We start from the raw sequence: 200,489 nt of genomic DNA, 5'->3' as shown, positions 1-200,489 counted from the left end.
GCCACTTGGCCCGCCCGGTCCAGGCCGGGGATCGCAAGAAAGTCAGCGTTCGTGCTCACCAGCCCTCCTCCATCCAGACCACCAGCCTCGCCTGAGCGTAGGGGAATCTAACCATCGGAACGCGGCAGATGAGTACGTCACTAGCGGCGGCAGGACGCAGGTAACAGGCGGTGGACTTGTCCCTTGACAAGACTCATGACGGGGCAGACCTGTATCGCACGTCCATCGGCACCCCGCCACTCCTGGATTGCCCCCTCACGGCTGCACCGCCTTCTCCGCATCCAGAAGCCCCAACTCATCGTTGATCTTGATGGTCAGCGCAACCATCAGTCGCAGCGCGATGTAGTAGGTCTGCTGATGCTGGGCTTCCCCTTCGCCCTTCGGCTGGACGCCGTGCTGGTACTTGTTGCGCAACTTCGGGCCGTTGCTGAAGTCAACGGAGTTCAGGTTGTAGTTGAAGTAGGCGGCCTCGGCCTCGGTGAGCAGCGACGAACGTCTGACGAGCCAGCCTGCATCGAGCATCCTGTCGACATGTGCGCGGGACTCCTCGTTCAAATGGTGGTAGGCAACGGCCTGGTAGTCGTTGAGTGACTTCAGCACGCGGAATAGGACGGGGTCCTTGAGTCGGACCCGGTCGCCGGTGTTCTCGGCGACCCCGAGTTCGATCAATTTGTCGACGAGGGGCTGTTGGTACTCATGAAGCGACTCGTACGAGACCCTGTTCCGCTGAAGCAGCTCGACGGCGTTGTCGCCTCTCAGGTCCTCGCTGACGTAGGTCAGGTGCGACTGATCAGAGAACAAGGTGTGCAGGATCGTTCGGATCTCAGTGTGGTCCGTCGGATAGACGTACTTTCCTTCCATCGCGCTGGGGATGGTCCGGTATCGGACCTGATCCGCTCCTGCGGCGGCTACGTCATGGTCGATTTCGCCGTCCTCGACGAGCAGTCTGAACTGCGTCGCGACGGACTCCATTTCGGCGAAGAGGTTCCGGCAGCGCTCCAGGTAATTGGCTGTCGCGCTGGACGGACTGAACACGAAGCCCTCGACGCCATATTCCGCGGGAACGTGTTCCTCGAAGTACCAGCGAAGCACCGCTTCAAGGTCGATGTCCTTCGTTGCGAGATAGCGCTGATACATCATCGTTTGGAGCAGCGTTGCACGATCCTTGGCGCCGAACACGTGCCCCGTCCGGTAGTGGGTGGCACCGTTCAGACCCATGGCAACCTCAAGGCCGCTGCGTTCGCTGTCGAATGCGGGGAGAGTCAGGAGCGCGTCGTGCGGTGCGAACTCGAACAAGAACTGGAAGTTGTTCAGAATGGACGCGAAGTCCAACGTGCACTCCAGCCAAGCCTCGCTGAAGGTGTACTCGATCACCATGTCGTTCAACTTTGCAGTCACCGGCTCAACCTGGGTCTGTGACACAGCAACGGCGCAACCGGTCTTGATGCCGGGGGCTGTCTGGAAGAAGTCCTCCATCATGGCGTCGTACCTACGCCTCGCCCTGACCACCAGCTTGGCATCTATTCCGGCCGTGCTGTCGATCGCAGCGTCTGCGATTAGTTTGAGATAGTTCGGGTTCGGCTCCGAGCTGTCGATATAGGCCTCCATCAGGGCCCGCGAGTCTCCCGGAGTGAAACTCGCGGGAAGGTAGGTCTCCTTCCTTTTCTCGGCTTCAAGGTGGTGCCTAACCACAAGCTCCGCTCGACCCGGCTCGGTCAGAAGCCGATCCCGCAGGGGTCTGTCGTAGTTCTCCACGAGCCGCTTGCTCGCGAGCATGTCGCCGAGGTGAATCCTTGCGCCGTCAAGCGCAGTCAGCATCGCCGCGGCGGAGCAGCGTCTGTAGACTCCGAGGCCCGCCAAGAGGTCGAGGAGATGCTCGTGGTACTGCCAGTCGACTTGCGTCAACATCTCGGCGAGGTTGCCGTCCTCTAGCGCGCTGAACCAATGCGCGACGGTCCGCCTGATCGACGCGGCAGTTGCGAGGAGCGTCTGCCGGTCGTCTTTACCGAGCCCAGCGGGGACGAGACCCGCCTCGACGAATAGCCGAGCGTTGTGCAGTTCCAAGATGCTATTGACATCGTTCGGCGAAGAGACTGAGTCAAACGCCCCAACTACTTCGGCCGCTTGCTGGACCTGCCAGTACGTCGCGAAGTCCCCAATGCCGTAATAGCGGAGCCGATGCGTGAGCCGGTCCGGTGCGACTTCAGCGTCCATGTGAATCCTTGCGAGTGTTCAGCGTTTGTCGATGGGGTAGCTCTCGGCGTCGCCTCGAGTCTAGGCGGAGCAACCAACGGGGTGCCCCATACGGCGTCGGGTCGACCACCAAGCTGGCATCGCTCTGACCAGAATGACGGCTCCCAGGAAGCTCGAGCGGGTCGATGACTCAGCGGAAGGTCCGGTGCTCCAGAGGACAAGCCCTGTCTCCGGCATTGCGGTGCGTTGACGACCGTCACATGACTGTGAGACGGACAGCGCAACGCTGGCCACCCACTCTGACCGCGCCCTCAACTCCAGCTGAATCCCTTGCCATAGCACGGAGCGGTTGAAGTGGGAGCCCGCCACCGGGGAAAGAAGCAGGGCCCCAGTTGTTGATTCGGAGGGCCCGGTTCCATCACGAGTCCTGCGGTGTGGGCCCGAGACCGCCTGCCGCAGCAGAACGATGCGCCGTCACGTCGGGACCAACACTGAGTGCAGGGCTAAGCCAGTGCCCATGCCATTGTCGGCGCCCTCGTCTAGGTTGCGCTCATGCAGACGCCACAGCCGAACCAACACGATGGGCCCTTGGCCGGTCACGTTCACCGGCGCCGAGTCTTCACACCGCCACTCGCGGCGACCGGCGTTCTCGTCATCGGAGACTGGTTCAAGGACGATCTGCCCGACTTGCTGTGGCCCGCCCTCGTGCTGGCCGAGCAAGGCAACGGAGCCATCCGCAACTTCATCGCGTGGCAGAAGGCGGTCCAGGAGGCACTGACCGGGCACGACGAGAACACGTTTGTCGCTGAGAGGCTTGATGGTCGAATGACCAACCTTGCACGTCTAGCCGAGAGGATCCCGAGCGCAGCAACGGTTGTCTCGGATCGGGCCGATGAACACGATCTGCTCTCTGATGGCGTACGCAGTGCGCTCACCTCCTACCCGTACATGCCGGCCCCATGGCTGGTCGCGAGCGCCGAGGTGCATGAGCCCGAGCAGACCGACATCGATCTCGTGCGCCGCGCGCTGCTCGAAGCGCTCAGCGACAGCCACCGCGAGGCGCTGATGAAGGGCTTCCGCACCTGGAGCACAATTCAGGCCGGCACGTTCTCATCAGACCGAGAGACCATCGACCTGTTGAGGCGCTACCACGACGACGAGGAGTCCAGGTCCCGGGCCGACTCGGTCGTCCGCTCGCAGTGGGGAGCGCACAAGGGAATGCTGACGGCCGAGGATCCGACATACTTCGACGAAGCGATCAAGTGGGCGCGCGTGTTCTGGGAAGCCAACTCGATGACGTCACGATGCGTTCGCAAGAGGGAATCGGATAACGACACCGCACCCGCGCCGGTAGGTGACGCCGCGTCATCGAACGACGCTCACGTGCCAGCGTCCGAGTCCGCTCCGGCTAGCACCCCGCCGCCACCACACGCCGAACTCCACGCGGATCCTGGCATCGAGCCTGACGGGGAGCCTGACGCAAACGCCGATCCGCGAGAGGACCGACCGGCGGTGGAGAATGACCTCGGCGCTGGCCCAACGCAGGTTCCCGCCGATGGTGCCCAACTAAGGCAACTCACTATGGACCTGTTGTCCAGCTTCGTCGAAGCCTTGGAGACGGCGCCCGCCCCCCTGTACGACAACGAACGCCAGGAGGTCGTCTCAGGCTTGGTGTCGCGAACTGGGCGGGATCTCATCGCGGTGCTCACAGCACCCGACCTGTGGTGCATGGAGCACGGCGCCCACATCGTGCGCATGCTGGTTGAGACGAAGATCTACCTGCACTGGATGGCCGAGCAGGACCCGTCCATTTACCGCGAGTTCCAGGAGTACGGCGCAGGCAAGGCGAAGCTCTACGCCCGCATCGCAGATGAGGTGCCGGCCGAAGCACGCACGCCCGGATACCAAGAAGCCATGGACGAGTTCGAACGACTCAGTCACAACCACGACATCATCGATCATAGGATCGTCGACACCCGCGACACATTCGCGCAAGGCAAGTCCATCCGCAGCATGGCCACGGAGACAGGTCTCCTCGACTTCTATCGGCAGGCTTATCAACAAGCCAGCGGCATCGCGCACTCCGAGTGGTGGTCGATTGAAACCCACGCCATGGAACCGTGCCTCAACGTCCTACACGGCCTACACCTCATCCCGAGCCTCTCACTAAGCTTGGGCGGCAACGTACAGCTCGCAACTGCATGGGTCGACCAGTTCTACTCACTGATCCGCACTGCCTTCCGCATCCTCGACACCGACGAGCTAGCGGTCTCCTCGGCATTCTCCTGGCTCGAGGAGTCGGAGACCGAGGAGACAGCCTGATCTCACACTCGGCTTCGTAACCGTGGGGAGGTGAAAATGTGCCCGCTCATCGGCAGATGAGAGTGAAGCGGGGGAGTGGCCAGGGGGGCCTCCGGCCGGACCCGGCGACGATTCGAGGCCAAGCCGGCCGACCTCTTCAGAGGGGGAGTTGGGTGGCTGCGTTTTCTTCCCAGGCGTCTTCGATGCGGGTGTAGATGCCGATGGAGGCGAGGTCCTTGTGGCGGGTCTGGCGGGCGATCTGCAGGGAGGTGGCGCCGCGTTTAGCGGCGTAGGTGACGAAACCCGCCCTCAGGGAGTGCGCCGAGAAGCCGGTGGCGTCGAGACCGGCCCGGGTGACTGCCTGGGTGATCAGGCGGGATAGTCCGTCGGGGGTGAGGCCACGGCTGCTGACGCGGTTGCCTTTGGAGACGGGCCGGAACACCAGGCTTTCAGTGATGCCGGCGACGGTGAGCCAGTGGCGCAGCGCGGTGACGGGGCAGTAGTCCTGGCGGGCGCCCCAGGGCAGGACCACGAGCTCAAGGTCTCCCGTCTGGTTGGTTTTGGAGTGGGTGAGCTCGATCACCAGGCCCCGCTCGTGCGGTTTGATCTGATCGACCTCGAGAGCGGCGAGTTCGGAGGCGCGCAGCGCGGACACGAACCCGACCAGCAGGAGTACCCGGTCCCGGATCCCGCTGAGCGAGGGCTCATCGTCGCGGGTCTTCCATTTCGTCATTTCGGGGCAGGCATCGACGACGTCGAGGAGGAGTGGGGGCATGAGGGGGCGGGCCTGGTCCGGGGGAGCGCCGAGCTGTCGGCGGATCCCTTCCCAGACGGCGATCACGCGTGCGGTTTGGGTGGGGTCGGGATGGTTACGGACCTTGTGGGCGAACCGGATCGTCGACAGACGCCGGCTGATCGTACCGACCTTCGCCCCGGCGGTTGCCAGCGCCGAGATGTAGCGGGAGATCGCGATGTCGGTGGCGGGCAGCGCGATGTGATGGTTGTCGCGGCACCAGGTGACGAACTCGGCCCAGTCGGAGCGGTACCCGCGCAGCGTCGACGAAGCCCGGGAGGCCGAGGCGAACGCAGCCTCGGCCGCATCCAACGACAGATCCTCCGGCAGCAACATCCCCGCCTGATGATCAGCAGCGACCAGACCACCAGCCGCCGTGGCCCCTGGCTGGCTGTCAGGCATGGGACTCGTCGGGTAGCTCAAGTTGGTCGGCGAGCCAGGTGCCGGCGGCGGCCTCGGCGGCCGGCTTGGCTGCCGTCAGGGTGGGCTGGACGCCTCGGGCGATGCGGGTCACCTGGTCGGTGCTGCCGGTGCGGTAGATGGTGACCGTCCAGGTCCAGCGGCCGGCGGTGCCGCGCTGGGCCATCAGCTGCAGATCGTTGCGCTCAGAGATCGGCAGGTTCACACCCCACGCCGACTTCGGGCCGGAGCGGTCGTGGCTCCACTCGTACGGGGGCAGCGGCAGGTCGTCGCGGGTGACGAGTTGTCGGCGTCGTGTGGCCATGCCGGGAGCCTACCCGGTTATTACATCGGATTCTCTGGATAATCCGATGTAGTAACGGCAACTGAGATGTGTCACGGGACGAGCTTGGCGAAAGGCCTATCCGGTTTGGGACTCCGGAAGATCCGGGGCAGAGCACGGGGGAGCAGCCCTGGCGACTCTAAGAGCTCGGGTACGGTCTGAGGCCCTCCGTGTAGGCGTGGGCGTGAGACTCTTCGTTGCAGGTGTGGCTGAACGAAGGGTGTCGCTGATTTGTGTCCTCCCCGGGGGTGCGCTAATGTTTTCTTCGCGCCAGCTGCTGCTGTCCCACAAGGGCAAATGCACACAGCGCATGCGGACGTGGCTCAGTTGGTAGAGCATCACCTTGCCAAGGTGAGGGTCGCGAGTTCGAATCTCGTCGTCCGCTCGGAGATGTAGTCTCTCCCAACCCGTTTGGGGAGGGTAATAGCTCCACCAGGTGGAGTGGCCGAGAGGCGAGGCAACGGACTGCAAATCCGTGTACACGGGTTCAAATCCCGTCTCCACCTCGGGCGGTTGGCGCAGTGGTAGCGCGCTTCCCTGACACGGAAGAGGTCGGCGGTTCGAAACCGCCATCGCCCACCAGACTGATTCAGCTCCTCGATCCATGATCGGGGAGCTGATCTGTTTCCGGCGCCTGTTGAGCCTCCACGAAATTGACCGATAAGCTGCATTATGTCACTTTGCCGTGATCGCGCCCCCTCGCACACCCCTTGACACCACTGGTGCATGCGCCGACAGTTGACGGATGCCAGCAGAAGCCGTCACCCGCCCCACCCCAGTGCCCGTCGAGGACTTCCTGGAGACCGTCACAGAGCGACGGCGCAACGAAGCCCACGAGCTCATGTCGATGATGCAGGACATCACCGGTGACAAGCCGACGATGTGGGGCCCGAGCATCATCGGCTTCGGGTCGCAGCACTACCGTTATGACACGGGCAGGGAGGGCGACATGCCCAGGCTGGGCTTCAGCCCCCGCAAGGCGACGCTCACCGTCTACTTCAACGAGGGCTTCGACCGCTACTACAGCGAACACCTGGCGAAGCTTGGCAAGCACAAGACCGGCGTATCGTGCCTCTATCTCACCAAACTCGCCGACGTCGACCTCGCCGTCCTGCGGCAGATGCTTGAGGCCTCCTACGCCCTGGGCGAATCACCGGCGGAGAAGGTGACCACCGTGGACCAGTACGTGGCTGCCGTCCCGGCAGATGCCCGGCCCATGTTCGACGAGCTGAGGGAGTTGGTGAAGGGAGCGCTCCCCCATGCCGACGAGGTGTTCAGCTACGGCATCATCGGCTACAAGCAAGGGAAAGGCCGGGCACAGGTTTTCGTATCCGGGTGGAAGGATCACGTGGCCGTCTATCCGGTCCCTGCGGACCCGGAGCTGGCTTCTGAGCTCGCATCCTACGTACGCGGGAAAGGGACCCTCTGGTTCCCGCTCACTGAGCCGCTCCCCCGTGACCTCATCCTGCGCCTAGTGGCCTCGCTGGCCGGCCCCGCGCCCGAAGGAAACAAGGCCCGCTCATGAGCGGGCCCGACCGCCCCGTCCTGGAGCCGCTGCCGGATGCCGGGTTCCGGCGCATCCTGTGCGTCGTGGCCCACCCCGACGACGTGGAATACGGACTGTCCGCGTGCGTGCATCACTGGGTAGCCCAAGGCGCGGAGGTGGCCTACCTTCTCCTCACCTCCGGTGAGGCGGGCATGCAGCGCCCGCCGGCCGAGGTGGGTCCACTGCGCGCGCTCGAGCAGCGCGCGGCCTGCGACGAAGTGGGCGTCACCGACCTCCAGATCCTCGACCATCCGGACGGCATGCTTGTCTACTCGCTCGATCTCCGCCGCGACGTGGCCCGCGCGATTCGCAGATTCAAGCCCGACGTTGTGGTGACGGGCTCCTGGGACGTGGAGGTGGGATGGGGACTCAACCAGGCAGACCACCGCGTGGCGGGCCTTGTCACCCTGGACGCGGTCCGTGACGCCGACAACACGTGGGTCCACCCCGAACTCGCCGCGGATGAAGGGTTGGCGAAGTGGGCCACCACGTGGCTGCTCGTCTCCGCCGACAACTCCCCCACGCACGGCGCCGTCCTGACCCGCGCCGATGTCGACGCGGGCGTGCGTTCCCTCGAAGCCCACGGCGCCTACCTGGCCGACATCCCGGACCACCCGGCCCCGGCGGACTTCATTCCGGAGATGCTGGCCGCCCAGGGCCGGGCGATGGGCACCGACTTCGCCTGCCTGTTCAGGGCCCACCGACTGACCCGGGACACTGCCTGATCGTCGCTACGCCCGGCCGCGACCACGGGTGTAAGCGAATCGGTCACAGCGACCGCCGCCGTCGCCTAGCTTTGGATGAGGCGCACCTCGCGCGCTGAATCTCTGACAAGGAGTTGTTGATGTTCGATTTCGACGAACTGCTGTCCACCCTCCCGATCGATCAACTGGCTCAGCGTGTCGGGGCGAGCCCGCAAGAGGTGGAGGCCGCAACGCGTAACGCACTCCCCGCACTTCTGATGGGCATGGGCGCCAACACGCGGGATCCTGACGGCGAGGCGTCGTTGGCCTCCGCGATCGGGCAGCACAGCCCTCAGCTCGTCCAGGGGGGCATCAACCTCGACGATGTGGACGAGGCGGACGGCGCCAAGATTGCCCACCACGTCTTCGGCGACAACGAGGAGCAGGTCGTCAACCAGCTGGGCGGCCTCGGCGGCGGCAACGCGTTGATTCAGAAGCTCCTGCCCATCCTCGCCCCCATCGTGATGTCGTGGCTGGCAGGAAAGCTGATGGGCCGTGACGAGGCCCAGGGCCAACCGCAGCAGCAATCGCCGACCGGTGGCGGTGGGCTGGGCGACATCCTGGGCCAGATCCTCGGTGGTGGTGCGGCGGCACCTCAGGCGCAGGCGCCGCGGGCGGAGCCGAGCGCCCAGCCGCAGTTCCGGGTGCCTACAGCAGGACCGGACGATGGCACCCTCCGGATGCCGGAGCCCGAGTCACGGCCCACGCAGACCCAGGCTCAACAGCAGCCGACGGTGCCCGGCGGACTCGGCGGCGGGATCCTCGGCGACATCCTGGGTGGTCTGCTCGGCGGAGGCCGTCGCTGAAACGCGGGTAGACCTCGTGTGCCCTGGGCCCTCCGCCCGGGGCACACCTGCGTCTGACCGCATTGGGCCCATCGTCAGGAGGCGCTCCGCCTCACAAAGCTGCAGCTCACTCGAACGGCGACGGGTCCCCGGCACCCACGCGGTCGACCACCGGCTCGTCGCCGCTCAGATCCACCACGGTTGTGGGCTCGACACCACAATCACCGGAGTCCAGCACCGCATCAATCTGATGGTCGAGCAGTTCCTTGATGCCCCAGCCGTCGGTGAGTGACTCGTCGTGGCCAGGCAGCAGCAGCGTCGACGACAGGAGTGGCGCACCCACTGTCTTGAGCAGGGCCAGGGTGGTGCGGTGATCCGGGATGCGCACACCGACGGTGCGCTTCTTCGGGTGCTGCATCATCTTCGGCACCTCGCGGGACGCCTTGAGGATGAACGTGTAAGGCCCGGGCGTGGCTGCCTTGACGGCGCGGAAAGCCCAGTTGTCCATCTCGACGTAGGCGCCGAGCTTGGCGAACTCGTCGACCACCAGGGTGAAGTGGTGCTTGTCGTCGAGCTGCCTGATCCGTCTGATCCGCTCGATCCCCTGCGCGTTGCCGAGCGCGCACCCCAGAGCGAAGCAGGAGTCCGTCGGGTAGGCGATGAGGCCCCCGCCCTCCAGGATCCTGGCGATCTGCGCCAGTGCCCTGGGTTGCGGGTTGTCTGGATGGACGTCGAAGTACTGGGCCATGGGCCCAGGCTACCGAAACCTCAGAGCACGGCGGCGGAGATGGCATTCACCTCATCGCCGGTGAGATCCAGGTCCATGGCGCCGGCGGAGTCGATGATGGATTCCGGCCGCGAGGCGCCCGGGATCACGATGACATGGTCCCCCAAGGCAAGCTCCCACGCCAGGGTCACCCGCTGAGGAGACACCCCGTGGGCAGCCGCGATCTCCGCCAGGACGGGGAATCGGGAACCGACCGCGGCTGCCCCGCCGCCGGTGCCGCCCAAGGGTGACCAGGGCAGGAATGCGATGCCGTGACGGGCGCAGAAGTCGAGCTCGGACTTGCTGGTGTCATTGAACCGGGGGGAGAACTCGTTCTGGACGGCGGCGAGCTCGCCTGCGCCCAGGACGTCGACGGCGATCTGGATCTCCTCGACGTTGGCGTTCGAGATGCCGATCTCCGCGATCAAGCCCTCCGCCTTGAACGCGGCGAGGGTCTCCATCACGCTCCCATAGACGCGAGTGCGGTCCGGGCGGTGCAGATAGAACAGGTCCAGCTTGTCCACCCCCAGCGTCGCCAGAGCGGACTCCAGCCGGCTGCGAAGATAGTCCGGCGCCGAGTTACGGCCCCAGGTCTCCCCCACGCCGCGCGTGATGCCGGCCTTCGTGGCCACCACGACGTTGCTCACATCGCCGTCGTAGCTGCGCAGCGCGTGGGCGACGATCCGCTCGTTGTGGCCCAGTGCATCCCAACTCGGCGCGTAGATGTCCGCGGTATCGATGAGGGTGACACCGGAGTCCAGGGCGGCGTGGACCGTGGCAATCGCCTGCTCCTCGGAGGGCTTCTCCGGCTTGTCGCTCATGGAGAATGGCATGGCTCCGAGGCCCACCGGGGAGACTGAGAACTGGCCGATACGGCGCTGCTTCGTTGTGGTCATGTCAGTCACTCTACTTCCCGCGCAGGGGGTCCACCGGGGAGGTGCGGGTGGCGGAGACCGCCACCTCACCCGGCATGAACGGGAGGCTGACGTCTCTCATCTCGATGAGGCAGCGGACCTCGGCGCTGACCGTGGCGCGCTCCCCCACGCTCCGACCCACCCCGTCGGCGTCGACGGTGACCCGGGTGTCGCGGCAGACGATGTTGCGCTGCGCCAGCGACGCGCGGGCCGAGTCCAGCGCCGCCGCCCGGGCGCTCGACGTGACCCGCTCCAGGGACGCTGCCCGCGCCGCCGCGGCCGCAGCCGAGCCGACGGCCTGATCCGCGATGGCCACCCGTGCCAGGGTGATGAGGAGGCCGATGAACAGCACCAGCACCGGCAGGATCACCACCGCCTCAACAGAGAGGGCCAACCCCCGCTGCGCACCCCTGCGAGCCTCACCGATCATGACCCGGTCAGCCGCTCGGTCTGCACGGTGACCGCCTTGCTGATCTCGCGGGGCCACACGACGACGACCGCGCGCCCGCGGACCGTGGCCGTGGTGCTCCGGGCGCCGCGGGCGATCTCGACCCGGACGCCGGACAGCGCCCCGTTGTCCGCCACCTCAGCGGCCGCTACCTCCCCGTCGGCCCGGGTCCCGTTGTATGCCGAGGCGACGGCCGCGCCCTGCTGTGCGGCGGCCAGCGCCGTAGCTTCGGCCCAGTACTGCAGCGACCACTGAAGCAGGCTGAACATGATCCCGATGCTGACCGGCAGCAGGACCACAGCCTGGACCGAGCCGCTCAATCCGCGCTCGTTTCGCCGCACTCTCATGGGGACATCGTGCCAAGTGTGGGGGTCATCCGCGAACGCCTGTGGACAACCCCGGTCCTGCGGTGCATCGTCGCCCCAGAGCCGCCGCTCCGGGGCGCGTGCAATAGGGTGGAATCCACACAGAACTTCACGAAAGGACCCTCATGGTCAAGAAGGTAGCCATCCTCACGGCCGGCGGATTCGCCCCCTGCCTTTCCTCCGCCATCGGTGGCCTGATCGAGCGTTACACGCAGGTGGCACCGGAGATCGAGATCATCGCCTACCGCCACGGGTACCAAGGCCTGCTCAAGGGCGACTACCTCGTCGTCGACGACACGGTGCGCGCCAACGCGGCACTTCTGCACAAGTTCGGCGGGTCTCCGGTGGGCAACTCCCGCGTCAAGCTGACCAACGCCAAGGACCTCGTCAAGCGCGGACTGGTCGCGGAGGGGGCCAACCCGCTCCAGGTGGCAGCGGACCGCCTGGTGGCAGACGGCGTAGATGTGCTGCACACCATCGGCGGCGACGACACCAACACCACCGCAGCAGACCTCGCCGCCTACCTCGCCGAACACGACTACGGCCTGACCGTCGTGGGCCTGCCCAAGACCATCGACAACGACGTCATCCCGATCAAGCAGTCCCTAGGCGCGTGGACCGCGGCCGAGCAGGGCGCCGTCTTCGCCAAGAACATCGTCGGTGAACACAACTCCGGCTCACGCATGCTCATCGTCCACGAGGTGATGGGCCGTCACTGCGGGTGGCTCACCGCCGCCACCGCGGCCGAGTACCGCGCCTGGCTGGACACGCAGGAGTGGCTGCCGGAGATCGGACTGTCGCGGGAGGCGTGGGACGTCCACGGCGTCTACGTGCCCGAAGGCGTCATCGACATCGCCAAGGAGGCCGAACGCCTTGGAAAGATCATGGACGAGGTGGGCAACGTCACCATCTTCCTGTCCGAGGGTGCCGGCCTGGACGCCATCGTCGCCGAGATGGAGGGCGCAGGCGAGGAGGTCCCGCGCGACCCGTTCGGGCACGTGAAGCTGGACAAGATCAACCCCGGTGCCTGGTTCGCGTCGAAGTTCGCTGACAAGCTGAACGCGGAGAAGGTCATGATCCAGAAGTCCGGATACTTCTCCCGCTCCGCCGCCGCCAACGACGCGGATCTCGCCCTCATCAAGGAGTGCACAGACCTCGCCGTCGACTCCGCCCTGAAGGGCGAGGCCGGTGTCATCGGCCACGACGAGGAGAACGGTGATGTGCTGAGCGCCATCGCGTTCGACCGGATCAAGGGCGGAAAGCCGTTCGACCTCAACCAGGACTGGTTCAAGGAGATGCTGGCCTCCATCGGCCAGGACTTCCCCACCGTTACCGCCGCCCACTGACCGCCCGCGTGCCGGCCCCGGCATGCTCGTGAACCCGCCGTCCGCACTTCCCCTTCCACCGGGGGCGGGCGGCGGGTCCGGTTCCCCCCTCGGATGCAGAACGCAACCCAGAGAGGTGTTCCGCTGCTGGGCGGCTGCGTGTACTGTGAGCGCGTGAGCAGGATCGAATCGTTTCGACAGTTTGCCAACGGCGTGTGGTTCGGCGGCGACTACAACCCGGAGCAGTGGCCGTCGAGTGTTCTCGACGAGGACATGGACCTGATGGCCGCCGCCCATGTCAACACCGCGACCGTCGGGGTGTTCGCCTGGTCGTCGCTGGAGCCGGCCGAGGGTCGCTACACCTTCGGCTGGCTGGACGATGCCATGGACAGGCTGCACGCGGCGGGCGCGCGGGCAATCCTGGCCACCCCCACCGCCTCTCCCCCGCCCTGGTTCACGTGCGCCCACCCGGAGGCGCTGCCGGTCACGGCCGACGGGGTGCGCCTCATCCACGGCAGCCGCGACACCTACAATCCGGCTGCCCCCGCGTACCGGGAGGCGGCGGTGCGGATCACCCGCGTGCTGGCGGAGCGCTACGGCGCGCATCCCGCCCTGGCGATGTGGCACCTGCACAACGAGTACGGAACCCTCTCCCACGGTCCTGTCACCGACGAGGCCTTCCGGGCGTGGCTGCGGAGACGCTACGTCGATCTCGACGCCCTGAACGCGGCCTGGAACACGCCGTTCTGGTCCCAGATCTACAGCGACTGGCAGGACCTCCACACCCCGCAGGCCACCCAGTACCTCCCCAACCCCTCGCACGTCCTCGACTTCCGACGATTCAGCGCCGACGTGCTGCTGGACTGCCTCCGCGACCAGGTGGCCGTGGTGCGCGAGCTCACCCCGGGCGTTCCGACCACCACCAACTTCATGCTCCCCACCTGGAACCACTACGACCAGTGGGCCTTCGCCCGCGAGATCGACGTGGTCTCGATCGATCACTATCTCGACGATGCCGGCCCGGCGGGCGAGACCCATGTGGCCTTCGGCGCGGACCTTGCCCGGTCGTTCGCCGGCGGCAGGCCCTGGCTGCTGATGGAACAGGCGACCAGCCTCATTTACGACTATGCCGGCGGCCGGATGCTCCCCAAGGAGCCGGGCCGGATGCGCAGAAACACCTACCAGTACCTGGCCCGTGGCGCCATGGGCTCCCTGTTCTTCCAGTGGCGCTCCCCCCTGGTGGGCGCCGAGTTCTTTCACTCCGCGATGGTGCCGCACGTGGGCGCGGACTCGCGGATCTTCCGGGAGCTCGCCGAGTTGGGGGCGGAGCTGGAGTCGGTGGCCGAGGCGGTCGCGGATCCTGGGGAAGGTCCCGTCGTCGAGGCACGGGTGGCCATCGTGTGGAGCGCCGACGCCTGGTGGGCTGCCCAGACCCCGGCCCTGCCGTCGGCCGACGTGGAGTTCCTGCCGGCCGTGCGAGGCGTGCACACCGCGCTCTGGGAGCTGGGTGTGGTGGCCGATGTGGTGTCCCCCGATGGGGATCTGTCCGCCTACGACGTGGTCCTGGTGCCCTCCCTGCTCGCCGTCAGCGACGCTCAGGCCTCGGCCTTCGCCCGTCACGTCGAGCAGGGCGGCCACCTCGCCGTGTGGCACTTCGTGGGCTCCACCGACGAGCACCTCCGGGTGCGACAGGGCAGCTACTCGGGTGCGTTCGCAGAGCTCGCGGGCATCCGGGTCGAGGAGCATGTGCCCTTGCCCGATGCGTCGCGGGTCACCCTGTCCGACGGCTCTTCGGGTGGCTCCTGGACCGAGGTGCTCCAGCTGCGGGGCGCCGAGGCAGTGGCGAGCTACACCGCCGATGCCCATCCGGTCATCGGTGCCGGCGCACCGGCCGTCACCCGTCTTGTCCGGCCTGGCGGTGGGCACGTCCACTATGTGTCGACGCGGCTCGAGGCTGCGTCCCTGACAGTGTTCCTGGCGCGGGTCCTCGCCGAGGCGGGCCTGCCCACCGCACCCTACGACGGGCTGGAGCTGGTGCGCCGACGCGCGGGCGGCGCCAGCTACCTCTTCGCCATCAACCACACCGACACCCCCCGGGCAGTGGACGTGTCCGGGCTGAACCTGCTCAGCGGCGAGGAGATCCAGGGCCGGCACACGATCGCAGCGGGCGACGTCGCCGTGGTGCGCGAATCCAACCCCGGCGGTGGCGCAGCATGACCAGCCTGACCTACCGGCATGCCTCCAAGTCCTGGCTGGACCGACTGCCCCTGGGCAATGGGCGTCTGGGCGCGATGGTGGGCGTGGAACCGACCCGGGTGCGCATCGGGCTCAACGAGGCCACCGCCTGGTCAGGTGGGGTCGGCTCAGCGGCCCAGGGATTGGTCGATCCCCTGGACGCGTCCGCCGCTCTGTCCCGCGGCCGCGCCCTGATCGACGCGGACGATCCGGTGGGCGCCGAGGAGGCGCTGCGCCCCCTGCAGCACGGCTACTCGCAGGCCTTCCTGCCGGTGGGGGAAGTGGAAGTGCAGCTCCCCACCGCCGGTGCCGCCGTGACCCGGACCCTGGATCTGACCACCGGCGTCCACACCGCCGCCCTCACCGTCGACGGCGGCACCTGGGAGATGACCACCGCCACCTGCCTGGAGGATGACGTGCTGGTCCACACCGTGCGCTCCAGCACCCCGGGTGAGGTGAGGATCAGCCTGTCGACGCCGCTGAAGGTCGTGTCCACGGAGGTGGCGGCCGACGCCCTCACGCTGGTCGCGGCGCTCCCGGCGGACGTCGCGCCGAGTCACGAGCCCGACTCGCCGGCCCTGACCTGGGACCTGCCAGGCATCGAGCCGCTGCACGCCGTCGTGCGGCTGCGTGTCACCACGGACGGCGAGCCTGCCGCCGACGGGGAGGCCCTCCTGATCCGAGGCGCCACGTCCACGCACGTGGCGGTCGCCTTGGAGACCACCTTCACCAGCGCCACCCGACCACCCGAGGCGCTCCAGGACGCCATCGGCAGGGCAGTCATGCGCGCCACCGCCGTGCCCGACGAGGCCCTACGCCGGCACGTACTCGCCCATGCCGAGCGCGCCCGACGCTTCACGGTGCGCCTGGGCCCTGATTGCGCCTTCGACGGGGCGGCCGCGACCGGACGGGATCCCGCTGAGCGCCTCCGCACCGGGGCTGCGGGCGGCGACGTGCCCGCCACCGACCCGGCCCTGGTGGCGCTCCTCCTCGAGTACTGTCGCTACCTGCTGCTCAGCTCCAGCCGCGACGGTTGCCTGCCGGCAAACCTCCAGGGGATCTGGAACGCTGAGCTGCAGCCCCCCTGGTCGTCGGCCTACACGCTCAATATCAACCTGCCTATGAACTACTGGGGCGCCGAGAGCACTGGGGCCTCCGGTAGTCATCGAGCGCTCCTTCCTCTCCTGGAGGCATTGGCAGAGCGCGGGGAGGACACCGCACGTCGCCTCTACGGAGCGCGAGGCTGGGTGGCGCATCACAACTCGGACGCTTGGGCCTACACGCTCCCCACCAACGGCGACGCGTCCTGGTCGCAGTGGGCGATGGGTGGAGCGTGGCTGGTGCGCCAGTTCGACGAACAGCGACGCTTCGGCGGGATGGATGAGGACACGCTGCGGCGCTTCTGGCCAGTTGCCCGCGGCGCCTCGCGGTTCCTGCTGGACTTTCTGCGCCTGGACGCCGACGGGGTGCCCTACACGAGCCCGTCGACCTCCCCGGAGAACCGCTACCTCCATCAGGGCCGGCCGGCATCGCTGACCCGGTCCTCGGCGATGGACCGCGCCCTGGTCCGGGACGTCCTCCTGCTCACCGCGGAGATCGCGGCCACGTGTGACCCGGAGGATCCGATCGCGCACGAGGCGTGGAAGATGGCCACCCGGATACCGGGGCCCCGGGTCTCGGCGGACGGCACGGTCGCGGAGTGGGGGGAGCCGCGCGAGCAGGAGGATGTGCAGCATCGGCACCTGTCCCACCTGTTCGGCTGGTACCCCGGGGCCGCTGAGCCCGGCCCGGTGGACGCCGCGGCCGCCGCGACACTCGACGCCCGCGGTGACGACTCAACGGGCTGGTCGTTGGCCTGGAAGATCGCGCTGCGCGCGCGCCTGGGCGACGGTGCGGCGGTGGGTCGTCTGCTCAACCTCGTGCTGAGGCCGGCCGACGATGGGGCGGGGATCGCGCACCGAGGTGGGCTCTACCCCAATCTGTTCGCGGCTCATCCCCCGTTCCAGATCGACGGCAACCTCGGCTTCCTCGGCGCCTTCGTCGAGTCCCTGCTGCAGAGCCACCGCCCAGGCAGGATCGAGGTGCTGCCGGCGCTCGCCCCAGGCCTCGACGATGGTGCGGTCACCGGCCTGGTTGCGCGTCCCGGGATCCACGTGGACCTGGCCTGGCGGCACCGCCGGCCGACCCGGGTCTCACTCACGGCGCGTTCACCGCAGCACGCGGGCAGGTACCTCCTTGCCCACTGCGGAGAGGAACTGGACGTCGAGGTGCCGGCACAGGGCCGGGTCCACGTCGACTTCGATCCCGCCCACTAGCGTCCTGGGTTCAGCGACGCCTCAGAGCGACCAGTCGGCGCACCAGTGTGGCGAGGGCGGCGCCGAGGCCCAGACCGGTGGCCGCACCCACCCCGTAGCCCAGCGTGGCTCCGATCCGGACGCTCCTGCCTGCTACGTCCTGCCGGACACCTCGCTCAGGGTCCGTCGACAGGGGCGGCAGGGGCTCGGCGCGGCGCAGGTCATCGAGGGTTCGCGTGGCCGCCCACCGACGCGGCGCCCCGGCCGCCCCGGCGGGTCGGGTCTCGTCCACGTCGATGCGGCTCGCCTCAAGGAGGTCCGAGGTGTTGTCGGCCCGTTTGCGGGCGAGCTCGGCCGCCCACACGTCGTGCGTCCCCACCCATGCAGCCGACATGAGAATGATGGTGGCGAGGATGTTGAACACAAGCATCAGCACGATGGTGGAGCCGAAGACGGCGATCGCCGGATTCCGTGAGAACACTCCCACCAGCCGGCCCGCGATCTGCTGGAGCGCGGTGACCGAGACCGCACCGATCAGGGTGCCGGTCAGCCAGGCCTTTGGCGCTGCGGTGGCCCTGGGGAGCACCACAAAAAGGAAGGCGATCAGAATCCAGCTCGCCACCAGGCTCAGCGCGAGCCCCACGGCCTGGAACACGAACCCGATCCCTGGGAGATGGCTCCAGCCGAGCCACTCGATCACCTGCCTGGAAAAGCCGCCGCCGATCGAGGCGACGCCCAGGCTCAGCCCCACCGTCGCGAGCAGACCGACGAAGATGGCCAGGTTGATGGCGAGCTCGACGAAGAAGTTGCCCTTCAAGGCGCCGTCGCTGAACGAGTCGGCCCACATCACCCGCACGGCGCGTTTCAGGTTGCCCACCCAGTTCGAGCCGGAGTAGCCGGCGGTCGCGAGCGCCACGAGTGTGACCGAGGCCCAGTTGGAGAACGCGTCATCGACCACGGCCCTGAGGCTCTTGGCGAGGCTGCTGGTGCCGAGCTCTGCGTCGATGGTCTCCTTGATCTGGTCCAACAGGTCTGGCCGCAGCACGGTGAGCGTCAGGCCCAGCATCGAGAAGGCGAACATGAGGATGGGGACCATGGAGAGCACCGAGAAGTACGTGACTCCTGCGGCGAACTGGGGGCCGAGCCGCTTGTTGTACCGGTCCATCGCTGCCATGCCGTGGGCAACGACGGGGTGGGCGGTCACCTTCTCGATCCAGTCCTTCACGGACCAGACCTTACCCCCGTGCCTCGGACCGTGTGGGTGCTCAGACGACCCGGGCGCGGCGACGCTGTGCCAGCTCGTCGGAGGGATCCGACGGCTCGACGACGGTCGACTCCACGGTGCGCTCCCCCGGCAGGGACGCAAGGGTGCCCTCCAACTCGCGCCACACGCTGCTGACCGAGATCATGAACATGCCCTGACCGCCGCGGGTGAGGTCGAACAGTTCGTTGGCGGAGGTCACCTCGTAGACGCTGAACCCGTCGCTGACGAGGGTGAGTTCGGTGAGGTCGTCGACCCCCCGGGTGTGAAGGTGGTCGATGGCCACCCTGATCTGGTGCAGCGAGATCCCAATGTCGAGGAAGCGCTTCACCACGCGCAGCAGCAGGATGTCGCGGAAGGAGTAGAGACGCTGGGTACCGGAGCCTTCGGCGTTACGGATGGACGGGACTACCAAGCCGGTCCGAGCCCAGTAATCGAGCTGGCGGTAGGTGATTCCTGCCACGCGGTGGGCGATCGGGCCGCGGTAACCGGTGTCACTGGGAACGGGCGCGAAGTCGCCGTCGAAGAGCAGGGCTTGCAGCGGCTCGGCCTCTGGCGTCTCGGTCACGTTCCCTCACTTCCTACGGCGGCGATGGATCATCGACGTGGCTGACGCTAATCGGGCGCGCGGGCACCGGTCCGCGACACGCCCGAGCCGCCCTGAGAAAGTTGCCGGACCGACGACCGCACTCTGGTTGGCGGGACTCGCAGTGCCGCAGCAATCTGGCATCTGACTAGGCATTATTCGTCTTCGAAGTCGTCTGCGCTGACGCTGTCGAGGAACGCGCGGAAGGCCTCGACCTCGTCGGTCTGGGCTGCCTCAACCTCAACCCCTACTTCATCCATCAGCGCTGCAGGGCACTGGATCTCCCATCCCAGTCGCACCGCGATGGCCACGCAGTCGCTCGGCCTGGCGTCGACGACATGCTCGCCCAGGTGAAGTTGCGCCCGGTACACCCCGTCCTCGACGGCGAGGATCTCCACCCTGCCCTGTCCGGGGTCGATGAGTGGGAGCAGTGCCGCGAGGAGGTCGTGAGTCATCGGCCGCGCGGACTCGGGCCCCTCCATTCCGCTGGCGATGGCCGCGGCCTCGATCGTGCCGATCCAGATCGGCAGGCACCTCGAGCCACCGCGCTCCTGCAGCAGCAGGACGGCGGGTTCCTCCGTGGAGACCAGGCGGATGCCGAGCACGTCGAGGTGGATCATGGTCACAGCCTACTCAGTGGATCTGGCCGTGGAGCAGGGCCGCGTGTGCCTGCATCACCACTCGATAGAGGTCCGTCACCACGTCCGGCGGCGGTCCCGAGCGGCGCTGATACTGCTCCAGCGCCTGCTCCACCACCGCGGCCTCCATCGCGGCGGCCTGTTGCATCACCCTGAGCTGGCGCAGGTCGATCCCGTAGCCGACGAGCTTCTTGGCGGCGGTGGCGATCGCCACCGCCTCACGTCCGTACAGCTGGGACCCGCGGCGGGGTTGGACGATCTTGAGCCGCTCCAGATGGATGAGGGAGGCCTCCCCCAGACCGGACTCGCCCAAGACCTGGCGACGCGTCATGAGGCCGGGGCCCGAGGAGGGGCGCGACGTCTGGCGACGCTCGGCCGCGGGCTCCTCGTCCGCGCTCACCGAGGCCAGTGACTCGGGTTGCTCTCCGCGATCGAGCGCGTCAAGTTCCTCGCGGATGACCTTGAGCGGGAGGTAGCGGTCGCGTTGCGCACGCAGCACATAGAGCAGCCGGTCCACGTCCTGCTGGCTGAACCTCCGGTAGCCCGAAGGCTGTTGGCGGTCCGGGGAGATCAGGCCTTCCGTCTCGAGATACCTCAGCTTGGATACGGAGATGTCCGGGAATTCGGCCCGGATCATCTCCAGTACGCGGCCGATGGTGCGCGCCGCGCCGGGCATCAGCTCAGACCGGGCTCGCTCAGCGAGATCGTGGCACGGTACTTCCCGATCTGGATCTCGTCGCCCTCGCGCAGCACGGTCCGACCGTCGAGCAGCGTGCGGTTGACGTAGGTGCCGTTCAGGCTTCCCAGGTCTTCCAGGTAGAGCTTCCCGCCGCTGCGGACGAACTTCGCATGGTGGCGCGAGACCGTGATGTCGTCGAGGAAGATGTCCGACTCCGGGTGCCGGCCCACGTTGGTGATGTCGCTGTCGATGAGGAATCGGCTGGAGTCACCGGGGCCGCGGTTGACGACGAGAAGGGCGTTCCCTTCGGCCAGCAACTTGGCCTCGGCGCGCTCCTGCTCGGTGAGTTCGACGCCCGGCCTGTCGTCAGCGGTGACGGGGATCATCGTGGTGGTGTCACCGGTGGGGTCCGTGAGTGGGGCGCCGCAGACACTGCAGAACCGCGCCTCCGACGGGCTTTCAGATCCACACTGTCGGCACTTCATGGGTGGGACTCCTCACTAGGACATCGGTGGGGCGCTGAGCGTACAACGCTACCTGAGGAACTTATCACCCGCTATCAACTGCGTTACCGCGGTCTGGCGAACTCGTTGTCCCCAGGTGCGGCCACGGAGTCGATATCGATGGCATCCAACTGTGTGATCTGGACACGGCCGCCCACCCTGTCGCCCTCGATCTCGCTGACCAGACCCCCACGGAACCGGGCGCCGGCCTCGAGGGTGGCGGGGTCGCCGATCGCCTCGATGACATAGGGCTCCTCCAGCGCGACACCGTCGGCGGTGACCCGTCCCGAGGGGTCGGTGCTGAACCACGAACGCATCACGAGCCGGACGGTGTCGTTGAGCTCGATGACCTCGGCGCCGGCGTCGCGAAGTTCCTCCACGGCGTCCAGGAGCAACTCGGCGCCCACACGGCCCTGCGGGTCCCTGATCTCGATCCGGATCCCTGGGCCGGTCACGGGGATGGTGCCGGCGATGATCTGGGCCTGCTCGAGGCGCCGGGCGGCCTCCAGGCGGGCGGCCTCGTCCCTGTCAGCGCCGCTGAGGAGCTCCGTCCTGGCCTGCTCAAGCTCACGCACCTCGTCCTCCAGCCGACGCGTCTCGACGGTGACGTTGTCCAGCAGCTGGATCAGATCCGCCTGGCGCACGTTGGCGAACTCGGGCTGGTTGGCCTGGGAGCGAAGGGTGAGCACCACGATGAGGGCGGTGAGAAAGAGGGCAACGCCGGCCACCAACTGGCCCCGGCTGGGCCGGAAGAACGCCCGGAGGTGCCCGGTCGGTTGCTGCCTCGTGGCGCGACGCGCCTTGGTCTCAGGCATGCAGCAGCGCCCGTCGGATCGCGGCGGCGTTGGTGAAGATCCGGATTCCCAGGACGACGACCACTCCTGTCGACAGCTGCGAGCCCACGCCGATCTGGTCCCCGACAAAGACGATCAGCCCTGCGATCACCACGTTGGAGAGGAAGGAGACCAGGAACACCCGATCGGAGAAGATGCCTTCGAGATAGGCCCGGGTCGCGCCGAGGATGGCGTCGAAGGCCGCGACGATGGCAATGGGAAGGTACGGGGCCAGCACGGGAGGCAACGTGGGCTGCAGCAGTAGTCCCACGACCACCCCTGCCACCAGTCCCAAGATCGCAAACACGTCAGTTCTCCTCGTCGGTACCGGCCGTGGTGGCATAGCGGATGGTCATTCCGGGATCGGCTTCCAGTTGAAGGTCCTCATCGGAGGCTTCGATGTCCATGGTCAGGCCGTAGTTCATGGTGAGGAACTGCCACCACGCCGCGGCGGCCGTCTCGTTGAAGCGGGCCGGGAGGGTGCGGGAGTCGCCAATGGCCTCCACCCGGTAGGGAGGGCTGAGGGAGACGAAGTCCACGGTGATGGCGGCCCCCGCCCCCCGGATGGGGGTCAGCGCACTCATCCGGCGCCCGTTGATGGAGACCGCCTCGGCGCCGGCTTCCCACAGGCCGTTGACCAGGCGGCTGAGGTCGCTGTCGAGCACCAGTCCCTGCGACTGGGTGGCTTCGGGGGCATCATCGACGGTGACCACGATGCCGGGACCGCTCACTGGGAGGCTGCCTGCCGACAACTCGGCGTCGGCGAGGCGTTGCCGCTCGACGGGATCTCCCAGCGCACGCTCGCTGAGTTCGCGCACTTCGGCCCCCAACTCAGCTGAGAGGGTGGCCAACTCGTCCTGACGCGCCCGCGCGGCCGCCACCCGGTCCAGGAGTTCTGTGCGCTGCGCGGCGATGTCTCCCGCGCCGCGGGTGGTCTGAAGGGCGGCGACCGTGACCAGGACGCTGACCAGGGCGACCGCGATGAGGAGCCGGCTGCGGCTGGGCCTCCGCTCCGTCTGCTGCCGGTAACCGGGCTCCAGCGCGTCGGCCTGGATGTCGGTGAGGAGGCTCATGCTGGCGTCGGGACGCCTCACGAATCGCCCCTGTGCAGCTGCAGCGTGGCGCGGACGTAGAGGAGTCCGGCGGCCCAGTAGACCACCGCGCCGAGGGCGCCGAGGATCCAACCCGCGTAGTGGGCCCAGACAAGGTTCAGGGAGGTGGCGGAGCCGAGCAGGATCAGGGGTAGCGCGAGGAGGAGGAGCATGGTGCCCGCCTTGCCCGCGAGGTTGACGGGGAGCGCCAGCATCCCGTGCCTGCGGAGGACCGGCACCAGCGCTGCCAGCATGACGTCCCTGGCGAAGAGAATGAGAAGGAACCACCAGGGCACGATGCCGCGGACCAGGAGCACCGCCACCGCGGCGAGGATGTAGAGCCGATCCGCGATGGGGTCCAATCGGGTGCCCAGCCGGCTTCGCTGCTTGAGCCGCCGCGCGAGGTAGCCGTCGAACCAGTCCGTGACGCCGAACACCGCCAGCATGATGACGGCGGCGAGGTCGTGGCCGGCCAGGATCAGCCAGCAGAAGACGGGGATTCCCAGCAACCTGATGAACGACAGCACGTTGGGCACCGTGAGGACGGCTTCGGTGTCCCACTCCTTGACCACTGGCGAGCTGTGCACGTCCTCAGCCTACGTCAGCGCCGGGTGCACCGGCCACGAGTGCGTACGCATCCAGGATCCGGGGACCGACGGCGGGCCAGGTGTAGCGACGGACGAGCGCACCTGCCGCCGTCGGGTCGACGGGTGCCGCGAGGCGTCGACGGAGCGCCACGCGGGCCGAGGCGACGTCGTCGACAGGGAACCAGGACACGAAGCCGGGATGGTCCACCACGTCACGGAACGCGGGCAGGTCCGTGGCCACGACGGCGCAGCCATGGGCCAGCGCTTCCACCAGGATCATGCCGAAGCTCTCCCCGAACCGGTTGGGCGCCACCAGCACGGAGGCTTTCTGCAGCACCAGGGCTTTGGCCGCGTCGTCGAGGCGTCCGAGCTGGCGCACCCGGCCCCCGGACCCCAGCCCCGGACCGATGGCGGCGAAATCGGCCTCGGGTACCTGGTCGGCCAGCGTCGCGAACAGTGGATAGCCCTTGCGTGGCTCGTCCAGCCGGCCCACGAAGACCACCAGTGGCCGACCTCCAGGTTCGCGGGTGTCGGCACGCGGCATCGTCGGCGCCGTGATGGCGTTGGGGATGATCAGGGGCTCGATGCCGGTGACGGCGTGTGCGGTCCTGGCGGCCGCCTCCGAGACCGCAACGGTGACCCGTTCGGGGAGGAGCGCGGCCCTGAGTCGGATCAGCGCGCCCGCCCGGCCCGGATCGAAGGAGGCGTGGTGCGTGACAACCAGGCGCCGCGACGCCCTGGCCGCAGCAAAGGCCGCCCCTGGCGTCAACGGCTCGTGGACGTGGACGACGTCGGAGCCCATCACCGCCTGAGCCGCCACCCGAGCCTGCGCGGGACGGATCGCCAGGTGGGCGACCGAGCCGTTGAACCGGATCCCGTGCGCCGCGCCGAGCAACGTCACCGGGACGCCCCACTCCTGGGCCCGCTCCCCCGGTGCCACCACGACGGGGCGGTGGCCCTCGTTCTGGAGCCAGCGGGCGAGGCCGAGCACGTGGGTGGCCACACCCCCTGGTTCGTCCAGGGAGTAGGGGCAGACGAGCGTCACCCGAAGGCTCACCTGAACATCCGGCGCAACATGAGCCAATTCTCCGGGCTGCGCCGCACGGCGTACGCGAACCGCTCCACGACGCCCTGCATCAATGCCTCAGGGCTGTCGCCAAGGATCGGGTCCGACACCTCCAGGCGGAGCCGGCCACCGTGGAAGCCGGTGGTGACCACCCGCAGGTCTGCGCCGGTGCGGGCTGCGAGCAGTGCGGGCCCGGCCGGCACGCCCACCTCACCGGCCTCTGGCCATGTGACACGGAGGCCGCGCGATGAGAGATCGCGGTCGCTCAGCAGACATACCAGTCGCCCGGCACGGATGTCGTCGGCGAGGGCGTGCATGAGCTCGGGTTGGTCCACGGGGTAGATCGTCATTCCCATGCCCTGCCGGGCGTCACGGAACCGCTCGAAGAGCCCGTCGGGAAGCCGCTCGGCCACGCTGACCACCCGGATGCCGACGCGGGCGGCCCAGGCGCCGGCAAAGTCCCAGGAACCCATGTGCGGCAGAGCCGCCACGAGACCCGGACCAGCGAGCGAGGAGTGGAGTTTGGCCTCATCCCCGGCGGAGATATCGATGACCGCCATGACCTCCTCGTCGGACCACCGCGCCAGACTCAACGACCACAGCAGATTGCGCAGCCAGTTCTCCACGAGCAGGCGACGCTGGGCGCGTGTGGGCTGTCTCCCGTTGGCCCGCTCGATGGTGGCTTCCCAGGAAGCAACTCCTCGGAGCGGCATCAGCGCGGCCACCGGTGCCACGACCCGCGCCAACTTGTCGCCGCATCGGCGCGGGAGCCGGCCACCGACCGCCCAGACCGCGCCGCTGAACCTCACCTCAGGCCCGCCAGGCCTCGGCGAGCAGGGAGCGGGCCTCACCGATGAGTTGCGGCAGCGCCCTGGTCTGCGCCACGATCGGCAGGAAATTCATATCGCCGGACCAGCGCGGCACGATGTGCTGGTGAAGGTGCATGCCGATGCCGGCGCCGGCCACAGCCCCCTGGTTGATACCGATGTTGAACCCGTCCGGCCGGGACACCCGCCGCACCACCGTCATCGCCCGCTGCGTGAGCGCGGCCACGTCCATGGCCTCTTCAGGAGTCAGGTCGGTGTAGTCGGCGACGTGACGGTACGGGCACACGAGGAGGTGGCCGGGCGCGTAGGGGAACAGGTTCATCACCACATAGGCATGCTCGCCGCGCGCCACGACGAGGCCCTCGGCATCGTCGCGGCGCGGTGAGGAGCAGAACGGGCACTCACCCTTGTTGCGTGGCTTGCCATCGCCCTTGATGTAGACCATCCGGTGCGGGGTCCACAGCCGCTGGAAGGCGTCCGGGACCCCGGCGAATTCGTCGCTGGTCTCTGGTTCGGACTCAGGCATCGGCCGTCGGGGAGGTGTTCGATCGCGAGGCGATGAAGTCCACGACGGTGGCCACCGCCTCCGCCACGGGCACGCCGTTGCGCTGAGAGCCGTCCCGGAACCGGAATGACACCGAGCCTGCGTCGCGATCATCGCCACCAGCGATGAGCACGAAGGGAGCCTTCTCCTTGGCCGCGTTGCGGATCTTCTTGCCGAAGCGGTCATCGGAGTCGTCGAAGTCCACCCGGACGCCACTGGCTCGGAGCTGGGCGACAACGCCGCCCAGGTACTCGTCGAACTCCGCGGCCACCGGGATGGCAATCACCTGAACCGGTGAGAGCCACGCCGGGAAGGCGCCGGCGTAGTGCTCGATGAGCACCCCCATGAACCGCTCGATGGAACCGAACTTGGCCGAATGGATCATCACCGGCTGCTGGCGGCTGCCGTCCGGGGCCGTGTATTCGAGCCCGAACCGCTCAGGTTGGTTGAAGTCGTACTGGATGGTCGACATCTGCCAGGTGCGCCCGATGGCGTCCTTGGCCTGGATGGAGATCTTGGGGCCGTAGTAGGCCGCGCCGCCGGGGTCCGCGACGATGGGGAGACCGGACTCGGCCGCGATCTCGTCCAGCACCGCCGTCGCCTCGGCCCACTGCTCGTCCGAGCCGATGAACTTGTCCTTCTTCTTGCCGTCCTCGTCGCGGGTGGAGACCTCCAGCACCGAGTCTGTGAGGCCGAAGTCGTTGAGGAGCGACAGCACGAACTTGAGCAGGTGGCGCACCTCGTCCGGCGCCTGTTCCTTGGCGCAGTAGCTGTGCGAATCATCCTGGGTGATCGACCGCACCCGGGTCAGGCCCTGGATGACGCCGGACTTCTCATCGCGATAGACGGTGCCGAACTCGAAGAAACGCAGCGGCAGGTCACGGTAGGAGCGTCCGCGGGAGGCGAAGATCAGGTTGTGCATGGGGCAGTTCATCGCCTTGAGGCGGTAGGCCTGGCCCCCCCGGACGACGACACCCTGCTCGTCGCGCTCGGCGTCCTCCAGCAGCGGTGGGAACATGCCGTCGGCGTAGTAGGGCAGGTGTCCGGAGGTGTAGAACAGTTCTTCCTTGGCGATGTGCGGGGTGCCGACGTAGTCGAACCCCTCCTCGATGTGGCGGGCCCGGACGTAGTCCTCCATTTCCCGCTTGATGACGCCGCCGCGGGGGTGGAACAGGGGCAGGCCCGAGCCCACGATTTCGTGGAAGCTGAACAGGTCCAACTCCACACCCAGCTTGCGATGGTCACGCTTGGCTGCCTCCTCCAAGCGGTTCTTGTACGCCTGGAGCGCCTCCTTCGAGGGCCAGGCTGTGCCGTAGACGCGCTGCAGCCCTGCGTTGCGCTGGTCACCGCGCCAGTAGGCGGCAGAGGTGCGGGTCAGCGCCCAACCGTTTCCTAGATAGCCCGTGTGGGGGACGTGGGGTCCGCGGCACAGGTCCTTCCAGGCCACTGAGCCGTCTCGTCGGACGTTGTCGTAAATGGTGAGCTCGCCGGCGCCCACCTCGACGCTGGAGCCGTCCTCGTCCGACGACGAGCCCTTGTCCGCGACCAGTTCCAGCTTGAATGGCTCGGCCGCGAGCTCGGCGCGGGCCTCGTCGTCGGTGACGACTCGGCGGACGAAGCGCTGGCGTTCTTTGACGATCTGGCCCATCTGCTTCTCGATGGACTTAATGTCCTCGGGCGTGAGGGGGGCGGTGGCGAAGTCGTAGTAGAAGCCGTCCGTGATGGGAGGGCCGATGCCGAGCTTGGCGTCCACGAAGAGGCCCTGCAGCGCCTGCGCGGTGACGTGCCCTGCGGAGTGGCGCAGGATGCTGAGGCCCTCAGGGCTGTCGATCAGCACCGGCTCCACCTCGTCCCCCTCCACCAGTTCGGCGGCCAGATCACGAAGTTCCCCGCTCACCCGCATGGCCACGACGCTGCGGTCATCACCGAACAGGTCCAGGCCCGTGGTAGTGGTGGTCAGCGTCACCTGTTGCGCGTCGTCGTTGCGGCGGATGGTGATGGCTCCACTCATCGGGGCTCCCTCGGGTGTGACGGTCAGTGTGAATCAGGGCCCATTGTGCCCCTCAGCGGCGTGGGCGTCACCTCAGGGGCGGGTCAGGCTCGGAGATCCCAGAAGTCCTCGTGCCGGTGGAGGTACTTGGCGACGAAGGGACAGGTGGGCCTGACCTTGAACCCCGCCTCGCGGGCGTCGTTCAGCGCGAACTCAACGATCCGGTTGCCGTGCCCGTTGCCCCCGTGGCCCGGGTCCACCTCGGTGTGGTGCATGTCCACCACGTCCCCGTCGATCCGGTAGTCGATCAGGCCGATGAGCTCGTGCCCGTGGTGGAGCTCGTAGCGGTTGGCGGCGGCGTTGTTGGTCAACGTGAGGTTCTCCGTCATGGCTCGAGACTACCCCGCCGCGATGACGGCGACCGAGGCCCCGGTCAGCCGGACCAGCTCGTGGGGCGACAGCTCCACATCCAGCCCTCGCCGTCCTCCGGAGACCAGCACGGTGTCGTGGTCCATGGCGGAGGCGTCGACGACGGTGCGCAGGCTGCGCTTCTGCCCGAGCGGGCTGATGCCGCCGATGATCATGCCGGTGGAGCGCTCGGCGACGGCCGGAGCTGCCATGGCCAGGCGCTTGACCCCGACGGCGGTGGCGAGGGCCTTGAGGTCGAGGGTGGTGTCGACAGGAACGACCCCCACCACCAAGGCCGCGCCGTCGGAGGCGAGCAGCGTCTTGAACACCCGACGGGCCGGCACCCCGAGGGCGGTCGCGGCCTCGAGCCCGAAGCTGGTGGCCCGGGGATCGTGCACGTACTCATGCACCCGGTAGCTCACCCCGGCCGCGTCAAGCGCCTTCAACGCCGGTGTGGCTCCGTGTGGCTTGGTCATGTGTCCTCCTCCGGGCGGTGCGGATGGCCCCGATCGACGCGGCGATGACGGCGGCCATCGCCAACCACTCGATCGGGTGCAGCAATTCTCCCAGCACCACCCACGCGAACAGTGCCGCCGCTGCCGGTTCGAGGCTCATCAGGATGCCGAACGTGCCGGCCGCGATGCTGCGACGGGCACGCAGCTCCAGGCCGTAGGGGATGACGGTGCTGAGCAGCGCCACGAGCGAGATCACGACGAGCACCCGCGGGTCTCCCAGGGACCCGCCGGCGAGGGCGACGCCAGGACCCGCCAGGGCCGCGGCCCCGATCAGCGATCCGACCGTCAGCCCGCTGGTGCCCTCCCAGCGGCGGCCGAGCGGGCCGGCCAGGACGATGTAGCAGGCCCACAGTCCGCCCGCTCCCAGCGCGAGGGCGATGCCGATGAGGTCGGGCTCCGTCGGGCCTGAGCCCAGCAGTACGACGCCGCCGGCGGCCAGCGCCACCCAGATGAGATCCACCGCCCGCCGCGAGCCCAGCACCGCCAACCCGAGCGGGCCGACGAACTCGAGCGTGACGGCGAGGCCGATCGGGATCCGCGAGATGCTCAGGTAGATGAGGAGGTTCATCCCGGACAGGCACAACCCGTAGCCGGTGGCCACCAGCCAGTCCCCTCGGGACCGGCCCGAGACCCGCGGGCGGGCGATGAGCAGGAACACGAGGCTGGCGATGGCTGCACGCAGGAAGGCGAGCGTGGCGGGGTGTGCCGCGTCGAAGATGCCCTTCGCGAGGGCGGCCCCGAACTGCACCGACGCGATGGCGATCAACACCAGGACGACGGGGTGGATTCGGCTCACCCCGCGACACTATCGGGGCGCGTCTCAGCAGGTGAAGAGCGGGTTACCCGTCGCTACGGTGCCGCCTGCCACGTCGGAGACCGAGTCGGGCTCCGCGTCCATGACGACCACCACCACGGTCCTCGACATCGACGGGTCCGTCACGGAGGCCGGATCCCAGGCCACGATCGGTGTCCCTACCGTCACGTCGCTGCCCTGGTCGGCGAGCACCTCGAAACCCTGGCCGGCCAGCTTGACGGTGTTGATGCCGATGTGGACGAGGATCCCGATCTCCCCTCCCACGAGGAGGATGAAGGCGTGGGGACTGACCTTGAGCAGGGTTCCGTCAGCGGGGGCGACGACGACCTGGCGCCCTCCGTCGGGTTCGATCCCGACGCCCGGGCCTACGGTCTGGGCGCTGAACACGGGGTCCGCCACGTCGGTGATCGCGATGACCTGGCCGGCGCAGGGGGCGAGAATCTGCATCACACATGCTCCTTCGGATGTCGATGTGTTGCGCACCCTATCGCCGCCGGGGCCACGCTGCGCCGACGGGGGGCAACTCCCCTATCCTTGCCCGGAGCGGCTCGGCAGGGCCGGCCCCCCCGATCGAGGACGATGGCGATGTACTACGGCGGAGATTACAACCCGGAGCAGTGGCCCGAGGAGGTGTGGCTCGAGGACGTCCGCCTCATGCGTGAGGCGCGGGTGAATCTGGTCAGCGTCGGGATCTTCTCCTGGGCCAGGATCCAGCCCAGCGAGGGCGTGTTCGACTTCGTCTGGCTGGACAGGGTGCTCGACATTCTCCACGCGCACGGGATCGGTGTGTGCCTGGCCACGGCCACGGCCTCGCCGCCGCCGTGGCTCAGCATCACGTACCCCTCGGCGCTCCCCGAGGACCGTGACGGGTCCCGGTTCTGGCACGGCAGCCGCCAGGCCTACGCCCCCACCTCACCGGACTATCGGCGGCTGGCCGGGGAGTTGGTCGCCGCCATCGCCGGACGCTACGCGTCGCACCCGGCGGTGCAGTTGTGGCACGTCAACAACGAGTTCGGCTGCCACCTCCCCGCGGACTACTCCGACAACGCAGCCCGCGGCTTCCGCGTGTGGCTGGCCGAGCGCTACGCGGGCATCGAGGATCTCAACCGCGCCTGGGGCACCGCCTTCTGGTCCCAGCGTTACGGATCCTTCGACGAGATCGTCCCCCCGCGCAAGGCGCCCTACAGCCTCAATCCGGCCGGGGTGCTGGACTTCAAGCGCTTCACCTCCGACGCCCTTCTGGACCTGTACCTCATGGAGAAGGGCATCATTCGGGACGCAGGGGCCACGCAGCCCGTGACCACCAACTTCATGGGGGCGTTCGAGCCGCTGGACTACCACCGCTGGGCACCCCATCTGGACGTGATCTCCGACGACAGCTACCCGGATCCCAACGACCCCGACGCGTGGCGCTCGGCGGCATTCACCAGGGATCTGATCCGCTCACTCAAGCCGGACACGCCCTGGATCCTCATGGAGCAGGCGAGCAACGCGGTGAACTGGCGGCCCAGCAATGCGCCCAAGGCGCCCGGTGAGATGTCCGCCCTGAGCATGCAGGCCGTGGCACGTGGGGCGGACGGCGTGATGTTCTTCCAGTGGCGGCAGTCGAGCGCGGGTTCGGAGAAGTTCCACTCCGCGATGCTTCCCCATGCGGGCACGGGAACGCGGACGTGGCGCGAGGTCGTCGGTTTGGGCGCGGCGCTGGAGGAGTTGCCGCCTCTCGGCCGGCTTCGGGCACGGGTGGCGCTGGTCTACGACTGGGAGAACAGGTGGGCGATCGAGCAGCCGGACCATCCGGTGACGCTGGACTATCTGGCCCAGATCCAGCGCTGGCACTCGGCACTTCTCGATCTGGGCGTGCTGGTGGACGTCGTCGACGCGGAGGCGGACCTCGGCCACTACGACACCGTCTTCGCCCCCCTGCTCTACCTGCTCACCGAGCACGCCGCCCAAGGCATACTGTCCGTGCTGGAGCGGGGAGGCACCGTGGTGACGGGGCCCTTCAGTGACATCGTGGACGAACACGACAGGTTCCGTGCCGGTGGCTTCACCACTCTCCTCGGCGAGAGTTTCGGGATGCGCGTGACCGATTTCGGTGCCTTGGCGCTGACTCCGCCTGGCCAGCAGAGCGCACCAGTGGCGGGGTCACTCGGAAGATTCGAGGGCACGCACTGTGCGGAGGAGTTGACGGTGGACACCGCCGAGGTCCTGGCGAGCTTCGAGGGAGGCCGCGCGGACGCCAGGCCGGCCGTCACGATGCGCACGCTGGGCGCGGGGAGGGCCATCTACGTGGCGACCATCCCCGACGACGAGGGCCTGCGCTCCCTTGCGCGCCTGGCTGCCAGGCCCGTGGAGGCCGCCCCGGAGCCCGGCACGGAAGTCGTCCAGCGGGGCGATGTGACCTTCGTCATCGACCACGTCTCCCACTCCGTGACCATCACGTCCCACTGAATCCGGTCAGGGGGCGAACATCTCGTCGACGGCGTCCAGCACCCCGTCCGGGACCGCGGCGGACCCGGCGGCGGCATTCTGCGCCACCTGCTCCACCAGCGTCGCGCCGGCGATCACCGAGGTGATGGACGGCTGGCCGAGCAGCCACTGGACGGTCACCTCCAGCATCGTGTGACCGGCGCGTTCGCACAACCGCCGGTAGCGCTCGAGCAGATCCCAGTCCACGCCCGCCAGCTGGGCGGACTTGATGGAACGCATCCGCCCCTCGCCGCCACCGTCGCGGGTGTACTTGCCCGTGAGGAGTCCGTTGGCCAGCGGGAAGTAGGGGAAGACGCCGAGCCCCAGGTCCACGGCCGCCGGAAGAAGGTCGTTTTCGATGTCGCGGACCAGAAGCGAGTATTCGTTCTGGGCCGAAACGAAGGACTCGAGGCCCTCCGCCACGGCAATCTCTGCGGCCTCGCGCGCCATGTCCCCGGTGAAGTTGGAGTGCCCGATGAAGCGAACCTTGCCCTCGCCCACCAGGTCCGTCAGGACCTCCAGGGTCTCCTCAATGGGGGTCTCCGGATCCGGGGTGTGCATCTGCAGGAGGTCGATCCAGTCCGTCTGGAGCCGCGACAGGGAGGCCTCGACGGCCGAGCGGACATAGCGCCTCGCGCCCTTCGGGCCCCAAGCCTCGGAGCCGGGCATCGTGAAGTCCTGATGCCCGAATTTGGTGGCCATCACCACCTGATCCCGTTTGCCCCGCAGCGCAACGCCGAGGAACTCCTCGCTGCGTCCCGGGGCACCACCGTAGATGTCGGCGCCGTCGAAGAACGTGACTCCCTGGTCGATGGCTGCGCCGATGACCCGCACGCTCTGCTCAAGGGACTCCGTGGCGGTTCCCGGCCGGGAGAAGTTGTTGCACCCCATCCCGACGACGCTGACCTTCAACCCTGATGTGCCGACGCTGCGTTGCTCCATGGCCCCACCCTAGGCGCTGGTCGGCGGCTACCAGCAGCAGTAGCCTCCGTCGACCAGCAGGTCCGCACCTGTGATGTAGCTGGCTGCGGGACTCAGGAGGAACAGCACCGGACCGGCGATCTCTTCGGGGGTCGCCAACCGGCCCAGGGGTGTGCTGTCGGCGAACTCCAGCACAAGATCGGCCACCTCCGGGCGCTGGTTCATGGGCGTCAGTGTGTAGCCGGGGCTGACCGCGTTGACGCGGATCCCGAGGCCCGCCCACTCGACGGCGAGCGATTTCGTGAGGTGGATGACCGCTGCCTTGCCGGAGTTGTACTGCGCCTGCGTGAGGTTACGGTTGGCGATGTGGCCCGAGATCGAGGCGATGTTGACGATTCCTCCCCCCTCACCGTGTGCCTGCATGGCACGGGCCTGCGCCTGGCATGACCAGAACACGCCGTCGACATTGGTGGCGTAGACCGAGCGCCACTGGTCCGGTGTCAGCTCCAGCGCCGGGGTGCCCGCGCCGATGCCGGCGTTGTTGACGGCGAGGCGGAGCGGGCCCAGGCGCTCCTCCACGGAGGAAACGGCGGGCCCGGCCGCCTCAGGGTCACGGACATCCCACGCGACGGGGACCCCGAGGCCTCCGACGTCGGAGATGAGGCCCAGGGTCTCGGTGAGGCTCTCCTCGGCTCGCGCGCTGCAGGCGACGCGGGCGCCGGCCTCGGCGAGCGCCACGGCGATCGCCTGGCCGATGCCCTTGGAGGCACCGGTGACCAGGGCGACCTGGTCACGCAGGGAGAACGAGACGGTCACGATGTCAGTAGTTGATCATGTGACCGGCGATGCCCTCCACCGCCTCCTTGATGGCCTCCGACAGCGTGGGGTGAGCGTGGATGTTGCGGCTGATGTCTTCCGCCGTGAGGTCGTAGGCCTGCGCGAGCGTGAGCTCGGGCAGCAACTCGGTGACATCCGGGCCGATCATGTGGGCGCCCAGGAGCTCGTTGTAACGGGCGTCCGCGACGATCTTGACGAAGCCGACCCCCTCCCCCAGACCCCACGCCTTGCCGTTGGCGGCGAAGGGGAACTTGGACACCTTGACGTCGTAGCCCTTGTCCTTGGCCTGCTGCTCGGTGTAGCCGAAGGAGGCGATCTGCGGCTGGCAGTAGGTGGCACGCGGGATCATGTCGTAGTTGATGGGATGGGTCTCCGCGCCGGCGATGGTTTCGGCGGCCACAACGCCCTGCGCCTCGGCGGTGTGGGCCAGCATCATCTTGCCGGTGCAGTCCCCGATGGCGTAGATGTGGGGCACCGAGGTGCGCATGTAGTCGTCGATGGCGATCGCCTTGCGATCCGTCAACGTCACGCCCGTGGCCTCGAGGCCGAAGCCGTCCACCCGGGGGGCGAAACCGATGGCCGAGAGGAACCGGTCAGCCTCCAGGACCTTCTGCTCTCCGCCGGCGGCGGGGCTGACCGTCACCTTGACTCCGGTTCCGGTGTCTTCGATCCCCTCGACCTTGGTGGAGGTCAGGACGGTGACGCCGAGCTTCTTGTATGCCTTGGCCAGCTCGGCGGAGATCTCCGCGTCCTCGGTGGGGACCATCCGGTCCAGGTACTCGACGATGGTCACCTTCGTGCCGAACTGGCTGAGCACGAACGCGAACTCGGTGCCGATGGCGCCCGAGCCGCCGATGATGATCGACCCCGGCACGTCGTCGGCGAGGATCTGCTCCTCGTAGGTCACGACGTTGGCGGAGAGCTGCGTGCCCGGGAGCAGCCGCGTGGTGGCGCCGGCCGCGATGATGGCGTTTGTGAAGGTGAGTGTCTGCTTCTGGCCGTCGTTGCCGGCCACCTCGATCCGGTGGTCGTCAAGGAAGGTGCCCCAGCCGTCGATCTCGGTGATCTTGTTCTTCTTCATCAGGTAGTGGATGCCCTTGGTCATGCGCTCCGAGACCTGACGGCTGCGCTTGAACGCCTTGCCGTAGTTGAAGCTCACCTGCCCCTCGATGCCGAAGGTGTCCGCCTCGTGGGTGAAGATGTGCGCCAGTTCGGCGTTGCGCAGGAGCGACTTGGTGGGGATGCAGCCGATGTTGAGGCACACCCCGCCCCAGTACTGCTTCTCGATCACGGCTACCTTGAGTCCCAGCTGGGAGGCGCGGATGGCGGCCACATAACCGCCGGGGCCGGCACCGAGGACGACGACGTCATATTCAGAGCTCATGGCGCCCACTCTAGTGCCCTGGTGGCACCCCACCGCTGCCCTCTTCTCCAAACCTGTGACGCTATCTCACCCGTGAGATAACCTGACCCGATGAGCGCAACGAGCAAGTCCATCGGACGCATGATCCGCGAGGCCCGCCTCGCCCGGGGATGGTCGCAGCAGAGGCTGGCAGACGAGCTGGGCACCGTCCAGAGCGCGGTCCACCGCATCGAGAACGGGCAGCAGAACCTCTCGCTCAGCATGATCACCCGCCTGGCGGAGGCGCTCGAGATGCCGTTGATCCAGACGGCCACTCAGGGCAACGTGAACTTCGAGATCCAGGGCCCGACAAAGCTGTCGGGCGACATCGACGTGCGGACCAGCAAGAACGCGGCCATGGCCATCCTGTGCGCCAGCCTGCTCAATCAGGGCCGCACGGTCCTGCGGGGCATCGCCAGGATCGAGGAGGTGGACCGCATCAGTGAGGTGCTGACCTCCATCGGGGTGAACCTCACCTGGATCGGCGACAACGACCTGGAGATCATCCGCCCGGCCGAACTCAGGCCGGAGAACATCGACGCCCGGGCCGCCAAGCGCACCCGCAGTATCCTGATGCTGCTGGGACCGCTGATGCACGACTTCGACCAGTTCCTCCTCCCGTACGCGGGCGGCTGCGACCTGGGTGCCCGAACCGTCCATCCGCACATGTCTGCGCTCCACAAGATGGGCCTGACAGTTGAAGCGACCGAGGGCAACTACCACGCCGTCGTCGAGAAGATCCCGGACGGGGAGCGCTCCATCACCCTGATCGAGCGCGGAGACACCGTCACCGAGAACGCCATCATGGCCGCCGCCCGCACCCCCGGAATCACCACGTTGCGCAACGCCTCCGGCAATTACATGGTCCAGGACCTGTGCTTCTACCTCCAGCAGTTGGGCGTCACCATCGAGGGGGTCGGCACCACCACCCTGACCGTCACGGGTCAGGAGCACATCGAGGCCGACGTCGAATACCACATCTCGGAGGACCCGATCGAGGCGATGAGCCTGCTCACCGCCGGAATCGTGACCAGGTCGGAGATCACGGTGCGGCGCTGCCCCATCGAGTTCCTCGAGGTGGAGTTCGCGATCCTGGACGAGATGGGCCAACGCCTGGAACTCTCCGAGGAGTACCGCAGCCGCAACGGCAAGACACGCCTTGTCGACGTGACGGTCAAGCCGTCGGACCTTACCGCCCCCCTGGACAAGATCCACCCGATGCCGTTCCCGGGGCTCAACATCGACAACCTGCCGTTCTTCGCAGTCATCTGCGCCACCGCGACGGGCCAGAGCGTCATCTACGACTGGGTCTACGACAACCGGGCCATCCACCTGAAGAAGCTCTCCGATCTGGGCGCCAACATCCAGCTGATGGACGCACATCGGCTGCTGATCCTGGGCCCCACCAAGTGGCGGGCCCGCGAGGTCGAGTCCCCGCCGGCGCTGCGGCCCGCGGTCTGCCTGTTGCTGGCCGCCCTGGCGGCCCGCGGGACCACGAACCTGATGGACGTCTATGTGATCAACCGGGGTTACGAGGATCTTCCCCAGAGGCTCAACAAGCTGGGCGCGAGCATCAATGTGTTCTGGGGCACGCCGGACACCGACGACTGAGGGCTTCGCTCACCCCACGCGACGGGCCTCGAACACGTGCCGCGGGGCCACGATGTCAGACTGCGCATCCACCAGGCGGAGCTCGGGGTGCCCGGCGGTGGTGGTGGCCTCGAGGACCGAGTACACGATCGAGGCCGTGGCACCCAACGCGGCGCCCACATCGCGCGTGCGCAACCAGTGGGCCAGGAACATGGCGGTGGTGAGGTCACCCGATCCGGTGAACTTGCGGTCCAGGACCGGGGTCTCCACCTGCCACGCCCCGTCGGGGCCGACACCGATCATGCGCATGGCGTCCGCGGATGCGTCGGAGCCCACCACCGAGGTCACGACGACCACCTGAGGGCCGCGGGCTCGCAGTTCCGCGATCGCTGTGAGGACGTCCGCGGTGGTGTGCGTGGGATGTCCCGTGAGGAACTCCAGCTCGAACAGGTTGGGAGTCATGATGTCGGCGCGCTGGACCACGTGGTCGCGCCAGAACTCCGGGATCCCGGGCCGGGCATAGAAACCCCGGTCGACGTCGCCCATCACCGGATCCGCGCAGAAGACGGCCCCGGGGCTCTGCGCCTTGATCAGCTCGGCCGTGTCCAGGATGACCTGCCCCACCTCGGGTGTGCCCTGGTAGCCGCACAGCAGCGCGTCGACGACACCGAGGACGCCACGCTCGTCGATTCCCTGCACAACCTCCCACACGTCGGAGGCTGGGATCAGGGGTCCTCGCCACGCCCCGTAGCCGGTGTGGTTGGAGAAGTTGACGGTGTAGACAGGCCAGACGTCGACCCCCGCGCGCTGGAGCGGGAAGACTGCGGAGGAGTTTCCGGCGTGGCCGTAGGCGACAGCGGACTGGATGGAGACAACCGTGGTCATTGGCACATCTTTGCACTCGCAGCGAAACCCACAGTCAGGACACTAAACTGCCACCCTATGGCCGGTGTGCACGAGGACTACCTGTCCCCCCAGTTCATCCCGATGGCCCACCGCGGCGGTGCACTGCTGACCGCGAACCTGGGCATCGAGAACACGGTGCGCGCCTTCACCAATGCCGTCGCCCTCGGCTTCCGTTATCTGGAGACCGATGTGCACGCCACCATCGACGGCCACCTCGTCGCGTTCCACGACGATGATGTCTCCCGCGTGACGGATGAGGCCGGCTCGCTGAGGTCCCTGCGGTTGAAGGAGCTGCAGAGCCTGAGGGTGGGCGGACGCGAGCCGATCCCCACGTTGGCCGAGTTGTTCGAGACGTTTCCCTCGTGCAGCTTCAACATCGACATCAAGCATGTGACGGCCGTGGTGCCCCTGGCCGAATGCATCCGCAGACATGGCGCGGAGCGGCGTGTCTGCGTGGGCTCCTTTTCCCGTTCGGCCATCCGCCGGTTCCGGTCGATACTCCCCCAGGTCCCCACGGCGGTGTCCCGCACGGGCGTGGCCGCCATGGCACTGACGGCCGTCATGCTGGGCGGCCCCGTGTTCCAGGTGCCGCTCAACCACCCGGTCGGGCCGGTGATGATGGACATCGTCACACCGCGGAACATCGCCAGAATCCACCGTGCAGGACGGAAGATCCACGTGTGGACCATCGACGAGCCGACTACGATGCACCGTCTGATCGACTGGGGCGTCGACGGCATCGTCACGGATCGGCCGGATTTGCTCAAAGAGGTTCTCCGGGCTCGGGGGATGTGGTCTACTCGATAACGGCTGAGGAACGAATCGGCGCCCCGGTTCGTTGGTGAAGCAGACGAAGGAGGCAAACATGGCTGATCGTGCGCTGCGCGGCATGGGGCTGGGCTCCAAGACGTTCGAAGACGAGCAGGGCATCGAATTCGCCGAGCGCCGGAAGCTGGCGTTCGACTGCCCGAAGGATCACCATTTCACGGTGACCTTCGCCCTGGAAGCGGAACTCCCCACCGAGTGGGAGTGCAAGAAGTGTGGATCGATCGCGGTGCGTTCTGACGGTGTGGTGGGCGAGGAGAAGCAGACCAAACCGGCACGCACCCACTGGGACATGCTGCGGGAGCGTCGCTCGATCCCGGAGCTCGAAGACATCCTCAACGAGCAGCTGACCAAGCTGCGCGAGTCCGACAGGATCTACTGACCCTTTCCCCGATCACGGTCCGCGGGCCGGTCGTCCTCGACGACCTCCCCGCGGATCGTGTCGTTTTCGTTGCTCGACGGGTCGATGACCGGGATCCAGGTCACCGTTTCGGTCACCACGTCGCCTCGGATGACGGTGGGCGCCGCGCCTGAGCGCTGCATCGTCTTGGAGGCCCACCACGCGATGCCCGACCGGATGAAGGGGCGCGTGAACGGTAGCAGCAGAAGCAGTCCGGCCACGTCCGTGAGCAGGCCAGGCACGACGAGCAGCACGCCGCCCATCAACACCAGCGATGCGTCGGCCAACTGGCCAGATGGCAGCTGCCCGGAGGTCAGCGCCGCTGACAGGGCGCCCCAGGCCTTCCGCCATTCACGCTGAAGGAGGTAGATGCCCAGCACGGTGGTGGCCGAGAGGATAGCCAACGTCCACCAACCGATTTCGCCGGCGACCCACAGGATGGCGGCGATCTCCGCGAAGACGAGGCCGAAGACCGTCAGTCCCATGAGCGCGAGCCGTAGGGCTCCCTTGCGCGGATCCACGGCGCTCACGCGGCCTTTCGGCCGGTGATCGCACGCCTGACGCCCCCGGTGAGCTGACCCAGCCGGTGGTCGATGCCCCAGAGTGTGGTCCGGATCAACGCCTCGATCACGATGCTGCGGCTCATCTTGGAATCCCCGAACTCCCGCTCCACGAACTCGATCGGGACCTCGACGACGGTGAAGCCGGCCTTGAGGGCTCGCCACACCAGGTCGATCTGGAAGCAGTACCCGGCCGAGGCCACCTCATCGAGGCTGATGCCGCGCAGCGTGGACGCCCGGTAGGCGTTGAAGCCGCCGGTGGCGTCCTTGACCGGGATGCCCAGCCACAGGCGCGTCCACAGCGAGCCGCCCTTCGAGATGAACTCGCGCGACTTCGGCCAGTTGACCACAGAGCCGCCCTTGACCCAGCGCGAGCCCTTGACCATGTCCGCGCCCGCGCTGATGGCGCGCAGCAGCCTCGGCAACTCCTCGGGCTGGTGGGAGCCGTCGGCGTCGTGCGAGATCAGCACGCCGAAGCCCTCGTCGAGGCCCCAGTGGAAACCGGCCAGGTAGGCGGCGCCCAGGCCTTCCTTCCCCTTGCGGTGCATCACGTGGATCTGTTCGTCGGCCTCCGCCAGCCGGTCCGCAATAGCTCCGGTGCCGTCCGGGGAGTTGTCGTCCGCGACGAGGATGTGGGCCTGCGGGACGGCCCGGCGGATCCTGGTGGCGATGCTCTCGATGTTCTGTGACTCGTTGTAGGTCGGGATGATCACGAGAACTCGCTCGAGCGCGTCCTGACTGGTCATGGAACACTTCTTTCCTGTTGTGGTGTCTCTGCCATGCTACCGGGCCCTACCTCGGCGCGGCCCCAGGGCGGCGCCGATGCCACCGGCGGTTGCTGCCACGGCAACCCACGCCAGCCAGGGGCTGAGCAGCACCGAGAGGTTGACGTTGGTGCGCAGCGGGAGGGAGGTGAGCACGCTGTCCGCCTGGTATTCGGCGGTGACCTCCTGCACGCGCCCACGGGTGTCGACGACCGCGGAGAGCGAGTTGAGTGTGGAGACCGCCACCTCGCGGCCCAGTTCCATCGCCCGGACGCGGTTGATGACCAGCTGCTGGTGCGGCTCGAACGTGCCGGCGTAGGTGTTGGTGTTGGACTGCGACACGACCACCTGCGCCCCGTGCCGGACCAGGTCGTAGGAGGTGTCGTCGTAGGCCAGCTCGAAACAGATGATGGTGCCTACCACGAGGTCCGGGAACCGTTCCGTGGGGGCCGACACCACTCCGGGCCCCTCCCCCGGGATCGATTGCCGGCCGATCTGCTCAAGGATCGGGAGCCGGGGCAGCAGGACGTCGCGGAAGGGGATCCATTCGCCGAAGGGAACCAGGTCTCGTTTGTGGTAGACGGCACCCGGACCGGTGTCGGGATGCCACCAGATGCTGGAGGTCTGACGCGAGTCCGGTACCGGCCCGTCGGTGACGGCCCCCACGAAGACGGGCGCCCCAGCCAGCCGCACGGAGAGCTCGACGAGGCCTCGCGTGGCGGCGTCGGCCTCCGGATCCACATCGGTGGCGTTCTCGGGCCACAACACGAAGTCAACCTCGTGGCCGCCCACGCGGGCCTCGGAAAGCGCGAAGATGGTCTCGCTGAGCGCATTGTTGGTGACGGAGCGGGCGTAGGTGCCGGTGCCCTTCTCAGCCCGGTTGACGGCCGGCTGAACCATGGCCACCTTCACCTCGTCGACCGGCTCGGACTGCGGCACCAGGTGCGCGAGTCCCCCCAGCGCGAATACACCGGCGACCCCCGCCAGCGCCACCGTCCGCCGGCTGGGCGACGACCAGGCCAGAAGAAGCGCTTGCGCCACCAACGCCACCAGGTAGCCGACCCCGGTGACGCCCACCCAGGCGAGCAGACCCGACATGGGTTGGTCCACCGTCGTGTAGCCGAGCCGCGCCCAGGAGAATCCTCCGAACGGCACCTTGCCGGAGACGTACTCCACCGCCACCCACGCGGCGGGCACCAGGAGCGGCCATGCGCGGAGCTTGAGCAGCCACGACACCGCGAGCGCGAGCACCCCCCACCACAGCGACAGGAACGCCACCAACGCCACGCCCACGCCCACCCCCAGGACCGAGATCCAGGACACCGTCAGCGTGTTCATCGCCAGGCCGGCGAGGTAGCCGAGGCCGAAGGCGGAGCGGGGCCGACGATCCACCATCAGCCAGGTGAACAGCGCCACGCCGATCAGTGTCGCCGGCCAGATCCCCATCGGCGCCTGTCCCGCGCCGGTGAGCAGCCCGGACCCGACGGCCAGCGCCGCGGACACCAGGAACGGCAGCGGCGGGCGGGTGATCACGAGGCCCAAGAGTACCCGGCCCGGGTCTGAGGACACTGTGTCAGGATGGCGGGATGAGCACGTTGATGGCCTTCGACACGTCCTACCTGTACTTCCGGGCGTTCTTCGGGGTGCCCTCCACCTTCCGGGCCCTCGACGGGCGGCCGGTCAACGCGGTGCGGGGCACGCTGGACTTCATCGCGCGTCTCGCCAACCAGTACGCCCCGGACAGCCTTGTGTGCGCCTGGGACGACGACTGGCGACCCGACTGGCGGGTGGACCTGCTCCCGAGCTACAAGGCACACCGGGTCGTCCAGTTGGCCGACGGCGAGGCGGAGCTCGTTGACGACGACCTGAGCCGGCAGGTGCCGCTGATCCGCGACTGCCTCGAGTCGTTGGGCATCCCTGTCGTGGGTGTGGCGCAGCACGAGGCCGACGATGTGCTGGCCTCGTTGGCCCGTCAGCATGCGGGCACGAGTCTGGTGGTGACCGGGGACCGCGACCTCTTCCAACTCGTCGACGACCACACGAGCGTTGTCTATGTGGCGCGCGGGGTGGCCAGTCACGAGCTGGTCACGCCGGAGTGGATGGCGGCGAAGTACGCCCTGGCTCCGGAGAGGTACGTGGACTTCGCCGTCCTGCGCGGTGACCCCTCCGACGGGCTCCCTGGGGTCAAGGGCATCGGCGAGAAGAGTGCCACCACGCTCGTGGCCGCTTACCCCTCCCTGGAGGCGATGGTCGCGGCCGCCGTCGACCCGGGCTCAGGCATGTCGCCGTCGGTGCGCTCCAAGCTGTTGGCAGACGTCGACTACCTGGCGAGGGCACGCGAGGTGGTGACCTGCGTCGACACGCTCCCGATGCCGGACCTGACCCGCTCCCCCGTGGACGATCAGCGGTGGGATGCCCTGGCCGAGAACCTGGCGCTCGGCGGCGCCGCGACCCGGATCCGGGCGCTCATCGCTTAGCGTGCAGCACGTAGAGCGACGAGCTGGCCAGCAGGTTGGCCGCCACGTTGCCCAGCCGTCGTGCCCTTCCCGAGGCATCCAGCGCGATGCGTGAATCGATCACCATGTCCAGCCCGGCGAAGAGCGGCTCCAGGTCCGGCAGCGACGAGTGGTGCAGATTCGGGGTGTCGTACCACTCGAACGGCAGGTCGCGCGACATCGGCATCCGCCCCGACAGCAGCCGCAGCCGGTTGCGCCAGTGGGCGAAGTTGGGCATCGAGACCACCGAATGGACGGCGATCCGGCCGATCTCCCGTAGGACCTCGCGGGGCTTGCGCACGGTCTGCAGCGTCCGCGAGAGGACGACGAAGTCGTAGCTGTCGTCGCCGAACTCCCCCAGCTGCGTGTCGAGGTTGAGCTGGATCACGTCGACGCCGCTGCGCATCGCGGCCACCAGGTTGCCCGGATCCATGTCGACGCCGGTCCCGGAGCATCCCTTGAGCGTGAGCAGGCGCAGCAGCTCGCCGTCGCCGCAGCCGAGATCCAGGACGCGGGAGCCTTCGGGGATCAGCTTGGTGATCAGCCACAGGTCCGGCCGCAGGGTGTCGCTCATACCAACTCCTCCGCGGCGCGCTCCAGGTAGGCCCGCACCGTGGCGTGATAATCGGGGACGTCCAGGAGGAACGAGTCGTGGCCCCACCGGGAGGCGATCTCCCGGAACGAGGTGGGCAGCTTGGCGCCCTCCAGATGCCTGACGATCCTGCGGGAGTGCTCGGTGGAGAATCGCCAGTCAGTGTCGAAGCTCACGATGAGGAAGCGGACCGGATCGTCGATGAGCGCCGCCAGGGCGTCCTCATCCGCGAAGGGATCGAAGTAGTCCATCACCCGGGTGAGATAGAGGTAGCTGAGGGCATCGAATCGTGAGAGGAACCGCTCCCCCTGATGCTCGAGGTAGCTCTCGACGGCGAAGTCCACGCCGAAGTTCTTGGCGAGTTCGCCGCGTTGGGCGGTCCGCCCGAACTTCTCCTCGAATCCGGTCTCCGAGAGGTAGGTGATGTGGGCCATCATCCGGGCCACGGAGAGCCCCTTGCGGGGTGAGGTCCCCGCAATGAGGAAGCGTCCGTCCAGGAAGTGCGAGTCGCGCATGATCGCCTGCCGCCCCACGGCGGAGAACGCGATGTTCTGGGCGGTGAGCCGTGAGGAGGCGGCGAAGATCAGTGCTCGGCCCAGCTCCGTGGGATGGGTCATCGCCCATTGGAGAACCTGCATGCCGCCGAGCGAGCCGCCCACGGCGGCGGCGAACCGTTCGATGCCCAGGTGCCGGGCGAGGCCGCGGTGCACCTCGACGAAGTCCGCCATGTCCAGGAGGGGGAAGTCCAGGCCGTAGGGATCGCCCGTCTCCGGGTTCGTCGACGACGGACCCGTGGTGCCCTGGCAGCCACCCAGGAGATTGGAGCAGACCACGAACCAGACGTTCGTGTCGATGGGCTTGCCGGGGCCGATCATCGTGTCCCACCAGCCCGGCCGGGTCTCGCCCTCGTGATATCCGGCCGCGTGGGCGTCGCCGGTGAGCGCGTGACAGATGTAGACGGCGTTGCTGCGCTCAGCGTTGAGGGTGCCGTAGGTCTCGTAGGCCACATCGACGATGCCCAGCGTGGCGCCGCTGCGGAGGATCAGCGGGCGATCCGGGTCGAAGACCCGGATCGACGACGTCTCCACCACTCCGAGGCTGGTTCCGAGGGGGCCGTTCACGCCCCCATTGTTGCGCAACCCGGAGGAGATCAGAGACCGGAGACGCCCAGGAGGAGGCCGATCGAGTAGGTGGTGGCCAGCGCGAGCATCCCGCCCGTCACGACTCGGAGCACCGCACGGCCGGCCGGCGCGCCGCCGAGCTTCGCGCCTAACCCGCCCGTGATGGCCAGCGCCACCAGCACCGCGACCACCGTCACCGGGATGCGCAGCGGGATGGGGGCGAGGAGGATCGTCAGCAGCGGCAGAATAGCGCCGGCGAGGAACGCGACCGCCGACGCCAGAGCCGCGTGCCATGGATTGACGATCTCGTCCTCGGCCAGATGGAAGCGCTGGGAGAGGTGGGCCTTCACGGCGTGCCCCTCGCCGATCTCCTCCACCACCTTCTCAGCAGTGGCCTTCGTGAGGCCCTGGCGCTGATACGCGGCCACGAGTTCCTCGTCGGCCGCGCGACGATCGGAGGTCAGGAGGATGCGCAGGGACGCGATCAGCGAGCGCTGCGAATCCGCTGCGCTGGACACCGAGACGTACTCGCCCAACGCCATCGAGATGGCCCCTGCCACCACCGCGGCGACACCGGCGAGCAGGACAGGGGTGACGGTGCTGGTCGCGGCCGCGACACCCACCACGGTGGCCGAGATGGACACGATGCCGTCATTGGCGCCGAGGACACCGGCGCGCAGCCAGTTCAGCCGGCCGGACAGCTCAGCCGACTCGACGGGGTTCGGGGCGACGGTCAGACTCATGTCATTATTCGACACCCGTTTCGGCGGCGAGTCCATGCAGGAAAGGCTACCCTGACAAGCACGATCGCACGCCTAGGAGGACCAATGAGCGACCCGGTCACCAACCCCGACGACACCCCCGTCGTCGACGACAGCGAGCTCACCCGACGCCAGACCGACGGGCCGGACGGCGGGGAGCATCTGCACTCCTCCGACCATTCGATCGCCGAGGAGGACATCGAGGCGGATCGGCGTCACCAGCAGTCGACGCCGACCCAGCACTAGCGGTCCTCTCAGGTTGGCCCACCGGTGCCAGGGCAGCCGCCTCAGTGGGTCAGGGATTGCTGGTCAGGTCCAGATACAACCCTTCGAGACGGCCGGCGCCCCTTCGCGGGCTGCCCTCCTCAGGGAGCGAAATGACGGCCGGCGCCGCTCCGCGGACGGCCCTCCTCAGGCGACGGATTGGACGGGTCACGCCGCTAGACAGGCCGCAGCCTGAGCTCGGTCCCTGAGGGTCCCGCGTCGCGAAGCGACCGCAGGACGTCTCGAAGGGTCGATAACCGCACATAGACACAAGGGTGAGGAACGGCAGGGCGGCACTGCGCAGCGGTGCCCAACCCGAGGATCACCCAACCGGCATCCCGCCCAAGCAGACCCGACCCCAACGCCGTCCTGCCGGCCCACGCCCGGGACCTGGCAACGCCACAGGGAGGACGAGTGCGGGGAGACGCGAGACGATGCCCGGGCGGCCTCCACAACCCGACCACCGACCCAGACGGCCGAGACATCGAGACCCTGGACAACGGCCGCCCGGACATCGACTCACGGCTCCCCGCACCCGACCACGAGATCCGCATGAAGGTGGCAGTCGCAACCCTTCGAGACGGGCCACGCCGCTCCGCGGGCGGCCCTCCTCAGGGAGCGAAAGGACGGGCCACGCCGCGCGGGCGGCCCTCCTCAGGGAGCGGGTAGGTGGCCTTCTGCGGGAACGGTACCCGCCCCCACTCCCGCGACTCACTCAGATTCGGTCCAACGCCTGGGTGAGATCCGCCAGGATGTCGTCGATGTGTTCGATGCCCACGGACAACCGCACCATCTCGGCCGGCACGCCTGCGGAGGCAAGTTCTTCGTCGGAGAGCTGCGAGTGGGTGGTCGACGCGTTGTGGATGGCCAGCGACTTCGCGTCGCCGATGTTGGCGAGGTGGCTGAACAACTCCAGAGCCTCCACCAGCCGGGTGCCGGACTCGCGGCCACCTTGCACGCCGAACGAGACGAGGCCACCGAAGCCGCCCTTGAGGATGCGCGTGGCGATCTCGTGGGTGGTGCTGGACTCGAGGCCCGGGTAGTTGACCCAGGACACCTTGGGGTGCGCGGTCAGGAAGTTGGCCACCGCGAGCGCGTTCTCGCTGTGACGCTCCATCCTCAGATGGAGCGTCTCGATGCCCTGCAGCAGGAGGAACGAGTTCATGGGAGCGATCGCCGCGCCGGTGTTGCGCAGCAGTACGGTGCGGGCCCGGATCACGTAGGCGGCGGGGCCGGCCGCGTCGGTCCACACCACACCGTGGTACGCCGCATCCGGCTGCGTCAGGCCGGGGAAACGGTCGCTGTGCGCGGCCCAGTCGAAGCGCCCGGAGTCCACCAGCACTCCGCCCAGCGAGGTGCCGTGGCCGCCCAGGTACTTCGTGGCGGAGTGCACCGAGATGTCCACGCCGTGGTCGAACACCCGGGTGAGGTGGGGGGTGGGCACTGTGTTGTCGACGATGAACGGCAGGCCCAGGGCGTGCGCCGCCTCGGACCAGGCATCCAGATCGATGACGTTGAGCGCGGGATTGCCCACCGTCTCACCGAAGACCAGCTTGGTGTGGGCATCGACGTGCTGGGCCAGCTCCTCCGGCTTGCCTGGATCGACGAAGCGGGCCTCGATGCCGAACTGCTTGAGCGTGTGGGCGAAGAGCGCGTAGGTGCCGCCGTAGAGCGTCGACAGCGCGACGATGTTGTCGCCCGAGTAGGTGAGGTTGAGCACGGCGTAGGTGATCGCCGCGGCACCGGACGCGGTGGCCAGGGCCCCGACGCCGCCCTCGAGCGCGTTGACGCGCGCCTCGAGGACACTCTGGGTGGGGTTCATCAAGCGGGTGTAGATGTTGCCGGGGCGGGCGAGGGCGAAGAGGTCTGCGGCGTGCTGGGCGTCGTCGAAGACGTAGCTGGTGGTCTGGTAGATAGGCACGGCGCGGGCGTTCGTGGCCGAATCAGCGGTCTCCTGACCGGCGTGGACGGCGAGCGTTTCGGGGCGGTAGGTCATCGGTGACTCCTCGTGGGCCAGGTGTTGTCCCACCAAACTAGTGGCCGCGCGAAACTCCCGGGGAGGGTGTCCGTTACGCCGTCAGCGCACGGTCGCGGCGCGGAGGATCACCTCGGCAAGGTCCCCGGCCCGGCTGACCTGGGGCCAGTGGCCGGACTCCAGATCCACATAACCGGCGTGCTGGAGTTTGCGCAGCTCGCTGACGGGGGCGAAGCCCTGCTCGGACCAGGACCGCAGCTCGTCCGCGGAGTACTCGGTGCAGACGTTGACCACGGGGATCCGGTAGCGCCTGTCGTCGCTCAGTTCCTGGATGCCCAGGGCGTACTGCCCTGGCGCCGGGGTCATGTGGCCCTCGAGCTCGGCCTTGGCGGACTCGTCGAGGTCTGCGGTGTCAGGGCCGTCGAACGCGGCCCACCCCACGAAGGGGAGGACGCCGTCGACGGGCTCGAAGCCGTCCAGGATGGGCGAGCCGTGCGGGATCGGGAAGCCGCCCACCAGCACCACGCAGCCCACCCTGTCCGGCCGTCGGTCCGCGGCCGCCCAGGCCGCCGCGCACCCGGCAGAGTGACCGACGAGGATGACGTGGTCGGCGGAATTGTCGATCTCGGTGACCACCGCCGCCACCAGATCGCCGTAGGTCACCGCGGCGGGATCCTGTCCGTCGTGGCCCGGCGGGGTCAGGGCCACGACGCGATGGCCCGCCCTCTCAAGGAAAGGCACCACCCGGGACCATGACGAGCCGTCCAGCCAGAGGCCTGGGATGAGAATGATGTCCATGGGCCACCTCCTGCCAAGAACGCTAGCCCGGCGGGTGCGGGTCGTGTCGGTTTCGGCAGGATCGGGGGTGCCTCAGCACTCGACGACGTTCACGGCCAGCCCGCCCGCACTGGTCTCCCTGCTCTTACTGTGCATGTCAAAGACTGGTCTGGCGCATCGTCGCGATCACCGCGTCGAGGGAAACGATGTGGCGACCGTCCCCGTGGAGTCCTACGTCTGGTCGTAGGAAGTGGCCCCCCTGCATTTCGTATACCCCAACCCGTATAGGCTATGTGAACCACCACTTCTTCGGAGGAGCCTCAATGAGGAGACTGGTCATCCTGGGCGGCGGAACAGCCGGCACCATGGTCGCCAACAAGCTGCGATCGGCGTACCCGTCAGCGGAGCTTGAGATCACCGTCGTTGATCGCGACGACGACCACCACTACCAACCCGGGTACCTCTTCCTGCCCTTCGGCATCTACGACGAGGGCAAGATCGTGCGCTCCCGGCACCACTTCATCCCCGATGGGGTGGAACTGGTTCTGGCGGAGATCGACAGGGTCGACGCTCACGCCAAGACCGTCCACCTGGCGGACGGTCGCGAGCTGGACTACGACACCCTCGTCATCGCCACGGGAGTGGAGCCGAGGCCGGACCTCACCCCGGGCGCGGACGCGGACGACGTCCACCACTTCTACGACCTGCCGCGGTCCATCGCCCTGGCGGAGGCGTTCAAGGAGTTCCGCGGCGGGCGGCTGGTGGTGCACCTGACGGACATGCCCATCAAGTGCCCCGTCGCCCCTCTCGAGTTCACGTTCCTCGCCGACGCCTACTTCCGCGAGCGGAAGACGCGGAAGAAGGTGGAGATCGTCTACGTCACCCCCCTGGACGGCGCCTTCACCAAGCCGATCGCCTCGCGCGAGCTGGGCACCATGTTCAAGGATCGCGACATCCGTCTTGAGGCGGACTTCGCGGTCGAGCGGGTGGATACCGAGGCCAAGGAGCTGGTCTCCTTCGACGATCGGCACGTCCCCTACGACCTGCTGGTCTCGATCCCGCTGAACTTCGGCGCCGAGTACGTGGCCCGATCCGGGCTGGGCGACGACATGAACCTCGTGCCGTGTGACCAGCAGACCATGCGCTCCCTCGAGCATCCGGACATCTTCGTCCTCGGCGACGGCGGCACCCTGCAGACATCGAAGGCCGGCTCGGTGGCCCACTTCTCTGTGGACGTGTTCATGGAGAACTGGCCCTATTATCTCGCCGGACAGGAGCTGCCCCATCACTTCGACGGGCACGCCAACTGCTTCATCGAGACCGGTCACGGCAAGGGCATGCTGCTGGACTTCAACTACGGCACCCAGCCCTACACCGGGGGATTTCCGCTCCCAGGGGTCGGGCCGATGACACTCCTGGGGGAGTCGCGTTCCAACCACCTGGCCAAGCTTGCGTTCCGGTTCGTGTACTGGGAGTTCCTGCTGCGCGGGCGCCCGCTCCCCTTCACCACGGACATGCACCTTCTGGGCAAGAACGTGGAGGGCGCCGCTTCAGGCACCTCGAACAAGGACCTCTTCCTCAGGGCGCTCGGGAAGCGCGGGCACGCCGCTCCCGCCTCGAAGGCGCCCAAGACGGCGAAGGCCGTCTCCCGCGCGACCACTCCCCGCAAGTCCGCGCCGCGCCCGGTGTCGCGCCCCACCTCCCCTGCCAGGGACGCCGTACCGGTGGCTGCGTACGTGCCCACCACGGGCGTCGACTCCTCCGCCGACCCCTCGTCGGTGCTGCCCGATCCCATCATCCCCAAGTTCTAAGGAGAACCTGTGCCCACCACCCGCATCGGGGACCGAGCCATCGACGTCAACGACGAGGGCTTTCTCACCGAGTACAAGCAATGGGACGAGGACCTCGCCCCCATCCTCGCCGGCTATGCCGGCATCGACGAGCTGACCGACGAGCACTGGAAGGTGCTGCAGTTCCTGCGCGCCGACTACCCGGCCCGCAAGGAAACCGCGACGCTGCGCCGCGTGGCCAGCGTCGGAGGTTTCGACATGAAGCAGCTGTTCAGGCTGTTCCCCGGCAAACCCGCCAAGAAGATGTCCTACATCGCTGGGCTGCCCAAGCCCAAGGGCTGCGTCTAGGAAGGACTGCCCAATGACCGAGATTTCTGACACCCCCATCATCCCCGACTTCGGTGGCGCCCGCCCCACCTCAAGCCCGGCCGCGTCCGATCAGAAGGCCGCCCCAGTCAAGGCGAAGCCCTCGGACTTCGCGGCGGCGCCGTCGGGTGAAGACCGCCCCCGCAAGATCTGTTTCATCGCGTCCAAGGGCAACCTGGACATGGCCTACCCGGCGCTCATCATGGCCAACGCCGCGCTGGGCGAGGGCGTCGAGACTCACATCTTCTTCACCTTCTGGGGCTTCGACCTGGTCACCGAGCGCACGATGGACGATCTGAAGTTCACCATGCTCGGCAACACGGCGATGCACCTGCCGATGGCGCCCAACATGCCGGTGTGGGCTGGGATGGGCGCCATCCCCGGTATGACCAAGATGGCGACCAAGATGATGCGCAAGCAACTCGACGACCTGGAGATCCCGGGCGTCCGCGAGATGCTCGACATCATCGTCGCCTCCGGGGGCCACCTGTGGGGCTGCAAGCTCAGCTTCGACATGAACGGTCTCACCCAGTCGGACCTGTACGAGGGAGTGGAGGACGTGATCAGCGCCGCGGACTTCATCGAGCTGTCAGAGGGCGCGCAGGTCATCTTTGTCTGAGGCGCATCCGTCACTGTTCACGGCGCCTGCCCGCGGGTGTGGGCAGGCGCCGTGAACAGGTTGGTCTCGGTCAGGTGAACAGGCTCACGCCGCCAGGTCCGACCAGGAGGCCGAGGATGATCAGGACGATGCCCCACACCAGTTGGCTCCGGACGATGGCGAGGATTCCGGCGATGACAAGCACCGCGGCGATGATCCACAAGATGGTTCCCATGTCATACTCCTTGTTCGTTGAAGGTCGTTGTCAGATCTGATCGCGCCGGGGGGTGTCCCGCAGGTCCGCAGTCGCGGGGTCGTGGTAACGGTCCTGGCCCATGTCGTCGCGAAGGTTGTCCCGAAGGGTCCCGTCGTCGCCGGGCGTGGCCGTGGCGGTGTCAGGCAGAACGTCGCGGACGTTGTCCTGGCCCATGTCATCGCGGAGTGCATCCCGCAGCGGTCCGTCGTCGCCACGATGGCTGCGCAGGTCGCCCGCCGCGGTGTGGTCCGGGTGATCGACGCTGGTGTCATCGAGGTCGTGATGGGCATGCCCTGCGTCGTCGCTCCGATGCTGGGCCCTACCCTCGGCCTCAAGGCGCTCATTGTCCGTGGCGTCGCCCCACATCTCCTTGGCGCGACCGGCGACCTCGTCGGCGGCCTTGCGCATGCTGTCTTCGATTCCCATGATTCCCTCCTCGGTTTTCCCGAATCGGCTCCACGCGGGTGCGGATGCCGTCTCACTCTCCTCGTACCCGATACCCGGAGTTTCAAACACCCGGATTTCCGGGAGCGGGCCGTTCACGCGGCCGCGGGCTCCATCTCGTCCCTGAGCTCGCCGAGAACGCGCGACAGGATGCGGGAGACCTGCATCTGGCTCACGCCGACACGCCGGCCGATCTCGGCCTGGGGCAGATCGTCGACGAAGCGGAGATGCAACACCCTCCGCTCCACCGGGCTGAGTCGGCGCATCGCTGAGTTCAGCGTGATCAGGTCCGGGATGAGCTCAAGGTCGTGGTCGGTGGCGGGGAGCTGCAGCCCGGGGGCGCTGTCGTCGGTGCCGGTGGGGGCGTCGAGTGAGATCGGCCGGAAGGCCAGAGCCAGCGTCTCACGCACACCCGCACCGTTTCCGCCGCCTGAGGCGTCGTCAGGGCGGAGTTCCTGCAAGCGGCGGGGCGGACGCACCATCCAGCCGGCGCGGAAGTGTCTCTTGATCTCCCCGGTGATGGTGGCCACCGCGAACGGCACGAAGGAGCCGGCCTCGGGGCGGAAGCGCTGGACTGCGTAGATCAGCCCGACACGGGCTACCTGGATCAGGTCGTCGAGATCGAGCCCGCGATTGGCGTAGCGCCGCGCGAGCGCCTCGCAGAGATCCAGGTGCATCATCACCACCTCATCGAGAAGGCTCTGACGGGCGGTGTCGGAGGTTTCGGCGCCCAGCCGCCGAAGGAGCTCCACAGCGCGTTTGTCGCGCTCAGTGATTGCTGGGGTTGCGAGGGTGTGGACAGTTGCCATGAGTCAACTCACCTTTACGGAAGAGTCGGAGTCGGCACGTGGTTTGAACCGCTCTGTCTGTGCTCACCTTCGCACGGGTCCTCACATTTGGCAAGCAATTCGGAATGAAAAGTGGCAGGCTCTGCCCATGGGAGGTTTGGCATGAAAGCGCAGAAGGTGGTGGTCGCGGGGGCTTCAGGGCTGATCGGGAGCGCATTGGTCCGGGCCCTCCGGGCGGATGGCGTCGAGGTGACGACGCTGGTGCGCCACACGCCTCGTAATGCGGGCGAGGCGCAATGGCTCAAGGGCGAGGAGCCTCTTGATCCGGGCCTCCTCGAGGGCGCGCGCGCTCTGGTGGTGCTCAACGGAGCGAGCATCGGCAGGCTCCCGTGGACGAGGAGCTACCGGCGCACGCTCTGGGAATCGCGCCTGATTCCAACCCGTGCAGCGGCCACAGCCGTCAGGGAAGTGGGCCCTGGCGGGCCGGCGCTGATCTCCGCCTCGGCCGTGGGCTACTACGGCTCAGTTCCAGGACAGGTGCTCACCGAGGCATCTTCTTCCGGAGACACCTTCCTGGCGCGGTTGTGCGTCGCATGGGAGGCGGAGGCGGCCCTCGTCGGTCCCGACGCGCGGGTGGCCATGCTGCGGACGGCTCCCCTCGTGCACCCCGAGGCGTTGCTGAAGCCCCTGATCCTCCTCACCAGCCTGGGGTTGGGCGGTCCCATCGGCCGCGGCACCCAGGTGTGGCCGTGGATCTCCCTCGACGACGAGGTCCGGGCCATTCGGCACGTGATCGACCACGACCTCGGCGGGCCGGTGAACCTGGCCGGTCCCACGCCTGCCACGGCCAATGATCTGGGGCGGTTCCTGGCGAGGCGCCTCAACCGTCCCTTCCTGATCCCCGCCCCTGAGTTCGCCCTCACGACCCTTCTGGGGCGGGATACTGCCGAGTCCCTGATGACCTCGGATGCCGACGTGCGCCCGGCGAGGCTGCTTGCCGACGGATTCGAGTTCCGGCACCGCACCGTCGAGGAGGCGGTTGAGGCGGCCCTCGAGGCGCGCTGATCGGGCCGACGACGGGCCGTTCGTCCGGCTCAGGGGGTCCGGTCCGGCGCTTTCGCAGTGAGTGCGACGCTCAGCGCAGCCCTGGCCTCCGCCAGTGCCGTGTCCGCCCGGCGATCGGCAAGGTCCAGCATCGTGCCGATGCTGGGGCCGCCCAGGAGGCCCACCTCCTGCCGGGCGATCACCAGATCCTGAACATCGCCGAACGCGGAGGTCACGTCCTTCCAGGCGGAGGCGCTCTCCTCGTCCGCGGAACGGGAACCAGCGAGTCCGGCCACCACATCGTGCGCGTAGCGGGCGGCCTTGGCGGCCTTGCGGACGTCATGCCACAGGCTCACGTCGGACGGGTTGGCTTGCGCCAGTTGACGGCGTCGTCGGACCCGGTCGTCTGCCCGATCGGCCAGGCGCCGCAACTCGAGGGGGGCATCCCTCCTCCCGGATCTGGAGGCCTTCACCCGCAGCAGGTGGCCGATCATGCGCTCGTGCAGCGCGTCCCACCGGGGGGTTGCCATGGAATTGAGCAGCAGCCCGCGCGCGTCGTCGTGGCGCCGCGCCAGGTCGACACGGATCCGGGCGCGATCGTCTACGCCGAGCCCGACCTCGCCGGCCAGTTCGTCGATGAGGGCGAGGATGACCTCGGTGTCCCGGGGACCACCCAGGAGGACGCCTGCCCATCTGAGCTCGCTCACCAGCCCCGGCAGATCCGGCGCGGCGAGGGTTCGGCCGAACACCGTGAGGATGCTTCTGAGCCGGCGCAGCGCGACCCTCGCCTGGTGCACAGCGTCGTCCTCATGCGTGACGAGCGCTGTGTCTAAGGCCTGGAACTGGCCGAAGTGCCGTGCGAGCTCCGCTGTGACCGCGTGTGCGGCGGTGTCGCGGGAGGTGCCCCGCCCGGCTCCGGATTCCAGCGCCTGCTGAGCCTTGGACGCGTGCACCGCGGGCCGCAGTCCCGAGCGCAGGAGCAGCGAGGCCACTTCATCCATGGTGGATTCAGGTTCACCCGTGGCGAGTTCCACCTCCACCTCGCACCAGGAACGGGCCCCATCGGACGGCTCGCCCAGCGGACGCGCCCGCACCCGGTCAACCGCCACCTCCGCACGTATCCGGCCGCTCTCACCGAAAAGGTGCGTGATCCGCCTCCTCGTCCGGAGCAGCAGAACGGGCAGGAGCGGATCCTCGCCCACGACCTCGGCCACAGTGGCGCGCAGGGATGCCGGCACCCTGCACGGGGCCGCGAGCGGGAGACTGTGCTCGAGCCTGGATCCGTGTGGGCCGGGCGTCTTGAGGTGCCAACCGGCGTCCTCGCCGCCGGTGCGCCTCCTGAGGGTGACCCCGGCGCGCGCGAGGGCTCCAGCTGGGGTGTCGAAGTACTCGGCCCTCAAACGGAGCGTACGCATCGGCGAAACCGGCCCCAGGAGGCCGAGCTCCGGCAGCGCTCCCCCAGCGGGCAGAGAGAACTTGCGCTCCCGCTCGAACGCCGTGCCCGCCTCGTCGCGACCAATTCGCATCAGGCATCCAGCCTAGTGGCCGGATCGCGCCGGAGGACCTTGCGTGGCTCATAAGCTGGCGGGGTGATCGAGTTTCGCGACGTCTCCAAGCTCTACCCGGATGGGACGGTCGCGGTCAGGGACTTCTCCCTGACGGTGCCCTCGCATCGTTGCGTCGTGCTTCTCGGCTCCTCCGGAAGCGGCAAGACCACGCTCATGCGCATGGTCAACCGGATGGTGGAGCCCAGTTCGGGGAGTGTTCTGATCGACGACGAAGACGTGCGCGACGCGGACCCGGTCCGGCTTCGCCGATCCATCGGCTACGTCCTTCAGAGTGGCGGGCTCCTCCCCCACCGCACGGTCGCGGACAACGTGGCCACGGTGCCGATGCTGACGGGCGCCACACGTCGCGACGCCCGCGCCCAGGCCATCGGGCTACTGGAGCGGGTCGGGCTGGATCCGGCGTTGGCCGGACGCTATCCGTCACAGCTCTCCGGCGGGCAGCAGCAACGGGTGGGCGTGGCCAGGGCGCTGGCCTCGGATCCCAACATCATGCTCATGGACGAGCCCTTCGGGGCCGTGGATCCCATCGTGCGGCGCGAGCTGCAGGACGAACTGCTCCGCCTTCAAGCCGAACTGGGCAAGACCATCGTGTTCGTCACCCATGACGTGGACGAGGCCTTCCGGTTGGGCGACGAGGTGGTGGTGCTGCGGCCGCAGGCGCAGATCGCGCAGCGCGGTACCCCCGTCGAGATCATGCTGGCCCCCGCTGACGACTTCGTGCGGGACTTCATCGGGGCTGATCGCGGGAGCCGCACACTCCGAGTGGACGTGGTGCAGGGCCGCAGGGTCGCGGTGGATGCCGAGGGCCGGGCAGTGGGGATCATCGAGTGACCTGGCTGGTGAACAACTGGCCGCAGGTCATTGAGCTGTCGATCGGACACCTGCTGCTCACCCTGCCTGCTGTGCTGATCAGCATTCTCGTGGCGCTGCCCCTGGGGCGGCTGGCCTTCCGCCGGCCCCGCCTCGGCGGCCCACTGCTCGCGGCCGCCAGCCTGCTGTACGCGGTGCCTGCGCTTCCGCTGCTCATCGTCATTCCTGTCATCCTCGGCACCCCCCTCCGCTCAGCGGCCACCATGATCGCCGCGCTGAGTGCCTACGGTGTGGCCCTGCTGGTGCGCAGTGTCGCCGACGGTTTCGGCTCGGTCGATGAGCGGGTCCGCGATGCGGCGGTGGCGGTGGGCCATTCCCCGTCGAGCGTCTTCTGGCGGGTGGACCTTCCCCTGTCGACGCCGGTGATCCTGGCGGGGATCCGGGTGATGACCGTGTCGACCGTGGGCCTGGTGACCATCGGGGCCCTGATCGGCGTGCCAAGTCTCGGGACGCTTCTCACCGACGGGTTCCAGCGCGGCATCGTCGCCGAGGTGGCCACGGGCGTTGTGCTGACCGTGCTGCTCGCACTCCTGCTGGATGGGTTGTTGATCGTGGCCGGCCACGCACTCACACCGTGGACCCGTGCCTCGGGCGGCCGCCCTGCGGCCGCGCTGGAGGTGCGGCGATGAGTCTCTTTCTCCAGGCCCTGGCCTGGTTGGGTGACGCCGCCAACTGGCGCGGCGCCGGCGGGATTCCCGTCCGCGCCGGCGAGCACCTTGCCATCACTGTGGTCGCCGTGGCGTTGGCTGCGCTGATCGCGGTCCCCGCGGGTGTCATCGTCGGTCACTCGCGGCGCGGCGCGGCCGCCGTCGGCGCCGTCACGGGCGCCGCTCGCGCAATCCCTTCCCTGGGCCTCCTCACACTGTTCGGGCTGTGGCTGGGCATCGGCCTCCAGGCCCCCATCCTCACCCTCGTGGTCCTTGCCGTGCCGTCGCTCCTGGCGGGCGTGTACTCGGGGTTCCACGCCATCGAGCCTTCGATCCCCCAGGCCGCGTCGGCCATCGGCTTCAGCCCGGCGCAGGTGGTGCTTCGCGTCGAGGCGCCACTCGCGCTGCCCGTGATGCTCGGTGGCCTCCGTGCCGCCACCCTTCAGGTGGTGGCCACGGCCACCCTCGCCGCCTACACCTCGGACCACGGCCTGGGGCGGTACCTCTTCGCCGGCTTGAAGACCCGCGACTATGCCCAGATGCTGGGCGGGTCCATCGTGGTCATCGCGTTGGCCCTCATCCTGGAACTGGCGCTGGCTGCCTGCCAGCGCTGGTCGTTGCGTCTCGCAGATCCCGCAACAGCCTCCGCCCGTCGATCACCCGTTATCACCTGACCTCCACCACACAAAGGACCTGACCATGGCTCGCTTCGCCCTTTCCCTCGTCGTTCCCCTTGCCGCCGGACTGGCCCTGGCCGGGTGCGGCGGCGCTGATCCGCTGGCCACAGACCCGCCGGAGGAGAGCGGCGCCTCCACGGAGCCCGCCGCCGCCATCGTGGTGGGCTCTCAGGACTACTACTCCAATGAGATCGTCGCGGAGATCTACGCGCAGGCGCTCGAGGCGGGCGGCTTCGAGGTGGACCGCCAGCTCCGGATCGGCCAGCGGGAGGCCTACCTGCCGGAGATCGAGGCCGGCACCATCGACCTGTTCCCCGACTACACGGGGCCGCTCCTGCAGTACTGGGCGCCGGACTCCGAGGCCCGCCTGTCCGAGGATGTCTTCGCCGAACTGCAGGAGGTTGTCCCCGACGGGCTCCGCGTTCTGGCACAGTCCGATGCCACGGATCAGGACTCCTATGTGGTCACCCGCGCCTTCGCCGAGGAATGGGATCTTGCCACCATCGCTGATCTCGCGAACGTGACCACACCTCTGACACTTGGTGCCAATTCAGAGGCGGAGACCCGCCCCAACGGCCCGCTGGGCCTGGCCGAGAAGTACGGCCTCGAGGTGGGATTCACGCCCATCGAGGACGGCGGCGGCCCGCTCACCGTCAAGGCCCTCCAGGACGGCGACATCCAGCTGGCCATCGTCTACACAGCGGACCCGTCCATCGCCCAGAACGACCTGGTCTCGCTGGAGGACAATGAAGGGCTCTTCCTGGCCTCGCACCTCGTGCCGTTGGCCAGCGACGACGTCACCACCGAGGCGGCCGCCATCATCGACGGCGTGAGTGCCGCTATGAGCCCCGACGAGCTCATCGCCCTCAACAACCGCAGCGTGACCGAGCAGCTTCCCGCCGCCGATATCGCCGCCGACTGGCTGACCGAGGAGGGTCTCGCCTGACGCAACGCCCGCCGCGGCCCACGTTCGATCCGGGCGTTGCCTTCCTGTTACAGGTCCGTTAATCGGCCCACATGCCTTGTTGGGACCGTCCGGAGCCTCGTATGGTGCTGGTATGGCCTCACCGGATGCATCCGCGCTTCACACGTCGAACGTGGACGTGGGGCGCGGCGGCCCTCTCGTGGTGGTCGATCACGTCGACAAGCACTTCGGTGCGCTCCACGTCCTCCGCGACATCAATACGGTGGTCCATCGCGGTGAGGTCGTCGTGGTCATCGGCCCCTCGGGCTCCGGGAAGTCGACGCTCTGCCGGGCCATCAACCGGCTCGAGACGATCGACTCCGGCACCATCTCCATCGACGGGAGCCCCCTGCCGGAAGAGGGCAGGGACCTGGCGAGGCTGCGTGCCGACGTCGGTATGGTCTTCCAGTCGTTCAACCTCTTCGCGCACAAGACGGTTCTCGAGAACGTGACACTGGGACCCATCCGGGTGCGCGGCATGAACAAGAAGGACGCCGACGAGAAGGCGATGCGGCTCCTCGAACGGGTCGGGGTCGCCGATCAGGCCAAGAAGATGCCGAGCCAGCTCTCCGGTGGCCAGCAACAGCGGGTGGCGATCGCGCGCTCGTTGGCCATGGACCCGAAGCTGATCCTTCTGGACGAGCCGACAAGCGCGCTCGACCCGGAGATGATCAACGAGGTGCTCGACGTCATGGTCGGCCTAGCGGCTGAGGGGATGACGATGGTGGTCGTCACCCACGAGATGGGTTTCGCGCGCAAGGCTGCGGACCGGGTCCTGTTCATGGCCGACGGCGCAATCGTCGAAGAGGCAACACCGGAGGAGTTCTTCACGAACCCCCGGAGCGAAAGGGCGAAGGACTTCCTGTCGAAGATCCTCCATCACTGACCAGCCCGCCCCAGGGCGGAGATCGAGCGGCCGCCACCTAGGCGGACCGCAGACCAGGAAAGGAAGAGGCATGAAAAGAACGAGGAACTCCCTGATCGCGTTCGCGGCCGCAGGCGCGTTCGCGCTTTCGGGCTGCGCCGGCGGCAGCTCCAGCGAGACCACCGCCCCAGCTGCCGGGGGGAGCTCATCATCGGCAGCGGAGGAGGTGACCTTCGAGGAGGGCACCACGATGGCCGAACTGAACGAGGCAGGCAAGATCACGATCGGCACGAAGTTCGACCAGCCGCTGTTCGGTCTGATGGGTCCCTCCGGTGTCCCTGAGGGCTTCGACGTCGAGATCGCGAAGATCATCGCGTCACACCTGGGCATCTCCGAGGAGAACATCGAGTGGGTCGAGACCGTTTCGGCCAACCGCGAGCCGTTCATCGAGAACGGGCAGGTGGACTTCGTCGTGGCGACCTACACGATCAATGACGCACGCAAGGAGGTCGTGTCGTTCGCCGGCCCGTACTTCATGGCTGGACAGTCGATCCTGGTGCTCGCCGACAACGAGGACATCACCAGTGAGGACGATCTCGTCGGCCAGCCGGTCTGCTCGGTGACAGGCTCCACCCCGGCCGCCAAGCTCGCGGAGATCGGCGCGGAGCCCCTCCTCACCGACACGTACTCGAACTGCCTCGAACCGCTGCGCAACGGCACAGTGGTGGCGGTGTCCACCGACAACGTGATCCTCGCGGGCCTCGCCGCCCAGAACGAAGGCGAGTTCAAGGTGGTGGGCGAGCCGTTCACCTCCGAGCCCTACGGCATCGGTCTTGCGCTGGAGGACACCGACTTCCGGATGTGGATCAACGACGTCCTCGAGGAGAGCTACGCCGACGGAACCTACGAGGCGGCCTGGAACGACACAGCCGGCGCGGTCCTCCCGTTCGTCGATCCGCCCACCCCTGACCGCTACTGAGACGGCGCGGTGGGCCTGACCCGGCCCGGCCGGGAAGGGCCCACCGCACCACAACGAAGGGGGAGCCCATGACGCAGCTCTGGTCACTTATGCCTGAGTTCTGGGAGGGACTCCGCGTCACACTACTGCTGCTTGTGGTCTCGGGCGGGCTCGCGCTCGTGCTCGGCACCCTCATCACTGCGATGAGGATCTCGCCGGTCCCTGTCCTGCGCTGGTTCGCGGCGGCCTGGACCGAGGTAGCCCGCAACACTCCCCTGACCCTGGTGTTTCTTTTCACGGCGTTCGTCCTGCCGATGCTGGGGGTCCGCACGCCGTACCTGCTGCTCGCCTTCGTCGCCCTCACCTACTACACCTCGCCGTTCGTCGCGGAGGCTCTACGCTCGGGCATCAACGGCGTGCCGGTCGGTCAGGCGGAAGCGGCGCGCAGCATCGGCCTGGGCTTCGGCCAGACGGTGTCGCTGGTTGTGCTGCCGCAGGCGTTCCGCATGACGATCCCTCCCCTGATCAACGTGTACATCGCGCTGACGAAGAACACCTCGGTCGCCGGCGGCTTCTTCGTGGTCGAGTTGTTCGCCAGCACGCGGCAACTCGTCAACGACAACGGCAACATCGTCATCCCGATCCTCGTGCTGGCGGCGGCGCTCTACCTCGTGATCACGGTTCCGCTCGGCTTCGCGGCCGTACAACTCGAGAAGCGATGGGTGGTGTCGCGATGAGTGCCACCAGCGTCCTGTTCGACGCCCCCGGACCCCGCGCCCGCCGCGCCTCGCTCATCGGGTCGATCGTGTCGCTGGTGGTCATCGTCGCCGGCGCGGCCTGGATCATCGGCATCCTGGCGGCCCCGCGCCAGTCGGGCGGCATCACGCTGCCAGGGATGTTCGACGCCTCGCGATGGGACATCTTCGTCGATCCGCAGGTGTGGGACTTCATCGGCAACGGCGTCGTCGGCACTCTCCGGGCCGCGGGCGTCGCGGCGGTCGGTGCCGTCGCCCTCGGCGTGGTGTTCTCGCTGATGCGCAGTTCCCTCCTGCCGTGGGTGCGCATCCCGACCGCTGTGATGCTGGAGTTCTTCCGCGGCATGCCGGTGCTGCTGATGATGCTGTTCATCCTCCTGGTGGCCTCGACGGGCGCCTTCTGGGCCGTCGTCATCGCCCTCATCATCTACAACGGCACCCTGATCGGCGAGGCGCTGCGCGCCGGGCTCGCCGCCCTGCCCCGCGGACAGCGTGAGGCCGCCTTGAGCCTCGGCATGCGCGAGTTCCAGTCGAAGATCCTCGTGGAGTTCCCGCAGGCGTTCCGGCAGATGCTGCCGATCATCATCGCCCAGCTGGTGGTGCTCCTCAAGGACACGTCGCTCGGCTACATCGTCGGTTACAACGAGATCATTCGCAGCAACATGAACAACCTCGCGAGCTTCTTCGGGAACCGCTACCTGTTCTCGCTCTTCATCGTCACCCTGGTGATCTACCTCACGATCAACCTGCTGCTCTCCTGGTTCGCCCGGTGGTTGTCGTGGCGGACGGGCAGCGGGGGTCACCTCCCCAAGGCTGGCGGGGCCGACACAGGAACCGCCGATCCGACGTCGACGATCCGGCTCGCGCAGGCGAGCGCGATCGCCCGGCAGTCCGAGAGCTGGGAACGCCGCTGATCCCCGTGAGAATGGGTTCTGATCAGCGGAGCCGGCAGAAGGCGTCGACGTGGTTGACCCGCCCGGAGACGATCAGCTCGTCACCGGCCTCGATCACCATCTCCGGCACCGCGTAGATGAAGTCCTGACCCGGACGCTTAGCGCCCACCACCGTGACCTTGTTGTTGGTGCGGACCAGCGTCTCGCGCAACGTCTTGTCCCAGGTCATTTTCGGTGCCCTCGTGCGGGCGATGGCGAAGCCGTCCTCGAACTCGAAGTAGTCGATCATGTACCCCGACACGGCGTGGGCGACGCGCCGTCCGGTGGATGCCTCGGAGTACACGACGTGGTGGGCGCCGATCCGCTCCAGGATCGCCCCGTGCTCGCGGGTGGCGGCGCGGGCCCAGATCTCCTGGACCCCCATCTCGGAGAGCGCAAGGACCGTCATGATGGACAGTTCCACCTTGCTCAGCCCCACCACCGCCTTGCGGATCTGATCAATGCCGATCTGCTGCAGCGCCTCGCGATCGGAGGGGTCCATCTCGATGACATGGGCGAAATCGTCTGCGTGACGCACCGCCTGGGTGTGATCGTCGGTGACCGCGATCAGAGGCACCCCCATTTCAGCCAGTGCCTTCGCGGTGGCGGTGCCGAACAAGCCCAGTCCGACGACGAGCACAGTGTCGTCCGTGATCCGACGATCACCCGATCTACCCAACAATTGGCTGCTCCTCTGGGAGGACGTAATGGCGGTGGCGGGTCCGCAGGGCCAGTGCGGCCGCAACCGACACCGTTCCCACCCGCCCCAGATACATCAACAGCATAAGGACCATCAGGGACTCCGGACGCAGGTGCGGGGTGATGCCGGTGGACACGCCGACTGTTCCGAAGGCCGAGATCGTCTCGAAGAGGACCTGCTGCAGCGTGAACTCGTCATCGACGACGATGAAGAGGGTGGCCAGGGCAACCACTCCGGCGCCGAGCATGACGACGGCGAGGGCCGCGCGCTGCACGGTCGCGGGGATGGCGCGATGACCGACCACCACCTGGTTCTCGCCGCGAAGCTCCGCGACGACGGTGGCAAGGATGATGCCGATGGTGCCGATCTTGATGCCACCCGCCGTGCCGGCCGATCCCCCGCCGACGAACATCAGCAGGTAGTAGAGACCAAGCGTCGTCTCGCTCGCCTGGCCGTAGTCGATGGAGTTGAACCCGGCCGTCCGCGGGAACACCGCACCGGCCAGCACGGCGAGCGCCCGGTCGTCCCACGGCATGGAGCCGATAGTGCGGGGGTTGTTCCACTCGGCGATCCCGAAAACCAGCGCCCCCAGCAGCAGGAGCGAGACCGTGCCCGCCACAGTGAGCCTCGTGTGGGTGCTCCACCCGAGGGCCCGGTTCCCACGGCGGAAAACCCGGCGCCCCACCTCGAGAAGCACCGGGAACCCGAGGCCTCCCACCACGACGGCGACACAGATCGGCACGATGATGGCGGGATCCCCCACGAAACTCATCAGGTTGTCGCTGTAGAGCGCGAAGCCGGCGTTGTTGAACGCCGAGATGGCGTGGAAGACGCCCTGCCAGGCAGCCGAGGCCCAGCTCTCGGTGTAGGGACGGAACGAGACGGTGAGCACCGCGGCGGTGACGGCCTCTGCCGCCAGCATCACGGCGGCAATCATCTTCGGGATGCGCAGAACCCCTCCGAACCCCGTGCGGAGTTCCTGACCGGCCAACAGTGACCCCTGCAGGGAGATCCGCCCAGTGGCGAGCAGCGTGAGCAGACTCGCCAGCGTAACGATGCCGAAGCCACCCACCTGGATGAGTGCCATGATGATGAACTGCCCGAAAGGGCTCCAGAAGGTGGCGGTGTCCACGGTGGTCAGCCCGGTGATGCAGATCGCCGACACGGCGGTGAACGAGGCGTGCAGGAGAGGCGCCGACTCCCCGGTGGTGGTGGCGGCCGGAAGCATGAGCAATCCGGTGCCGAGAACGATGGCCAAGAGGTACACGGACGGCACCACACGGGCCGGATGGCCCAGCCACCGAGTGAGCCGCATGGGCCGATCCTAGATCAGTCTGGGGCCGGAATGCCGACATCCTGGGCTCGATGGCCTAAGATCGTAGAACGACCACACAGTGTGGTCCAGAAATAAGAAGGAATGACGTTATGGCCACTGGCACCGTCAAATGGTTCAACTCCGACAAGGGCTACGGCTTCATCGCTCCCGATGACGGCACGGCCGATGTGTTTGCGCACTTCAGCGCGATCGCTGGTGCGGGACACCGCAACCTCGAGGAGAACCAGAAGGTTGAGTACGAGACCGAGCGCGGCCCGAAGGGCCTCCAAGCTGCGAACATCCGCCCCCTCTGAGTGAGGTGCCGGTAGGCATCTCCTAGGGCTTGAGCACCGCGACCCCCCATCTGGACACAGATGGGGGGTCGCGGCATGTCCGGGCAACTGCGCCGACGCCGTCAGCCTGCACGGTCCACTGACTCCTCATCCCGGTTCACCCGCAACGGGTGACCTCCCCGCCGTTGTACCTCCCGATACTGGTGTCACGAACAACAGAGGGAGTCCCATGACGTCAACCACAACAGCTTCGTCGAAGAGGACAGCCTGGGACGTCATTCTCGGCATCGTGCTGGTGCTGGGAGGGCTGTTCCTGCTAGGAAACGCTGTGTTCGCCACCGCGATCTCAGTGTTCGTCATCGGGTGGACCACCATGCTCTCGGGTGTCATCCTCCTCGCGGCATCGTTCTTCCGGATCAAGACCGGCGGCTTGTGGTCAGCCGTCCTGGGTGGTGCGATTCTGGCGGTGATCGGGCTGTTCATCCTCCGCAACCCGGTGGTGGGGGCCGTCGCTCTCACCCTCGGGGCGGGCGTGACCTTCTTCGTCAGCGGACTGACCCGCATGGCCTGGGCGTTCGGGGCGGAGAGCGGACGTCTGCTCCTGATCCTCAGCGGCCTGGTGTCCTTGGGGCTGGGGTTCTTCGTCCTCTTCAACCTCGGCGCCGCCACCCTCACGCTCCTCGGCACGCTGCTGGGCATCCAGACGCTCCTGGAGGGGCTCAGCCTCATGATGATCGGCAGGGTGCGACCCGAGAAACTGAAGGGCTGAATGTCTGCGCTGCACGGCGCCGACTGACTCAGCAACGTTTCCCACTCTCAAGGAGCTCTTCATGGATACCAGCAGCAAGCCCGCCACCGCCACCATCGCCACCAATCACGAACTTCTGACCCGGACTCTGCCGTTCGGGGACAGTCAGGACATCGACGACGCCCATCGGGGTTTCATCGCGGCCCTGAAACCGGGCGTCTCGTGCGTGCCGACGACGGCCGCGTGGTGTGGGACATCGATTCGTACGGATTCCTCAAGGCCGAGGCCCCGCTGACCGTGAATCCCAGCCTGTGGCGCCAGTCCAACCTCCTGATCGAGCAGGGCTTGTTCGAGGTGGTGCCGGGCATCTACCAGGTGCGAGGGCTCGATCTCTCGGTGATGACGGTCGTTGAGGGCGACACGGGCATCATCGTCATCGATCCCCTCCTGACGGCGGAACCGGCACGCGCCGCGCTCGCCCTCTACCGCGAGCATCGCGGTGGGCGCCCCGTGACCGCTGTGATCTATACCCACAGCCACGCGGACCACTTCGGGGGCGTCCGCGGGGTGGTGGATGAGGCCGACGTCGATGCCGGGCTGGTGCAGATCATCGCCCCGTCTGGTTTCATGGCGCATGCCGTTGCTGAGAATGTGTTCGCCGGTACCGCCATGAACCGGCGTGCTGGCTACATGTACGGGGCTGCCCTGGACCGCGGCCCTCAGGGGCAGGTGGGGGCGGGCCTGGCGCAGACCACCTCGACGGGTGAGTTCACGCTGATCGCGCCCACGGTCGACGTGTCCACCACGGGCGAGGAGCTCACGGTCGACGGTGTCCGGATGGTGTTTCAGATGGCGCCTGGCACGGAGGCGCCCTCAGAGTTCCACTTCTTCTTCCCCGATCTGAGGGTCCTGTGCCTGGCCGAGAACGCCAGCCACACTCTGCACAACATTCTCACCATCCGCGGTGCACTGGTGCGTGATCCTCACGCGTGGGCGCAGTATCTGACCGAGGCGATCGACCTGTTCGGTGCCGATACCGATGTGATCTTCTCCTCCCACCATTGGCCCACCTGGGGGCATGAGCGGTGCATGGAGTACCTGGGTCAGCAGCGGGACCTTTATGCCTATCTCCACGATCAGACGCTGCGGATGATGAACCAGGGCATGACCGGCATCGAGATTGCCGAGGTGATCCAGATGCCGCCTGCGCTGGAGAATGCGTGGCACGCCCGGGGTTACTACGGGTCGGTCAGCCACAACGTCAAGGCGATCTATCAGCGCTACATGGGCTGGTACGACGGAAATCCGGTCAACCTGTGGAAGCATCCCCCGGTCGAGGCGGGCAAGAGGTACCTGGAGTTCATGGGCGGGGCGGACGCCGTCGTGGCCAAGGCCCGAGACTCGTTCGACGCCGGCGACTTCCGGTGGGTGGCCGAGGTGCTGGGCCACGTCGTGTTCGCCCAACCAGACCACAAGGACGCGAAGGAACTGCTGGCCGACACACTGGAGCAGCTCGGCTACGGGTCCGAGTGCGGTACATGGCGCTGCGCCTACCTGTCCGGCGCCCACGAACTCCGGCACGGGGCATTCGGGACACCGGTCTCCAGTGTGACACCCGATATCTTGGCTGCCCTGACGCCGACGCAGTTGTTCGACTCGTTGGCCATCCGGGTCAATGCCCCGCTGTGTTGGGATGATCGGTTGTCGTTTGACTTCGACATCACAGACGCCGGGGTTCGGCATCGGCTCACCCTGACCAATGGAGTCCTCACCCAGTCCACCGCACCCCAGCCGACCGAAGCTGACGTGTCACTGAGGCTCAGCAGAGCCGCACTGAACGGGCTCCTGACCGGACAACTCGCCCCCGAGGGATTCGCCGACGCGGGCGTGGACGTCACCGGCGACCCGGGGGTGCTGGGCCGCCTGATGTCGGCTCTGGATCAGCCTGACCCGGGCTTCAACATTGTTCTACCGTAGGGCGCACGTGGGGGCTCTGAATGCCGTGGACAGCGCTCCTCCGTGGTTCGGGGGCGCTGTTCATTGCGAGCGCTCGCGCACCGCGGTAGCGACATCCAGACGCCGAACCGCGCGTATCCCAGGCCGCAGCGAGACCGCCGTGACCAGAAGCATGGCCAGGATGGTGAGCGCCATGGTGGCCGGCCGGGCCTCCAGTTCGAACGAGAGCATGTCGGTGGAGTAGGTGGACATCAGCCAGGATGCTGCTGCGTGCGCGACGACGCCCCCTGGTATCACGCCGAACGCAGTCAGGATCATGTTCTCCGCCATGACGTAGGCGCCGATCCTGCGGTGCGAGACGCCGTTGGCGCGCATGGTGGCGAGTTCCCCTGTTCGCTCCGCCAGATTGACCGAGACGACGTTGTAGATCAGCGCCACCGCAAGCACGCCGCCGAAGGCCAACATCAGGCCCACAATCAGGTAGAAGAGCCCCAGGTACTGCTCGATCATCATCCACACCGCCCGGACGTCGGTGACGGCGGCCACAGCGGGCAGGTCGCGCACCTCATCCAGCGCCGCGTCGCGGTCGGCATCATCGTCCAGCACCAGGGCGATCACCGAGGTCCCCGGCCGCGTCATCGCCTCCCGCCACCCGCGGCCGCCGTCGGTGCCGAGCACTTCCTCCAGCATCTCCCGGGTCAGGTACACCGGGCTGCCCATCGGCTCCCGCACGGTGTCTTCGATCGTGGCGTCGAAAGTGACGCCGAGGGTCGGCAGCGACACCCGCAGCATGCCGCCCACCTCCGCACCGGTCTCACCCAGGACCGCTTCGCCGACGACGACACCCGTGGTCGGTCCCCTGCCGCTGGGCGTCACGAAGCCGTGGACCTCGGTCCCGGACACGTGCGCGAACAGGGTGGTTGAGTAGGTGTCGTCCGGCCCCTGAAGTGAGGCTTCGAGCACCACCACCGGCTCGGCGGTCCGGACGCCGGGCACCCCCGCGACTGCCGCCACCACCGCGTCGTCCACGGGCACGGACGTCACGACGTCGCCGTCGTGGCGGTTGATCTCGCTGAAGTGGCGGTCGAGGAGGATCGTGACAGTGTCGACCATGGCCCAAGTGGTGTAGACGAGAGTCATGGCCAGAACGATCGCCACCACCACCGATGAACTGCGGCGGGGGTTGCGACCGATGCCGCGCACCACCATCAGCCACTGCACAGGCAGCCCGGAAGATGGAGGGAAGACACGGTCGAGGAGGCTACGGCGCGTGGATGACGCGGGCGAGTCGCCCCGAAGCGCCTCGGCGGGCTCCAGGCGAACTGCCGCGCGCGCAGGGACCCAGGCAGACAGCAGACCCACAGCGACCCCGAAGGTGATGCCGCCGATCGGGGTGATCCACCGCAGCTCCCGGATCGTGTCCGGAATCCCCAGTTCTGCGGTATAGGCCGCCGTCATCGTCCACCCGGCGGGAATGCCGAGAGCGATCCCGAGCACCGCCCCCAGTGTCCCGAGCCAGAGCCCGTAGGACAGATAGTGCCAGAGCACAGTGCCCCGCGAGAATCCGTTCGCCCGGAGCGTGCCGATGACGCTGCGCTGCGAGTGCACCACCCGCGTCAGAAGCGTGTATGCGGCGAGTCCGGAGACGAGGAGGAACATGGCCGGGAAGAACACGGCCATCTGCTCGAACCCGGTGACGTCCAGGTTCAGCGCCTTGTTCGACGGCTGGTCCGCGCGGGTCACCACCGCCTCCGCACCGTCCTTGAGTGCTGTACTGCGGACGGCGTCATCGAGAGTGACTGTGTCTGCGTCGGGGTGGTAGAGCACCAGGAGCTGGGGCAGTATCTGGGTCTCGTCGATGGAGTCGAGGACATCGTCAGTCACGAACAGGACCCCGAAGCTTCCCGGAGCCTCGAAGAACTCCTGGGAGCTGCGCGCGGGCCACAGGTACTCGGCGGACACCGCCTCCCCGGACACCGCCACAGCGCTCCAGCCTGAGTTCGTCAACACCTCGACGGTGTCGCCCTGTCTCAGCCCAAAGTGCTCGGCCAGATGGGTCTCCACGATCCCGGCGGCGCTCCCACCGCCCGGGTGTTCGCCGGCAACGACGTCAAGCAGGTTGACGTCGTTGGTGAGGGAGACGATGCGGCCCAGGAGGACCGTGTCCCCCACCCGGAGTGGTACGTCGGCCTGACGACGTCGCTCCACCGAGGCGACGCCGTCGATGGCTGCGAGCGCGTCGTTCAGCCCGGAGGTGCCGCCGGTGACGGTCACGTCGGCGAAGGCGAGGCGGCGGTAGGTGCCGTTGTAGGAGGCCTCGAGGTTGCGGTAGGCGTCGTAGGTTGCGGCGAACATCATCACACCGAGCACGATCGTGGCCAGCACGGAGAGGAACTGGCCACGCTGCCGGGCGATGTCCCGGCGGCGTTTGAGGCGAAGGCTCTTCACCACCGGAGGTCCTCGGGTGCGACCGGCGTCGCATTCGGCTCATCACTGACCAGGCGACCGTCTCTGAGGCGGAGGACACGATCCGCCATGCGGGCGATCTCGGAGTTGTGGGTCACGAGCAGGACTGTGCAGCCCCGATCGGTGGTGTCGCGCAGCACCCGGAGGATGTGTGTGCCGGTGTCGATGTCGAGGGCGCCCGTCGGCTCGTCGCAGAGGAGGAGCGGCACGTCCTTCACCAGGGCGCGCGCGATGGAGACCCGTTGCTGCTCGCCGCCGGAGAGTTGGCCGGGGAAGTGGTCCGTGCGGTCCCCCAGACCCACCTGGTCGAGGGCCCGGCGGGCGCGCTCGCCCGCCTGGGCCCCGGTGATCTCTGCGAGGAGTGAGACGTTCTCGAGTGCGGTGAGCGTGGGGACCAGGTTGAAGAACTGGAAGACGAAGCCGATGGTGGAGAGTCGGTAGCGCGTGCGCTCGTCCTCGTTCATGTCGGACAGCGAAGTGGCCATCACCTCCAGCGAACCGGCGGTCGGCGCATCTAAGGCTCCGATGACGTTGAGCATCGTTGTCTTGCCCGAACCGCTCGGCCCCAGCAGCACCACGAACTCACCGCGGGGGATCTCGAACGTCACGTCCTCGAGCGCGTTGACCGCGGTGGCAAGGGTGCCGTACGTCCTGCGGAGGTTCGAGGCACGGATGGCGCTGATGACAGGTGCGTCCGAGGTCGCGGCCGTAGCCACGTGCTTCCCGAGGTGGCTCATGCAGCCACCATAAACCCGCAGCATGAACCGGGCGGCCCGCAGGGGCTCACCTCCACTTTTCGAGGTCAGTGCCTTTCATCCCGGGGTCCCCTGAGGCCATACTGGATCATGCGGGAACGCACGCACGACGACTCCTTCGACGACCTGTTCGACGATGACCTGCACGCTGCGCTGGATGCGACGGCGGCTGAGCATCGTGCGTCCTTGACACGACATCTGGTGGCTGACCTCTCACGGGTGCAGAACCGTGGCACCCCCTTGCGCGGAGCGGAGGGCTACGGCTCCGACGGTGTGGTCCGGCTCCGATTCGCAGATGGTACAACGGTGCTGGCCAGGGGCGACGGCAAGGGCGGTCTCGGCTTCGCTGCGGTGGCGGTCATCCGCGGTTCGGCCGTTCTGTTGGCCGGTGTGCATGACGACGGCCTCACCGTTCACGCCGTGTTGGCGTGGGACCGGCGCCATCATGTGCGAATCGAGATCATCGGGAGCGATCAGCCCGACTGACACGGTGCCATGGCCGCGGCTGCTGCCGGCATCGGTGGACAGCGCTCACAAACCCAGGTTGACTTGGGCAGTGCTACGCGGACGCAACCCCATGATCATCACCCTCCTTGGGCTCCGCGGCAACGGCCGCGCGTCGGTCTACACCGAGCCCCTGTGGGGGCTCTCGATGATGCTGGTGTTGCCGTATGCGTCGGTGTTCATGCTGGCGTTGGGAGTGCGCGACGCGCAGATCGGGCTGCTCGCCACCATCTCGATGCTGTCCCAGGTGGTCTTCGGGCTGCTCAGCGGTGTCATCACCGACAAGCTCGGCCGACGGATGACCACCGCGGTCTTCGACATCATCGCCTGGGCCATCCCCTGCCTGATCTGGGCTTTCGCGCAGAACTTCTGGTGGTTCCTTGTCGCATCCGTCATCAACGGCGCGTGGCAGGTCACGCAGAACTCGTGGGACTGCCTGCTGGTGGAGGATGTCGACCGCGCCGAGATCCCGAAGGTCTACTCGCTCATCAAGGTCGCGGCGGAGTTCTCCGCGCTGTTCGCGCCCATCGCAGCCGTCCTGGTCTCGGGCCTGGGTCTCGAACTCGCGGTGCGGATCCTGTACCTCAACGCCTTCTTCATCATGTCGATCAAGATCTGGCTCCTGTACCGCTACACGACGGAGACCGCGACGGGAGTTGTGCGGATGGAGCAGACGCGCGGCGTGAGCATCTGGAAGTCCCTGTCGGAGTATCGCGGCGTACTCGGGCTCATCCTTCGATCAAAGGGCACGATGTTCTCGCTCAGCATCGCTGCGATCGTGGGCGCCGTCACGCTGGTCAATGCCACGTTCTGGCAGGTGGTGATCAATCAGCGTCTGGGCGTTCCCGACGCGCTGCTGCCGTTCTTCCCGATGGTGCGGTCGCTGCTGTCCGTGCTGTTCTTCTTCACGCTCATCCCACTGCTCACCCACTCCAAGCACTTGAAGGCGCCGACGCTGATCGGATTCGGCGTCTACTTCGCCGGCCAGGCGCTCCTGGTGGGCATCCCCTCCCCCGACGGCGCGGCCAGCCTGTCAACCTACGCGCTCCTTGGCATCTGCCTGATCCTCGATGCCTTCGGCGGTGGGATCCTGTTCATGCTGGCGGAGTCGTTGGTGGCGCTACACGTGGACCAGGCTGAGCGGTCCCGGGTGATGGCCATCCAGCGCACCTGCGTGATGCTGGTCACCGCCCCGTTCGGCTGGATTAGCGGGTGGCTGTCGAGCATGGATCGCAGCTGGCCCTTCGTTCTGACGTCGGCGCTGCTGGTGCTCGGCCTGCTCATCGCCGGCCTCTTCTGGGTGACGACGCACGACGATCTACACGAAGCCCCTCAACCCGCCTGAGCCCGGCCAATTACACCGCTCATTGGCCCCCTGAGGCTAAGTGCGCCCTCCAGTGAGTTCGTCGACGGCTGACTGAACGGCTTGGCGACTCTCTGGCCTGACCACGCGCGCCACCTCCTTGCCGTCCCGGAGAAAGATCAGGGTGGGCCACAGCTTGACGTGGAACGAACGCCCCAAGGGCCGACCTCTGCCGTCCTCCGCCTTGATGCGTCGGACCTCAGGTACCGCCGCCAGGACTGGTTCGATCACCTGCTCAGCCGCTCGGCAGTAGCCACACCAGTTGGTTCCGAACTGGAGCACGGTGAAGCCATCCGACTGGTCGATCTCGTCTCGTGTGGGCTGTGTGGTGCGGTATCCCAGAGTCATCCGTCAAGCGTAGGCGTGATGCCGGGAATGCCTGCCCTGATCACGCACTCTCCGAAGCGCCTCGGCGATCAGCGTCGCCGGTCGACCCTGTGGCCCCAACGATCCGGCCTGATATCGTCGCCGCCAACACCTCCTCCGGATCTGGCCCTTTTGAACCACGATTTCGCGAAAGGAGACCAGCGTGTCGAATCTTGCCGAACCCGACCGGGCGACAGCCCAGCGAGGCTGGTGGCTGCAGCGTGCAGTGCTCAGCCGGGCGCAACTCATCGCACTCGCCGCACTCGTCGCGGTGGCTGGGGGCGCCGTCGGAGCGGGCTTGGCCGTCCAACTCTCCCCAACCTCGGGATCTTGCGACGTCGTCCGGGTGGCTTCCACCGCGCTGCCCTCTGTGGTGACGGTCTTCGTCGAAGGCCAGGGCGGTGCAGGCTCAGGTAGTGGCGCGATCATCAGCGCCGACGGACTCATCCTCACCAACGACCACGTGATCGCCGCGGCTGCTACCGCCGGCACCATCGAGGTCCTCCTCGACAGCGGAGCACGTCACCCTGCGGAGCTGATCGGAACCGATCCGGTGACGGACGTCGCCGTTCTCCAGATCGAAGGCGACAACCTGCCGACGCTCCGCCTCGCGCCACGCGCGGACCTCAGCGTCGGTCAACCTGTCGTCGCGCTGGGCGCGCCACTCGGACTCTCGGGGACGGTGACCAGCGGAATCGTCAGCGCGATCGGACGGAATGTGCCCGCACCGAAGGCAGCCGGGGGCTCCACCGTGTTGGTGGGGTCGATCCAGACCGACGCGTCGATCAACCCCGGGAACTCCGGAGGTCCGTTGGTGACCTGTGAGGGGGATCTGGTCGGCGTGAACACCGCGATCGCGACGGCCCCGAACGTCGACGTGGTGGCCGGAGGCGGCAGCGTGGGCATCGGGTTCGCCGTGCCTGCGAGTATCGCCCAGCGGATCGTCGACCAGATGGTGGCCGACGGCCGCGCGACCCACCCGTGGATTGGCGCGCAGACCGCGGAGATCACCCAGGAGTCCGCGGATCGCTTCGGCACCCAGGCGGGCCTGTTCGTTCAGGCGATCGCCCCAGACGGACCCGCCGCGAGGGCTGGCCTCAGACCCGGCGATGTGATCACCGAGATCGACGGGGGTCCTGCCACAAGCTTCTCGGTTGCCTGGCTTCTGGCCACAGCGCGGGTCGGCGATGAGGTTCCGGTGGTCTACCTGCGCGACGAGTCGCCGTATCAGGCCACGATCACGCTCACCGAGCAGCCCTGATCCAAGTTAGCCGGGACGTTGTTGAGGCTGCCTGCGCCCTCGGATCCCTGGCGACAGGGTCCAGGCATGACCGACCGGGCTGCTGCACCCCATCGTGGATCGCACGAGGAGTAGGCCCGTGCCAGCCGCCTCGTTGACTGCGACCCGTCCACCGCGCGGCACGGCGGTCCGTGCCCTGGTACGGCTCTTCCCCGTGCGTACGTTCTTCGTCCCGGGCTACTACTCCGCGGGGGCCAGGACTGGTGAGCGTAGCAGCCAGCTTCCTCGTCTTCACCGGGGTCGGGATGGTCGGGCAGTCACTGATCCTGACCTGGCTGTTCAACCAGACCCGCGGCAGCGTCCTTCTCGCGGTGCTGGCACACGCCTCGCTGAACGTCGGCACAGGGTTCTTTGTGACACCAGGATTCGCCGCTTCGATGGCCGTCTGGGTGTCCTTCGGCGTCGTCGGGATGGTCGTGACGTTGGCTGCCCGGGCGGCGCTGTCCAATCGCCCGCCCACCACATCGTCGGCTACGTGAGGCCTGAGGCTGGGCCGCCGCGCCGTGCCACGAAGCGCTGGTCGACGCCCCTGGGCGGTCATCATCATCTCGGCCGCCCTGGAGTTCCGTCAGTGACGCCCACCCATGGGTCCCGGGGGTACGGGGAGGTCCAGCTGAACCCATATGGGTGCGTCGGGATCACCCTCATAAGGCGGCTGAACGGTGTACCCATGCTGCCGGTAGGGCAGGTCAGGGTGCAGGAAGGCGCTGGTGTCCAGGGTGAGCCGTTCACAACCACGGTCCATCGCCACAGCCTCGAGCAGGTCCAGCAGTTGGCCTCCCATGGCCAACCCTCCCGAACCGCGGGGCACCAGACTCAGCCGCGTGGCCTGCGCCACCGACCCTGACACGGAAATCACCGCCCCACAGACCGGATGCTCCTCCTCGATCACCATCGCCACGACATCCGAAGGCCTTGCCGTCCACCCTGACCGCCAAGCCGGGTAGTCCAGGGCCATCCGCCCCAACAGCTCGCTGACCGCCGGGTCGGCTCCCGTCGCCAGAACCGCCCCGAATCGTGCCCGGGTCACCTCGATCTGCGCTACCCGCCCACCGCGTTCGGACGCGTCATAGGCCGGCGACGCTCCCGCGACCAGGACGGGCAGAGGGCCAGGCGGCCTGCCGGTGAGCTGGGGCCGCACCTCCCAGCACCCGACGAGGAGAGGTGCGACCGTGATCCGCCGCTGGTACGGGTCGGGCACTTCGTCGCCGCCCACGAGGATCTCCCACCGCCTCTGATGGACATCACCAGACACCGCGACCGGCCGTGGAACGCCCCAGGTTTCGCACAGCGACCGGGCATCGACACCCCCGCCAAGGGCCAGAAGATACGAGGGATCGGCGACACCAGGGGGTGGGCACCCACCCACACGTGATCGAGCCCCGCATTAGTGACGATCCCGCTCGCCGCGGGCCACGACGTCGCAGCGACCAGGTCGCCAGCACTCACTGCGCCCTGCAACCTGGCCCGCAACCCGGCCAACATCGTCAGGAGAGGATCCGCGCCCATCGCAGCAGGCTAACCCCATCCACTCCATTTCGGGATCGCCGTGGAGCCGTCGCCTTGGATGGCCTTCGATACCAACCGGTGGGCCTGCCGCGCCTTGCGTTGTCGCCGGGAGCGATCAATCGGAGCCTGGTCGCAGGAGGCCGGACTCATACGCCACGACCACCGCCTGCACTTGTCCCTGACGCGCAGCTTCGCCACCATGCGGGCCGAGTGGGCCTTCGCTCCGCGCTGCCGCAGGCCATTCGGCAGCCCGTATCACCGGGGTCGATGGCGCCTCCTGAAGGTAACAGCGGCCGGACCTACCGGCCACTTCACCAGGGAGATACCCATGGGTGCCCAGTCCACGACCAGGAGATTGACCGCCTCGGCAACCGCCCAGAGCAGGTGGCGGCCTCGAGAGGGCACCCACTCAGCAAGGCCTGGTGCGTCGACGTTCTGAGGAGGAGCAGACATGCCCTTGAGCAGCGGCTACGGATTGGTGATCGGGACCAAGCACGACTATTTCCGTGACCCGCCCGACAACTTCGGGCGCTACTACCACGGAAACCTCGTCGTACACACGCCGTTGGGCAACTACAAATGCGCGATCGACGTCGACCCCAAGAACATGCCTGACGGCATCCAATGGCGCAAAGTCAAGATTCGCACCACCGACTTCGCCGGCATCAAGGGCCTCCCCGACGGATGGCACAGCCTCACGTCGACCCCCACGTCCGGGGCGCTGGACTACTTCCGATCGGGGTCGCTGCATCCACCCCTTCTGGTCCGCACCGTACGCTTCGCCGGTTTCCTGTTCCGTCTCCTCTCCTGGCTGCGCTGGAACCCGCGATGGAACAGCGGCACCGGAATCCAGGCGCTCACCGATCTGGAGACGATCATCAACCAGGCCGTCCGCTGCTACGTGTTTGGCGAACCGTTCACCAGCGGTTTGGGCGTCCACAACATCCACCAGAACCAGGGCGACCCCATCGGCAGCGGCCACGACCTCGAGAACGGAATCTGGCAGGACGGCGCCACCATCGTCGAGACCAGCGCCGGGGAGCTCTGGGCCTTCCTCAACAAGTTCAAGACCCAGTCCTTCAAGACCGACTCCCTTGGCCGCCCACTCTGAGCCGCTGCGACCTCACGACCGCGTGGTCCTCGACCTCTCGGGCCACGCCGAGACACGGTGCGCGCCCCGGCGCTCAGCCGCGAGGATCGGGAGCTGCTGGCCGAAACAGCTGGACCCTCAACGCTCAGCTACGCATCATCGGCTGGCATGTCCCGGTGCATGTGGGTGCACGTGAGCTGGGTGGACCAGGAGTGCGCCGTCATCCAGAAAGCGCCCGCCACGCAGGCGCTGATCCTGCCATTGGGGGCCCTTCCCGATGGCGACCACCGGCTGGAGATGTCCATCGCGCGACCCTGGTTCGACACCCTTGACGCGATCGGGCCGGGGAACGCCTACCTTGACGACTCAACCATCGAGTTCACGATTCCTGGGTGACAGCCCAACTCTCCACAGACCACGCCATCAGCGATCAGTTGGGCTGAGCGGCTAACGGGCGGTGGCCGCCCCTCCGGGCCAGCCACACCGGCGAGGGTTCTTTAGTATGGTCGCGCCAGCGGCCGCGCGCTCACGATGCAGTTGGGGGGTGGTCCCCGCTGCGAAGCTCCTCCGCGATCTCCTTGGCCCACGACTCGATGTCGTCCCAGTCGCGGAAGTCGCCCGCAGGCAGCAGGTCCTGTGCGGCAGGCATGGCGCGGGTGACCCGTTCCCCGAAGCCGATCGGCTTGTGGGTGGGGTCGAACGCGCCGAAGAACACCCGTTCCCCGCGTGGCGACAGCGATTGGGTGAGTTCGTCGAACTCCCGCGGGCGGGCGACTGCCAGCGCGTCGTTGCCTTCGGCGTCCACGGGCTCGGTGCCGAGGGGTCCGCTACTGAACAACCACACGGACCGTGTGGACAGCGCCGCGCGGTGCCGGTGCGCGTACTGCAGCGCCGGCTTGAGCCAGTGGAACATGTACGCGGCGCCGCCGAGGACGACTGCGTCGTAGTTCTCGGGCGGATCGGCGGACTCGACCGGCACCGCCTGCGCTGAGAGGCCCTCCTGCGTGAGCACCTCGGCTATCCGCTCGGCGATCCCAGCCGTTGATCCGTGTCGGGTCGCATAGGCCACGAGTACCTTCATCCTCTTGCCCTCCCCCTGCGTGGTTTCAATGCTCCACGGTGCGGGCGCGCAACTCGTGGCTGTCTACGGACAGCACCTGCAGGGTGAACGCACGGCCGTCCACAAGCTGGACCGCTAGCCCCTCCGGCGTCGGCTGCCAACGCCCGGACACTGGAACCGGACCGTCCGTCTGGGAGTCGTGGACGGCGACGAATGTGCCATCGTCCTCGACCGAGAACCCTGCCACCGACCGCGACAACGGAGCTCCCTCCCGCGGGATGTAGACGCCGACACCGTCGTCGTCCATGCGAATCGGGCCACGCCAGCTCTGGAACAGGGCGGCCGGTACGTCCGCGTTCCCTACTCGGTAGAAGAACGCGTGACCGAAGCGCGACGACCGGACAGCGTGGAACGGGAAGGTGACCGTCGCGCCGCCGAACTCATCCTCGACCTCGAGGTAGTGGACATCCGCGGTCCCTCCGCGAATTCCGCGGTTGTAGAGCCGGATCTCCTCGATGGTGACAGTGGCTCCCCCGCGCCGTTGACCCAGCGCGACGACGGTTACCACCTCCGTGTCCCAGTCGACAGGCTGACCAGTCGGCGGTTCGCCCTGGAAGAAGTCGGCGAAGGACGGTTGGTCGCGGAGCACTGCGGCGACGGCCTCCTCGGGCCCGTTGTCGCCCTGGGCGACGCTCGTGAACTCGAGTGGCTCAGTGTCCGCGGTCGGGATGTCCATGGTTTCTCCTTCTCCGTGGGGTCGAGGATGCCGCCCACAGTAGCCGGGAGTGCCCCGGCGTGACAGTGGCCTTAAGTCCCTTTCCTCCTTGGAGGGGAATCATTAGAGTCACCACACAACCCGGAAGCGTCGCAACCCCACCCAAGGAGCGCACCATGACCGCCGTTGACCACCCGGCCCTTTCCGCCCTGTCAGCCGCACTCAACGACGCCGCAGACCTGCTGCGGGTCCCCGTCGAGGGCGTGGCGCTGGAACGCATGGAGGCACGGGAGTGGCCCGACTCGTGCCTGGGCGTCCCTGCAGACGACGACGCATGCGCAGACGTGATCACGCCGGGATACCTCATCCAGTTGAGCGACGGCTTCACCTACCACGCCGACCAACGGGGCAACGTACGCCGGGCCCTGGAGCAGGTCCCGCACCCGGACACCGAGATCAGGCTGCGCTACTCGATCTCGGGAGGGATCGCCGGAGGTTCCACCTTCTACGAAACCGACAGCTACCAACTCTCGGACGCAGAGGAGGATGAGCTACGGCGCCTGATCACCGAGGCCGACTTCTTCAACGTCGCCAACGTCCTGCCGGAGTCACCCGTCAACGACGGGATCACGATGCGGCTCTGGATCGCGGTCGGCAGGCGCAACCATGAGGTGATCCGTGGCGACGGCATCGACGCTGAAGACACAGAGGCCCTCCTCGCGTTGGTCGAGTGGGCGGCCGCCCGGACTCCAGCGCGCTTCCCTGGCCTCACCGACGACCTGGGCTGAGCTCATGACACGGTGGGGGTCACTGTGGAGACGAGCGCGACCTCACAGTCCAGGACGCAGTTCGACAGGTCCCCGAGTCCGCTGTCCACGCGGCCGACTTTCACCAGGTCGGCGGCCGCCTCCCCCGCGCCGGCGGTGAGGAACACCACCAGCGACCGCTCAACCGGGGAGTAACCGACGTCGCCGGGCTCATAGTTGGTCATCGGATCGCCCGCGACGTTGAGCGCATCCGGCAGCTGGGCGACCTGCGCGGTACCCATGCGGTCACTGAAAGACAAGGTGTCCGGAAGCTGGGCGACCATCGCCGGCGTCGTGTTCAGCGAGAGGTCGAGGGTCATCTCAGACCCTCCCGCCGTGGAGCAGGCGGACACGGTCGCGGCGACGGCGGTGAGGGCGAAGGCAGTCAGGAATCGAAGCGTCATAGGACCAGTGAATCCGCGCAGGCAGGGGTTGGGGAGTCCCGGGTGTGACGTGCCCTGGCAGGGTATCCCGCCAGCATCCCCCTCCGACGTAGCCTGAATCCATGGACAACCGCTCCGAGGTTCGTGAGTTCCTGATGTCGCGCCGAGCGCGCGTGGAACCCGAAATGGTCGGACTCCCCCGCGTGGGCGACCGCCGCGTCTCCGGACTGCGCCGCAGCGAGGCAGCCACCCTGGCCGGCGTCAGCGTCGAGTACTACGCCCGCCTCGAACGGGGCGCCATCGCCGGAGCCTCCTCAGCCGTCCTTGACGGCCTTGCGAAAGCACTGCTGATGGACGATGCCGAACGCGGACACCTCTACCGCCTCGCCCGCCAAGCCGACAACACCACCCCCACACCACGCCGCCGCGGCCGAACCCCGAAAACCTGGCGGCCATCGTCAAGTATCCAGTGGGTCCTGGACTCAATGTCCTCCGCCGTGGCCATGATCGGCAACGGCCGCACCGACCTGCTGGCCTGGAACACCCTCGGCGGAGCCCTCATGGACCAGATGATCACTAACGCCACAGAGCAGCCACCCAACTTCGCCCGCTACACCTTTCTCGACCCCGCATCACAGGACTTGTACCCAGACTGGGACGCCTCCGCAGCAATGAACGTGGCGATGCTGCGCACCGAAGCCGGCCGCGACCCCCACGACAAGCAACTCCACGACCTCGTCGGCGAACTGTCCACCAGGAGCGAGCACTTCCGCACCCTGTGGAGCCACCACGACGTCTGGCAACACGACTCCGGCGTCAAGCGGTACCGCCACCACGCCGTCGGAGAGATGACCCTCCACTACGACGGCCTCGACATCGTCGGCCACCCCAGCGCTCAACTCACCGTCCTCAGCGCCGAACCCGGCACCCGCGACGCCGAAACGCTGCGCCTCCTCGGCTCCTGGGCCTCGTCGATGACAGTCCCGGCTCATCCGCCCTTGAGCTGACTCGCGACAGTCGGGTCTCTCACGCGAGGCTCGGATGCTATGGCCCGAGACCTTGTGAGTGACCCCGCGTCGAGGAGGCGATGGCCGCGCCAACCAAGCTGGCGGGAGCGCAGGTAAGTGTGTGGGCAGTGCAGCTCTCTGGGTTGTCTGGGCGGGTTCGGGTCTTTTTCATCTGGGGATTCGTCCGCGTTCTACCCTGAAGGAGTCACGGGACTTCACCCGCTCGGACAGCTGAGGAAGCGTTCACATGACCACATTCGAGCACCTGCTGCAGCCGATCACGATCGGCAACCTCCAACTCAGGAACCGGCTGCTCCTGACCCCCATGGGTACCGAATTCGGCACCCACGACGGGCATTCGACGCCGGCAGAGGCGGCCTACTACGGCGAGCGCGCCAAGGGCGGCACTGGCTTGGTGATGACCGGCATCAACTTCGTCTCCGGGATCTTCGATCCGATTGCCCCCGGCCTCTCGCGCATCGACACCGACGCACACACCCCCGGCATCAAGGCGATCGCGGACGCAGTCCACGAGGGGGGCAGCGTCCTCGCCCTGCAGTTGACGATGGGGCTTGGGCGCAACAACCAGTATTGCCAGACCCTGAACATGGAGCCGCGGTCATCGTCGGACAACACGTGGTTCTTCGACCCGGGCGTGCTGTGCAAGCCGCTGGAGGTCGAGGAGATCCAGCGCATCGTGTCCGATACCGGAGAGGCCGCCCGCCGGGCCTTCGAGGCGGGCGTCGATGTGATCGACATCCACGGCCACACCGGCTACCTGGTCGACCAGTTCATGAGTTCGTGCTGGAACCGCCGCACCGACCAGTACGGGGGCAGCACCGAGAACCGCTGCCGCTTCGCCGCTGAACTCATTTCCGCGATCAGGAAGAACGCCCCGGGGCTGCCAGTCAGCTTCCGCATCTCGGTGAATCACCGCTTCGAGGGCGGCCGGAGCTGGCAGGAGACCCGAGAGATCGTCCAACACCTGGAGAAGGCCGGCATCGACCTGCTCATTTGCGACGACGGCTCCTACGAGGCCATGGACTACGTCTTCCCGCCCTACTACCTCGGCGACGACTGCATGGTCTCGGCGGCTGCGGCAGTGAAGCCAGTCGTCAGAATCCCCGTCGCAGCCTGCGGCAATATCACGCCTGAGAGCGGCGAGAAGGTGCTGGCCCGCGGCGCCGCCGACATGATCGGCATCGGGCGCGGACTCATCGCCGACCCGCACATCATCCGCAAGATCGAAGCCGGCCAAGCTGCCCGAATCCGTCCCTGTATCCGCTGCAACCAGCTCTGCACGGGGAATGCCTTCAACGGCAAGGCGATCGGCTGTGCAGTGAACCCCGAGGTCGCACACGAGGCGGATCGCATCATCACCAAGACCGCCACGCCGAAGAGGATCGTGATTGTCGGCGCCGGTCCGGCCGGCCTCGAGGCGGCGCGGGTCGCGGGCCTGCGCGGCCACACGGTTGACGTCTACGACAAGGAGAGCCGCATCGGAGGCGTACTTTTCCCGGCCGCGACGCCGGACTTCAAGCGCGAGCTGCGGAAGATGATCGACTGGTGGGCCGGTGAGCTCGCCGAACTGCCGAACGTGACCGTCCACCTTGATGCCGAGATCACTCAGGACTCGGCCGAGCTGGCAGAAGCCGACGAGATCATCGTGGCTACGGGTTCGCACCCGCTGCACCCGCCGATTCGCGGCATGGACAAGCCGATCGTCATGGACGTCATCGACGCTCATACAGGTGGGCAGCCCGCCCACCGCGTCATCATCTGCGGCGGCGGCCGGTCCGGCGCCGACCTCGGCCTCGAACTCGCTCAGGACGGTCACGAGGTGACAGTGGTCGAAATGCTGGACGAGATCGCCCGTGACATGTTGTTCCTCAACCGCATTTCGCTGCTGCGCTCGATGGCTGAGTGCAACGTTCAGATCCTGACAAGCCACAAGGTGAAGGAGATCACCGACACCGGCGTCGTCGTCGAAGGACCCGACGGCGAGGTGACACTGGAAGCCGACACAGTGGTAGCGGCCTTCGGCGTGCGGCCGGCACAGGAACTGGCTGAGGAACTCGGCAAGGTCGGTGCCGGGGCTCCGTTCGCTGCGCAGACGGCCAACCGGCCGGTCCACCCCGTCGGTGACTGCGTGACACCCCGCAAGGTCGGTGACGCAATCAACGATGCCTACGAGCTGGCATTCAGCCTCTGACCGACCGGGCTGAAGCAGATGGGGTCGGGGACTTTGGGAACTCGGCAGCGTAGTCGACGAACCAAGTGCTATCCAGTCCGCGGCGCCTCTCTTTGACGGTTCGTCGCCAGCTGGCCTGGGGTGCGACTAGCGTGAAATCAGGGTCTGCGGCGACCGGTTCCAGGGCATCGGCAGCCCCGTTCGACAGAGAGGGTCTCCCATGTCCGGAATCATGAGGCAGATCGGCCGGCTCACCCGGCTCCCGTGGTGCTGCCGTCCGCCGGCAGCCCCATCAGGGCTGACCGCGACCCCGGCCGGGGGCAGCGCGGAGGTCCAGGTCACCTGGAATCCGCTGGCCGCCCCGGCTTCGGTGGCGCACTATCGGGTCTATCGCCGCAAGTTCATCGGGCAGTTCGACCTGCTGGCCGTAGTCACGGCCGACGCCGTGGGGGTCCTGGTGCCGGGCAAGCTGGGGATCGTGGACGCTCCCGACTACTGGCCGTGGCCCTCTGGCAGCGATCCCTCGGCGGAGCGCTGCTACGCAGTGTCGGTGGTGTCGACCCGGGGCCTGGAGGGGCCGATGTCCGGAGTGGCCTGCGCCTGGCCGTCATAGCCCGAGCATGCGTGGCCCGGCTTCCAGGACCTGGGAGCTTCAACCCGGAGTGGCACAGTGCGCGCTCAGCCGGCCTTGTTGGTTTGGAATTGGTCAAGACGCCGTTCGGGCCAGACGACGATCTAGGATTCACGATCTGGCAGGCTCTGGTCTGTCTGCAGGATGCTATCCATGTGGCGGTTTCTGTGCATATACGCAGAAACCGCCACATGGATAGCATCCTGCAGGACCATCGCCAGAGAGGGGAGTTGTACCGGCTACCGATGGCCCGGACCCTAGGATTCGTGAGGGGTGCAAAGACCCCGGTGATCGCGGTGAATCACGTGTGACAAGGTGTTTCACTTGTCGGGCTGACAGGATTTGAACCTGCGACCCCTTGACCCCCAGTCAAGTGCGCTACCAAGCTGCGCTACAGCCCGCCGTCGCCATCTCTGGCAACTCGCACAGCTTAGCGACTTTGCCCGGACTTGGCACATCGACCCATCGTGTCAGTTCCGACGCGACGGGCAGGCGTCAAGGATGACGGCTGCCCAATCGCTTTCAGGAGCCCACTCACTCCTCGAAACTGGCGTCCATCGTGATCTCGACACCGGCCAGCGCCTGGGATACGGGGCATTCTGCCTTGGCCGTCCCCGCGAAGGCGAGGAACTCGTCCGCGGTCAACCCGGGGACCCGGCCGACGACCGTGAGGTGGCTCCCGGTGATCCCCGTCCCTGGCACGAACGTGACGTCGGCCTTCGTATCCAGTGAGGCCGGGGGCGTGTCATTCTTGGCCAAGATGTTCGACAGCGCCATCGAGAAGCACGTGGCGTGCGCGGCCGCGATGAGTTCCTCCGGATTGGTAGCACCTTGGCCGGACTCCGCGCGAGCGCCCCATGCCACGTCGAACGTCGCGAGGCCGGAAGTCACCAACTCGACCTGTCCCGAGCCTTCGAAGAGGCTGCCTTCCCAATGTGCCTGCGCGGTGCTGGTGGTTGCCATGATGTCTCCTACTGTCGGCCCCGGAGGGGTCACGTGCGTTTGACCTCCACCCAACCACACCGTCGGCCTCCTCGGGAAGAGCCACCAAAGACGATCAGACGCGGTCCTTGCGCTTCTCCCGCGCCCGGACCTCAACCTGCACGGGTGATCCGACGAAGCCGAAGTCCTCGCGCAGCCGGCGCTCGACGAAGCGCTTGTACTGCTCGTCCATGAGCCCGCTGGTGAAGAGCACGAACATGGGCGGGCAGTTGTGCGCCTGCGTGCCGAAGAGAATGCGCGGCTGCTTGCCGCCCCGCACCGGGTGCGGGTGTGCCGCGGCGAGTCGGCCGAGGAAGGCGTTCAGCTTGCCGGTGGAGATTCTGGTCTCCCACCCTGCCGCAGCGGCCTCGATGGCCTTACTGAGCTTGTCGACGTTGCGGCCGGTCAGCGCCGAGATGTTCACGGTGGGCGCCCAGCGCCAACCCGTCAGGTCGCGGTCGATCTCACGCTCCAGATACTTGCGCCGCTCCTCGTCGGTGAGATCCCACTTATTGAACGCAATGACCATCGCGCGCCCCGCATCCTCGATGGAGTTGAGGATGCGCAGGTCCTGGTCCGTGAGCGGCTCGGAGGCGTCGATCACCATGATGCAGACCTCGGCGCGCTCGATCGCCGCCTGTGTGCGGAGGCTGGCGTAGTACTCGTGCCCGCTGGCCTCCTTGACGCGGCGGCGGATGCCGGCGGTGTCGATCAGCCGATACACCTGTCCACCCACCTCGACGATCTCGTCGACGGGGTCCACGGTGGTGCCGGAGATGTCCGAGACCACGACCCTCTGCTGGTCGGCCAGCTTGTTCAGCAGGGACGACTTGCCCACGTTGGGCTTCCCGACGATGGCCACGCGACGTGGCCCGGCCGCCTCGACCTCGGCCTCCCGTGGCGCCTCAGGCAGCGCGGCGAGGAGCGCATCGAGGAGATCACCGGAGCCGCGACCGTGCATGGCGGAGACGGGGTACGGCTCCCCCAGCCCCAGATTCCACATCGTGGCGGCCATCACCTCGTGGCGTTGATCGTCGACCTTGTTGGCGGCCAGGACGACGGGCTTGTTTGATCGGCGCAGGACGCGGACCACGGCCTCGTCCTCGTCGAGGGTGCCGACGTGGGCGTCCACGACGAACAGCACGGCGTCCGCCAGTGAGATGGCCAGTTCTGCCTGCTCCGCGATCTGCGCTGCCATGCCCTGGGCGTCGGAGAGCCAACCACCCGTGTCCACGAGCACGAACTCGCGGCCGTTCCAGTTGGCGTCGTAGGACACGCGGTCTCGCGTGACGCCGGGTTGATCCTGCACCACCGCCTCGCGGCGGCCAAGGATGCGGTTGACCAGCATCGACTTGCCGACGTTGGGCCGCCCGACGACGGCAACGATCGGCTTGCGCAGCTCGCTCACAGTGGCTCCTTGGTCTTGGTGCGGACTCTCCATCCTACTGGGAGCGGACAAGCGCGACGATTCGATCAACCACCTCGTCGGGGCTGAGCCACGTGGAGTCGATCACCGTGACCCCCTCGGCGGCCTCGGTGAAGTTTGCCACCGTCGAGTCGTCGCGATCCCGACGCAACACTTGGTCCGTCACCTCGTCCGCGGTGGCGAGGTCCGCCACCTCGGCCGCGCGGCGCGCCACTCGTGCCGCCGGGTCCGCGACGAGGAGCACCCTCACATCGGCGTCAGGTGCGACGACGGTGGTGATGTCGCGGCCCTCGACCACCATCCGACCGCCGTGCTCATCGATGATGCGGCGCATCATGGAGGTCAGCAGACGCCGGACCTCGAGGTTCGTGGCGATCCGGGACACGGCCGCCGAGATCCGGGGCTCCCGGATCTCGAGAGTCACATCCGTCCCGTCGATGACGAACGCTGGCGCATCGGGAGAGGTCCGCACCACAAGGTCGCAGCCCGCCACCAGTGCCGCCGCCTCCTCGTCCGAGGCGCCGTCAGGGTAGCGGCGCAGATACTCGGTGGTGGCCGCGCGGTACATGGCGCCGGTGTCAAGGTAGCCGAGCCCCAGACGGCCGGCCAGGAGCTTCGCGGTGGTGGACTTCCCCGACCCGCTGGGCCCGTCGATCGCGATCAGCAAGCTCATTGAACGCCTCCCCTTCCGGCCCAGCCGGTCCACCCGCGGGCCACGATGTCTGCCCGCAACTGCTCCGCCATCTCGCGCTCCACCGAGATCGACAGGTAGCCCACCTCGCGCACCGGATCGTGCGTGAGCTCGAAGTCTTCCACGTTGAACCCGGCCTCGCCGATGTCGGTGAACAGCCGACCCAGCGCGCGGGGCTCGTCCGGGATCTCGACCGTGACCGACACCGTGTCCAGCGGGTCGTGGCCGTGCTTGCCCACCAGCGAGTGGGCACCCGCCTGACCCATCGCCAGGAACCGCTCGAGCTCCTCCGGCTGGTCCAGGACGCCGATGAGGTGGCTGAGATCCTGCGCCACCTCACTCAGCTCGTGCCGCACTGCCCCCGCGTTCGCGGTCAGGATCTGGCGCCAGAGAGCCGGGTCCGAGCCGGCGATGCGCGTGACGTCACGGATCCCCTGCCCCGCCAGCCTCAGATTGCCCGCCGGCACCTCCCTCAGATGGCTGGCCGTCAGGATGCTCATCAGGTGCGGAACGTGGCTGACCTGCGCCACCGCCTCGTCGTGCTCCGCCGGGGGCATGGTCACCACCAGCGCGCCCACATCCCGGGCCAACTGCTCGACAGCAACCACATCCTCCGGGGCGTTCCCCGCGACGGGGGTCACCACCCAGGTGCGGTCGCGGAACAGGTCCCCCGACGCCGTGAGCGGACCGGTGAACTGCGAGCCAGCCATCGGATGCGAGCCGACGTAGCGGCGGTGTTCGGGCACCAGGGTGGCGACGGCGGCGAGGATGGGCGCCTTCACGGACCCGACGTCGGTCACCACGGCGTCAGGAAACTTGCCGAGCACCTCAGCCACCAGGGCGGGGATCACGGCGGGCGGGGTGGCCACCACCACGATGTCCGGGTTGTCCGTGGACTCGTCGCTGATGCGACCGGCACCGAGCCCGGCGGCCACCAGGGAATGCGAGGAGACAATGTCCCACAGCATCACGTCGTAGCCGGCGCGGGTCAGCGCCAGGCCCAGCGACGACCCCACCAGGCCGGCGCCCAGGATCAGCACCCGCCGCGTCATGCCCTGCCGCCGAGCTCGGCGGGGATGTTCGCCGGCCGGGGGCCCTGATAGTCGGGTCCGTAGGCACCGGGGGCGGGGCGCCGCTTGCGCATCGGCGCCGCGACCCCGGGCGCCAACCGTCGGGAGGTGATGAGGAAGCCGGTATGCCCCGAGGTGCCGTGGCCAGGCCGGATGGCGAGGCCCTCGGCGTGCCAGTCGCGCACCGTGGTCTCGGTGGCGTGCGGCTCGGTGAATCCTCCGTGGGCCCGGAACGTGTCGGCCACCTTGCCGAGCTGGGTGGCTGTGGCCACGTAGCAGGTGAGAACCCCGCCGGCGACGAGACGCTCCCCCACGGCGTCGATGCACTCCCACGGAGCCAGCATGTCCAGTACCGCACGGTCGATGGGCTCGTCGTCGATGGCCTCCACGAGGTCCCCGACGGTCAGCCGCCAGGCGGGGTGCGGCCCCCCGAGGAAGGCCTCAACGTTGCCGCGGGCCACGTCGGCGAACTGCTGGCGGCGCTCGTAGGAGTGCAGCGAACCCTCAGGCCCGATGGCGCGCAGCAGCGCGATCGACAACGCGCCCGACCCGACGCCTGCCTCCAGTACGCGGGCGCCCGGGTAGATGTCGGTCCACATGAGGATCTGCGCGGCGTCCTTGGGATAGATGACGGCGGCGTCCCGCGGCATCGAGACCATGAACTCACTCATCAGCGGCCGGAACGCCAGATACTGCTGCCCCCCGGCGGAGGTCACCGTGACGCCCTCAGGTCCGCCGATCAGCTCGTCGTGGCTGACGGCGCCCTTGGTGGTGTGCCAGACCCCGCCGTCCTTCAGGAGGATCGACTTGCGGCGGCCCTTGCCGTCGGTGAGAGTGACCCGGTCCCCCGCCTTGAGCGGGCCTGTGTTCACGCCGGAAAGGTTCATCTGACTTCCTTCAACTCACGCCACACGCTGGCCAGCTCCGGCCACGTGGTGGTGGTCAGCCCGCGGGAGGAGACATGCATGCGGGGATGCGGCGGCAGGTCCACCATCGACGGGACAGCGTAGACCACCGCACCCGCGGCCAGCGCGGCGGTGGTCCCGGGGACGGAGTCCTCCAGGGCCACAGCATCCTCGGCGGCCACGCCCAACCTGGAGGCCGCCGTCAGGTAGCCCTCGGGGTGCGGTTTCGCCCGCGACACCTCGTCGACGGTCACGATGACCTCCACGTTGCCGGGCAGCCGCTCGCGGGCCGCCTCCAGGATGATGCGGTCGCTGGCGGTGACGATGGCGCACGGCACGCCCGCGTCGGCCAGCTCGGCCATCAGCTCCCGCGCCCCGGCCATCCACGGCAGGTCGTGGGCGCGGATGTGGGCGGCGATGCGCTCATGGAGCTCCTGCCACACCGAGGCCGCCTCCTCCGGGATTCCCATGTCGTCGGCCATCATCTGCGCGGTGATCATGGCGTGCTGCCCGTGGCAGGCCAGCATCATGTCCTCACCCCACTCGACGCCGTACCCGGCCAGCATCTCGCGCTCTGTGGCGGCCCACAGCGGCTCGGTGTCCACCAGGGTGCCGTCGAAGTCCCAGAGGACCGCCTTCGGCTCAGCCTGCATTGAAGTACTTCGCCTCGGGGTGGTGCACGACGATGGCGTCGGTGGACTGCTCGGGGTGCAGCTGAAGCTCCTCGCTCAGCTCCACGCCGATGCGCGACGGATCGAGCAGCGCCACCAACTTCGCGCGGTCCTCGAGATCCGGGCAGGCGGGGTAGCCGAATGAGTAGCGCGACCCGCGGTACGCCTGGTCCCGGATGGCGGCGGTGATGTCGGGGCTGGCGGCGAAGCCGAGGTCCTCGCGGATGCGGCTGTGCCACAGCTCTGCCAGCGCCTCGGTGAGTTGCACGGAGAGTCCGTGCAGTTCCAGGTAGTCACGGTAGGCGTTGGCCTCGAAGATTCGTTGCGTTGCCTTGGCGACCTCCGCCCCCATGGTGACCAGCTGCATCGCCAGGACGTCCGGGCCGTGGGCGGCGGCCTCCTCCTCGTCGCGGAAGAAGTCCGCCAGGCACAGCCGCTTGTCGCGGCGCTGCCGCGGGAACGTGAACCGTGCCACCTCGCGTGCCGGATCCTCCGGCGACCCGACGATCAGCGTCTCCCCAGCCGAGTGCACCGGGAAGTAGCCGTAGACCACTCCGAAGTTGGCGAGGTTGTCGGTCTTGATCCGGTCCAGCCACATCCGCAGCTGCGGCATGGCCTCGGTCTCGACGAGCTCCTCGTAGGAGGCGCCGTCGCGCAGCGGCTTGAGCCCCCATTGCCCCAGGAACGTGGCCCGGTGGTCCAGCCAGGCTGCCACCTCGGCCAGGGCGATGCCCTTCACCACGCGGGTGCCCCAGAACGGGGGCGTGGGCACGTCGACGCCACGGGCGACCTCCGAGCGGACCCCCAGCTCCGGCTCCACGACCTCCACCAGGGAGGTCTTGGCGTAGCGGCGCTTCCGCGGCGCGGGCAGCGCCGCACCCGGAATGCCCTGCTTGACGGCCATCACGGCGTCCATCAGCGCCAGGCCCTCGAAGGCGTCCTTGGCGTAGCGCACCTCGCCGTCGAACATGTCGCCGAGGTCGTGCTCGACGAAGGTCCTGGTCAGCGCCGCGCCGCCGAGGAGCACCGGGTACTTCTCCGCCAGACCGAGGCGGTTGAGCTCGGCGAGGTTGTCCTTCATCACCAGCGTGGACTTCACCAGGAGCCCGGACATGCCGATCGCGTCCGCCCCGTGCTGCTGGGCGGCCTCGACGATGGCCTGGATGGGCTGCTTGATGCCGATGTTGATCACCGTGTAGCCGTTGTTGCTGACGATGATGTCGACGAGATTCTTGCCGATGTCGTGCACGTCGCCGCGGACCGTCGCCAGCACCAGGGTGCCCTTCCCGGCATCGTCGTCGGCCTTCTCCATGTGGGGCTCGAGATAGGCCACCGACTGCTTCATCACCTCGGCGGACTGCAGCACGAACGGGAGCTGCATCTGGCCGGACCCGAACAGCTCCCCCACCACCTTCATGCCCGCCAGGAGGTCCTCGTTGATGATGTCCAGCGCGGCCTTGCCCTGGAGGGCCTCATCCAGGTCCGCGGCGAGGCCCTTGCCCTCACCATCGATGATGCGGCGCTGCAGCCGCTCGGCCAGCGGGAGCGCGGCCAGCTCGGCGGCACGCGAAGCCCGCACCGAGGCCGCCGTCACGCCCTCGAACAGGTCCAGGAACTTCGTCAGAGGATCGTAGTCACCGTCCCGGCGGTCGTAGACGAGGTCCAGCGCGACCAGGCGCTGCTCCTCAGGGATGCGGTCCATGGGGATGATCTTGGCGCTGTGAACGATGGCCGAGTCCAGGCCGGCGACGACGCACTCGTGCAGGAACACCGAGTTGAGCACCATGCGCGCCGCTGGGTTGAGGCCGAAGGACACGTTGGACACGCCCAAGGTGGTGCGTACCCCGGGATAGCGGCGTTTGAGCTCGGAGATGGCCTCGATGGTCTCAATGCCGTCGCGCCTGGTCTCCTCCTGGCCCGTGGCGATGGGGAACGTGAGGCAGTCGACGAGGATGTCGCCGACGTCCATCCCCCAGTTGCCCACCAGGTCGTCGATGAGGCGGGACGCCACCCGCACCTTCCACTCGGCCGTGCGCGCCTGGCCCTCCTCGTCGATGGTGAGCGCCACCACGGCGGCACCGTGTTCGCGCACCATCGGCATGATGCGCCCGAATCGCGATTCCGGCCCGTCCCCGTCCTCGTAGTTGACCGAGTTGATGATGCTGCGGCCCGCCAGCCGCTCCAACCCGGCCTGGAGGACGGGCGGCTCGGTGGAGTCGAGGACGACCGGAAGGGTCACCGAGGTGGAGAGCCGGGCGGCGAGCACCGCCATGTCGGCGGCACCGTCGCGCCCCACGTAGTCCACGCACAGGTCCAGCACGTGGGCCCCGTCACGGGCCTGCGCCTTCGCGATGTCCACACACTCGTCCCAGTTCTCCGCCAGCATGGCGTCGCGGAACGCCTTGGAGCCGTTGGCGTTGGTGCGCTCCCCGATGCTGAGGTAGCTCGCGTCCTGCGCGAACGGCACCTCGATGTACAGCGACGACGCCGCCCGCTCGGTCTCCGGGTGCCTGGGCACCACCTCGCGGCCGGCGTAACGCTCAGCCAGCAGCCGGATGTGCTCGGGCGTGGTGCCGCAGCAGCCCCCGATCATGGCAAGGCCGAACTCCTCGACGTAGGCCCCGAGTGCGTCGGCCAACCCGTCGGGGCCGAGGGGGTAACGGGCGCCGTCGGCGGTCAACTCCGGGAGCCCGGCGTTGGGCATGGCTCCGATGGCGATCCCGGCGCGCCGCGACAGATGCCTGAGGTGCTCGCTCATCTCCGCCGGGCCGGTGGCACAGTTGAGGCCGATGCAGTCCACGCCCAACGCCTCGAGAGTGGTCAGCGCAGCGCCGATCTCCGAGCCGAGCAGCATGGTGCCGGTGGTCTCGACAGTGACGTTGATCAGGATCGGCAGCTCCACCCCCATCCGCTCGCGCGCGCGCTTGGCGGCGATGACGGCCGCCTTGGCCTGGAGCAGGTCCTGGCAGGTCTCGATCTGCACCGCGTCGATGCCGCCGCGGATCATCGCCTCCACCTGCCGCTGGTAGGCGTCCCGGATGTCGGCGAACGCGATGTGGCCCAGCGTAGGCAGCTTGGTGCCCGGGCCCATCGAGCCGAGCACGAAGCGGGGCCACTCGTCGGTGCCGAACTCGTCCGCGACACCGCGCGCAATCCTGGCCGCAGCCTCAGCCAGCTCCTCGAGGCGGTCCACGATGTCGTACTCGGCCAGCGCCGCGAGGTTCGTGCCGAACGAGTTGGTCTCCACCGCGTCCGCACCGGCCTCGAAGTAGGCGCGGTGCACGGAGGCAACCACATCCGGGCGGGTCACGGACAGGATCTCGTTGCAGCCTTCAAGCCCGAGGAAGTCCTCATCGACGGACAGCTCGCCGAAGGACTGCAGCATGGTCCCCATCGCCCCATCGGCGACGAGGACGCGACGGTTCAACAGGTCAGAGAGGGTTTTCGACACCCGCACAGGCTACCTGCCCCACTGTAGGGTGGAACAATGCAGTTCACGCCGCTGGAGGGTCTTCGGGAGCCAGCCGTCGTCATCGCCTTCTCGGGCTGGAACGACGCGGGCAATGCCGCCAGTGACCTGATGCGCCACCTCATCGACGCCTACCCCGGCACGGACGCGGGCATCATCGACGACGAGCGGTACTACGACTTCCAACACACCCGTCCACTCCTGCAACGCGCGGTGGACGGACCATGGGTGGAGTGGCCCGCCGTGCGGATCCGGGTAGTCCATCACCCCGAGCGCGACATCGTGGTCATGCTGGGTCCCGAGCCCAACCTGCTGTGGCGCACGTTCGCCGCCGAGCTGATCGGGCGGATCAAGCAGATCGAGCCGGAGATCGTCCTGTTCCTCGGCGCGATGCTGAGCGACACCCCCCACTCGCGCCCGCTCCCGGTGGGGCTCTACACCTCGGATCCGATGGTGGAGCGCACCTTCCACATGCAGAACAACGACTACACGGGACCAACCGGGATGATCGGAGTGGCGAGCCAGCTGATGATCCACGAGCGGATTCCCGCGGCGTCCCTGTGGGTCTCGGTGCCGCACTATGTGTCCACACCACCCAACCCCAAGGCCCAGGACGCACTGCTGACCGAGTTGGAGGGCGTCCTCAAGATCTCCGTGGACCACAAGAGCATCCCCGAGGAGGCGGTGCGCTGGTCCTCTGCCGTGGATCAGCTGAGCCAGCAGGACCCGGACATCGCCGAGTACATCGAGCAGCTCGAGGAGGCCCGGGACCAGGAGGAGGTCAAGGAGGCCACCGGCGACACGATCGCGGCCGAGCTGGAGAAGTTCCTCCGACGCCAGATCGAGGACGAGGAGTCCGACGGAGGCTAGGGAACCACTGATCAATCATGTCCTGGCTGCGGCGCACCGGATCGGGCGATCTGACACCCCTCCATCTGGATATGGACGCTAGTGGGCGCAGGCCGCCACAGCGGCCTCGCGCAGCTCGCGCACCATGACGTCGGGATCCGGCGCGCTGTAGACCGCGGACCCGGCGACGAACGTGTCCGCCCCGGCCTCCGCGCAGCGCCCGATCGTCTCGGGGCTGACGCCCCCGTCGACCTGCAGCCAGATGGGTCGATCCCCGATGAGCGCCCGGGTCCGGCGAATCTTGGGCAGCACCACGTCCAGGAACTTCTGTCCCCCGAAGCCAGGCTCCACCGTCATGAGCAGGACCATGTCCACCTCGCCGAGGATGTCGGCGTAGCCCTCGATGGCGGTCGCGGGCTTGAGCGCCATCGAGGCGCGGGCTCCGAGCCGGCGCAGCTCCCGGGCCAAGCGGATGGGCGCCCCTGCGGCCTCGATGTGGAACGTCACGGACTCCGCGCCCGCCTCGGCGTAAGCCGGCGCCCACCGGTCCGGATCCTGGATCATGAGGTGGATGTCCAGCATCTGTCCAGTGACCTTGCGCAGCGCCTCCACCACCGGCAGGCCGATGGTGAGGTTGGGCACGAAGTGGTTGTCCATGACGTCGACGTGGATCATGTCCGCGCCGGGGATCCGGCCGATTTCGACGGCCAGGTTCGCGAAGTCCGCGTTGAGGATGCTGGGCGTGATACGCATGCCCGACAGCCTATCTTCCGGTCAGCCGCGCAGGAGCGCGAGGTACATCGCGTCGGTGCCGTGCCGGTGCGGCCACAGCTGCACGTCCTCGCCCAGCTCGCAATCCGGCACGCCCGGCAGTGAGTCAGCCGCCCTGAGGCGGCGCACGTGGGGGCGTTCCCGCAGCACGTCGTCGACCACCTCGACGGTCTCCGCGCGGTGGGGGGAACATGTGACGTAGGCCACCACCCCACCGGGCACGACGGAGTCCAGCGCGTGCCGCAGCAGCGAGCGCTGAAGCTCGCCCAGGGCAGTGACGTCCTCGGGGCGACGGCGCCAGCGCGATTCCGGGCGGCGCCGCAGCGCTCCCAGTCCGCTGCACGGCACGTCCACCATCACGCGGGCAAACGATCTGCCCCACGCGGGGGCGGTGCCGTCCGCGGCGATGGTGACGTGCCCGGTCGGATAGGCAGACAGCGCCTGGCGCACCAGGCGGGCCCGGTGCTCCTGCGCCTCGCTCGCCAGCAGCCACTCCCCCGCCTCCACGGCCAGCCCAGCCAGCAGTGCGGCCTTGCCGCCCGGGCCGGCGCAGGTGTCCAGCCACGGCCCGTCGGGGGCGTCGGTGAGGGCCAGGGCCCACGCCACCAGCTGGGAGCCCTCGTCCTGCACCCCGGCGCGACCCTCGCGGACCGCGGCCTGGTCCGCCGGCGCTCCCTGGGCCACGGCACCGAACGGCGAATATCTGGTGGGCGTGGCGCCGTCCAGCTCCGCGGGGCTGGCGAGCCCCGGCCGCACCACTAGCGTGGGCCTGGGGTTCACGTTGTTGGCCGCGAGGGCCTCCGGCAAATCCTCGGGGGGCAGGAGGTCGGCATAGGCCTCGACGATCCACCGCGGATGGTGGCCCGTGATGGCCAGTGCCCCGATCTCGTCGGCATCGGCGGACAGCTGCGCGGTCCATTCGTCCAGGCTCCTTGCGGAGATTTTGCGCAGCACCGCGTTGACCACTCCCGTCACGCGCTGCCCCACGGTGGAGCGGGCCAGGTCAACGGTGGCCCCGACGGCGGCGTAGCGCTTGATGCCCATCGACAGCACCTGGTGGGCGCCCAGCCTGAGCAGGTCCACCACGGCCGGTTGAAGCGAGGACAGCGGCCGCCCTGCGGCGGCCTCGATGATGGCGTCGTAGGTGCCCATCAGCCGGCAGGTGCCGGCCACGAGTTCCGTGACAAGGGCGGCATCGCGTGAGTCGAGGCCGGCCACAGCGAGCCGCTTGGCCAGGGCGAGGTTGGCGTAGGCGTCCTCGCCGGTGACCTGGCGCAGCACATCGAACGCGACGCGACGGGCGCTCACGCGAGCACCGTGGACTCGACGCCGCCGCGCGCCCAGTCCGCCGCCGGCAGCCGGCGCTTCCCGGGGGCCTGGACCTCCAGGAGCTCGAGCGACACCGAGCCAGTGCCGACGAGGACCTGCCGTTTCGTGGTGGACAGTTCCCCCGGGCCCAGCGCGGGGGCATCCGGCGCGGGCACCGACCGATAGACCTTGAACCGCTGTCCGTCCAGCTCGCACCACGCTCCGGGGTCCGGCGAGCAACCCATGATCAGGCGGTGGATCTCCCTGGCCGGGCGGCTCCAGTCGATCCGCGCCTCCTCGACGCCGATCTTGGGCGCGATCGTGACGCCGTCGGTGAGCTGCGGCGTGGGGGCGAGACCCGCCTGGACGAGGTCCATGGCGGTGACCAGCTGGCGGGCGCCGGTCTCGGCGAGCAACGCCAGGATCTCCCCGGCGGTGCCCTCAGGCATCGGCAGCGACTCCATCAGGTACACGTCCCCGGCATCGAGCTCCTTGACGATCCGGAAGCAGCTGGTCCCGATCTCGTCGTCGCCGGCCATGATTGCCCGCTGCACGGGGGCGGCGCCGCGCCAGCGCGGCAGCAGCGAGAAGTGCAGGTTGACCCAGCCGTGGAGGGGGATCTCGAGCGCGGACTGCGGCAGCAGGGCACCGTAGGCAACCACCGCGCAAGCGTCGGGCGCGATCTCCCGGAGACGGGCCTGGAAGTCCTCGTCTCGCGGATGGCCGGGCTTCAGCACCTCGATGCCCAGCTCCACCGCCCGTGCCGCCACCGGTGAGGCGGTCATCCGCCGCCCGCGACCCGACGGCGCGTCCGGGCGCGTCACCACCGCCACCACGTCGTGATCCGACGCCACCAGTGCGTCCAACGACGCGACCGCCACCTCGGGGGTCCCCGCGAACACGAGCCTCATCTGTCCTCCAACGTCTCAGGGTCGACATGTATGCCGAGCAGCCCACGCTCCTTGCGCGCCGAGCGGATTGCCGCCGCGCTCTTCACCCGGACGGTGAGGTCCCTGGCCCGCTCGACGGGGACCCGCAGCAGCGCCGCCCACCTCTCGGGCCCCACCTCTGTGGGACCGAGGATATCGACTCCTGCCCAGTCGTCGTTGTCCAGGAACTCGCGCACGCCCTCAGGCTCCCCGACGATCCGGGCCAGCTTCACCGCGGGGCTGAGGCCCGCCTCTGCGCGGTCCTCGAGCTCACGCGATGCGAACCCCGCCAGATCCGCCCGCAGCAGCGCCTGCACCGCGGGGTGCGGCGAGGGGCCGACGATGAGAATCGACCCGCCCTCGCGAGGGCCCCGGGCAAGGGCGGCCGCGTTGGCCCATCGCCGCACCGACTCCTCCGGGGCGCGCAGCTCCGCCCGGTTGAGTGCCACCTCCGCGTCCAGGATCAGCACACCCGCGTAACCGGTGGGAGCGATCGGCTCGGCTCCTGGCGTCGACACCACGATGGCGGGTTCGTCCGGCGCCTCATCGCGGATCCGATCGGCCGAGCTGTTGAGCGCCAACACGCCGGGGAAAGCCCGGGCCAGTTCCTCGGCAGTCCTCGCGGCCCCGGGCAGCGGCGTGCGGAGAGCCGACGTGTGGCAGTGGGGGCAGGACCAGCGCACAGGCATGTGCCCGCACAGCGCACACTCCGGCACGCCTCGCCGCCGCTCCCGCATCGGCCCCCCGCACTTGTCGCAGACGGCGCGGTTGAAGCAGCGGGCACAGCTCAGCGCCCCGGCGTAGCCGCTCATCGGCACCTGCACGAGCACGGGCCCCTGCGCGAGATGGTCGCGGAGGAAGCGGAACGCCACGGAGGGAATCCTCAGCCGGGCCGCAGACGGGTCGCGCTCCCGGTCCTCCTCGGCCACCGCCCGCACAGGCGTGGAGACGCGCCGCGCCTGCGCCGGGGGCAACGAGAGCTCCCGCAGCCAGCCCCGTTCCACAAGCGCCTGCGCGTCGGTGGAGCGGCCGTGACCGGCGATCATCAGGGCGGGTCCCTGACGGGCGGAGCGGACGACGGCGACGGCCCGGGTGTGCGGATGGGGCGCGCGCGGCTCGGCGTGGGCGTCGTTGCCGTCGTCGACCACCACCAGCAGGCCGAGGTCACGCATGGGCGCGTAGACAGCGCTGCGGGTGCCCACCATGATGCGCGCCTCCCCCCTGGAGGCCGCCAGGAAGGCGCGGTACCGGGCGGATCGTCCACTTTCCGCGGCGAGGGTGCCGACGGAGCCATGCCCGAACACCGAACGCAGGCGGGCGGCCGCCACTGCGAGGTCGCGCATGGTGGGGACCACCACCAGGGATGAACGACCGGAACGCAGGGTGGCGTCGACGGCCTCCGTCACCCCACCGACCAGGTCCCCCACACCTCCGAAGACTGCCGCCACCTGCCACAGCACCCTCGGTGAGCGGCCCTCCGCCAGCGCCTCCAGCAGGGCCTGCCCGTCGGGATATCCGGGCAGCACCGTGGCCTGCTCCAAGGGCTTGGGCTCGGACCAGGCGCGCTGGGGTGCCTTCTCGGTGGCGGCGTGGCGCGGGGGGATGGCCAGCCGTGCCACATCGGGCCAGGTGCCTGCGTAGTGGTCCGCCACGGCGCGGATCAGCTCGTAGACCTCGGGCGTCACGATGGGCTCGGAGGACACCACTTTGCCCAGCTTCGCCAGCGCGGACACCTCGGACTTGTCGGCCAACTCGATGAGCCATCCGTCCCGGGTGGTGCCCGCGAAGGGCACCTTCACCCGCGACCCGGGCACGGCCGTCTCCGCGAGCGCCTCGGGCACCTCGTAGTCGAAGAGCCGGTCCAGGTGGGCCAGAGGCACGTCGACGGCGACCCGCGCCACCCGCGGGGTCATGTCAGCCCTTGACGGCTGCGGCCAGAGCTGCGGCGCGGTCCGTTCGCTCCCAGGTGGCGGTGGGGAGTTCGCGCCCGAAGTGGCCGTAGACGGTGACGTTGCTGTAGATGGGGCGCAACAGGTCCAGGTCCCGCACGATCGCGCCGGGGCGCAGGTCGAAGGTGGTCAGCACCGCGTCGCGGATCCGGTCCTCCGGCACCACTGAGGTTCCGAAGGTGTCCAGGTAGAACCCGACGGGGTGCGCGGTCCCGATGGCGTAGGCCACCTGCACCTCACAACGCTCCGCGAGTCCGGCGGCCACCACGTTCTTCGCCACCCAGCGCATGGCGTAGGATGCCGAGCGGTCCACCTTGGAGGGGTCCTTCCCGGAGAAGGCGCCGCCGCCGTGACGGGCCATGCCGCCATAGGTGTCGACGATGATCTTGCGCCCTGTCAGGCCAGCGTCGCCCATGGGGCCACCGATGACGAACTTGCCGGTGGGGTTGACCAGAACCCGCCGCGGGGCGTGGAAGCCGTAGCGCTGCAGCACCGGCTCGATGACCTCGCGGGTGATGTCCGGCTGGATGCGCTCGAGGCTGACGTCCGCGCTGTGCTGGGAGGAGACCACCACTGTGTCGATGCCCACCGGGCGGCCGTCGTCGCCGTACTCGACGGTGACCTGCGTCTTGCCGTCCGGGCGCAGGTAGTCCAGCACGCCCGTCTTGCGGACCTCGGTGAGCCGCTCGGCGAGGCGATGGGCCAGATCGATGGGCAGCGGCATGAGGGTGGGGGTCTCTGTGCAGGCGAACCCGAACATCAGCCCCTGGTCGCCGGCTCCCTGGAGGCTGATCAGGTCCTGCTCGGCTCCGGTGCGGTGCTCGAAGGCGTCGTCGACGCCCTGGGCGATGTCCGGTGACTGCGCCCCGATGGCCACGCTCACCCCGCAGGAGGCGCCGTCGAACCCCTTGCGCGAGGAGTCGTAGCCGATGTCGAGGATCCGCTGCCGGGCCAGTCCGGCCACGTCCACGTAGCCGGTGGTGGAGACCTCGCCGGCCAGGACGACGAGTCCGGTGGTGACGAGGGTCTCCACAGCGACGCGGGCGACGGGATCCTGCTCGAGCAACGCGTCGAGGACGGCGTCGGAGATAGAGTCCGCGATCTTGTCGGGATGACCCTCGGTCACCGATTCGGAGGTGAACAGACGGCTCATGCGAGCACTCCTAGCGCGGCGACAAGCCGCATCGTGGGGTTGTCAACGGCGGCAACAAGCCGCCCCCTGGAGGTGGGACGTTCGGTCAGGACGCGGAGTCGGGCTCCGGCGCGGTGTCGGCGAAGGGATCCACGAACGAGAACGCCGGATCCGCCTCTGCGGTGCGGGCGGCCTCGGCCTCGGCCTCGGGATCGATCTGGGTGAACTGCAGCATGCCCTCGTTCATCTCACGCAGGGCGATGGACAGCGGCTTCTCCTCCGGCGCGGCGGCGACCATGGGGCCGACATTCTCGAGCAGGCCCTCGCCGAGCTGCGAGTAGTAGGCGTTGATCTGCCGGGCGCGCTTGGCCGCGAACAGGACGAGCCGGTACTTGGAGTCGATATTCTCCAGCAGCGAATCGATCGGCGGGTAGGTGATGCCTTCTGGCTGACTGTTCAAGGTGTTCCTTCTGAAAGAGTGCGGCCCGATCACAGGCCCATCAAGCTTACCAAAGCCGCCACGGTTTCCTCGATCTCGGTGTTTTCGATCACGACATCGGCCTCCGCCTGGGCCTCCAGCTCCAGTTTGGCTGTGTTCAGCCTACGCTCCTGGGCCGCCTCGTCCTCTGTGCCGCGCCCGCGCAGCCGGGATACCAGCTCGTCCCAGGTGGGCGGGGTGAGGAACACAAGCCGGGCCGACGGGAGGTTTCGTTTGACCTGGCGGGCGCCTTGGAGGTCGATCTCCAGGACGACGGGGCGGCCGGCCGCGACGGCCTCGACCACCGGCCGGCGAGGAGTCCCGTAGTAGTGCGTGCCGTGAACCACGGCCCACTCCAGCAGTTCGCCCGCCTCGATCAGCCGCCGGAACTCGTCCTCGTCGACGAAGTGGTAGCTGACGCCGTCTGTCTCGCCTGCTCTGGGCGGGCGCGTGGTCAGGGAAACCGAGTAGAACAGGTCCGGGTGCAGGGCCCGCAGCCGGGCGCACACCGTGCCCTTGCCGACCGCGCTCGGGCCGGAGATCACCCAGACATTCGCAGCGCCACTCACCCGCCCGAGCTTAGGGCAGCCGAGCGTTACTTGAACAACTCGTTGAGGCGGTCCACCTGGTGCCGGCCGAGGCCGCGGATGCGGCGGTTGGGAGCGATCTGGAGGTTCTCCATGATTTCCGAGGCGCGGGTGATTCCCACTCGGGGCATGGCGCGGAGCAGGTCCACCACCTTGATGCGGGAGAGCGTGTCGTCACCCACCGCCTTGTTCAGGGCCTCTGTGAAGGAGACCGTGCCGGTCTTCACCTGCTCCTTCAGCTCGGCGCGTGCACGCCTGGCCTGGGTGGCCGCCTCTCGGGCAGCTTCGAGCTGAGCACTGCTCAATTGAGGAATCGCCATCGGAAGTCCCCTTCACGTCAATGACCTTGACAACCCCAGTTTGGGGCCCTCCGTGAAATGTACCGCGCAGCGGCTCGCCGCGACGCGAAATTGCCGACGAATCAGGTCAGCGCGGCGGTCGATTCGAGCAGCCGCTCAAGGCGCCCGGACAGGGCCGCCTCCCCCGCTCCGATGACCTCGCGGCTCGCCGTCGGCAGCACGTGGCCGAGCGCCCGCCCGAACGTGGACCGCAGCCCCTCGATGGTGCCCCCCTGTGCGCCGATGCCGGGCACCAGGATGGAGGCGTTGAAGTGGTCCAGGCGGCAGCCGAGCTCTGCATGGGTGCCCCCGACCACCAGCCCCACCGCGTGGTCTGCCGTGGGGTTCAGCCCCGCGACCGTGTCCACCACGTGCTGGGCGACGCTGACATCCCCGCTGCGCGCCAGCTGGATGGGTGCCCCGTCGGGGTTGGACGTGCGGGCCAGCACGTAGAGCCCCTGACCGCCGGCGACGGCGGCATCGATGGCCGGCCGAAGCGCGCCCACCCCCAGATAGGGGTTCAGCGTGATCGCGTCGGCGCGGGTGGGGGCGTCGTCACCGAGGAACGCGGCGGCGTAGCCGGCCATGGATGATCCGATATCGCCACGCTTGACATCAAGGATGCTGAGCGCCCCGGCGTCGCGGATGTCGCTGAGCACCCGCTCCAGGACCGCGACCCCGCGCGATCCGAACGCCTCGAAGAACGCCGACTGCGGCTTGAACACCGCCACCCGTCCGCCGAGGACCGCCACGATCCCGCGCGCGCAGCGCTCCAGGCCGGACAGGTCGTGCGGCAGGCCCCAGGCATCCAGGACGCTGGGCATCGGGTCGATCCCGACGCACAGCCGGCCGCGCTCGGCGGTGGCGGCGGCGAGGCTGGCGGCATAGGTCACTGTGTGGTCCTCTCCAGTTGCTGCAGGGCGCGCACGAGCGCCACGCCCTCGTAGATGAACCCGGTGTACAGCTGCAGGAGGGTGGCCCCGGCGTCAAACATGCGGGCCCCGTCGCGCGGGCTCATCACCCCGCCGACTCCCATCACGGGCAGCTCGGTCGACGAGGCCAGCCGCTGGACGAAGCCGAGCGCCCTGGCCGTCAGCGGCGCGCCGCTGAGGCCTCCCGCCTCGCGTGCCAGGTGCGCGTCGGCCGGGGCAAGGCCGTCTCGGGCCAGCGTGGTGTTGGTGGCGATGACTCCTGCGGCGGCCGAATCGTTGAGCACGGCCAGGGTCTCGGTGAGGTCCGGGCCGGTGAGGTCCGGTGCCAGCTTGACGAAGATCGGAACCGGGCGTGCGGGATCCAGCACGGCCGCCTCGTCGGTCAATGCCCGCAGGAGTGCCGACAGCTCGGTGGCGGCCTGCAGGCTGCGCAGCCCCGGCGTGTTGGGGCTGGAGACGTTGACGGCCACGTAATCGGCGAGCGGGGCCAGGAGCCGCAACGAGGAGAGGTAGTCGTCGACGGCGTGGTCCAGCTCGACCACCTTGGACTTGCCGATCGAGATCCCCAACGGGATCCCCAGCGCCCCGTTGCCGCGCGCCACGCCTTTGGCGCGGAGGGTGTCCGCCAGCGCTGCGGCCCCGTGGTTGTTGAAGCCCATCCGGTTGACGATCCCGCGCGACGCCACCGCCCGGAAGACCCGGGGCTTCGGGTTGCCCGGCTGGGGCAGCGCGGTGACGGTGCCGAGCTCGGCGAATCCGAACCCCAACCAGGACCATGCCTGGGCGGCCGCACCGTCCTTGTCCAGGCCGGCCGCCACGCCGACCCGGTTGGGGAACCTGACGCCGGACACCGTCACGGGATCCGCGACGGTGGCGCGCCGGCCGGCGGGCACCCGGGCGAGCAGGGCGATCATGTCCTCGTGGACCCGCTCCGGGTCCCCTCCCGCGTAGCGGAACAGCCCCGCCCGGAGGGCGTGGTAGCCGACACGAAGCGCCCGCGTGCCCGGCGAGGTCACCTGCGGGCCCAGTCCTGCAGCGAGCGGACGTCCACCTCGCCGCGCTGGAGCGCCTCAATGCCCTGGGTGGCGGCGGCCAGGCCCGGGACCGTGGTGACCACCGGAACGTCCGCGAGCACCGCGGCTGTGCGGATGAGGTAACCGTCCTCACGTGTACTGGCGCCCGAGGAGGAGCCCTCCGGGGTGTTGAAGATGAGGTCGATCCCGCCGGAGGTGATCAGGTCGACGATGCTCGGCCTGTCGTCGCCCTCGATCATCTCGGAGAGCTTGAGCACCTCTTCGGCGGCCACGCCGTTGCGGCGCAGCACCGAGGCGGTGCCCTTGGTGGCCAGCACCTGGAAGCCCAGGTCCACCAGCCGCTTGATGGGCCAGATCGCGTGACGCTTGTCGCGGTCCGCGATCGAAACGAACAGCTTCCCGGAGGTGGGCAGCGGACCGCCACCCGCGTCCTGCGACTTCGCGTAGGCGGTGCCGAAGTTGTCCGACAGGCCCATCACCTCACCGGTGGAGCGCATCTCGGGGCCGAGCAGCGTGTCGACGAAAGCGCCCGTGGCGGTGCGGAAGCGGTTGAACGGCATCACGGCCTCCTTGACCGCGATGGGGGCGCCTGGCAGGGGCGTGGACCCGTCCCCCTCTGCCCTGAGCTTCCCGTCGGCCCTCAGCTCGGCGATGGTGCGGCCGAGCATGATGAGGGCCGCCGCCTTCGCCAGCGCCGTGTTGGTGGCCTTGGACACGAACGGCACCGTGCGCGACGCGCGGGGATTGGCCTCCAACACGTAGAGGGTGTCGGCGTGCAGAGCGAACTGGATGTTGAGCAGGCCGCGCACCCCCACGCCGTCGGCGATGGCGAGGGTGTGGTGCCGGATCTGGTCGATGATCGCATCGCCCAGCGTGATCGGAGGCAGCGCGCAGGCGGAGTCCCCGGAATGGATGCCCGCCTCCTCGATGTGCTCCATGATGCCGCCGATGTACAGCTCGGTGCCGTCGTAGAGTGCGTCGACGTCGATCTCCACGGCGTCGTCCAGGAAGCGGTCCACCAGGACCGGCTGGTTCTCGTTGACGTCGGTGGCCTTGTCGATGTAGCTCTCAAGCGCGTCGTCGGAGTAGACGATCTGCATGCCGCGGCCGCCCAGCACGTAGCTGGGCCGCACCAGCACCGGGTAGCCGATCTCTCCGGCGATGGCCTTGGCCTCCTCAGCCGTGGTGGCCATGCCGTGCTTCGGGGCGGCGAGCCCGGCCCGCGCCAGCACCCGCCCGAACGCGCCCCGCTCCTCAGCCAGGTGGATGGCCTCCGGGGAGGTGCCCACGATCGGCACCCCGGCGTCCTTGAGGGTCTGGGCCAGCTTGAGCGGCGTCTGCCCGCCGAGCTGGCAGATGACGCCCGCCACCGGGCCGGCCTTCAGCTCCGCGTGGTAGATCTCCAGCACGTCCTCGGCGGTCAGCGGCTCGAAGTAGAGGCGGTCCGAGGTGTCGTAGTCGGTCGAGACCGTCTCCGGGTTGCAGTTGACCATCACCGTCTCGTAGCCGGCCTCGCGCAGCGCCATGGTGGCGTGCACGCACGAGTAGTCGAACTCGATGCCCTGGCCGATGCGGTTGGGGCCGGAGCCCAGGATGAGCACCGCCTCCTTGGTGCGGGGCGGCACCTCCGTCTCCTCGTCGTAGGAGGAGTACATGTAGGGGGTCGAGGCCGCGAACTCGGCCGCGCAGGTGTCCACCGACTTGTAGACCGGCCGGATACCCAACGCCCAGCGGACACCGCGCACCACCTCGGTGCTGAGGTTGCGCAGCGAGGCCACCTGGGGATCCGAGAGCCCGTGGCGCTTGGCGTAGCGCAGCACCTCCGGGGTGAGCTCGGGCGCCGCCTGCACCTCGCGGGCCACGTCCAGGATGAGGGCCATCTGGTCCAGGAACCATGGGTCGATCTTCGTGGCCGTGAACACCTGCTCCACGCTGGCACCGGCGCGGAGCGCCTGCATGACGAGCTGGATGCGGCCGTCGGTGGGCTTCGATGCGAGCGCGAGCAGCTCGTCGACCTCCCGCAGGCGGGCGGTGAAGTCGAACGGCGCCGTGGGGTCCTCCAGGGACCGCAGGGCCTTGCCCAGCGCCTCGGTGAAGTTGCGGCCGATGCCCATCGCCTCGCCCACGGACTTCATGTGGGTAGTGAGGATGGGGTCTGCCGCCGGGAACTTCTCGAACGCGAACCGGGGCATCTTGACGATGACGTAGTCCAGGCTGGGCTCGAAGCTGGCGGGCGTTTCGAGGGTGATGTCGTTGGGGATCTCGTCGAGGGTGTAACCCACCGCGACCTTGGCCGCGATCTTGGCGATCGGGAAGCCGGTGGCCTTCGACGCCAAGGCCGAGGAGCGCGACACCCGAGGGTTCATCTCGATCACGATCATGCGTCCGTCGTCGGGGTTGACGGCGAACTGGATGTTGCAGCCGCCCGTGTCCACCCCGACGGCGCGGATCACGCCGATGGCCACGTCGCGCATGCGCTGATACTCGCGGTCCGTCAGCGTCATCGCCGGCGCCACGGTGATGGAGTCGCCGGTGTGGACGCCCATCGGGTCGAAGTTCTCGATCGAGCAGATGATCACGACGTTGTCGGCCTTGTCGCGCATCACCTCCAGCTCGTACTCCTTCCACCCGAGGATGGACTCCTCGATGAGGACCTCCGTCACCGGCGAGGCCGACAGGCCTGCGCCGGCGATCTGGCGCAGCTCCGACTCGTCGTGGGCGAAGCCCGAGCCGACGCCGCCCATGGTGAAGCTGGGCCGCACCACGACCGGGTAGCCGAGCACCTCGGCGGCGGCCAGCACCTCGTCCATCGAGTGGCAGATCTGCGACTTGGCCACCTCCGGCACACCGCCGGGGATGTCGGTCATCGAGACGACGATCTCCTTGAACCGCTCGCGGTCCTCGCCCTTCTGGATGGCGTCGATCGAGGCGCCGATCAGCTCCACGCCGTACCTGGCCAGCACCCCGTTGTCGTGCAGCGACACGGCGGTGTTGAGCGCGGTCTGGCCGCCCAGAGTGGCCAGCACCGCGTCCGGGCGCTCCTTGGCGATGACCCTCTCGACGAACTCCGGCGTGATGGGCTCGACGTAGGTGGCGTCGGCGAAGTCCGGGTCAGTCATGATGGTGGCCGGGTTGGAGTTGACCAGGATGACGCGGAACCCCTCCTCGCGCAGTACCCGGCAGGCCTGCGTGCCGGAATAGTCGAACTCACAGGCCTGCCCGATGACGATCGGGCCGGAGCCGATGACGAGGATCGAGGAGATGTCGGTGCGACGGGGCATCAGGCGTCCTTTGCTTTCATGACGTCGACGAAACGGTCGAAGAGGTAGTTGGCGTCGTGCGGGCCGGCAGCGGCCTCGGGGTGGTACTGCACGGAGAAGGCCGTCAGGCGGCCGTCGCGGTGCAGCTCAAGGCCCTCCACCACATCGTCGTTGAGGCACACGTGGCTGACCGTGGCCTGGCCGTAGGGCGTTTCCGCAGCCCCCTCCAGGGGCGCGTCGACGGCGAAGCCGTGGTTGTGCGCCGTGACCTCGACCTTCCCCGTGGTGCGGTCCATCACGGGCTGGTTGATGCCGCGGTGGCCGAACTTCAGCTTGTAGGTGCCCAGCCCGAGGGCGCGCCCGAACAGCTGATTACCGAAGCAGATGCCGAAGTACGGGATGCCGGCGTCGAGAACCTGCCGCAGCACGGAGACCGGCCCGTCAGCGGTGGCGGGATCGCCTGGGCCGTTGGAGAAGAAGACGCCGTCGGGGTTGAGGGCGCGGATCTGCTCGAAGGTGGTGTGTGCCGGCACGACGTGGACGTCCAGACCCCGGGCCGCGAGCTGCACCGGCGTCATGGACTTGATGCCCAGGTCAACCGCCACGACGGTGAACCGGCGCTCCCCCACCGCGGGGACCAGGTAGGGCTCAGCCGTGGTGACGTCCGCGGTGAGGTCGCGGCCCGCCATCTGCGGCTGCTGCACCACCCGGGCGAGCAGCTCGCCGGCGTCGGCCGTCAGGGTGGAGATGCCCACGCGCATGGCGCCGCGGTCGCGGATGTGGCGGGTCAGCGCACGGGTGTCGATGTCACTGATGCCGACGACCCGCTGGGCGTCGAGCTCAGCGTCGAGGCTGCGCCGCGACCGCCAGTTGGAGGGACGCGGCGACGGGTCGCGCACGATGTATCCGGCCACCCAGATGCGGCCCGACTCGTCGTCCTCGTCGTTCCACCCGGTGTTGCCGATGTGGGGGGCGGTGGCGAGCACCACCTGTCCCAGGTAGCTGGGATCGGTCAGGGTCTCCTGGTAGCCGGACATGCCGGTCGAGAAGACCAGCTCGCCGAAGGTCTCACCAGTGGCGCCGAAGGACCGGCCACGAAACACGCGCCCATCCTCCAATACCAGAATCGCAGGAAGGGAACTCATGCGCACCTCGCTTGTTAGTCAGTTCGTGGTCGGCTTGGCCGCCAGGGCCGTGGAGAGCAGGCCGTTGAGGAAGGCCGGTGATTCGTCGGTGGACAGGTCCCCCGCGAGGCGGACGGCCTCCGAGATGACCGCCTCCGGCGGGACGTCCGAGTAGTCGAGTTCGTAGATGGCGATCCGGGCCAGGTTACGGTCCACGGCCGGCATCCGTTCAAGAGGCCATCCGTCGGAGGTGCACTGCGAGATCCTCCGGTCGATGTCACGCAGGTGTTCGGCGACGCCCAGGACGATCCGGGTGGTGAGCTCGCGCGTCACCCCGCCGGAGAGTGACCGCTGTTCGGTGAACGTTTCGGCCAGCGAGTCCCCGCGCAGCTCCGCCTGGAACAGGATGTCCAGGGCAGCCTTGCGGGCCTTCGTCTGGGCCGTGTAGTGGGGCGCCGTGACCACTAGGAGCTGACGCGGCCCTGGTAGGAGCCGTCTCGGGTGTCAACCTTGATGCGCTCGCCGGTGGTGATGAACAGCGGCACCTGGATGACCTTGCCGGTCTCCAGCGTGGCGGGCTTGGTGCCACCGGTGGAGCGGTCCCCCTGCAGGCCGGGCTCGGTGTAGGTGACCTCGAGCTCGACGGCGGCCGGCAGCTCCACGAACAGGGGGGTGCCCTCGTGGGTGGCGACGACGGCCGTCTGGTTCTCCAGCAGGTAGTCCTTGGCCTCGCCCAGCGTCTCCACGGAGACGTGGAACTGCTCGAATGAGGTGTTGTCCATGAAGACGTAGTCATCACCGTCCAGATACAGGTACTGCATCTCGCGGCGGTCCACGGTGGCGGTGTCGACCTTGGTGTCGGAGTTGAACGTCCGGTCGATGATCTTGCCGGTCATCACGTGCTTGAGCTTCGAACGCACCACCGTGTTGCCCTTGCCCGGCTTGTGGTGCTGGAACCACAGCACCTGCCACAGCTGACCGTCGAGGTCGAGCACCATTCCGTTCTTCAGGTCGTTGGTTGACGCCATGCAGGGGTCTCCTTCGCGGGTTCTTCGGGGGCTGTCAGGCCAACGCGGAAGTCTACCCGACGCCGCTGGGATGTTCCCCATCGTGCCCGAGGGTCGAGAGGATGGCCACCACCTCGTCGCGGGTGGTCTCGGCGTGGGTCCGGCCGTCGGCCCCCATCGCCCGCCGCCCGAAGTAGGCCTCCCCGCCGTCGTGGCGCATGTCGCCGATGGTGCGCAACGTCACCCGTCCCTCGCGCTTCGCCCGTCCCCACGAGGACAACGGGGCAGTGGGCCACCGCCCGGAGAAGGCGACCGAACCGATCAACTGCACGCGGTCCTGGGCGCCGATGAGGTGCCACAGGTGCTCGATCCGGTCCAGGCCGGGTTCGTCGCCGAAGACACCTCCGATCGAGATCACCGACACGGGGACCCCGGCTCGGCTGAGGAACCAGGCCGCCCCGAGCGACATCTGGGCGCCGCCGGAGTAGCCGACAAGGACCACCGGCCGACCGCTGCCTGGCCGGTAGCCGTGGCGTTGCAACGACCGCCAGATCTCCTGCGCAAGCCCGATGTTGTGTGCTGGGCCGTAGCGCGGGTCCGCGGAGATCAGCACGTACAGCACGTTGCGCAGGTTGATCAGGAAGTGGAGGATCCTGATCCGACGCGCGCGGCGCCCGTGGTCCAGCCAAGACCAAAGCCGCACCGTGGTGCGCTGCAGCAGGCCCCGGTTGTCCACGGAATAGGGGAAGACGTCCGAGACCACGGTGACTTCGGGGAGCGCCTCGTCCAGGGTGACCAGCCAGGAGCTTTCGCGATCCAGGAGCCGGTTGCCGCCCACATCGCCGATCCCCGACAGGTAGACAAGATGCGCACGCGCCCCGTCCTCGGCGGGCACGATCTCGCGGGGCAACTCCTCGAACGTGCGCCTCAGCTCCGCCTCGCCCCTGTCGGCCCACCACCGCGCGGACTCGAGCGGCGACAGCAGGGCGAGCACCACGAGTGCGATCAGCAGGATCCCGACCACCCACTCGATCACGGCCTGCCCCCGTCGGCTTCGATCGGCATCAGCGGGGTGCCGGCCAGGATGTCGCGGGCGGTCACCATGGTGGGTCGCCCGGTGGCGAGCGTCCAGAGCTTCGACCCCAGCCAGCTCACCGGCGCCTTGAGCAACCGAGACGCCATCTGCATGATGATCCACCCCGCCAGGCTCACTCCCAGCGCCAGCGGCAGCCTGATGTCGAAGGCGGCGCTCACCCCGACGACCAGCACCAGGTAGCCCCACGCCTCCAGCGCGCGGCCGATGAACAGCCCGACGTGCGGGAGCGCCGTGACCACGGCGAACACCTGTGGGGCCAGGGACAGCAGCCCGACGATGACCAGGGGCACGAACGGCAGCGGGCGGCCCAGGACCAGGCTGGCGACGACCCAGGTGATGGAGACCTGCAGGAGCCGCAGCGTCGCCAGCATGGTGGCGTTGAGCAGGAGGGTGGACAGCAGCCGGAGGCCGCCGATGCGGTTGAGCGTCAGGACCGCGCTGTAGCCCAGCATCGTCGACAGGCCCGCCAATGCCGCGACTCCGATCGCGGCCCATGCGCCGGCCCCGGCGAGGCCGGCCGGGCTCAGCGTGAGCGCCGCGGTCAGGGCATCCAGGACGTCGACCATGGGTTCAGCCGAGCTCGCGGTAGGCGGCGCTGAGCACGTCCTCGGGCGGGTCGTCGATGATCCTGGGACTGCCCAGCGCCTCCAGGCCCACCAGGCGGAGCCGCGAGCCCCGGGCCTTCTTGTCGAGGCTCATCAGCTCGCGCAGCCTCGGGTAGGCGTCGGGCTGGTAGCGCAGCGGGAGGCCGAGGCCGCCGAGCAGCTCGTCGTGCAGGCCCACGGCCTCCGCGGGCAGGCCGAGGATCTCCCGCGACACCCGCCCCACCCACGCCATGCCCACGCTGATCGCGTCGCCGTGCCGCCAGGAGAAGTGCGCGTGCGCCTCGATGGCGTGCCCGAGGGTGTGGCCGTAGTTGAGCGCCTCCCGGCCGACGCTGGCCCCCGTCGAGGTGGCCTCGCGGAAGTCGACGGCCACGACGGTGGCCTTCACCGCGACCGCGCGCTCCACCAGCTCGGCGAAGCGCGCGCCGGCGACGTCGGCGCTGTCGGCCAGGTCCTCGGAGGCGAGCTCCAGGATGCGGGCATCGGCGATGAAGCCACACTTGACCACTTCGGCGAGGCCGGCCCGGACGTCGCGGGAGGGGAGGGTGTCCAGCAGGGCCAGGTCGCACAGAACGGCGCGCGGCTCGTAGAAGGACCCCACAAGGTTCTTACCCGCGCCGAGGTTGATCCCGGTCTTCCCGCCGACGGCGGCGTCCACCATCGCCAGCACGGTCGTCGGCACGCTCACGTAGGCCACGCCGCGCAGCCAGGTGGCGGCGACGAATCCCGCCAGGTCCGTGGTGGTGCCGCCGCCCACTCCGACGATGAGGTCGTTGCGGGTGAGTCCGGCCGCAGCCACCGCGTCCCAGCAGCCGGCCAGTACTTCGGGTGTCTTGGCCCGCTCCGCGTCCGGGACCTCGATCAGGGTGACCGGAACCTCGAGGCGGAGCGCGATGTCCCGGGCGGTGGCGGAGACGGACGGTGCGTGGATCAGCGCCACGCGGTCCGCGTCGCGTAGCAGGCCTGGCAGCCGGTCGACGGCGCCGCGTTCGATGTGCACGTCGTAGGGGCCCAGCGCGGAATCGACGCGGACGCTCACGGGGCACCCCGCTCCGCGGCCAGGGTGTCTGCCAGCTCGGAGCTTCCGCGGCCGTCGGTGTCGAGGATCTGGGTGGCGAGCGCCTCGTAGACGGGGGTGCGCTCGCGCAGCAGCTCGATCAACCTGCCGCGCACGTTGCCGAGAAGGAGCGGCCGGACCGTGTTCATGCCCACGCGCCTGGTGGCCTGGCCGATGGAGACCTTGAGCCAGATCACGTCGTGCCCGTCGAGTGCCTGGCGGATGGCCGGGTTCATCACCGCTCCCCCGCCCAGCGCGATCACGTCGTAGGTCTGGAGCAGCTCAAGGGTGGCGTCCTGCTCGAGCGCACGGAAGTGCGCCTCGCCCTCGTCGGCGAAGATCTCCGCCACGGGCTTGCCCACGACCTCCTCGATGCGCTGGTCCACGTCGACGAAGGTCTTCCCGAGCTTCTTGGCCAGGCGTCGACCAACCGTGGACTTGCCGGCGCCGGGGGCGCCGATGAGCACGATGGTCATCGGTCGATCCTGAGCCCGCGCGCCGCGACATCGGCCAGGTAGCCGTCGGCGTTGCGGCGGGTCTCACCCACCGAGTCTCCGCCGAACTTCTCCAGCACCGCCTCGGCGAGGACCAGTGCCACCATCGCCTCGGCGACCACCCCCGCCGCGGGGACGGCGCACACGTCGGAGCGCTGGTGGTGCGCGGCGGCGGCCTCGCCGGTGGAGGTGTCGATGGTGCGCAGGGCCCTGGGCACGGTGGCGATGGGCTTCATGGCGGCCCGCACCCGCAGCACCTCGCCGGTGGACATGCCGCCCTCCGTGCCGCCGGAGTGGTGGGTGGCTCGCTGGATTCCGTCCGCGCCCGGCAGGATCTCGTCGTGGGCGGCCGAGCCCCGGCGGCGCGCCAGGCCGAAGCCGTCTCCCAGCTCGACTCCCTTGATGGCCTGGATGCCCATCAGCGCGCCGGCGAGGCGCGCGTCGAGGCGGCGGTCTCCCTGGGAGTGCGAGCCCAGGCCTGGGGGCAGCCCCCAGGCCACCACCTCCACCACGCCGCCGAGGGTGTCGCCGTCGCGGTGGCACGCCTCCACCTCCGCCAGCATCGCCTGGGCGGCCTCCGGGTCGAAGCAGCGCGTGGGGTCCGCGTCGATCGCGGCCAGATCCGATGCGGTGGGCAGGTCGGCACGGGTGGCCCGGACGGGGCCGAGTTCGACGACGTGGCTCAGCACCTCGATGCCCAGCGCCTGGCGCAGGAAGGCCTGGGCGACGGTGCCGAGCGCCACCCGCGCCGCAGTCTCCCGGGCGGAGGCGCGTTCGAGGATGGGCCGGGCCTCGTCGAAGTCGTACTTCTGCATGCCCGCGAGGTCCGCGTGCCCGGGGCGGGGCCGGGTGAGCGGGGCGTTGCGGGCCAGGGCCGCGAGTTCGTCGGCGTCCACCTCACCGGGGGCCATCACCTGCTGCCACTTGGGCCACTCGGTGTTGCCGACCATGATGGCGATCGGTGAGCCCATCGTCTCCCCGTGGCGGAAGCCTCCCAGGAGGGTCACCTCGTCCGCCTCGAACTTCATCCGGGCACCCCGGCCCACTCCGAGCCGGCGGCGGGCCAGGTTCGTGGAGATCTCGTCGACGCCCACGCGCACGTGGGCGGGGATGCCCTCCATGGTCGCGATGAGCGCTTGGCCGTGGGACTCGCCGGCGGTGAGGTAACGAAGCATGCGCGCCATTGTGTCAGAGACCGGCGCGGCGCCTCAGTTCCTGCTCGGCGGCGGACCGGCACGCCTCGAAGCTCACGCGGGCGCCGGTCAGGAGGAAGAACTGGTCCACCGCCTGACCCGCCAACAGGTCCAGACCGTTCAACGCGACGCGTCCTGCCGTGGCGGCCGCCTCACCCAGGGGCGTCGGCCATGGGTCGTAGACAGCGTCGAAAATCACCTTCGCCGCCCCGGCCAGGGCGGGGGCGTGCGGCCTCGTGGCGGCGGCGGGGATGGTGTTGGCGAGCAGATCCACATCGACGGGGGCCTCGTCCAGGCCGTGTACCTCGGCGAAGACCCCCAGGGTGGCAGCCAGTTCCAGGATCCCGGCGGCGCGCTCCGGGCGTCTGGCCAGGATCCGCACCTCCCGGATGCCGAGCCCGGCCAGCGCCAGGAGGATCGAGCGGGCGGTGGCGCCGTTGCCGAGGATGGCTGCCGTGGTGGGCGAGTCCAGCCCATGCGCACGCCACGCGCGGACGAAGCCGGGCACGTCGGTGTTGAACACCCGCGCACCCTCGCCGCCGAAAACGATCGTGTTGCCCGCGCCCAGCAGCCGGGTGGGCTCGTCGGCCTCCCCGAAGGCGAGGATGGCCTCCTTGTGCGGGGCGGTCACGCTCAGGCCCGCCCAGACCGGATCCTGGATCCGCGCCCGGACGAAGCCGTCAAGCTCCGCGGGGGGAACGCTGTAGGCCTCGTAGGCCCACACCAGTGAGTTCGCTTCATAGCCGGCGCGGTGGATGGCCGGCGAGAGCGAGTGCCCGGCCGGATCCCCGATCACCCCGCAGCGTCTCCTCAGCATCGGCCCGTGTTGGCCTGACACCACGCCTGGAAGAGCGCGACGTTGGCGTTGTGCTCCTCGAGCGTGTCCGCGAAGCGGGTCTCGCCCGTGTCCAGGTCCACCGTCACGAAGAACAGGGAGGCGATGTCTGCCGGGGCCAGCGCCGCCTCCAAAGCCGTCTGGCCAGGGTTGCTGATCGGTCCCGGCGGGAGGCCGGTGTTGAGGTAGGTGTTGTAGGGCGACTCGGTGGCCCGGTCCTCGGCCGTGGTGGTGACCCGGCCGGACTTCCCCACCGCGTAATGGACGGTGGAGTCCATCTGAAGCGGCATTCCCTGCTCCAGGCGGTTGTAGATGACGGCCGCCACCTTCGGCTGATCCTCAGCCTGGTTGACCTCGCTGGCGATGATCGAGGCGATGGTCACCACGCTGAGGGGTTCCACCGCCATCTCGGCAGCGCGTCCCTCCAGGCTGATCGCCTCGGCGATGACGTTGAACTGCTTCACCTGACTGGCGAGGATGGCCGCCGCCTGAGGTGGCTCCTGCACCGCGTAGGTCGAGGGGAAGAGGAAACCCTCCAGCCTTCCAGCGGCATAGGCAGGGAGCGGGAAGGCGCTGGTGTCCGTGGCCGCCGCGGTGAGCTCTTCCGCGGTGAGCCCCGTCTTCTCGGTGATGTAGGAGATCTGTTCGAGGGTCGTGGTTCCCTCCGGCAGCGTCACCATCAGGCGCTGCTGGTTGGCTGGATCCAGCAGCATGTCGAACGCGGTCTGGGCAGGCAGCTGCGTCTTCAGGTTGAAGCGGCCTGCCTGCAGCTGGTTCGACTCGCCGCTGCGCTGGGCCACCTGCCGGAAGGTGCGGGTGGACTTCACCACGTCCGCCTCCACCAGGAGGTCGCCGATCTGGGTGATGGTGGCACCGCTGGGGATGACGACCTGCACCGGCTCCAGGCCCTCGCCGAGGTAGTCGTCCTCGGTGCGCCAGGCGATGTAGGCGTCGTTGACCTTGTCGTAGACGAACCAGCCGCCGCCCACCAGGACCGCGAGCGACAGCAGCACGGCGAACGCGCTGCGGCCGTAGTAACCGATCTTGCGCCAGTTCAGCGCGCTGTCGTTGTCGACCAAACGTGGGCTCACGATTCCTCCTTCAGCGCGGGCTCCCCGACCGGTGCCCCCTGGCGCTCCTCGGCGTCGATGGCCCTCTGGAGGATCTCGACGGCCGCGGCCTGATCGATCACGCTGCGCTGGTGCTTGGCCCGGCGGCCCGCGCTCCCCAGACTACGTGATGCCGACACCGTGCTCATCCGCTCGTCGACGAGCAGCACCGGGATGGGAGAGACCGCCGCGGCCAAGGCTGCTGCCTTCGCCGAGACGTACTCGGCGGCCAGGGCGTGAGTCCCGGCGAGCGTCAGCGGAAGCCCGATGTAGACAACGTCGGCGTCGTGCTCGGCGATCAGGGCCGCGAGCCTGCTCAACTCGTCGGGACCGGCGACGACCGTCTCGACGGGATAGGCGAAGGAGGTGCGCCGGTTGCTGGCCGCCACACCGATCCGTGCCTTGCCCCAGTCGATGCCCAGCCTGGCGCCCTCAGGCACGCGTCTCCAGGGCTCGCCGCACAGCGGCGATCGCCTCGGGGGCCGCCGACGGGTTCGTGCCGCCGCCCTGGGCGAGGTCGTCCTTGCCGCCGCCCTTACCGCCCAGCGCCGCGCACGCGACTCCGATCAGCTGGCCGGCCCGCAGCCCGAGTCCGCGCGCCGCGTCGTTGGTGGCGACGATGGCGCTCGGCTTGTCAGTCCCGCCCACGAGCGCCACCACCGCGGCGGCCGAACCCAGGCGTTCGCGCAGGTCCAGCGTCAGGGTGCGCAGGTCCGCGCCCGCGACACCGGGCACCTCGAGTCCGAGGAACCGCACGCCGGCGACGTCCTGCACGCGCTCGGCCAGCGACGACGCGGTGGCAAGCAGGCGCTCCGAGTTGAGAGCGGCGATGTGCTTCTCCGCCTCCTTCAGCTGGGCGACGAGGCGCTCCACCCTCCCGACGAGCTGGTCAGGCTGAACCCGCAGGGTGTCGGTCAGCTGCGAGACCAGCGCCCGCTCGGCCGCGAACTTCGCGAACGCGTCGTGGGCCACCAGGGCCTCCACCCGCCGGACACCCGAGCCGATCGAGGACTCGGTGAGGAGGTTGAGCACGCCGATCTCGGCTGTGGTGGCCACGTGGGTGCCGCCGCACAGCTCACGCGACCATGGGCCGGAGAGCTCCACCATGCGCACCATCGGGGGGTACTTCTCGCCGAACATGGCCATGGCGCCCAGCGCCTTGGCCTGCTCCAGCGGCATCTGCTGCGCTGTGACGGCGAAGTTGTCCGCGATGGCCTGGTTGGCGCGGGCCTCCACCTCGGACTTCAGCTGCTCGGAGAGCCCCTTGGCCGAGGAGAAGTCGAAGCGCATGTAGCCGGGCTTGTTGTAGGACCCGGCCTGGGTGGCGGTGGGGCCGACCAGCTCCCGCAGCGCCGCGTGCACGATGTGGGTGGCCGTGTGGGCCTGACTGGCGCCGTGCCTGGCGGCGGCGTCGACCCGCGCGTCCGCGGCGGAGCCGAGGGTGAGTTCCCCGAAGACCTCCACGCGGTGCACCGTCAACCCGGGCACGGGCTTCTGGACGTCGAGGACCTCCAGTGTGAAGCCCTCCCCGACAATGGTGCCGCGGTCCGCGTCCTGGCCTCCGGCCTCAGCGTAGAAGGGGGTCTCCTCGAGCACGATCTCGACGGTGGTGCCGTCGAGGGCTCTGTCAGCTGCGGTCCCGCCCGCGATGATGCCGCGGATGCGGGTGGAGACGTCGAGGTCTGTGTAGCCGAGGAACGGTACCTCGCCGCGGTCGCGCTGCGCCCGGTACGCGTCCATGGAGGTGGCCGCGCCCTTCTTGGCCTTCGCGTCGGCCCGAGCGCGCTCCTTCTGCTCCTTCATGAGCTCGTCGAACTTCGCCCGGTCCACGCTCAGGCCCTGTTCGGAGGCCATCTCCATGGTCAGATCGATCGGGAAGCCGTAGGTGTCGTGCAGCTGGAACGCCTGGGGCCCGGCCAGCGACGACGCCGCGCGTCCCTTGGCCTCGGCGACCGCCGTGTCGAACATGACCGTGCCGGCTTGGAGGGTGCGGCGGAAGGACGCCTCCTCCGCTGCCGCGGCCTGGGACACGCGGGTCCAGTTCTCGTCGATTTCGGGGTAGGAGACGCGCATGAGATCCCGCGACACCGGCAGCAGCTCACCCAACACTGGATCGCCGACGCCGAGGAGGCGCATGGAGCGGATCACCCGGCGCAGCAGGCGGCGAAGCACGTAGCCGCGCGCCTCGTTGCCGGGGGTGACGCCGTCGGTCATCAACATGAGGGAGGACCGCACGTGGTCCGCCACCACGCGGAAGCGCACGTCGTCTGCCGGGTCCGCGCCGTAAGCGCGCCCGGAGAGCTCGGCGGCCTTGGCGATGACCGGGAACACCTCGTCGATCTCGTACATGTTGGCCACCCCCTGCTTGAGGAGGGCGACGCGCTCAAGGCCGGAGCCGGTGTCGATGTTCTGGCTGGGCAGGGGCCGGAGGACGTCGAAGTCGTCCTTCTTGCGCACCGCGGAGAGCTCCTCCTGCTGGAAGACGAGATTCCAGATCTCGAGGAAGCGGTCCTCGTCCGCCTCGGGCCCGCCGTCGGCGCCGAAGGCCGGTCCGCGATCGATGTAGATCTCGGAGCAGGGCCCACCGGGGCCGGGGACGCCCATGTGCCAGTAGTTGTCCTTCAGGCCACGCTCCTGGATGTGCTCGCGGGGCACGCCCACCTGCTGCCAGAGGTCGATGGTCTCCTGATCGCCGTAGAGCGCGGTCACCCACACCTTGTCCGGGTCGAAGCCCCAGCAGCCGTCGGCCTCGGAACCTGTGACCAGCTCCCAGGCGTAGTTGATGGCGCCTTCCTTGAAGTAGTCGCCGAACGCGAAGTTGCCCAGCATCTGGAAGAACGTGCCGTGTCGGGTGGTCTTGCCCACCTCGTCGATGTCCAGCGTCCGGACGCACTTCTGCGACGACACGGCCCGCTTGAACGGTGCAGGCTCGTCCCCGAGGAAGTACGGCTTGAAGGGAACCATGCCTGCGTTGACGAACAGCAGCGTGGGGTCGTTGTAGAGCAGCGACGCGCTGGGCACCACCGTGTGGCCGTTCGCGGCGAAGAAGTCGACGAAACGGCTCCGGATCTCGGAGGTCTTCATTGAGGGGTCCCTTGAGTGGTCAGTGGGTGGTGGCGGGGATGTTGAGCTCGTGGCGGAGCTCGGCCTCGCGCTGGGACATGGCGGCGCGGAATGTCCCCATGAAGTCACCGAAGCTTGCTGCGGCCTCGTGACCCTTCTCGACGACCTGCTCCTGGACGCCCTTCGGGGTCAGTCGATGGAGCAGTTCTTTGCCGCGGAGCATCAGGAAGACGGCCAGCCCGGCGCCGACGACGATCCAGAACAGGCGGCTCATTTCTTCTTCCGTCCCTGGAAGGCCTTGCGGATGCCGTAGCTGAAGGCAGCTGTCTTGACGAGCGGGCCGCCGAGGGTGGCCGCGAACAGGGTGGACATCTGGGCGGCGTTCTCGGTGACCACCGTGGCGTGACCGGAGGCCTTGCTCACGTCGTCGGTCACCAGGCTGAGCTTGGCGAGCTCCTCGTTGGTGGCCACGACGGTGCCCTTGAGCTCCTGCAGGATGGGCACCGAGTTGTGGCCGACGTCGCGCACCGTCAGGCGCGCCTCGTCCAGCACGCGGCTCAGCTTGAGCAGCGGCACGGCCAACAGTGCCACCAGCACGCACAGCGCGATCGCGGCGATCAGAGCGGCGATGTCTCCAACGGTCATGGTCCTGTCCTCCTTGGATCTACGGACGGCGTAACTCTAGCCGACGGCTCTCCCGCCAGCAGCCCGCGCAGCAGCGAGACGCGCTCAGCGATGGCGGCCTCCTGGCCGTGGGCCGTGGGCCGGTAGTACTCGGTTCCCTCAAGGTCCTCGGGCAGGTAGGCCTGGGCGACGACGCCGTGCGGGAAGTCGTGCGGGTAGCGGTAGCCCTGGCCGTGGCCCAGCTTCTCCGCGCCGGCGTAGTGGGCGTCGCGGAGGTGGGCGGGGACGAGCCCGCCCTTGCCGCGCCTGACGTCTGCGATGGCCTCGTCGAGAGCGAGATAGGCCGCGTTGGACTTCGGCGCGGTGGCCGCCGCGACCGTGGCGTGCGCCAGCGTGATCCGAGCCTCCGGCATCCCCAGCAGCTGCACGGACTGGGCGGCCGCCACGCACGTCTGCAGCACCCCAGAGGCGGCCATGCCGATGTCCTCGGAGGCGGAGATCATCAGCCGCCTCGCGATGAACCGGGGATCCTCGCCGGCCTCCAGCATGCGCGCCAGGTAGTGCAGCGCCGCGTCGACGTCCGAGCCCCTGATGGACTTGATGAACGCCGAGATGATGTCGTAGTGCTGGTCCCCGTCGCGGTCGTAGCGCACGGCCGCCCTGTCCGCGGAGGACTCGACGGCGGCCTCGTCGATCTCCTCTCGTCCCAGGGCGACAGCGGCCGCGGCGGACTCCTCCAGGTAGGTCAACGCGCGCCGCGCGTCACCGCCGGAGAGCCGGAGGATGAGGTCCCTGCCCTCGCCGGTCAACACGAACGGCTCCCCCGAGGCGCGACGGAGCCCGCGCTCGTCGGTCAACGCCCGATCGAGCAACGCGCCCAGGTCTGCGGCGGTGAGTGGCTGGAGCCGCAGCAGCAGCGAACGCGACAGCAGCGGCGAGATGACCGAGAACGAGGGGTTCTCAGTGGTGGCGGCGATCAGGGTGACCAGCCGGTTCTCCACCGCCGGCAACAGCACGTCCTGTTGCGCCTTGGAGAAGCGGTGCACCTCGTCGACGAACAGCACCGTGGCGTGCCCACGGGCCAGCTCCCGGCGGGCGGTCTCCAGCTCGGCGCGGACCTCCTTGATGCCTGCGGTGACGGCGGACAGTTCGACGAAGCGGCGGTTCGTGGCCTGAGAGACCACCGAGGCGATGGTCGTCTTCCCCACCCCTGGGGGCCCCCACAGGAACACCGACATCGGCTGCCCGTCGGCCAGCCGCCTCAGCGGCGAGCCCGCAGCGAGGAGCTGCTGCTGCCCGACGATCTCGTCCAGGGTCCGTGGCCGCAGCCGCACGGCGAGCGGCGCCTGCGGGTTGGTGGCGTCGCTCAGCGAGCCGCCCCGCGTGGGCGGGGTGGGGTCCGGGTTGCCGAAAAGGTCGAAGCTCATCGCCCGCCACTCTAGCCCGGCCGAGTTTGTTTGAATCCCAAACCATCCTAGGATGATCCGTTGTGGCTTCCCACCTCGGCAACACATTCTCGCGACGTCGTCGCATAGCGATCATCGTCACCCTCGGCATGCTGACGGGCCTCGGTCCGTTCACCATCGACCTCTATCTTCCCGCCTTCCCGGCGCTCAAAACTGACCTCGGGATCTCCGACGCGCAGGTCCAGCTGACCCTGTCGGCCACCACGCTGGGGTTCGCCACCGGGCAGCTGCTGGTCGGCCCCCTCAGTGACCGACTGGGCCGGCGACTCCCTCTCATCGTCTGCTCGATCCTGCACGTGGTGTCCTCCGTGCTGGTGGCGGTGGCTCCCAGCATCGAGTTCCTCACGGCCATGCGGCTGCTGCAGGGCGTGGGCGCGGCGGGTGGCGCGGTGGTGGCGATGGCGATGGCACGCGACCTGTTCAGCGGGCGCCCGCTCGTGGTGATGCTGTCGAGACTTGCCCTGATCTCCGGCCTTGCGCCGATCGTCGCGCCCATCGTCGGCTCCTGGATGGTCAGCTTCACGGACTGGCGGGGAGTGTTCTGGGGGCTCGCGGCCTACGGCTCCGTCGTGATCGTGCTCATCGTCGTGATGACGGTGGAGACGCGGCCGCCGTCGGAGCGGAGCCGCGGTGGGCTGAAGCCGGTCGGCCTGGCCTTCCGGGCGGTGTTCGCCGACCGGATGGCGCTGGGAGCCATCCTCGTGGCGGCATTCTCCTTCGGCGCGCTGTTCTCCTACGTGGCCAGCTCGTCGGTGCTCCTGCAGGAGGTGTACGGCCTCTCCCCCAGAGGCTTCGGCACGGTCTTCGCGATCTGCTCCTTCGGCGTCTTCGTCGGCGTCCAACTCGGCAGCCGGCTGGCGCAGCGCTGGGGTCCGCAGTGGGTGCTGGTCCTGGCCACGTCGTTGATGGTGACGTCGGGTGTCGCGGTGCTGGTGGTTGACGCCGCGAACGTCGGCTTCGTGCCCCTGGTGCCCGCGCTGTGGATCCTGACCTTCGGGTTCGGCCTGTCCGCGCCCTGTGGGCAGATCCTCCTGCTGCACAACCATCGCCAGCACTCCGGGACTGCAGCCTCCCTGATGGGTGCCGTCACTCAGGTGGTCGGGTCGACGGTGGGCCCGCTGATCGGGCTGTTCGCGATGACCAGCGCCGTGCCGATGGGTATGGGGATCCTGATCTGCGCGCTGCTGGCCACCTCCGCGCTGTGGCTCGTCCTTCGCCCGCGCAGCGTCCCCAACATCCTCGGCGGCTGACCGAATTCCTGTCGGGTCACGCCGGTCCTGAAACTCAACTGGGTCCTGCTACACCCTCGCGTCGGTTTCGACGCGGGCTGCGCCGCTTCGCGGCTCGGCCCGGCTCAACCCAAGTCGACGCGGGCTGCGCCGCTTCGCGGCTCGGCCCGGCTCAACCCGCGGGAGAGCCGCAGATGAGGGCGCGACTCGTGGGGGCGGCTCGGCGCAGTGATGCCCAGCCCGACGATCGCCCAACTGGCGTCCCGCTTGGACGAACTTGCGCCAGGGCCGCCCTGACGAGGCGCACCCGGACCGGGCCGCGCCACCGCCGAACCAGTGCGGGGAGGCGCAAGCCGATGCCCGGGCGGCCTCAACCACCCGAGCCCCGCGAGGCCAGAGCAGCAGCAAGATCCGTCGATCGCGGCCGCCCGGGCATCGGCTTTCGACTCCGCGCATCGAAAGACCGAGCCCGAGACGGTTTGGGTGGTCAAAGACCCCAGGGGCGCTGCGTCGACCGCGGCCGCCCGGGCATCGACTCGCGGTCCGCGCACCGGAGCGTCGCTGTCAGGCAGTGACGCCCTTCACCTCGGGCTTCGCGTCGACTCCCGCTTCCTTGCGCTGCTGCACGGAGATCGGGGCCGGCGCCTGGGTCAGCGGGTCGAATCCGCCGCCGCTCTTCGGGAACGCGATGACGTCACGGATCGAGTCCGACCTGCTGAGCAGCGCGACGATCCGGTCCCAGCCGAAGGCGATTCCCCCGTGCGGCGGCGCGCCGAACTGGAACGCGTCGAGGAGGAAGCCGAACTTCTCCTGCGCCTCCTCGGCGCCGATGCCCATCACCTTGAACACGCGCTCCTGCACGTCACGGCGATGGATACGGATCGATCCTCCGCCGATCTCGTTGCCGTTGCACACGATGTCGTAGGCGTAGGCCAGCGCCTCGCCGGGGGCGGTGTCGAACGTGTCCAGGTGCTCGGGCTTGGGTGAGGTGAAGGCGTGGTGCACGGCCGTCCAGGCGCCCTCGCCCACCGCGACATCGCCCTCTGCCTTCGCATCGGAGGTGGGCTTGAACAGCGGCGCGTCGACCACCCACAGGAAGCTCCAGGCATCGGCGTCGATGAGGCCGCAGCGCTCACCGATCTCGTTGCGCGCGGCGCCGAGTAGCGCCTGGGAGGCGGCCCGGGCGCCGGCTGCGAAGAAGATGCAGTCCCCCGGCTTGGCGCCGGTCTTCTCCGCGAGCCCGGCGCGCTCCGAATCCGACAGGTTCTTGGCGACGGGGCCGCCCAGCTCGCCGTTCTCGTCGAGGGTGACGTAGGCCAGGCCCTTGGCGCCGCGCTGCTTGGCCCACTCCTGCCAGGCATCGAAGGTGCGGCGGGGCTGCGACCCTCCGCCGGGCATCACGATGGCGCCCACGTAGGGAGCCTGGAACACGCGGAAGGTGGTGTCGGCGAAGTAGCCGGTGAGCTCGGTCAGCTCGAGGTCGAAGCGCAGGTCCGGCTTGTCGGAGCCGTACCGGTCCATGGAGTCCAGGAACGTGATCCGCGGGAACGGCGCCTCCAAATCCGCCCCGATCAGCGCCCAGATCTCCCTGATGAGTGCCTCACCCAGCTCGATCACGTCGTCCTGGTCCACGAAGCTCATCTCGACGTCGAGCTGCGTGAACTCCGGCTGCCGGTCGGCGCGGAAGTCCTCGTCGCGGTAGCAGCGCGCGATCTGGTAGTAGCGCTCCATGCCGGCCACCATGAGCAGTTGCTTGAACAGCTGCGGCGACTGCGGGAGGGCGTACCAGGAGCCGGGAGACAGGCGGGCGGGGACGATGAAGTCACGGGCGCCCTCGGGGGTGGACCGGGTGAGCGTGGGGGTCTCGATCTCGACGAAGTCCCGCTCTCCCAGGACGCGCCGAGCGGCCTTGTTGACCTCGGAGCGCAACCGGATGGCGGCACCCGGGGCGGGCCGGCGCAGGTCCAGGTAGCGGTACTTCAGCCGGGCCTCCTCCCCGACAGTGACCCGCTCGTCGATCTGGAACGGCAGCGGTGCGGAGGTGTTGAGCACCTCGAGCTCGGTGATGGCCACCTCGATCTCACCGGTGGGGAGGTCTGGGTTGTTGTTTCCCTCGGGGCGGACCTCGACGACGCCGGTGACCTTGATGCAGTACTCATTGCGCAGGTCATGGGCGCCGGTGGCCTCGAGGAGTTCGTCGCGGATGACCACCTGGACGCGCCCGGAGGCGTCGCGCAGATCGATGAAGGCCAGTCCGCCGTGGTCGCGGCGCTTGGCCACCCATCCGGCGAGTACGACCTGGTTTCCTGCGTGCCCGGCGCGGAGCGCCCCGGCGTCGTGGGTGCGGATCACGGTATTCCTCTCGTTGCGCTGCATAGACAGTGCAGCTGGCCCCGACATCGTAACGGCTTGCCGCCCGGGCCCGGTACCTCGTGAGGTGCGGCTCAGGCCTCCGGTGCGCCGACGGTGGGCCGCAGGTCCGCCAGTGGTGGCTGCCACGTGGCCGGCGAGGCGGCCACCTGCTCGCCGGTGCGGATGTCCTTGACGGAGTCCTCGTAGCCGGCGCCGAACCACACGAACGGGATGCCCCTGCGCTCCGCGAAGCGGATCTGCTTGCCGAACTTGTCGGCCTTCGGGGCAACCTCCACCGCGATCCCCCGCGACCTCAGCTGTGCCGCGACCTCGATGGCCCGCTCACGCGACTCCTCGTCGTCGACGGCCACCAGTACCGCGCTCGGGACGCTGCGCGAGGAGACGAGACGTCCCTTGCCGATCAGGGGGACGAGGATGCGGGTGATGCCGAAGGAGTAGCCGACTCCGGGGAAGGTCACCTTTCCGTCGCTGGCCAGCGAGTCGTAGCGGCCGCCGGAGGCGACGGAGCCGAGCTTCTCGGAGCCCACGAGGAACGTCTCGTAGACGGTGCCGGTGTAATAGTCCAGACCGCGGGCGATTTTGAGGTCCGCGACGACGCGGTCGGGCACGGAGCGACGCGCCACCCTGACCAGTGCGGCGAGTTCCTCCAGGCCGGTGTCCAGAAGCTCGTGCGTGACACCGAGGGCGCGCACCTCGTCGACGAAGGACTCATCGCTTGCGGAGATACCCGCCAGGGCGACGCAGGCGCGGGCCTGTGCCTCGGAGAGCCCCACCTCGGCCGTCAGCAGCTCCGCCACGGCCCCAGGCCCGATCTTGTCGTACTTGTCGACCCGCTGCAGCACCGCAGCGGTGTCCGCGATCCCCAGACCAAGGTAGAAGCCCTCGGAGAGCTTCCGGTTGTTGACGTGGAGTGAAACCGGCGGGAGGCCGAGGTCGCGGTGCAGCTTCTCGAACACGTCGACGGCCACCAGCGGAATCTCCACGTCGTGGTGAGCGGCGAGCGAGTCCTGACCCACGATGTCGATGTCCGCCTGCGTGAACTCGCGGTACCGGCCCTCCTGCGGGCGCTCGCCGCGCCACACCTTCTGCACCTGGTAGCGGCGGAACGGGAACGCCAGGTGGCCGGCGTTCTCCAGCACGTAGCGCGCGAAGGGGACGGTGAGGTCGAAGTGAAGGCCCAACTCGTCGACATCGCCGGCCTCGGCGTGCAGCCGGCGCACCACGTAGATCTCCTTCTCGATATCTCCCTTGCGGGCCAGCTGCGCCAGCGGTTCGACGGCACGGGTCTCGATGGGTGCGAAGCCGTGCAACTCGAAAGTGCCGGTGACGACGTCGAGGACGCGGTTCTCGATGATCCGTCCGGACGGGAGGAACTCGGGGTAACCGCTGAGCGGCTTGGGGCGGGACACAGGGTTCCTCACAAGGGGTTCGGCTGCAGGAAGGGGTTCGAGTCGAGCTCCTGGCCGATGCTGGTGGGCTGGCCGTGGCCGGGCAGCAGCGGCGTCTCGGCCGGGAAGTGCAGGGCGATGCGCCGCAGCGACTCGCGCATCTCGGCCATGCTACCGCCGGGCAGGTCGGTGCGCCCGATCGTGCCCGCGAACAGCACGTCGCCGGTGAATACCACGGAGGTGCGCGCGGAGGTGAACTCCAGGAGGGTGGATCCCGAGGTATGGCCGGGGGCCGGGAACGGAGTCACCTGGATTCTCGCCAGCGTGATCGGACCCTCGAGGTCACGCACGTCCGCCACGGGCGGCAGCGTGTCCGAGCCGGTGAGCTGACGCATCAGCTGACCTCCCTGGGGGCCGAGCCCGTCGCCGGGCCGGACCAACAGGTGCTGATCGGCCTTCGCCAGGTACAGGGGGATGTTCCAGTGGGCCGCCAGGAGATGCGCGTCTCCTACGTGGTCCAGGTGGCCGTGGGTGGCGATCAGCGCCACCGGATGCAGCCCACGCTCGGCCACTGCGGCCAGCACCGGCTCGGCCGCCGTGATGCCCGGATCGACGATGATGCACTCGGCGGTGTCCTCGTGCGGTGAGACGAGATAGCAGTTGGACTGCCAGGGCGATACCTGGATTGGCTGGATGAGCACGACGACACCCTATACGGCTAGATTGGGCCCATGAGCGAATCGCAAGCGCCCTCTGATTTTGGCCGCGTCGATGCCGACGGCACGGTCTATGTCCGCGTGGGTGACACCGAACGAAGTGTCGGGCAGATCCCCGACTCCACCCCTGATGAAGCCATGGCGTTCTACGTTCGGCGCTTCCAGAATCTGGCTGCGGAGGTGGGCCTCCTCGAGTCACGGGTGGCCGCCCAGGCCATGTCGCCGGAGGAGGCACGCTCCGCGATCGGCACCGCACGCACGAACGTGACCGGGGCCAACGCCGTCGGGAACCTGGAGGCCCTGACCCGCCGACTGGACGCCCTGCTTGAGGTGCTCCCGGCCCAGATCGAGGCCAGGAAGGCGCAGCGGGCGGAACAGAACTCCGTCACTGTCGCCGCCAAGGAGGCCATGGTCGAGGAGGCCGAGAAGCTCGCTGAGGGTGACGACTGGCGCGGCGGCGTGGACAGGTTCCGCGTGCTTCTCGAGGAGTGGAAGGCGCTCCCCCGGGTGGACCGCGCCACGGACAACGAGCTGTGGCACCGCTTCTCCTCGGCCCGCACGCAGTACACGCGCCGACGCAAGACCCACTTCGGTGAGCTGAACCAGCGCCGGGACGGGGCGAAGGAAGCCAAGGAGGCCATCATCGCCGAGGCCGAGCCGCTGGCCACCTCAACGGACTGGGGCGCCACGTCGGCCGCGTTCCGTGACCTGATGCAGCGCTGGAAGGCGGCCGGGAGCGCGCGCCGCGCCGAGGATGACGCCCTCTGGGCGAAGTTCCGCGCCATCCAGGACGCCTTCTTCGACGCACGCACCGCGGCACAGAGCGCCGTCGACGGCGAGCAGGCGGAGAATCTCGCTGCCCGGTTGGCGTTGGTCGAGCAGGCGGAGAAGGACCTGGAAGGCGTCACGGATGTGGAGGCCGCCAAGACCATCCACCGCGACTTCCTGGGCAAGCTCAACCAGCTCGGTCACGTGCCGCGGACCGCGATGCGGGACCTGGACGCCCGCGTGCGCGCGCTCGGGGACAAGATGGCCACGATGGAGGCCGACGAGTGGCGCCGGACGGATCCGGAGGCGCGCAAGCGAGCCCAGGACACCGTCGCCATGTTCGAGGCCCAGATCGCCAAGCTCGAGAAGGACCTGGCAGCGGCCGAGGCCAAGGGTGACGCGAAGCGGGCCAAGGACGCCAAGCAGTCCATCGAGACGTATCAGAGCTGGCTGGAGCAGGCCCGCGAGACCCTCGCGGACTTCACGGGCTAACCCGCCACCCGATACACGTCGTAGACCCCAGGGATCCGGCGCACCTGACGGATCACATGCTGCAGGTGCGTCGGATCTGCCGATTCGAACGTCATCCGGCCGCTGAACTGGCGCTGCTTGTTGGTGGTGATGTTGACCGAGAGGATGTCGACGTGCTGCTCGGACAGCACCGATGAGACGTCCGACAGCAGACGTGCCCTGTCGATTCCCTCGATCTGGATCGTGACCAGGAAGCTCGCGCCCTGCTCGTGGCCGGACCACGCCACGTCGACGATGCGCTCCGGCTCCTTCATCAGCGCCGGCACGTTGGAGCAGTCCGCGCGATGCACGGACACCCCCTCGCTGCGGGTGACGAATCCGATGATCTCGTCCCCCGGCAACGGATAGCAGCACTTCGCGAACTTCGCGGCCACCGAGCTGTCGCCGTCGACGAGGATGTGGGCGCCGTCGCGCACCGGGCGCCTGCGCTGCCTCACCACGACGTCCTCGGTGACCGTGTCTACGGTCTCCTCCTCGCCACCGTGCAGCACGATGAGCTTCTCCACCACGCCCTGGGAGCCGAGGTGCCCCTCCCCGATGGCGGCGTACAGGTTGGGAACGTCCTTCAGGCCCAGCTCGTTGGCCACGGCCGTCAGGTTCTCCAGCGTCAGGAGGCGCTGCATCGGGATTCCGGTGCGGCGCAGGTCCTTGGCCAGCGCATCCTTGCCCTGCTCGATGGCGACGTCGCGGCGCTCGCGCGAGAAGTGCGCCTTGATCTTCTGCCGGGCGCGGCTGGAGACGACGAAGCCCAGCCAGTCACGGCTGGGACCCGCCCCCTCGGCCTTCGAGGTGAGGATCTCCACCTTGTCGCCCTGGGCCAGCCGGGTGCTGAGCGCGACCAGCCGGCCGTTGACGCGGGCGCCGATGCAGCGGTAGCCCACTTCGGTGTGGACGGCGAACGCGAAGTCCACGGGCGTGGCACCCAGCGGCAGCGCGATCACCTCGCCCTTGGGCGTGAAGACGTAGATCTCGTCGGAGTTGATCTCGAACATCACCGAGTCCAGGAACTCGCTGGGGTCTTCCGTCTCCTTCGACATCACGCCAAGCTGGTGCATGGCGCGCAGGCCGGCATCCTCGGGCGTGACGCCCTCGCGGAGGTCCGCCTTGTACTTCCAGTGCGCCGCGACGCCGTACTCGGCGCGACGGTGCATCTCGTGGGTGCGGATCTGCAGCTCGACGGGCTCGTTGTTGGCGCCCAGCACGGTGGTGTGGAGCGACTGGTAGAGGTTGAACTTCGGCCCGGCGATGTAGTCCTTGAACCGGCCGGGGATGGGCTTCCACGCGGCATGCGCCACCCCCAGCACCGCGTAGCAGGTGGCGGTGTCCTGGACGAGGACGCGCAGCCCGATGAGATCGTAGATCTCCTTGAAGTCACGGCCGCGGACCATCATCTTCTGATAGATGGAGTAGTAGTGCTTGGGGCGGCCGTAGACGGTGGCGGTGATCTTCGCCTCGCTGAGCAGGTTCTGGAACTCGGCGATCAGTTCCCTCAGGTACCGCTCCCGGTAGGGGGCCTGCTGGGCCACCATGTCCACGATCTCCGAATAGACCTTGGGCTCGATGACGGAGAACGAGAGGTCCTCCAGCTCCCACTTGATGGTGTTCATGCCCAGCCGGTGGGCCAGCGGGGCGAAGATGTTGAGGGTCTCGGTGGCGATCCGGACCTGCTTGTCCGGCCTCAGGAAACCGATGGTGCGCATGTTGTGCAGCCGGTCCGCCAGCTTGATCACCAGGACCCGCACCTCCTCGGAGGTGGCCATGATCATCTTGCGGATCGTCTCCGCCTTGGCCGTCTCCCCGTAGGTCAGCTTGTCCAGCTTCGTGACACCGTCGACCATTCGCGCGACCTCGTCTGAGAAGTCCAGCCGCAGCTGCTCCAGCGAATAGGGCGTGTCCTCGACGGTGTCGTGCAGGAGCGCGGCCACCAGCACCGGTTCGGTCATCCCGAGCTCGGCCAGGATGGTGGCGACGGCCAGCGGGTGCGTGATGTAGGGATCCCCCGACTTCCGCTTCTGCCCCTCGTGGCACTGATCGGCCACCCGGTAGGCGCGCTCGATCACGTCGAGATCCGCCTTGGGATGGTTGGACTTCACGATCCTGAACAGCGGGTCCAGCACGGCGGACTTGGAGCGCACCGCGCCGAGACGGGCCAGCCTGTGCCGCATCCGCAACCGCGGCTGCTCGGGGCCGGTCACCAGCCGCGACACGCCGGTCAGCGAATCCTCTGACATGGGTCGCCTCCCTTCGCGCCGCTAAAGCCCAATCGTAGCCGCCTACTCGTCGTAGGGGCGCGACAGCAGCCCGTGTGAATCCTTGGCCGGCGGCTGCGCGCGACGCACGACGATCAGCTCGTCCCCGATCTCGATCTTGGTGGCCGTCTGATCGTAGAAGCGGCGCAGGGTTCCGTTGCGGATGATGCCGATGACGCGTTCACCCTGCACGGCCGACGGCGGCTGCCCGGCCTCCTGCGGCTCGGCCAGCCTCTGGTGAACCTCGAGACCCTCGGCCCCGGTGAGCATGTCCTGCATGATGGTGCCCAGCTCTGGTCCGATGGCCGAGAGCCCGAGGAGCCGGCCGACGGTCTCGGAGCTGGTCACCACCGACGACGCACCTGACTGCCGCACCAGCGGGACGTTCTCGTGCTCGCGCACCGCGACGACCACGCCTGCGGTGGGGTTGAGTTGCCGGACGGTGAGCGTGGCCAGGATGGCTGTGTCGTCGCGGTCCAGGGAGATGATGACCTGCTTGGCCTTGCTGATCTCGGCACGGCGCAGCAGCTCACGGCGGGTGGCGTCGCCCTGGAACGCGGCGAGCCCGTCGAAGTTGGCGTCAGCCACAGCGCTGGCGTGCGCGTCGATGACCAGAATCTTGTCCGCGGCCTCACCGTGGCGGCGCAGCGTGTTGACGGCGCTGCGGCCCTTGGTGCCGTAACCGATCACGACGACGTGGTTGCGCATCTTCCTCCTCCAGAACGTGTCTTTGATGCTCCGGCTCCCCTCCTTCGTCAGCACCTCGATGGTGGTGCCGACGAGGAGGACGAGGAAGCCGATGCGCAGCGGGGTGACCACGAGCACGTTGATCAGGCGGGCATGCGCAGCGAACGGCGTGATGTCACCGTAGCCCGTGGTTGTCAGCGTGACAGTGGAGTAGTACAGCGCGTCCAGCAGGGACACGCCGTCGGCAGCGGTGTTGTCGGCGTAGCTGTCGCGGTCCAGCCACACGATCATCGTGCTGACCATCAGGAGCAGCAGCGCCAGCAGTGCCCGCCGTGCGAGCTCCTTGAACGGCGAGGAGGTGATCCGCGGCAGGCTCACCAGCGACAGCACCCCGCCCCGTCCGCCGGGCTCCAACTTGGCCATGGCTCAGACTGTCAGGACTGCGGTGAGATTGTCGATCCCCAGCTCAGCGAGCCGTTGGCGACCCCCCAGGAAGCTCAGTTCCATCAGGACGCTGACGTGCACCAGCTCGGCCCCCATCTGCTTGACCAGAGCGGCCGTGGCCCCCACGGTGCCGCCGGTGGCGAGGACGTCGTCGACCACCAGCACCCGCGCCCCCTGCCGGATGGCGTCGCGGTGCATCGAGAGGGTCTCGAACCCGTATTCCAGCTCGAAGGACTCCGAGATCGTCTCACCGGGCAGCTTTCCGGGCTTCCGCACGGGCACGAAACCGGCGCCGAGCGCCAGCGCGACGGGTGCGGCGAAGATGAACCCTCGCGCTTCCATGCCCACCACCACGTCGATGCCGCGCGGAGCCGTCGTGACGAGCTCGGTGACCGCCGCCTGGAACCCCTGCGGGGACGCCAGCAGCGGAGTGATGTCCTTGAACACCACACCGGGGCGTGGGAAGTCCGGCACGTCGGAGATCAGTCCGCCCACCAGCTCGCGGCGCTTGACGGATTCGTTGACGATCATCGCTTGCCCTTCCGCTCCGCACGGGACCCGCCGGTGCGCCTCTGCTGACGCACGCCGGCGGCCAGGAATGCCTCGCCGTCGACGAGGGCCATCGGCTCTGCTGCGGCGTCCAACTGCTGCTTGTGGGCGCCGGCGCGCTGCGCGGCGCGGGCCTTGCGACGGGCCAGCTGCTCACGGTGCTCCACCATGGCCGGTTCGCGTTCCCGCAGCCACGCGAGGATCGGCGCGGCGATGAACAGCGACGAGTAGGCGCCGGCGATCATGCCGATGAGCAGCGCGAGGCCGAGATCGGCCAGGGGCCCGCTCTGCAGCGTGGCGCCGGCGATGAACAGGGCCAGGACGGGCAGCACGCCGATCACGGTGGTGTTGAGCGAGCGCACCAGGACCTGGTTCACGGCCAGGTTGGCCTGCTCCGAGTAGGTGTGGCTCGTGTGCTCGATGCCCTTGACGTTCTCGCGGATCTTGTCGAACACCACGACGGTGTCGTACAACGAGTACGCGAGGATGGTCAGCACGCCGATCACGGTCGACGGGGTGACGGTGAAGCCCACCGCCGCGTAGACGCCCACCGTGACGAGCAGGTCGTGGAAGACGGCCACGACCGCGGCCACGGACATCTTCCAGTCCCTGAAGTAGGCGGCGATCAACGCCATCACCAGCACGATGAACACCACCAGAGCGATGGTGCCCTGGCGGGTGATCTGCTCTCCCCAGGAGCCGCTGATGGCGTTGTAGGTGACGTCGTCGACCGTCGAGCCCGCGATGCGGGCCACCTCACCACGAACGGTGTTGGTCTCGTCTGGGCTGAGCGCCCGGGTCTGCACGCGGATCGAGTCCTCGCCGAGGGCGAACACCTGCGGGGCAAGGTCCTCGACGGCGACGTCGTCCATCTGCGCGCGCACCTCGTCGACGGTGCCCTGCTGGATGCTCATCGGGGCCTGGAAGTCGGTGCCCCCGCTGAACTCGATGCCGAGGGTGAGACCGCGCAACACGAGCAGCAGCAGGGAGACGCCGATGATGACGGCCGACACGATGAACCACAGGCGCCGGTGCTTGATGAAGTCGTAGCTGGTCTGGCCCGTGTAGAGCCGCTCGGCGATCCCGAGCTTCCTGGTGGACATCAGGCCTCCTGCGGGACGGTTGGGGCGGCGGCCGTAGCGCGCCTGATGCGGCGCCCGAGAAGGGAGTCCCGGGTGACGCCCATGCGGTGGGCGTCGAGCCCGGACCACTTGTGACCCTCCCCGAAGAACTTCGTGCGGCTGAGCAGTTCGACCAGGGGCTTGGTGAAGAAGAACACCACGGCCAGGTCGATGAGCGTGGTGAGGCCGAGCGTGAACGCGAAGCCCTTGACCGCCCCGACGGCCAGGACGAACAGCACCACGGCCGAGAGGAGCGACACCGCGTCGGAGATGACGATGGTGCCGCGCGCCTTCGCCCAACCGGCCGAGAGTGCGGACTTGAGACTGCGCCCCTCCCGGATCTCGTCGCGGATCCGCTCGAAGTAGATGATGAACGAGTCGGCGGTGACGGCGATGCCGACGATGGCACCTGCGATGCCGGGAAGGTTGAGCGCGAAGCCCATCACGGAACCCAGTAGCACCATCATCGCGTAGGTGGCCGACGCGGCCACCGCGAGCGAGAGCACCACGACGATGCCCATGCCGCGGTAGTAGAGGAAGCTGTAGAGCATGACCACGAGGAGCCCGATCATGCCGGCGATGATGCCGACCCGGAGCTGCTCGCCGCCCAGGGTGGCCGAGACGGTCTCGACCTGGGACGGCTCGAACGACAGCGGCAGGGAGCCGTACTTGAGCACGTTGGCCAGGCCTGCAGCCGACTCGGCGGTGAACCCGCCGCGGATGATCGCGTCGCCGTTGGTGATCCGGCTCTCGGCCGTGGCCGCTGACTCGACCTTGCCGTCGAGGACGATCGCGAACATGTTGCGCGGCTCGGCCGCACCGACCAGGGCGCCGGTCAGCTCAGACATGCTGGCGGTGCCCTCGGCGTTGAAGCTGAGCGTCACCGCGTACTGCAGCTCACCCTGGGGAATCCCGAACGAGGCGGTGGAGAGATCCTGACCGCGCACCGCGACGGGGGCCAGGAGGTACTTCTGAAAGCCCTCCGTGTCACAGGCCACTTGGGAGGTCAGCGGATCGTCGGCCACCTCGTCGCCGCACGTGAAGTCCAGGAACGCCTGGTACTCGGCCTCCGTAGGCTCAAAAGCGAGCACCTCGGCGATGGGCAGCTGATCCACCGGCTCGCCGTCCGGGCCGGGCGACGGGGAGGGCGTGGGGCTGGGGGCGGGTTCGGGGAGACCTGGCAGCGGCGACTCGGACGGGTCCGGAGAGGCCGACGGGTCCGTGCCGGTGCCCGCGGCCACCTGGAGCACGGGGCGGAACTCGAGCTGGGCGGTGGCTCCCACGAGCTGGACCAGATCGTCGCGCTCGACGTTGGGCGCCGAGACAACGATGTTGCGCTCGCCCTGGATGACCACTGAGGCCTCACCGACACCGAGGCCGTCGACGCGCTGCTGCATGATGTCGCGGGCCAACTCGAGCGACTCCATGGGCACTGCGTCGTTCGTGGCCGTCAGGGTGATCGTCTGCCCGCCCTTGAGGTCAAGGCCGAGCTTCGGGGTCCACGTGTTGGTGGCCGCCATGATGGTGTAGAGACCCGCGATGATGAGCAGGAAGACAGTGAGGACGACGCCGGGGCGCCCCCTCTTCGCTGAGGTGGCCACCGTTACTTGGTGTCCTCCGCACGCGGCTCCGCGGTGCGATCCTGGAAGAACGTGTCATCGGCTGAAGCACCGTTGTCGACGGGGGTGGCCGCGTCGTCGGAGGGCGTCTCGGCCAGGGCCGGGGTGAGGTCCGCGTCGTCGCCGATGACGTCGTCGCCCTCGGCGGCCTCATCGGTGAATTCGAACTCTTCGTCCTCAGGCAGGACCTTGCGCGCCACGTTGCCCTTCAGCACCGTGACCTCGACCCCGGGGGCGAGCTCGACGATCAGCTGCCGCTCGCCGATATATGAGACGGTGCCGAACATGCCCGAGGTGAGGAGGACGCGGTCACCGACGCTGAGCCCTGACTGCATCTCCTGGTGCTGCTTGGCGCGCTTCTGCTGCGGGCGGATCATGAGGAAGTACATGACCGCGAACAGCGCGATCATCATGGGGATAAGGGGGTCCATAGTTCGTTTCACTCCGTACGTGGGTAAGCCATCGATCAGGATAGCGGTGCCTGCAAGGATAACCGCGCCGAGGCGCGTCAGGCCCCATCGTCGGCCGGCGTGGCCCCGGCCAGCATCTGGTGGACGCCGTCGAGGATCTCCACCGGGCGGTAGGGGAACTGTGTCATCGAGGAGGTGGTGGAGATGCCGGTGAGCACCAGCACCGTGTGCAGGCCCGCCTCCATGCCCGCGACGATATCAGTGTCCATCCGGTCCCCGATCATGCCCGTCTCCTCGGAGTGGGCGCCGATCTTGTTCAGCGCGGAGCGGAACATCATCGGATTGGGCTTGCCCACCACGTAGGGCTCGCGGCCGGTGGCCTTGGTGATCAGCGCCGCCACCGCGCCCGTGGCGGGGACCACCCCCGAGGGCGTCGGCCCCGTCGCGTCGGGGTTGGTGGCGATGAACCGCGCCCCGGCGTCGATGAGCCGGATGGCGGTAGTGATGGCCTCGAACGAGTAGGTGCGGGTGTCGCCGATGACGACGAAGTCCGGGGCGCGGTCCGAGAGGACCATGCCCGCGTCGTGGAGGGCGGTCGACAGGCCCGCCTCCCCCACCATGAAGCAGGTCCCGCCGGGCTTCTGCTCGGCGAGGAACTTGGCGGTGGCCATGGCCGAGGTCCAGATCCTCTCCTCCGGCACGTTGAGGCCCGAATCTCTGAGGCGCGCGGAGAGGTCCCGCGGCGTGTAGGTGGCGTTGTTGGTGAGTACCAGGAATGGGGTCCCCGATGACACCCAGTGGTCGATGAGCTCCTGCGCGCCCGGCAGCGCCCGGTTGTCGTGCACCAGCACGCCGTCCATGTCCGTGAGCCAGGCCTTGATGTCCGCACGCGTCCGCATGGCGGAAAGGCTACCGGTCCGCGGCCGCGGCACGGCGTGGCCCGTCCCCACCGCTCCCTGAGGAGGGCCGCCCGCGAAGCGGCGTGGCCCGTCCCCACCGCTCCCTGAGGAGGGCCGCCCGCGAAGCGGCGTGGACCGTCCCCACCGCTCCCTGAGCTGCGGAGGGCCGCCCGCGAAGCGGCGTGGCCCGTCCCCACCGCTCCCTGAGGAGGGCCGCCCGCGAAGCGGCGTGGCCCGTCCCCACCGCTCCCTGAGGAGGGCCGCCCGCGAAGCGGCGTGGCCCGTCTCGAAGGGTCGTGACTACCACCTTCACGCCAATCTCGTTGTCGGGTGCGGGGAGCCGTGAGTCGATGCCCGGGCGGCCGTTGTCAAACGTCTTGCTGCCGGGTGCTGGTCTGGTCGGTGGTCGCGTTGTGGAGGCCGCCCGGGCGTCGTCTCCCGTCTCCCCGCACTCGTTCCCCCTGTGGCGTTGACTTGTCCCGGTGCGGGCCAGCAGGGCGGCGTCGGGGTCGGGTCCGCTTGGGCGGGATGCCGGTTGGGTGACCGTCGGGTTGGGCACCGCTGCGCAGTGCCGCCCTGCCGTCCCCCACTCTTGCTGTCAGCTGAGGGTTTTCGACCCTTCGAGACTCCCACGGTCGCTTCGCGACGCGGGACCCTCAGGGACCGAGCTTTCGCTCCCTGAGGAGGGCCCTGAGGAGGCCGCCCAGGTAGCGGCGTGGACCGTCTCGAAGGGTCGCAACTCAAGCTGACAAGCATATGTGCCCACTCGATGGGCCACTGCTACACCCTTGGTGAACTACTTGACCTTGGTGAATTCACGGAGAGGACCGCTAGTCGAACAGGGCGGGGTTGGCCGAGGGCACCGACATGCCGAGGTGGGCGTAGGCAGCCCGGGTGGCGACGCGGCCGCGGGGGGTGCGCACCATGAGTCCTTCCCGGATGAGGAACGGCTCGGCCACCTCCGCGATGGTCTCGATCTCCTCCCCCACGCTGAGCGCCAGCGTGGAGAGCCCGACGGGGCCGCCGTCGAACAGGCGGCACAACGCCACGAGGACCGAGCGGTCCAGCCGGTCCAGGCCGCGCTCGTCCACCTCATAGAGTTCCAGCGCAGCCCGCGCGACGGAGCGGTCCACGTCCGGGTGACCCTTGACCTGCGCGAAGTCCCGCACCCGCCTCAGCAGACGGTTGGAGATCCGCGGCGTGCCGCGGGAGCGGGTCGCGATCTCCCGGCGCGCGGCGTCGTCGATCCGCACCCCGAGCTTCCCTGCCGAGCCCGCGACGATTCCCTCCAGGTCTTCTGAGGCGTAGAAGTCCAGCTGCGCGGTGAACCCGAACCGATCCCGGAGAGGCCCGGGAAGGAGCCCCGCACGGGTGGTGGCTCCCACGAGGGTGAACGGCGGCAGCTCGATGGGGATGGCCGTGGCGCCGGGCCCTTTGCCGACGATCACGTCCACGCGGAAGTCCTCCATGGCCAGGTACAGCAGTTCCTCGGCGGGGCGGGACAGCCGGTGGATCTCGTCGAGAAAGAGCACCTCACCCTCGTCCAGACCGGACAGGATCGCGGCGAGGTCGCCCGCGTGCTGGATGGCTGGGCCTGAGGAGATCCGCAGCCCGGTACCGAGCTCGGCCGCGATGATCATGGCCAGGGTGGTCTTCCCCAGGCCGGGGGGGCCGGACAGCAGGACGTGGTCCGGGGCGCTGCCGCGGTGGCGCGCGGCGTCCAGGACCAGCGCCAGCTGCTCCCGCACCCGCGGTTGGCCTTCGAACTCCGCCAGCCGCTTGGGGCGCAGGGCCGCCTCGTAGTCGCGGTCCTCGAAGTCTGCCGTCGGGTCCACCTCCGTGTGGTCCATCACCGCCTCGCCAGCGAGTTGAGGGCGGCGCGCAACAGCTTCGCCACCCCGATCCCGGGATCTGACTCGACGAGGTGGGCGACGTTGTCACAAGCCGCCTCGGCGTCCCGCGACGACCATCCGAGGCCCTGGAGGCCCTCGCTGACCTGCGCGCGCCACGCGTCTGTGTCCGCCGGGCCGGAGGCGTCGCCGGCGGGCGTGTCCGCCAGGACCATCACCCTGTCCTTCAGCTCGATGACCAGTTTCTGCGCGCCCTTGAGCCCGATGCCGGGCACCGCGCACAGGCGCTTGAGGTCCTCCGTCAGCACCGCGCGCCGGAGCTCGCCCGGGGTGAGCACCGACACGATGGCCAGGGCCAGCTTCGGACCGACCCCGGTGGCCGTCTGGGCCAGCTCGAAGGCCTGCCGCTCCCCCTCCTCGCCGAAGGCGAACAGCGTCATCGAGTCTTCCCGCACCACGAGAGTGGTGTGCAGGGTGGCGCGCTCCCCCACGCGGAGCCCGGCGGCGGTCTGAGGGGTGGTGAGCACCCGGTAGCCGACGCCGCCGACGTCGAGGACGCCGAAGGTGGCGCCGGCCGACAGGACGGTGCCGGTGAGGAGGGCGATCATCGGGTCCCCTTGGCTGCCGCGACTGCCGCGGCGTAACGGTTGGTGGCGCCCCCGCGCCAGGCGTGGCACACCGCCACCGCCAGGGCATCCGCTGCGTCGGCCGGCCTGGGCGGCTCGGTGAGCCTCAGGATGCGGGTGATCATGAGGGCCACCTGCGCCTTGTCGGCGGAGCCGGAGCCGGTGACGGCGGCCTTCACCTCCGAGGGCGTGTGGAAGGTTACGGGGAGGCCGCGCCGGGCGCCGTTGAGCGCCGCGACACCGGCGGCCTGCGCCGTATCCATGGCGGAGTTGACGTTGTGCTGGGAGAAGACGCGCTCGATGGCCACCGCCTCCGGCGCGTAGTCGTCGAACCAGCCCGCCAGGCCTGCCTCGAGCGCCAGCAGGCGCTGCGCGATGTCCAGCCCGACAGGAGTGCGCACCACCCCCACGGCCACCAGCCGCGGCGGTTTCCCGACTGTGCCGTCGACGATCCCTATGCCGCAGCGGGTGAGGCCGGGGTCGATGCCGATGATGCGCATGCCCGGCGGATCAGTCCTCGGCCTCGAGGGCCTCGGCGACCTCGGGGGTCACGTCGAGGTTGGTGAAGACGTTCTGCACGTCGTCGGAGTCGTCGAGGGCGTCCATGATGCGGAACACCTTCTGCGCCACGTCGAGGGAGTCGACCTCCTGGTCGAAGGACGGCACGAACTGCACCTCGGAGGAGTCGTAGTCCAGCCCCGCCGCCTCGATGGCCTTGCGGACCTCGACGGTGTCGTTGGGGTCGCAGACCGCCTCCCACACGTCGCCGTCGTCGTCGACCTCCTCGACTCCGGCCTCCAGTGCCGCCTCGAGCAGGTCGTCCTCCGAGATGTCCCTTCCGCCCTGCTGCTTGGGAACGGTCACCACGCCCTTCCGGGCGAACAGGCGCTGGACCGAGCCGACGTCTGCCATGGTGCCGCCGTTGCGGGTGACCGCCACGCGGACGTCCGAGGCCGAGCGGTTGCGGTTGTCGGTGAGGCATTCGATGAGGATCGCCACGCCTGCCGGGCCGTAGGCCTCGTACATGATGGTCTCGTAGTCCGCACCGCCGGACTCGGCGCCGGAGCCGCGCTTGACGGCGCGGTCGATGTTGTCGTTGGGCACCGACGACTTCTTGGCCTTCTGGACCGCGTCGTAGAGGGTGGGGTTACCGGCGAGGTCACCGCCGCCCAGCCGGGCCGCGACCTCGATGTTCTTGATCAGCTTGGCGAACAGCTTGCCCCGCTTGGCGTCAATGACCGCCTTCTTGTGCTTGGTCGTCGCCCACTTGGAATGGCCGCTCATCCTTGTCCCACCTTCTTGCGCTCCGTGGTCTGTACTGGCCGACAGCCTATCGCGGGCTCAGGGAACCACCTTCGTGAGGAGTGCCACCGCGTCGCGTGTCGTCCAGCTGAGCTCCGCGGAGAGCCGCTGCACGCCCACCCCGTCCGGGGTGTCGATGCCGATGCCGGCCTCGTGGCAGCCGGCTTCCCGCATCGCCTGCAGGCAGCGACCCATCAGGGCCAGGGAGATCTTGTGGCCGCGGTGCTCCGGGTGGACCCCGAAACGCTCGATCCAGCCCACAGGGGCCCCATCGTCGTCGGTGTCCGCCACGCCGCTCATGGCGTACCCCACCACCTGGCCATCGACGCTGGCCAGGAACGACCAGTCCGGGCGGAAGTCCGGATCGTGGAGACGCGCCGCCCACACGTCCGTGGTGACCTCATGGCCCATGCCGTTGAAGCACAGGTTGTGCAACTGCCGTACCCCTTCGGAGTGCATGGGGGTGAAGGCCTCCAGCTGCACGTCCTCGAGTGCCGGTGACGCGACGGGCCGGGTGAGGTCGCGGTGGAGATCGTAGTAGTAGCGCTCGATCGTGAAGCCGAGGCTGTGGGCCACGCGCTCGAGGCCGGGGCGCCCGAGTTCCGCGTAGCAGCCCAGCCACAGCGGCTGACCGGGCCGGAACTCGTCCCGCCACGCGGCGGCGTGAGTGACCTGCCAGTGCAGCAGCGCGGTGCCGATGTGCAGGTGCCGGTGGGTGGGGTGAACTCCGCCCATGAGGTACATGCGCAGCGGGTCCGTCTCGGCGATGTAGGCCACCGCGTAGGCCGAGAGGGACTGGTAGGCGTCGTAGCCGCCGACGGCGTGCGCCACCTGCAGGTTGCGCTGCGTGATCGATGCCGCCACGCCGGACAGCACCGAATCTTCCAAGGCGTCGAGCTGGCTGCGGAAGTGATCGAGATCGGCAGCGTCGTCCGGGCCGAGGAGTCGCCACGCGAGGTGCGGCTCCACATAGACGTCCATTCCCCGCGCTACCGCCAGATCCTGTGCTCGGGGGCGGGCTTGGGTGCGGCCTGGTCCCAGAGCCTGCGCCAACGCGGCGCGGACAGGGTGGTGCCCGAGCTGGCTCCGCCGCGGCGGCGCTGCACCGTCCACCACGACAGATCACCCTCGTGGACGAGCTCCTCGACGCGGGCCTGCACCTCGGCCGTGGCCTCGGCGAGGGAGCGTCCCCGGGTGTAGAGGGGGGCGCCGAAGCGGATGGAGACCTTCGGCCGGCTGCGGAGCGCCAGCTTCAGGATGTCCTGAAGCTTGAACGTGCCGACGATGCCGACCGGCACGATGGGCACGTTGTGCTGGTTGGCCAGTGCCGCGGGGACGGTTGAGAACTCGCCGACAAGGCGGCGCTTGACGGGCTCGTCGGCGAACACCACCACGTTGCGCCCGCCCGCGATCGCCCGAGACGGGGCGATCATCGTCGGCCGCACCCTTGACGGGAGGGCGAAGCGGAGCAGGTGGTAGTCCATCGCACCCTGCTCGTTGGCGGCGAACACGACTGGCGGCTGAAGGCCGGCGACGCTGTCGGCTGAGACCAGCTCGATGTCGAGGCGAAGGTTCAGCAGCCTCAGCATCAGGTGTCGCCCAGACAGGGCGGCGCGGAGGCTGAGCCTGTCGCGGGCCACGGGGGGCCGCGGGGGCGCGCCCGCGGGTGTGCCGGTGTGCAGCATCCCGGACGCGATCTGCCTCAGGTCACGGGGCCAGGTCAGCTTGGGCCGCTGGCGTCCGCGCCCGCTCTGCGCCCAGGACGGGAGCAGGCGGCTCATCGCACATCGCCCAGCGCGAGCCCGGGACTGCGCAGCACCGTGATGGAAGGGGCGCGTCCCACGGTGTTCGACGCGATCTCGAGGGCGTCAGCGTAGGTGGTCGCGCTGCGGTGCCCGAGGATCGCGGCGCTGCGCCGGTCCCCGCCCACCCAGATCACGTCGGAGAACCGCTCAGCCGCCCGGGCGGTAGCGTACCAGCGGTGGAACACGTGCAGCGGGTGCTCGGCGAACTGCTTGCGGTACAGGTCCAGGTACCACTCGTCGTCGATGGCGCGCGCCTCGTAGGTGGCGGCGATCTCGGCCGGGTCCGTGGTCTGCGGCAGCACCGTCGCGAAGAAGTCGGCGGCCGCGGACTGGCGCCGGTTCGAGAACCGCCTCCGCAGCGGATGGAACGCGATCAGCGCCCCTCCCTCGCGGGCGTAGGGGGTGCCCAGGTGGGTTCCCGCCCGGGTCACCAGGGCGTGGTGCGCCGCGCCGAGCGGGGAACCCACCGGGTCGCCCTCATCGAAGGAGGCGCCCCAGACCGATGTGACCAGGACATCCGCCTGCCCCTTCACCTCGACAGCGTTGGCCGCCTTCCACACCAGGCGTGAGTCCGCCATCACGCGCTGGTAGTCACCGCTGAGGACGTCGACGATGGCGTAATCGGCTCGCGGGTTGCCGTGTAGCAGTTGGGCGCCCTGTCGCGGCAGGGCCGCGACGATCTGGCGGGCGCTGGCCAGCGACAGCTTGTCGGCCAGGTTCCATTCCCATTCGCGGCGGGAGGCGAAGCGCAGTGACCGGCCCAGCAGGGGCTGCCCGAGCACCGCGACCACGGCGAAGGTGCGGATCTTCCCGTGCACCAGCGACTCGACGCCGGCGCAGTACCGATCCTCGCTCTGCGCCCCTGCGAGCCGGTTGATCGTCTCCACGTCCACCAGACCAGAGACGAACGGGCACCGCTCCCCCGAGTCCGCCCGGGCTGAGACCAGCACCACGAGGTCCGAGGAGGCGACCCGGCGATTGAACTTCACCGGGACCCCGTCCACGTCGCCGAGGTGCACCAGGTCCGGCGAGGTGACGTCGTGGCTGCTGACCAGCCCGTCCGGCAGGAAGGAGGTGGCCACGCGGTCGCCCAGCACCTCGGTGACGGCGGCCGCATTCCACTTCTGCTTGAGGCCCGTGGCGATCACCAGCTCCACGTCGTCGACCCCCACCCGGGCGGCCGTCTCGAGGACGCGCTCGACGAGGGTGCGGCGGACCTCGAACTCGGGGCGGGGCAGCGGGCTGTCGGAGTCCACCACGACGATGGTCAGGCGGGTGTCAGGCTTGAGCTGCGAGGCCAGCGGGTCGGCGCCGAGCGGAGCGGCCAGGGCCGAATCCACCAGCGCCACCGAGTCCGTGGAGGGCGCGGCGTCGGCGGGGTAGATCACCCTGGTGCCCAGCCCCAGGCGCTCCAGGCGCAGATCAGAGCCGGCCATGGTGAGCAGCGGCGGGGTCTGGTCGTCCACCTCGAGGACAAATCCGGGTCGAGACATCAGTCTTCCTTTCCGTTCACGACATCCTCCAGCGGGGCAGCGGAGACATGGCAGGCCACTCGACGATGGACCAGCCCTTGGCCTTTGCCGCTCGAATGAGGCCGATATCGGGGCTGACCGCCACCGGGTTGCCCACGGTGGTGAGCATGGGGAGGTCCACGTGGCTGTCTGCGTATCCGTAGCACTGCATGAGATCGATGTCGTGCAGCGACGCGTAGTGGGTGAGCCAGGCCGAGCGGGACTCGCCCACCATGGGCGGTCCGCTGAGGAACCCGGTGCAGCGGCCGTTCTCGTCAGTGGCCAGTTCGGCCGCCACGATGGTGTCGAACAGGCCCTCGAACGGGCGGGTGAGGGGCCGGATCACGCCGGTCATCAGGATGGTGGTGTGGCCGGCGTCGCGGTGCTCGCGGATGCGCCGGATGGCGTCCGGGGACATCCGGTCGAGGATGAGGGGCGCCAGCTTCTCGTCGACGAACTGCTCCAGCGCCGCCAGGTCCGCCCCGGCGTAGCGGCGGTAGATGGAACGCAGGAAGACGCCCCGGTCACGTCGCTCAGCGCCCAGGTAGACGGGCAGCTGGGCGGTGACCCGGGCCACCTCCAGCGCCCGTCTCATCGGGGAGAGCTCGGGCAGGCGCGCCCACAGATAGGTCTCGACGACGTTGGTGGCCATGACGGTGCCGTCCAGGTCGAAGGCCGCCACCACGGTGCCCGGCTCCGCCGGCTTCAGCTCCCTGAAGGTGGCCGATCGGGCCTGCCGGCGCTTCCGGGCCGCCTCGAGTCGGCGCACAGGGTCCGTGATGGCCGGGATGTGCACCTCCTCCATGTAGTGCGTCCAGGTGTAGGAGGCCGAGTCGAACCCGAAGATGTCCAAGTCCTGAGGGTGCAGGGAGTTGTGCAGCGCAAGGGCGGCGTCGTCGACGAAGTGCAGCTCGGACTGCAGGTACTCGCCGTACAGGGTGAGGTACTTGCTGAGGAAGTCCAGCTGCTTGGCGGACTTGTCCAGCTGGGTGGCCCAGGCCCGGGTTGACTTTCCGCGCGGCGCGAAGCTGAGCAGCTTGTTGGCCGCCGTCACGCCCTTGCCCGCGACCCACATGAACTTCTCGATGGGTTCGGCGCCGGGGAAGGTCCAGGTGGCCAGCGGCGTCGAGCCCTGGCCGAACGTGTAGGGGTGAGCCTCGAAGTAGCTGCGGACGTGCTCGTAGACCCCGCGGAAGGTGAGCGGGTTCCTGGCCCCGGAGCTGCCGTGGTAGTACTCCGGCCGGCCCACCTCTGGGGTGGTGGCGCAAACCGCGACGATGCCGTTGACGATGAAATCGCAGGGGATGATGTCGATGACCGCATCCGGGGAGGCCGGGAACTCAGGCAGCTGACCCCGGCCGTAGGCCAGGATCAACGGCTCCGCCATCTTGAACCCCTCGATCCAGCCCGGATAGGGGTGCTTCAGGGAGGACTCAACGATGGCGGGACGGTAGATGGAGATCCGGAAATCCTGCCCCAGGTCCGCCACCACCCGCTCCCCCAGCGCCTTGGCGAAGGTGTAGACGTCGGTCCAGCCCAGGGAACGGGCTCGCTCGGTGCCGGCCTGGACCAGCTCAGTCTTGACCCACTCCTGGCGGCGCCGCTCGGTGTCGCGGGAGGTGGTCAGGTAGCCGGCCTTCGCGTGGAGCGCCTCGGCCTCCCTGCGGAGCTTCGTCAGCTGCCCCGCCTCGCGGGAGCGGGCCTCGATGTGCTCCTTCATCGCCATCGCCGCGACAGTCTCAGCCTCGTAGTCCACGTCGTGGACGTGCGCTGCCTCGGGGATGGCGCCGCGCCGACGACCCGCGGTGTAGGCGGTGGAGACGTGCACGTAGTGGGGCACCTTGACCAGCGTGCCGTCTTCGTCCGAGCAGGCCTCGCGCAGCTTCGTCAGGAGGGCCTTGGTGCCGATGACGTTGGTCATGAAGGCCTGGTCGATGGGCGGATCGAAGGACACGTCGCCCGCGCAGTGCAGGAGCACGTCGAGGTCGCGCGGGAGGTCCGGCACGTTGGGCAGGTCACCCTCGATGACGGAGACCCGCTCTGCCATCAGCTTCTCGACGCCGCCGGCAGCCTCGACGATGGGCTTGAAGATCTTCTTGCCCAGGAGGCCGACGACGCGCTGCTCGGCCGTGACCGAGCCTTTCCGGCGCACCAGGACGGCGGTGGTGGTGTCCGGGCATTCGGTGAGCACCTTCCACAGGAGCTGCTCGCCGATGAACCCGGTGACGCCGGTCATCACGATCTTCTTGCCGGCGAGCAGGTCCGCGATCCGGCCGTTCAGCAGCGGCGGGACGTGCACGCGGGCCGAGTTGACCTCGCCGAACGTACTCGCGGGTGGCTTGGGCATCAGAGGTCTCCTTCGGCCACGGCGAGTGCCTCCTCGATGGTGAACCGGCCGAGGTAGAGGGCCGTGCCGATGATGGCGCCCTCGATCCCGCGGTCCACGAGGCCGCGCAGAGCCCGGAGGTTCTCCAGCGTGGCGATCCCGCCGGAGGCGATCACCTTCTGGCCGCTGCGCTGCGCGACGGCGGTGAGCAGTTCGATGTTGGGGCCGGTGAGCATGCCGTCGGAGTTGACGTCGGTGACGACGAACCGCTCACATCCGGCGGCGACGAGCCGGTCCAGAGTCTCGGGCCAGGGGCCCCCCTCTGTGGTCCAGCCGCGGGCGGCGAGGTTCTCGCCGCGCACGTCGAGGCCGATGGCGACCCGGTCCCCGTACTGGCCGATGATCCGCTCGCACCATTGGGGGTTCTCCAGGGCAGCGGTGCCGATGTTGACCCGCCTGGCGCCGGTGGACAGCGCCCGCTCAAGGGACTCGTCGTCGCGGATCCCGCCGGACAGCTCGACGTTCATCTCGAGGCTGCCGACGATGGAGCGCAGCAGCTCAGCGTTGCTGCCGCGGCCGAAGGCGGCGTCCAGGTCCACGAGGTGCAGCCATTCGGCTCCCCCGTGCTGCCATCTGAGGGCAGCGGCGAGCGGGTCGCCGAACTCCTTCTGTGACCCCGCGATCCCCTGCACGAGCTGGACGGCCTGGCCGTCCTGCACGTCGACGGCTGGCAACAGCTGCAACTTCTCCACGACGCCCAACCCTAGCTGAAACGGGGCTACCAGGACCCGAGCCAGTTCGCGATGAGCCGCGCACCGGCGGCCCCGGACTTCTCAGGATGGAACTGGGTGGAGCTCACCGGCCCCTGCTCGACGGCGGCCACGAACGTGGCGTCCTCGTGGCGGGAGAGCGTCACCAGCGCGTCCGGGGGCGGTGCGATCGCCGCGTAGCTGTGCACGAAGTAGAAGCGCTCCGCCGCCAACCCGTCGAAGAGCACGCTGCCCTCCGGCGGGGTCACGGTGTTCCAGCCCATGTGCGGCAGCCGGTGGGCGTCCAGTTCCACGACCCGTCCGTGGAACAGCCCAAGCCCTGGCGTGTCGACCCCGTGCTCGGTGCCGCCGTCGAACAGGACCTGGTGACCCACGCAGATGCCGAACAGTGGCCGTCCGGCCTCCACCCACCCGGAGATGAGCTCGACGCCCCCGGCGGCCCGCAGCCCCGCCATGCAGGCCGCGAAGGCGCCCACACCGGGCACGACGAGCGCGTCCTGGCGGCGCAGCTCTGACAGGTCCGAGGTCACGACGAGGTCCGCGCCCGCGTTGGCGAACGCGCGGGCGGCCGAATGCAGGTTGCCCGAGCCGTAGTCGAGCAGACCCACCCGGCGGCTCAGAGCGCGCCCTTGGTGCTGGGAATGCCCTGGACCCGAGGGTCCAGCTCCACGGCGTCGCGCAGGGCGCGGGCCAGGGCCTTGAACTGGGCCTCGACGATGTGGTGGGGGTCACGGCCGGACAGCAGCCGCAGGTGGACGCAGAGGCCTGCGTTGAGGGCCAGCGCCTCCACCACGTGGTAGGTCATGGAGCCGGCGTAGGGCACTCCCGAGCCGCCGATCTGTGCGTACACCTGTCCGTCCGGCTCTCCGGAGCACACCACGTACGGGCGGCCGGCCACGTCGACGACGCAGTCCGCCACCGCCTCGTCGAGGGGCACCACGGCGTGCCCGAAGCGACGGATGCCGGACTTGTCCCCCAGCGCCTGCTTCAGCGCCTGGCCGAGGCAGATGGCGGTGTCCTCGATGGTGTGGTGCCCGTCGATGTGCAGGTCTCCCGTGGCCTCGACGGTGAGGTCGATGAGGGAGTGCTTGGACAGGGCGGTCAGCATGTGGTCGTAGAACCCCACGCCGGTGCTGATGCTGGAGGCTCCTGTGCCGTCCAGGTCCACGGTGACCGTGATCCTCGATTCGCTGGTGGAGCGTTCGACGGTGGCGGTGCGGGTCACAGCGTGGTCCCTTCGATGGGTGGATTCAGGTCCTCCAGCGCGTCGCGGAGGATGGCCATCTCGGTCGGCGTGCCCGCCGAGACGCGTAGGAAGCCGGCGGGTCCGGTCTCGCGGATCAGGATGCCACGGTCCAGCAGGTCCTGCCAGACCCGGTGCCGGTCCGCGAACCGCCCGACGAGGGTGAAGTTGGCCTCGGAGTCGATCACCGCGTAGCCGCGGCCCCTCGCCCAGGCCTCGAAGCCGCGGGCCTCCGCGGCCAGCTGACGCACCTGGGCCAGTAGCTCGTCTGCGTGGGCCAGCGCCACCCTGGCCACCGCCTGCGTCTGCGCGCTCAGGTGGTAGGGCAGCCGGACGATCCGGCACGCGTCGACGATGGCCGACGCCGCAGCCAGGTACCCCACGCGCCCGCCGGCCAGGGCGAAGGCCTTCGACATGGTCCGCGACACCACCATCCGGGGATGCCTGTCCAGCAGCTCCAGCGCCGACGGCTTGGCCGAGAACTCCTGGTAGGCCTCGTCGATCACCACGATGGCCTCGGTGCCCGAGCAGATCTCGTCGATCACCTCCACCGGCACCACGGTGCCGGTGGGGTTGTTGGGGGTGGCGATGATCACGACGGTGGGCTCCGTCTCGCGGATCGCGTCGAGGACGAGGTCCGCGGTGAGCGTGAAGTCCGGGTGCCGGGGCACGGTGACGTACTCGGTGCAGGTGTTGCGGGCGTACTCGGGGTACATCGAATAGGTGGGGGTGAACGCCAGCACGCGGCGCCCCGGTCCACCGAAGGCGGTGAGCAGGTGCGCCATGATCTCGTTGGACCCGTTGGCGGCCCAGATCCGCTCCGCCGTCAACCCGTGCCCGAGGTAGGCCGCGAGGTCCTCGCGCAGCGCGAGCGCCTCACGGTCCGGGTACCGGTTGAGGGTGCCGGCCGCGGTGACGATGGCCGCGGCCATCTCGTGGCGGATCAGCGGGGAGGGCGGGTACGGGTTCTCGTTGACGTTGAGCACCACGGGGACGTCCAGCTGCGGGGCACCGTAAGGCTCCTGGCCCACCAGGTCCGCCCGCAATGGCAGATCCTCCAGCGTGATCACTGCGGCCTCCGCACGGTGATGGCGTTGGCGTGCCCGGGCAGGTCCTCGGCCAGCGCGAAGCGCTCCACCCCGTCGGCGATGGCCAGCAGCGCCTCGGCCGTGTAGCCGATGACGTGGACCGTCTTGATGAACGACCGCACGGTCAGCCCCGACGAGTGGCAGGCGCAGCCCGCAGTCGGCAGCACGTGGGTGGAGCCAGCCGAGTAGTCGCCCAGCGACACCGGCGCGTAGTCGCCGACGAAGATCGCGCCCGCGTTGCGGATCCTGTTGGCCACGGCCTCCGCGTTCTCGGTCTGGATCTCGAGGTGCTCGGCGGCGTAGGCGTCCGCCACGGCGACGGCCTGATCGATGTCGCGGACCATCACGACGGCCGACTGCTGGCCGCCGAGAGCGGTGCGGACCCGCTCCACGTGCCTGGTGGCGGCCACCTGTACCGCCAGCTCCTCCTGCACCCGCTGCGCAAGCTCCGCCGAGTCCGTGATGAGGACCGACGCCGCGATGGGGTCGTGCTCGGCCTGCGAGATGAGGTCCGCGGCCACGAACGCCGGGGTGGCGGTGTGGTCGGCGATGATGGCGATCTCGGTGGGGCCGGCCTCGGAGTCGATGCCCACGAGCCCGCGCACCAGGCGCTTGGCGGCCACCACGTAGATGTTGCCGGGGCCGGTGATGAGGGAGACGGGCTCGCAGAGCCCGGGGACGCCGTGCGCGAACATGGCGATGGCCTGCGCCCCGCCCACGGCGTAGACCTCCTCCACGCCGAGGATGTGACACAGGGCGAGGATGTTGGGGTGCGGGAGGCCGCCGAAGTCCTTCTGCGGCGGGGAGGCCACCGCGATCGACGGGACGCCCGCCACCTGGGCCGGCACCACGTTCATGATGACGCTGGAGGACAGGGGCGCGAGACCTCCGGGCACGTAGAGCCCCACCCGATCGACGGGGATGTTGCGCAACCCCACCCGGGCGCCCGCGGCCAGCAGCGCAGGGGCCGGGTTGCCGTCGAGTTCCAGCGCCTCGGCCACGTGGCGGCGGCGCCGGATGGCCTCGGCGAACGCGGCGGCCAGCTCCGGGTCCAGCTCCTCGGCCGCCCTGGCCAGCGCCTCCGCCGGCACCCTGAGGTGGGTGGGGTCCACCCCGTCGAAGCGCTGGGAGAACTCGCGCAGCGCGTCCTCACCGCGATGGGCCACGGCCTCGACGATGGGCGCCACGACGGAGACCGCGGCCTCCACGTCGAATTGGCCACGCGGAAGGTGGTCACGGTAGGCGTCGTTGACGCCGGTCAGGTCAAGAACTCGCAGCACGCTGCCCAAGTCTAGACCGTGCCGACGGGCTCCTCCGTGGGCCGGTCCACGCGGGGCTCCGGCCAGAAGGCGGCCATCAGCATGATGGGCGTGATAGCCGCGAAGGGCGCCACCAGCAGCGCCGACATCGACCGCAACGCCAGGTCCACGCGTACCACGTCGCCGGCCTGGGCGGCGGCGAGCCGGTCAACGAAACCGGATTCGCCCACGAGCAGCCCTGTCTGCCACGCCGTGAGGGCTGCCGCCAGCGCCGCGATCAGCGGGACAGCGATCACCACCCAGCCCTTGGGGTGCAGAATCACCCAGCCGACGGCCCCCAGGACAAGCCCGACAACGCCGGTGAGCACCGTGAACGTGACGTCCGCAGCCACCATCGCCGTCTGGCTGCGCTCGTTGATCGAGGCCGTCATGTCGTTGTTGATGGTGAAGGCGGGCAGCGGGGACAGCGAGGACCACAGCAGGCCTGCGATCACGCCCAGCGCCACCGCCGCGGCGAGGTAGGCCGCGACGCGCCAGGCGGTGCTGTCCCACAGCTCCGACAACCTGCCCCGGCGGGAGATGACCAGCACATCCTCGGCCATCAGTCCTGCCTTCCGACGCCGACGCAGCTGGGCCCGAGGACCGCCTTCAGGTCCGCGAACAGCGCCGAGGTGAGCTCCACCCGGAAACCGTCGCCCAACCTGAAGGTTTTGACCTGGTCTCCGGTGCGCAGCTGCAGGTGCACCTCCGCGGCCCCCGGGTACTGGGCGAGGATCTCCTTGATCCGGGCCACCACGCCGGGGGTGCAGCGCACGGCCGGGAGCGTCAGGGCCAGCGGCCCGACGTTGCCCTCCGCGCTGACGTGGGGCGAGACGAGGTGCTGGGCGCGCATCCGGCCGCGGTCCTCGCCGGATTCCACCGTGCCCTCCACCGCGACAATCGTGTCCGGCGCGAGGTGGGCGGCCACCTGGTCGTAGACGCGGGGGAAGACCGTCACCTCGATGGAGCTGGTCAGATCCTCCAGCACCACCTGCGCCCAGATGTTGCCGGCCTTGTTCACCCGACGGTTCACCGAGGTGATGAGCCCGCACAGCTTGGTCTGCCCGCGGAAGCCCTCACCTGCGGCCGCCGAAGCGATGGGGCGGTCACTGTTGGCCTGCAGCACGTGTTCGAGGCCGTTGAGGGGGTGGTCCGAGACGTAGAGGCCCAGCATCTCCCGTTCGAAGGCGAGCCTGGTGCGACGGTCCCACTCGTCGACCTGCGGCACCTGGGCGTGCAGGGCGGGGCCGGACGAATCGTCGGGGAGGCTCAGGCCGAAGTCGAATCCGTCCTGGCCGTTCTCGGCGTTGCGTTTGACGTCGATGATGGAGTCGACGGCGGTCTCGAAGATGCCCATCAGCGCGCGCCGCGCGTGGCCGAGCTCGTCAAAGGCCCCCGCCTTGATCAGCGACTCGATGGTGCGCTTGTTGCACATCAGCAGCGGGGACTTGTCCAGGAAGTCGTGGAAGTCCGTGGCCGGGCCCTTCCGCTGGCGCTCGACGATCCAGGCGCTGACCACCTTGTCGCCCACGTTGCGGACCGCGCCGAGGCCGAACCGGATGTGGTCACCCACGGGGGTGAACGCGGACTCGGAGGAGTTGACGTCCGGCGGCAGGACCTGGATGCCCATCCGGCGGCACTCGGCGAGGTAGAGGCCGGACTTGTCCTTGTCGTCGCGGACGGACTGCAGCAGGGCGGCCATGTACTCGACGGGGTGGTTGGCCTTCAGCCACGCCGTCCAGTAGGAGACCAGGCCGTAGGCGGCGGAGTGTGCCTTGTTGAACGCGTAGTCCGAGAACGGCAGCAGGATGTCCCACACGGTGCGGACCGCGTCCTGCGAGTAGCCCCGCTCCTGCATCCCGCCGGAGAAGATCTCGTACTGGGCGTCCAGTTCGGACTTCTTCTTCTTGCCCATGGCGCGGCGCAGCATGTCCGCGCTGCCGAGCGAGTATCCGGCCAGCTGCTGGGCGATGGCCATCACCTGCTCCTGATACACGATCAGGCCGTAGGTCTCCCCCAGGATGGGCTCCAGCGCCTCGGCGAGCTCCGGATGGATGGGCTCCACCGGCTCGCGGCCGGTCTTGCGACGCGCGTACTTGTTGTGCGAGTCGGCGCCCATGGGGCCGGGTCGGTACAGGGCGCCCACGGCGGAGATGTCCTCGAAGCAGTCCGGCTGCATCTGGCGCAGCAGGGCCCGCATGGGTCCGCCGTCGAGCTGGAACACCCCCAGCGTGTCTCCGGCCTGGAGCAGCGCGTAGGTGGCCGGGTCGTCGAGGGTGAGGGTGTCGAGGTCCACGTCGATGCCCTTGTTGAGCTTGACGTTGCGCACCGCGTCGTCGAGCACCGTGAGGTTGCGCAGGCCCAGGAAGTCCATCTTGATCAGCCCGAGGGACTCGCAGCCGGGGTAGTCGAACTGGGTGATGATGGCCCCGTCGGCCTCCCGCTTCATGAGCGGGATGATGTCGATCAGCGGGGAGGCGGACATGATGACACCGGCGGCGTGCACGCCCCACTGGCGTTTCAGCCCTTCCAGCCCCATGGCTGTGTCCACGACGGTGCGCACGTCCGGGGAGCCCTGGTACAGCTCGCGGAACTCGCTGCCCTCGTTGTAGCGCTTGTGGTTCTCGTTGAACAGGTCCGCCAGCGGGACCCCCTTGCCCATCACGTCGGCGGGCATGGCCTTGGTGATCTGCTCGCCGATGGCGAAGGGCATGTCCAGCACGCGCGCGGCGTCCTTGACGGCGGCCTTGGCCTTGATGGAGCCGTAGGTGACGATCTGCGCCACCTTGTCCGAGCCGTACTTCTCGGTGACGTAGGCGATCACCTCGCCGCGGCGGCGGTCGTCGAAGTCGATGTCGAAGTCCGGCATGGAGACGCGCTCGGGGTTGAGGAAGCGCTCGAACAGAAGACCGTGCTCGATGGGGTCCAGGTCTGTGATGCGCATCGCGTAGGCGACCATGGAGCCTGCGCCCGAGCCTCGGCCGGGGCCGACACGCACCCCGTTCTTCTTCGCCCAGTTGATGAAGTCCGCCACCACCAGGAAGTAGCCGGTGAAGCCCATCTGCGTGATGATGCCCATCTCGAAGTGCGCCCGGTCCGCGACCTCGGCGGACACTCCCCCGGGATAGCGCGCGGCGAGCCCGCGCTGGACCTCCTTGAGGAACCAGGTGTCCTCGGTCTCCCCCTCGGGGCAGGGGAACTTCGGCATGTAGGTGCCGGAGCCCTCGTCGAAGGTGGTCTCGATGCGTTCGGCGATGGCCAGCGTGTTGTCGCATGCCTCGGGCAGTTCGTGGAAGAGGGCGCGCATCTCCGCGGGCGACTTCATGTAGTAGCCGTTGCCGTCGAACTTGAACCTGTCCGTCTGCGCCTTGCGGGAGCCCGCGGAGACGCACAGCAGCGTGTCGTGGGCGTCGGCGTCGTCGGCGTGGACGTAGTGGGAGTCGTTGGTGGCCACCAGCGGCAGCCGCAGGTCCTTGGCGAGCCTGAGCAGGTCGTGCCGGACCCGGGTCTCGATCTCCAGCCCGTGATCCATCAGCTCGACGAAGAAGTTGCCCTCGCCGAAGATGTCGCGGAACTCGGCGGCGGTGGCGAGCGCGTTGTCGTACTGGCCGAGCCGCAGGAACGTCTGCACCTCCCCTGAGGGGCAGCCGGTGGTGCCGATGAGGCCCTTCCCGTACAGGTTGAGCAGTTCCCGGTCCGCGCGCGGCTTGTAGAAGAAGCCCTCCAGCGAGCTGCGTGTGCTGAGCCGGAAGAGGTTGTGCATGCCCTCCTGGTTGGAGGCCCACATCGTCATATGGGTGTAGGCGCCCTTGGAGGCCACGTCGTCGCCGGTGCCGTCCCCGAACTGGACCCGCTTGCGCTCGGAGCGGTGGGTGCGGGGAGTGAGGTAGGCCTCGAGCCCGATGATGGGCTTGACGGCGAATTCCTTCGAAGCCTTGTAGAACTCGTAGGCGCCGAACAGATTGCCGTGGTCCGTGATGGCCAGCGCCGTCATGCCGAGCTTCTCGGCCTGCTTGAACATGTCCTTGACGCGGGCGGCGCCGTCGAGCATGGAGAACTCGGAGTGGTTGTGGAGGTGAACGAAGGTATCGGCCATCTGTCATCTCCTCCATCCGTCAGCGGGCGACGGGACCCCACCATACTCGCCCCTGGCCGCGCCGGCCCTGTGGCGCGGCCGGTGGGTCACGCCACCGCCCCCAGCACCTGCACGGCGACGATCTTGGCGATGATCCCCAACGCGAACAGGGCGGCGTAGCCCGCGTCGACACGCCCGTCGCTGACCCGTGAGGTGGCGAACGACAGGATGGCCGGCTGGCCGATGTAACCCGCGAAGCCCCCGGCGGCGCGGGGGGCGCTGAGCCCCAGGAACCTGGCGCCCGCGAGGAAGACGACGGCGGAGAACGCGACGATGATGGCCGCCAGGAGCCCGGCCCGGAGCCCGGTGGCGGTGAGCGCCTGGTCGGCGAACAGCGGCCCCGAGGCCAGGCCGACGCTGGCGAGGAACAGCAGCAGGCCCAGTTGCCGGATGGTGAGGTTGACGGTGAGCGGCATGGCCCAGATCAGCGGGCCGGTGCGGTGGGTGGCGCCCAGCACCATGCCCACCAGGAGAGGGCCGGCCGCGGAGCCGAGGGAGAACACGGCCTCTCCGGGCATGGGGACCGCGATCGCGCCGATCAGCAGGCCGGCCACCAGCCCCAGGCCGAGCGCGAGGGCATCCACCTCTGCGACTCGTCGCTCGGAGTCCCCCAGGAACGTCGACAGGTCGTCCAACTCCTCCTGGGGTGCCACCGCCAGGACCCGGTCGCCGAGCTGCAGGACGAGGTCGTCACGGGCGAGGAGATCCGAGTCGCCGCGGCGCACCCGGGTGATCACCGCCCCGAAGCGCCCCGGGAGGTTGAGCTGCGCCACGGTACGCCCCGCCACCGACGGCGAGGACACCACGAACCGGGTGAAGTCCACGAAGGCGCGGTCGTCGGTCAGCTCCCGGGACAGCCGGTGCCCGAGGTAGGCGATCGCTTCCTCAACGGCGGCCGGTGCGCCCACCACGAGCACCTCGTCCCCGGCCTGCAGGTCCTCACCGGGGGCCAGGACCCGGGTGCGGGCGTCGCGGACGAGGTAGCTCATCTTGATGCTCTCGTCCGCCCAGCCGGGCACGCCCCGCTGGGAGGTGGGCCTCTTGACGTGCACGGATTCGGCCACGATGGCGTCGGCCGAGGCGGGCGCCGGGTCGTTCCGGCCGGGCCACTTCCGTCCCACCACGAGCGCCACGACGACGATGGCCAGGATCACGCCCACCGGGTAGCCGAGGGCGTAGCCGACGGCGGCGTCGGGGCTGCCGGTGGCTGCGGTGGCGGCGGCGAGTGCCGGAGTCGAGGTGAGCGCGCCCGCGATGAGCCCGGCCACCATGCCGGTGCCGAGGCCCAGCCAGGAGCCGATCATCGAGGCTAGGGCCGTCACGGCGGCAATGGCCGCCACCGCGAGGATCATCAGCGGGAGTTGGCGCCGGAGGTCTGAGAAGAAGGTCTCCCCCGCCGCGATGCCCACGGTGTAGACGAACAGGGCGAGCCCGAGTGTGGAGATCAGGGCCAGTCCGTCGCCGAGCGCGGGGTCCAGCGCGCCCACGGCGAGGCCGACGAACAAGGCCCCCGCGGCGCCGAGCTTGAGGGGCCCGAAGGGAATCATGCCGAACGCGGCGCCCAACGCCACGACCAGCATGATGGTCAGCAGGGGCGACGACGCGAGCAGGCCCAGCACGGTGACTCCTCCCCCGCCCGTTCACTCGTCCGGGCAGTCAGCAGGCTAGCGCTTCACGAAACGCGGGCGGCTCAGGGCTCGTTCAACCAGGTGAGGTGCGAGCCGTCCTCCACGATGTGGTGGACCAGCTCCGCGTTGAACTCAGCGCCGTACTCGGCCGTGATGTGTGCCTGGAAGGCGTCGTCGTCGCGGTACTGCTCGAAGACGAACCATCGTCGCGGGTGGTCCTCCCGGGTGAACGGGAGGAACACCACGTTGCCGGGCTCCTGGCGGACCTTCGCGGTGAGGCCGGCCATCAGCTCGGCGACCCGATCCTCGTGTCCGGGCAGCGCGGTGAACTCGGCGAACAGTGTCTTCATCTGCCGAGCCTATCCCTGTGGGACCCTCCCGGTGCGAGACAGCCCCATCGGCCTGACGCAGGACACCAATGGTCGTCTCCGCTGGCTTGTCGGGGGTTCAGGTCCAAAGGGTCCCGCTCCCGAGCGCAAGGGTGGGGGACGGCAGGGCGGCACTGCGCAGCGGTGCCCAACCCGACGATCACCCAGCTGGCATCCCGCCCAAGCAGCCCCGACCCCAACGCCGCCCTGCCGGCCCACACCCGGGACAAGACAACGCCACAGGAGGAACGAGTGCGGGGAGACGGGAGACGAGGGCCGGGCGGCCTCAACAACCCGACCACCGACCACACCGGTATCAACCTTCAGACCAAGGACAACGGCCGCCCGGGCATCGTCTCTCGTCTCCCCGCACCCAACCACGAGAAACGCGTGAAGGTGATAGTCACGACCCTTCGAGACGGCACCCGCGCCTTCGGCGGCGCGCCTCCTCAGGGAGCGAAAGGGGACAGGCCACGCCGCTACGCGGGCGGCCCTCCTCAGGGAGCGATGGGGACAGGCCACGCCGCTCCGCGGGCGGCCCCACCTCAGGGACCGAAACCCCGACTGACAATCGAAGATGACCGCTAGACCAGCAGCTGGCGCTCCTGGGGCCCGATCGGCCGTGGGAGCTTCGACGAGCCGCTGAGGTGCTCGTCGACGCCCTGCGCGCAGGACCGACCCTCCGCGATCGCCCAGACGATCAGCGACTGCCCGCGGCCCGCGTCGCCGCACACGAACACATGCTCCACGCTGGTGCGGTACTTGTCATCGCGCACGATGTTGCCGCGGGGATCGAGCTCCACCCCGAGCTCCTCGACCAGGCCGGTCTGCTGGGGTCCGGTGAACCCCATCGCCAGCAGCACCAACTGGGCCGGGATGTGCCGCTCGGTGCCCTCGACCGGCACGAAGCGGCCGGCGTCGAAGCGGACCTCGACGATGTCCAGGCCGGCGACCCGGCCCTGGTCGTCGCCCACGAACCGGTTGGTGGACACGGAGTACACCCGGTCCCCGGCCTCCTCGTGCGCCGAGGTGATCTTGAACGTCATCGGGTAGGTGGGCCACGGCTGGCCCGCGGGGCGGTCCCCCGGGGGCATGGGCAGGATCTCAAGCTGGGTGATGGATCGTGCGCCCTGCCGGGTGGAGGTGCCGAGGCAGTCGGCGCCGGTGTCACCGCCGCCGATGATCACCACGTCCTTGCCCTCGGCGGTGATCTGGTCCGCCACCTCTTCGCCGAGCGCGGCGCGGTTGGCCTGGGGCAGGAACTCCATGGCCTGATGGATGCCTGCGAGCTCGCGCCCGGGGACGGGCAGGTCGCGGGGAACGGTGGAGCCGATGGCGAGCACCACGGCCTCGTAGCGGTCCAGGAGTTCCTTGCCCGTGATGTCGACGCCCACGTTGACGCCGGTCTTGAACTGGGTCCCTTCCAGCACCATCTGCTTGAGGCGGCGGTTGAGGACGGCCTTCTCCATCTTGAACTCGGGGATGCCGTACCGCAGCAGGCCGCCGATGGCGTCGGCACGCTCGTAGACCACGACGGTGTGCCCGGCGCGGGTCAGCTGCTGCGCCGCGGCGAGGCCGGCCGGCCCGGAGCCGACGACGGCCACCGTCTTGGCGGTGTGCCACTCAGGCTGTTGCGGGAAGACGCGGGAGTCCTCCCACGCCTTGTCGATGATGGCCACCTCGACGTTCTTGATGGTCACCGCGTCCATGTTGATCGCCACCACGCAGGCCGTCTCGCAGGGCGCCGGGCAGAGGCGGCCGGTGAACTCCGGGAAGTTGTTGGTGGCGTGCAGCCGGTCCAGCGCGGCCTGCCACTCGTCGCGCCAGACCAGGTCGTTCCACTCGGGGATCAGGTTGCCCAGCGGGCAGCCGTTGTGGCAGAACGGGATGCCACAGTCCATGCAGCGGCCGGCCTGCTGGGAGATGATCGGCAGGAGGGCCTTGCCCGGGGTGCCCGGGTAGACCTCCTTCCAGTCGTGTACGCGCTCCTCCACGGGGCGACGCTCGGCCACCTGCCGTGGCGTGGTCATGAAACCCTTGGGATCAGCCATGAGCGGCCTCCATCATCAGTGTGGTGGTGTCCTCGTCGGACAGCCCGTCGGAGACGGACTGGGCCTTGACGGCCATGATGCGGGCGAAGTCGCGCGGTTGCACCTTTGTGAAGCGGAGGCGCAGGTCCTCGTCGCTGAGCTGGAGCAGCTCGTCGGCGACCAGGGAGCCTGTCTCGGCGCGGTGCTCGGCCATCAGCTCCCGGATCCGTGCCACGTCCTCAGGCTCCGGGTCGACCGGGTCCGCCAACTCGGTGTTGAGGCGCAGCGGGTTCAGATCCAGCACCCAGGCCACGCCACCTGACATGCCGGCGGCGAAGTTGCGGCCGGTGGGCCCGATGACGAGGACCTCGCCGCCGGTCATGTACTCGCAGCCGTGGTCCCCAACGCCCTCGACGACGGCGGTGGCCCCGGAGTTGCGCACGCAGAAGCGCTCACCCACCAGGCCGCGCAGGAACATAGCCCCTGAGGTGGCGCCGTAGCCGATGACGTTGCCTGCGACGATCTGCTCGGCGGGGTCGAAGCGCACCCCCTGCGGCGGGGTGACGACGAGGCGTCCGCCCGAGAGTCCCTTGCCGAAGTAGTCGTTGGAGTCACCGATGAGCCGCAGCGTGATGCCGCGGGGCAGGAAGGCGCCGAAGCTCTGGCCGCCGGTGCCGGTGAGCGTGAACTCGATGGTGCCTGGCTCCAGGCCCTTGCCCTCGGTGGCCTTGGTCACCTCGTGGCCCAGCATGGTGCCGACGGTGCGGTCCACGTTGCGCACCGGCAACGACTGGCGCACCTGCTCGCCGCGGGCGAGCGCGGGCTCCGACAGCCGGATCAGCTCGACGTCCAGCTTCGAGTCCAGGCCGTGGTCCTGGACCGTGGTGCAGTGGCGCTGGGTACCCTCGGGCACGTCGATCTGCGTGAGGATGGGCGAGAGGTTGAGGCCGTGGGTCTTCCAGTGGCCAACCGCCTTGCCGACGTCCAGCAGGTCCGCCCGTCCGACAGCCTCTTCGAGGGAGCGCAGCCCGAGGGAGGCGAGCAGCTCGCGCACCTCGCGCGCCATGAACATGAAGAAGTTGACCACGTGGTCCGGGTCCCCGTGGAACTTGCCCCGGAGGAACGGGTTCTGCGTGGCCACACCCACCGGGCAGGTGTCTTTGTGGCAGACGCGCATCATGATGCAGCCGGCCACCACGAGGGGCGCCGTCGCGAACCCGAACTCCTCGGCGCCGAGCAGCGCCGCGATGAGCACGTCCCGGCCGGTCTTGAGCTGGCCGTCGCACTGGACGACGATGCGGTCACGCAGCCCGTTGAGCAGCAGCGTCTGCTGCGTCTCGGCCAGGCCGAGCTCCCAAGGGGCGCCGGCGTGCTTGAGCGAGGTCAGGGGCGCCGCGCCGGTGCCGCCGTCGTGGCCGGAGATCAGCACCACGTCCGCCTTGGCCTTGCTGACGCCCGCCGCGACCGTGCCGACGCCGATCTCGGAGACGAGCTTGACGTGCACCCGCGCCGAGGGGTTGGCGCACTTGAGGTCGTGGATCAGCTGCTTGAGGTCCTCGATGGAGTAGATGTCGTGGTGCGGCGGCGGGGAGATGAGGCCCACGCCCGGCGTCGAGTGACGCGTCTTGGCCACCCACGGGTAGACCTTCGGGCCGGGCAGCTGGCCGCCCTCGCCGGGCTTGGCGCCCTGGGCCATCTTGATCTGGATGTCGTCGGCGTAGGTGAGGTACTCCGAGGTCACGCCGAAGCGGCCGGAGGCCACCTGCTTGATGGCGGAGCGGCGGGCCGGGTCGTGGAGCCGCTCCGGGTCCTCGCCGCCCTCGCCGGTGTTGGACTTGCCGCCGATGCGGTTCATCGCGACGGCGAGGGTCTGGTGGGCCTCCATGGAGATGGAGCCGTAGCTCATGGCGCCGGTGGAGAACCGCTTGACGATGCTCTCGACGGGCTCCACCTCGTCGATGCTGATCGGCTCGGTGGGCTTGAAGTCCATCAGGGAGCGCAGCGTCATGATCCGCGAGGAGTTGTCGTTGACCAGCGAGGTGTAGCGCTGGAACATCGTGTAGTCGCCGGTGGAGGTGGCGTGCTGGAGGCGGAACACCGTCTCCGGGTCGAACAGGTGCGGCTCACCCTCGCGGCGCCACTGGTACTCGCCGCCCACCAGGAGGTTGCGGTGCGCGAGCGGGATGCCGTCTGTGGGGTAGGCGGTCGTGTGCCGGGCCTGGATCTCGTCGGCCAGCTGGCCCAGGCCGAGGCCTCCGAGCCGGCTCGTGGTGCCGGTGAAATAGCGGTCCACCACGTCCTGGCTGAGGCCGACGCACTCGAAGATCTGCGCGCCGGTGTACGAGGCGATGGTGGAGACGCCCATCTTGCTCATCACCTTCAGCACGCCCTTGGACAGCGCCTTGGCGACGTTGGCGATGGCCTTCTCGGCGCTCACCTCGACGTACATCTCCCGTCGGGCCAGGTCCTCCGCGGACTCGAACACCAGGTACGGGTTGATGGCGGCGGCTCCGAAGCCGATCAGGAGCGCCATGTGGTGGACCTCGCGCACGTCGCCGGCCTCCACCACGAGGCCCACCTGGGTGCGGGTCTTCTCCCGCACCAGGTGATGGTGCACGGCCGCGGTGAGCAGCAGCGACGGGATGGGCGCCAGCTGGGCGGTGGCGTGCCGGTCTGACAGGACGATCGCGCGGGCTCCGCCGCGGATGGCCGCGGACACCTCGTGGCAGATCTCCTCGATCTTCTTCTCCAGCGCCCTGCCGCCGCCGGCCACCTTGTACAGGCCGTGCACCACGTGGGTGCCGTACCCGGGCAGTTCGCCGTCCTTGTTGAGGCGCACGATCTTGGCGAGCTGCTCGGAATCCAGGACCGGCCGGTTCATGGTGAGCTGCCGGGCCGCCTCCGGGGTGGGCTCCAGCAGGTTGCGCTCGGGTCCGATCTTGGTGGTCAGCGAGGTGACGAGCTCCTCGCGGATCGCGTCGAGCGGCGGGTTGGTCACCTGCGCGAACAGCTGCTTGAAGTAGTCGAAGATCAGTCGCGGCCGGCTGCTCAGCACCGCGATCGGCGAGTCCGTGCCCATGGAGCCGATCGGCTCGGTGCCGGTGTTGGCCATGGGGGCGATGATGAGGCGGAGTTCCTCTTCGGTGTAGCCGAACACCTGCTGGCGGCGGATCACGGAGGCGTGGGAGTGCACGATGTGGGCACGGCCCGGAAGGGCGTCGAGCTCGATCTTGTTCTCCGCCACCCACTTCTCGTAGGGGTGCTCAGCTGCGAGCGAACCCTTCACCTCGTCGTCGGAGAGGATGGAATGCTTCTCCAGGTCAACCAGGAGCATGCGGCCCGGCTGGAGGCGCCCCTTGCGGACCACGTCTCCGGCCTCGATGGGCAGCACGCCGGCTTCCGAGGCGAACACCACGAGTCCGTCGGCGGTCTCCCAGAAGCGTCCCGGGCGCAGGCCGTTGCGGTCCAGGCAGCCACCGATGATGGTGCCGTCGGTGAACGTCATGCAGGCGGGCCCGTCCCAGGGCTCCATGATCATCGAGTGGTACTCGTAGAACGCGCGGCGCTGCGGGTCCATCTCGGCGTGGCCCTCCCACGCCTCGGGGATCATCATGAGGACGGCGTGCGGCAGGGAGCGCCCGCCGAGGTGCAGCAGCTCGAGCACCTCGTCGAAGGAGGCCGAATCCGAGCCGTCGGGGGTGCAGATGGGGAACAGCTTCTCCAGGGTGCCGGGGAACTTGTCCGACGTGAGCAGCGCCTCCCGGGCGCGCATCCAGTTGCGGTTGCCGCGCACGGTGTTGATCTCGCCGTTGTGGGCGATCATGCGGTAAGGGTGCGCCAGCTCCCAGGCCGGGAACGTGTTGGTGGAGAATCGGGAGTGGACCAGGGCCAGCGCTGACTCGATCCGGTCGTCGTGAAGCTCCGGGAACACCTCCTCCAGCTGCGCGGTGGTGAGCATGCCCTTGTAGACCAGTGTCCGCGCCGACAGCGAGGCGAAGTAGAGGCCTGTCTCGTGCTGGGCGCGGCGGCGAAGGACGTAGGCCACCCGGTCCAGGTCGATCCCCGTCTGCCCCTCGCGGCCTGCCACGATCAGGTGCTCGAAGCGTGGCATGGCGCCGATCGAGATGGGCGAGAGCGTCGAGGTCTCGACGGGCACCTCACGCCACACGAGCACGTCGAGCTCCAGCTCCCCGGCGATCGCCTCGACGGCGGCCTTGACCTCGGCGCGTCGCGCGTCGTCGATGGGCAGGAAGGCCAGGCCGACGGCGTACTCGCCGGCTTCCGGCAGGTGGACCCCCGCCACGGCACGCAGGAACCGGTCCGGGACCTGGATCAGGATGCCGGCGCCGTCACCGGCTGCCTCGTCGGCGCCGGTGGCGCCGCGGTGGTCCAGATTGCGCAGAGCCTCGAGCCCCTGGGCCACGATCCGGTGCCGGGGCACGCCGTCGAGTTGGGCCACGAAGGCGACACCGCAGGCGTCGTGCTCGTAGGACGGGTCGTAGAGACCCACCTTTTCGCGGTGCGGGAACACGCTCTGAGCCATCTACTGGTCCTCCTCGAAGTAATTCAGGACATGCTGCGGCCGGGCCACAGCGAGGAAACAGTATGCGGGCGGCCTGCGCCGAGCAACTGAATCCATGCCCGGTGGCAGAGCGTAAGGCAATTGTTACCTGGCCGAAACATCAGTCCAGAATGAGCGAGTCGTGGCCTGAGCGCACGGCGACGATCCCCGCCCCGAGGTCCACGCGGAACTCGGCCGCGCCCTCGGCGGAGGAGCAGCGGTAGACCAGCTCGGTGTTGCTCCGGTGGAGAACCTCCAGTGAGGCCGTGGCCAGCCAGGGGTGACGACGGCGGAACGCGATCGCGGCCTGATAGCGGCGGTGGAGGGGCTCACCCAGCGCGGACAGCTCGTCTGGCGTAGCGGGCAGCGGCGGGCGGACCTCGTCGTCGCCGTGCCAGGCCTCGGTCTTCGTGCCGGTGAATCCCTGCTCGTCGCCGTAGTAGACGCTGGGCATGCCGGGCAGCGTCATCAGGATGGTCGCCGCGAGGCCGGCCCGCTGGGCGCCCACGGTGGTGGCGATGCGGGTGACGTCGTGGTTGCCGACGAAGATCTGGGGCAGGAACTCGGCGCAGAACGCGGCGTGACGCTCAAACGCGTGAGCCAGCTCCCAGAGGTTCTCGTCCTTGAGCGAGCTCCAGATCGCCTTCCACAGCTCGTACTGGGTCAGCGAGTCCAGCGTCGATTCGCGGACGAAGGCGGAGTAGTCGCCGTGGATGACCTCGCCGAGGAGGACGGCGTCAGGGAACTCGGCCCGGACGCGCTCGGCGACGTCGCGCCAGAATCGGGTGGGGACGGCGTAGGCCACGTCCAGGCGCCATCCGGCGATGCCGCGCCGGAGCCAGTGGAGCATGGCGTCGGCGACCAGGTCCAGGACCGCCGGATTGTCGTGATTGAGCTCCACGAGGGAGTCGTGCCCCTCCCAGCCCTTGGGGTGGCCGTTCTCCTGACGGATCAGCTCCGGGCGCTCGGCCACCAGCGGGTGTTCACGGGCAACATGGTTGAACACCCCGTCGAGCATGACGTTGATCCCGCGGGCGCGGGCTCCGGCGATCAAGCGGTCGAAGTCCGCGTCGTCGCCCAGCCGGGAATCGATGCGGAAGTGGTCCAGCGTGTCGTAACCGTGGGAGACCGACGCGAACACAGGACCGAGCAGGAGCCCGTTGCAGCCGAGCTCGACGAGGTAGTCCAGCCATCCCTCCAGACGGGTCAGCCGGTGCGCGGGATCGCCATGCTCGTTTCGGATCGGCGCCCCCGTCGCTCCCAGGGGATAGACCTGCCACCAGATCGCGTGCTCCATCAGGCCCATGCGGGGTCCTCCTCGTCGGCTCTGCCCCAGGCTACTCCCGGCGCCCGTCAGACGGCGATCAGGCGCTCGAAGTCGTCCTTCATCTCACCGGCCGACAGCCCGTTCCACACCACTCGCATCAGGCGGTCCTCGCCGAAGCCCAGCACGTAGGTGCCGTGGTCCACCTCGTAGCCGCCGGAGGGCAGCTGCTTGCCCTCGGCGATGTCGATGCCGAGGCTCATCGCGGCGGGCATGATGTCCTCCAGCGGGCCGCTGAGGCCCACGAACGAGTCATCCACGCGCGCCAGGTACTCCCGGAGCACCTCGGGGGTGTCGCGGGCGGGGTCCGTGGTGACCACGATGAGGGTGATGTCGTCGATGAGGTCCTCGGGGAGGCGACGCTTGGCGGTGGCCATGTCCGCCATGATCCCCGGGCACACGTCGGGGCAGTTGGTGTAGCCGAAGAACAGCGCCACCGCGCTGGTGGTGGGCCCCGTGGCCAGGTTGTAAGGCTGCCCGAACTGGTCAGTGAGCGTCACGTCAGGAAGCGGGTTGCCGCCGTCGGCCAGCATGGTTCCGTGCCACTCACTCTGGCCCATGTTGACGCTGGCCACGGGCCCCTCGTCGGGGGTGCAGCCGGCCAGGAGCCCCACCGCGCCGACGCCGAGGAGTCCGCGCCGAGAGATCACCGGCGGGCCCTCTCGACGCCACCGGCGAGCTCGTCGGCGAGCCTGCGGAGGCGGCCGAGGTCTGTCTGCAGGTCCAGCCCGTCGGAGTCCAGGCACTTCAGGAGGGCCGATCCCACGATGACCAGGTCCGCGTAGCGACCCACCTCGGCAGCCTGGTCGCCGTTCGAGACGCCCAGGCCGATGCCGATGGGGAGCCCCTGGTCCACGGCCCGGGCCCGGGCCGTGATGATGGGGGCCGCGTCCGAGGTGGCGGTGCGGGTGCCGGTGACGCCCATCACGCTGGAGGCGTAGACCCAGCCGCGACACGACGCCATGGTGAGCGCGATCCGCTCCTCCGTCGACGACGGCGCGATCAGGAACACCCGGTCCAGGCCGTAGTTGTCCGTGGCCTCATGCCATTCCGGGCAGTCGTCCGGCGGCAGGTCCGGGGTGATCACACCTGCCCCGCCGGCGGCGGCGAGGTCGCGGGCGAACGCGTCAGGGCCGTAGGCCTCGATGAGGTTCCAGTACGTCATCACCATGGGCGTGGCGGTGGTCTGCGCCACCGCCTCGACGGCGAGGAACGCGTCCCTGGTGCGCACGCCGCGCGCGCGTGCCTTGGCCGTGGCGTGCTGGACGACCAGCCCGTCAATGAGCGGATCCGAGTACGGCATGCCGATCTCGACGATGTCCACGCCGCGACCCTCGACGCCCTCGGTGATGGCCTTCAGCGCGGTGATCGAATCCGCGACACTCGGGTACCCCACCGGCAGGTACCCCACCAGCGCCGGGCGTCCCGCGTCGAGTGCGCGGGCGACGACCTGGCCGGAGATTCCGAGCCGGTCAGCGTCGGTGAACTGGCTCATTCCATGCCCCCGACGGTCTGGTCCGGCTGGCCCGACAACCCGAAGTACTCGAACGCTGTGGCCACGTCCTTGTCCCCGCGACCCGACAGGTTCACCAGGATCGTGGGGCGGGCCGACGGGTCCTCCTCCGCGATTCGCAGGCCCAGCCGTCGGGCTCCCGCCAGGGCGTGGGCGGACTCGATGGCCGGGATGATGCCCTCGGTGCGGCTCAGCAGCCGGAAGGCGTCCATGGCCTCGTCGTCGGTGATGCCCTCGTAGACCGCGCGCCCGGTGTCGGCCAGCCAGGCGTGCTCCGGCCCGACTCCTGGGTAGTCCAGCCCGGCGGAGATGGAGTGCGACTCGATGGTCTGCCCGTCCTCGTCCTGCAGGACGTAGGTGCGGGCGCCGTGCAGCACGCCCGGGGTGCCCGCGACGATGGTGGCCGCGTGCCTGCCCGTCGCGATCCCCTCCCCCTCGGCCTCGAAGCCGTACAGCTTGACGTTCTCGTCGGGGATGAAGTCGAAGAACATGCCGATGGCGTTGGAGCCGCCGCCCACACACGCCGCGACATAGTCGGGCAGGGCGCCGTGGTCGTCCAGCATCTGCTGGCGCGCCTCGGTGGAGATGATCCGCTGCAGCTCGCGCACCATGTACGGGAACGGGTGCGGTCCGCCGACGGTGCCGATCAGGTAGTGCGTGGACTCGACGGTGGTGACCCAGTCCCGCATCGCCTCGTTCATGGCGTCCTTCAGCGTCCGCGAGCCTGACGCCACGGCGTACACCTCGGCGCCGAGCAGCTGCATGCGCGCCACGTTGAGGGCCTGGCGCTTGGTGTCCACCTCGCCCATGTAGACGCGACACTCCAGCCCCAGCAGCGCAGCCGCGGTGGCGGTGGCCACGCCGTGCTGGCCGGCGCCGGTCTCGGCGATCACGCGGGTCTTGCCCATCCGCTTGGTGAGCAGCGCCTGACCGAGCACGTTGTTGATCTTGTGCGCGCCGGTGTGGTTGAGGTCCTCACGCTTGAGCAGGATGCGGGCGTTGCCGCACAGCTTGGAGAAGTTCTCCGCCTCCGAGATGGGGGTGGGGCGCCCCGAGTAGTCGCGCTGGAGGCGGGCGAGTTCGGCGCGGTAGGCGGGATCCGCCTGCGCCGCGTCGAACGCGACGGTGAGCTGGGTCAGCGCCGCCTGCAGCGCCTCGGGCACGAATCGGCCGCCGAAGCGTCCGAAGTGGCCCCTGTCATCTGGCACGCTCATGCGTCCTGCCTTTCTGCTGCGGACCTGAAGTCCGCGATGGCCCGGGAGGGGTCGCCGTGCTTGACGAGCGCCTCCCCCACGAGGATCACGTCTGCGCCGGCCGCCGCGACGGCGGCCACGTCGTCGGTGGTGAGGATGCCGGATTCCGCGACCCTGACAGCCGTGCCGCCGATCCGCTCCGCCAGCGCGCCGAAGGTGGACAGGTCCACCTCCAGGGTCTTGAGGTTGCGGTTGTTGACGCCGATCAGCTGGAAGCCGAGCGCAAGCGCCCGGTCCACCTCGTCGACGGTGTGGGTCTCGACGAGCGCCGTCATGCCGAGCTCGTGGGTGAGGGCGCCGAATCTCGCCAGTTCGTCGTCGGTGAGCGCCGCGACGATCAGCAGCACCAGGTCCGCCCCGTGGGCTCGGGCCTCGTGGAACTGGTACTCCTCCACCATGAAGTCCTTGCGGAGCACGGGGATGCCGACGGCGGCGCGGACCGCGTCGAGGTCTGCCAGGCTGCCGCCGAACCGCCGCTGCTCGGTGAGGACCGAGATGGCCGCGGCGCCGCCCGCCTCGTACGAGGCGGCCAGCGCTGCCGGGTCCGCGATATCCGCGAGGTCACCCTTCGACGGAGACTTTCGCTTGACCTCAGCGATCACGGCCAGCCCGGGCGCACGGAACCGGGGCATGGGGTCCAGAGCGGGCGCGGCCTGCTCGGCCGCGCGCATCACGTCAACCAGGGGGGTTCGCGCCCTGCGCTGCTCGAGGTCTAGCCGGACTCCGGCGATGATGTCGTCCAGGACGGTCACGGCTGCCCGTAGCCCATGGCCTTCATGACCAGGGCGAGCACGGCGGCGATGGCCACGATGACCCCGCCCGTGATCACGAGCGCCCAGTGCGGGCCCATGAGGGATCCCGCGGCCGCGATGATGAAGCCGAGGGCGGCGATGCCCGAGGCGGCCCAGGCCATGGGGCTCTTGCCGTGGTGGTAGTACTGCGGAGTGCGCGCCATTGCCGTGAGCCTTTCGTCGCTTCAGGTATGCGCCGAGACTACCGTGCGTCCCCAGCGCGGTGCACGTCCTGCTCGTCGGTGGGATCGGCCCCGGAATCCATCGCGGCCCACAGGTCGACGGGGTGCGCGCCGTCCGCGCGGCGGCGGGTCACCCAGCCCGGCCCCCACCACACCATGCCGAGCAGGGCGATGGCGGAGGCCGCGAATCCGGCCAGCGACACCCACTGCCCGGCCTGACCCGCCCACCCGGCGGCCGCGACCGCCAGGGCGGTGAGGACCACGCCCAGGAACCGCAGCTGGAGCCCGCGCAGCATCAGCGAGAGTCCGAGGCCAGCCGCCAGCGCCCATCCGAGGGAGGCAACCCCGCTGCCAGCGGCCTGCGCCGAGAACCCCGCGGTCAGCGCGCCGGCCAGCGCCAGCAGCGTGACGGCCCACCGTCCGGTCACGCCGTGCCCATCGCCTCGGCCCGCGCGAGCGCCGTGATGACGGCCTGCGCCTTGTGACGGCACTCGGCGTCCTCGGTCTCCGGGACCGAATCGGCGACGATGCCCGCCCCCGCCTGCACGTGGGCCACGCCGTCGGACAGGACAGCGGTGCGGATGGCGATGGCCACGTCCGAGTTGCCGGCGAAGTCGAAGTAGCCCACCACTCCGCCGTAGAGTCCCCGCCGCGACACCTCCAGCCTGTCGATGATCTCCATGGCGCGCACCTTCGGCGCCCCGGACAGCGTGCCGGCGGGGAAACACGCCAGCACGGCGTCAAGGGCGCTGCGCCCGTAGGCCAGGCGCCCGGAGACCGCGGCCTCGAGGTGCATGATGTGGCTGTAGCGGTGGATGTTCATGAACTCGTGCACGGTGACGCTGCCCGGCTTGCAGATGCGGCCGAGGTCGTTGCGGCCCAGGTCCACCAGCATGAGGTGTTCGGCCCTCTCCTTGGGGTCCGCCAGGAGCTCCTCGCCCAGCCTGCGGTCCTCCTCCGGCGTGGCGCCCCGCGGCCTGGAGCCGGCGATGGGGCGCGTGGTGACCACGCCGTCCTGCACCGTGACCAGCGCCTCGGGGCTGGAACCCACGACGTCGAAGCCGGGGAGGCGCAGCAGGTAGAGGTAGGGGCTGGGGTTGGTGAGCCGAAGCGCCCGGTAGACCTCCAACGCGTCGGCGCTGATGGGGATGTCGAAGCGCTGGGACACCACGATCTGGAACGCCTCGCCGGCGCGGATCTCCTCCTTGGCCTCCTCCACCATGGCCATGTACTCCTCGGAGGTGCGCTGGCGTGTGATCGCCAGCGTGGCCGGCTCCCCCTCCTGCGCCGCGAACGACGGGCGGGGCGCGCGCACCGCTTCGGCCATGGCCTCCACCGCTGCCACGGCCCCGTAGTAGGCCCGCTCCACCCCTTCATCGGTGCCGTCGAAGTTGATGGCGTTGGCGATCAGCCACAGCTCACCGCGGTGGTGGTCGAACACGGCCAGCTCGCTGGTGAGCATCATCACCAGCTCGGGCAGCTCGAGGTCGTCGACGGTGGTGTCGGGCAGGCGCTCCAGCCGGCGCACCACGTCGTAGCCGAGGTAGCCCACCATGCCGGCGTGGAACGGGGGCAGCCCCTCGACGACGGGGGTGGCCAGCTGCTGCAGGGTGGTGCGCAGCGCGGTCAGGGGGTCGCCGTCGCCGACGCCGGCCAGCGGGTGCCCCACCCAGTGCGCCTTGCCGTCCAGCTCGGTGAGGGTGGCGGCCGTCCTGACACCGACGAACGAGTAGCGCGACCAGACGCCGGCCTCCGCGGACTCGAACAGGAAGGTGCCTTCGCGCGCCCCGCACAGGGCCTGGTAGACGGCCACGGGGGTCAGGTCGTCGGCCAGGAGCTTGGCGTAGACGCTGATCACCCGCCGGTCCTCGGCGAGCCTGGTGAACTCCGAGATGGTGGGCGCGATCCGCATCACAGGTCCTCTGCCGTCAGGGGGGTGAAGAAGCAGGTCCGGTTGCCGGTGTGACAGGCGGCGCCACTCTGGTGGACGCGCAGCAGGAGGGCGTCGCCGTCGCAGTCCAGCGCGACGGACACCACCTGCTGGGTGTGCCCTGAGGTGAGGCCCTTCTCCCACAGTTCCTGCCGCGAGCGGGACCAGTAGGTGGCGCGGCCCGTGGCCAGCGTGAGGCGCAGCGACTCCTCGTTCATCCAGGCCAGCATGAGGACCTCGCCGGTGTCGGCGTCCTGGGCGACGGCGGGGATCAGTCCGTCCTGGTTGTACACGATGGTGCCAGTCATGCAGCACATTGTGCCCTGCGTGGGGAATCACTGATCAATCATGTCCTGGCTGCGGCGCACCGGATCGGGCGATCTGCCCCCCCAGCATCTGGATATGGACGTCAAGTACACGCACCAGATGCAGTGGCACCATCTCATCCCGCCCGGCACGTCCTCGCCGAGAACAGCATTGATCAGTGACTCCCTAAGCTTGAGCCCATGACCTTCGCCCAGCGGCAGCGCTCCGCCCTCGTCTCCCTCCTCCGCGGCCTCGGCCCGTTCGCCCCAACCAAGTGCGGCGGCTGGCAGACGCAGGACCTCGCCTCCCACATCTACGTCCGTGAACACCGGCCGGCCGCACTGCCGGGCATCGGCATTCCGCGCTTCGCGCCGCTGACCGAACGCATCCAGCGGGAATCGCTGCACAGCCTCGGCTATCCGGCCCTGCTGGATGCACTGGAACAGCCGGCCTGGTTCATGCGGCCGATCGACAAGCTCGTCAACACCTCCGAGCTGTTCATCCACCACGAGGACGTGCTCCGCGCCAACGGCGGCTCGCAGGTGCTCACCCCGGCGGAGCAGCAGGAGCTGTGGCCGGTGGCGCGGATGCTGGCCCACAAGGCGCAGGCGGGCTACCGGGGGCGCGTTCTTCTCACCCGGACCGACACCGCGCAACAAATCGCCATGGGCACGGGTAATCGCCCGATCCATGTCTCCGGGCTGCCGTCGGAGCTGGTTCTGCTGCTCAGCGGGCGTGAGGCGGACGTCACTGTCGGCGGCGAACCCGCCGCGCTGGAGGCCTGGCGGGAGGCGCTCTCCGGCCTCTGAGGAAGCCGGTCCTTCCACTGTGGGCCTTCAGCGGAGACACTGAGGTATCAGGAGGGCGGCCGTCGGCTCTTGTCCGGTGACGTCCGTTTCAACCGTCCCCGGAGGAGTACCGGTGTCACCGTCACAGCCCTGCATCCTCGACGCCCCACCATCCCCCCGCCAGCGCGCGTCCTACGCGCCCCAGCCGTACTACGTGCCGCTGCCCTACTACGTCCCGATGCCCTACTACGTGCCGATGCCGTTCCACGGCTCGGAGCGGACGGGGGCCCCTCGGCTGGTGGTGACGACGGCACCTTCGGCCGGTCGGGCGCCATGACCTCGGCGGAGTCGCTGTCCAGCCGGGCTGCCGAGGCCTTCCGCGGCTACCGCGAGGGCGACTCGTCGCGCCTCGCGGACCTGGTGGAGCTGCTCACCCCACCGCTGTGGGCTGTGGCGCGCTCGTCAGGGCTCAGCCACTCCCAGGCAGAGGACGTGGTCCAGTCCTCCTGGCTGGCGCTGGTGCGCAGCGCCGGATCGATCGCCGAGCCGCAGGCGGTGTTCGCGTGGCTGCTCACCACCACCCGCAGGGAGGCGTGGCGCATCGCCCGCGTGCCGCCGGAGCTCGAACTCCCCGAGTCCACCGTCGCCCCCGAACCCACACCCGAGGCCATCGCCGAGTCCGAGGACCTCAACCGGCGGCTGTGGACCCACATCCACGCGCTGAGCCCGCGCTGCCAAGCCCTGCTGCGCGTCATCGCCTTCTCCACCAGACCCGACTACGCCACCATTTCCGCCGCGCTCGGCATGCCTGTCGGCTCCATCGGCCCCACCCGGGGGCGATGCCTGGCCACGCTGCGCCGCTCGCTGGCCTCCGATCCCGCCTGGAGCCCTGCATGACCCCTCACGACGACGCCCTCCGGCCGCTCGACGCCGGCGACGATGACCTGCTCGCCGCCGTCGCCGCCGCCCAGGCCCGGTTCGATCCGCCGCCGGTCGGCCTGGCGGAACGGGTCTCGTTCGCGGTGTCGCTGGAGCTGATGGACGCCGAGCTCGCCTCCCTGAGCCAGCAGGAGCGGGCGGGCGCCAGGGGGCTGGACCCCGCGGTGACCGACACGCTCACGTTCACCGCCTCCAGCCTGAGCCTGATGGTGGTGCTGAGCGAGACCGACGGCGGGGTCCGGGTGGACGGCTGGGTCACCGGCGGCGGGGTGGGCGTGGAGGCCAGGACTGCCGACACGATAGACCTGCAGGTCTCGGACGCCACGGGACGGCTCACCTGGCCGCTGGTGCCGCACGGCCAGCTGCGCTTCCTCATCCGCCCCGGCCGCCCCGACCAGCGGCCCGTCATCACTCCCACCATCGAGGTGTAGGTGACCCGGTCCGCGCAGCAGCTCTACGACTCGGCCCGTGCGACGCTCGCGGAGCATCGCACGGCAGAGGGGGCTGCGCTGTTGGCGCGGGCGGCGGCCGCCTGCGACGCCTCGGAGGTCGAGTTGGCGCTCCGGATCCGGATCTCGTCCGCCTGGGTCACCTTCGAGGAGCGGGGCACCTCGCCGGCGTTGGAGGAGCTGCGCGCCGCGGCCGCCGAAGCCCTCGCCCAGGGACTCCCCCAGATCGCCTGCGCCGCGGACGTCCAGGCAGGGACTCTCCTGGCCCGAGCCGGGGACCGGCCGGCGGCCTGGCGCGCGCTGGCCGGCCTGGACGAGGACTTCCTTCCGCCGCCTGACCGGATGCGGCTGCTGCTCAACCGCGGCACCATCGCCTCCGAGCTGCAGCGCTTCGAGGAGGCCGCCGCCGACCTGACGTCCGCGGCGGCGCTGGCCGACGAGCTGGGCGTGGCGCCAGTGTCGTTCATGGCCCGGCACAACCTGGGCTGGATCCGGTTCCTGCGCGGGGATCTCCCCGCCGCGCTTCGCCACATGCACGACGCGGACGCCCTGAGCGTCACCCTGGACCGCTCCGTCGCCCGACAGGACCGCGCACGAGCCCTGATGGAGGCGGGCCTGGTGTCCGAGGCCTACGACCTCCTGCTCCTGGCACGCGCCGGCCAGCCCGGGGCGCAGCAGGCTTCCGAGGTGGACCTTGACCTGGCCAGGTGCGCCCTCCTGCTCGGCCGCTCGGACGAGGCGCTGACCCGCAGCCGTGCCGCGGCCCAGGTGTTCCGACGGCGGGGCGAGCCGGGCTGGCACCGTCGGGCCGTGCTCTGCCAGCTGATGTCGCGGCCGCGCCTGTCCGCGGCCCGGGCGCTGTGGGAGGCGGCGAGCGCCGACGGCGACCGGTTCGTGGCGGCCCAGGCCGCGGCGGCCGGGCTGCGCGCTGCCTCCGGGCGGCCGGCAGAGGTCGCGGACCTGATCCCGGACGTCGCGTGGCTGTCGCGCTCGCCGGTGGTCTCGCTGCGGCTGGCCGGATTGGTGGCGCTGGCCACCGCCGCCTCCCGGCGGGGGGACGACGAGGAGGCACGGCGGGTGCTGAGGCGGGCCAACGCCACCCTGGTGCACGCCCAGCTGGGCCTGGCCAGCCTGGACCTGCGCACCGCGACCGCCCTGCACGGCGAGGCTGCGGCGGCTCTGGACCTGGAGCTCGCCGACTCGAGGGGCCCGTCGGCCGTGGTGGAGGCGGCGGAGCGGTGGCGGGCCGCCACCCGGCCCACGCCGCGGCTGAGGGTGGGACCGGACCAGCGGGTGCAGGAGGCCGCCTCCGAGCTGCGCCGCCTTCGCGCCGCGTTCGACCCCGGGGCAGCCGACGCAGAGGAGGCCGCGCGCGCCGTCGTCGGGGCCGAGCGGGAGCTCCGGGCGCTCACCTGGGGGGCCGTGACGAAACCGCCCCCCACCGTCGTCGTTCTCCGTTCGGCCACGCTGCGCAGCGCCGCCGAGGAGCAGGGATGCAGCCTCGTGGTGACGCTCCGCTGGGGCGACGAGCTGAGGGCCGTCGTGCTGGGCGACGGCCCGGATCGCACCATCAGCCTCGGGTCGGCCGAACTGGCAGCCGAGTTGGTGGAGGCCGCCAGGGCGGACCTCACGGCGCGCGCGAACATGCATCCGGCGCACCCGCTGGCCGGGGCTGTCGCGGCGTCGCTGGCGGCGCGCCTGGCCGCGCTGGGGGACCTGGTGGCGGCGCCGCTGGCGGATCTGCCCGGGCAGCTCGTCGTGGTGCCCACCCGCGTCCTGTCAGGAGTGCCGTGGTTGGCCCTGCCCCAGTTGCGCGGCCGAGCCGTCACGGTGGCACCCACCGCGTCGAGCTGGGCGAGCTCCGGCCGGGTGGTGCACCGGCCGCGCGTCAGCGTGCTGACCGGCCCCGGACTGCCGTTCGCGGCTGAGGAGCGGCAGTCCGTCGCGGGGTGCTGGCCGCTGGTGCAGACGCCCGACCTCAGCGATGCGCTGGCGGGCGATGACCTGGTCCACGTGGCCGCCCACGGCGAGCACCGCGGCGACAACCCTCAGTTCTCCAGCCTCCTGCTGGCCGGCGGTCCGGTGTTCGCGCACGAGCTGGAGGGCCTGGAGATGCGGGCCAGCCATGTGGTGCTGTCGGCCTGCGAGGTGGGGCGCGCCACCCATCGGCCCGGCGATCAGCCGCTGGGTCTCACCGCGACACTGCTGTCGGCCGGAGCCTCCTGCGTGGTGGCCCCCGTCGCGCCGATCGGGGACCAGCTGGCCGCCGCCGTGATGGCCGCCTACCACGCCGAGCTCTGTGGCGGCGTCGACGCCGCCACCGCGCTGGCCCGCGCCACCGTCGGCGACGCGAGCGCGGGCGCCTTCGTGTGCTTCGGCGCTCCGTGGCGCGCCACCGTCTGACGTATCACCGGGCCGCCCGCGGGCTCCTGTGTCTGTGACGGTGCAGTGCGCATCGGAGACTCGACGAGGAAGGCGCAACCATGGTCCAGGCAATGGGTCCCACCTACGCCGGCGGCACCCAACCCATCACCAAGGACGGGTACGACGTGCTCTACCTGCCCGACGTCAACAACCACGAGCTGATCGCCCAGGGCGAGGCCCCGGTCTTCTACTACGTGCCCAACCGGATCCGGATGGCCCGCAAGGACGGCCCGGACAAGGGCGACTACCTGTTCAACCTGGTGCGCTTCTCCGGCACCGGCGGCGAGGGCGTGATCGGCGGCGGCGGGGACGTGGCCGGCGGCATCATGACGTTCTCGGTGACGGGCGCGCTCCCCGAGCAGACCAGGCGGCAGGCCGAGGCCGACATCACGGCCAAGATGAGCACCAGTACTGACGCGTTCTGGGGCATCAAGAACGCCCGCAAGCCTCCGATGTTCCGGCCCGCGGTGATCGCGCAGACCATCACATCGGTGTCCAACATGTCGCCCACCCCCACCGGGTTCCCGACGGCGGACCAACCCACCCGCGGCGGCCGCACCCGGGGGTTCCGCACCGTCGGCATGCCAGGCAACCGGGCGCTGACCCGGGACCCGGAGCCCGGCGCCACCCCGTCCAGGGACAACAACCTTGACCCGTGGTACTGCATGATGCAGGGCCAGGGCAGCGGCTCCATCGACCCCACCGGCACGCACGCCTTCTCGGGCCTGCTGGGGGTCTACCCGGCCAACATCGCGTGGGCGGCGTTCCACGGCACGGCCAGCCCGCTGATCGTGATCCAGAACTACAAGCTGAAGGTCTGGTCACCGGTGTGCACCATCAAGATCGACGGCAACTGGGACTCGGTGTTCACGCACTTCTCGGCCGCGGCGTCGGGCCGCTACCTGTGGGCCAAGGTGGACGCGCAGGCCGAGTTCAACAACATGCGCAAGTCCGGGGCCATCAAGGTCGACGTGAAGGTGGACACGACGCTGCCGGGCGCCGACGAGATCGCGCGGAAGATGGACGAGCGCTCGGATCTGGTGTTCAACAAGTTCATGGAGATGGCGCAGAAGACCATCTTCGAGCAGCCGCAGCCCAAGGTTGACGCCGCGCAGGCGTCCTCGGGCGGCTCGTTCTGGTCGCCGTGGGGGGTTGGGCTGTCGCTGAAGTACCGCCGCGACGAGAGCCACCTGGACCTCCACTACGAGGAGACCAGGCAGTTCGCCTACCTGCAGGACCACACGATCTCCAGCTCGCTGGCCGGGATGGGTGACGAGATCAAGGGCGATCCCGAGGCCGAGCGCAAGTACTTCCTCACCGTCTACCTGGACGACTGGCCGCAGCGGCTGGCGCGCGTGGTCCGCCCCGTGGCGAGCTGGGAGGACAAGACGGTGCAGTTCATGTCGGTGCAGATCGGCTATCCCAACACCGGGGGCGAGCTCAACTGGCAGGGACACAGCTTCTCCGGTGCGGACGGCAACGACCCCACGTGGAAGTTCCAGACCGCCAAGAAGGTGGCCGGCGACGTCAACAACCCGCCCTCGGGCTGGACGCCGGACCTCACCTACGTCAAGCGCAAGGTCCACCTGGCCGAGCCGCCCAGTGAGGCTCTGGATCCGTTCCACCGGGTGCAGATCGAGCGCAACGTGATCGACCTCGACCCGGAGCCCAACGGCACACTGCTCAACGACACCACGCTCGAGGTCCGCGCCGACAACGCGGGCCGGGTGGCGGTGGGCCCCATCGGCCTGGGCGTGATGCTGGAGGACCGCTCGCAGACCGTCGAGGTGGTGATGGAGGCCACGGACGCGGACTACAAGCCGATCGGGCTGGCGCCCGTGCGCTTCCGGTGGGGCTTCGAGGACGTGGACGAGGACCGCAGTTGGACGATCTTCTCCGGCGACCCGCAGCTGCTGCCCTACTACCGCTACCAGGTCACGGCCACCGTCAAGGGCACCTTGTTCCGCAAGGGGCAGACGTGGACCGGCCCATGGGTCACGGCCAACGGCAACGGCCCGCTGATCGTCGAGGTGCCTGCGCCGGACGCCGACGGCGTGGTGACTCGCTCCCTGTCCGACGACCGGGTCCGCCGCTTGCGCGAGCTTGCCGCCCCGTCGACCCGCGAGGTGGTCGCGGCCGCAGCTACCACCGCCGTCGGGTACGACGCCGAGGAGTACGCCGCGGAGGGCTACTCCCCGGAGGCCCACGAGACGGAGGCCGAGCCGGTGAGGCGGTCGGCCGGAGGCACGCCCACCTCGTTCCTGTCCTACCCGTTGTGAGGTCTGGCCATGGCCAGCATCGCCGAGATCCGGCGCGACCCCTCCGGCGCGCCGGCGTGCTCGGTCACGTTCCTCCTCAGCCGGAGACCGGCGCCCCACGAGCCCATAGCGGGCCTGGTGATGACGGCGACGCTTGCCCTGGACCTCCGCTGCACGCTGGATGACCTCGCCTGGGTGGAGTTCACGCTGCAGGTGGCCGAGCCGGTGCGCGCCGAGTCGCGGGGTCCGTTCGGGGCGGCGGCGCTGGCCGCCACCTTCGCCGGCGACGATGCCCGCGGGCTCCTCGCGGCGCTGGCGGGCGGCGGCGGGGGCCCGGACCTGGTGATCCGGGCCCGGCGGACCGACGGCATGTCGGGGCAGTGGCGGCGGCCGGTGGCCGACCTCATCGTTCCCCTGCTCGGGGCCGCCCCCGAGCAGGTCGTGCACCTGGTCACCGCCGAGGGCGGCGTCGTGGGGGACGTCTTTCCCGCACGCAGCACCAGGACCAGAGGCCCCGGCCGTGAGCTGCTGATGATGCGCCGGAACGAGGCGGTCCCCCTGATGCAGGTCATCCGCCCGCAACCCGCCGTGATCCGGCCGCTCCTGGCCGAGAATCTGGTGTTGTCCACGCCCCTGGCACCCCAGGAGACCGGGCCGGTGCTGGACGGCAGGCCGTTGTTGGCGGACCGGCGGGGCGAGGACCGCTGGTACCTGCCCGAGATCGTGCTCGACGTCCCCGCCCCGGGACAGGACCCGGACTCCTCTCCCTTCCGGTTCGATCTGGCGCAGGTCGGGCATCAGGCCGACGGCTCCCCCGCGCTGGAGGCCACCGTGGTGGTGACCCTGCTCGCCCGCCCCTCCGCCGCCACACTCGCACCCTGGGAGAGCGGGGGAAGGCCTCCGCTGAAGCCTGTGCCGTGCGTGCCGCAGGTGGGGCTGCACCTGCCCTTCCGGGACGACGACGGCGCCGCCCGCACCGAGCTGGTCACCGCGAACTCGGCGGTGGTGAGCGGGGTGCTCGGCGAGGTCGGCTCGAGAATCACCGCCACCTTCGTGCTGCAGAACAACTGGGCCCGCCTCGCCTACGGTGCGCTGTCGACGCCGGGGTTCCAGGCGGAGCCCGCCGTCGTCGAGGTGGGCCTGGCGCACAGCGGCTGGCGGGCGGAGCGGACGCCGTCGAGGCTCACCGTGGACCGTCTCACCGCGCCGAAGCTGATGGCGCTGCGGCGCCGCGACGACGCCACCCGCCCGATCGCGGCCACGCAGCTGCTTGCCATGGCCAAGGCGGAGATCCGCCTGACGCCGGCGATCGCCCTCGAGAAGTTCGACCTGGCACAGCTGGGCGTAGTCAGGCACGTGAAGATCAGTGCCACCGCCACCACCAGGCTCCCCGCCCTTCTGCCGTGCGCCGACCACCCGCAGCTGTACCGACAGCGCGCCGGCGACGGATGGGAGGCCGTCGGCTGCCGGCCCGCTCTCCGCCTGGGCGAGACGCAGTACCGGCCGTGGCAGCCGGAACCCGTCACGGTCGCGGGCGTCAGGGTCTTCCGTTCGTTGACCCAGCCGGGCAGGTTCCTGGTCATCCCCGAGAACTACGCGGTTGGTCGCTACCCGGCCGAAGACCCTGACCGGGCCTATGAGCCCACGCTGCTGCTCACCTCCACCATCGACGTGGAGAACCCGGCCAACATCCGCTGCGTGCTGGCGGCAGCGCTGGAGCCCGAGCCGGACGCGGCGGACTTCGCTCTCCTCGCCGGTGAGCTCCGCCAGCGCCTCGGCCGACCGGTCGAGCTCGTCGGCCCCTGGCAGGCGGGGGTGGCACCCGAGGTGAGCTGGGCGGTGCCGGGCTCGGACCGCGCGGACTGCGTGCCCATCGACACCGGCTTCACCTTCATGCTGACCACCGACATTCCCGGCCTGCTCACGCTGAGGACCCTGCTGCAGCGCGGCGGGCTCGTGGGCTCCGCCCGCTACGCCATTCCCGGCGGCGACAGCGCGGTGAGCACCCTGCGGCTGGACCTGAGCCGCGTCGTCGGACCGGCCGGGGGGCCGGTCACCGCGGAGCGGACGGGGGACGAGGTGCGGCTGACCAACCGGCTGGACCGGCGCGTGGCGGTCAACCGGGTGGTGGCCGACGGCGCCGTCGTGGCCACGCCGTCGCTGCTCCTCACCGCTGGGCAGCAGACCACAGTGCCCCTGCCGCCGGGGACGGTGGGTCTGCTTGCGCTGGACCACACCGTCGAGCCCGGCACCGAGAGCCTCGACGAGACCCGCAGCTACATCGAGGATCTCCACCTGGGCGTCACGTTCGTGGCCACCGGAGATCTGACGGGTGTCGCGGGGTTGGAGGTGGCGGCCACGTTGCTGGGCGCCGCCGCGGACCCGGTGACCGTCACCCACACCCAGCGCCAGGCAGAGCGTCAGTTCGTCCTCCCGCTGACCACCTATGCCACCGATCCCGCCGTGAGGTTCACCGTCACCGCGGTGGGCACCGACGGCACCCGGACCGCGGCGCCGCCTGTCGACTGGCCGGTGCGCACCCGTGGCGTGCTCATCCCCCTCTCCACCCCCGTTCCGCAGTGAACCACGCACCATCCGAAAGGACACTTCCATGACCGGTTACTCGCTCCACGTCGGACTCAACGTGGTAGACACCTCCAGCTACATCCCGGCGCCCACCGTGCTCGCGGGGTGCGTCAACGACGCCAACGACATGGAGGCCCTTGCCTCCGGGGAGGGGTTCCGCACCCGGAAGCTGCTCGATGCGCAGGCCACCTCCACAGCGCTGCTCAGCGCCCTGGACAGCTTGGCTAACACCGCCGTCGACGGGGACATCGCGTTCGTCAGCTTCTCGGGCCACGGCGGCCAGATCCGCGACAACACCGGCGACGAGGACGACGGGCTCGACGAAACCTGGTGCCTGTACGACAGGCAGGTCCTCGACGACGAGCTGTACCTCAAGTGGTCCCAGTTCCGCTCCGGGGTGCGGATCGTGGTGCTGTCCGACTCCTGCCACTCGGGCACCGTGGCGCGCAGCATCCTGGCCATCGCCACCCGCGAAGCGCTGCTGCGCAACCCGCTGGGCGAAGAGTACTGGCCCACGGATGTGCACGTGCCGAAGCTGCAGCCGCGCATGATGGCACCGAGTGTCGCGGCGGCCGACTCGGCACGCCGCCGGGAGCTGTACGCCGTCGCCAAGACTGTCGCGGGGAGCACGCGGAGCACGGACATCGCGGCGGAGCTGATCCTCATCTCCGGCTGCCAGGACAACCAGCTGTCCAGCGACGGGGACGTCAACGGACTGTTCACAGAGACGCTGCTGCGGGTGTGGGCAAATGCGTCGTTCTCGGGCGATTACCGCTCGTTCCACTCGGCGATCGTGCGCAGGATGCCGATGGATCAGACGCCCAACTTCTACACCGTCGGCACGGTTTCGGCGGCGTTCCAGGCGCAGCGGCCCTTCACCCTCACCGCCCCGGCGGCCTCGGTGCCGGTGGATCCGGGCGGCTGGGGCGAGCCCGAGACGGGGACGTCGCGGCGGACGCTGCGCCAAGGCGACAGCGGGGAGGACGTGCGCTACCTGCAGCAGAAGCTGGTCGACGGGGGCGCCTGGTTGAGCGTGGACGGACAGTTCGGCCCGGCCACGGCCAATGCGGTCCGCGGCTTCCAGAGCTCGCACGGCTTGACGGTGGACGGGGTGGTCGGCCCGGCCACGTGGGCGGCCCTTGAAGGCGTCTCGGGCGGCGGATCAGGCGGCGGATCAGGCGGCTCGGGCGGTTGGGAGGAGCCCAGTGGCGGCAACTCCGGCGGTGGCAACTCGGGCGGCTGGAACGGTGGCTGGAGCGATCCGTCCGGTGGATCAGGCAACCAGGGCGGAGGCAGTGGTGGCGGCAACTCGGGGAACCAGGGCGGAGGGAGCAGTGGCGGCTGGGGCGACCCGTCGGGCGGCTCTGGCAACCAGGGCGGCGGCAACAGCGGCGGCTGGGGCGGCAACTCCGGCGGCTCCGGCAACCAGGGCGGCGGCACTCAGACCCAAACCCGGCCGACGCTGCGTCGCGGGTCCACTGGTGAGCACGTGAAGTACCTGCAGCAACGGCTGTCGGACCACGGCTATTGGCTCACCGCGGACGGCCAGTTCGGCCCGGGAACCGAGTCCCAGGTGCGGAGTTTCCAGCGCAGCAACGGGCTATCGGCCGACGGCGTCGTGGGCCCGCAGACGTGGGCCGCCCTGGGCTGATCTTCGATCCCTGAGGAGCCCCACCGCCGAAGGCGCGTGGGCGTCTCGAAGGGTCGAATCGTGACCTGACAGGCAGTCTCGCTCCGAGGTTGCGTCACAACCCTTCGAGACGGCCGACGGTCGCTCCGCGACGTCGACCTCCTCAGGGGCCGGTAACGTCAGCCGGTGATCAGCGGGACGTACACCGTCTTCGACCTCGGCTCGACCTGCACACGGTTGGCCACCTCGGCCCACGCCTTGTAGTGGTCGGTCGTCTTGTGCGCCGCCAGGTCGTCCTCCGACCGATACGCCTCCACCAGCACGAAGCGGGTGGGGTCGTCGGCCTGCTGGAGCACGTCGAAGGTGAGGCAACCCGGTTCCTCCAGCGACGCACGACTGTTGACGACGCACGCCTCGGCGAACTCGTCCTCAGCTCCGGGTCCCACGGTGACGTAGGCATGGAACAGGTACATCAGCCCTCCTCAGGACAGCTTCGACAGAATCAGTTCGCGGACCATCCCCGCGTCGGCCTGGCCCCTCATGGCCTTCATCACCTGGCCGATGAGGGCGCCCGCGGCCTGGACCTTGCCGTCGCGGATCTTCGCCGCGACATCCGGGTTCGCCGCGATCACCTCGTCGACGGCGGCGCTCAGGGCGCCCTCGTCGGAGACCACAGCGAGCCCGCGAGCCGCGACGACCTCGGCGGGTTCGCCCTCACCGGCAAGCACTCCCTCGATCACCTGGCGGGCGAGCTTGTCGTTGATCTTGCCCTCGTCCACCAGACCCTGGACCGCCGCGACCTGGGCGGGCGTGATGGCCAGCTCCTCCAGCTCGACGCCGGCCTCGTTGGCCCGGCGCGCCAGCTCGGAGACCCACCACTTGCGGGCCGACGCGGGCGCCGCACCCGCGGCCACCGTCGCCTCGACGAGCGCGAGCGCCCCGGCGGCCTCGATGTTGCCGAAGTCGACGTCGCTGAAGCCCCACTGCTGCTGCAGGCGGGCCCGGTGCTCGGCGGGCGGCTCGGGGAGCGTGGCGCGCAACTCCTCGACCCACTCGCGGGAGGGGGCGATGGGCATGAGGTCCGGCTCCGCGAAGTAGCGGTAGTCCTCCGCCTCCTCCTTAGAGCGCCCGGGCGAGGTGGTGCCGTCAGCCTCGTGGAAGTGACGGGTCTCCTGCTTCACCTTGCCGCCGCCGTCGAGGATGGCGGCCTGGCGGGTCATCTCGTAGCGGATGGCCCGCTCGACGGAGCGGAGCGAGTTGACGTTCTTGGTCTCGGTGCGGGTGCCCAGCACCTCGGCGCCGATGGGCATGAGCGAGATGTTAGCGTCGCAGCGCAGCGAGCCCTGCTCCATCCGCACGTCTGAGACCCCCAGCCCGCGGAGCAGCTCGCGCAGGTGCGCCACGTACGCCCGGGCCACCTCCGGCGCCTTCTCCCCCGCGCCGCGGATGGGGCGGGTGACGATCTCGATGAGCGGCACCCCGGCGCGGTTGTAGTCGATGAGCGAGTGGCTGGCGCCGTGGATGCGGCCGGTGGCGCCGCCCATGTGGAGGGCCTTGCCCGCGTCCTCCTCCATGTGCGCGCGTTCGACCTCCACGCGGTAGGTCCTGCCGTCCACCTCGATGTCCACCCATCCGTCGAACGCGATGGGCTCGTCGTACTGGGAGGTCTGGAAGTTCTTGGTCATGTCGGGGTAGAAGTAATTCTTCCGCGCCATGCGGCACCACTGAGCGATCTGGCAGTTGAGCGCCAGGCCGATCCGGATGGCGGACTCCACCGCCTTGCCGTTGATGACCGGCAGCGAGCCGGGCAGGCCGAGGCAGACGGGGCACACCTGGGTGTTGGGCTCGCCGCCGAAGGTGGTGGGGCAGCCGCAGAACATCTTGGACCGGGTGTTGAGCTCCACGTGCACCTCGAGCCCGAGGACGGGCTCGTAGCGCTTCAGCAGGTCGTCGTAGTCCACCGTCGCGCTCATGCGGACACCGCCTTCTCGCCGTTGGTCAGGGTGCTCAGCAGGGGCGCGCCCCACTGTGCTTCGAGGGCGCGCTCCAGCACTCCGCCCACGCGATAGAGCCTGGCGTCCTCCATGGGTGGGGCCATCACCTGCAGGCCCACCGGGAGCCCGTCGTCGCTGAGCCCGGCCGGGAACGAGGCGGACGCGTTGCCGGCCATGTTCGACGGGATGGTGCACAGGTCCGCCATGTACATGCTCATCGGGTCCGCCATGCGCTCGCCGATCTTGAACGCGACGGTGGGCGTGGTGGGTGAGACGAGGACGTCGCAGGCCTCGAAGGCCTTGTCGAAGTCCTGTTGGATGAGGGTGCGGACGCGCTGCGCTGAGCCGTAGTAGGCGTCGTAGTAGCCCGCCGAGAGGGCGTAGGTGCCGATGATGATGCGGCGCTTGGCCTCCTTGCCGAAGCCGGCGTCGCGGGAGATGTTCATGACCTCCTCGGCCCCGCGTGTGCCGTCGTCGCCGACGCGCAGGCCGTAGCGCATGCCGTCGAAGCGGGCGAGGTTGCTGGAGAGCTCGGCGGGCTGGATGAGGTAGTACGCGGGCAGCGCGTAGCTGAACGCCGGGCAGGACACCTCCACCACCTCGGCGCCGGCCTCGCGCAGGAGGTCCACGGCCTCGGCGAAACGGTCCAGTACGCCCTGCTCGTAGCCCTCGCCGCCGAGCTCCTTGACCACGCCGACGCGGACGCCGGTGAGGTCAGCGGCGGTGGCGGCGCCGGCGAGGTCGCCGACGGGCTGGTTGATCGAGGCCGAGTCGTGCGGGTCGTAGCCGCCGATGACCTGCTGCAGCATGGCGGCATCGAGGGCGGTCCGGGCGCAGGGGCCGGGCTGGTCCAGGCTGGAGGCCATCGCCACCAGGCCGTAGCGCGACACGCCCCCGTACGTGGGCTTCACGCCGACGGTGCCGGTGACGGAGCCCGGCTGGCGGATGGAGCCGCCGGTGTCCGAGCCCACCGCGAGCGGCACCATGAACGACGCCACGGCCGCGGCCGAGCCGCCGCCGGAGCCGCCGGGGATGCGCTCGGTGTCCCACGGGTTGCGGGTGGGGCCGAAGTAGGAGGTCTCCGTGGAGGAACCCATGGCGAACTCGTCCATGTTGGTCTTGCCGACGATGACCAGCCCGGCCTCGCGGAGGCGCGTGACGACGGTGGCGTCGTAGGGCGGGACCCAGCCCTCCAGCATGTGGGAGCCGCAGGTGGTGGGGTGGTCGGTGGTGCAGAAGTTGTCCTTGACGCCGATCGGGATCCCGGCGAGGGGGCCGAGCTTCTCGCCGGCGGCGCGGCGGGCGTCGATGGCGCGGGCTTGATTCAGCGCGTTCTCGGCATCGACGGAGAGGAAGACGTTGAGGGTGTCGTTGAGCTCGTCGATGCGGTCCAGGCAGGCCTGGGTGAGGGCCTCGGAGGTGAGGCTGCCGTCGGCCAGCAGCGCGGCGAGCTCGTGGGCGGGCTTGGCGAGGATGGGGTTCATACTCACTCCTCCCCCAGGATCTGCGGGACGCGGAAGCGGCCGTCCTCGCTGTCGGGGGCGCCGGAGAGCGCCTGCTGCTGCGTGAGCGACGGGGTGGTCACGTCGTCGCGGAACACGTTGGTGAGCGGCATGGCGTGGGTGGCCATGGGCACGTCCGGGCCGGCGACCTCGGAGACGCTGCGGACGGACTCGAGGATGACGTTGAGCTCGGGCGCCAGGTCCTGGCACTCCTGGGGGGTGAGCTGGATGCGGGCCAGCGCGCCCAACCGGGCCACGTCGTCGGCGGTGATACCCACGGTGCTCCTTCAGGTCGACGGGTGCCGCGGCGGCGGCTCGCCCCATCTTAGGACCCTGCAGGTGCGGGTGCTCGGCGCAATCGCTCCGCTGGTTGGGCCGCCTTCCCCCGTCGGTGGGCCGCCTGCCCGCCGGTTGGCCCGCTCGCCCCGCCCCGCTGGTTGAGCCGGGCCAAGCCGCGAAACGGCGCAGCCCGCGTCGAAACCCTCTCGCGCCCGCTGCGGCGAGTCCTGCGGCGAGTCCACCGAAGTTCGAGCCCCTTCCCCGCCGATTCAGCCCTGTCCCCGCTGGTTGAGCCGGGCCAAGCCGCGAAGCGGCGCAGCCCGCGTCGAAACCCTCTCGCGCCTGGTGCGGGGAGAAGGAACGGCTGCTTCAGCCTTGTGGCAACGCAGGCCCAGTGGAGTTGATCATCTCCAGCATCCGCGAGCGCTCCGTGGTGTACCGCAGGGTTGTTCCATCGGGGAGTGTGAGCTGTTCGCCGTCAGTGAGGAGCACCAACGCGGCCACCTCGGAAGCGCCGTCGCGGTTCAGCGCGTCGACTCCCTCGTCGATGGCTGCGCCAATGTCGGTCTGGGTGCCGGTGGGTTCGTCGGGCAGGGCGCCCAGCAGGGTGTTGGTGCTTGGAGCGTCGCCCGCGAAGACCGTCTGGGCGCCATCGTCGAACGTGATGAGGGTGACATGGTCGTCCGGCGTGAGGGAGTCCGCGAGGCCGGAGAGGGCGTCGCGGGCGCGCCCCCAGCGGCCCTCCTCCTGCATGGAGAGGGAGGTGTCGACGATGAGGATGTAGTCGGTGGCCTGGTCCTCGATGCCGAGTGTCGCGGCGATGGCGTCAAGATTTTCTTCAGCCGTCGCGGGAAGGCCTCCTACTACAGCCAATAGTAGTCCGACAAGCACCGCGACCAGAACCCTGGCTCTCTGCACATCTCCCCCGAACTTGAACGGCTGTCCATGGCACGCTACGCGCGCGATATTTAATCCTGCTCGTGGTGGGCAGCCTGCGGCTCCGCAAGACCGTCCAGATCAAGTTCTAGGCACCCGCCCATGACACCGTTAGTCGCCGCCTCCATCGGCACCCTGGCCCTCGGCCTCGGGGTGCTGCTGTGGTTGATCTTCGCCGGTCCTGACGCGGTGCGGTCGCGCTCGCTGCAGAACCTTTCCCGCGGCGCCGCCGCCGCTCCGGCGCGAGCCCGGCAGCAGCAGGGGCACCTGCGAGCGGGCAACCTCATCGACTCTCCACAGCGCCGCTCTAAGCTGGAGCAGTCGCTTGCTCGAGCTGGGTTTCCAGGCGGCTGGACCGTCGACCAGCTGTTGTCGATCAAGGTGCTCGGCTCGCTCCTCGTCGGTTCGCTCGGCCTGATCCTGTGGTTCGGCAATCGGTCCTTCATCATGCTGGTCCTCGCCGTCGCTGTCACGATCGGAATGTTCTTCCTGCCCGACGTTCTGCTCCTCAACACCTACCAGAAGCGGCGCGACCAGATCGATCTCGAACTCGCCGACACACTTGATCAGATGAGCATCGCCGTCCAGGCCGGCCTTGGCTTCGACGCTGCCATGCTTCGCGTGGCTCGTAACGGCACCGGGACCCTGGCGCGGGAGCTGCTGCGCACCATGCAGGACATCCAGGTGGGTCAGACCAGACGCAACGCGTATGAGGACCTGGCCGAGCGCACCGGCTCGGTGCCGCTGCGCCGCTTCGTGCGGACGGTCATCCAGGCGGAGTCGTACGGCATCCCGCTGGCTGACGTGCTCACCGCGCAGGCCGACGAGATGCGCATCGCCCGACGTCAGCGGGCCGAGCGGAAGGCAATGGAGATCCCCGTGAAGGTGGTCTTCCCGCTGATCCTCTGCATTCTCCCTGTCGTCTTCATCGTCATCATCGGCCCCGCTGCCATCTCGATCATCGAAACGCTGTTCCAAGCGATGTGATGACGGAGACCGCTGCCCTGATCGGCGCGGCCGCTGCAACTGTCACGGCCAGTGGATTAGCCAACCGGATGTCTTCCCGGAGCCATTGGTGGCTCGCCGCGGTTGTCGCCGCAGCGGTTGGCAGCTGGGCGGTACTCCTTGCCGCAGGATGGGAGTTCCTCGGATTCCTTGCACTCGCAGCGGCGTGGGGAGGCGCCACCGCCGTCGATCTCGCCGAACATCGCCTACCTGACGCCTCACGCTGATCCCATTCCCCCTGTTCTTCGCCCTCCAGATTCCGTGGGCTGTCATCGAAGGCGGTTGGGGACGCTTCGGATCAGCGCTCCTTGGCGCGCTTATCACCGCGGCCATTCTCTTCGTCCTCGCCTACATCAACCCGAGTGGCTTCGGCCTCGGAGACGTGAAACTCGGCCTCACCACCGGTGCGGCGCTCGGTTGATTCGGGATCGGAACAGCCCTCCTCGGGATCGGGGCGGCCTTCATCCTTATGGCCGCGATCAGCGGCCTCCTGCTCGCCACCAGGAGAATCCAACGTGAGGCGGACATCGCCTTCGGCCCCTTCATGGTCCTGGGCGTCCTCGTGGCACCCGCCGCCGCTGGTCTCCTCGGTTGGTGACAGCCAGCCTTCAGGCGCCGGTGAGGATCAGGTAGAACATCCGCCCGAGGAAGAACAGACCCACGCCTATCGCCACCACCACGAACGGGATGAGAATGCGCTGAACCTTCTTCCACCTTGTGCTCGGCACCCCCGTCGGACCCCAAGGACCGCGCCCCACCTGCGCCCGCACGGGGGCGTCGCCACTGAGGTTCAGATTGGAGAAGATGCGCACGCGCCCAGCTTAGGCGAGGCGCCCGGCACTACCCGCGAGCGAGCGACTCCTCCACCAGGCTGGCCGCCTTCCGCAGCGACTCCAGCTGAGGGACCACGTCGCCGCGTCGCCAACTCGACATGCCGCACGCCGTGCCCAGGAGCAAGCCGTCAAGGGAATCGACCTGAATGGCCCGCAGCACCTTGAGCGACGCCCGCACGAGATCGTCGGTGCTCTGAAGTCCGCGCGCGGTGTCGACCACACCTAGGATCAGCCCGCGACCCTCGTCGCGCCACTGCGCCAACTCGTCAAGGTCCACCAGCGCGGCATCCACCGACGCCCCGGCAAACCCGGCCCGCCGCGACACCTCCAGCCACCGCCCAGGAGCACAGCAGTGCAGCCAGGCGCCATCGGCCAGCGGACGCAACGCCTCCACCAGCCCGGGCATGTCCACTCGACGATGCCGCGAGAACCCACTCGCCGTGGGCACTCGTCCCTCGGCCACCGCCATCATCGACGGCTCGTCCACCTGCAGCCACAGCGTGGCACCCGGAACCCGCCGCGACACCTCCGCCCGCAACCGCGACACAGCCTCAGCCAGCGCCTGGGCCACCTCCCGCCGGGCGCCGTGATCGGCCAGGAGCCGGTCCCCCATGGGCCGCTCGACGGAGGACGCCAGCGTCCACGGGCCGGCCACGGCGACCTTGAGGACGCCGTCGAAACCCTGGAGGAGTTCCTCGGTGTCGTCGAGGTCCTGGCGCCACTGAGCGCGGGCCCGGCGATGCTCAGCCCCCGAATGCGGCGACAGACGCCAGCCAGCCGGCTGCACGTCGAACCCAAGCCCCGAGATGAGCCCCAGCGCGCGCCCGATCATGTCCGACCCCACACCGCGCTCCGGCAGCTCCGGCAGCGGCAGCACTTCGGGCAGGGTCTCGGCCATCGCCCCCAGCGCCCCCCGGAAGTCAGTGCCGGGCAGCGAGCCCGCAGCCGTGATCAGCATCAGCTCGCCTCGGCGATCACGGCGCTGCCCACCACGCGGTCACCGTCGTAGACCACCACGGTCTGCCCGGGCGCCACGCCGTGCCCTGGCTCATCCAGCAGGACGGACAGCACGCCGTCGCTGGCCTCAATGGTCGCGTCCTGCGGCACCCCGTGCGCTCTGTACTGCGCCTGCCCTCGCCAGGGACCCTCGACGGCTGCCGCGGTCCACGAGGGCCGGATTCCGGTCAACCGGGTGACGGCAAGGTCCTCCCGCGACCCCACCACGACGGTGTTACCCACGGGTTCGATTCGCAGCACGTAGCGCGGCTCCCCCGTCGGTGCGGGCACCCTCAGGTCCAGGCCCTTGCGCTGCCCGACGGTGTAGCGGTGCGTTCCCCGGTGTTCGCCCAGCACTGCGCCGTCGGCGTCGACGATGGGGCCGGGTGCGTCGTCGAGATGGCGGCCGAGGAAACCCTGGGTGTCGCCGTCGGCGATGAAACAGATGTCGTGGCTGTCGGGCTTCTTCGCCACCCCCAACCCGAGCGCCTGCGCCTCGGCGCGGACCACCGGCTTCTCCACGTCGTTGAGGGGGAACAGGCATCGGCTCAGTTGCTCCTGGGTGAGCATGCCGAGGACGTAAGACTGATCCTTGGCGGCGTCGGCCGCGCGGTGCAGCGAGACGCACCCGTCGTCGTGACGGCGCAGGTCCGCGTAGTGGCCCGTGGCGACGGCGTCAAAGCCGAGTGCAATGCCTCGGTCCAGCACCGCAGCGAACTTGATCTTCTCGTTGCAGCGCAGGCAGGGGTTGGGCGTGCGGCCGGCCTGATACTCGGCCACGAAATCCTCCACCACGGCCTCGTGGAACTCCTCGGCGAAATCCCACACATAAAAGGGGATGTCCAGCTTGTCCGCCACGCGGCGCGCATCGTGTGAGTCCTCGAGCGAACAGCACCCCCGCGCCCCTGATCGGTAGGACGCAGGGTTCTTGGACAGGGCCAGGTGCACGCCCGTGACATCGAGACCCTCGGCCACCAGGCGCGCGGCAGCGACGGCGGAGTCCACCCCGCCCGACATGGCCACCAACACCCGCACTTCGCTCTCCTCCGCTCGGCAGTTCTCAACTCTACCGAGAGTCCGGAAGACTTATCCACAGCCACCCACGCTCCCTCGAAATTGTCTGAGCGGTCGAATAGTCTTGGATCATGCTCGACAGCGCGCCCACTCCCCCGCTCCCAGTCACGGTGGCCGAGGGGTTTGCGGCGCTCGATCACGCTCACCAGCACCTCATCGCCGCCGAGGTCGCCGAAGTGATCGCCCTTGCGCACCTCACCGACGTGTACCGCATCGACGAAGACGCCGTCCAGGCCGGGATGGAGGACCTGGTCCAGCCCGGCGCGGACGGCACCCCCAGTATCGGCGAGTTCCTCGCGTTGGAGATCGGGGCGCTACTGGGAATCTCCCTCGTGTCGGCGATGGGCCGGCTCGCCGATGTCCTCAATGTGCGCCACCGTCACCCCGCTTTATGGGAGGCGGTGCTCGACGGGCGGGTGCGGTGGTGGCAGGCGGCCGACGCAGCCGGCCGCGCGCAGCACCTCAGCGCCCCCGCCGCGGCGCTGCTGGACCGCAAGCTCGCCCACTCCATGGCCCTGATGCCCTGGGCCCGCGTCCTGCGCAGCCTGGACGGCTGGATCCTCGCCGCGGACCCGCAGACCGCTGCTGACGCCGAGGCTCGGCATCGCAGCGAGCGCAAGGTGGTCCTCAACCAGATCCGCGACGGTCACATCGAGATCTGGGGTCGCCTCGCCCCCGCAGACGCTCTGGCCTTTGATCAGGCCATCAACGAGATCGCCAAGGCCATGCCTGCGCATCTCGCGCCAGCAGACCCGTACATCGCAGACCTCCCGGCCGAAGCCCTGGCCAAGGTCGATCTCCAGACCCGCCGTGCCGCCGCGGTCGGTGAACTTGCCCGGCGCACGTTCGGGCAGGACACCCTGCCCACCCACCAGCTGGTCGTCCACATCACCGCTTCGGACCCTTGGCTCACCGGTATCCCGAGCCCCGCTCTCGAGGTGCTCCCCGACGGTTCCGCCACCGGTATCGCCCGGGTCGAGCGCTGGGGGCACCTCCCCACTGATCGTCTCCGGGAGCTGCTGGCCGATTCCCGAGTCATTGTCCGCCCCGTCCTGGACCCCAACTCGATCCCGGTGGTCGACCAGCACGACCCGACAGACCTGATGCGCCTGGCCATGGAGTTGCGGAACCCGGTGGACGTCTTCCCCTACGGCACCCGGGTTGCGCGCGGCTGCGACGCCGACCACACCCAGCCCTACGTCGACGCCGGACCACGCGGCCAGACGTCGATGGACAACCTCGGCCCACTCTGGCGCTTCACCCATCGCGGAAAGACTCACGGGGGCTGGCGCCTCACCCAACCTGAGCCGGGCGTGTTCCACTGGCGCTCCCCTGCCGGCTACGAATACTTGGTGACCGCCCACGGCACCACCAGAATCTCCGCTCCCCAGCCTGTAGGCGAACCCGACCCACCAGTCCTGCCGGGCGGGGATGACCCACCCCCCGACGACCCCGCTTGGGACCGGCTACCGGACCGAGCCTCTCCATTACCACTGCTCACCCTCGCCACCTGAGCGACAGTGCGTGGTCGGGAGTTGGCGCGTCCTCACACACGGTTGCGTGAACTTCGACGCGTGGCGCGCCGCAACGCGGCTCCAGCGCGGCTCAGCCAAGCGGTTGGCGGGCTCAGCCTCGGCGGCTCAGCCGGCGTTGATGCTCGGATTCAGCGCGCGGCTCACCCGCGGATCATCCCCCACCAGGGAGCGCGCCGCGTCCAGTGCGCCGTCGGGGTAGAACGGCAGGCCGCCTCCACCCAGCGCTTCGACCCGGTGCCAGGCGACGATGCTCTCGTCGTCAATCACCTTCACCCGCTCATCGAGCGGCCAGGTCTCCAACTCGGCGCACTCCACGGCGAAGATGTGCACGATCTCGTGGCCAGCTTGGCCAAGGAACGTGAAGATGTTCTCGGAGACGGCCAGAAGCTCCGCTGCCGTCACCGTGACACCGAGTTCCTCGAGATACTCACGCCGCAAGGCCTCGACGGCTCGCTCACTGAACTCGATTCCCCCACCGATCGCACGCACGAAGGGAGGCTCGCCGTCGTCCCCGCCGAACTCCTGCACGAGAACGTGCCCGTCGCGGACGGGCAGACCGACAGCGAGGTTGCGGATCCGCGAGTCTGCTTGTTCCATGCGGGGAGCGTAGACCTGAAGTCGTTAACCCACAGGGCCATTCCGCCGGAGGGGGGGCTCCCGCTTCGGCAACTACCAGCCCATCTCCGTGATGACGGACTGAAAGAGCGCATTCACCTGTGTCCCCAGGACGGTCACCGCCGTGACAATGGCTGCTGCGATGAGGCTGGCCATGATCGCGTACTCCACAGCGGTCGCGCCGCGCTCTGACGACACCCGAATCGGGACTACTTCCATGGGCTCGGAAGCGCCAGTCTCTGCGTCGATCACACCCAGCTCCCCCGCATCAGAACCACTCCTGGCCCGGAGTCTAGCCGCGATGTGAGGGATGCACGGGGGTGTTCGAACGGCGCTTCGCCAACCCACAAGAGAACGCAAGCCGTACGCAAGGGAGTGGGTCGTCAGGGCGGTACGGCGTCGGGATGCCCAACCCGAGGATCACCCAGCTGGCCTCCCGCCTGAGCAGACCTGAGCCGGGCCGCCCTGACGGCGCAGGCCCGGATTGGGAACGCCACAGGCGATCGAGTGCGGGGAGGCGGGAGACGAGGCAGGGGCGGCCTCACCACTTGACCACAGCCCAGTCGCTGGGCACGGGCTGTCCGTTGTCCACGGCCGCCGGTGACTCGGCTCACGACTTCCGGCACCACAGTTGGGGCGGATCAGCGGACGGGTTGCGTCACGACCCTTCGAGACAGCCGACGGTCGCTTCGCGACGCCGGCCTCCTCAGGGAGCGATGGAATACAGCCGACGATCGATTCGCGAGGGGGCTTCCTCAGGGAACTGGTGAGCGACCGCGTCGCGTCACGACCCTTCGAGACAGCCGACGGTCGCTCCGCGACGCCGGCCTCCTCAGGGAGCGAACTAGGGGGTCAGAAGGCGGAGCGGGCGACGCTCAAGGCCTCCGGGAGGACCGCCACCAGCCGCGAGATGTCGGACGACGTCGTGGTCCAGCCCAGCGAGAAGCGCAACGACTGCGTCGCCTCGTCCGCGGAGCGCCCCATCGCCAGCAGCACCTCGCTCGGCTGATGCACCCCAGCGCGGCACGCACTCCCCACCGACGCCGCGATCCCCCGCTGGTCGAGCAGGAACAACAGATCGTCGGCGCGCACCCCGTCGAACGTCACGTTGACGATGTGCGGCGCGCCCTCCGGCAGCGGCCCACTCGGCACGCCTGCACTCGTCGGCCGAGGCCAGCTGTTCAACCGCCCACCAGCGGCGACGCACGCCTCCACCACTCGATCGCGAAGCCCAGAAACCCGCGACACTTCAGCCCCCAACTCCCCCACCGCGACACTCGCCGCCCGCGCGAACGCCGCCGCCAACGCCACCGGCTGAGTCCCGGACCGCACCTCGCGCTCCTGCCCACCCCCCAGCCCGACGGCGGCAGGCACAACCGAGCGCCGCGCCAGCAGCGCCCCCACACCCACGGGTCCCCCGATCTTGTGCGCCGACACGCTCATCAGATCCACTTCACTGGCACCGAAGTCCAACGGCAGATGCCCGAATGCCTGCACCGCGTCCGTGTGCATCCACGCCCCCACCGCGGAAGCCAACTCCCCCACGGCAGGGACAGGCTGCACAACCCCCGTCTCGTTGTTCACCCACATCACCGACACCACCGCCACGGCCTCATCCAGCGTCTCCTCGAGAGCGCCCAGCGACACCACGCCCTCCCGAGACACCGGCACCACCTCAGCCCCCCGCGACACCGCCCCGAGCACCGCCGGATGCTCCACCGCCGAGACCAGACACCGCCCGCGACCCCGCGACCGTCCCGCCTCCCAACCCCCCAGCACCGCGATCGTGTCCGCCTCCGACCCCCCTGACGTGAACACAACCTCCGTCGGGTGTGCGCCCACCGCAGCCGCCAACTCCTCGCGCGCCTCCTCCAACCGGCGCCGGGCGCGCTGCCCCGGCCGGTGCAACGACGAGGCATTCCCCACCAGCCCCGACGCGGCGACGAACGCCTCCAAAGCCTCAGGGCGCAGCGGGGAGGTGGCGGCTTGATCCAGATAGACGGACTCCACGGCTCCCCCTCGTCTGTCGGGCCCCGCACGCGCGACTCCCGCCGTCCATGCTAGCCAGGCCGCCCCGATGGCAAACCCCCCAGCGAAGTGGAGTTTGTGCCAGAAAGTGGCACAATGGGGCGCCGTCGAAAAAATCGATTCCAGGAAGCTACCGATGACATCCCTCACCCCGCCTGATACGAGCGCCCTCGGCGCCCGCATCACCGACCATGGCGTGCGTTTCGGCCTGTGGGCCCCGCGCGCCACCGGGGTTGAGCTGGCGCTCATCGATCCGCTCAACCAACAGCACAACATCGAGATGTCCCGCGACGAGCACGGCATCTGGACCGTCGAGGTCCCCGGCGTGGACGCCGAGCAGCACTACGGCTTCCGCGTGCACGGGCCGTGGGACCCGTCGTCGGGCAGCCGATTCAACCCCGCGCGGCTCCTGCTGGATCCCTACGCCCGCGCCATCAGCGGCGGGGTGGACTTCCGCGGCCCCATCCTGGACCACATCCCCGGCAGCCCCTTCAGCATCTCCACCCGGGACTCCTTCGGGGCGGTGCCGCTGAGCGTGGTGGTGGCGGACACGCCCCCGCCGAAGCCCATCGAGCGCCGACGGCCCATGTCGGAGACCATCCTCTACGAGGCGCACCTGCGCGGCTTCACCAAGCTGCACCCGCAGGTCCCCGAGCACCTCCGCGGCTCATATCTGGCGCTGGCGGACCCGTCGGTCCTCGAGTACCTGACCGGCCTGGGCATCACCGCCATCCAGCTGCTGCCCGTGCATCACTTCGTCTCGGAGCCGTTCGTGGCCACCAAGGGGCTGCGCAACTACTGGGGCTACAACTCGCTCGGTTTCTTCGCCCCGCACGCCTACTACGCCACCCGCGGCACCGTCGGAAACCAGGTGGCCGACTTCAAGCAGATGGTCAGCGCGCTGCACGAGGCCGGCATCGAGGTGATCCTCGACGTGGTCTACAACCACACCGGCGAGGGCGGCCACGAGGGGCCCACGCTGTCCATGCGCGGCCTGGACCACGACGCCTACTACCGACTCACCAACGACCGCCGGGACGACTACGACGTCACGGGCTGCGGCAACTCGGTCAACACCTCGCACCCCATGGTGCTGCAGCTGGTGCTGGATTCGATGCGCTACTGGGTTACCGAGATGGGCGTGGACGGGTTCCGCTTCGATCTGGCCACCACGCTGATCCGCGACGAGCAGCACCACGTGGACCACAATCACGCGTTCAAGCGGCTGGTCGAGTCCGATCCCGCCTTCGAGGGCATCAAGATGATCGCCGAGCCGTGGGACATCGGCCCGTACGGCTACCAGGTGGGCGCCTGGGGCCCCGGCTGGTACGAGTGGAACGACCGCTTCCGGGATCACATCCGCGACTACTGGCGCGGCGCCGTGCACGGCGTCCAGGAACTCGCCACGCGCCTGGCCGGCTCCCCGGACATCTTCGATCAACCGGGCCGCGCGCCGCAGTCGAGCATCAACTTCATCACCGCCCACGACGGTTTCACCCTCCGGGACCTGGTGAGCTACGACGTCAAGCACAACCTGGACAACGGCGAGGCCAACCGCGACGGCTCGGACAACAACCGCTCCTGGAACCACGGCTGGGAGGGCGAGACCGAGGACCCGGAGATCAACGCCCTGCGCCGTCGCCAGGTGCTGAACCTCATGGCCACCCAGCTACTGGCCGCGGGCACCCCGATGATCACCGCGGGCGACGAGTTCGGCCGCACCCAGAAGGGCAACAACAACGCCTACTGCCAGGACTCCCCCCTCTCGTGGGTCAGCTGGGACATCCCGTTCGAGTGGCTCGAGGTGCAGAGCCGCATCGCCGCGCTGATCAAGCTCCGTCAGAGCCACCCGGTGCTCCGCCCGGTGGACTTCGCCTACCACACCGAGATCATCACCGAGTACAGCGAGAACCTGCAGCGCGTGGACCTCACCTGGATGGACGGCGAGTTCGGCGAGATGAGCCACGACGCCTGGCACGACGGCGGCCGCCGCCTGCTCGGCATGTACGTCTCGGACGAGCGCGAGGCGTTCCTCACCTGGTTCAATTCCGGCGCTGCGCCCGTGCCGCTGACGCTGCCCACCCTTCCGTGGGGCTACGGCTACGAGATCGTGTGGCACAGCGCCGAGTCCTACGAGCTGCCCGGAGGCGTCCTGCCGGCCCTGGCCGAGATGACAATGCCGGCCCGGTCCGTGGTGCTGATGCGGGTCCAGGTGCCCACCAGCACCCGCGAGCTGCTCGCACTGCAGGCGGAGGCCGAGCCGTCGTCGCTGGATCTGCTCTCCTGAACGGTGCATGCAGGGCGCCCCGCCAGCTAGGCTGACGGGCGTGAGTGCGGATTACCCAACCATGTCCCTCAAGCGCATCGTCCGGACCGACGGCGGCCTCGGCCGCATCCCGGTCACCGGCGCTTCCCCCGTGATCGAGGGCGGGGTCTACCCCGTCAAGTCAGTCGTCCATGAACGGCTCCTCATTCAGGCCAACGTGTTCCGGGAGGGTCACGACTCGGTCAACGCGTCGGTGATCCTGACCTCTCCGGGCGGCACCCAGCGCCGCATCGACATGAAGCAGGTCGAGCCCAAGGGCCTGGACATCTGGCAGGCGTACGTCCGGATGGCCGCCGAGGGCGACTGGACCTACCGCATCGAGGGCTGGAGCGACCCGTGGGGCACCTGGCGCCACCACGCCGAGGCGAAGCTGCCGGTGTCCATGGACGTGGAGCTGGTGTGCCTGGAGGGCCGGGACCTCCTCACCCGCTCCGCTCAGCAGGCCGATTCGATGCGCGTCCCCGGGGCCGCCAACCTCCTCCGCGCCGCCGCGGAGACAGTCAACCCGGAGACCGACGTCGAGGAGATCCTCGAGCTCATCACGTCTGCGCCCATCACCCGGGCGATGGCGCGCTTCGGGCCCCGCGAGCTCGTCTCGCCCACCGCCGAGTTCCCCATCCGCGTGGAGCGCCGCCGGGCCCTGTACTCGTCGTGGTACGAGTTCTTCCCCCGCTCGCAGGGCGCCTGGCAGGACGACGACGGCCACTGGCACTCCGGCACGTTCAACTCCTCGCACGAGCGCCTCGAGGCCGCCGCCGCGATGGGCTTCAACGTGGTCTACCTGCCGCCCATCCACCCCATCGGCACCGCGTTCCGCAAGGGCAGGAACAACACGCTGAACCCCGGCCCGGAGGATCCCGGCTCGCCGTGGGCCATCGGGTCCCCCGACGGCGGCCACGACGCGATCCACCCGGACCTGGGCGACTTCGACGACTTCGACGCCTTCGTGTCCAAGGCCCGCTCGCTGGGCCTGGAGATCGCCCTCGACCTGGCACTGCAGGCGTCCCCGGACCACCCGTGGGTGGTGGAGCACCCGGAGTGGTTCAGCACCCGCCTCGACGGCACCATCGCCTACGCGGAGAACCCCCCGAAGAAGTACCAGGACATCTATCCCATCAACTTCGACAACGACCCCGTGGGCATCTACTACGAGGTGCTGCGGATCGTTCGGTTCTGGATCGACCACGGGGTCTCCATCTTCCGCGTCGACAACCCGCACACCAAGCCTGTGGAGTTCTGGGACTGGCTGATGGAGCGCATCCACGAGACCAACCCGGAGGTCATCTTCCTCGCCGAGGCATTCACCCGCCCGCAGATGATGGCGGCGCTCGGGAAGGTGGGCTTCCAGCAGAGCTACACCTACTTCACGTGGCGCAACCTCAAGTGGGAGCTCACCGAGTACCTCACCGAGCTGTCACAGGAGATGGCGTCCTACTACCGGCCCAACTTCTTCGTCAACACCCCGGACATCAACCCGTTCTTCCTGCAGTCGGGCAATCACGCGGCGTTCTCCATCCGCGCCATCCTCGCCGCGACGATGTCGCCCACGTGGGGCGTCTACTCCGGCTTCGAGCTCTTCGAACATGAGGCGCTGGCCCCGGGCAAGGAGGAATACCTCAACTCGGAGAAGTTCGAGTACCGCCCGCGTGACTTCAACGCCCAGCCCAACCTCAACCTGCTGCTCGGCAAGCTCAACCAGATCCGCGACACGCACCCCGCCCTCCAGCAGCTGCGCGACATCCACTTCCACCACGCGCCCCACGATTCGGTGATCGTCTTCTCCAAGAACGACGGCACGGACACGGTGCTGGTGGTGTGCTCGCTGGACCCGGACAACACGGTGTCCTCGGACATCATGCTGGACTTCGGCGCCCTCGGCGTCCACGGTCAGGGCAGCGTGCGGGTGGTCGACGAGCTCACCGGCGAGGAGTACGTCTGGGGCGAGCGGTCCTGGGTGCAGCTGTGGCCGGGGAAGCCGGCGCACATCTTCCACGTGGTGGCTGAGTGAGCACGGAGTTGCAGCAGCAGCTCTGGGACCTGGCGCTCAGCTCGCGCTGGTTCTCAGGGCGCGGCGGCCGCCCGGTCGGCGTCGAGCTCGGCCCGTGGGCCGGGCCGGCGCTGCGTCCCGCGCTGCTCGTCGTCGAGTTCGACGACGGCCACCAGGAGCGCTTCCACGTCCCGCTGCTCTACCGCGACGGTGAGCCCACCGACGCCTGCGACGAGGGCGGCGTCCTGCTGCGCGCCCTCCACGACGAGGCCCCGGGCTTCGAGCGGTACCGGGCGGTGGCGCCCGGGCTGCCCGCTCGTCGCTACGCCGGCGAACAGTCCAACACCTCGGTCTTCTTCGGCGACGAGCTGCTGGTGAAGGTGTTCCGGCGCGTGGAGCCCGGCCGCTCGGTGGACGTCGAGCTGCACGCCGCGCTGGCCGGCACCGGCGTGGTGGCGGAGCTGTACGGGGCGTGGACCTGGGACGGCACAGACCTGGCGGTCTTCCTCGAGGCCTTGCCGGAGCCCACTGACGGCTACGTCCTGGCCTGCGAGTACGCCACCGAGGGCCGCAGCTTCGCCGAGCACTCCCATGCCCTGGGCGAGGCGCTGGCCACGGTGCACAGGGTCCTCGCCGAACGGCTGGCCACGGCCACCGTCGACGGCGCCGCCCTCGCGGCGGACTGCCGCCGTCGCTTCGCCGCGGTAGTCGCCGAGGTGGATGCGGTGGCGCCCTATGCGGACGCCGCGGAGGCGGTCTTCGCCGCCATCGACCACGCCCGCCTGCCCGCGCAGCGCGTGCACGGGGACTGCCACCTGGGCCAGGTGCTGCTCAGCGATGGCCGGTGGCGCTACGTGGACTTCGAGGGCGAACCGCTCAAGTCCATGGAGGAGCGGCGGCTTCCCGATTCGCCGCTGCGTGACGTGGCCGGGATGCTGCGCTCGTTCGCCTACGCCCGCGCCGCCGGCGGCGCCTCCGCCGGGTGGCTGGCCGAGTGCCGATCCGCATTCCTGCGCGGCTACGGTATCGACGCGGACGCCGGGGACCCGGTGCTGGCCGCCTACGAGACGGACAAGGCAGGATACGAGGCCGTCTACGAGGCCCGCTTCCGCCCGCACCTGCTGCAGGTCCCCCTCCAGCACCTCGAATCGTTGATAACGATCCCATAACCCGCACCCGCGGAACCCCCGCGGTGCGGCCTCAGTCCGCCCGCGGCGACGCTCGGCACGCTAGATTGGCGCGCAAACGACATCGCTTCGAAGGAGTCAAGAAAATGGCGCACGACCGCTTCGGTGGACTTACCGGTTGGGACTTCGAAGGGTTCCATGGTGGTGGAGACACCGAGCTGTGGAAGCGCCTCGGCAGCGAGGTGGTCACAGTCGAGGACGACGAGAGGGGCACCGTCACCGGGGTGCGTTTCGCCCTGTGGGCCCCCAACGCCAAGTCCGTCTCCATCATCGGGGACTTCAACTGGTGGACCGGCGACGCGATGGAGCTGATCCCCGGCTCCGGCGTCTGGGGCGCGTTCATCGAGGGCCTCGACGAGGGCACCCTGTACAAGTTCCGCATCGAGACCCAGGACGGCCGCTGGATCGAGAAGGTCGATCCGATGGCCAAGTTCAGCGAGCAGGCGCCGGCCAACGCGTCGATCGTCTACGAGTCGAAGTACGTGTGGGACGACGACGAGTGGATCGCCAAGCGACGCGCCTCCCAGGCCCACGCCGAGCCGATGAGCGTCTACGAGGTGCACCTGGGCGGCTGGCGCAAGGGCAAGAGCTACCTCGATCTGGCCGAGGAGCTCGTCAGCTACGTCAAGTGGCAGGGCTACACCCACGTCGAGTTCATGCCGCTGTCGGAGCACCCGTTCGAGCCCAGCTGGGGCTACCAGGTCTCCGGCTACTTCTCCCCCACGTCGCGTTTCGGCAAGCCGGATGATCTCCGCTACCTCGTCGACAGGCTTCACCAGGCCGGCATCGGCGTGATCATGGACTGGGTGCCCGGCCACTTCCCCAAGGACGACTGGGCGCTGGGCCGCTTCGACGGCACCGCCCTGTACGAGCACGCGGACCCGCGCCAGGGTGAGCACCAGGACTGGGGCACCTACATCTTCAACTACGGCCGCAACGAGGTGAAGAGCTTCCTCATCTCCAACGCGCTGTACTGGATCCAGGAGTTCCACATCGACGGCCTGCGGGTGGACGCCGTCGCCTCGATGCTGTACCTGGACTACTCCCGCGAAGAGGGCGAATGGGTGCCCAACCAGTTCGGCGGCCGCGAAAACCTCGAGGCCATCGACTTCCTGCGCTACTGCAACCGTCACCTCTACGAGCGCGAGCCCGGCGTGCTGATGATCGCGGAGGAGTCCACCAGCTTCGCCGGCGTCACCAAGCCCGTCCACGAGGGCGGCCTCGGCTTCGGCTTCAAGTGGAACATGGGCTGGATGAACGACACGCTGCGCTACCTGCAGCTGGACCCGGTCTACCGCCAGTACGAGCACAACCTGCTCACCTTCGCCATGGTCTACGCCTACTCGGAGAACTTCGTGCTGCCGATCAGCCACGACGAGGTGGTCCACGGCAAGGGATCCATGATCAACAAGGTCCCGCAGGACGACTGGCGCAAGTTCGCCACCCTGCGCGCCTACTACTCCTTCATGTGGAGCTTCCCCGGCAAGCAGCTGATCTTCATGGGCTGCGAGTTCGGTCAGCGGCCCGAGTTCAGCGAGTCCGTCTCCCTCGAATGGTGGGTCAGCGAGCTGTGGGGCCACGGCGGCCTGCAGCGTCTCTTCCGGGACCTCAACCACATCTACAAGTCGAACCGCCCCCTCTACGAGCTGGACAGCTCGCCGAAGGGCTTCAGCTGGATCAACGCCGACGACGCGGGCCGCAACGCCCTCTCCTGGGTGCGCCACGACGAGGACTACAACCACATCGCGTGCGTGACGAACTTCTCCCCGGAGCCGCTGCGCGACTACGAGATCGGGCTTCCCGCCGCCGGTGCGTGGGAGGAGATCCTCAACACGGATTCGCCCACCTACGACGGGTCCGGCGAGTTCGGCAACCTCGGCGAGGTCACCGCCTACGACGAGCCCTGGGGCCACTTCCCCGCCCGCGCACGCGTCACGGTGCCCCCGCTGGGCTCCATCTGGCTGCGTCGGCAGGCCGACTGATCCGTCTCCCCGGTGGGTGCCCCCGTGTCGCGTGGCGCGGGACCCACCGGGTACGGTCGTGACGTGAGCGACTTCAAGGTGTCGGTGGACATCGTCGGCGGCGTCGGCACCCTGCGGTGGGCCGAGCAGGAGGTCGACGTGGACACACTGCGCCGCGCGCTCTCACTGGCCGCCGACGACGCCATCCTCGCGCACGAGCTGCGCCGGTTGCAGGTGGAGTTGCCGGAGTGGGACACGGCCGCGCGGGTGGCCCTCCACCGCTGCGGCTTCCGCCTGGAGGGGCGGCTGCGCTCCGCCGTCGAGCCAGAACCAGGCGTCTTCCGCGACATCCTCATCTACTCGCGCCTCGCCGTGGACACGGTCTACGGCCCGCACGGGTTCTCCGGGGTCCTGGACTCCATACTTCCCACCAAGCGGGTGATCTCCCACGCCCTGTTCCGCGACGAGCAGGGCCTGGTGCTCCTGCTCGAGACCTCCTACAAGGAGGACTGGGAGCTCCCCGGCGGCGTGGTGGAGCCGCACGAGACGCCCCGCGCCGGGGGCGAGCGGGAGACGATGGAGGAGTTGGGCATCGAGGTCACGTTCGGGCAGCCGCTGCTGACCGACTGGATGCCGCCCTACCTTGGGTGGTCGGACGCGGTGGAGTTCATCTTCGACGGCGGGGTCCTGGCGCCGGAGGTCGCGGCCGAGCTGGGCACCGACGACCGGGAGATCCGCGCCATCCACTGG

Annotated in this window: 185 protein-coding genes, 4 tRNA genes and 2 pseudogenes (1 of these 191 only partly in view); 60 read left to right on the top strand and 131 right to left on the bottom strand. The window is 69.0% G+C overall.

Annotated elements, in window-relative coordinates:
- Positions 1 to 255: 255 nt before the first annotated feature.
- Positions 256 to 2,214, bottom strand: coding sequence for a hypothetical protein (locus tag H5398_RS10670; RefSeq protein WP_182799977.1), 1,959 nt, complete (start codon positions 2,212 to 2,214; stop codon positions 256 to 258).
- A gap of 567 nt (positions 2,215 to 2,781) precedes the next feature.
- On the opposite strand from H5398_RS10670, the gene H5398_RS10665 reads away from it, so the two are divergent.
- Positions 2,782 to 4,515: a DUF5677 domain-containing protein gene (locus H5398_RS10665; protein ID WP_182799976.1), complete on the top strand. Its 1,734-nt coding sequence runs from the start codon at positions 2,782 to 2,784 to the stop codon at positions 4,513 to 4,515.
- 136 nt (positions 4,516 to 4,651) lie between these two features.
- On the opposite strand, the gene H5398_RS10660 is transcribed toward H5398_RS10665, so the two are convergent.
- Together H5398_RS10660 and H5398_RS10655 are read right to left on the bottom strand one after the other, a co-directional pair.
- Entirely contained in the window at positions 4,652 to 5,689 is a 1,038-nt protein-coding gene (locus tag H5398_RS10660; RefSeq protein WP_182799975.1) for a site-specific integrase, read from the bottom strand.
- Complete coding sequence (locus H5398_RS10655; RefSeq protein WP_182799974.1) at positions 5,682 to 6,011, bottom strand: hypothetical protein; 330 nt, start codon at positions 6,009 to 6,011, stop codon at positions 5,682 to 5,684. The genes H5398_RS10660 and H5398_RS10655 overlap by 8 nt, the downstream gene beginning before the upstream one ends.
- A gap of 330 nt (positions 6,012 to 6,341) precedes the next feature.
- Between H5398_RS10655 and H5398_RS10650 the strand changes: the two genes are divergently transcribed.
- The 6 genes from H5398_RS10650 (at position 6,342) to H5398_RS10625 (ending at position 9,124) form a co-directional block, all read left to right on the top strand.
- Positions 6,342 to 6,414: transfer RNA gene (locus H5398_RS10650), tRNA-Gly, on the top strand.
- Positions 6,415 to 6,464: 50 nt separating this feature from the next.
- Positions 6,465 to 6,535, top strand: a tRNA-Cys gene (locus tag H5398_RS10645).
- A gap of 1 nt (position 6,536) precedes the next feature.
- Positions 6,537 to 6,611, top strand: a tRNA-Val gene (locus H5398_RS10640).
- Between the two features lie 163 nt (positions 6,612 to 6,774).
- Positions 6,775 to 7,554, top strand: a complete 780-nt coding sequence (locus H5398_RS10635) for a DUF1801 domain-containing protein (RefSeq protein ID WP_182799973.1) — start codon at positions 6,775 to 6,777, stop codon at positions 7,552 to 7,554.
- Positions 7,551 to 8,300 carry a PIG-L deacetylase family protein gene (locus H5398_RS10630; protein ID WP_182782827.1) on the top strand — a complete coding sequence of 250 codons (750 nt, stop codon included), beginning with the start codon at positions 7,551 to 7,553 and terminating at the stop codon, positions 8,298 to 8,300. The genes H5398_RS10635 and H5398_RS10630 overlap by 4 nt, the downstream gene beginning before the upstream one ends.
- 119 nt (positions 8,301 to 8,419) lie before the next feature.
- The gene (locus H5398_RS10625) at positions 8,420 to 9,124 is read left to right on the top strand and encodes a DUF937 domain-containing protein (protein WP_182799972.1); all 705 of its coding nucleotides are present in this window, start codon (positions 8,420 to 8,422) and stop codon (positions 9,122 to 9,124) included.
- Positions 9,125 to 9,230: 106 nt separating this feature from the next.
- Here the strand turns inward: H5398_RS10625 and H5398_RS10620 are convergent, their stop codons facing one another.
- From H5398_RS10620 to H5398_RS10605, 4 genes are read right to left on the bottom strand one after another with little or no spacing between them, the layout of a single operon-like run.
- Positions 9,231 to 9,851 carry an L-threonylcarbamoyladenylate synthase gene (locus H5398_RS10620; protein ID WP_182782825.1) on the bottom strand — a complete coding sequence of 207 codons (621 nt, stop codon included), beginning with the start codon at positions 9,849 to 9,851 and terminating at the stop codon, positions 9,231 to 9,233.
- Positions 9,852 to 9,871: 20 nt separating this feature from the next.
- Positions 9,872 to 10,765, bottom strand: coding sequence for an aldo/keto reductase (locus H5398_RS10615; RefSeq protein ID WP_182782824.1), 894 nt, complete (start codon positions 10,763 to 10,765; stop codon positions 9,872 to 9,874).
- A gap of 10 nt (positions 10,766 to 10,775) precedes the next feature.
- The gene (locus H5398_RS10610; RefSeq protein WP_182782823.1) at positions 10,776 to 11,213 is read right to left on the bottom strand and encodes a TadE/TadG family type IV pilus assembly protein; all 438 of its coding nucleotides are present in this window, start codon (positions 11,211 to 11,213) and stop codon (positions 10,776 to 10,778) included.
- Complete coding sequence (locus tag H5398_RS10605; RefSeq protein WP_182782822.1) at positions 11,210 to 11,578, bottom strand: pilus assembly protein; 369 nt, start codon at positions 11,576 to 11,578, stop codon at positions 11,210 to 11,212. The genes H5398_RS10610 and H5398_RS10605 overlap by 4 nt, the downstream gene beginning before the upstream one ends.
- Before the next feature lie 143 nt (positions 11,579 to 11,721).
- On the opposite strand from H5398_RS10605, the gene H5398_RS10600 reads away from it, so the two are divergent.
- The 3 genes from H5398_RS10600 (at position 11,722) to H5398_RS10590 (ending at position 17,471) form a co-directional block, all read left to right on the top strand.
- Positions 11,722 to 12,942: a pyrophosphate--fructose-6-phosphate 1-phosphotransferase gene (locus H5398_RS10600; protein ID WP_182782821.1), complete on the top strand. Its 1,221-nt coding sequence runs from the start codon at positions 11,722 to 11,724 to the stop codon at positions 12,940 to 12,942.
- A gap of 153 nt (positions 12,943 to 13,095) precedes the next feature.
- Positions 13,096 to 15,138 carry a beta-galactosidase gene (locus H5398_RS10595; protein WP_370586112.1) on the top strand — a complete coding sequence of 681 codons (2,043 nt, stop codon included), beginning with the start codon at positions 13,096 to 13,098 and terminating at the stop codon, positions 15,136 to 15,138.
- Positions 15,135 to 17,471: a glycoside hydrolase N-terminal domain-containing protein gene (locus H5398_RS10590; protein WP_182799970.1), complete on the top strand. Its 2,337-nt coding sequence runs from the start codon at positions 15,135 to 15,137 to the stop codon at positions 17,469 to 17,471. The genes H5398_RS10595 and H5398_RS10590 overlap by 4 nt, the downstream gene beginning before the upstream one ends.
- Before the next feature lie 10 nt (positions 17,472 to 17,481).
- Here the strand turns inward: H5398_RS10590 and H5398_RS10585 are convergent, their stop codons facing one another.
- The 17 genes from H5398_RS10585 to H5398_RS10505 form a co-directional block, all read right to left on the bottom strand.
- On the bottom strand, positions 17,482 to 18,675 hold the full coding sequence (locus H5398_RS10585; protein WP_182799969.1) for a YhjD/YihY/BrkB family envelope integrity protein: 1,194 nt from the start codon (positions 18,673 to 18,675) through the stop codon (positions 17,482 to 17,484).
- A 40-nt stretch (positions 18,676 to 18,715) separates the two neighbouring features.
- Positions 18,716 to 19,279: a MerR family transcriptional regulator gene (locus H5398_RS10580; protein WP_182782817.1), complete on the bottom strand. Its 564-nt coding sequence runs from the start codon at positions 19,277 to 19,279 to the stop codon at positions 18,716 to 18,718.
- A 173-nt stretch (positions 19,280 to 19,452) separates the two neighbouring features.
- Complete coding sequence (locus H5398_RS10575) at positions 19,453 to 19,917, bottom strand: bifunctional nuclease family protein (protein ID WP_182782816.1); 465 nt, start codon at positions 19,915 to 19,917, stop codon at positions 19,453 to 19,455.
- 13 nt (positions 19,918 to 19,930) lie between these two features.
- Positions 19,931 to 20,611, bottom strand: a complete 681-nt coding sequence (locus H5398_RS10570) for a MerR family transcriptional regulator (protein WP_182799968.1) — start codon at positions 20,609 to 20,611, stop codon at positions 19,931 to 19,933.
- Positions 20,611 to 21,099 (bottom strand): FHA domain-containing protein, encoded by a 489-nt coding sequence (locus H5398_RS10565; RefSeq protein ID WP_182782814.1) that lies wholly within the window; start codon positions 21,097 to 21,099, stop codon positions 20,611 to 20,613. Before H5398_RS10565 ends, H5398_RS10570 begins: the two co-directional genes overlap by 1 nt.
- 83 nt (positions 21,100 to 21,182) lie before the next feature.
- Entirely contained in the window at positions 21,183 to 21,932 is a 750-nt protein-coding gene (locus H5398_RS10560) for a DUF881 domain-containing protein (RefSeq protein ID WP_182782813.1), read from the bottom strand.
- Positions 21,925 to 22,257, bottom strand: a complete 333-nt coding sequence (locus H5398_RS10555) for a small basic family protein (protein WP_182782812.1) — start codon at positions 22,255 to 22,257, stop codon at positions 21,925 to 21,927. Before H5398_RS10555 ends, H5398_RS10560 begins: the two co-directional genes overlap by 8 nt.
- Before the next feature lies 1 nt (position 22,258).
- Positions 22,259 to 23,044 carry a DUF881 domain-containing protein gene (locus H5398_RS10550; RefSeq protein ID WP_182799967.1) on the bottom strand — a complete coding sequence of 262 codons (786 nt, stop codon included), beginning with the start codon at positions 23,042 to 23,044 and terminating at the stop codon, positions 22,259 to 22,261.
- Positions 23,041 to 23,628 (bottom strand): CDP-alcohol phosphatidyltransferase family protein, encoded by a 588-nt coding sequence (locus tag H5398_RS10545; protein ID WP_370586111.1) that lies wholly within the window; start codon positions 23,626 to 23,628, stop codon positions 23,041 to 23,043. Before H5398_RS10545 ends, H5398_RS10550 begins: the two co-directional genes overlap by 4 nt.
- Before the next feature lie 4 nt (positions 23,629 to 23,632).
- The gene (locus H5398_RS10540; protein WP_182799966.1) at positions 23,633 to 24,685 is read right to left on the bottom strand and encodes a glycosyltransferase family 4 protein; all 1,053 of its coding nucleotides are present in this window, start codon (positions 24,683 to 24,685) and stop codon (positions 23,633 to 23,635) included.
- Entirely contained in the window at positions 24,682 to 25,428 is a 747-nt protein-coding gene (locus tag H5398_RS10535; RefSeq protein WP_370586110.1) for a hypothetical protein, read from the bottom strand. The genes H5398_RS10540 and H5398_RS10535 overlap by 4 nt, the downstream gene beginning before the upstream one ends.
- Positions 25,429 to 25,504: 76 nt before the next feature.
- Positions 25,505 to 26,047, bottom strand: a complete 543-nt coding sequence (locus H5398_RS10530) for an HIT domain-containing protein (protein ID WP_182799964.1) — start codon at positions 26,045 to 26,047, stop codon at positions 25,505 to 25,507.
- Positions 26,040 to 28,076, bottom strand: coding sequence for a threonine--tRNA ligase (gene thrS / locus H5398_RS10525; RefSeq protein ID WP_182799963.1), 2,037 nt, complete (start codon positions 28,074 to 28,076; stop codon positions 26,040 to 26,042). Before thrS ends, H5398_RS10530 begins: the two co-directional genes overlap by 8 nt.
- An 83-nt stretch (positions 28,077 to 28,159) precedes the next feature.
- Positions 28,160 to 28,444, bottom strand: a complete 285-nt coding sequence (locus tag H5398_RS10520; RefSeq protein ID WP_182782806.1) for a GNAT family N-acetyltransferase — start codon at positions 28,442 to 28,444, stop codon at positions 28,160 to 28,162.
- Between the two features lie 9 nt (positions 28,445 to 28,453).
- Complete coding sequence (ybaK, locus tag H5398_RS10515) at positions 28,454 to 28,939, bottom strand: Cys-tRNA(Pro) deacylase (protein ID WP_182782805.1); 486 nt, start codon at positions 28,937 to 28,939, stop codon at positions 28,454 to 28,456.
- Positions 28,896 to 29,774, bottom strand: a complete 879-nt coding sequence (locus H5398_RS10510) for an EamA family transporter (protein WP_182782804.1) — start codon at positions 29,772 to 29,774, stop codon at positions 28,896 to 28,898. Before H5398_RS10510 ends, ybaK begins: the two co-directional genes overlap by 44 nt.
- A 24-nt stretch (positions 29,775 to 29,798) precedes the next feature.
- Entirely contained in the window at positions 29,799 to 30,239 is a 441-nt protein-coding gene (locus H5398_RS10505) for a PTS glucose transporter subunit IIA (protein WP_220489313.1), read from the bottom strand.
- A 138-nt stretch (positions 30,240 to 30,377) separates the two neighbouring features.
- On the opposite strand from H5398_RS10505, the gene H5398_RS10500 reads away from it, so the two are divergent.
- Complete coding sequence (locus H5398_RS10500; protein WP_182799962.1) at positions 30,378 to 32,243, top strand: beta-galactosidase; 1,866 nt, start codon at positions 30,378 to 30,380, stop codon at positions 32,241 to 32,243.
- 6 nt (positions 32,244 to 32,249) lie between these two features.
- Here the strand turns inward: H5398_RS10500 and H5398_RS10495 are convergent, their stop codons facing one another.
- The 3 genes from H5398_RS10495 to lpdA are packed head-to-tail and all read right to left on the bottom strand — an operon-like array spanning position 32,250 to position 35,403.
- Positions 32,250 to 33,203: an aldo/keto reductase gene (locus H5398_RS10495; RefSeq protein ID WP_182799961.1), complete on the bottom strand. Its 954-nt coding sequence runs from the start codon at positions 33,201 to 33,203 to the stop codon at positions 32,250 to 32,252.
- Between the two features lie 27 nt (positions 33,204 to 33,230).
- Positions 33,231 to 33,998 carry a glucose 1-dehydrogenase gene (locus H5398_RS10490; RefSeq protein WP_220489312.1) on the bottom strand — a complete coding sequence of 256 codons (768 nt, stop codon included), beginning with the start codon at positions 33,996 to 33,998 and terminating at the stop codon, positions 33,231 to 33,233.
- A 4-nt stretch (positions 33,999 to 34,002) separates the two neighbouring features.
- Positions 34,003 to 35,403 carry a dihydrolipoyl dehydrogenase gene (gene lpdA / locus H5398_RS10485; protein ID WP_182782801.1) on the bottom strand — a complete coding sequence of 467 codons (1,401 nt, stop codon included), beginning with the start codon at positions 35,401 to 35,403 and terminating at the stop codon, positions 34,003 to 34,005.
- Positions 35,404 to 35,493: 90 nt separating this feature from the next.
- On the opposite strand from lpdA, the gene H5398_RS10480 reads away from it, so the two are divergent.
- On the top strand, positions 35,494 to 37,032 hold the full coding sequence (locus H5398_RS10480) for a UDP-N-acetylglucosamine 1-carboxyvinyltransferase (RefSeq protein WP_182782800.1): 1,539 nt from the start codon (positions 35,494 to 35,496) through the stop codon (positions 37,030 to 37,032).
- 9 nt (positions 37,033 to 37,041) lie between these two features.
- Here the strand turns inward: H5398_RS10480 and pdxY are convergent, their stop codons facing one another.
- Entirely contained in the window at positions 37,042 to 37,896 is an 855-nt protein-coding gene (pdxY, locus tag H5398_RS10475; RefSeq protein ID WP_182782799.1) for a pyridoxal kinase PdxY, read from the bottom strand.
- A gap of 57 nt (positions 37,897 to 37,953) precedes the next feature.
- On the opposite strand from pdxY, the gene H5398_RS10470 reads away from it, so the two are divergent.
- Entirely contained in the window at positions 37,954 to 38,724 is a 771-nt protein-coding gene (locus tag H5398_RS10470) for a glycerophosphodiester phosphodiesterase (protein WP_182782798.1), read from the top strand.
- A 58-nt stretch (positions 38,725 to 38,782) separates the two neighbouring features.
- The gene (locus tag H5398_RS10465; RefSeq protein ID WP_182782797.1) at positions 38,783 to 39,124 is read left to right on the top strand and encodes an RNA polymerase-binding protein RbpA; all 342 of its coding nucleotides are present in this window, start codon (positions 38,783 to 38,785) and stop codon (positions 39,122 to 39,124) included.
- Here H5398_RS10465 and H5398_RS10460 read toward each other — a convergent pair.
- The 3 genes from H5398_RS10460 to lnt are packed head-to-tail and all read right to left on the bottom strand — an operon-like array spanning position 39,118 to position 41,999.
- The gene (locus tag H5398_RS10460) at positions 39,118 to 39,672 is read right to left on the bottom strand and encodes an FxsA family protein (protein ID WP_182782796.1); all 555 of its coding nucleotides are present in this window, start codon (positions 39,670 to 39,672) and stop codon (positions 39,118 to 39,120) included. The two genes, H5398_RS10465 and H5398_RS10460, sit on opposite strands and share 7 nt — an antisense overlap.
- Positions 39,669 to 40,448 (bottom strand): polyprenol monophosphomannose synthase, encoded by a 780-nt coding sequence (locus H5398_RS10455; protein ID WP_182782795.1) that lies wholly within the window; start codon positions 40,446 to 40,448, stop codon positions 39,669 to 39,671. Before H5398_RS10455 ends, H5398_RS10460 begins: the two co-directional genes overlap by 4 nt.
- 36 nt (positions 40,449 to 40,484) lie before the next feature.
- Complete coding sequence (gene lnt / locus H5398_RS10450) at positions 40,485 to 41,999, bottom strand: apolipoprotein N-acyltransferase (RefSeq protein ID WP_182799960.1); 1,515 nt, start codon at positions 41,997 to 41,999, stop codon at positions 40,485 to 40,487.
- A gap of 53 nt (positions 42,000 to 42,052) precedes the next feature.
- On the opposite strand from lnt, the gene H5398_RS10445 reads away from it, so the two are divergent.
- Complete coding sequence (locus H5398_RS10445) at positions 42,053 to 42,943, top strand: 5'-3' exonuclease (protein ID WP_255443661.1); 891 nt, start codon at positions 42,053 to 42,055, stop codon at positions 42,941 to 42,943.
- On the opposite strand, the gene metW is transcribed toward H5398_RS10445, so the two are convergent.
- The 3 genes from metW to H5398_RS10430 are packed head-to-tail and all read right to left on the bottom strand — an operon-like array spanning position 42,933 to position 45,417.
- Positions 42,933 to 43,535: a methionine biosynthesis protein MetW gene (gene metW, locus H5398_RS10440; protein ID WP_182799959.1), complete on the bottom strand. Its 603-nt coding sequence runs from the start codon at positions 43,533 to 43,535 to the stop codon at positions 42,933 to 42,935. The two genes, H5398_RS10445 and metW, sit on opposite strands and share 11 nt — an antisense overlap.
- Entirely contained in the window at positions 43,532 to 44,674 is a 1,143-nt protein-coding gene (locus H5398_RS10435) for a homoserine O-acetyltransferase (protein WP_182799958.1), read from the bottom strand. Before H5398_RS10435 ends, metW begins: the two co-directional genes overlap by 4 nt.
- Before the next feature lie 29 nt (positions 44,675 to 44,703).
- Complete coding sequence (locus H5398_RS10430; protein WP_182782791.1) at positions 44,704 to 45,417, bottom strand: VIT1/CCC1 transporter family protein; 714 nt, start codon at positions 45,415 to 45,417, stop codon at positions 44,704 to 44,706.
- A gap of 84 nt (positions 45,418 to 45,501) precedes the next feature.
- Here H5398_RS10430 and H5398_RS10425 point away from each other — a divergent pair, with 84 nt between their 5' ends.
- Entirely contained in the window at positions 45,502 to 45,681 is a 180-nt protein-coding gene (locus H5398_RS10425) for a hypothetical protein (RefSeq protein WP_182799957.1), read from the top strand.
- A 733-nt stretch (positions 45,682 to 46,414) separates the two neighbouring features.
- On the opposite strand, the gene H5398_RS10420 is transcribed toward H5398_RS10425, so the two are convergent.
- Both H5398_RS10420 and H5398_RS10415 read right to left on the bottom strand, forming a co-directional pair.
- Positions 46,415 to 47,695, bottom strand: coding sequence for an O-acetylhomoserine aminocarboxypropyltransferase/cysteine synthase family protein (locus tag H5398_RS10420; protein ID WP_182799956.1), 1,281 nt, complete (start codon positions 47,693 to 47,695; stop codon positions 46,415 to 46,417).
- Between the two features lie 81 nt (positions 47,696 to 47,776).
- Positions 47,777 to 48,472 carry an alpha/beta hydrolase gene (locus tag H5398_RS10415; RefSeq protein WP_182782788.1) on the bottom strand — a complete coding sequence of 232 codons (696 nt, stop codon included), beginning with the start codon at positions 48,470 to 48,472 and terminating at the stop codon, positions 47,777 to 47,779.
- 302 nt (positions 48,473 to 48,774) lie between these two features.
- Here H5398_RS10415 and H5398_RS10410 point away from each other — a divergent pair, with 302 nt between their 5' ends.
- The 3 genes from H5398_RS10410 to H5398_RS10400 are packed head-to-tail and all read left to right on the top strand — an operon-like array spanning position 48,775 to position 51,226.
- Positions 48,775 to 50,262, top strand: a complete 1,488-nt coding sequence (locus tag H5398_RS10410) for an NAD(P)/FAD-dependent oxidoreductase (RefSeq protein WP_182799955.1) — start codon at positions 48,775 to 48,777, stop codon at positions 50,260 to 50,262.
- Positions 50,263 to 50,271: 9 nt separating this feature from the next.
- Positions 50,272 to 50,589 carry a TusE/DsrC/DsvC family sulfur relay protein gene (locus H5398_RS10405; protein WP_182799954.1) on the top strand — a complete coding sequence of 106 codons (318 nt, stop codon included), beginning with the start codon at positions 50,272 to 50,274 and terminating at the stop codon, positions 50,587 to 50,589.
- 13 nt (positions 50,590 to 50,602) lie between these two features.
- Positions 50,603 to 51,226, top strand: a complete 624-nt coding sequence (locus H5398_RS10400) for a DsrE/DsrF/DrsH-like family protein (protein ID WP_182799953.1) — start codon at positions 50,603 to 50,605, stop codon at positions 51,224 to 51,226.
- Between the two features lie 70 nt (positions 51,227 to 51,296).
- Here H5398_RS10400 and H5398_RS10395 read toward each other — a convergent pair whose 3' ends face one another.
- The 3 genes from H5398_RS10395 to H5398_RS10385 form a co-directional block, all read right to left on the bottom strand.
- The gene (locus H5398_RS10395; RefSeq protein WP_182799952.1) at positions 51,297 to 51,440 is read right to left on the bottom strand and encodes a GPGG-motif small membrane protein; all 144 of its coding nucleotides are present in this window, start codon (positions 51,438 to 51,440) and stop codon (positions 51,297 to 51,299) included.
- Positions 51,441 to 51,470: 30 nt separating this feature from the next.
- Positions 51,471 to 51,887 carry a CsbD family protein gene (locus tag H5398_RS10390; RefSeq protein WP_182799951.1) on the bottom strand — a complete coding sequence of 139 codons (417 nt, stop codon included), beginning with the start codon at positions 51,885 to 51,887 and terminating at the stop codon, positions 51,471 to 51,473.
- Between the two features lie 113 nt (positions 51,888 to 52,000).
- On the bottom strand, positions 52,001 to 52,714 hold the full coding sequence (locus H5398_RS10385; protein ID WP_182799950.1) for a sigma-70 family RNA polymerase sigma factor: 714 nt from the start codon (positions 52,712 to 52,714) through the stop codon (positions 52,001 to 52,003).
- A gap of 141 nt (positions 52,715 to 52,855) precedes the next feature.
- Here H5398_RS10385 and H5398_RS10380 point away from each other — a divergent pair, with 141 nt between their 5' ends.
- A complete protein-coding gene (locus H5398_RS10380) occupies positions 52,856 to 53,758 on the top strand; it encodes a TIGR01777 family oxidoreductase (protein ID WP_182799949.1) in 903 nt (300 codons plus the stop codon).
- 29 nt (positions 53,759 to 53,787) lie between these two features.
- On the opposite strand, the gene H5398_RS10375 is transcribed toward H5398_RS10380, so the two are convergent.
- A complete protein-coding gene (locus H5398_RS10375) occupies positions 53,788 to 55,263 on the bottom strand; it encodes a CYTH and CHAD domain-containing protein (protein WP_182799948.1) in 1,476 nt (491 codons plus the stop codon).
- Between the two features lie 63 nt (positions 55,264 to 55,326).
- Between H5398_RS10375 and H5398_RS10370 the strand changes: the two genes are divergently transcribed.
- The 8 genes from H5398_RS10370 (at position 55,327) to H5398_RS10335 (ending at position 61,955) form a co-directional block, all read left to right on the top strand.
- A complete protein-coding gene (locus H5398_RS10370; RefSeq protein ID WP_182799947.1) occupies positions 55,327 to 56,136 on the top strand; it encodes an ATP-binding cassette domain-containing protein in 810 nt (269 codons plus the stop codon).
- Positions 56,133 to 56,804, top strand: a complete 672-nt coding sequence (locus H5398_RS10365) for an ABC transporter permease subunit (protein ID WP_182799946.1) — start codon at positions 56,133 to 56,135, stop codon at positions 56,802 to 56,804. Before H5398_RS10370 ends, H5398_RS10365 begins: the two co-directional genes overlap by 4 nt.
- Positions 56,801 to 57,496, top strand: coding sequence for an ABC transporter permease (locus tag H5398_RS10360; RefSeq protein ID WP_182799945.1), 696 nt, complete (start codon positions 56,801 to 56,803; stop codon positions 57,494 to 57,496). The genes H5398_RS10365 and H5398_RS10360 overlap by 4 nt, the downstream gene beginning before the upstream one ends.
- Before the next feature lie 25 nt (positions 57,497 to 57,521).
- Positions 57,522 to 58,445, top strand: coding sequence for an ABC transporter substrate-binding protein (locus H5398_RS10355; RefSeq protein WP_182799944.1), 924 nt, complete (start codon positions 57,522 to 57,524; stop codon positions 58,443 to 58,445).
- 112 nt (positions 58,446 to 58,557) lie between these two features.
- Positions 58,558 to 59,349 carry an amino acid ABC transporter ATP-binding protein gene (locus tag H5398_RS10350; protein ID WP_182799943.1) on the top strand — a complete coding sequence of 264 codons (792 nt, stop codon included), beginning with the start codon at positions 58,558 to 58,560 and terminating at the stop codon, positions 59,347 to 59,349.
- 70 nt (positions 59,350 to 59,419) lie between these two features.
- Positions 59,420 to 60,307, top strand: coding sequence for a glutamate ABC transporter substrate-binding protein (locus H5398_RS10345; RefSeq protein WP_182799942.1), 888 nt, complete (start codon positions 59,420 to 59,422; stop codon positions 60,305 to 60,307).
- A gap of 68 nt (positions 60,308 to 60,375) precedes the next feature.
- A complete protein-coding gene (locus H5398_RS10340; protein WP_182799941.1) occupies positions 60,376 to 61,023 on the top strand; it encodes an amino acid ABC transporter permease in 648 nt (215 codons plus the stop codon).
- Positions 61,020 to 61,955 (top strand): amino acid ABC transporter permease, encoded by a 936-nt coding sequence (locus tag H5398_RS10335; RefSeq protein WP_182782772.1) that lies wholly within the window; start codon positions 61,020 to 61,022, stop codon positions 61,953 to 61,955. The genes H5398_RS10340 and H5398_RS10335 overlap by 4 nt, the downstream gene beginning before the upstream one ends.
- Positions 61,956 to 61,977: 22 nt before the next feature.
- Here the strand turns inward: H5398_RS10335 and H5398_RS10330 are convergent, their stop codons facing one another.
- On the bottom strand, positions 61,978 to 62,652 hold the full coding sequence (locus H5398_RS10330) for a TrkA family potassium uptake protein (RefSeq protein WP_220489310.1): 675 nt from the start codon (positions 62,650 to 62,652) through the stop codon (positions 61,978 to 61,980).
- Positions 62,645 to 63,988, bottom strand: coding sequence for a TrkH family potassium uptake protein (locus H5398_RS10325; protein ID WP_182782771.1), 1,344 nt, complete (start codon positions 63,986 to 63,988; stop codon positions 62,645 to 62,647). The genes H5398_RS10330 and H5398_RS10325 overlap by 8 nt, the downstream gene beginning before the upstream one ends.
- A 110-nt stretch (positions 63,989 to 64,098) precedes the next feature.
- Here H5398_RS10325 and H5398_RS10320 point away from each other — a divergent pair, with 110 nt between their 5' ends.
- The 3 genes from H5398_RS10320 to H5398_RS10310 all read left to right on the top strand — a co-directional run bounded on the left by H5398_RS10320 (position 64,099) and on the right by H5398_RS10310 (position 67,006).
- Positions 64,099 to 64,302: a cold-shock protein gene (locus H5398_RS10320; protein WP_182782770.1), complete on the top strand. Its 204-nt coding sequence runs from the start codon at positions 64,099 to 64,101 to the stop codon at positions 64,300 to 64,302.
- 208 nt (positions 64,303 to 64,510) lie between these two features.
- On the top strand, positions 64,511 to 65,050 hold the full coding sequence (locus H5398_RS10315) for an HdeD family acid-resistance protein (RefSeq protein WP_182782769.1): 540 nt from the start codon (positions 64,511 to 64,513) through the stop codon (positions 65,048 to 65,050).
- 201 nt (positions 65,051 to 65,251) lie between these two features.
- Positions 65,252 to 67,006, top strand: a complete 1,755-nt coding sequence (locus H5398_RS10310) for an alkyl/aryl-sulfatase (RefSeq protein ID WP_370586109.1) — start codon at positions 65,252 to 65,254, stop codon at positions 67,004 to 67,006.
- Positions 67,007 to 67,066: 60 nt separating this feature from the next.
- On the opposite strand, the gene H5398_RS10305 is transcribed toward H5398_RS10310, so the two are convergent.
- Together H5398_RS10305 and H5398_RS10300 are read right to left on the bottom strand one after the other, a co-directional pair.
- Complete coding sequence (locus H5398_RS10305) at positions 67,067 to 69,433, bottom strand: ABC transporter permease (RefSeq protein WP_182799940.1); 2,367 nt, start codon at positions 69,431 to 69,433, stop codon at positions 67,067 to 67,069.
- Positions 69,430 to 70,188: an ABC transporter ATP-binding protein gene (locus tag H5398_RS10300; RefSeq protein WP_182799939.1), complete on the bottom strand. Its 759-nt coding sequence runs from the start codon at positions 70,186 to 70,188 to the stop codon at positions 69,430 to 69,432. Before H5398_RS10300 ends, H5398_RS10305 begins: the two co-directional genes overlap by 4 nt.
- A gap of 108 nt (positions 70,189 to 70,296) precedes the next feature.
- Between H5398_RS10300 and H5398_RS10295 the strand changes: the two genes are divergently transcribed.
- Both H5398_RS10295 and H5398_RS10290 read left to right on the top strand, forming a co-directional pair.
- Positions 70,297 to 70,692, top strand: a complete 396-nt coding sequence (locus H5398_RS10295) for a hypothetical protein (protein WP_182799938.1) — start codon at positions 70,297 to 70,299, stop codon at positions 70,690 to 70,692.
- 70 nt (positions 70,693 to 70,762) lie between these two features.
- Positions 70,763 to 72,055: an MFS transporter gene (locus H5398_RS10290; RefSeq protein WP_182799937.1), complete on the top strand. Its 1,293-nt coding sequence runs from the start codon at positions 70,763 to 70,765 to the stop codon at positions 72,053 to 72,055.
- 36 nt (positions 72,056 to 72,091) lie between these two features.
- Here the strand turns inward: H5398_RS10290 and H5398_RS10285 are convergent, their stop codons facing one another.
- On the bottom strand, positions 72,092 to 72,421 hold the full coding sequence (locus tag H5398_RS10285) for a thioredoxin family protein (protein ID WP_182799936.1): 330 nt from the start codon (positions 72,419 to 72,421) through the stop codon (positions 72,092 to 72,094).
- Between the two features lie 181 nt (positions 72,422 to 72,602).
- Here H5398_RS10285 and H5398_RS10280 point away from each other — a divergent pair, with 181 nt between their 5' ends.
- Together H5398_RS10280 and H5398_RS10275 are read left to right on the top strand one after the other, a co-directional pair.
- Complete coding sequence (locus H5398_RS10280; RefSeq protein ID WP_182799935.1) at positions 72,603 to 73,700, top strand: trypsin-like peptidase domain-containing protein; 1,098 nt, start codon at positions 72,603 to 72,605, stop codon at positions 73,698 to 73,700.
- Positions 73,701 to 73,942: 242 nt separating this feature from the next.
- Positions 73,943 to 74,218: a hypothetical protein gene (locus H5398_RS10275; protein ID WP_182799934.1), complete on the top strand. Its 276-nt coding sequence runs from the start codon at positions 73,943 to 73,945 to the stop codon at positions 74,216 to 74,218.
- A gap of 89 nt (positions 74,219 to 74,307) precedes the next feature.
- On the opposite strand, the gene H5398_RS10270 is transcribed toward H5398_RS10275, so the two are convergent.
- Positions 74,308 to 74,955: a hypothetical protein gene (locus H5398_RS10270; RefSeq protein WP_182799933.1), complete on the bottom strand. Its 648-nt coding sequence runs from the start codon at positions 74,953 to 74,955 to the stop codon at positions 74,308 to 74,310.
- A 744-nt stretch (positions 74,956 to 75,699) separates the two neighbouring features.
- Here H5398_RS10270 and H5398_RS10265 point away from each other — a divergent pair.
- Positions 75,700 to 76,359 carry a DUF2278 family protein gene (locus H5398_RS10265; protein WP_182782760.1) on the top strand — a complete coding sequence of 220 codons (660 nt, stop codon included), beginning with the start codon at positions 75,700 to 75,702 and terminating at the stop codon, positions 76,357 to 76,359.
- A gap of 147 nt (positions 76,360 to 76,506) precedes the next feature.
- The gene (locus tag H5398_RS10260) at positions 76,507 to 76,734 is read left to right on the top strand and encodes a hypothetical protein (protein WP_182799932.1); all 228 of its coding nucleotides are present in this window, start codon (positions 76,507 to 76,509) and stop codon (positions 76,732 to 76,734) included.
- 130 nt (positions 76,735 to 76,864) lie between these two features.
- On the opposite strand, the gene H5398_RS10255 is transcribed toward H5398_RS10260, so the two are convergent.
- Together H5398_RS10255 and H5398_RS10250 are read right to left on the bottom strand one after the other, a co-directional pair.
- Positions 76,865 to 77,419, bottom strand: a complete 555-nt coding sequence (locus tag H5398_RS10255; RefSeq protein ID WP_182782758.1) for a flavodoxin domain-containing protein — start codon at positions 77,417 to 77,419, stop codon at positions 76,865 to 76,867.
- Between the two features lie 25 nt (positions 77,420 to 77,444).
- A complete protein-coding gene (locus H5398_RS10250) occupies positions 77,445 to 78,134 on the bottom strand; it encodes a hypothetical protein (protein ID WP_182782757.1) in 690 nt (229 codons plus the stop codon).
- 155 nt (positions 78,135 to 78,289) lie between these two features.
- Here H5398_RS10250 and H5398_RS10245 point away from each other — a divergent pair, with 155 nt between their 5' ends.
- The gene (locus H5398_RS10245; RefSeq protein WP_182782756.1) at positions 78,290 to 78,901 is read left to right on the top strand and encodes a protealysin inhibitor emfourin; all 612 of its coding nucleotides are present in this window, start codon (positions 78,290 to 78,292) and stop codon (positions 78,899 to 78,901) included.
- Between the two features lie 2 nt (positions 78,902 to 78,903).
- Here the strand turns inward: H5398_RS10245 and H5398_RS10240 are convergent, their stop codons facing one another.
- Complete coding sequence (locus tag H5398_RS10240) at positions 78,904 to 79,323, bottom strand: cyclophilin-like fold protein (RefSeq protein WP_182799931.1); 420 nt, start codon at positions 79,321 to 79,323, stop codon at positions 78,904 to 78,906.
- A 101-nt stretch (positions 79,324 to 79,424) separates the two neighbouring features.
- Here H5398_RS10240 and H5398_RS10235 point away from each other — a divergent pair, with 101 nt between their 5' ends.
- From H5398_RS10235 to H5398_RS10225, 3 genes are all read left to right on the top strand, one after another.
- Positions 79,425 to 80,309, top strand: a complete 885-nt coding sequence (locus tag H5398_RS10235; RefSeq protein ID WP_182799930.1) for a helix-turn-helix transcriptional regulator — start codon at positions 79,425 to 79,427, stop codon at positions 80,307 to 80,309.
- Between the two features lie 247 nt (positions 80,310 to 80,556).
- Positions 80,557 to 82,521, top strand: coding sequence for an FAD-dependent oxidoreductase (locus H5398_RS10230; protein ID WP_182799929.1), 1,965 nt, complete (start codon positions 80,557 to 80,559; stop codon positions 82,519 to 82,521).
- A 199-nt stretch (positions 82,522 to 82,720) separates the two neighbouring features.
- Positions 82,721 to 83,113: a hypothetical protein gene (locus tag H5398_RS10225; RefSeq protein WP_182782753.1), complete on the top strand. Its 393-nt coding sequence runs from the start codon at positions 82,721 to 82,723 to the stop codon at positions 83,111 to 83,113.
- Positions 83,114 to 83,458: 345 nt separating this feature from the next.
- Here H5398_RS10225 and H5398_RS10220 read toward each other — a convergent pair.
- The 7 genes and pseudogenes from H5398_RS10220 to metH all read right to left on the bottom strand — a co-directional run bounded on the left by H5398_RS10220 (position 83,459) and on the right by metH (position 92,326).
- Positions 83,459 to 83,532 (bottom strand) — tRNA-Pro (locus tag H5398_RS10220).
- A gap of 133 nt (positions 83,533 to 83,665) precedes the next feature.
- Positions 83,666 to 84,094, bottom strand: a complete 429-nt coding sequence (locus tag H5398_RS10215; protein ID WP_182799928.1) for an OsmC family peroxiredoxin — start codon at positions 84,092 to 84,094, stop codon at positions 83,666 to 83,668.
- A 94-nt stretch (positions 84,095 to 84,188) separates the two neighbouring features.
- Positions 84,189 to 85,610 (bottom strand): annotated as a pseudogene (gene der, locus H5398_RS10210) (ribosome biogenesis GTPase Der); the annotation flags it as partial.
- Positions 85,555 to 86,211, bottom strand: a complete 657-nt coding sequence (cmk, locus tag H5398_RS10205; RefSeq protein WP_182799926.1) for a (d)CMP kinase — start codon at positions 86,209 to 86,211, stop codon at positions 85,555 to 85,557. The pseudogene der and the gene cmk, both read right to left, overlap by 56 nt.
- Positions 86,208 to 87,281 carry a prephenate dehydrogenase gene (locus H5398_RS10200; protein ID WP_182799925.1) on the bottom strand — a complete coding sequence of 358 codons (1,074 nt, stop codon included), beginning with the start codon at positions 87,279 to 87,281 and terminating at the stop codon, positions 86,208 to 86,210. The genes cmk and H5398_RS10200 overlap by 4 nt, the downstream gene beginning before the upstream one ends.
- Positions 87,278 to 88,839: pseudogene (locus H5398_RS17805) on the bottom strand (HAD-IA family hydrolase); the annotation flags it as partial. The gene H5398_RS10200 and the pseudogene H5398_RS17805, both read right to left, overlap by 4 nt.
- A gap of 7 nt (positions 88,840 to 88,846) precedes the next feature.
- Positions 88,847 to 92,326 carry a methionine synthase gene (gene metH, locus H5398_RS10185; protein ID WP_182799924.1) on the bottom strand — a complete coding sequence of 1,160 codons (3,480 nt, stop codon included), beginning with the start codon at positions 92,324 to 92,326 and terminating at the stop codon, positions 88,847 to 88,849.
- A 36-nt stretch (positions 92,327 to 92,362) separates the two neighbouring features.
- Between metH and H5398_RS10180 the strand changes: the two genes are divergently transcribed.
- On the top strand, positions 92,363 to 93,214 hold the full coding sequence (locus tag H5398_RS10180) for a proteasome assembly chaperone family protein (RefSeq protein WP_182799923.1): 852 nt from the start codon (positions 92,363 to 92,365) through the stop codon (positions 93,212 to 93,214).
- Positions 93,215 to 93,292: 78 nt separating this feature from the next.
- Here the strand turns inward: H5398_RS10180 and rpe are convergent, their stop codons facing one another.
- The 26 genes from rpe to H5398_RS10050 all read right to left on the bottom strand — a co-directional run bounded on the left by rpe (position 93,293) and on the right by H5398_RS10050 (position 119,545).
- Complete coding sequence (gene rpe / locus H5398_RS10175) at positions 93,293 to 93,946, bottom strand: ribulose-phosphate 3-epimerase (protein ID WP_182799922.1); 654 nt, start codon at positions 93,944 to 93,946, stop codon at positions 93,293 to 93,295.
- Positions 93,947 to 93,967: 21 nt separating this feature from the next.
- Positions 93,968 to 95,308: an RsmB/NOP family class I SAM-dependent RNA methyltransferase gene (locus H5398_RS10170; protein ID WP_182799994.1), complete on the bottom strand. Its 1,341-nt coding sequence runs from the start codon at positions 95,306 to 95,308 to the stop codon at positions 93,968 to 93,970.
- Positions 95,269 to 96,183 carry a methionyl-tRNA formyltransferase gene (gene fmt / locus H5398_RS10165; protein ID WP_182799921.1) on the bottom strand — a complete coding sequence of 305 codons (915 nt, stop codon included), beginning with the start codon at positions 96,181 to 96,183 and terminating at the stop codon, positions 95,269 to 95,271. Before fmt ends, H5398_RS10170 begins: the two co-directional genes overlap by 40 nt.
- Positions 96,180 to 98,114 carry a hypothetical protein gene (locus H5398_RS10160; RefSeq protein ID WP_182799920.1) on the bottom strand — a complete coding sequence of 645 codons (1,935 nt, stop codon included), beginning with the start codon at positions 98,112 to 98,114 and terminating at the stop codon, positions 96,180 to 96,182. Before H5398_RS10160 ends, fmt begins: the two co-directional genes overlap by 4 nt.
- 1 nt (position 98,115) lies before the next feature.
- A complete protein-coding gene (gene metK / locus H5398_RS10155) occupies positions 98,116 to 99,303 on the bottom strand; it encodes a methionine adenosyltransferase (protein WP_182799919.1) in 1,188 nt (395 codons plus the stop codon).
- An 85-nt stretch (positions 99,304 to 99,388) separates the two neighbouring features.
- The gene (gene rpoZ, locus H5398_RS10150; RefSeq protein WP_220489309.1) at positions 99,389 to 99,742 is read right to left on the bottom strand and encodes a DNA-directed RNA polymerase subunit omega; all 354 of its coding nucleotides are present in this window, start codon (positions 99,740 to 99,742) and stop codon (positions 99,389 to 99,391) included.
- A gap of 29 nt (positions 99,743 to 99,771) precedes the next feature.
- The gene (gmk, locus tag H5398_RS10145) at positions 99,772 to 100,329 is read right to left on the bottom strand and encodes a guanylate kinase (protein ID WP_182782711.1); all 558 of its coding nucleotides are present in this window, start codon (positions 100,327 to 100,329) and stop codon (positions 99,772 to 99,774) included.
- Positions 100,330 to 100,355: 26 nt separating this feature from the next.
- Complete coding sequence (mihF, locus tag H5398_RS10140; protein ID WP_182782710.1) at positions 100,356 to 100,667, bottom strand: integration host factor, actinobacterial type; 312 nt, start codon at positions 100,665 to 100,667, stop codon at positions 100,356 to 100,358.
- Between the two features lie 101 nt (positions 100,668 to 100,768).
- Positions 100,769 to 101,578 (bottom strand): orotidine-5'-phosphate decarboxylase, encoded by an 810-nt coding sequence (pyrF, locus tag H5398_RS10135; protein WP_182782709.1) that lies wholly within the window; start codon positions 101,576 to 101,578, stop codon positions 100,769 to 100,771.
- On the bottom strand, positions 101,575 to 102,633 hold the full coding sequence (locus tag H5398_RS10130; protein ID WP_182799918.1) for a quinone-dependent dihydroorotate dehydrogenase: 1,059 nt from the start codon (positions 102,631 to 102,633) through the stop codon (positions 101,575 to 101,577). The genes pyrF and H5398_RS10130 overlap by 4 nt, the downstream gene beginning before the upstream one ends.
- A complete protein-coding gene (gene carB / locus H5398_RS10125) occupies positions 102,630 to 105,932 on the bottom strand; it encodes a carbamoyl-phosphate synthase large subunit (RefSeq protein ID WP_182799917.1) in 3,303 nt (1,100 codons plus the stop codon). Before carB ends, H5398_RS10130 begins: the two co-directional genes overlap by 4 nt.
- Positions 105,932 to 107,056 carry a glutamine-hydrolyzing carbamoyl-phosphate synthase small subunit gene (gene carA, locus H5398_RS10120; protein WP_182799916.1) on the bottom strand — a complete coding sequence of 375 codons (1,125 nt, stop codon included), beginning with the start codon at positions 107,054 to 107,056 and terminating at the stop codon, positions 105,932 to 105,934. The genes carB and carA overlap by 1 nt, the downstream gene beginning before the upstream one ends.
- Positions 107,057 to 107,074: 18 nt before the next feature.
- Entirely contained in the window at positions 107,075 to 107,500 is a 426-nt protein-coding gene (nusB, locus tag H5398_RS10115) for a transcription antitermination factor NusB (RefSeq protein ID WP_182799915.1), read from the bottom strand.
- Positions 107,500 to 108,063 carry an elongation factor P gene (gene efp, locus H5398_RS10110; RefSeq protein ID WP_182799914.1) on the bottom strand — a complete coding sequence of 188 codons (564 nt, stop codon included), beginning with the start codon at positions 108,061 to 108,063 and terminating at the stop codon, positions 107,500 to 107,502. Before efp ends, nusB begins: the two co-directional genes overlap by 1 nt.
- A 52-nt stretch (positions 108,064 to 108,115) precedes the next feature.
- Positions 108,116 to 109,078: a hypothetical protein gene (locus H5398_RS10105; protein WP_182782703.1), complete on the bottom strand. Its 963-nt coding sequence runs from the start codon at positions 109,076 to 109,078 to the stop codon at positions 108,116 to 108,118.
- On the bottom strand, positions 109,075 to 109,704 hold the full coding sequence (locus tag H5398_RS10100; RefSeq protein WP_182799913.1) for a hypothetical protein: 630 nt from the start codon (positions 109,702 to 109,704) through the stop codon (positions 109,075 to 109,077). The genes H5398_RS10105 and H5398_RS10100 overlap by 4 nt, the downstream gene beginning before the upstream one ends.
- A 4-nt stretch (positions 109,705 to 109,708) precedes the next feature.
- Entirely contained in the window at positions 109,709 to 110,782 is a 1,074-nt protein-coding gene (gene aroB / locus H5398_RS10095) for a 3-dehydroquinate synthase (protein ID WP_182799912.1), read from the bottom strand.
- Positions 110,779 to 111,276 (bottom strand): shikimate kinase, encoded by a 498-nt coding sequence (locus tag H5398_RS10090; protein ID WP_182782700.1) that lies wholly within the window; start codon positions 111,274 to 111,276, stop codon positions 110,779 to 110,781. Before H5398_RS10090 ends, aroB begins: the two co-directional genes overlap by 4 nt.
- A complete protein-coding gene (gene aroC, locus H5398_RS10085) occupies positions 111,273 to 112,469 on the bottom strand; it encodes a chorismate synthase (RefSeq protein WP_182799911.1) in 1,197 nt (398 codons plus the stop codon). Before aroC ends, H5398_RS10090 begins: the two co-directional genes overlap by 4 nt.
- 13 nt (positions 112,470 to 112,482) lie before the next feature.
- Positions 112,483 to 113,304 (bottom strand): shikimate dehydrogenase, encoded by an 822-nt coding sequence (locus H5398_RS10080; protein WP_182782698.1) that lies wholly within the window; start codon positions 113,302 to 113,304, stop codon positions 112,483 to 112,485.
- Entirely contained in the window at positions 113,298 to 114,413 is a 1,116-nt protein-coding gene (gene mltG, locus H5398_RS10075) for an endolytic transglycosylase MltG (protein ID WP_182782697.1), read from the bottom strand. Before mltG ends, H5398_RS10080 begins: the two co-directional genes overlap by 7 nt.
- Positions 114,410 to 114,871 carry a Holliday junction resolvase RuvX gene (ruvX, locus tag H5398_RS10070; protein WP_182799910.1) on the bottom strand — a complete coding sequence of 154 codons (462 nt, stop codon included), beginning with the start codon at positions 114,869 to 114,871 and terminating at the stop codon, positions 114,410 to 114,412. The genes mltG and ruvX overlap by 4 nt, the downstream gene beginning before the upstream one ends.
- Entirely contained in the window at positions 114,864 to 117,515 is a 2,652-nt protein-coding gene (alaS, locus tag H5398_RS10065) for an alanine--tRNA ligase (protein WP_182799909.1), read from the bottom strand. The genes ruvX and alaS overlap by 8 nt, the downstream gene beginning before the upstream one ends.
- Positions 117,516 to 117,534: 19 nt before the next feature.
- On the bottom strand, positions 117,535 to 117,768 hold the full coding sequence (locus H5398_RS10060) for a DUF6167 family protein (protein WP_182799908.1): 234 nt from the start codon (positions 117,766 to 117,768) through the stop codon (positions 117,535 to 117,537).
- Positions 117,765 to 118,139: a DUF948 domain-containing protein gene (locus H5398_RS10055; protein WP_182782693.1), complete on the bottom strand. Its 375-nt coding sequence runs from the start codon at positions 118,137 to 118,139 to the stop codon at positions 117,765 to 117,767. The genes H5398_RS10060 and H5398_RS10055 overlap by 4 nt, the downstream gene beginning before the upstream one ends.
- Positions 118,136 to 119,545: a replication-associated recombination protein A gene (locus H5398_RS10050; RefSeq protein WP_182799907.1), complete on the bottom strand. Its 1,410-nt coding sequence runs from the start codon at positions 119,543 to 119,545 to the stop codon at positions 118,136 to 118,138. Before H5398_RS10050 ends, H5398_RS10055 begins: the two co-directional genes overlap by 4 nt.
- Before the next feature lie 62 nt (positions 119,546 to 119,607).
- On the opposite strand from H5398_RS10050, the gene H5398_RS10045 reads away from it, so the two are divergent.
- Complete coding sequence (locus H5398_RS10045) at positions 119,608 to 120,834, top strand: multidrug effflux MFS transporter (RefSeq protein ID WP_182799906.1); 1,227 nt, start codon at positions 119,608 to 119,610, stop codon at positions 120,832 to 120,834.
- 543 nt (positions 120,835 to 121,377) lie between these two features.
- Here the strand turns inward: H5398_RS10045 and aspS are convergent.
- The 3 genes from aspS to H5398_RS10030 all read right to left on the bottom strand — a co-directional run bounded on the left by aspS (position 121,378) and on the right by H5398_RS10030 (position 125,275).
- A complete protein-coding gene (gene aspS / locus H5398_RS10040; RefSeq protein ID WP_182799905.1) occupies positions 121,378 to 123,165 on the bottom strand; it encodes an aspartate--tRNA ligase in 1,788 nt (595 codons plus the stop codon).
- A 92-nt stretch (positions 123,166 to 123,257) separates the two neighbouring features.
- A complete protein-coding gene (hisS, locus tag H5398_RS10035; RefSeq protein WP_182799904.1) occupies positions 123,258 to 124,595 on the bottom strand; it encodes a histidine--tRNA ligase in 1,338 nt (445 codons plus the stop codon).
- An 8-nt stretch (positions 124,596 to 124,603) separates the two neighbouring features.
- Entirely contained in the window at positions 124,604 to 125,275 is a 672-nt protein-coding gene (locus tag H5398_RS10030; protein WP_182799903.1) for an MBL fold metallo-hydrolase, read from the bottom strand.
- 30 nt (positions 125,276 to 125,305) lie between these two features.
- On the opposite strand from H5398_RS10030, the gene H5398_RS10025 reads away from it, so the two are divergent.
- Positions 125,306 to 126,550 (top strand): DUF349 domain-containing protein, encoded by a 1,245-nt coding sequence (locus H5398_RS10025; RefSeq protein WP_182782687.1) that lies wholly within the window; start codon positions 125,306 to 125,308, stop codon positions 126,548 to 126,550.
- Here the strand turns inward: H5398_RS10025 and H5398_RS10020 are convergent.
- The 35 genes from H5398_RS10020 to hisI all read right to left on the bottom strand — a co-directional run bounded on the left by H5398_RS10020 (position 126,547) and on the right by hisI (position 168,409).
- The gene (locus H5398_RS10020; RefSeq protein WP_182782686.1) at positions 126,547 to 128,820 is read right to left on the bottom strand and encodes a bifunctional (p)ppGpp synthetase/guanosine-3',5'-bis(diphosphate) 3'-pyrophosphohydrolase; all 2,274 of its coding nucleotides are present in this window, start codon (positions 128,818 to 128,820) and stop codon (positions 126,547 to 126,549) included. The genes H5398_RS10025 and H5398_RS10020 overlap by 4 nt on opposite strands.
- A 42-nt stretch (positions 128,821 to 128,862) precedes the next feature.
- Entirely contained in the window at positions 128,863 to 129,948 is a 1,086-nt protein-coding gene (locus H5398_RS10015) for a TrkA family potassium uptake protein (protein ID WP_182782685.1), read from the bottom strand.
- Positions 129,949 to 129,951: 3 nt separating this feature from the next.
- Positions 129,952 to 130,500 carry an adenine phosphoribosyltransferase gene (locus H5398_RS10010; protein ID WP_182799902.1) on the bottom strand — a complete coding sequence of 183 codons (549 nt, stop codon included), beginning with the start codon at positions 130,498 to 130,500 and terminating at the stop codon, positions 129,952 to 129,954.
- Positions 130,497 to 131,621, bottom strand: coding sequence for a protein translocase subunit SecF (gene secF, locus H5398_RS10005; RefSeq protein WP_182799901.1), 1,125 nt, complete (start codon positions 131,619 to 131,621; stop codon positions 130,497 to 130,499). The genes H5398_RS10010 and secF overlap by 4 nt, the downstream gene beginning before the upstream one ends.
- Complete coding sequence (gene secD, locus H5398_RS10000) at positions 131,621 to 133,240, bottom strand: protein translocase subunit SecD (protein ID WP_370586108.1); 1,620 nt, start codon at positions 133,238 to 133,240, stop codon at positions 131,621 to 131,623. The genes secF and secD overlap by 1 nt, the downstream gene beginning before the upstream one ends.
- 2 nt (positions 133,241 to 133,242) lie before the next feature.
- The gene (gene yajC / locus H5398_RS09995; RefSeq protein WP_182782682.1) at positions 133,243 to 133,689 is read right to left on the bottom strand and encodes a preprotein translocase subunit YajC; all 447 of its coding nucleotides are present in this window, start codon (positions 133,687 to 133,689) and stop codon (positions 133,243 to 133,245) included.
- Positions 133,690 to 133,766: 77 nt separating this feature from the next.
- Complete coding sequence (locus tag H5398_RS09990) at positions 133,767 to 134,567, bottom strand: HAD-IIA family hydrolase (RefSeq protein WP_182799900.1); 801 nt, start codon at positions 134,565 to 134,567, stop codon at positions 133,767 to 133,769.
- Positions 134,568 to 135,397: 830 nt separating this feature from the next.
- Entirely contained in the window at positions 135,398 to 136,417 is a 1,020-nt protein-coding gene (gene ruvB / locus H5398_RS09985; protein WP_182782680.1) for a Holliday junction branch migration DNA helicase RuvB, read from the bottom strand.
- A complete protein-coding gene (gene ruvA / locus H5398_RS09980; RefSeq protein WP_182799899.1) occupies positions 136,417 to 137,025 on the bottom strand; it encodes a Holliday junction branch migration protein RuvA in 609 nt (202 codons plus the stop codon). The genes ruvB and ruvA overlap by 1 nt, the downstream gene beginning before the upstream one ends.
- Positions 137,022 to 137,534: a crossover junction endodeoxyribonuclease RuvC gene (gene ruvC / locus H5398_RS09975; RefSeq protein ID WP_370585752.1), complete on the bottom strand. Its 513-nt coding sequence runs from the start codon at positions 137,532 to 137,534 to the stop codon at positions 137,022 to 137,024. Before ruvC ends, ruvA begins: the two co-directional genes overlap by 4 nt.
- A gap of 19 nt (positions 137,535 to 137,553) precedes the next feature.
- Positions 137,554 to 138,327, bottom strand: coding sequence for a YebC/PmpR family DNA-binding transcriptional regulator (locus tag H5398_RS09970; protein WP_182782677.1), 774 nt, complete (start codon positions 138,325 to 138,327; stop codon positions 137,554 to 137,556).
- A 57-nt stretch (positions 138,328 to 138,384) separates the two neighbouring features.
- Positions 138,385 to 139,326, bottom strand: coding sequence for a GNAT family N-acetyltransferase (locus tag H5398_RS09965; protein WP_182799898.1), 942 nt, complete (start codon positions 139,324 to 139,326; stop codon positions 138,385 to 138,387).
- 8 nt (positions 139,327 to 139,334) lie between these two features.
- Complete coding sequence (locus H5398_RS09960) at positions 139,335 to 140,126, bottom strand: 1-acyl-sn-glycerol-3-phosphate acyltransferase (RefSeq protein ID WP_182782675.1); 792 nt, start codon at positions 140,124 to 140,126, stop codon at positions 139,335 to 139,337.
- Positions 140,123 to 141,643 (bottom strand): lactate racemase domain-containing protein, encoded by a 1,521-nt coding sequence (locus H5398_RS09955; RefSeq protein WP_182799897.1) that lies wholly within the window; start codon positions 141,641 to 141,643, stop codon positions 140,123 to 140,125. Before H5398_RS09955 ends, H5398_RS09960 begins: the two co-directional genes overlap by 4 nt.
- A 16-nt stretch (positions 141,644 to 141,659) precedes the next feature.
- Positions 141,660 to 144,008 (bottom strand): HAD-IB family hydrolase, encoded by a 2,349-nt coding sequence (locus H5398_RS09950; protein WP_182799896.1) that lies wholly within the window; start codon positions 144,006 to 144,008, stop codon positions 141,660 to 141,662.
- Positions 144,008 to 144,739, bottom strand: a complete 732-nt coding sequence (gene priA / locus H5398_RS09945; protein WP_182782672.1) for a bifunctional 1-(5-phosphoribosyl)-5-((5-phosphoribosylamino)methylideneamino)imidazole-4-carboxamide isomerase/phosphoribosylanthranilate isomerase PriA — start codon at positions 144,737 to 144,739, stop codon at positions 144,008 to 144,010. The genes H5398_RS09950 and priA overlap by 1 nt, the downstream gene beginning before the upstream one ends.
- Positions 144,740 to 144,765: 26 nt before the next feature.
- Complete coding sequence (hisH, locus tag H5398_RS09940; RefSeq protein WP_182782671.1) at positions 144,766 to 145,365, bottom strand: imidazole glycerol phosphate synthase subunit HisH; 600 nt, start codon at positions 145,363 to 145,365, stop codon at positions 144,766 to 144,768.
- 8 nt (positions 145,366 to 145,373) lie between these two features.
- Positions 145,374 to 145,982, bottom strand: a complete 609-nt coding sequence (gene hisB, locus H5398_RS09935) for an imidazoleglycerol-phosphate dehydratase HisB (RefSeq protein ID WP_182782670.1) — start codon at positions 145,980 to 145,982, stop codon at positions 145,374 to 145,376.
- Entirely contained in the window at positions 145,979 to 147,070 is a 1,092-nt protein-coding gene (locus H5398_RS09930) for a histidinol-phosphate transaminase (protein WP_182799895.1), read from the bottom strand. Before H5398_RS09930 ends, hisB begins: the two co-directional genes overlap by 4 nt.
- Entirely contained in the window at positions 147,067 to 148,368 is a 1,302-nt protein-coding gene (gene hisD, locus H5398_RS09925) for a histidinol dehydrogenase (RefSeq protein WP_182799894.1), read from the bottom strand. The genes H5398_RS09930 and hisD overlap by 4 nt, the downstream gene beginning before the upstream one ends.
- Positions 148,369 to 148,379: 11 nt before the next feature.
- Positions 148,380 to 148,949 carry a hypothetical protein gene (locus H5398_RS09920; protein ID WP_182782667.1) on the bottom strand — a complete coding sequence of 190 codons (570 nt, stop codon included), beginning with the start codon at positions 148,947 to 148,949 and terminating at the stop codon, positions 148,380 to 148,382.
- Positions 148,949 to 152,482 (bottom strand): DNA polymerase III subunit alpha, encoded by a 3,534-nt coding sequence (gene dnaE, locus H5398_RS09915; RefSeq protein WP_182799893.1) that lies wholly within the window; start codon positions 152,480 to 152,482, stop codon positions 148,949 to 148,951. Before dnaE ends, H5398_RS09920 begins: the two co-directional genes overlap by 1 nt.
- Before the next feature lie 86 nt (positions 152,483 to 152,568).
- Entirely contained in the window at positions 152,569 to 154,101 is a 1,533-nt protein-coding gene (locus H5398_RS09910; RefSeq protein WP_182799992.1) for an aspartate:alanine exchanger family transporter, read from the bottom strand.
- Positions 154,102 to 154,211: 110 nt separating this feature from the next.
- A complete protein-coding gene (locus tag H5398_RS09905; protein ID WP_182799892.1) occupies positions 154,212 to 154,499 on the bottom strand; it encodes a putative quinol monooxygenase in 288 nt (95 codons plus the stop codon).
- Between the two features lie 602 nt (positions 154,500 to 155,101).
- Entirely contained in the window at positions 155,102 to 156,568 is a 1,467-nt protein-coding gene (locus tag H5398_RS09900) for a glutamate synthase subunit beta (RefSeq protein WP_182782664.1), read from the bottom strand.
- Positions 156,561 to 161,090, bottom strand: a complete 4,530-nt coding sequence (gene gltB / locus H5398_RS09895) for a glutamate synthase large subunit (protein WP_182799891.1) — start codon at positions 161,088 to 161,090, stop codon at positions 156,561 to 156,563. The genes H5398_RS09900 and gltB overlap by 8 nt, the downstream gene beginning before the upstream one ends.
- Before the next feature lie 139 nt (positions 161,091 to 161,229).
- On the bottom strand, positions 161,230 to 162,414 hold the full coding sequence (locus H5398_RS09890; protein WP_182799890.1) for an alpha-amylase family protein: 1,185 nt from the start codon (positions 162,412 to 162,414) through the stop codon (positions 161,230 to 161,232).
- 47 nt (positions 162,415 to 162,461) lie between these two features.
- The gene (locus H5398_RS09885; RefSeq protein ID WP_182799889.1) at positions 162,462 to 163,082 is read right to left on the bottom strand and encodes an SCO family protein; all 621 of its coding nucleotides are present in this window, start codon (positions 163,080 to 163,082) and stop codon (positions 162,462 to 162,464) included.
- A complete protein-coding gene (gene trpA / locus H5398_RS09880) occupies positions 163,079 to 163,927 on the bottom strand; it encodes a tryptophan synthase subunit alpha (protein WP_182799888.1) in 849 nt (282 codons plus the stop codon). The genes H5398_RS09885 and trpA overlap by 4 nt, the downstream gene beginning before the upstream one ends.
- Positions 163,924 to 165,159 carry a tryptophan synthase subunit beta gene (gene trpB, locus H5398_RS09875; RefSeq protein WP_182799887.1) on the bottom strand — a complete coding sequence of 412 codons (1,236 nt, stop codon included), beginning with the start codon at positions 165,157 to 165,159 and terminating at the stop codon, positions 163,924 to 163,926. Before trpB ends, trpA begins: the two co-directional genes overlap by 4 nt.
- Entirely contained in the window at positions 165,156 to 165,950 is a 795-nt protein-coding gene (trpC, locus tag H5398_RS09870; RefSeq protein ID WP_182799886.1) for an indole-3-glycerol phosphate synthase TrpC, read from the bottom strand. The genes trpB and trpC overlap by 4 nt, the downstream gene beginning before the upstream one ends.
- A complete protein-coding gene (locus tag H5398_RS09865; RefSeq protein WP_182782657.1) occupies positions 165,947 to 166,153 on the bottom strand; it encodes an HGxxPAAW family protein in 207 nt (68 codons plus the stop codon). The genes trpC and H5398_RS09865 overlap by 4 nt, the downstream gene beginning before the upstream one ends.
- Before the next feature lie 38 nt (positions 166,154 to 166,191).
- Positions 166,192 to 166,599 carry a hypothetical protein gene (locus H5398_RS09860; protein ID WP_182799885.1) on the bottom strand — a complete coding sequence of 136 codons (408 nt, stop codon included), beginning with the start codon at positions 166,597 to 166,599 and terminating at the stop codon, positions 166,192 to 166,194.
- Positions 166,596 to 168,083: an anthranilate synthase component I gene (locus tag H5398_RS09855; protein ID WP_182799884.1), complete on the bottom strand. Its 1,488-nt coding sequence runs from the start codon at positions 168,081 to 168,083 to the stop codon at positions 166,596 to 166,598. The genes H5398_RS09860 and H5398_RS09855 overlap by 4 nt, the downstream gene beginning before the upstream one ends.
- The gene (gene hisI, locus H5398_RS09850) at positions 168,083 to 168,409 is read right to left on the bottom strand and encodes a phosphoribosyl-AMP cyclohydrolase (RefSeq protein ID WP_255422194.1); all 327 of its coding nucleotides are present in this window, start codon (positions 168,407 to 168,409) and stop codon (positions 168,083 to 168,085) included. The genes H5398_RS09855 and hisI overlap by 1 nt, the downstream gene beginning before the upstream one ends.
- 198 nt (positions 168,410 to 168,607) lie before the next feature.
- Here hisI and H5398_RS09845 point away from each other — a divergent pair, with 198 nt between their 5' ends.
- The 8 genes from H5398_RS09845 to H5398_RS09810 all read left to right on the top strand — a co-directional run bounded on the left by H5398_RS09845 (position 168,608) and on the right by H5398_RS09810 (position 179,502).
- Positions 168,608 to 169,216, top strand: coding sequence for a TIGR03085 family metal-binding protein (locus tag H5398_RS09845; protein ID WP_182799883.1), 609 nt, complete (start codon positions 168,608 to 168,610; stop codon positions 169,214 to 169,216).
- 112 nt (positions 169,217 to 169,328) lie between these two features.
- Entirely contained in the window at positions 169,329 to 169,532 is a 204-nt protein-coding gene (locus tag H5398_RS09840; RefSeq protein ID WP_182799882.1) for a hypothetical protein, read from the top strand.
- Positions 169,529 to 170,092, top strand: a complete 564-nt coding sequence (locus tag H5398_RS09835; protein ID WP_182799881.1) for an RNA polymerase sigma factor — start codon at positions 169,529 to 169,531, stop codon at positions 170,090 to 170,092. The genes H5398_RS09840 and H5398_RS09835 overlap by 4 nt, the downstream gene beginning before the upstream one ends.
- On the top strand, positions 170,089 to 170,565 hold the full coding sequence (locus H5398_RS09830; RefSeq protein WP_182799880.1) for a carboxypeptidase regulatory-like domain-containing protein: 477 nt from the start codon (positions 170,089 to 170,091) through the stop codon (positions 170,563 to 170,565). The genes H5398_RS09835 and H5398_RS09830 overlap by 4 nt, the downstream gene beginning before the upstream one ends.
- The gene (locus H5398_RS17800; RefSeq protein ID WP_182799879.1) at positions 170,566 to 172,986 is read left to right on the top strand and encodes a CHAT domain-containing protein; all 2,421 of its coding nucleotides are present in this window, start codon (positions 170,566 to 170,568) and stop codon (positions 172,984 to 172,986) included.
- A gap of 80 nt (positions 172,987 to 173,066) precedes the next feature.
- Positions 173,067 to 175,286, top strand: coding sequence for a hypothetical protein (locus tag H5398_RS09820; RefSeq protein WP_182799878.1), 2,220 nt, complete (start codon positions 173,067 to 173,069; stop codon positions 175,284 to 175,286).
- 9 nt (positions 175,287 to 175,295) lie between these two features.
- Entirely contained in the window at positions 175,296 to 177,848 is a 2,553-nt protein-coding gene (locus H5398_RS09815) for a hypothetical protein (protein WP_182799877.1), read from the top strand.
- 28 nt (positions 177,849 to 177,876) lie between these two features.
- Positions 177,877 to 179,502 (top strand): peptidoglycan-binding protein, encoded by a 1,626-nt coding sequence (locus H5398_RS09810; RefSeq protein ID WP_182799876.1) that lies wholly within the window; start codon positions 177,877 to 177,879, stop codon positions 179,500 to 179,502.
- A 158-nt stretch (positions 179,503 to 179,660) separates the two neighbouring features.
- Here H5398_RS09810 and H5398_RS09805 read toward each other — a convergent pair whose 3' ends face one another.
- The 5 genes from H5398_RS09805 to H5398_RS09785 all read right to left on the bottom strand — a co-directional run bounded on the left by H5398_RS09805 (position 179,661) and on the right by H5398_RS09785 (position 184,129).
- Entirely contained in the window at positions 179,661 to 179,954 is a 294-nt protein-coding gene (locus H5398_RS09805; protein ID WP_182799875.1) for a putative quinol monooxygenase, read from the bottom strand.
- A gap of 9 nt (positions 179,955 to 179,963) precedes the next feature.
- A complete protein-coding gene (gene gatB, locus H5398_RS09800; protein WP_182799874.1) occupies positions 179,964 to 181,454 on the bottom strand; it encodes an Asp-tRNA(Asn)/Glu-tRNA(Gln) amidotransferase subunit GatB in 1,491 nt (496 codons plus the stop codon).
- Positions 181,451 to 182,959, bottom strand: coding sequence for an Asp-tRNA(Asn)/Glu-tRNA(Gln) amidotransferase subunit GatA (gatA, locus tag H5398_RS09795; RefSeq protein WP_182799873.1), 1,509 nt, complete (start codon positions 182,957 to 182,959; stop codon positions 181,451 to 181,453). The genes gatB and gatA overlap by 4 nt, the downstream gene beginning before the upstream one ends.
- Before the next feature lie 2 nt (positions 182,960 to 182,961).
- Positions 182,962 to 183,255, bottom strand: coding sequence for an Asp-tRNA(Asn)/Glu-tRNA(Gln) amidotransferase subunit GatC (gatC, locus tag H5398_RS09790; protein ID WP_182799872.1), 294 nt, complete (start codon positions 183,253 to 183,255; stop codon positions 182,962 to 182,964).
- 370 nt (positions 183,256 to 183,625) lie between these two features.
- Positions 183,626 to 184,129 (bottom strand): VWA domain-containing protein, encoded by a 504-nt coding sequence (locus tag H5398_RS09785; protein ID WP_182799871.1) that lies wholly within the window; start codon positions 184,127 to 184,129, stop codon positions 183,626 to 183,628.
- A gap of 165 nt (positions 184,130 to 184,294) precedes the next feature.
- Between H5398_RS09785 and H5398_RS09780 the strand changes: the two genes are divergently transcribed.
- Entirely contained in the window at positions 184,295 to 185,179 is an 885-nt protein-coding gene (locus H5398_RS09780; protein ID WP_182799870.1) for a type II secretion system F family protein, read from the top strand.
- A 487-nt stretch (positions 185,180 to 185,666) separates the two neighbouring features.
- The gene (locus H5398_RS17375) at positions 185,667 to 185,795 is read left to right on the top strand and encodes a hypothetical protein (RefSeq protein WP_255443660.1); all 129 of its coding nucleotides are present in this window, start codon (positions 185,667 to 185,669) and stop codon (positions 185,793 to 185,795) included.
- A gap of 10 nt (positions 185,796 to 185,805) precedes the next feature.
- Here the strand turns inward: H5398_RS17375 and H5398_RS09770 are convergent, their stop codons facing one another.
- From H5398_RS09770 to mnmA, 3 genes are read right to left on the bottom strand one after another with little or no spacing between them, the layout of a single operon-like run.
- Positions 185,806 to 186,009: a hypothetical protein gene (locus tag H5398_RS09770; protein ID WP_182799869.1), complete on the bottom strand. Its 204-nt coding sequence runs from the start codon at positions 186,007 to 186,009 to the stop codon at positions 185,806 to 185,808.
- Between the two features lie 28 nt (positions 186,010 to 186,037).
- On the bottom strand, positions 186,038 to 186,988 hold the full coding sequence (locus H5398_RS09765; RefSeq protein WP_182799868.1) for a methionine synthase: 951 nt from the start codon (positions 186,986 to 186,988) through the stop codon (positions 186,038 to 186,040).
- Entirely contained in the window at positions 186,988 to 188,061 is a 1,074-nt protein-coding gene (gene mnmA, locus H5398_RS09760) for a tRNA 2-thiouridine(34) synthase MnmA (protein ID WP_370586107.1), read from the bottom strand. The genes H5398_RS09765 and mnmA overlap by 1 nt, the downstream gene beginning before the upstream one ends.
- Before the next feature lie 110 nt (positions 188,062 to 188,171).
- On the opposite strand from mnmA, the gene H5398_RS09755 reads away from it, so the two are divergent.
- Entirely contained in the window at positions 188,172 to 189,614 is a 1,443-nt protein-coding gene (locus H5398_RS09755) for a DUF222 domain-containing protein (protein ID WP_182799867.1), read from the top strand.
- 126 nt (positions 189,615 to 189,740) lie between these two features.
- Here H5398_RS09755 and H5398_RS09750 read toward each other — a convergent pair whose 3' ends face one another.
- The 3 genes from H5398_RS09750 to H5398_RS09740 all read right to left on the bottom strand — a co-directional run bounded on the left by H5398_RS09750 (position 189,741) and on the right by H5398_RS09740 (position 192,260).
- Positions 189,741 to 190,232, bottom strand: coding sequence for an NUDIX domain-containing protein (locus tag H5398_RS09750; protein WP_182799866.1), 492 nt, complete (start codon positions 190,230 to 190,232; stop codon positions 189,741 to 189,743).
- A gap of 72 nt (positions 190,233 to 190,304) precedes the next feature.
- On the bottom strand, positions 190,305 to 190,502 hold the full coding sequence (locus tag H5398_RS09745; RefSeq protein WP_370586106.1) for a Flp family type IVb pilin: 198 nt from the start codon (positions 190,500 to 190,502) through the stop codon (positions 190,305 to 190,307).
- A 600-nt stretch (positions 190,503 to 191,102) separates the two neighbouring features.
- Positions 191,103 to 192,260, bottom strand: coding sequence for a cysteine desulfurase family protein (locus tag H5398_RS09740; RefSeq protein WP_370586105.1), 1,158 nt, complete (start codon positions 192,258 to 192,260; stop codon positions 191,103 to 191,105).
- Between the two features lie 154 nt (positions 192,261 to 192,414).
- On the opposite strand from H5398_RS09740, the gene glgX reads away from it, so the two are divergent.
- From glgX to H5398_RS09715, 5 genes are all read left to right on the top strand, one after another.
- Positions 192,415 to 194,565: a glycogen debranching protein GlgX gene (gene glgX / locus H5398_RS09735; RefSeq protein ID WP_182799864.1), complete on the top strand. Its 2,151-nt coding sequence runs from the start codon at positions 192,415 to 192,417 to the stop codon at positions 194,563 to 194,565.
- Positions 194,566 to 194,626: 61 nt separating this feature from the next.
- Positions 194,627 to 196,612, top strand: a complete 1,986-nt coding sequence (locus H5398_RS09730; RefSeq protein WP_182784357.1) for an alpha-1,4-glucan--maltose-1-phosphate maltosyltransferase — start codon at positions 194,627 to 194,629, stop codon at positions 196,610 to 196,612.
- Positions 196,609 to 197,760, top strand: a complete 1,152-nt coding sequence (locus tag H5398_RS09725) for a phosphotransferase (protein WP_182799863.1) — start codon at positions 196,609 to 196,611, stop codon at positions 197,758 to 197,760. Before H5398_RS09730 ends, H5398_RS09725 begins: the two co-directional genes overlap by 4 nt.
- Before the next feature lie 104 nt (positions 197,761 to 197,864).
- Entirely contained in the window at positions 197,865 to 199,760 is a 1,896-nt protein-coding gene (gene glgB, locus H5398_RS09720; RefSeq protein WP_182799862.1) for a 1,4-alpha-glucan branching protein GlgB, read from the top strand.
- Positions 199,761 to 199,823: 63 nt separating this feature from the next.
- Positions 199,824 to 200,489 carry the 5' portion of an NUDIX hydrolase gene (locus H5398_RS09715; RefSeq protein WP_182799861.1) on the top strand. It continues 123 nt past the right edge of the window, so only the first 666 of its 789 coding nucleotides appear in the window; its start codon is at positions 199,824 to 199,826; its stop codon lies beyond the right edge, outside the window.

The sequence above is a fragment of the Tessaracoccus sp. MC1679 genome (genome assembly GCF_014164775.1).
GTDB lineage: Bacteria > Actinomycetota > Actinomycetes > Propionibacteriales > Propionibacteriaceae > Arachnia.
The sequence above is the reverse complement of the archived record's forward strand: the minus strand, read 5'-3'. Positions and strand labels throughout refer to the sequence as shown.

Coding starts and splice junctions, on each gene's coding strand:
- gltB (WP_182799891.1), bottom strand. CDS start 161,090: ATGGCTCAGAGCGTGTTCCCGCACCGCGAAAAGGTGGGTCTCTACGAC.
- H5398_RS10050 (WP_182799907.1), bottom strand. CDS start 119,545: ATGAGCTTCGACCTTTTCGGCAACCCGGACCCCACCCCGCCCACGCGG.
- H5398_RS10625 (WP_182799972.1), top strand. CDS start 8,420: ATGTTCGATTTCGACGAACTGCTGTCCACCCTCCCGATCGATCAACTG.
- H5398_RS10570 (WP_182799968.1), bottom strand. CDS start 20,611: ATGCCCGGCGCGGCGCGCACCATCGGCCGCGTACTGGAGATGATCCGG.
- H5398_RS10670 (WP_182799977.1), bottom strand. CDS start 2,214: ATGGACGCTGAAGTCGCACCGGACCGGCTCACGCATCGGCTCCGCTAT.
- H5398_RS10455 (WP_182782795.1), bottom strand. CDS start 40,448: ATGACCAGTCAGGACGCGCTCGAGCGAGTTCTCGTGATCATCCCGACC.
- H5398_RS09970 (WP_182782677.1), bottom strand. CDS start 138,327: ATGAGCGGCCATTCCAAGTGGGCGACGACCAAGCACAAGAAGGCGGTC.
- H5398_RS10660 (WP_182799975.1), bottom strand. CDS start 5,689: ATGCCTGACAGCCAGCCAGGGGCCACGGCGGCTGGTGGTCTGGTCGCT.
- H5398_RS10465 (WP_182782797.1), top strand. CDS start 38,783: ATGGCTGATCGTGCGCTGCGCGGCATGGGGCTGGGCTCCAAGACGTTC.
- H5398_RS10655 (WP_182799974.1), bottom strand. CDS start 6,011: ATGGCCACACGACGCCGACAACTCGTCACCCGCGACGACCTGCCGCTG.
- H5398_RS09865 (WP_182782657.1), bottom strand. CDS start 166,153: ATGGCGCGCACTCCGCAGTACTACCACCACGGCAAGAGCCCCATGGCC.
- H5398_RS10410 (WP_182799955.1), top strand. CDS start 48,775: ATGAGGAGACTGGTCATCCTGGGCGGCGGAACAGCCGGCACCATGGTC.
- H5398_RS09765 (WP_182799868.1), bottom strand. CDS start 186,988: ATGCTGATCACGGCTGCGGGCTCGCTGCCCGGCACTGACTTCCGGGGG.
- H5398_RS10530 (WP_182799964.1), bottom strand. CDS start 26,047: ATGCCTGAGTCCGAACCAGAGACCAGCGACGAATTCGCCGGGGTCCCG.
- H5398_RS10635 (WP_182799973.1), top strand. CDS start 6,775: ATGCCAGCAGAAGCCGTCACCCGCCCCACCCCAGTGCCCGTCGAGGAC.
- H5398_RS10605 (WP_182782822.1), bottom strand. CDS start 11,578: ATGAGAGTGCGGCGAAACGAGCGCGGATTGAGCGGCTCGGTCCAGGCT.
- pdxY (WP_182782799.1), bottom strand. CDS start 37,896: ATGACCACGGTTGTCTCCATCCAGTCCGCTGTCGCCTACGGCCACGCC.
- H5398_RS10015 (WP_182782685.1), bottom strand. CDS start 129,948: ATGGCCAAGTTGGAGCCCGGCGGACGGGGCGGGGTGCTGTCGCTGGTG.
- H5398_RS09820 (WP_182799878.1), top strand. CDS start 173,067: ATGGTCCAGGCAATGGGTCCCACCTACGCCGGCGGCACCCAACCCATC.
- metK (WP_182799919.1), bottom strand. CDS start 99,303: ATGAGCCGTCTGTTCACCTCCGAATCGGTGACCGAGGGTCATCCCGAC.
- H5398_RS10470 (WP_182782798.1), top strand. CDS start 37,954: ATGGCCGGTGTGCACGAGGACTACCTGTCCCCCCAGTTCATCCCGATG.
- H5398_RS09905 (WP_182799892.1), bottom strand. CDS start 154,499: ATGAAGACACTGTTCGCCGAGTTCACCGCGCTGCCCGGACACGAGGAT.
- H5398_RS10425 (WP_182799957.1), top strand. CDS start 45,502: ATGAGCGACCCGGTCACCAACCCCGACGACACCCCCGTCGTCGACGAC.
- H5398_RS09960 (WP_182782675.1), bottom strand. CDS start 140,126: ATGAGCCGCCTGCTCCCGTCCTGGGCGCAGAGCGGGCGCGGACGCCAG.
- H5398_RS09920 (WP_182782667.1), bottom strand. CDS start 148,949: ATGGCCGAGGATGTGCTGGTCATCTCCCGCCGGGGCAGGTTGTCGGAG.
- carA (WP_182799916.1), bottom strand. CDS start 107,056: ATGAGTTCCCTTCCTGCGATTCTGGTATTGGAGGATGGGCGCGTGTTT.
- H5398_RS10590 (WP_182799970.1), top strand. CDS start 15,135: ATGACCAGCCTGACCTACCGGCATGCCTCCAAGTCCTGGCTGGACCGA.
- H5398_RS10565 (WP_182782814.1), bottom strand. CDS start 21,099: ATGAAGTGCCGACAGTGTGGATCTGAAAGCCCGTCGGAGGCGCGGTTC.
- ruvA (WP_182799899.1), bottom strand. CDS start 137,025: ATGATCGCCCTCCTCACCGGCACCGTCCTGTCGGCCGGCGCCACCTTC.
- thrS (WP_182799963.1), bottom strand. CDS start 28,076: ATGAGTGGAGCCATCACCATCCGCCGCAACGACGACGCGCAACAGGTG.
- H5398_RS09835 (WP_182799881.1), top strand. CDS start 169,529: ATGACCTCGGCGGAGTCGCTGTCCAGCCGGGCTGCCGAGGCCTTCCGC.
- H5398_RS10600 (WP_182782821.1), top strand. CDS start 11,722: ATGGTCAAGAAGGTAGCCATCCTCACGGCCGGCGGATTCGCCCCCTGC.
- H5398_RS10375 (WP_182799948.1), bottom strand. CDS start 55,263: ATGCGAATTGGTCGCGACGAGGCGGGCACGGCGTTCGAGCGGGAGCGC.
- trpA (WP_182799888.1), bottom strand. CDS start 163,927: ATGAGCCAGTTCACCGACGCTGACCGGCTCGGAATCTCCGGCCAGGTC.
- H5398_RS10520 (WP_182782806.1), bottom strand. CDS start 28,444: ATGACGGAGAACCTCACGTTGACCAACAACGCCGCCGCCAACCGCTAC.
- H5398_RS10225 (WP_182782753.1), top strand. CDS start 82,721: ATGTCCGGAATCATGAGGCAGATCGGCCGGCTCACCCGGCTCCCGTGG.
- H5398_RS10340 (WP_182799941.1), top strand. CDS start 60,376: ATGACGCAGCTCTGGTCACTTATGCCTGAGTTCTGGGAGGGACTCCGC.
- secF (WP_182799901.1), bottom strand. CDS start 131,621: ATGTCCACCAGGAAGCTCGGGATCGCCGAGCGGCTCTACACGGGCCAG.
- gatB (WP_182799874.1), bottom strand. CDS start 181,454: ATGAGCGCGACGGTGGACTACGACGACCTGCTGAAGCGCTACGAGCCC.
- H5398_RS10480 (WP_182782800.1), top strand. CDS start 35,494: ATGAGCGCAACGAGCAAGTCCATCGGACGCATGATCCGCGAGGCCCGC.
- H5398_RS09950 (WP_182799896.1), bottom strand. CDS start 144,008: ATGCCCAAGCCACCCGCGAGTACGTTCGGCGAGGTCAACTCGGCCCGC.
- H5398_RS10345 (WP_182799942.1), top strand. CDS start 59,420: ATGAAAAGAACGAGGAACTCCCTGATCGCGTTCGCGGCCGCAGGCGCG.
- H5398_RS10230 (WP_182799929.1), top strand. CDS start 80,557: ATGACCACATTCGAGCACCTGCTGCAGCCGATCACGATCGGCAACCTC.
- fmt (WP_182799921.1), bottom strand. CDS start 96,183: ATGAGGCTCGTGTTCGCGGGGACCCCCGAGGTGGCGGTCGCGTCGTTG.
- H5398_RS10350 (WP_182799943.1), top strand. CDS start 58,558: ATGGCCTCACCGGATGCATCCGCGCTTCACACGTCGAACGTGGACGTG.
- ruvB (WP_182782680.1), bottom strand. CDS start 136,417: ATGGACCACACGGAGGTGGACCCGACGGCAGACTTCGAGGACCGCGAC.
- H5398_RS09805 (WP_182799875.1), bottom strand. CDS start 179,954: ATGTACCTGTTCCATGCCTACGTCACCGTGGGACCCGGAGCTGAGGAC.
- H5398_RS10355 (WP_182799944.1), top strand. CDS start 57,522: ATGGCTCGCTTCGCCCTTTCCCTCGTCGTTCCCCTTGCCGCCGGACTG.
- metW (WP_182799959.1), bottom strand. CDS start 43,535: ATGAGCGACACCCTGCGGCCGGACCTGTGGCTGATCACCAAGCTGATC.
- H5398_RS10010 (WP_182799902.1), bottom strand. CDS start 130,500: ATGATCGTCAACGAATCCGTCAAGCGCCGCGAGCTGGTGGGCGGACTG.
- H5398_RS10260 (WP_182799932.1), top strand. CDS start 76,507: ATGTCCCGGTGCATGTGGGTGCACGTGAGCTGGGTGGACCAGGAGTGC.
- lpdA (WP_182782801.1), bottom strand. CDS start 35,403: ATGAGCTCTGAATATGACGTCGTCGTCCTCGGTGCCGGCCCCGGCGGT.
- H5398_RS10430 (WP_182782791.1), bottom strand. CDS start 45,417: ATGAGTCTGACCGTCGCCCCGAACCCCGTCGAGTCGGCTGAGCTGTCC.
- H5398_RS10325 (WP_182782771.1), bottom strand. CDS start 63,988: ATGCGGCTCACTCGGTGGCTGGGCCATCCGGCCCGTGTGGTGCCGTCC.
- H5398_RS10495 (WP_182799961.1), bottom strand. CDS start 33,203: ATGGAGCAACGCAGCGTCGGCACATCAGGGTTGAAGGTCAGCGTCGTC.
- H5398_RS10080 (WP_182782698.1), bottom strand. CDS start 113,304: ATGCTGAGGAGACGCTGCGGGGTGATCGGGGATCCGGCCGGGCACTCG.
- H5398_RS09815 (WP_182799877.1), top strand. CDS start 175,296: ATGGCCAGCATCGCCGAGATCCGGCGCGACCCCTCCGGCGCGCCGGCG.
- H5398_RS09730 (WP_182784357.1), top strand. CDS start 194,627: ATGTCCCTCAAGCGCATCGTCCGGACCGACGGCGGCCTCGGCCGCATC.
- efp (WP_182799914.1), bottom strand. CDS start 108,063: ATGGCGTCAACCAACGACCTGAAGAACGGAATGGTGCTCGACCTCGAC.
- H5398_RS10295 (WP_182799938.1), top strand. CDS start 70,297: ATGCGGGAACGCACGCACGACGACTCCTTCGACGACCTGTTCGACGAT.
- gatA (WP_182799873.1), bottom strand. CDS start 182,959: ATGAACCCCATCCTCGCCAAGCCCGCCCACGAGCTCGCCGCGCTGCTG.
- H5398_RS10180 (WP_182799923.1), top strand. CDS start 92,363: ATGCAGTTCACGCCGCTGGAGGGTCTTCGGGAGCCAGCCGTCGTCATC.
- H5398_RS10385 (WP_182799950.1), bottom strand. CDS start 52,714: ATGGCAACTGTCCACACCCTCGCAACCCCAGCAATCACTGAGCGCGAC.
- H5398_RS10025 (WP_182782687.1), top strand. CDS start 125,306: ATGAGCGAATCGCAAGCGCCCTCTGATTTTGGCCGCGTCGATGCCGAC.
- H5398_RS09910 (WP_182799992.1), bottom strand. CDS start 154,101: ATGCTGGTCGTGGCGTTGGGCGCCGCGTTCGGCATGATTCCCTTCGGG.
- H5398_RS09810 (WP_182799876.1), top strand. CDS start 177,877: ATGACCGGTTACTCGCTCCACGTCGGACTCAACGTGGTAGACACCTCC.
- aroC (WP_182799911.1), bottom strand. CDS start 112,469: ATGCTTCGTTACCTCACCGCCGGCGAGTCCCACGGCCAAGCGCTCATC.
- H5398_RS10610 (WP_182782823.1), bottom strand. CDS start 11,213: ATGATCGGTGAGGCTCGCAGGGGTGCGCAGCGGGGGTTGGCCCTCTCT.
- H5398_RS10380 (WP_182799949.1), top strand. CDS start 52,856: ATGAAAGCGCAGAAGGTGGTGGTCGCGGGGGCTTCAGGGCTGATCGGG.
- hisI (WP_255422194.1), bottom strand. CDS start 168,409: ATGACTGGCACCATCGTGTACAACCAGGACGGACTGATCCCCGCCGTC.
- yajC (WP_182782682.1), bottom strand. CDS start 133,689: ATGGACCCCCTTATCCCCATGATGATCGCGCTGTTCGCGGTCATGTAC.
- H5398_RS10300 (WP_182799939.1), bottom strand. CDS start 70,188: ATGAGCCACCTCGGGAAGCACGTGGCTACGGCCGCGACCTCGGACGCA.
- H5398_RS10500 (WP_182799962.1), top strand. CDS start 30,378: ATGTACTACGGCGGAGATTACAACCCGGAGCAGTGGCCCGAGGAGGTG.
- H5398_RS10575 (WP_182782816.1), bottom strand. CDS start 19,917: ATGATCCACCTCGACGTGCTCGGCATCCGCCTGGTCTCCACGGAGGAA.
- mihF (WP_182782710.1), bottom strand. CDS start 100,667: ATGGCGATTCCTCAATTGAGCAGTGCTCAGCTCGAAGCTGCCCGAGAG.
- H5398_RS10400 (WP_182799953.1), top strand. CDS start 50,603: ATGACCGAGATTTCTGACACCCCCATCATCCCCGACTTCGGTGGCGCC.
- H5398_RS10285 (WP_182799936.1), bottom strand. CDS start 72,421: ATGACTCTGGGATACCGCACCACACAGCCCACACGAGACGAGATCGAC.
- H5398_RS10215 (WP_182799928.1), bottom strand. CDS start 84,094: ATGGCAACCACCAGCACCGCGCAGGCACATTGGGAAGGCAGCCTCTTC.
- H5398_RS09855 (WP_182799884.1), bottom strand. CDS start 168,083: ATGCGGATCGCGCCCACCATCTCGGAGTTCACCAGGCTCGCCGAGGAC.
- H5398_RS10090 (WP_182782700.1), bottom strand. CDS start 111,276: ATGACCATCGTGCTCATCGGCGCCCCCGGCGCCGGCAAGTCCACGGTT.
- H5398_RS09755 (WP_182799867.1), top strand. CDS start 188,172: ATGCTCGACAGCGCGCCCACTCCCCCGCTCCCAGTCACGGTGGCCGAG.
- H5398_RS09830 (WP_182799880.1), top strand. CDS start 170,089: ATGACCCCTCACGACGACGCCCTCCGGCCGCTCGACGCCGGCGACGAT.
- H5398_RS10615 (WP_182782824.1), bottom strand. CDS start 10,765: ATGACCACAACGAAGCAGCGCCGTATCGGCCAGTTCTCAGTCTCCCCG.
- H5398_RS10160 (WP_182799920.1), bottom strand. CDS start 98,114: ATGACCCCGCGGGTGGCGCGGGTCGCCGTCGACGTGCCTCTGGCCCAC.
- H5398_RS10505 (WP_220489313.1), bottom strand. CDS start 30,239: ATGCAGATTCTCGCCCCCTGCGCCGGCCAGGTCATCGCGATCACCGAC.
- H5398_RS09955 (WP_182799897.1), bottom strand. CDS start 141,643: ATGTCTCGACCCGGATTTGTCCTCGAGGTGGACGACCAGACCCCGCCG.
- H5398_RS09890 (WP_182799890.1), bottom strand. CDS start 162,414: ATGGGCCTGATGGAGCACGCGATCTGGTGGCAGGTCTATCCCCTGGGA.
- H5398_RS10415 (WP_182782788.1), bottom strand. CDS start 48,472: ATGGACATCATTCTCATCCCAGGCCTCTGGCTGGACGGCTCGTCATGG.
- H5398_RS10055 (WP_182782693.1), bottom strand. CDS start 118,139: ATGACCGTTGGAGACATCGCCGCTCTGATCGCCGCGATCGCGCTGTGC.
- H5398_RS10245 (WP_182782756.1), top strand. CDS start 78,290: ATGACCGCCGTTGACCACCCGGCCCTTTCCGCCCTGTCAGCCGCACTC.
- H5398_RS09780 (WP_182799870.1), top strand. CDS start 184,295: ATGACACCGTTAGTCGCCGCCTCCATCGGCACCCTGGCCCTCGGCCTC.
- H5398_RS10100 (WP_182799913.1), bottom strand. CDS start 109,704: ATGGTCGACGTCCTGGATGCCCTGACCGCGGCGCTCACGCTGAGCCCG.
- H5398_RS10020 (WP_182782686.1), bottom strand. CDS start 128,820: ATGTCAGAGGATTCGCTGACCGGCGTGTCGCGGCTGGTGACCGGCCCC.
- glgB (WP_182799862.1), top strand. CDS start 197,865: ATGGCGCACGACCGCTTCGGTGGACTTACCGGTTGGGACTTCGAAGGG.
- H5398_RS09965 (WP_182799898.1), bottom strand. CDS start 139,326: ATGGACGTCTATGTGGAGCCGCACCTCGCGTGGCGACTCCTCGGCCCG.
- H5398_RS10240 (WP_182799931.1), bottom strand. CDS start 79,323: ATGACGCTTCGATTCCTGACTGCCTTCGCCCTCACCGCCGTCGCCGCG.
- cmk (WP_182799926.1), bottom strand. CDS start 86,211: ATGAGCTTGCTGATCGCGATCGACGGGCCCAGCGGGTCGGGGAAGTCC.
- H5398_RS10360 (WP_182799945.1), top strand. CDS start 56,801: ATGAGTCTCTTTCTCCAGGCCCTGGCCTGGTTGGGTGACGCCGCCAAC.
- ybaK (WP_182782805.1), bottom strand. CDS start 28,939: ATGACCAAGCCACACGGAGCCACACCGGCGTTGAAGGCGCTTGACGCG.
- carB (WP_182799917.1), bottom strand. CDS start 105,932: ATGCCCCGTCGCACCGACATCTCCTCGATCCTCGTCATCGGCTCCGGC.
- H5398_RS10060 (WP_182799908.1), bottom strand. CDS start 117,768: ATGAGCCGCCTGTTCTGGATCGTCGTCGGCGCCGGGCTGGCCGTCTTC.
- H5398_RS09845 (WP_182799883.1), top strand. CDS start 168,608: ATGACCTTCGCCCAGCGGCAGCGCTCCGCCCTCGTCTCCCTCCTCCGC.
- glgX (WP_182799864.1), top strand. CDS start 192,415: ATGACATCCCTCACCCCGCCTGATACGAGCGCCCTCGGCGCCCGCATC.
- H5398_RS09750 (WP_182799866.1), bottom strand. CDS start 190,232: ATGGAACAAGCAGACTCGCGGATCCGCAACCTCGCTGTCGGTCTGCCC.
- H5398_RS10420 (WP_182799956.1), bottom strand. CDS start 47,695: ATGACCTACCGCCCCGAAACGCTCGCCGTCCACGCCGGTCAGGAGACC.
- H5398_RS10395 (WP_182799952.1), bottom strand. CDS start 51,440: ATGGGAACCATCTTGTGGATCATCGCCGCGGTGCTTGTCATCGCCGGA.
- H5398_RS10630 (WP_182782827.1), top strand. CDS start 7,551: ATGAGCGGGCCCGACCGCCCCGTCCTGGAGCCGCTGCCGGATGCCGGG.
- H5398_RS17375 (WP_255443660.1), top strand. CDS start 185,667: ATGGCCGCGATCAGCGGCCTCCTGCTCGCCACCAGGAGAATCCAACGT.
- H5398_RS10560 (WP_182782813.1), bottom strand. CDS start 21,932: ATGCCTGAGACCAAGGCGCGTCGCGCCACGAGGCAGCAACCGACCGGG.
- H5398_RS10320 (WP_182782770.1), top strand. CDS start 64,099: ATGGCCACTGGCACCGTCAAATGGTTCAACTCCGACAAGGGCTACGGC.
- H5398_RS10445 (WP_255443661.1), top strand. CDS start 42,053: ATGAGCACGTTGATGGCCTTCGACACGTCCTACCTGTACTTCCGGGCG.
- H5398_RS10235 (WP_182799930.1), top strand. CDS start 79,425: ATGGACAACCGCTCCGAGGTTCGTGAGTTCCTGATGTCGCGCCGAGCG.
- H5398_RS10250 (WP_182782757.1), bottom strand. CDS start 78,134: ATGGACATCCCGACCGCGGACACTGAGCCACTCGAGTTCACGAGCGTC.
- H5398_RS10255 (WP_182782758.1), bottom strand. CDS start 77,419: ATGAAGGTACTCGTGGCCTATGCGACCCGACACGGATCAACGGCTGGG.
- H5398_RS10200 (WP_182799925.1), bottom strand. CDS start 87,281: ATGACGCGGCGGGTGCTGATCCTGGGCGCCGGCCTGGTGGGGTCGTCG.
- trpB (WP_182799887.1), bottom strand. CDS start 165,159: ATGAGCGTGCCAGATGACAGGGGCCACTTCGGACGCTTCGGCGGCCGA.
- H5398_RS09990 (WP_182799900.1), bottom strand. CDS start 134,567: ATGCGGACGCGTGCGGACATCAAGGCCTGGCTCACGGACATGGACGGC.
- H5398_RS10620 (WP_182782825.1), bottom strand. CDS start 9,851: ATGGCCCAGTACTTCGACGTCCATCCAGACAACCCGCAACCCAGGGCA.
- H5398_RS10335 (WP_182782772.1), top strand. CDS start 61,020: ATGAGTGCCACCAGCGTCCTGTTCGACGCCCCCGGACCCCGCGCCCGC.
- H5398_RS10265 (WP_182782760.1), top strand. CDS start 75,700: ATGCCCTTGAGCAGCGGCTACGGATTGGTGATCGGGACCAAGCACGAC.
- rpe (WP_182799922.1), bottom strand. CDS start 93,946: ATGCGTATCACGCCCAGCATCCTCAACGCGGACTTCGCGAACCTGGCC.
- H5398_RS10315 (WP_182782769.1), top strand. CDS start 64,511: ATGACGTCAACCACAACAGCTTCGTCGAAGAGGACAGCCTGGGACGTC.
- dnaE (WP_182799893.1), bottom strand. CDS start 152,482: ATGGCCGATACCTTCGTTCACCTCCACAACCACTCCGAGTTCTCCATG.
- H5398_RS10390 (WP_182799951.1), bottom strand. CDS start 51,887: ATGGGAATCGAAGACAGCATGCGCAAGGCCGCCGACGAGGTCGCCGGT.
- alaS (WP_182799909.1), bottom strand. CDS start 117,515: ATGAAGACCTCCGAGATCCGGAGCCGTTTCGTCGACTTCTTCGCCGCG.
- H5398_RS09900 (WP_182782664.1), bottom strand. CDS start 156,568: ATGGCTGATCCCAAGGGTTTCATGACCACGCCACGGCAGGTGGCCGAG.